At 42.4% G+C, this 221,747-nt stretch carries 194 protein-coding genes, 7 tRNA genes, 1 other RNA gene and 1 pseudogene (1 of these 203 cut by a window edge); 85 read left to right on the top strand and 118 right to left on the bottom strand.

Annotated features, from left to right (window positions below; translation table 11 throughout):
• Window positions 1-57 precede the first annotated feature (57 nt).
• From J3U75_RS02230 to polA, 5 genes are all read left to right on the top strand, one after another.
• Complete coding sequence (locus tag J3U75_RS02230; protein ID WP_267390293.1) at window positions 58-315, top strand: M15 family metallopeptidase; 258 nt, start codon at window positions 58-60, stop codon at window positions 313-315.
• Window positions 316-1,530: 1,215 nt separating this feature from the next.
• Window positions 1,531-2,514, top strand: a complete 984-nt coding sequence (locus J3U75_RS02225) for an SHOCT domain-containing protein (protein ID WP_267390292.1) — start codon at window positions 1,531-1,533, stop codon at window positions 2,512-2,514.
• Between the two features lie 165 nt (window positions 2,515-2,679).
• The gene (locus J3U75_RS02220; RefSeq protein ID WP_267390291.1) at window positions 2,680-3,210 is read left to right on the top strand and encodes an inorganic diphosphatase; all 531 of its coding nucleotides are present in this window, start codon (window positions 2,680-2,682) and stop codon (window positions 3,208-3,210) included.
• Window positions 3,211-3,361: 151 nt separating this feature from the next.
• Window positions 3,362-3,781, top strand: a complete 420-nt coding sequence (locus J3U75_RS02215; protein WP_267390290.1) for a type VI secretion system amidase immunity protein Tai4 — start codon at window positions 3,362-3,364, stop codon at window positions 3,779-3,781.
• A 300-nt stretch (window positions 3,782-4,081) separates the two neighbouring features.
• Entirely contained in the window at window positions 4,082-6,877 is a 2,796-nt protein-coding gene (gene polA, locus J3U75_RS02210; protein ID WP_267390289.1) for a DNA polymerase I, read from the top strand.
• A gap of 176 nt (window positions 6,878-7,053) precedes the next feature.
• Here the strand turns inward: polA and rpe are convergent, their stop codons facing one another.
• Entirely contained in the window at window positions 7,054-7,755 is a 702-nt protein-coding gene (gene rpe / locus J3U75_RS02205) for a ribulose-phosphate 3-epimerase (protein WP_267390288.1), read from the bottom strand.
• A 115-nt stretch (window positions 7,756-7,870) separates the two neighbouring features.
• Between rpe and J3U75_RS02200 the strand changes: the two genes are divergently transcribed.
• Complete coding sequence (locus tag J3U75_RS02200; protein WP_100140178.1) at window positions 7,871-8,272, top strand: Spy/CpxP family protein refolding chaperone; 402 nt, start codon at window positions 7,871-7,873, stop codon at window positions 8,270-8,272.
• Window positions 8,273-8,380: 108 nt separating this feature from the next.
• Here the strand turns inward: J3U75_RS02200 and J3U75_RS11335 are convergent, their stop codons facing one another.
• From J3U75_RS11335 to dnaB, 6 genes are all read right to left on the bottom strand, one after another.
• A complete protein-coding gene (locus tag J3U75_RS11335; protein WP_323811345.1) occupies window positions 8,381-8,836 on the bottom strand; it encodes a type IV pilin protein in 456 nt (151 codons plus the stop codon).
• Between the two features lie 32 nt (window positions 8,837-8,868).
• Complete coding sequence (locus J3U75_RS02190) at window positions 8,869-9,483, bottom strand: pilus assembly PilX family protein (protein ID WP_267390287.1); 615 nt, start codon at window positions 9,481-9,483, stop codon at window positions 8,869-8,871.
• Window positions 9,484-9,519: 36 nt separating this feature from the next.
• The gene (locus J3U75_RS02185) at window positions 9,520-10,461 is read right to left on the bottom strand and encodes a PilW family protein (protein ID WP_267390286.1); all 942 of its coding nucleotides are present in this window, start codon (window positions 10,459-10,461) and stop codon (window positions 9,520-9,522) included.
• Window positions 10,461-10,937 carry a type IV pilus modification PilV family protein gene (locus J3U75_RS02180; RefSeq protein ID WP_267390285.1) on the bottom strand — a complete coding sequence of 159 codons (477 nt, stop codon included), beginning with the start codon at window positions 10,935-10,937 and terminating at the stop codon, window positions 10,461-10,463. The genes J3U75_RS02185 and J3U75_RS02180 overlap by 1 nt, the downstream gene beginning before the upstream one ends.
• A gap of 32 nt (window positions 10,938-10,969) precedes the next feature.
• Window positions 10,970-11,680 (bottom strand): GspH/FimT family pseudopilin, encoded by a 711-nt coding sequence (locus J3U75_RS02175; RefSeq protein WP_267390284.1) that lies wholly within the window; start codon window positions 11,678-11,680, stop codon window positions 10,970-10,972.
• Window positions 11,681-11,785: 105 nt separating this feature from the next.
• The gene (gene dnaB, locus J3U75_RS02170) at window positions 11,786-13,177 is read right to left on the bottom strand and encodes a replicative DNA helicase (protein WP_100140173.1); all 1,392 of its coding nucleotides are present in this window, start codon (window positions 13,175-13,177) and stop codon (window positions 11,786-11,788) included.
• A gap of 213 nt (window positions 13,178-13,390) precedes the next feature.
• On the opposite strand from dnaB, the gene J3U75_RS02165 reads away from it, so the two are divergent.
• On the top strand, window positions 13,391-13,975 hold the full coding sequence (locus J3U75_RS02165) for a superoxide dismutase (protein ID WP_100140172.1): 585 nt from the start codon (window positions 13,391-13,393) through the stop codon (window positions 13,973-13,975).
• Between the two features lie 55 nt (window positions 13,976-14,030).
• On the opposite strand, the gene J3U75_RS02160 is transcribed toward J3U75_RS02165, so the two are convergent.
• From J3U75_RS02160 to radA, 10 genes are all read right to left on the bottom strand, one after another.
• Window positions 14,031-14,843, bottom strand: coding sequence for a MetQ/NlpA family ABC transporter substrate-binding protein (locus J3U75_RS02160; RefSeq protein WP_267390283.1), 813 nt, complete (start codon window positions 14,841-14,843; stop codon window positions 14,031-14,033).
• 293 nt (window positions 14,844-15,136) lie between these two features.
• On the bottom strand, window positions 15,137-15,805 hold the full coding sequence (locus J3U75_RS02155) for a methionine ABC transporter permease (RefSeq protein ID WP_100152537.1): 669 nt from the start codon (window positions 15,803-15,805) through the stop codon (window positions 15,137-15,139).
• On the bottom strand, window positions 15,802-16,815 hold the full coding sequence (locus J3U75_RS02150) for a methionine ABC transporter ATP-binding protein (RefSeq protein ID WP_267390282.1): 1,014 nt from the start codon (window positions 16,813-16,815) through the stop codon (window positions 15,802-15,804). The genes J3U75_RS02155 and J3U75_RS02150 overlap by 4 nt, the downstream gene beginning before the upstream one ends.
• A gap of 179 nt (window positions 16,816-16,994) precedes the next feature.
• A complete protein-coding gene (locus J3U75_RS02145; RefSeq protein ID WP_267390281.1) occupies window positions 16,995-17,777 on the bottom strand; it encodes a ChbG/HpnK family deacetylase in 783 nt (260 codons plus the stop codon).
• A complete protein-coding gene (locus tag J3U75_RS02140) occupies window positions 17,770-18,183 on the bottom strand; it encodes a GtrA family protein (RefSeq protein WP_267390280.1) in 414 nt (137 codons plus the stop codon). The genes J3U75_RS02145 and J3U75_RS02140 overlap by 8 nt, the downstream gene beginning before the upstream one ends.
• Window positions 18,180-19,142 carry a glycosyltransferase family 2 protein gene (locus tag J3U75_RS02135; RefSeq protein ID WP_267390279.1) on the bottom strand — a complete coding sequence of 321 codons (963 nt, stop codon included), beginning with the start codon at window positions 19,140-19,142 and terminating at the stop codon, window positions 18,180-18,182. Before J3U75_RS02135 ends, J3U75_RS02140 begins: the two co-directional genes overlap by 4 nt.
• Before the next feature lie 92 nt (window positions 19,143-19,234).
• A complete protein-coding gene (locus J3U75_RS02130) occupies window positions 19,235-20,710 on the bottom strand; it encodes a glycosyltransferase family 39 protein (RefSeq protein ID WP_267390278.1) in 1,476 nt (491 codons plus the stop codon).
• A gap of 176 nt (window positions 20,711-20,886) precedes the next feature.
• Entirely contained in the window at window positions 20,887-21,537 is a 651-nt protein-coding gene (locus tag J3U75_RS02125) for a fumarylacetoacetate hydrolase family protein (protein ID WP_267390277.1), read from the bottom strand.
• Between the two features lie 145 nt (window positions 21,538-21,682).
• Entirely contained in the window at window positions 21,683-22,000 is a 318-nt protein-coding gene (locus J3U75_RS02120; protein ID WP_267390276.1) for a putative quinol monooxygenase, read from the bottom strand.
• 82 nt (window positions 22,001-22,082) lie between these two features.
• Entirely contained in the window at window positions 22,083-23,456 is a 1,374-nt protein-coding gene (gene radA / locus J3U75_RS02115; protein WP_267390275.1) for a DNA repair protein RadA, read from the bottom strand.
• 561 nt (window positions 23,457-24,017) lie between these two features.
• On the opposite strand from radA, the gene putP reads away from it, so the two are divergent.
• From putP to secF, 5 genes are all read left to right on the top strand, one after another.
• On the top strand, window positions 24,018-25,505 hold the full coding sequence (gene putP / locus J3U75_RS02110) for a sodium/proline symporter PutP (protein ID WP_267390274.1): 1,488 nt from the start codon (window positions 24,018-24,020) through the stop codon (window positions 25,503-25,505).
• A 120-nt stretch (window positions 25,506-25,625) separates the two neighbouring features.
• The gene (gene radC, locus J3U75_RS02105; RefSeq protein WP_267390482.1) at window positions 25,626-26,300 is read left to right on the top strand and encodes a RadC family protein; all 675 of its coding nucleotides are present in this window, start codon (window positions 25,626-25,628) and stop codon (window positions 26,298-26,300) included.
• Window positions 26,301-26,425: 125 nt separating this feature from the next.
• Complete coding sequence (gene yajC, locus J3U75_RS02100; RefSeq protein WP_100140160.1) at window positions 26,426-26,725, top strand: preprotein translocase subunit YajC; 300 nt, start codon at window positions 26,426-26,428, stop codon at window positions 26,723-26,725.
• 89 nt (window positions 26,726-26,814) lie between these two features.
• Window positions 26,815-28,668 carry a protein translocase subunit SecD gene (gene secD / locus J3U75_RS02095; RefSeq protein ID WP_100140159.1) on the top strand — a complete coding sequence of 618 codons (1,854 nt, stop codon included), beginning with the start codon at window positions 26,815-26,817 and terminating at the stop codon, window positions 28,666-28,668.
• A gap of 6 nt (window positions 28,669-28,674) precedes the next feature.
• Window positions 28,675-29,610, top strand: coding sequence for a protein translocase subunit SecF (gene secF / locus J3U75_RS02090; RefSeq protein WP_267390273.1), 936 nt, complete (start codon window positions 28,675-28,677; stop codon window positions 29,608-29,610).
• Window positions 29,611-29,800: 190 nt separating this feature from the next.
• Here the strand turns inward: secF and J3U75_RS02085 are convergent, their stop codons facing one another.
• The gene (locus tag J3U75_RS02085; RefSeq protein WP_267390272.1) at window positions 29,801-30,445 is read right to left on the bottom strand and encodes a hypothetical protein; all 645 of its coding nucleotides are present in this window, start codon (window positions 30,443-30,445) and stop codon (window positions 29,801-29,803) included.
• A 181-nt stretch (window positions 30,446-30,626) separates the two neighbouring features.
• Between J3U75_RS02085 and J3U75_RS02080 the strand changes: the two genes are divergently transcribed.
• Window positions 30,627-30,983 carry a Spx/MgsR family RNA polymerase-binding regulatory protein gene (locus J3U75_RS02080; protein WP_267390271.1) on the top strand — a complete coding sequence of 119 codons (357 nt, stop codon included), beginning with the start codon at window positions 30,627-30,629 and terminating at the stop codon, window positions 30,981-30,983.
• A gap of 20 nt (window positions 30,984-31,003) precedes the next feature.
• On the top strand, window positions 31,004-31,741 hold the full coding sequence (locus tag J3U75_RS02075; protein WP_267390270.1) for a UDP-2,3-diacylglucosamine diphosphatase: 738 nt from the start codon (window positions 31,004-31,006) through the stop codon (window positions 31,739-31,741).
• 184 nt (window positions 31,742-31,925) lie between these two features.
• Here the strand turns inward: J3U75_RS02075 and rho are convergent, their stop codons facing one another.
• A complete protein-coding gene (gene rho, locus J3U75_RS02070) occupies window positions 31,926-33,188 on the bottom strand; it encodes a transcription termination factor Rho (RefSeq protein ID WP_100140154.1) in 1,263 nt (420 codons plus the stop codon).
• A gap of 845 nt (window positions 33,189-34,033) precedes the next feature.
• Here rho and J3U75_RS02065 point away from each other — a divergent pair.
• Window positions 34,034-34,561 carry an FKBP-type peptidyl-prolyl cis-trans isomerase gene (locus J3U75_RS02065; protein ID WP_323811344.1) on the top strand — a complete coding sequence of 176 codons (528 nt, stop codon included), beginning with the start codon at window positions 34,034-34,036 and terminating at the stop codon, window positions 34,559-34,561.
• 57 nt (window positions 34,562-34,618) lie between these two features.
• Here the strand turns inward: J3U75_RS02065 and J3U75_RS02060 are convergent.
• From J3U75_RS02060 to J3U75_RS02045, 4 genes are all read right to left on the bottom strand, one after another.
• Window positions 34,619-34,694, bottom strand: a tRNA-Asn gene (locus J3U75_RS02060).
• Between the two features lie 123 nt (window positions 34,695-34,817).
• Window positions 34,818-35,729 carry an acetylglutamate kinase gene (gene argB / locus J3U75_RS02055; protein ID WP_267390269.1) on the bottom strand — a complete coding sequence of 304 codons (912 nt, stop codon included), beginning with the start codon at window positions 35,727-35,729 and terminating at the stop codon, window positions 34,818-34,820.
• Between the two features lie 248 nt (window positions 35,730-35,977).
• Entirely contained in the window at window positions 35,978-36,442 is a 465-nt protein-coding gene (gene ruvX, locus J3U75_RS02050; protein ID WP_267390268.1) for a Holliday junction resolvase RuvX, read from the bottom strand.
• On the bottom strand, window positions 36,435-37,013 hold the full coding sequence (locus J3U75_RS02045) for a YqgE/AlgH family protein (RefSeq protein ID WP_267390267.1): 579 nt from the start codon (window positions 37,011-37,013) through the stop codon (window positions 36,435-36,437). The genes ruvX and J3U75_RS02045 overlap by 8 nt, the downstream gene beginning before the upstream one ends.
• A 214-nt stretch (window positions 37,014-37,227) precedes the next feature.
• Between J3U75_RS02045 and gpmI the strand changes: the two genes are divergently transcribed.
• From gpmI to J3U75_RS02030, 3 genes are all read left to right on the top strand, one after another.
• Window positions 37,228-38,751, top strand: a complete 1,524-nt coding sequence (gene gpmI / locus J3U75_RS02040; protein ID WP_267390266.1) for a 2,3-bisphosphoglycerate-independent phosphoglycerate mutase — start codon at window positions 37,228-37,230, stop codon at window positions 38,749-38,751.
• 38 nt (window positions 38,752-38,789) lie between these two features.
• Window positions 38,790-40,049: a murein hydrolase activator EnvC family protein gene (locus J3U75_RS02035; RefSeq protein WP_267390265.1), complete on the top strand. Its 1,260-nt coding sequence runs from the start codon at window positions 38,790-38,792 to the stop codon at window positions 40,047-40,049.
• 136 nt (window positions 40,050-40,185) lie between these two features.
• Window positions 40,186-41,769 carry a S41 family peptidase gene (locus J3U75_RS02030; RefSeq protein WP_267390264.1) on the top strand — a complete coding sequence of 528 codons (1,584 nt, stop codon included), beginning with the start codon at window positions 40,186-40,188 and terminating at the stop codon, window positions 41,767-41,769.
• Window positions 41,770-42,617: 848 nt separating this feature from the next.
• On the opposite strand, the gene ppsA is transcribed toward J3U75_RS02030, so the two are convergent.
• Window positions 42,618-45,005, bottom strand: coding sequence for a phosphoenolpyruvate synthase (ppsA, locus tag J3U75_RS02025; RefSeq protein WP_267390262.1), 2,388 nt, complete (start codon window positions 45,003-45,005; stop codon window positions 42,618-42,620).
• A gap of 422 nt (window positions 45,006-45,427) precedes the next feature.
• On the opposite strand from ppsA, the gene J3U75_RS02020 reads away from it, so the two are divergent.
• The 4 genes from J3U75_RS02020 (at window position 45,428) to J3U75_RS02005 (ending at window position 50,102) form a co-directional block, all read left to right on the top strand.
• Window positions 45,428-46,249 (top strand): pyruvate, water dikinase regulatory protein, encoded by an 822-nt coding sequence (locus J3U75_RS02020; protein ID WP_267390260.1) that lies wholly within the window; start codon window positions 45,428-45,430, stop codon window positions 46,247-46,249.
• Window positions 46,250-46,513: 264 nt separating this feature from the next.
• A complete protein-coding gene (locus tag J3U75_RS02015; protein ID WP_267390259.1) occupies window positions 46,514-47,284 on the top strand; it encodes a gamma-glutamyl-gamma-aminobutyrate hydrolase family protein in 771 nt (256 codons plus the stop codon).
• An 8-nt stretch (window positions 47,285-47,292) separates the two neighbouring features.
• On the top strand, window positions 47,293-48,627 hold the full coding sequence (locus tag J3U75_RS02010) for a glutamine synthetase family protein (RefSeq protein WP_100140144.1): 1,335 nt from the start codon (window positions 47,293-47,295) through the stop codon (window positions 48,625-48,627).
• Between the two features lie 86 nt (window positions 48,628-48,713).
• On the top strand, window positions 48,714-50,102 hold the full coding sequence (locus J3U75_RS02005; RefSeq protein ID WP_267390258.1) for an aspartate aminotransferase family protein: 1,389 nt from the start codon (window positions 48,714-48,716) through the stop codon (window positions 50,100-50,102).
• 49 nt (window positions 50,103-50,151) lie between these two features.
• Here J3U75_RS02005 and J3U75_RS02000 read toward each other — a convergent pair whose 3' ends face one another.
• Window positions 50,152-50,850 carry a class I SAM-dependent methyltransferase gene (locus J3U75_RS02000; RefSeq protein ID WP_267390257.1) on the bottom strand — a complete coding sequence of 233 codons (699 nt, stop codon included), beginning with the start codon at window positions 50,848-50,850 and terminating at the stop codon, window positions 50,152-50,154.
• Between the two features lie 159 nt (window positions 50,851-51,009).
• Here J3U75_RS02000 and J3U75_RS01995 point away from each other — a divergent pair, with 159 nt between their 5' ends.
• From J3U75_RS01995 to J3U75_RS01975, 5 genes are all read left to right on the top strand, one after another.
• Window positions 51,010-52,950, top strand: coding sequence for a lytic transglycosylase (locus tag J3U75_RS01995; RefSeq protein ID WP_267390256.1), 1,941 nt, complete (start codon window positions 51,010-51,012; stop codon window positions 52,948-52,950).
• A gap of 570 nt (window positions 52,951-53,520) precedes the next feature.
• Window positions 53,521-53,847 (top strand): HLGFF motif protein, encoded by a 327-nt coding sequence (locus J3U75_RS01990; protein ID WP_100140140.1) that lies wholly within the window; start codon window positions 53,521-53,523, stop codon window positions 53,845-53,847.
• A 31-nt stretch (window positions 53,848-53,878) separates the two neighbouring features.
• Entirely contained in the window at window positions 53,879-55,204 is a 1,326-nt protein-coding gene (locus J3U75_RS01985) for an MFS transporter (protein ID WP_267390255.1), read from the top strand.
• Window positions 55,205-55,322: 118 nt separating this feature from the next.
• Complete coding sequence (gene uvrA / locus J3U75_RS01980; RefSeq protein ID WP_267390254.1) at window positions 55,323-58,151, top strand: excinuclease ABC subunit UvrA; 2,829 nt, start codon at window positions 55,323-55,325, stop codon at window positions 58,149-58,151.
• A gap of 144 nt (window positions 58,152-58,295) precedes the next feature.
• Window positions 58,296-59,138 carry a MetQ/NlpA family ABC transporter substrate-binding protein gene (locus J3U75_RS01975; RefSeq protein WP_267390253.1) on the top strand — a complete coding sequence of 281 codons (843 nt, stop codon included), beginning with the start codon at window positions 58,296-58,298 and terminating at the stop codon, window positions 59,136-59,138.
• A gap of 80 nt (window positions 59,139-59,218) precedes the next feature.
• Here J3U75_RS01975 and J3U75_RS01970 read toward each other — a convergent pair whose 3' ends face one another.
• The 6 genes from J3U75_RS01970 to J3U75_RS01945 form a co-directional block, all read right to left on the bottom strand.
• Complete coding sequence (locus tag J3U75_RS01970) at window positions 59,219-59,788, bottom strand: pseudouridine synthase (protein ID WP_100140243.1); 570 nt, start codon at window positions 59,786-59,788, stop codon at window positions 59,219-59,221.
• Between the two features lie 71 nt (window positions 59,789-59,859).
• On the bottom strand, window positions 59,860-60,654 hold the full coding sequence (locus J3U75_RS01965) for an ABC transporter ATP-binding protein (protein ID WP_100140138.1): 795 nt from the start codon (window positions 60,652-60,654) through the stop codon (window positions 59,860-59,862).
• Window positions 60,651-61,553, bottom strand: coding sequence for an ABC transporter permease (locus J3U75_RS01960; RefSeq protein WP_100140137.1), 903 nt, complete (start codon window positions 61,551-61,553; stop codon window positions 60,651-60,653). Before J3U75_RS01960 ends, J3U75_RS01965 begins: the two co-directional genes overlap by 4 nt.
• A 99-nt stretch (window positions 61,554-61,652) precedes the next feature.
• Window positions 61,653-62,657 (bottom strand): ABC transporter substrate-binding protein, encoded by a 1,005-nt coding sequence (locus tag J3U75_RS01955; protein WP_267390252.1) that lies wholly within the window; start codon window positions 62,655-62,657, stop codon window positions 61,653-61,655.
• Window positions 62,658-62,944: 287 nt separating this feature from the next.
• Entirely contained in the window at window positions 62,945-63,751 is an 807-nt protein-coding gene (locus tag J3U75_RS01950) for a squalene/phytoene synthase family protein (protein ID WP_267390251.1), read from the bottom strand.
• A gap of 126 nt (window positions 63,752-63,877) precedes the next feature.
• On the bottom strand, window positions 63,878-64,525 hold the full coding sequence (locus J3U75_RS01945; RefSeq protein WP_267390480.1) for a DUF421 domain-containing protein: 648 nt from the start codon (window positions 64,523-64,525) through the stop codon (window positions 63,878-63,880).
• A gap of 386 nt (window positions 64,526-64,911) precedes the next feature.
• Here J3U75_RS01945 and rlmB point away from each other — a divergent pair, with 386 nt between their 5' ends.
• Genes rlmB through J3U75_RS01930 form a run of 3 tightly spaced genes read left to right on the top strand, consistent with a single transcriptional unit; the run spans window position 64,912 to window position 67,095 of the window.
• On the top strand, window positions 64,912-65,661 hold the full coding sequence (gene rlmB, locus J3U75_RS01940; RefSeq protein WP_267390250.1) for a 23S rRNA (guanosine(2251)-2'-O)-methyltransferase RlmB: 750 nt from the start codon (window positions 64,912-64,914) through the stop codon (window positions 65,659-65,661).
• Between the two features lie 43 nt (window positions 65,662-65,704).
• Window positions 65,705-66,139, top strand: a complete 435-nt coding sequence (locus tag J3U75_RS01935; RefSeq protein WP_267390249.1) for an NfeD family protein — start codon at window positions 65,705-65,707, stop codon at window positions 66,137-66,139.
• 2 nt (window positions 66,140-66,141) lie between these two features.
• On the top strand, window positions 66,142-67,095 hold the full coding sequence (locus J3U75_RS01930) for an SPFH domain-containing protein (protein WP_100152506.1): 954 nt from the start codon (window positions 66,142-66,144) through the stop codon (window positions 67,093-67,095).
• Between the two features lie 178 nt (window positions 67,096-67,273).
• Here the strand turns inward: J3U75_RS01930 and J3U75_RS01925 are convergent, their stop codons facing one another.
• Window positions 67,274-67,651 (bottom strand): Mth938-like domain-containing protein, encoded by a 378-nt coding sequence (locus tag J3U75_RS01925; RefSeq protein ID WP_100140130.1) that lies wholly within the window; start codon window positions 67,649-67,651, stop codon window positions 67,274-67,276.
• A 147-nt stretch (window positions 67,652-67,798) separates the two neighbouring features.
• On the opposite strand from J3U75_RS01925, the gene J3U75_RS01920 reads away from it, so the two are divergent.
• The 3 genes from J3U75_RS01920 (at window position 67,799) to J3U75_RS01910 (ending at window position 71,941) form a co-directional block, all read left to right on the top strand.
• Window positions 67,799-69,112 (top strand): homoserine dehydrogenase, encoded by a 1,314-nt coding sequence (locus tag J3U75_RS01920; RefSeq protein WP_267390248.1) that lies wholly within the window; start codon window positions 67,799-67,801, stop codon window positions 69,110-69,112.
• A gap of 395 nt (window positions 69,113-69,507) precedes the next feature.
• A complete protein-coding gene (locus tag J3U75_RS01915; RefSeq protein WP_267390247.1) occupies window positions 69,508-69,942 on the top strand; it encodes a type IV pilin protein in 435 nt (144 codons plus the stop codon).
• A 91-nt stretch (window positions 69,943-70,033) separates the two neighbouring features.
• Window positions 70,034-71,941 (top strand): ATP-binding cassette domain-containing protein, encoded by a 1,908-nt coding sequence (locus J3U75_RS01910; RefSeq protein WP_267390245.1) that lies wholly within the window; start codon window positions 70,034-70,036, stop codon window positions 71,939-71,941.
• 55 nt (window positions 71,942-71,996) lie between these two features.
• Here the strand turns inward: J3U75_RS01910 and J3U75_RS01905 are convergent, their stop codons facing one another.
• The 3 genes from J3U75_RS01905 to pmbA form a co-directional block, all read right to left on the bottom strand.
• Complete coding sequence (locus J3U75_RS01905; RefSeq protein ID WP_218966201.1) at window positions 71,997-73,238, bottom strand: DUF1615 domain-containing protein; 1,242 nt, start codon at window positions 73,236-73,238, stop codon at window positions 71,997-71,999.
• Between the two features lie 50 nt (window positions 73,239-73,288).
• Complete coding sequence (locus J3U75_RS01900) at window positions 73,289-73,786, bottom strand: disulfide bond formation protein B (protein ID WP_267390244.1); 498 nt, start codon at window positions 73,784-73,786, stop codon at window positions 73,289-73,291.
• Between the two features lie 62 nt (window positions 73,787-73,848).
• Entirely contained in the window at window positions 73,849-75,180 is a 1,332-nt protein-coding gene (pmbA, locus tag J3U75_RS01895; protein ID WP_267390479.1) for a metalloprotease PmbA, read from the bottom strand.
• Window positions 75,181-75,343: 163 nt separating this feature from the next.
• On the opposite strand from pmbA, the gene yjgA reads away from it, so the two are divergent.
• The 8 genes from yjgA to J3U75_RS01855 all read left to right on the top strand — a co-directional run bounded on the left by yjgA (window position 75,344) and on the right by J3U75_RS01855 (window position 82,971).
• Window positions 75,344-75,847 (top strand): ribosome biogenesis factor YjgA, encoded by a 504-nt coding sequence (gene yjgA / locus J3U75_RS01890; protein WP_323811346.1) that lies wholly within the window; start codon window positions 75,344-75,346, stop codon window positions 75,845-75,847.
• Between the two features lie 85 nt (window positions 75,848-75,932).
• Window positions 75,933-76,721 carry an indole-3-glycerol phosphate synthase TrpC gene (gene trpC, locus J3U75_RS01885; protein WP_267390242.1) on the top strand — a complete coding sequence of 263 codons (789 nt, stop codon included), beginning with the start codon at window positions 75,933-75,935 and terminating at the stop codon, window positions 76,719-76,721.
• Window positions 76,722-76,766: 45 nt separating this feature from the next.
• A complete protein-coding gene (map, locus tag J3U75_RS01880; RefSeq protein WP_100140122.1) occupies window positions 76,767-77,546 on the top strand; it encodes a type I methionyl aminopeptidase in 780 nt (259 codons plus the stop codon).
• A 314-nt stretch (window positions 77,547-77,860) separates the two neighbouring features.
• A complete protein-coding gene (locus tag J3U75_RS01875; protein WP_100140121.1) occupies window positions 77,861-78,145 on the top strand; it encodes a helix-turn-helix domain-containing protein in 285 nt (94 codons plus the stop codon).
• A 117-nt stretch (window positions 78,146-78,262) separates the two neighbouring features.
• Window positions 78,263-79,135: a YgfZ/GcvT domain-containing protein gene (locus tag J3U75_RS01870; protein ID WP_267390241.1), complete on the top strand. Its 873-nt coding sequence runs from the start codon at window positions 78,263-78,265 to the stop codon at window positions 79,133-79,135.
• A 213-nt stretch (window positions 79,136-79,348) separates the two neighbouring features.
• Entirely contained in the window at window positions 79,349-80,947 is a 1,599-nt protein-coding gene (locus J3U75_RS01865) for a peptide chain release factor 3 (protein WP_100140119.1), read from the top strand.
• 206 nt (window positions 80,948-81,153) lie between these two features.
• Window positions 81,154-81,372: a hypothetical protein gene (locus tag J3U75_RS01860; protein ID WP_267390238.1), complete on the top strand. Its 219-nt coding sequence runs from the start codon at window positions 81,154-81,156 to the stop codon at window positions 81,370-81,372.
• A gap of 297 nt (window positions 81,373-81,669) precedes the next feature.
• Entirely contained in the window at window positions 81,670-82,971 is a 1,302-nt protein-coding gene (locus J3U75_RS01855) for a threonine/serine ThrE exporter family protein (protein ID WP_267390237.1), read from the top strand.
• A 274-nt stretch (window positions 82,972-83,245) separates the two neighbouring features.
• Here J3U75_RS01855 and J3U75_RS01850 read toward each other — a convergent pair.
• Window positions 83,246-83,332, bottom strand: a tRNA-Leu gene (locus J3U75_RS01850).
• Between the two features lie 87 nt (window positions 83,333-83,419).
• Here J3U75_RS01850 and rnr point away from each other — a divergent pair.
• Window positions 83,420-85,759, top strand: a complete 2,340-nt coding sequence (gene rnr / locus J3U75_RS01845) for a ribonuclease R (RefSeq protein ID WP_267390236.1) — start codon at window positions 83,420-83,422, stop codon at window positions 85,757-85,759.
• Between the two features lie 437 nt (window positions 85,760-86,196).
• Here the strand turns inward: rnr and J3U75_RS01840 are convergent, their stop codons facing one another.
• From J3U75_RS01840 to J3U75_RS01805, 8 genes are all read right to left on the bottom strand, one after another.
• Complete coding sequence (locus tag J3U75_RS01840) at window positions 86,197-86,769, bottom strand: 50S ribosomal protein L25/general stress protein Ctc (protein WP_100140116.1); 573 nt, start codon at window positions 86,767-86,769, stop codon at window positions 86,197-86,199.
• A gap of 63 nt (window positions 86,770-86,832) precedes the next feature.
• Window positions 86,833-87,819 (bottom strand): ribose-phosphate pyrophosphokinase, encoded by a 987-nt coding sequence (locus tag J3U75_RS01835; RefSeq protein ID WP_100140241.1) that lies wholly within the window; start codon window positions 87,817-87,819, stop codon window positions 86,833-86,835.
• Window positions 87,820-88,378: 559 nt separating this feature from the next.
• Window positions 88,379-88,454 (bottom strand) — tRNA-Gln (locus tag J3U75_RS01830).
• Window positions 88,455-88,484: 30 nt separating this feature from the next.
• Window positions 88,485-88,560 (bottom strand) — tRNA-Gln (locus tag J3U75_RS01825).
• 17 nt (window positions 88,561-88,577) lie between these two features.
• A tRNA-Gln gene (locus J3U75_RS01820) sits at window positions 88,578-88,653 on the bottom strand.
• Window positions 88,654-88,663: 10 nt separating this feature from the next.
• Window positions 88,664-89,515: a 4-(cytidine 5'-diphospho)-2-C-methyl-D-erythritol kinase gene (gene ispE, locus J3U75_RS01815; protein WP_267390234.1), complete on the bottom strand. Its 852-nt coding sequence runs from the start codon at window positions 89,513-89,515 to the stop codon at window positions 88,664-88,666.
• 19 nt (window positions 89,516-89,534) lie between these two features.
• Window positions 89,535-90,161 (bottom strand): lipoprotein insertase outer membrane protein LolB, encoded by a 627-nt coding sequence (gene lolB, locus J3U75_RS01810; RefSeq protein ID WP_267390233.1) that lies wholly within the window; start codon window positions 90,159-90,161, stop codon window positions 89,535-89,537.
• 185 nt (window positions 90,162-90,346) lie between these two features.
• Window positions 90,347-93,193 (bottom strand): tetratricopeptide repeat protein, encoded by a 2,847-nt coding sequence (locus J3U75_RS01805; RefSeq protein ID WP_267390232.1) that lies wholly within the window; start codon window positions 93,191-93,193, stop codon window positions 90,347-90,349.
• Window positions 93,194-93,521: 328 nt separating this feature from the next.
• On the opposite strand from J3U75_RS01805, the gene mutM reads away from it, so the two are divergent.
• Together mutM and J3U75_RS01795 are read left to right on the top strand one after the other, a co-directional pair.
• The gene (gene mutM / locus J3U75_RS01800; protein ID WP_267390231.1) at window positions 93,522-94,343 is read left to right on the top strand and encodes a bifunctional DNA-formamidopyrimidine glycosylase/DNA-(apurinic or apyrimidinic site) lyase; all 822 of its coding nucleotides are present in this window, start codon (window positions 93,522-93,524) and stop codon (window positions 94,341-94,343) included.
• A gap of 12 nt (window positions 94,344-94,355) precedes the next feature.
• A complete protein-coding gene (locus J3U75_RS01795) occupies window positions 94,356-95,168 on the top strand; it encodes a lysophospholipid acyltransferase family protein (RefSeq protein ID WP_267390230.1) in 813 nt (270 codons plus the stop codon).
• A 27-nt stretch (window positions 95,169-95,195) separates the two neighbouring features.
• On the opposite strand, the gene pdxH is transcribed toward J3U75_RS01795, so the two are convergent.
• Window positions 95,196-95,828, bottom strand: coding sequence for a pyridoxamine 5'-phosphate oxidase (gene pdxH / locus J3U75_RS01790; RefSeq protein WP_267390478.1), 633 nt, complete (start codon window positions 95,826-95,828; stop codon window positions 95,196-95,198).
• A gap of 187 nt (window positions 95,829-96,015) precedes the next feature.
• Between pdxH and hemA the strand changes: the two genes are divergently transcribed.
• The gene (gene hemA / locus J3U75_RS01785; protein ID WP_267390229.1) at window positions 96,016-97,278 is read left to right on the top strand and encodes a glutamyl-tRNA reductase; all 1,263 of its coding nucleotides are present in this window, start codon (window positions 96,016-96,018) and stop codon (window positions 97,276-97,278) included.
• A gap of 81 nt (window positions 97,279-97,359) precedes the next feature.
• Window positions 97,360-98,442 (top strand): peptide chain release factor 1, encoded by a 1,083-nt coding sequence (gene prfA / locus J3U75_RS01780; RefSeq protein ID WP_267390228.1) that lies wholly within the window; start codon window positions 97,360-97,362, stop codon window positions 98,440-98,442.
• A gap of 42 nt (window positions 98,443-98,484) precedes the next feature.
• Here the strand turns inward: prfA and J3U75_RS01775 are convergent, their stop codons facing one another.
• Both J3U75_RS01775 and J3U75_RS01770 read right to left on the bottom strand, forming a co-directional pair.
• On the bottom strand, window positions 98,485-99,369 hold the full coding sequence (locus J3U75_RS01775) for a DMT family transporter (RefSeq protein WP_267390227.1): 885 nt from the start codon (window positions 99,367-99,369) through the stop codon (window positions 98,485-98,487).
• A 50-nt stretch (window positions 99,370-99,419) separates the two neighbouring features.
• Window positions 99,420-99,689, bottom strand: coding sequence for a DUF1289 domain-containing protein (locus tag J3U75_RS01770; RefSeq protein ID WP_100152486.1), 270 nt, complete (start codon window positions 99,687-99,689; stop codon window positions 99,420-99,422).
• A 232-nt stretch (window positions 99,690-99,921) separates the two neighbouring features.
• Here J3U75_RS01770 and typA point away from each other — a divergent pair, with 232 nt between their 5' ends.
• The 3 genes from typA (at window position 99,922) to mfd (ending at window position 106,191) form a co-directional block, all read left to right on the top strand.
• The gene (gene typA / locus J3U75_RS01765) at window positions 99,922-101,736 is read left to right on the top strand and encodes a translational GTPase TypA (protein WP_267390226.1); all 1,815 of its coding nucleotides are present in this window, start codon (window positions 99,922-99,924) and stop codon (window positions 101,734-101,736) included.
• 365 nt (window positions 101,737-102,101) lie between these two features.
• Complete coding sequence (locus J3U75_RS01760; protein WP_267390225.1) at window positions 102,102-102,590, top strand: DUF456 domain-containing protein; 489 nt, start codon at window positions 102,102-102,104, stop codon at window positions 102,588-102,590.
• A 190-nt stretch (window positions 102,591-102,780) separates the two neighbouring features.
• Window positions 102,781-106,191 carry a transcription-repair coupling factor gene (gene mfd / locus J3U75_RS01755; protein ID WP_267390224.1) on the top strand — a complete coding sequence of 1,137 codons (3,411 nt, stop codon included), beginning with the start codon at window positions 102,781-102,783 and terminating at the stop codon, window positions 106,189-106,191.
• A gap of 110 nt (window positions 106,192-106,301) precedes the next feature.
• On the opposite strand, the gene J3U75_RS01750 is transcribed toward mfd, so the two are convergent.
• The 6 genes from J3U75_RS01750 to glyQ all read right to left on the bottom strand — a co-directional run bounded on the left by J3U75_RS01750 (window position 106,302) and on the right by glyQ (window position 112,095).
• Entirely contained in the window at window positions 106,302-107,000 is a 699-nt protein-coding gene (locus tag J3U75_RS01750; protein WP_267390223.1) for a M48 family metallopeptidase, read from the bottom strand.
• 248 nt (window positions 107,001-107,248) lie between these two features.
• The gene (locus tag J3U75_RS01745) at window positions 107,249-108,010 is read right to left on the bottom strand and encodes a lysophospholipid acyltransferase family protein (protein ID WP_267390222.1); all 762 of its coding nucleotides are present in this window, start codon (window positions 108,008-108,010) and stop codon (window positions 107,249-107,251) included.
• Window positions 108,011-108,016: 6 nt separating this feature from the next.
• Entirely contained in the window at window positions 108,017-108,592 is a 576-nt protein-coding gene (gmhB, locus tag J3U75_RS01740; RefSeq protein WP_100140101.1) for a D-glycero-beta-D-manno-heptose 1,7-bisphosphate 7-phosphatase, read from the bottom strand.
• A gap of 8 nt (window positions 108,593-108,600) precedes the next feature.
• Window positions 108,601-109,050, bottom strand: a complete 450-nt coding sequence (locus tag J3U75_RS01735) for a cell surface protein (protein WP_257377999.1) — start codon at window positions 109,048-109,050, stop codon at window positions 108,601-108,603.
• 41 nt (window positions 109,051-109,091) lie between these two features.
• Window positions 109,092-111,155, bottom strand: a complete 2,064-nt coding sequence (glyS, locus tag J3U75_RS01730) for a glycine--tRNA ligase subunit beta (protein WP_267390220.1) — start codon at window positions 111,153-111,155, stop codon at window positions 109,092-109,094.
• Between the two features lie 22 nt (window positions 111,156-111,177).
• On the bottom strand, window positions 111,178-112,095 hold the full coding sequence (glyQ, locus tag J3U75_RS01725) for a glycine--tRNA ligase subunit alpha (RefSeq protein WP_100152480.1): 918 nt from the start codon (window positions 112,093-112,095) through the stop codon (window positions 111,178-111,180).
• Between the two features lie 179 nt (window positions 112,096-112,274).
• Between glyQ and trhA the strand changes: the two genes are divergently transcribed.
• The 5 genes from trhA (at window position 112,275) to J3U75_RS01700 (ending at window position 114,934) form a co-directional block, all read left to right on the top strand.
• Complete coding sequence (trhA, locus tag J3U75_RS01720; protein WP_267390219.1) at window positions 112,275-112,898, top strand: PAQR family membrane homeostasis protein TrhA; 624 nt, start codon at window positions 112,275-112,277, stop codon at window positions 112,896-112,898.
• 77 nt (window positions 112,899-112,975) lie between these two features.
• Window positions 112,976-113,842, top strand: coding sequence for a MetQ/NlpA family ABC transporter substrate-binding protein (locus tag J3U75_RS01715; protein ID WP_267390218.1), 867 nt, complete (start codon window positions 112,976-112,978; stop codon window positions 113,840-113,842).
• Window positions 113,843-113,920: 78 nt separating this feature from the next.
• Window positions 113,921-114,235: a DUF2288 domain-containing protein gene (locus J3U75_RS01710; RefSeq protein WP_267390217.1), complete on the top strand. Its 315-nt coding sequence runs from the start codon at window positions 113,921-113,923 to the stop codon at window positions 114,233-114,235.
• A 65-nt stretch (window positions 114,236-114,300) separates the two neighbouring features.
• Window positions 114,301-114,705: a type IV pilin protein gene (locus J3U75_RS01705; protein ID WP_100140096.1), complete on the top strand. Its 405-nt coding sequence runs from the start codon at window positions 114,301-114,303 to the stop codon at window positions 114,703-114,705.
• 100 nt (window positions 114,706-114,805) lie between these two features.
• The gene (locus tag J3U75_RS01700) at window positions 114,806-114,934 is read left to right on the top strand and encodes a hypothetical protein (protein ID WP_267390215.1); all 129 of its coding nucleotides are present in this window, start codon (window positions 114,806-114,808) and stop codon (window positions 114,932-114,934) included.
• A gap of 165 nt (window positions 114,935-115,099) precedes the next feature.
• Here J3U75_RS01700 and J3U75_RS01695 read toward each other — a convergent pair whose 3' ends face one another.
• On the bottom strand, window positions 115,100-115,915 hold the full coding sequence (locus J3U75_RS01695) for an META domain-containing protein (RefSeq protein WP_267390214.1): 816 nt from the start codon (window positions 115,913-115,915) through the stop codon (window positions 115,100-115,102).
• A gap of 132 nt (window positions 115,916-116,047) precedes the next feature.
• Here J3U75_RS01695 and J3U75_RS01690 point away from each other — a divergent pair, with 132 nt between their 5' ends.
• A complete protein-coding gene (locus J3U75_RS01690) occupies window positions 116,048-116,863 on the top strand; it encodes a competence/damage-inducible protein A (protein WP_267390213.1) in 816 nt (271 codons plus the stop codon).
• Between the two features lie 313 nt (window positions 116,864-117,176).
• Window positions 117,177-118,280: a 3-phosphoserine/phosphohydroxythreonine transaminase gene (gene serC / locus J3U75_RS01685; protein ID WP_267390212.1), complete on the top strand. Its 1,104-nt coding sequence runs from the start codon at window positions 117,177-117,179 to the stop codon at window positions 118,278-118,280.
• A gap of 457 nt (window positions 118,281-118,737) precedes the next feature.
• On the opposite strand, the gene nadC is transcribed toward serC, so the two are convergent.
• Together nadC and J3U75_RS01675 are read right to left on the bottom strand one after the other, a co-directional pair.
• Complete coding sequence (nadC, locus tag J3U75_RS01680) at window positions 118,738-119,586, bottom strand: carboxylating nicotinate-nucleotide diphosphorylase (RefSeq protein WP_267390211.1); 849 nt, start codon at window positions 119,584-119,586, stop codon at window positions 118,738-118,740.
• A gap of 282 nt (window positions 119,587-119,868) precedes the next feature.
• Entirely contained in the window at window positions 119,869-120,825 is a 957-nt protein-coding gene (locus tag J3U75_RS01675; RefSeq protein WP_267390210.1) for an NUDIX hydrolase, read from the bottom strand.
• 220 nt (window positions 120,826-121,045) lie between these two features.
• On the opposite strand from J3U75_RS01675, the gene nadA reads away from it, so the two are divergent.
• A complete protein-coding gene (nadA, locus tag J3U75_RS01670) occupies window positions 121,046-122,278 on the top strand; it encodes a quinolinate synthase NadA (RefSeq protein ID WP_267390209.1) in 1,233 nt (410 codons plus the stop codon).
• Window positions 122,247-123,770, top strand: coding sequence for an L-aspartate oxidase (nadB, locus tag J3U75_RS01665; protein ID WP_267390208.1), 1,524 nt, complete (start codon window positions 122,247-122,249; stop codon window positions 123,768-123,770). The genes nadA and nadB overlap by 32 nt, the downstream gene beginning before the upstream one ends.
• A 3-nt stretch (window positions 123,771-123,773) precedes the next feature.
• Here the strand turns inward: nadB and J3U75_RS01660 are convergent, their stop codons facing one another.
• Window positions 123,774-124,292 (bottom strand): TlpA disulfide reductase family protein, encoded by a 519-nt coding sequence (locus J3U75_RS01660; protein WP_267390206.1) that lies wholly within the window; start codon window positions 124,290-124,292, stop codon window positions 123,774-123,776.
• 270 nt (window positions 124,293-124,562) lie between these two features.
• Here J3U75_RS01660 and arsC point away from each other — a divergent pair, with 270 nt between their 5' ends.
• The 6 genes from arsC (at window position 124,563) to J3U75_RS01630 (ending at window position 130,213) form a co-directional block, all read left to right on the top strand.
• Entirely contained in the window at window positions 124,563-124,919 is a 357-nt protein-coding gene (gene arsC, locus J3U75_RS01655) for an arsenate reductase (glutaredoxin) (protein ID WP_100140085.1), read from the top strand.
• Window positions 124,920-125,588, top strand: a complete 669-nt coding sequence (locus tag J3U75_RS01650; RefSeq protein ID WP_267390205.1) for a YdcF family protein — start codon at window positions 124,920-124,922, stop codon at window positions 125,586-125,588. It abuts the gene before it with no gap.
• Between the two features lie 279 nt (window positions 125,589-125,867).
• Window positions 125,868-127,157: a glutamate-1-semialdehyde 2,1-aminomutase gene (gene hemL / locus J3U75_RS01645; protein ID WP_267390204.1), complete on the top strand. Its 1,290-nt coding sequence runs from the start codon at window positions 125,868-125,870 to the stop codon at window positions 127,155-127,157.
• Between the two features lie 618 nt (window positions 127,158-127,775).
• Complete coding sequence (locus J3U75_RS01640) at window positions 127,776-128,042, top strand: hypothetical protein (protein WP_100140082.1); 267 nt, start codon at window positions 127,776-127,778, stop codon at window positions 128,040-128,042.
• A 126-nt stretch (window positions 128,043-128,168) separates the two neighbouring features.
• Window positions 128,169-128,831: a response regulator transcription factor gene (locus tag J3U75_RS01635; protein ID WP_100140081.1), complete on the top strand. Its 663-nt coding sequence runs from the start codon at window positions 128,169-128,171 to the stop codon at window positions 128,829-128,831.
• Window positions 128,807-130,213: an ATP-binding protein gene (locus J3U75_RS01630; protein ID WP_267390203.1), complete on the top strand. Its 1,407-nt coding sequence runs from the start codon at window positions 128,807-128,809 to the stop codon at window positions 130,211-130,213. The genes J3U75_RS01635 and J3U75_RS01630 overlap by 25 nt, the downstream gene beginning before the upstream one ends.
• A gap of 193 nt (window positions 130,214-130,406) precedes the next feature.
• Here J3U75_RS01630 and upp read toward each other — a convergent pair whose 3' ends face one another.
• The 6 genes from upp to murI form a co-directional block, all read right to left on the bottom strand.
• Window positions 130,407-131,039, bottom strand: coding sequence for a uracil phosphoribosyltransferase (gene upp, locus J3U75_RS01625; protein ID WP_100140079.1), 633 nt, complete (start codon window positions 131,037-131,039; stop codon window positions 130,407-130,409).
• Between the two features lie 75 nt (window positions 131,040-131,114).
• Window positions 131,115-131,426 carry a Grx4 family monothiol glutaredoxin gene (grxD, locus tag J3U75_RS01620; RefSeq protein ID WP_267390202.1) on the bottom strand — a complete coding sequence of 104 codons (312 nt, stop codon included), beginning with the start codon at window positions 131,424-131,426 and terminating at the stop codon, window positions 131,115-131,117.
• 18 nt (window positions 131,427-131,444) lie between these two features.
• Window positions 131,445-132,707, bottom strand: coding sequence for an RsmB/NOP family class I SAM-dependent RNA methyltransferase (locus J3U75_RS01615; protein ID WP_267390477.1), 1,263 nt, complete (start codon window positions 132,705-132,707; stop codon window positions 131,445-131,447).
• A gap of 9 nt (window positions 132,708-132,716) precedes the next feature.
• A complete protein-coding gene (locus tag J3U75_RS01610; protein ID WP_267390201.1) occupies window positions 132,717-133,391 on the bottom strand; it encodes a DUF3108 domain-containing protein in 675 nt (224 codons plus the stop codon).
• Window positions 133,392-133,407: 16 nt separating this feature from the next.
• Window positions 133,408-134,040 carry a phosphoribosylglycinamide formyltransferase gene (purN, locus tag J3U75_RS01605; protein WP_267390476.1) on the bottom strand — a complete coding sequence of 211 codons (633 nt, stop codon included), beginning with the start codon at window positions 134,038-134,040 and terminating at the stop codon, window positions 133,408-133,410.
• A gap of 29 nt (window positions 134,041-134,069) precedes the next feature.
• On the bottom strand, window positions 134,070-134,879 hold the full coding sequence (gene murI / locus J3U75_RS01600; protein ID WP_267390200.1) for a glutamate racemase: 810 nt from the start codon (window positions 134,877-134,879) through the stop codon (window positions 134,070-134,072).
• A gap of 235 nt (window positions 134,880-135,114) precedes the next feature.
• Between murI and tsaE the strand changes: the two genes are divergently transcribed.
• The gene (tsaE, locus tag J3U75_RS01595; RefSeq protein WP_267390199.1) at window positions 135,115-135,585 is read left to right on the top strand and encodes a tRNA (adenosine(37)-N6)-threonylcarbamoyltransferase complex ATPase subunit type 1 TsaE; all 471 of its coding nucleotides are present in this window, start codon (window positions 135,115-135,117) and stop codon (window positions 135,583-135,585) included.
• Window positions 135,586-135,587: 2 nt separating this feature from the next.
• A complete protein-coding gene (locus J3U75_RS01590; RefSeq protein ID WP_267390198.1) occupies window positions 135,588-136,907 on the top strand; it encodes an N-acetylmuramoyl-L-alanine amidase in 1,320 nt (439 codons plus the stop codon).
• Window positions 136,908-136,996: 89 nt separating this feature from the next.
• On the opposite strand, the gene J3U75_RS01585 is transcribed toward J3U75_RS01590, so the two are convergent.
• The 25 genes and pseudogenes from J3U75_RS01585 to J3U75_RS01465 form a co-directional block, all read right to left on the bottom strand.
• The gene (locus J3U75_RS01585) at window positions 136,997-138,385 is read right to left on the bottom strand and encodes an efflux transporter outer membrane subunit (RefSeq protein ID WP_267390197.1); all 1,389 of its coding nucleotides are present in this window, start codon (window positions 138,383-138,385) and stop codon (window positions 136,997-136,999) included.
• Window positions 138,382-139,479: an ABC transporter permease gene (locus J3U75_RS01580; RefSeq protein WP_267390196.1), complete on the bottom strand. Its 1,098-nt coding sequence runs from the start codon at window positions 139,477-139,479 to the stop codon at window positions 138,382-138,384. The genes J3U75_RS01585 and J3U75_RS01580 overlap by 4 nt, the downstream gene beginning before the upstream one ends.
• Window positions 139,479-140,606, bottom strand: coding sequence for an ABC transporter permease (locus J3U75_RS01575; RefSeq protein WP_267390195.1), 1,128 nt, complete (start codon window positions 140,604-140,606; stop codon window positions 139,479-139,481). Before J3U75_RS01575 ends, J3U75_RS01580 begins: the two co-directional genes overlap by 1 nt.
• Window positions 140,603-142,357, bottom strand: a complete 1,755-nt coding sequence (locus J3U75_RS01570; protein WP_267390194.1) for an ATP-binding cassette domain-containing protein — start codon at window positions 142,355-142,357, stop codon at window positions 140,603-140,605. The genes J3U75_RS01575 and J3U75_RS01570 overlap by 4 nt, the downstream gene beginning before the upstream one ends.
• A gap of 1 nt (window position 142,358) precedes the next feature.
• A complete protein-coding gene (gene hlyD, locus J3U75_RS01565) occupies window positions 142,359-143,348 on the bottom strand; it encodes a secretion protein HlyD (protein ID WP_267390193.1) in 990 nt (329 codons plus the stop codon).
• 12 nt (window positions 143,349-143,360) lie between these two features.
• Window positions 143,361-144,032 (bottom strand): CerR family C-terminal domain-containing protein, encoded by a 672-nt coding sequence (locus tag J3U75_RS01560; RefSeq protein ID WP_267390192.1) that lies wholly within the window; start codon window positions 144,030-144,032, stop codon window positions 143,361-143,363.
• Window positions 144,033-144,236: 204 nt separating this feature from the next.
• Window positions 144,237-144,878 (bottom strand): hypothetical protein, encoded by a 642-nt coding sequence (locus J3U75_RS01555; RefSeq protein ID WP_267390191.1) that lies wholly within the window; start codon window positions 144,876-144,878, stop codon window positions 144,237-144,239.
• Between the two features lie 11 nt (window positions 144,879-144,889).
• Window positions 144,890-145,801 (bottom strand): phage tail protein, encoded by a 912-nt coding sequence (locus tag J3U75_RS11365; RefSeq protein WP_416384671.1) that lies wholly within the window; start codon window positions 145,799-145,801, stop codon window positions 144,890-144,892.
• Window positions 145,799-145,984: pseudogene (locus J3U75_RS01545) on the bottom strand (phage tail protein); the annotation flags it as partial. The gene J3U75_RS11365 and the pseudogene J3U75_RS01545, both read right to left, overlap by 3 nt.
• A 2-nt stretch (window positions 145,985-145,986) precedes the next feature.
• Window positions 145,987-146,553, bottom strand: a complete 567-nt coding sequence (locus J3U75_RS01540; RefSeq protein ID WP_267390190.1) for a YmfQ family protein — start codon at window positions 146,551-146,553, stop codon at window positions 145,987-145,989.
• Entirely contained in the window at window positions 146,550-147,602 is a 1,053-nt protein-coding gene (locus J3U75_RS01535; RefSeq protein WP_267390189.1) for a baseplate J/gp47 family protein, read from the bottom strand. The genes J3U75_RS01540 and J3U75_RS01535 overlap by 4 nt, the downstream gene beginning before the upstream one ends.
• Before the next feature lie 25 nt (window positions 147,603-147,627).
• Window positions 147,628-147,978: a phage GP46 family protein gene (locus tag J3U75_RS01530; RefSeq protein WP_267390188.1), complete on the bottom strand. Its 351-nt coding sequence runs from the start codon at window positions 147,976-147,978 to the stop codon at window positions 147,628-147,630.
• A 77-nt stretch (window positions 147,979-148,055) separates the two neighbouring features.
• Window positions 148,056-148,736: a phage baseplate assembly protein V gene (locus J3U75_RS01525; RefSeq protein WP_100156902.1), complete on the bottom strand. Its 681-nt coding sequence runs from the start codon at window positions 148,734-148,736 to the stop codon at window positions 148,056-148,058.
• Window positions 148,737-148,778: 42 nt separating this feature from the next.
• Window positions 148,779-149,918 (bottom strand): phage baseplate assembly protein, encoded by a 1,140-nt coding sequence (locus J3U75_RS01520; RefSeq protein ID WP_267390187.1) that lies wholly within the window; start codon window positions 149,916-149,918, stop codon window positions 148,779-148,781.
• The gene (locus J3U75_RS01515; protein ID WP_267390186.1) at window positions 149,908-151,236 is read right to left on the bottom strand and encodes a DNA circularization protein; all 1,329 of its coding nucleotides are present in this window, start codon (window positions 151,234-151,236) and stop codon (window positions 149,908-149,910) included. Before J3U75_RS01515 ends, J3U75_RS01520 begins: the two co-directional genes overlap by 11 nt.
• The gene (locus J3U75_RS01510) at window positions 151,236-153,767 is read right to left on the bottom strand and encodes a hypothetical protein (RefSeq protein ID WP_267390185.1); all 2,532 of its coding nucleotides are present in this window, start codon (window positions 153,765-153,767) and stop codon (window positions 151,236-151,238) included. The genes J3U75_RS01515 and J3U75_RS01510 overlap by 1 nt, the downstream gene beginning before the upstream one ends.
• A gap of 129 nt (window positions 153,768-153,896) precedes the next feature.
• Window positions 153,897-154,043 carry a hypothetical protein gene (locus tag J3U75_RS01505; protein ID WP_180295877.1) on the bottom strand — a complete coding sequence of 49 codons (147 nt, stop codon included), beginning with the start codon at window positions 154,041-154,043 and terminating at the stop codon, window positions 153,897-153,899.
• 71 nt (window positions 154,044-154,114) lie between these two features.
• Window positions 154,115-154,492 (bottom strand): hypothetical protein, encoded by a 378-nt coding sequence (locus J3U75_RS01500; protein WP_100152456.1) that lies wholly within the window; start codon window positions 154,490-154,492, stop codon window positions 154,115-154,117.
• Window positions 154,492-154,878 carry a phage tail protein gene (locus tag J3U75_RS01495; RefSeq protein WP_100140057.1) on the bottom strand — a complete coding sequence of 129 codons (387 nt, stop codon included), beginning with the start codon at window positions 154,876-154,878 and terminating at the stop codon, window positions 154,492-154,494. The genes J3U75_RS01500 and J3U75_RS01495 overlap by 1 nt, the downstream gene beginning before the upstream one ends.
• A 59-nt stretch (window positions 154,879-154,937) precedes the next feature.
• Window positions 154,938-156,368 carry a phage tail sheath subtilisin-like domain-containing protein gene (locus J3U75_RS01490; protein ID WP_267390472.1) on the bottom strand — a complete coding sequence of 477 codons (1,431 nt, stop codon included), beginning with the start codon at window positions 156,366-156,368 and terminating at the stop codon, window positions 154,938-154,940.
• Window positions 156,368-156,547, bottom strand: a complete 180-nt coding sequence (locus J3U75_RS01485; protein WP_100156897.1) for a DUF2635 domain-containing protein — start codon at window positions 156,545-156,547, stop codon at window positions 156,368-156,370. The genes J3U75_RS01490 and J3U75_RS01485 overlap by 1 nt, the downstream gene beginning before the upstream one ends.
• Before the next feature lie 40 nt (window positions 156,548-156,587).
• On the bottom strand, window positions 156,588-157,181 hold the full coding sequence (locus tag J3U75_RS01480) for a phage protein Gp37 (protein ID WP_267390180.1): 594 nt from the start codon (window positions 157,179-157,181) through the stop codon (window positions 156,588-156,590).
• Between the two features lie 666 nt (window positions 157,182-157,847).
• A tRNA-Ser gene (locus J3U75_RS01475) sits at window positions 157,848-157,938 on the bottom strand.
• Window positions 157,939-158,004: 66 nt separating this feature from the next.
• A complete protein-coding gene (locus J3U75_RS01470) occupies window positions 158,005-158,454 on the bottom strand; it encodes a DUF441 domain-containing protein (protein WP_100156895.1) in 450 nt (149 codons plus the stop codon).
• A 116-nt stretch (window positions 158,455-158,570) separates the two neighbouring features.
• On the bottom strand, window positions 158,571-159,068 hold the full coding sequence (locus J3U75_RS01465; RefSeq protein ID WP_267390471.1) for a DUF1841 family protein: 498 nt from the start codon (window positions 159,066-159,068) through the stop codon (window positions 158,571-158,573).
• A gap of 214 nt (window positions 159,069-159,282) precedes the next feature.
• Here J3U75_RS01465 and ssrA point away from each other — a divergent pair.
• Window positions 159,283-159,643: a transfer-messenger RNA gene (gene ssrA / locus J3U75_RS01460) on the top strand.
• 644 nt (window positions 159,644-160,287) lie between these two features.
• Here the strand turns inward: ssrA and J3U75_RS01455 are convergent.
• The 4 genes from J3U75_RS01455 to J3U75_RS01440 form a co-directional block, all read right to left on the bottom strand.
• Window positions 160,288-160,719: a M15 family metallopeptidase gene (locus tag J3U75_RS01455; protein WP_267390179.1), complete on the bottom strand. Its 432-nt coding sequence runs from the start codon at window positions 160,717-160,719 to the stop codon at window positions 160,288-160,290.
• A gap of 53 nt (window positions 160,720-160,772) precedes the next feature.
• On the bottom strand, window positions 160,773-161,111 hold the full coding sequence (locus tag J3U75_RS01450; protein WP_267390178.1) for a hypothetical protein: 339 nt from the start codon (window positions 161,109-161,111) through the stop codon (window positions 160,773-160,775).
• A 3-nt stretch (window positions 161,112-161,114) separates the two neighbouring features.
• The gene (locus tag J3U75_RS01445; RefSeq protein WP_100140049.1) at window positions 161,115-161,603 is read right to left on the bottom strand and encodes a hypothetical protein; all 489 of its coding nucleotides are present in this window, start codon (window positions 161,601-161,603) and stop codon (window positions 161,115-161,117) included.
• A gap of 248 nt (window positions 161,604-161,851) precedes the next feature.
• Complete coding sequence (locus tag J3U75_RS01440) at window positions 161,852-162,751, bottom strand: phage antirepressor N-terminal domain-containing protein (protein ID WP_267390177.1); 900 nt, start codon at window positions 162,749-162,751, stop codon at window positions 161,852-161,854.
• A gap of 363 nt (window positions 162,752-163,114) precedes the next feature.
• On the opposite strand from J3U75_RS01440, the gene J3U75_RS01435 reads away from it, so the two are divergent.
• Entirely contained in the window at window positions 163,115-163,705 is a 591-nt protein-coding gene (locus J3U75_RS01435; RefSeq protein WP_267390176.1) for an XRE family transcriptional regulator, read from the top strand.
• A 370-nt stretch (window positions 163,706-164,075) separates the two neighbouring features.
• Window positions 164,076-164,219 carry a hypothetical protein gene (locus J3U75_RS01430; RefSeq protein WP_267390175.1) on the top strand — a complete coding sequence of 48 codons (144 nt, stop codon included), beginning with the start codon at window positions 164,076-164,078 and terminating at the stop codon, window positions 164,217-164,219.
• Between the two features lie 122 nt (window positions 164,220-164,341).
• Here the strand turns inward: J3U75_RS01430 and J3U75_RS01425 are convergent, their stop codons facing one another.
• The gene (locus J3U75_RS01425) at window positions 164,342-164,770 is read right to left on the bottom strand and encodes a hypothetical protein (protein ID WP_267390174.1); all 429 of its coding nucleotides are present in this window, start codon (window positions 164,768-164,770) and stop codon (window positions 164,342-164,344) included.
• Between the two features lie 376 nt (window positions 164,771-165,146).
• On the opposite strand from J3U75_RS01425, the gene J3U75_RS01420 reads away from it, so the two are divergent.
• A complete protein-coding gene (locus J3U75_RS01420; protein ID WP_267390173.1) occupies window positions 165,147-165,764 on the top strand; it encodes a LexA family protein in 618 nt (205 codons plus the stop codon).
• 243 nt (window positions 165,765-166,007) lie between these two features.
• On the opposite strand, the gene narI is transcribed toward J3U75_RS01420, so the two are convergent.
• The 8 genes from narI to J3U75_RS01380 all read right to left on the bottom strand — a co-directional run bounded on the left by narI (window position 166,008) and on the right by J3U75_RS01380 (window position 178,115).
• Window positions 166,008-166,697 carry a respiratory nitrate reductase subunit gamma gene (gene narI / locus J3U75_RS01415; protein ID WP_267390172.1) on the bottom strand — a complete coding sequence of 230 codons (690 nt, stop codon included), beginning with the start codon at window positions 166,695-166,697 and terminating at the stop codon, window positions 166,008-166,010.
• Between the two features lie 13 nt (window positions 166,698-166,710).
• A complete protein-coding gene (narJ, locus tag J3U75_RS01410; RefSeq protein ID WP_100140043.1) occupies window positions 166,711-167,346 on the bottom strand; it encodes a nitrate reductase molybdenum cofactor assembly chaperone in 636 nt (211 codons plus the stop codon).
• A gap of 11 nt (window positions 167,347-167,357) precedes the next feature.
• Window positions 167,358-168,908: a nitrate reductase subunit beta gene (gene narH / locus J3U75_RS01405; RefSeq protein WP_267390170.1), complete on the bottom strand. Its 1,551-nt coding sequence runs from the start codon at window positions 168,906-168,908 to the stop codon at window positions 167,358-167,360.
• A gap of 16 nt (window positions 168,909-168,924) precedes the next feature.
• Window positions 168,925-172,620, bottom strand: coding sequence for a nitrate reductase subunit alpha (locus tag J3U75_RS01400; protein WP_267390169.1), 3,696 nt, complete (start codon window positions 172,618-172,620; stop codon window positions 168,925-168,927).
• 98 nt (window positions 172,621-172,718) lie between these two features.
• Entirely contained in the window at window positions 172,719-174,089 is a 1,371-nt protein-coding gene (locus J3U75_RS01395; protein ID WP_267390167.1) for a NarK family nitrate/nitrite MFS transporter, read from the bottom strand.
• Between the two features lie 12 nt (window positions 174,090-174,101).
• Entirely contained in the window at window positions 174,102-175,325 is a 1,224-nt protein-coding gene (locus J3U75_RS01390) for an MFS transporter (RefSeq protein ID WP_267390166.1), read from the bottom strand.
• A gap of 186 nt (window positions 175,326-175,511) precedes the next feature.
• Window positions 175,512-176,165, bottom strand: a complete 654-nt coding sequence (locus J3U75_RS01385; RefSeq protein ID WP_100140038.1) for a response regulator — start codon at window positions 176,163-176,165, stop codon at window positions 175,512-175,514.
• An 18-nt stretch (window positions 176,166-176,183) separates the two neighbouring features.
• Window positions 176,184-178,115 carry a histidine kinase gene (locus J3U75_RS01380; RefSeq protein WP_267390165.1) on the bottom strand — a complete coding sequence of 644 codons (1,932 nt, stop codon included), beginning with the start codon at window positions 178,113-178,115 and terminating at the stop codon, window positions 176,184-176,186.
• A 562-nt stretch (window positions 178,116-178,677) separates the two neighbouring features.
• Here J3U75_RS01380 and J3U75_RS01375 point away from each other — a divergent pair.
• Window positions 178,678-179,142: a type VI secretion system amidase effector protein Tae4 gene (locus tag J3U75_RS01375; RefSeq protein WP_100140036.1), complete on the top strand. Its 465-nt coding sequence runs from the start codon at window positions 178,678-178,680 to the stop codon at window positions 179,140-179,142.
• The gene (locus tag J3U75_RS01370; RefSeq protein ID WP_267390164.1) at window positions 179,127-179,489 is read left to right on the top strand and encodes a T6SS amidase immunity protein Tai4 family protein; all 363 of its coding nucleotides are present in this window, start codon (window positions 179,127-179,129) and stop codon (window positions 179,487-179,489) included. The genes J3U75_RS01375 and J3U75_RS01370 overlap by 16 nt, the downstream gene beginning before the upstream one ends.
• A gap of 558 nt (window positions 179,490-180,047) precedes the next feature.
• Here the strand turns inward: J3U75_RS01370 and J3U75_RS01365 are convergent.
• The 3 genes from J3U75_RS01365 to panC form a co-directional block, all read right to left on the bottom strand.
• Complete coding sequence (locus tag J3U75_RS01365; RefSeq protein ID WP_100140033.1) at window positions 180,048-180,425, bottom strand: DUF805 domain-containing protein; 378 nt, start codon at window positions 180,423-180,425, stop codon at window positions 180,048-180,050.
• 576 nt (window positions 180,426-181,001) lie between these two features.
• The gene (locus J3U75_RS01360) at window positions 181,002-184,643 is read right to left on the bottom strand and encodes a DNA translocase FtsK (protein WP_267390162.1); all 3,642 of its coding nucleotides are present in this window, start codon (window positions 184,641-184,643) and stop codon (window positions 181,002-181,004) included.
• 51 nt (window positions 184,644-184,694) lie between these two features.
• Window positions 184,695-185,537, bottom strand: a complete 843-nt coding sequence (panC, locus tag J3U75_RS01355; RefSeq protein WP_267390160.1) for a pantoate--beta-alanine ligase — start codon at window positions 185,535-185,537, stop codon at window positions 184,695-184,697.
• Between the two features lie 243 nt (window positions 185,538-185,780).
• Here panC and J3U75_RS01350 point away from each other — a divergent pair, with 243 nt between their 5' ends.
• From J3U75_RS01350 to J3U75_RS01340, 3 genes are all read left to right on the top strand, one after another.
• The gene (locus J3U75_RS01350; RefSeq protein WP_100140235.1) at window positions 185,781-186,572 is read left to right on the top strand and encodes a basic amino acid ABC transporter substrate-binding protein; all 792 of its coding nucleotides are present in this window, start codon (window positions 185,781-185,783) and stop codon (window positions 186,570-186,572) included.
• Window positions 186,573-186,759: 187 nt separating this feature from the next.
• Window positions 186,760-187,761: a 2Fe-2S iron-sulfur cluster-binding protein gene (locus tag J3U75_RS01345; RefSeq protein ID WP_267390159.1), complete on the top strand. Its 1,002-nt coding sequence runs from the start codon at window positions 186,760-186,762 to the stop codon at window positions 187,759-187,761.
• A gap of 7 nt (window positions 187,762-187,768) precedes the next feature.
• On the top strand, window positions 187,769-189,352 hold the full coding sequence (locus J3U75_RS01340; RefSeq protein WP_267390157.1) for a phosphoethanolamine transferase: 1,584 nt from the start codon (window positions 187,769-187,771) through the stop codon (window positions 189,350-189,352).
• A 244-nt stretch (window positions 189,353-189,596) separates the two neighbouring features.
• On the opposite strand, the gene clpA is transcribed toward J3U75_RS01340, so the two are convergent.
• Both clpA and clpS read right to left on the bottom strand, forming a co-directional pair.
• The gene (clpA, locus tag J3U75_RS01335; protein WP_267390155.1) at window positions 189,597-191,891 is read right to left on the bottom strand and encodes an ATP-dependent Clp protease ATP-binding subunit ClpA; all 2,295 of its coding nucleotides are present in this window, start codon (window positions 191,889-191,891) and stop codon (window positions 189,597-189,599) included.
• 139 nt (window positions 191,892-192,030) lie between these two features.
• Entirely contained in the window at window positions 192,031-192,336 is a 306-nt protein-coding gene (gene clpS / locus J3U75_RS01330; RefSeq protein ID WP_100140028.1) for an ATP-dependent Clp protease adapter ClpS, read from the bottom strand.
• Between the two features lie 226 nt (window positions 192,337-192,562).
• On the opposite strand from clpS, the gene J3U75_RS01325 reads away from it, so the two are divergent.
• Window positions 192,563-192,766, top strand: a complete 204-nt coding sequence (locus J3U75_RS01325) for a cold-shock protein (RefSeq protein WP_025330479.1) — start codon at window positions 192,563-192,565, stop codon at window positions 192,764-192,766.
• A 398-nt stretch (window positions 192,767-193,164) separates the two neighbouring features.
• Here the strand turns inward: J3U75_RS01325 and J3U75_RS01320 are convergent, their stop codons facing one another.
• Window positions 193,165-194,388 (bottom strand): uracil-xanthine permease family protein, encoded by a 1,224-nt coding sequence (locus J3U75_RS01320; RefSeq protein ID WP_257381222.1) that lies wholly within the window; start codon window positions 194,386-194,388, stop codon window positions 193,165-193,167.
• A 203-nt stretch (window positions 194,389-194,591) separates the two neighbouring features.
• Here J3U75_RS01320 and J3U75_RS01315 point away from each other — a divergent pair.
• From J3U75_RS01315 to J3U75_RS01290, 6 genes are all read left to right on the top strand, one after another.
• Window positions 194,592-194,667, top strand: a tRNA-Thr gene (locus tag J3U75_RS01315).
• A 783-nt stretch (window positions 194,668-195,450) separates the two neighbouring features.
• Complete coding sequence (locus J3U75_RS01310; protein ID WP_267390153.1) at window positions 195,451-197,130, top strand: MFS transporter; 1,680 nt, start codon at window positions 195,451-195,453, stop codon at window positions 197,128-197,130.
• Between the two features lie 24 nt (window positions 197,131-197,154).
• Window positions 197,155-198,411 carry an HlyD family secretion protein gene (locus tag J3U75_RS01305; protein ID WP_267390152.1) on the top strand — a complete coding sequence of 419 codons (1,257 nt, stop codon included), beginning with the start codon at window positions 197,155-197,157 and terminating at the stop codon, window positions 198,409-198,411.
• Window positions 198,408-199,814, top strand: coding sequence for an efflux transporter outer membrane subunit (locus tag J3U75_RS01300; RefSeq protein WP_267390151.1), 1,407 nt, complete (start codon window positions 198,408-198,410; stop codon window positions 199,812-199,814). Before J3U75_RS01305 ends, J3U75_RS01300 begins: the two co-directional genes overlap by 4 nt.
• 129 nt (window positions 199,815-199,943) lie before the next feature.
• Window positions 199,944-200,780 carry an RnfABCDGE type electron transport complex subunit B gene (locus J3U75_RS01295; protein WP_267390150.1) on the top strand — a complete coding sequence of 279 codons (837 nt, stop codon included), beginning with the start codon at window positions 199,944-199,946 and terminating at the stop codon, window positions 200,778-200,780.
• Between the two features lie 90 nt (window positions 200,781-200,870).
• Window positions 200,871-201,314: an META domain-containing protein gene (locus tag J3U75_RS01290; protein ID WP_267390149.1), complete on the top strand. Its 444-nt coding sequence runs from the start codon at window positions 200,871-200,873 to the stop codon at window positions 201,312-201,314.
• Between the two features lie 100 nt (window positions 201,315-201,414).
• On the opposite strand, the gene fumC is transcribed toward J3U75_RS01290, so the two are convergent.
• The gene (gene fumC / locus J3U75_RS01285; RefSeq protein ID WP_100140021.1) at window positions 201,415-202,803 is read right to left on the bottom strand and encodes a class II fumarate hydratase; all 1,389 of its coding nucleotides are present in this window, start codon (window positions 202,801-202,803) and stop codon (window positions 201,415-201,417) included.
• A 372-nt stretch (window positions 202,804-203,175) separates the two neighbouring features.
• On the opposite strand from fumC, the gene J3U75_RS01280 reads away from it, so the two are divergent.
• Window positions 203,176-204,942, top strand: coding sequence for a cation:proton antiporter (locus J3U75_RS01280; RefSeq protein WP_267390148.1), 1,767 nt, complete (start codon window positions 203,176-203,178; stop codon window positions 204,940-204,942).
• Between the two features lie 253 nt (window positions 204,943-205,195).
• On the opposite strand, the gene sbmA is transcribed toward J3U75_RS01280, so the two are convergent.
• From sbmA to J3U75_RS01255, 5 genes are all read right to left on the bottom strand, one after another.
• The gene (sbmA, locus tag J3U75_RS01275; protein WP_323811343.1) at window positions 205,196-206,398 is read right to left on the bottom strand and encodes a peptide antibiotic transporter SbmA; all 1,203 of its coding nucleotides are present in this window, start codon (window positions 206,396-206,398) and stop codon (window positions 205,196-205,198) included.
• Between the two features lie 512 nt (window positions 206,399-206,910).
• The gene (locus tag J3U75_RS01270) at window positions 206,911-207,630 is read right to left on the bottom strand and encodes a 5'-methylthioadenosine/adenosylhomocysteine nucleosidase (RefSeq protein ID WP_267390147.1); all 720 of its coding nucleotides are present in this window, start codon (window positions 207,628-207,630) and stop codon (window positions 206,911-206,913) included.
• Window positions 207,631-207,768: 138 nt separating this feature from the next.
• On the bottom strand, window positions 207,769-209,553 hold the full coding sequence (gene recD, locus J3U75_RS01265) for an exodeoxyribonuclease V subunit alpha (RefSeq protein ID WP_267390146.1): 1,785 nt from the start codon (window positions 209,551-209,553) through the stop codon (window positions 207,769-207,771).
• A gap of 35 nt (window positions 209,554-209,588) precedes the next feature.
• Entirely contained in the window at window positions 209,589-210,284 is a 696-nt protein-coding gene (lolD, locus tag J3U75_RS01260) for a lipoprotein-releasing ABC transporter ATP-binding protein LolD (RefSeq protein WP_100140016.1), read from the bottom strand.
• Entirely contained in the window at window positions 210,277-211,527 is a 1,251-nt protein-coding gene (locus J3U75_RS01255) for a lipoprotein-releasing ABC transporter permease subunit (RefSeq protein ID WP_267390145.1), read from the bottom strand. Before J3U75_RS01255 ends, lolD begins: the two co-directional genes overlap by 8 nt.
• Before the next feature lie 535 nt (window positions 211,528-212,062).
• Here J3U75_RS01255 and J3U75_RS01250 point away from each other — a divergent pair.
• Both J3U75_RS01250 and J3U75_RS01245 read left to right on the top strand, forming a co-directional pair.
• A complete protein-coding gene (locus J3U75_RS01250) occupies window positions 212,063-214,840 on the top strand; it encodes a flavocytochrome c (RefSeq protein WP_267390143.1) in 2,778 nt (925 codons plus the stop codon).
• Between the two features lie 25 nt (window positions 214,841-214,865).
• On the top strand, window positions 214,866-215,840 hold the full coding sequence (locus tag J3U75_RS01245; RefSeq protein ID WP_267390141.1) for an FAD:protein FMN transferase: 975 nt from the start codon (window positions 214,866-214,868) through the stop codon (window positions 215,838-215,840).
• Window positions 215,841-215,902: 62 nt separating this feature from the next.
• Here the strand turns inward: J3U75_RS01245 and hisC are convergent, their stop codons facing one another.
• The 5 genes from hisC to J3U75_RS01220 form a co-directional block, all read right to left on the bottom strand.
• Window positions 215,903-216,964, bottom strand: a complete 1,062-nt coding sequence (hisC, locus tag J3U75_RS01240; protein ID WP_267390140.1) for a histidinol-phosphate transaminase — start codon at window positions 216,962-216,964, stop codon at window positions 215,903-215,905.
• A gap of 81 nt (window positions 216,965-217,045) precedes the next feature.
• Complete coding sequence (locus J3U75_RS01235) at window positions 217,046-218,590, bottom strand: SulP family inorganic anion transporter (RefSeq protein WP_267390139.1); 1,545 nt, start codon at window positions 218,588-218,590, stop codon at window positions 217,046-217,048.
• A gap of 24 nt (window positions 218,591-218,614) precedes the next feature.
• Window positions 218,615-219,799, bottom strand: a complete 1,185-nt coding sequence (locus J3U75_RS01230) for a 5-(carboxyamino)imidazole ribonucleotide synthase (protein ID WP_267390137.1) — start codon at window positions 219,797-219,799, stop codon at window positions 218,615-218,617.
• 468 nt (window positions 219,800-220,267) lie between these two features.
• Complete coding sequence (locus J3U75_RS01225; protein ID WP_267390136.1) at window positions 220,268-220,882, bottom strand: ricin-type beta-trefoil lectin domain protein; 615 nt, start codon at window positions 220,880-220,882, stop codon at window positions 220,268-220,270.
• 29 nt (window positions 220,883-220,911) lie between these two features.
• Window positions 220,912-221,747 carry the 3' portion of a class I SAM-dependent methyltransferase gene (locus J3U75_RS01220; protein ID WP_267390135.1) on the bottom strand. Its footprint extends 112 nt past the window's final position, so only the last 836 of its 948 coding nucleotides appear in the window; the start codon falls outside the window, past its right edge; it ends in the stop codon at window positions 220,912-220,914.

Below are 221,747 nucleotides of genomic sequence, written 5' to 3'. Positions count from 1 at the left end.
ATTGCGCTCCCGTGAGCAATGTTGCATTAACTATGGCAAGGGTAGAACTGCCCAGCAATGTACACAGAAAGGTGTGCCGGCGAAATACGCACAACCCAGCATCNTAAAGTTACGTGGCTAAATAATCCTTTTGCGAGTAAGCATTCCCAAGGGCGCGCCGTAGATTTGGTACCTTATCCGGTAGACTGGAACGATTTGGCCAAATTCCGTTTAATCGCCGAAGCCATGAAGCAAGCCGCCAAGGAACTAAATGTCTCCATTAATTGGGGCGGGGATTGGCAGAAAACCAAAGATTACCCACATTTTGAGGTGTAGCCATGAAGAACGTTAATTACTTGGCCGCTGGCGCGTGGTTGCTGGCGGCCTTAANTGAGAACGGCTACCACAAAGGGAAAGACGAAACGCAAAGGCAATATCAAGTGGCTTTGGCCAAACAGCAGGAAGCATCCAAACAGGCCAGTCAAAATTACGAGAAACAGAAAGCAGAAAACGAGGTAAAGCGAGATGAACGACAAGTGCAAGTCACAAAAATTATTAGGGTGCCTGTGTACACTAATGTCTGTCTGGATTCTTCAGGGGTGCGCCTCGTCAACGAAGCCATTAGCAGCCGTTAATGTTCCGGCCAACCTTACCGAGCCATGCCCTGCATTAAGCCCGTTAAATGGTTCTACAGGCGCCGACATTCTCCCGTGGGCAGTTGGGGTGGTAGAGAAGTATAATGAATGTGCACGACGGCATAGCGCACTGGTAAAAGCTATTCAGTAAAGCTTGTAACTAAAGAATCAACCGTGGTGATCTTCACAACGGTTGAAATATTTTGAGCTTAAATTGTATGGGGTAGAAATTCAGTTGTTGGGGAGATCGCAACAACTGAGTTCAATCACGAATAAAATGATAAACGTATAAACGATAACTACAGCTTAACAATAGTCAATGCCGTTTTCTTGAAAAAAAAAACTACGGTTAAGTTGTAGAAATCAAAAAATTAATGCCAATAGATTTTGCCAAATTTAAGACAAAACCACATCAAAACAAGTCAAATGAACTAAGTTTGCAGGCGGTTCATTTGTTTAAAAACAATAACTTGTAATAATGCTCATCGGACTCTTAATCCATTTGTCCAGGGTTCGATCCCCTGACGACCCACCATCATTATAATAATTAATTTAATATTTTATCTTGCGCTACAATCGTACATATACATGCATTAAATTTCGGTTTTGACAATTTTTGACATATCAACATAATAACATTGTCATTTTTATATTAGAATACAAATACTTTTTGATTATTAATTCTAAGCAATTATTAATTTTTAGAATAAGTTATCCCTAAAACACTTGTACAATATATTAGCTAATATCATTTATTACCCAAATATTACTAAAATGAAAATTGTATATTTTCATCCAATATAACAATAACCTGTAAACTAAATTTATTTGCTGAAAACGAGCATAAAAGCTTGCAACAAATATATCTTTACTTTATGTTATCAACAATCACATAATTTTTTTACAGGGGTAGGGTATGGATAAATCTTCTCTTACAGAAGAACTAGAAGCATTATTTAAACTATTTGAAAAAGGTGCGATAACCAAAGAAGAGTATGAAGCTCAGAAAGCCATACTTTTATCATCTAAAGCCAAAACTTCGACTTCCGAAGAAGATGAGAATCAGGAAACTGTTCCGATATTTATAGAAGAACCATATCAAAAACAAAACGAACCAGCACACAGTAATAGCGTAAAGATAATTTTAATCATCATTATCGGACTTATTATTATAGTGGCCATGTATTTCATTTTTGCTGGTAACAAAAAAGACCTGCAACCCAACTATGGTTCCGGTACCTTATCTGCAAGCGCAGCAAGTGAAAGCATTACCGTAAATGCGCAGCAAACGAGTAATACTGCGGATAAAAATCTGGAAGACGACTCCGATAGTACTGGCCTAAATCTGAATACCAAGACGCCGGAAGAATTAAATCAGCTTTTGAATAAATTCCAGCAGGATCGTGCAAAAGCATTAGCTAATCTACGCAATATATGGTCAAATCTTGATCCGGATTTTAAAGCGACTATACAACAAGAACAAAAAGACTGGGATAACATAGCATTAACCACTTCGTGCTCGCTAACCGGCTATCATACAATACTGGCTCAACAGGTTGCCAACCAATATTGTGAATCCGTCATGCTGAATAATCGTGCTAAAGAGTTGCTGGATGAGCAGGCATCAAATCTGACAGATATAAAACAAGAAAAAGCAGCTCAAATGGATGCAAAAGCATCCGATGCACTTAAAAGAGTAAATATTACTTGGTCAACCATACCTAACGATATTCAGCAGAACCTCAATCAGACATATGAACAGTGGTCAGATGAAATCAATAAATATTGCATTTCCAGACCGACAGCTAAAAACCTCATTGAAACTCAGATAAATTTTGATAATTGTATTATCAATAAATCTGAAAATAAAATCAAAGAATTAAATGGTTACAAGATTTAGTAATGATACAGAAAGTCAGATTTGAGAAATACTGGCTTTCTTACTTTAATCTGAAATAAAACAAAATATCAATGAAAACTAACATTTTATCCAATAAAATATGGGCAAACAAAAATCCATTGTTTACAATACCGCCACTCAAAACTATTGCAGGACATTTATATCATGGCAGATTTCAATAAAATTCTCGATGCCGGTAATGTAGACGGCGGTATTATCAACGTAGTTGTAGAAATTCCAGCAGGTTCAAATCATAAAATAGAGTGGGACCGCAAACTTGGTGCTATGAAACTTGATCGGGTTGAACCCGTGATATTCGCTAAACCCACCAATTATGGCTTTATTCCGCAAACTCTCGATGAAGATGGTGATGAGTTGGATGCCTTAATTATCACTGATCAGCCTTTGAGTACGGGAATTTATCTGGAAGCAAGAATTATTGGTGTTATGAAATTCGTAGATGATGGAGAAGTTGATGACAAAATTGTTGTAGTTCCGGCTGATGACCGTAATAATGGCAACAATGTTCAAACATTAGCAGACTTGCCAGCACAATTAATCAAACAGATTGAATTTCATTTCAACCATTATAAAGATTTGAAAAAGGCAGGTACCACACAGGTAACGCATTGGGGTGACATCGACGAAGCTAAATCAGTCATACGCGAATCGCAAGAGCGCTGGCAGCATCAGTAATCAAAGCATAAAAAAATATAGTGAAAGATAAGCTGCGAAATTTTTATAAATTCAAAATTTCGCAGCAACTATTGTTATGATTACTGTTATTTTAGTGAAAATGAGCCTGAAAAGGGATATGTAACACTTCAAGCCAATTTTTGGGACTGAAATGAAAAAATTTAAATTGCAAATAATATCCAGCTGCTGCATATTATTGCCATTGATTAGCCAAGCATCAACTCCCGAGGCAGTGAACCGTACCTTTATAGAAAATTATAAGGATATGGTTTTTGCATCTTGTGTCACCAAAGCATACAAAGGAAACAAGGATGTAGCAAAAGATACAGGCAGCAGTGTAAGTGCGCTAAAAGACTGGATTGATTACGACATTGATAAAAGTATAGATAAAGAAATTATACTAATCGATTCTTATTTATCCCGTAATTATTTTAATCCAGTGGCTGAGCAGGAAGTTAAAGGAATAAAATTTGATTTTCTAAAATGTCTGGATCTTTACCATAGCAAAGAGCTGGATAAACTTGCCAGAAAAGTAATTTCAAATTTGAATGAAAAGGTGACTAAAGATTGAAAAGCAAAAGATAGACAAGATCAGAATGAATAGTATAATTTAACATAATATATATTATGCGAAATATGCAAATTATAAATCAATATAAAATATTATTATTTATCGCATGTAGCACTTACATATTTGCGAATCCATAACTACGCAAACATACTTTACCCAGTAAGCCAATAGTTTAAATTACGAACCATATTTTTTATCGTAAAATACAGATATGCTCTGCAATATACTGACATAGACAGGCTATAAGAACTGAATGATTTTGAAAGTTTCTGGGCTAAATTTGATAATTCTGGAATTACAATGCAAAAAAAATTATTACTGGTTGACGGTTCATCTTATTTATACCGCGCATATCATGCTTTAGCACCTTTAACCAGTCCTACAGGAATGCCCACGGGAGCATTATACGGTGTACTGAATATGCTCAGACGTCTGCGCATGGATACAGCACATGATTATGCCTGTTGCGTATTTGATGCAAAGGGCGAAAATTTTCGCCATCAGATGTATCCAGAATACAAAGCTAACCGCCCCCCTATGCCTGAAGATTTAAGGCCACAGGCTGAGTCTTTACCAGAACTAGTCAAATTAATGGGATGGCCTGTATTATCTGTTAGCGGTGTAGAAGCAGACGATGTTATAGGTACATTATCCTGCATGGCACAACAGGCTGGATACGAAGTAATTATTTCCACAGGCGACAAAGACATGGCTCAGCTGGTAAATAATCAGGTGACTCTAGTCAATACCATGAGCAATGAAAAACTTGATATCACAGGTGTAATAGAAAAATTTGGTGTTAAGCCAGAACAAATTATTGATTATCTAAGTTTAATTGGAGATAAGGTCGATAATGTGCCAGGTGTCGATAAATGCGGCCCTAAAACAGCTGTAAAATGGTTAAAGGAATATGAAACCTTGCAGAATATCATCCAGCACGCCAACGATATTAAAGGTAAAGTTGGTGAAAACTTACGCCTTGCAATACCTAAACTCCCTCTTTCTTACCAGTTAATCACAATTAAAACAGACGTAAACCTGCAAGATGTATTACCACGCGGAATAGAAGATTTAAAACGTCAGAAGCCAAATTGGCAAGAATTGATACCAAACTTTCAAGAACTTGGCTTCAAAAATTGGTTAAAAGAAGCGCAAACGCATCTTGATGAACATCACTTAAGTGATTCTAAAGAGCCAACAGAAGATTTGTTTGCCGAATCAGAAATCATTAAAAACTCTGGTACAGACAATAATGCAATTAGCACTGAAACGGATTATCTAAGGAACATTCCTAAACAATATTCAGCAATTACAACAAATGAACAATTAACAGAATTAAAAACACAGTTAGAAAACGCCCAGACCATCGCTCTGGATACTGAGACCGATAATCTAGACGCCATGAAAGCTAATCTAGTGGGTATCAGCATCGCATTAGAACCAGGTAAAGCCTTTTATATTCCTGTAGGTCACACCCCTACTGCTGTTAATGAACAGCTACCTTTAGAAACGGTATTAACCTGTTTGAAGCCTTATCTAGAATCAAATAAGCTTGGCAAAATCGGTCAAAATATTAAATATGACCAACACGTATTAGCCAATTATAACATCGGCCTAAATGGTATTATTGGCGACTCTATGCTTGCTTCTTATATTGTCGAAAGCCACCTTGGCCATAGTCTGGACGAGCTAGCGCTCCGGCATCTAAACTGGCAGACTATTAAATATGAAGATTTATGTGGTAAAGGCGCCAAGCAAATTTGTTTCTCCGATGTGCCTCTGGATGATGCTGTGAATTATGCTGCAGAAGATGCAGATGTGTCATTGCGTTTAGAAATTTTACTCCGGCAGCAAATGAATTCAGCTCAGCTAGAGCTTTACCATCATCTAGAAATACCAATTGAGCGCATATTATTTCTCATGGAACGTACTGGAGTATTAATTGATCGACAAGAATTAACACAACAGAGCCACGAGCTAGGCAATCAGCTAATCAAACTTGAAGAACAGGCATATCAGCTGGCAGGCCAACCATTTAATTTGAATTCCCCCAAACAACTGCAGGCCATTCTATTTGATAAAATGGGTATCCCAACTACGGGACTTAAAAAAACATCATCTGGTGCAATTTCAACTAATGAAGCTGTGCTTGAGAAACTGGCAACGGATTATCCCCTTCCCAAGCTCATTCTACAGACACGAACGCTGGCAAAACTGAAATCCACATACACCGACAAACTACCTCAGCTGATTAATTCAGACACTGGGCGTGTACATACTACCTACGCGCAAGCCGTAGCCATCACAGGTCGACTGGCTAGTAACAACCCAAATCTGCAAAATATACCTGTCCGTACAGAAGAAGGCCGCCGAATCCGCAAAAGTTTCATCGCCCCACCCGACCAGCTAATCGTTTCTGCCGACTACTCTCAGATAGAACTACGTATCATGGCACATCTTTCAAAAGATGCCACCCTGATTGATGCCTTCCAAAATGATGAAGATATCCATAAACGCACAGCAGCAGAAATTTTTTCTACTTCGCAAAATGAAATAACAGCTGAACAACGTCGGTATGCTAAAACGATTAATTTCGGACTGATTTATGGTATGAGCGAATATGGTTTGGCGAAATCATTAGGAATCGAATTGCAAGCAGCTCAACATTTCATATCACGCTACTTTAGTCGTTATCCAGGTGTGCATGAATATATGGAAAAAACTAAAGAACAGGCATTCCAACACGGTTTTGTAGAAACTTTATTTGGTCGGCGCCTCTACTTACCTGGTTTAAAAAGCAGCAATGGTACAGAACGTGCTGGAGCTTTGAGAGCAGCCATCAATGCGCCAATGCAAGGAACTGCTTCTGATTTAATCAAGCGAGCTATGATTGCAGTGCAAGATTGGCTGGAACAACAAAATATGCAATCAAAACTCATTATGCAGGTACATGACGAATTGGTGTTACAAGTAACAGAATCAGAACTTTCCGATGTAATGCATCAATTACCAGAATTAATGTCAGCTGTTGCCAAATTAAGCGTTCCATTAATTGCTGATGTTGGCAGCGGACATAACTGGGAAGAAGCTCATTAAACAAGCATTTTGTAGAAATATTTCAATTGCAAATTGAGAGTAAAAGCAGTCTGCTATAAAAGGACTGCTTTTTCATAACCTACTGAATATATAAAATTAAATGTTAATATATAAAATTAACAATCATATGGCAATATAAACATAAATTATTAACATATTAATTTTATGCGATTTAATTATATTTGTCCTTCTTTAGCTAATTGTTCACGCATTGCCGATATTTGTTTGCCATAATCCTCAAACCCAAATATAGCAGAACCAGCAACAAAAGTATCAGCCCCTGCTTTTGCTATTTCAGCAATATTATCTATCTTAACCCCCCCATCCACTTCAAGACGTATATAGCGTCCATTATTATTGGCATATGTATCAATTATGGAGCGAACTTGTCGAATTTTTTCTAAAGTCGAAGGAATAAAACTCTGACCACCAAATCCCGGATTCACAGACATCAGTAATATTACATCCAATTTGTCCATTACTTGCTCTAAAACATATAATGGAGTAGCAGGATTTAAAACCAACCCAGCCTTACAACCTGCTGCTTTAATCAGAGATAAACTTCTGTCTACATGCTTACTCGCTTCAGGATGAAAAGTAATAATATCTGCCCCAGCGCTAGCAAATGCATTAATCATATCGTCTACTGGCTCTACCATCAAATGCACATCTATAGGAACAGAAGCATAGGGTTTGATAGCCTGACAAACCATGGGTCCAAATGTCAGATTCGGCACATAATGATTATCCATTACATCAAAATGTATCCAGTCTGCACCTGCGTCAATAACGGCTTTTATTTCATTTCCCAGAAAAGCGAAGTTTGCAGACAATATACTGGGTGCAATAAAAAAATCAGGCTTTTTTAAGTTATTCATAAATAAAAGACTCCAAGTATATAATATTCTTTACGCAAGTTTACGGCCATTATATGTGCTTGACTGCTAATGAAGTATACTCATATTGTCCGATGGAAATTAAAGGGAGAACACAATGGTAGCACTTTGCTGGCAAAAAATAGTACGCTATTGTACCGGCATTGCACTATTCGCATTCACTTGCTCTACTTTTGCTTCTGGACAAGTCAATTGTGATGTCCGCAAGCTAGAACTAACACAAATGCAAAAAGCCAGACTCAGATTTATTAGAATGCAGTATAAACGAAATCAGGATACCAACTTACAACGTACTGCAAACAACAAACGTAAAAATGAACAATTAAATCAGATTCTGATGCAACCTAAATTTGATGAAGCTGACGCCAAACGGTATGTTTTAAACCATTATATGCCGCGGATGCAGCAAGACGTAGATGAATTAAAAGTTCAACATGAATTTTTACAGGTTTTAAATCGGCAACAACGTCTTAACTGGATAAATAACTGTTTGCGCTGAAATTATAAATATCGATTTGTTTAAATATCAATAGTAAGAATATAACTAAGATATTTATTCTTATCCATTAATATATTAGTATTAAAAAATTTTAGCGTTCGCTTTTAATTATTGTTTTTTACATTCAGGGTTTCCAGAGGGATCACTTATATTACTGACGTCTTTATTATCACAAATATAAGTACTTGAATCACTGCTCATCCAAATGGATTTTTTTAAATTTATTCCCCCTTTTGGTTCAGCATATAGATGAAAATCACTGCAATTATCGGTACTATCACAAACTCCGGCTATTGTATATTTCCTATCCACGTTAGTATTTTTACCAACATGATTTTTAATTGCTTCGTCTATATTTGACTTTTGTATATTACTATTAAACAAACTCAGTTTTTGCTGGGCAACATCCTGATTGATCATAATCAATGTAGAAGTAGCATCTGCTAAATCTGCTTTTTCTATATAGTTATCATAGGCTGGTAAAGCAAGAGCTACCAGTATTCCCATAACAGCTACTGCGATAATAAGTTCTATTAAAGTAAAACCATTATTATATTTTCTCATGCATCTGCACCAAGTATAAAGTTTATATCTTATCAAAAATCATATAGAGATGCCTGAATGGTTTCCTCAACAATGCTAGTAGTACTATCATTTTTTCCCCAACCTTTGGCCGTAATTCTAAATAAATATATACCAACACCTGCATTTTTATCGGGTCCCAGATATTCAATGACATATCTAGATTTTACGTCTTGATTTTGTGGTGAGGAAGGAGTGGTATTATCTGGTTGAACTTTAGTTGATGGGTCTTTATTGTCTTTGCCATCTATATTTGAAAAAACATTTGTTCGTTTCCAAACATCAGGCAATTCACCACAATTCTTTTCAACAGCAGCTAAAACACTTAATACTGCGGCTGCATCAATCCCATTAGCTGCACATAATCCATCTTTACAATCACATGAAAATATTTGTTGTGTTTTCAAACCTGGCCATTTGCTAATTCTATCTTCTGCTGCTTTCAAACCAATCTGAGCATTTTGAAGAGCAAGCTGATGATCACTATCATTAGCACTGGTTCGAGTATCCATTGATGTGCTTTGCATCGTAGCTACAACCAGAAATGCAATAACAATCATCATTATCAGAACTAGAAATAATGCAAATCCAGACTGTCTGGTTTGTAAGGATCTATAATCGATTTTCATGTCAGATGTCATATTCCAGAATAGTTTATCTGTAAATTATTTACCACTTGTACAAACTTCACCCTGTCTAACACTTGCATTGATTTCATAATCTATTTCAGTATTATTTGTACTTGTGCTTGTCAAATTTGGATTTACACTAAGTGTAGTTTTAATCATTACCGGAGGGTGCAAAAAATCCAAATCTAAATCTTGTTTATGGCTAATATTTGGTTCTAACGGCTTCTTTTGTCCTGCTTCAGATGCACTTGAAGCAGCTGAAGCCTCCGAAGCTCCGTGAATAAGTGGACATTCTGAATCTTTATGTGCATCATAATAAAAATCATATTTGGCTTTTACGACATTACTCACGATCAACTCTGGAGCACTCCACATTTGATTAATGTAATTTATACGATAAAAACCGGGCTTAGAATCAAAAACTGTCGTCCCTACCAAATAAACAACCCCACTTACAGCTTCACCAAGTTTTTCATGCTCACCCAGTTTTTTAATGTCAGTATTGCATTGGCTAGCAAGAATATTATTGGCTAATTTATCATTTATAAACGTAAGTACTAAAGGTTTGCTTCCTGCTACAGGTGTGACACCAATATCTTTAGTGAATGTAGTAGATAAATACTGTTTATTATTAGAGTTGGTGAATGCTCCAGTAAAAATGTCATTTAATTCATTAATATCAGGGGGATTCATACAGCTAAAATTAGCTAGCTGACGCATATCACTTCGTATAACATTCGAAGCATTACGAACATCTTGTTCATAATTTATCCGTGTCTTAACCTGCTCTTTTAATTTATAAGTTGCTAGAAAGGTTGAGCTTGCTGCTAGTAACACAATAATACTGATTGCCGTTGCCACCATGAGTTCAACCAAGCTGAACCCTTGCTGTCTGACTAGAAAATTCTTTGGTTGAGGCTCTATATGGGATTTTCTCATCAGTACAATCCTAATATTTTTATTTAATGTTTTTTTCATTATTGGCCTGCAGTCAGAGTATACGAAAAGCTATTATTATTAACATTATTATTCTTATCGTTTTTGTCCAGTGCCTGACCACTCCAAGAAACATCTATTTTACCATTTCGAATAGTACAGGAAGTTATTTGTGCATTAGTTAAATGAATATTTAAACGATTATTACAGTTGGCATCATCAAAATTTGAATAATCTTTAGCTATATATAATATTTTATTTTTATTTTCATCTAATTTTTCTTTAAGGGAAATTCTGGCTTCTGAATTCATAAGTTCGATATAATTTTGCACTGCTCTTGTTACTTCTCCTTGGTTTGCAGCATTAATTGAAGTATGCACCGCTGTAATCTGAGCCAGCATCAATGCCAATACACCAAATGACAATACAAACATAGCCACAATTGCTTCTACAATTGTAGAACCATTTTGTTTCTTTAATTTATGTAATGAATATACAACTGAATGGCATTGATTCATAAACTTATCCAAATATTTTCATATTAATCATTTTAGTTAAATAATTGAGAAGTACAAATCTGAGTATTTGAAACCGAATCATTCCCAGATTTTCCATAACAGGCAATCGGCTTACCGCTTGGTGTTATTATGATTCGTCTTTTAATGTCTTCATATTTAGCATCAGTAACTTCTAAAGCTACACTGGATTGCCCTATATCCCAATTAGATGAATTTTTGCCATTACCTAATCCAAACTGACCATTTGGCATGAAAGCTAGCATTTTGGATTCTGCAATTTCGTCTTTACAATCAGCCTTGCCATTTTTACACACACCCCAATGCATTTTAACTTTGATTTTATTTATATTATCATCATAATTCTGATTTAAAGCTACTGTGCGTACTGATGTATCTTTAGAGGCATTATATGCACCATCTAAATCATTATCACTGAACGCAATAAAACCTTGCCATTTTGTACCATTTTCATAATCGCCAAAATTTACACAAGTATTAGAAGTAGAAGTATTTTTTCTAATTAATGTGGGGCAGATTAAAACTGGAGTATTAGTACGTATAGCCTCAGCTCTGGCAAACTGAAACATTGCAAGTAATTGATCAGCACGGTTATAAGCTCGATGGGAAGCAACCAAATGATTCATAGCTGGTAAGGCTACAGCCGCAAGTATGGCTGTAATTGCTATAACGATTAACAGTTCTATCAAGGTAAAACCAGCATTACTTGGTTTGGATGAAACCATAATTCAACCCTAAAAGTGCCCAAATTAAGTTAATATGGAATTATTTTCGTATAATTTTACAACATTTCACTGGTTTATGACTATTTTTCTGGCTTGAAAACTGAATTATTCATCAAAATAACCTTCAGGCATGGCCGCATTGTCAAATTTAGTAAACTGACCTTGGAATGTCAGATGCACTTTCCCTGTTGGACCATTACGGTGTTTACCGATAATACATTCTGCCAATCCCTTAAATTGGCTGTCTGGATGGTAGTATTCGTCACGATACATAAACATAATCAAATCAGCATCCTGCTCAATTGCACCTGATTCCCTTAAATCTGACATCATGGGTCGTTTATCTGTTCTCTGCTCAACTGTACGCGATAATTGTGACAATGCGATGATGGGCACCTGCAGCTCTTTAGCTAAGGACTTAAGAGAACGTGAAATTTCTCCTAATTCTGAAGCTCGGTTATCTGAGCGTCCAGAGCCGGACATTAATTGTAAGTAGTCAAGCACGATGAGACCCAATTTACCCCCTTGCTGTCTGGCAAGACGTCGCGCACGTGCACGTACTTCTAATGCAGTCAAACCTGGGGTTTCATCAATAAACATAGGAGCATCAGTAAGTTTAACTACTGCATCGTTAAGTTTACCCCAGTGTTCATCCTGCAACTGTCCGGTTTTAAGTACACTTTGGTCTACTCGCCCTACTGAACCAAGCATACGCAGAACCAGCTGTGCTCCACCCATTTCCATTGAAAAAACCGCAACCGGCAATTTTTCTGCTATAGCTACATGTTCTGCAATATTCAAAGAAAAGGCCGTTTTACCCATAGACGGGCGTCCGGCTACAATAATCAAATCCCCCGGCTGTAGGCCAGAAGTCATTTTATCCAGATCAATAAATCCAGTTGACACTCCAGTTACATCGTTTTTATTGTCCCGTGAATATAAATAATCAATCCTTGTAACAACTTCTTTCAATAACACTGGCATGGTTAAAAAACCCTGCTTCGACCGTGCGGTAGATTCTGCTATCTGAAATACACTATTTTCGGCTTCATCGAGCATCTGTGCAGCATCTTTACCCTGCGGACTATAGGCTGAACGTGCTATCTGTGTCCCTACCTGTGCCAGCTGACGCATAATAGAACGCTCTCGAACTATCTCGCCATATCGGCGAATATTAGCTGCAGAAGGTGTATTCTGAGCTAATGTAATTAGGTACTCAAGGCCGCCAGCTGCATCAAGCTCTTCTCTTCGTTGCAGCTCTTCCTGCACGGTAATGACATCTGCAGGACGGGAAAGCTCAACCAGTGTTTTTATACCCTTAAATATAAGCCGATGTTCATGACGATAAAAATCATTTTCATCGATTACATCCGCGATTCGGTCCCAAGCACTGTTTTCCAACATTAAACCACCCAGAACAGACTGTTCAGCCTCCATTGAATGTGGTGGAACGGCCAGCTGACTGATTTCTTCGTTGTTTATATTGTTTTCTTCCATATATTCTTACTTTAATAACTTTTTTTTCAATTTTACCATTAAGACCATGCTTATTTGCCGCAGATGAGAGCAGTGTATTACAATATTAACGAACCATATAAAGGTTTAAGGTGAGTTAAACGTTCTATATATTTGCAAATAGATATCATTTGCCTGAACGATAGACGCACTGTAAAACACAAACTAACCACTCTATCAGAAGGAATCGCAACCATGGAACATAAATTACCAGTTTTGCCTTATGCTTTAGATGCATTAGCACCTCATATTTCCAAAGAAACCATGGAATATCACTACGGTAAGCATCATCAGACTTATATCACTAATATGAATAATCAGATTAAGGGTACTGAGTTTGAAAATATGCCACTTGAAGAAATTGTTAAGAAATCTTCAGGCGGTTTATTCAATAATGCTGCACAATCATGGAATCACACATTTTACTGGTTTGGTTTTGCACCCAAAGGCGTGGCACTAACTGAAAATGGAGCCTTGGCACAGGCCATCAATGCTAAATGGGGCAGTTTTGATGCATTTAAAGAAGCGTTTGATAAAGTAGCTGCCGGAACATTCGGTTCTGGCTGGGCTTGGCTGGTAAAAACACCGGCAGGTGAATTGGATCTGGTATCAACCAGCAATGCGGCCACTCCATTGACAACTGATAATAAACCTTTGCTGACATGTGATGTATGGGAACATGCTTATTACATTGATTATCGTAACAGCCGTCCTAATTACTTAAGCAATTTTTGGGAAATTGTTAACTGGAGCGAAGTTGAAAAACGCTTTGCAGCCTGATACAAAAATAAAAAAACTGCCTTAATTTAAGGCAGTTTTTTTATGGATTCCTGTTTCAGTTTTTTTCTCCAGGAATATACCAGTAGTGCTTGGTGTTATGAGTTTGCATATATTGCTTGAAATCATTTGAATTATATGCAGCCTTTACTGCTTGAGCCCATGGTTTTTGCACATTATCTGACCTTACAGCAACTACCAGCTCAAATGAAGGGACAATGTCTTCCTGAAGCAATGCCAGATCAGGATTAATTTTAGCTGCATAGGCTCTGCTTCCAGGAATAACTGAATAATCGAAATCAGACAAAGTGCGAGGAATATTTCCCGGATCCAGTTCAGTAATATTCAGCTTATAGGGATTTGATTTAATATCATTTTTGGAAATCATACCTGGATTAGATAAGGGGCTTAGAGTAATCCATCCTGCTTTGGCTAACAATCGGTATGCTCGTGCAGCATTTGCCGGATCATTAGGTACAGCAATTGCACTCCCATTTTTTATTGCTTGTAGATTGGTATGGCGTTTGGAATAGATTGCTGTAGGTACGGTGGGTATATGAGTTAATGCTACCAAATTAGCCTTTTTATTTTGGTTAAACGCATCCATATAGGCAGTATGTTGATCAACATTGATGTCGACACTACCTTGCTGCAAGGCAATGTCTGCCTGCATCAAATCTGAAAAATCAATTTGCTTAATTTGATAACCCTGTTTTTCCAGTATTGGCTTGATGGCATCAAGAAACAACTGGCTATAGGGTCCGGGCGATGTGCCGATAACAATCTGTTTAGTACTGCTCTGTTCTTGCTGGCATGCAACGAGTGCCAGACATGTCACAATTAATATCAAAAAATACTTTATCAGTTTCATACCATTTGTTCCGATTGTGGGTAATTTAAAATTTCATTTTATAAAATAATATCTTTTTATTTTTGAATGGAAATTAATAACATTAATTGATTCCGTGAAAAAAAATTTGTTTTACTCTGCAATTCCTATTTGCTCGCTGATGAATATATCGAGCATAGGTTTTACTCAGAATAAAATTAGTCTGTATATTCTCTTGAATAGCAGCAATGATAATAGAATAGTTATCTACTAACCAAAGAACGTAATTTTATAAGGTTATAATTAAAAAAGACGGCTTTAAGCCGTCTATAAGGTTAATTTTTTTTGGCTCTGGCCGCCAGCCAGTTACCCAAAGTCTGAATGATTTGTACGATTAATACCAACACGATAACAGTAACGATCATAATTACATAATCAAAGCGCTGATAACCGTAATTTACTGCCAAATCACCAATCCCCCCTCCTCCTACTGTTCCGGACATTGCTGTGGCATCAATTAAACCAATCAACGCTGTGGTTAGGGCAAGAAGTATTGATGGCATCGCCTCTGGTAATATAAAGTAGCGAATAATCTGAAAATTTGTGGCACCCATTGATTGAGCTGCTTCGATAATTCCTGCGGGCACACTTAGTAATGAATTTTCTATTAGACGAGCAATGTAGGGTGAAACAAATATTATCAACGGAATAATCATTGCTTTAGTGCCAATAGATGTATGAATAAATATACTGGCAACCGGCAAGACACATATCAACAAGATGATAAAAGGTAATGAACGGACAATATTTATAATGATATTTAGCAGGTTATACAAAATAGGTTTAGGCCACACGCCACCCTGACGTGTCAGCAACAGCAAAACGCCTAATGCAGTACCCAGTATTGAACCGAGTACAAAAGAAATGCTGACCATATTAAAAGTCTGCAATAAAGCTGTACCAAACTGGTCAGCTGTTAGTGAGGTATCCATCCAATGATTCATACACCACCTCTTTCAACCTTAACGCCTCTTTCCTGCAAAAACGCCACTGCTTTGTCAACATCTGTTTCTGTGCCATTCATCTGAATAAACATGCTACCAAGCACAACGCCTCCTATTTCACGCATATTGGCAAAAAGAATATTGATTTCTACCAGCTGCTTCAAAATTAGCTCATTAACAACAGGTTCTCTGGCTGAATCACCTAAAAATTCTAATCTAAATATATTGCCTTGTTCTGTCAGACTCTCTAATACAGCTTCTGGTATTTCTGCATTGATAACGGTACTAACAAATTTTTTGGTTGTTTCTTGCTGAGGTGCTGAAAAAATATCCAGTACAGAACCTTGCTCGATAACTTGACCTTTCTCCATTACCGCTACTTTATTGCAGATAGAACTGATTACTTCCATTTCATGGGTTACCAGCAAAATTGTAATATTGCGCTCACTATTGATTTGTTTTAATAATTTTAAAATAGAAAGGGTTGTCTGCGGGTCTAGCGCTGAAGTAGCTTCATCGCATAAAAGTATAGAGGGTTCAGTAATTAAAGCTCGTGCAATGCCAACGCGCTGCTTTTGTCCACCGGACAATTGGCTGGGATAACTCGCTTTTTTGCCGGACAAATCAACATAAGAAAGCATGGCTTCTACTCGGCGCTCAATTTCTTCCTTGTTTATGCCCTGTAAAACTAATGGAATGGCAATATTCTGAGCTACAGTTTTGGATTCTAGCAAATTGAAATGCTGAAAAATCATGCCAATTTTTTTCTTGTGCGCACGTTGTGCCTTCACATCCAGCTTATTTAAATCAACACCATCTACTTTAACGATACCAGAAGTAGGTTTTTCCAGTTGATTAACCAGCCGGATTAAACTGCTTTTGCCTGCTCCACTCCAGCCGATCAACCCGAAGATATCACCGGTATCTACAGTAAGATTGATATCATTTAAGGCATGTACTTGCTGTTTGTTTTTGATATAAGTTTTTTTTATATTTTCAAATATGATCATAACGACCCTTAATAACCCTGAGCGACTTCTTCCTGTTTATATATGTGAAATGCGATACAAATAGTGTACTTGATATATTATGAATGTGCAGAGGGATTCACCCAAGCCAAAAGCTAAAAAATGCAAGTATACTGTAAATAGTAGTGAAACTGGCTAGAATTGTGATATTAAAATAAAGTTTACTGAAGAGTTAGGCTTTGTAGCAATATTTGCCAGTTTGCCTTTTGACATTGATGCTGCTTCCAGCACAAAGCAAATGCTTCGCTTTTCAGCCACAACCATTCAGTTTCACGCGCCGCTTTAATCTCATCGGTCCAAAATTTGGATGGTACAGCCGGATGGCACATGATAAGCAAACCACTATCAGAAGCACTTGCCAACCATTCATTCCATTTAAACTCTAGTATCTGTCTGTCAGCTTTAAAATTGTAAATACCAGCAAAAGCATGATTGTGCGGTATATGTACACTTTGTAAAGATTTATCCAATTGTGAGCCGCCTAGGGCATGAATTATCTTAGCTTTTATATCTCGTTGCGTGGTTTTTGTACTTCGAATAGCAATTGTATTGTCGTAACGTCGCAATAATGTATTAATCAAAACGGAACGTATCTGCGGAAACTGATGGACATGTTGATGGCCGTCCACAAAAACTGGTTTCGCGCCGATTTTATCTTCAAATAAATCCAGTTGTTGATTAATTGCATCCTGTATTTTGTTTTGTTTCCATCCATGCAGATAGGATTTGAATAATACTCGTTTTAGACCATCCGAAGCCGCGAAACCGGTTAAATCAAAGTGCAGGCCTATATCGATGTGATGCCTTTTGAGCTCAGCCACCTCATCTGGTGCAATTGTCCCAAGACTCATAAAACTGCTAGCCTGTATACGTTGCATCTCCGCTAAGCGCAGAACGGCTTCATTAACAGCTGGAGACAGCCCCAAATCATCAACATTAATCATGACTGGTTTCATGGCTTACTTTCTCATTAAAGGCCCAAAACTTACCCAGTAAAAAAGATAATACCATTACGATTGCGGTTACAATAAACCACAACCACCAGTAGGCCTGATTTCCAAACCAATTGATTCCGGCCATAAACAGAATCTGATTTAATGCAAATCCCGTCAAGGAACTGCAAAACCAGCGCCAGAGTGCCTGCAGCCAAGTATAGCCTGTTTGGCTGAATGTAAAACGGTAGTGGCCGGCAAAGCTAACTACAAATCCACATAAAAAGGCCATTGGATTAGCGATTACAGGCAACAGTTTTGCATACTGTACGAGCAGTACAAGACAGGAAAAGTGCGTTGCCGCAGCAGCTGAGCCTACAACAACAAACCACAAACCCTGTTTAGATAATGATTTCATTTTTGGTCGCGACTGTCCCACACTTTGTCCACCAGATAAAGCGGCCGTTGTTTCACTTCTTCATAAATACGGCCTATATACTCACCAATAACCCCCAGACAAACCAATTGAATGCCTGCGGAAAACATTATTCCCGCAGCCAGTGTAGGCCAGCCGGCAAGATCTTTTCCAAAAAACAGGGTATCACCAACGATGTATAGTCCGTATATGATAGCCAATAAAGAAAGAATCAGACCCATACGTGAAATCCAGCGCAAGGGTCGTTGTGAAAACGAAGTGATTCCAACAAGAGCCAGCTCAAACAGACTAAAATAATTAAATTTACTCTTTCCTGTCTTTCGCGGAGAAGCCTGAAATGGAATATACAGGGTGGAAAAACCTACCCATGCGTACAACCCTTTCATAAATCTCTGGCGCTCCGGGAGTTGTAATAAAGCTTGAACAACACGTTGCTTCATCAAACGAAAATCGCCCGCATTCGGGGTCAGCTCATAACGGTGCGTATCCTGCATGAAATGATAAAACCCATTTTTTAATGTCCGGATTAACAGGCTTTCGTGTTCTCGCGAGGTTTGTACTGCTGCCACTACATCCACATCTCTGGTATGCATTAAGTCCAGCATTTCCTTCAGCACAACTATTGGATGCTGTCCATCTGCATCCATCATCGTCACTAGCTCCCCCTGAGCTTGTGCCAATCCAGCAGTAAGTGCTGCTTCCTTACCAAAATTGCGCGAAAATTGTATTAGTCGCAAAGCTGTATTTTGAGGAAGCTGTTCTTTGAACTGCTTATAAGCAGCACTTAAATGGTCTTTACTACCATCATCAACTAGTATCACTTCACAAGCTTGCTCCTGCTGTCCAGTAAAAGAAAATAACTCTGGCAAAAAACGTTTTACCGCTGCTGCATCATTGTATATTGGTAAAATAATACTCAAACCAATTCTATTTTTTTCCATTTAATTTACCTCGCAGGCTAATACCAAAGCAAATAGCTCAAATTCTGAGTAAATAATAGCCAATTTTCATGCTATAAAAAATATACCTGTTGTTATTTAAGACATTTTTTAGGTATATAAGCCTGCCAGATTACTTTCAGCGGTTCGCGCTCAGGTAATTTTGTCCATTTTATAAACCATTCTCCTTGTTTCAACACCACATCAGGCTGTTGATTTAGTGTTTGCAACCATGGCAGGTTTGGCTGCTCATTAGCCGGCCATATTGCTAAAGTTCCATGCTGATGCAAGCGTTCAGCGTTCATCCATGGTGAATAGGCTGCTTCACCAGAAACCATCACCGAAGGTGAAAATTCAGAATAAGAAGCCATTAGTAAAACAATCCAGTCAGAACCCGTAACACTATCCAGTCTACATGAAGAAAACGTTTGCCACTGCATATCTGCTTGTGTAGCCAGAGCCTGCTGCGGCCAGTCCATGCGTGAAGGTTTATGACGTATGCGTGCACCAAATTCAACATAGATAGCCATCAATATAGTAACAAGCAATGCCCAGATAGCAATGCCTTTGAGCAAGGAACATTTTTTAAGCGTAAACTCCTGTTCAGGAATCAGCGCAACTATAATCAATCCGGAAAGTCCCCACATCGGCATGCCCCACATGTCGCGTAAACCTAATCCAAAAATCAAACCAGCACCAACAAGTAACAGCGTTGGCATCAATCCCATCCATAATAGGAAACGCCAGTCTGACTGCTGAAGAATTTGTGCTGGTGTACGCAAGCTCAGGCGTGTCCGATTACAAAGCAAAATCAGCAATAGTGGAAGATGATTGATTATCTGTGTCCCCAGATAGCCCAATGCAGCCAAATGGCCATTGCGACTGGCATCTTCAGCAGAACGGGCAGAAGCATAAGTTAACGGTAGCCAATCATGCTGTATCAGCCAATATACATTCGGAGCAAATACCATCAAAGCCAGAAGCATTGCCAGCCAAGGTTTCGGTGAACACCACAAGCGGCGGTAAGAAGTGAACAAGGAATACAGTAGCATGGTAAAAATCAATACTGCCACTGTGTATTTCACCAGCATGCCGGCACCGGCCATAAATCCAAATATTAACCAATAGCGCCAGTGATTTTTTCGTGTCGCAAGATAAAATGTATAAACCAGCCCCAACCAGACTGGCATTTGTGCAATATTATGATTAAATTCCAATGATGGCCAAGTATAATAAAACACAGCCAATAAAAACAAACTGCCTAAAAAAGCTCTGGCCGGACTCATCAGCTCACGTCCAAACAAATAGGCCAACCAAAGGCTTAAAGCTATAGTGCACTGGCTCAGGATATAGGGACCAATGTGTCCAAAAAGATTATAAAAAGAATACAAAACCCAGCTTGAAAGAGGTGGATGCTTATAATATCCCCATTGCCATTCTCGACCCCAGTAAATACCTTCAGGTACGTCCAAAGGATAGCTGGCGGAAAGTATAAATGGCAGTACTGCCCAAATAATAAAATAAAGTGCCAGCCACCAAGGCAATCTGACTGAAAACGGTTTGCTTGACATGGAAAGTTTTAGTTTTTGGAAACCTACTATTATAAAGGTATTGAAAAAAATAGGGGTAAATGGAAAACACAAACCCTGCGCTGAGCAATGATCGGATGCTGATTACTTAAAATCCGACAGAAAGCTTAAGCGCAACTGGAAAACCAATTGCGCTTAAATATCTCCAGCTAGATCATCTACGCCACTTGAAATTTAACTGAAATTTTTTCCGGCCAGATTAATTCCAATTCATCTCCAGATTTAATGGCTGCAACACCTGCCGGTGTACCTGTATAAATAATATCACCAGCCTGTAAGCCATATACACGTGATAAATAACTGATAATTTGGCAGCAAGTAAACATCATATCACCACTGTTTCCACGCTGACGTATCTGCCCATTAACCCTTAAATAGAAATCCTGCTGCTGAATATCATTAATTTTATCGGCAGCAATGAAGGATGAAATACATGCAGCAGTGGGAAAACCTTTAGCTTTCTCCCAAGGCAAACCTTTTTCCTTTAACTTACTCTGCACATCACGCGCTGTTAAATCCAAACCAATTGCATATCCGCCCACAAAATCTAAAGCATTATCTTCCCCAACATCTTTAACATCTTCTTTAATGTAAATTACTAGTTCACATTCGTGATGCACATCCTGACTATATGCAGGCAGTATGATATTTTCTCCAGCCTGTACCAGTGCAGAAGTGGGTTTCATAAATACCACGGGTTCTTCAGGTTTAGCATTATGCAATTCTTTTACATGTTCGGAATAATTGCGACCGATACAAAAAATATTACTTACAACAGCCTCTTGGCCCTCGATCTGAATGGTTTTCAATTTCGTGTCCCCATAAAATATCGTTCAGTCTGATAAAGCTATCGGTTGGACTCTTACAGCTTTACACATAAAAAAACCAGAATATTGAAAACTGATTCTGGCTTTATTATGAGCGATTACATAGTTAATTACCGCCTAAACCGAATTAAAAACTGGTAATTTCACTCAATTTTAACAACTGCATAGGTTCTTTTAAATAAGGTTCTACAGTTTTAATCAAAGTTTGAAAATGAGCAGTTTGTCCATGCTCGTTAATGGCTGCTTCATCAGCCCAGCATTCCACAAATACAATGCGGTCTTTTTTATCCAGATCTTTATTAGCTGTATAAAATACATTGCCCCGTTCCTGACGTGACATTTTCACGCATTGCTCAACCGCTGCTGAAATGTTCGGCCATGCATCTGCTTTCAATTCCATTGTAGCTACAAGCTTGATAGGATTTGACATAATTTTTATCTCCATTTTTTAGAACCAATACCATTTAAAAATAGTATTTATCACTAACAAGACTATTCCTTTAATCGTATTCTGGCAAATATAATCATCAATTGCGCCGGCTGGCATCCACTCCCTCCTGTACCGAATTGACACCAATAATCGTTAACCCCGGAAAATCTGCTGCTCGTTTCGGACAATTGGCTACCGGCACAATGGCATGAGTAAACCCCAGCTTTTCTGCCTCTCGTAAACGCTCCTGGCCGCGAGGCACAGGGCGAATCTCTCCGGATAAGCCCACCTCGCCAAATACAATCAGCTTTTCCGGCAACGGACGGTTACGATGGCTTGATAACATAGCCAGTATTACAGCCAAATCGGCAGCCGGTTCGGTAATTTTTACACCACCAACCGCATTGAGAAACACATCCTGATCATAGCAAGCAATACCTGCATGACGATTAAGTACAGCCAGCAGCATTGCCAGCCGCTCCTGTGCTAGTCCCACCGTTAAACGTTTTGGCGCAAAACCATGCGCATCATCTACCAATGCCTGAATTTCCACCAGTAATGGGCGTGACCCTTCCTGAGTAACCAGTACACAGGAACCGGGCACATCATCACGGTAGCTGGATAGAAACAAAGCAGATGGATTAGATACCCCTTTAAGCCCTTTTTCAGTCATAGCAAATACGCCTAATTCATTGGCAGCACCAAAACGATTCTTAATCGCACGAATCATGCGATAATTAGAGTGAGTTTCACCCTCAAAATACAAAACCGTATCCACCATATGTTCTAAAACACGTGGACCGGCTATTGCACCATCCTTAGTAACATGTCCTACCAGCAGCATACTGATGCCCTGCTGCTTAGCTAATCTGGTTAGCTGAGCAGCACATTCGCGTACCTGCGAAACCGATCCAGGTGCAGAAGTAATGCTGTCGGAATACATAGTTTGAATTGAATCAATTACCACTACTTTGGGATTCAGACGTGCTATAGCAGCGCTTATGGCCTCAACACGGATTTCTGCCAGTAAGTGCACCCTATCCGCTTGGATACCAAGTCGTTGAGCTCGTAAAGCCACCTGTTGCGCAGATTCTTCACCGGAAACATACAGTACTGACTCTTCTTCAGCCATTAAAGAAATGGTTTGCAACAGTAAAGTAGATTTACCTATGCCGGGATCTCCACCCAGCAAAATAACAGCACCATCCACCAGACCTCCGCCAAGTACCCTATCAAGCTCATTCATACCAGTAGGCGTACGCTGGACTTCCACTGCGCTTACCTCTGCCAGTAACTGTACTGCAGACTGACCAGAGGCCCATGATTGAAAGCGGCTATTGCCACTAGCAGCAGGCAAAACCATCGTTTCTTCTAGCGTATTCCATTCACCACAGTGCGGACAACGACCTTGCCATTTTGGCGATTGACCACCGCAACTGCGACATTGAAACTGAGTTTTTTGTTTTGCCATTATTTCTTTCCGATAACCCGCTTAGAATAGAAAACCATTTTAAGAATTTAAATATTCCTGCTTTTGCCATTACCTAATGCGAAAAACTCAACCATTACAAGCCTTATTCATGCTTCATATAAATAGAATCTAATGATTTTTGATAAACAACAATATTTATATCTACATTGCCAGATTAAAAACTTTATCAGCGTATCTAAATAAATCGTCACTGCTGGCATAAAGTTGAAACTATCTAAAAATATCCGAATAGCTTTTCAAGCTATATAATGATAAATTGGGATGGCGGATATACAAAATAATTCTCAAGAATATATATATGTAAAGTATTATATACTTCTGGTATCGAACCTATGCAGGATAAATTGAAACTATCCGGATGCACATAATCAGTGTCCAATAAAACAATGGTTATTACATTGCCCTGATTTTACTATCTGTATCTTTTGCAGACATATAAACAATTCTGTAAATTATTTCAAATAAACCTCCTGATTTTAGGCATATTACCTTTACCAAAACTGATATCATATTCCATATACATAAACAGGTTTTAAAAAAATGTCCTTACCAATGATTGTCACCTTTGCAGTGTACATAGTAGGAATGATAGCGATTGGATTTTTTGCATATCGTTCAACGCAAAATTTCGGCGATTATATCTTAGGGGGACGTCGAATTGGCAGTATTGTTACTGCACTCTCAGCCGGAGCTTCAGATATGAGCGGCTGGCTGCTAATGGGTCTGCCGGGAGCTGTATTTTTGTTTGGGATATCACAAAGCTGGATAGCCATTGGCCTGATTATCGGAGCGTATTTAAACTGGTTGCTGATTGCTGGTCGTCTACGAGTATTTACTGAAATTAATCATAATTCTCTGACACTGCCAGATTATTTTGCACGCCGTTTTGATGACAATAGCTCTTTACTACGTATTATCTCAGCGCTGATTATTCTTATCTTCTTCACCATTTACTGTGCTTCAGGGGTAGTTGCCGGTGCCAAACTATTTGAAAGTACCTTTGGAATGAGTTACGGCTGGGCCATGCTGGCAGGAGCAGGTGCGACAATCATATATACTTTTGTCGGTGGTTTTTTAGCTGTAAGTTGGACAGATACTATTCAAGCCAGTCTAATGATGTTCGCTTTGGTTTTAACACCTATTATGGTAATAATAAATGCCGGCGGTCTTTCAGATTCAATTGCCTATATTCACTCCTTAAACCACAGCTACACTAATTTATTTGCCCATATGGATTTGGTTGCAATTGTTTCTTTGCTAGGCTGGGGTCTGGGCTACTTCGGGCAGCCGCATATTCTCGCCCGCTTCATGGCTGCTGACTCACATAAAGTGATGAAAAATGCTCGTCGCATCAGTATGACATGGATGGTTTTATGTCTGGCTGGGGCGGTTACCGTTGGCTTTTTCGGCATAGCCTTTTTTGCCCGACATCCTGAACTGAATTATCTAGTTAGCCACGGTAAACATGAACGTATTTTCATCGAACTGTCAAAATTGCTTTTTAATCAATGGATAGCTGGCATCATCCTAGCCGCCATACTCGCTGCAGTAATGAGTACCCTGAGTTGCCAATTACTAGTTTGTTCCAGCGCCCTCACTGAGGATTTCTATCGCTCTTACTTTAGACCTAAAGCAAAGCAAAGAGAGCTAGTATGGGTAGGACGAAGCATGGTGTTATTGGTTTCAGTCATTGCCATCTTATTAGCAATTAATCCGGATAACAGCGTGCTGGATTTGGTCAGCCACGCATGGGCCGGCTTTGGAGCAGCTTTCGGACCAATCATAATTTTTTCAGTATTCTGGTCACGAATGACACGTAATGGCGCTTTGGCCGGTATGATTACAGGGGCGATAACCGTACTTTTGTGGATCAATTTCAAGTGGTTTAATATTTATTCGCTTATCCCGGGCTTTCTGCTTGCTGCAATAGCCATTGTGCTATTCAGCCTGTTTGATAAAAAGCCAAATCAATTGATACAAAATCATTTTAAACAAGCACATGATCGTTATCATAACAATACGGATTAAATTACAATCTCGCATATAAATATTTCAACATCAGGTACCCTAACCAACACAACAGCAAACCAATTTATTTTATTACAAAGTTATATTATGATTACGTCTTTAAATGACATAATCGTAAAAATGAGTATCAAACACTGGCCTAAACACGATCGTCCAAGGGAAAAACTGCTCAAACAAGGTGCCAGTGCACTCAGCGATACAGAATTATTGGCCATATTATTGCGTACAGGAACGAGGGGGAAAAGTGCCGTTGATTTGGCACGAGAGCTAATTGCCAAAACAGGCAGCCTGCGTGCTTTACTTGAGGCAGACTGTCAGCAAATTTGTCAGTACCATGGCATGGGTGTAGCCAGTTATACCCAATTTGCTGTTATTCGTGAAATCAGCCGACGCATGCTGGCAGAAGAAATACATTGCCGTCCGGTTTTCACTCAGCCTGAAACAGTTGCAGATTTTCTACGTTTGCTTATAGGGCATGAAAAAGTAGAAGTTTGCGTGGCCTTACTACTAAACCAGCGCAATGAGCTAATGCATACCATTGAGCTTGCCCGAGGTACCATCAATGAAGCCAGAGTATATACCCGCGAAGTAGCTGCTGCTGCCTTGAGCCACCATGCAGTATCGATTATTCTGGCACATAATCACCCTGGCCAATCAACTATGCCTTCTTCAGGAGATATCCAGCTTACTCATCAGATTAAAGCAGCACTTAACCTTTTGGATATCCGCTTGCTCGACCATTTTATCGTCACTGCAGAAAAAACCACATCCATGGCAGTATTAGACCTGCTGTAACCAGCATAAGCATATGAATCTAAAGATTCAGACAATACATTGTACAAAACTGGATAAAATCATCATTGCAGATTACAATAACGGGTTTAATAGTGTTATTTACCTGAATCACACGGAGTAAGCCCATGATTGATTTTGCTTATGCTGCCAACACTGCCGGTACACAAAGTAGCCTGATGCAGTTTTTACCTCTCTTATTAATTCTAGTTGTATTTTATTTTCTGATTATTCGTCCGCAGCAAAGCAAACATAAAAAACATCAGCAGATGTTAACTGAGCTGAAAAAAGGCGATAAAGTAGTTACACTGGCTGGAATGGTCGGCAAAATTACTAAAGTAAACGATCAATACTTCACTATTGAAATCGCACCGAAAGTAGAAGTTGAATTTGAGCGCAATGCCATCAGTGGCAAGGCACCAGAATAAAGCCTGTTATCTGCCGCAACGTTTCAGTTGCGGCCTTTATTTTCTTTACTTATATTGAAAAACAACAGTCTGCAAGTAAGGCAGCAAATATGAATCGTTATCCTTTATGGAAATATCTGCTTATCATCGTCACCATAGTTTTGGGGCTGCTCTATACCATACCAAACTTTTTCGGCGAGATACCAGCAGTACAAATCTCTACCAACCGTCAAGCTATTACAATTAACGAGCAGACTGAAAACACAGTTAAACAAGCACTGGCAGCTGCACATATACAGCATCAGGGTATGTTTATTACCGATGGTAGTCTAAAAGTTCGTTTCAGCGATACAGAAACTCAGCTTAAAGCACGTGATGCTATTGCTTCTCAATTTGGAGATGGCTATATCGTGGCTTTAAATCTGCTGGCCAACACGCCGGAATGGATGGAAAAAATTCACGCCAAACCTATGTTTCTAGGGCTAGACTTGCGCGGTGGTGTGCACTTTACCATGCAGGTTGATATGGAATCAGCCGTAGACAAGACCTTAGACAGCTATGCCGGTGATATTCGTCGTCAACTGCGTAAACTACAAATTCGCAGCGGCAATATTGTTAAAAACGGACAAACACTGACCATCCCTTTTCAATCAACCAGTGACGCCAACAATGCAACATCTGGTCTGAAAAAATATCTCAACGATGCCACACTTACTCAAAACGGTGACCGTCTAATCGTCAGTCTGAGCAATACTGCGCTGGCTAGAATCCGCACTGATGCAGTGACCCAAAACATCAATACCCTTCACAACCGTGTTAACGAGCTAGGCGTGGCAGAACCTGTCATTCAGCAGGCAGGCCCTGACCGAATTGTCGTACAGTTACCAGGTGTACAAGATACAGCTAAAGCCAAAGATATCATTGGCCGTACCGCCACCCTGCAAGTGCGTATGGTTAGTGACGATCCAAATCTTTATCAGCAGGCACTTCAAGGACACAATCCGGATGGTTATGAACTATTACCTTCTGCTGGTAATGGTGCACCCACATTGGTGAGCAAGCAGGTTGAACTAACTGGCGATAACATTAATGATGCACAAGCTAGTTTCAATGACAGAGGGCAACCCGGAGTCAGTGTGAACTTTGACAGTACCGGTGCAAGCATTTTCGCAGACCTTACCCGAAATAATGTTGGTAAGCGCATGGCCATGGTACTTATTGATCAAGGTAAAGCCGAAGTTATTACTGCACCGGTAATTAATGAACCTATTCCGGGTGGCAAAACTATTATTTCAGGCAACATGAGCATAGCCGAAGCCAATGATACTGCCCTGCTGCTGCGTGCTGGTTCTCTGGCTGCGCCAATGAAAATTATCGAAGAACGTACCATTGGTCCGTCACTAGGTAAAGAAAACATCAGCAAGGGATTTCACTCTACATTATGGGGTTTTGTAGTAGTTGCTGTATTCATGATGCTCTACTATCGCATGTTTGGCCTGTTTTCAGTGATTGCCCTTTCTTGTAATCTGCTGTTTCTGATTGCTATTCTGTCTGCAATGCAAGCCACACTTACCCTGCCGGGCATCGCCGCTATCGCCCTGACACTTGGTATGGCAATTGACTCGAATGTATTAATTAATGAGCGTATTCGAGAAGAATTGCGCCATGGAAATACACCGCAGATATCAATCAATGCCGGTTATGATCATGCATGGCACACAATTGTAGACTCAAACATCACTTCACTGATTGCTGGTCTGGCTCTGTTGATTTTTGGTTCCGGCCCCATACGTGGGTTTGCTGTAGTGCACTGTCTGGGGATTCTGACTTCAATGTATTCCTCTGTGGTAGTTTCACGTGCCATTGTAAATCTATGGTACGGCCGCAAACGTAAATTAAAAACCCTATCCATCGGCCACATCTGGATTGCTGATAATGCCCCTACCAGTAAAAACAAGGCTTAAATAATTATGGAATTTTTCAAAATCAAACGTGACATTCCGTTTATGAGCTATGGCAAGCTAACAACGGCGATATCACTAATTACTTTTATTCTGGCTGTATTTTTTCTGGTAACACGCGGATTGAACTTTTCAGTTGAGTTCACTGGCGGTACCGTAATGGAAGTGGAGTTTCAGCAGAGTGCGGATTTAAACAAGATTCGCACTGAGCTGGACGGACTAAAACTGGGTGAAGTTCAGGTACAGGCGCTTGGTACCAATAAACAACTTATGATTCGCTTACCCAACAAAGCTAATATGTCCTCCGCTCAGTTATCTAATCAGGTAATGGATCTGCTTAAACAGCATCAGGAAGGCGTAAGCTTACGACAGGTAGAATTTATCGGCCCACAGGTAGGTGAAGAGCTGGTAACACATGGGCTGCTTGCTCTGGGCATGGTTGTTCTAGGCATCATTATCTATTTATCCATGCGCTTTGAATGGCGTTTTGCCGTATCCGCCATCATTGCTAATATGCACGACGTGGTTATTATTCTGGGTTGTTTCGCTTTATTTCGCTGGGAATTTTCACTTACTGTGCTAGCAGGTGTTCTGGCTGTGCTTGGTTATTCAGTGAACGAATCAGTAGTGGTATTCGACCGTATCCGCGAGAACTTTCGCAAACCCCATATGCGCGGCAAAAGTGTACCGGCAATCATTGATAATGCTATTACCGCCACCATGAGCCGGACAGTTATTACGCATGGTTCTACCGAAGCGATGGTTATTTCCATGCTCGTTTTTGGCGGAGCGGCACTGCATGGATTTGCCATGGCCTTAACTATTGGCATTGTATTTGGTATCTATTCTTCAGTACTGGTAGCCAGTCCGTTACTGCTGATGTTTGGTTTGAACCGACAAAATCTGGTTAAACCACCTAAACGTAAAGAAGAAGCCGTAGTATAAGTACTAAACAACTACCATTGTTATTATCATGTAAAAATCTCCAGATTAAATAAAAATCTGGAGATTTTTAATATCCGCTAGTGCCAAACCAAATTTTAATCTATATGCGTAATGCCAGATAACCAATTATCTAACTTTTCAAACAATTAATCAGTGAAAATCCATTTGCATTCTATTGATTTTATTACAATCAATGTAGTGCACGTTCATCCTTCCACCCTTTATCAGTCAAGACTAATATCGCAGCACGCCGTTGTGGTTCCTGTAAAGATTTCCACCAGTTTTCATCAGTGGTTTTAATCAGATTTTCAGCCCATTTTTCCGGTATCAACTTGGCATCATAGACCACCTTGGATATAGTCATACCATTGGCTGGTGTGGGTTCAGTAAAGAGCACAATTTTATCTACCTTTTGTGTACCAAGGCAAAGCAGACTACCCTGAGCACTGTTGAGCACATTTGCTTCACCCTTGCTGGTCCGGTAATACACTGCCTGTGGAATATCTGGTCCACCATTTACAGTTAATGTGACATCTTTTCCTTGTTCGTATAAATCTGCATCAGTCAGAATATCCATTTGTTTCAGGGCTGTTTTATTGACTTTCTCTCCATCACTGTTTTTTCTGGCAATCCGAATTTCCTTATTTCCCAGAGTAATCATATTATTAACTCCACCCTGAGCGTTGTCTAATACCAAATTTACCGCCAGACATACCTTATCATTTTTGCCAAATTCATTAATTGCATTTGTAAAATTACTATTACTCGCCTCTTGTTTACCACTACAGGCGGCCAGTAACAGGCTGGTGGCAAATAATAAACTGATTTTTTTCATACCGACTTTCCTCATAAAATAATATTTTTGCACTGATTTAAGCATACTGCCAATATGTCAGATTAGCAATGCAGACCCTATATCGTGAGTTTAAAAACAATCTGCATGCAACAAACCAACACTTAAGCTCGTCAGAGCAAACCGGTATAATATTCGTCTGTACATTTACATGGTCTTAATTATGAGTATTCGGATATATGGTATCAGCCAATGTAATACGGTAAAAAAAGCGCGTCAGTGGCTACAAGAGCATGAAATTGATGCTGAATTTATCGATTTCAAAAAAACACCTCCCACAGCTTCAGATATCCAATTTTGGCTGACACAAATACCTAAAGAAACCCTTATTAATCGTAAAGGTACCACTTGGCGTAAATTAAGTGCCATCGATCAGCAGGATGCACTCTGCAGCAATGAAGCGGCCATACAGCTGATGATGAATCAACCTTCAGTAATCAAGCGTCCTGTATTAATAAATAATAAACAACGCGTACTTGTTGGCTTCGACGCAGCAAAGTACACTGAATTTTTAGCCTGATATTATTAAATCGACAAACCATGAACACCACTATTTTTATTTCAGACTTACATTTGTCAGAACAAACTCCGCCATTAAATAAACTTTTTCAGCGCTGTTTACAACAATGGCAGGGAAATATTGATGCCTTATATATTCTGGGAGATTTTTTCGATGTCTGGATTGGCGATGATGATGACAGTGATTTTATCCGCACCATCAAAAAAGAGCTGAAAGAATTTACTGCCAGCACGCCGATTTATTTTATTCATGGCAATCGTGATTTTCTGCTGGGAGAAAAATTTTCAGCTGAAAGCGGTATCCAGCTATTAAATGCACCACAACAGATTAATCTTTATGGTCATGATTATATTATCATGCATGGAGATGAGCTATGTACCGATGATGTAGCCTATCAGCAATTTCGTATGCAGTCACGTAATCCATTATGGCAGATGGCCGTATTAAGCAAACCCATAGCAGAACGGAGATTACTGGCCGGACAAATTCGTCAGATGAGTGAGACACGTAAAAATAATGAAGGTAAAAGTGAAATCTCTGATGTCACTGAAAGTGCCATCCAGCAACTGATGGAAAACCATGCTCAAGATTCCTTACCCACGCTGATTCATGGCCACACTCACCGCCCTGCCGTACATGAATCTAAACTGAATAATCAGTTATTCAAACGTTATGTTATACAAGACTGGGCTGAAAATTATGGAGGCTATCTCGCTGTCGATGCTAATGGTGTTCATGTGCATGAACTTAAACTTTAAGTTGTTCTAGCACGATTTTATGCATTTATAATTATCAGAATCATTTACTGTTTAAATATTGTTCAGTCTGATATTAAAAAGCCATACTGTATTTATCAGTATGGCTTTTTTATCAGTATTTAAATATCAAAAATTAAAAGCCGTGTTTACAGATTAAAACACGGCTTAATAAGGTATCATTTGACTATTTACTACCACGCATTAAATCAAAAAAGTCTGCATTATTTTTGGACTGTTTCAATTTATCAATGATGAATTCGGTAGCTTCAATATCATCCATTGGATGCAAAAACTTGCGCAGCAGCCACATTTTTTGCAGATGTTCATTTGATACCAGCAGTTCTTCACGACGCGTCCCAGAACGATTGATGTTGATGGCCGGGAATAGACGTTTTTCTGCCATACGCCTGTCCAGATGCAATTCCATATTACCCGTACCTTTGAATTCTTCGTAAATTACATCATCCATGCGACTACCGGTTTCAACCAAAGCAGTAGCAATAATCGTTAATGAACCGCCTTCTTCCACATTACGCGCGGCACCAAAAAATCGTTTAGGACGATGCAATGCATTGGCATCAATACCACCAGTCAAAATCTTGCCTGAAGCAGGTATGACAGTGTTATAAGCTCGTGCCAGACGAGTAATTGAATCCAGCAGAATAATTACATCTTTTTTGTGCTCTACCAAACGCTTAGCTTTTTCAATTACCATTTCCGCTACTTGTACATGGCGGGTAGCTGGCTCATCAAAGGTAGAAGAAACCACTTCCCCACGTACGGAGCGCGTCATTTCTGTTACTTCTTCCGGACGTTCATCAATCAGCAAAACAAGCAGCTCTGCATCTGGATAATTAGCTGTAATTGCATGGGCAATATTTTGCAACATTACGGTTTTACCAGATTTCGGCGGTGCTACTAGTAAAGCACGTTGGCCGAAACCAATGGGAGCAATCAGGTCTATAGCACGGCCGGTCAGATTTTCTCCTGAGCGGATATCACGTTCTAATACAAACTGACGATCCGGAAATAATGGCGTAAGATTTTCAAATAGGATTTTATGCTTGCATACCTCTGGGTCATCACCATTGATTTTATCCAGTCGCACCAAAGCAAAATAACGTTCGTTATCTTTAGGTACACGTACGCTGCCTTCAATCGTATCACCGGTATGCAGATTGAAACGTCGAATCTGACTGGGGCTGACATAGATGTCATCCGGCCCAGCCAAATAAGATGTGTCCATACTGCGCAGAAAACCGAAGCCATCAGGAAGAATTTCCAGCGTACCAGAGCAGGTAAAAGCTTCTCCCTGCTTCATTTTGATGCGTACAATCGCAAAAACAAGATCTTGTTTACGCAAACGGTTGGCATTTTCAATGCCAAATTCATCAGCTATGCCCAGTAACTCAGACACATGTAAGTTTTGTAATTCAGAAACGTGCATAAAGATTTAAATGAACTTATTTATTAGAATTTAAGATAAGATGAGTCCGTAAACTCATAATAATTCCTGTTACCAAGCCTTAAATGCATGGGTGTATGCAAAAGAAAGGTAAGGGTATTTTTATTGAAAGTCGATTTGGTTTAACTTTGCCACAGCAAACATTAAACAAAGATTTAGAATTGACCTCTTCTTATAAGTTGCAATTCTATTCTGCATGCTCTCATGATGTCAAGCCATTATCAACATTCAATTAACACTGCTGGTAAGAATACCTGCAAAATGCCGAACTGACATCAATCAGTCGCCAAGCAATCCCAAATCCATATTTTTCTCTTTCCATTTCGCATGCTTACACTTCAAAGCTGCTATAATTCTGGTTAATATAATTTTTTTCTTGTTATATTAACAATCTTGTTTTAACGATTTATAGATATTCGGAAGTTATATTTGCCCTAATATTAATTTAGGTACATAAGTGTAAATAAAAGCATTTGGTCTCGCAAAGACAACAGTTATCAATTTTCTGTACTTGAGAAGAGATAAACAAGTGTGAATTTAATAAAAAGAAGATTGTAATGATCTATTAATATGTTATTAAGAAGAACAATATTTTCAGCTAAACAGTGTCTGCATTTCCACACAAATAATTCTATTTCGTAAGTTTTGAAGATAATAAAATGCATTAGTTTTAAACTGATATTCATTCAAATAGGCAAATTCATCACAAAAAAATATTACCTACAACTTCTACTTTTGTATTGATAATTGCGAAGCTTGATCAGTAAATTTATTTTTTGTGAATGGCTGGCTATAATTGCTTTTCCTTCAACATTTAAAGAGAAATTATGAAAAGCTTGTCTTTAACTATTATGGGTATCTCAACTTTGCTGGCTGTATCGGCCTGCAACTTTGCGGACAACGGTTTTAAAAGTAATAGTAGTGAGCCGGTAGCTGCATCTTCAGCTACGTCAGCCACCCGTAACCCTCAATTAGCTGGAGATGAGTTTCTGGCCAAAAATAAAACTGCACCTGGGGTTACTACTACTGCTTCTGGCTTGCAATATAAAGTCAATCATGAAGGTAGTGGTAAAAAGCCGAAAGCAAGCGATATGGTAACTGTTCAGTATGAAGGGCGCCTGATCGATGGCACAGTATTTGATAGCACAGCACAGCGTAATAATCAGCCAGCCACTTTCCCACTTAACGGCGTCATACCTGGATGGACTGAAGGTCTGCAGCTGATGTCAGAAGGCAGTGACTATACATTTTATATCCCGTCAAATCTTGCTTATGGAGAACAAAGCCCGACAAGCGCTATTCCACCTAACAGTGTTTTAATCTTCAATGTGAAACTGATTAAAGTTGGCGGATAACAGATAAAACGTCCACAATGAAAAAAGCACTCAAATAAATGAGTGCTTTTTTTAAACTGGCTCCCCGACCAGGGCTCGAACCTGGGACCTGCGGATTAACAGTCCGTCGCTCTACCGACTGAGCTATCAGGGAATGAGGCGAAATTATAGCGTTTGTAATTTTAGTGTCAAGCTTTTTGAACAATTATACCAATAAAAAAAATTAAATATTTAATTACACAACAATTAAATATTGTCGGCACCTAAATTAGAACTATTAAGCCTGCTCATCCTGACCAAGAATCATAGTACCCACACCTTTGTCGGTGAATATCTCCAGCAGCAGTGCATGTGGCACACGTCCGTCGATAATGTGCGTGTTGTGCACGCCATGCATTGCAGCCTGCAAGGTAGCATTGATTTTGGGTAACATACCATTTTGTAAGGTACCATCCGCGATTAATGCATTAATATCTGCCGGTGTTAAACGGCTTAATAACTGTTGATTTTTATCCAGTACACCTATGGTATTAGTTAGCATAATCAGCTTTTCTGCTTGCAGGCTCTCTGCCAGTTTTCCGGCCACCACATCTGCATTAATGTTAAAAGCTTCGCCCTGCTCACCTACCCCTACCGGCGCCACTACAGGTATATAGCCGTGTTCGACCATTTCCTCTATCAGCGCAGTATCAATAGACTCTACTTCTCCAACCTGCCCGATATCCTGTCGGGCGTTTTCAGGGGTAGAGACATATAATTTTCTAGCTTTGATAAAATGGTTATCCCGTCCTGTAATACCTACTGCATGTCCGCCATGCTGATTTAAAAGAGAAGTAATTTCCTTATTTACACAGCCACCAAGTACCATTTCAACAATATTCATGGTTTCGTTATCTGTCACCCGCATACCCTGAATGAACTGATTATCTTTGCCTATTTTTTGAAGTAGATCATTAATTTGTGGGCCACCCCCATGAACAATTACTGGATGGATTCCTACCAGTTTCAGTAAAACTACATCTTTGGCAAAACTTTCTTTCAGTTGTGGATCTGTCATGGCATTACCACCGTATTTGATTACCATGGTTACGCCGGAAAAGCGCCGGATATAAGGTAAAGCCTCGGCAAGAATATTGGCTTTAGTGCTGGCCTCCATTGTATCTAAGCTGATACTGCTATCTGTGCTCATTATGCGTCCTAGTCTGATTAAACTGTTTCTCTATTTACTGAGGTTAAGTTTATCCCCGGTTTCGCAAAAATAAAACCAAATAATGTGAACTGCTGTATATTCACGACAGAGAATATACCGGCATTTTTCGCCAGCTAAGTATATGATTAACAGAAAAATGAAAGAAAAGAAAATTCAGAAGTGCAGTTTTCTGGAGAAACTCTAATATTGGAATCGATTTGTAATAAAAAAATGTATCAGAACCTCACCTATTCAACCAATTTGGCTTTACAAGCGCCGGAACTGAAAAACGTTGTCAAAATAGCCTGTGCAGCCACTTGATCTAAAACCTGTTTACGTTTTTTTCCAAAAATACCAGCTTCACTGAGCAAACTATCAGCCACGGCTGATGTCCAGCGTTCATCTACCCAATATACGGATAATTGAAAACGCCCACGCAGGCGGTTACCAAATCGCCGGCATTGTGCCGTCGCCTCATCTGAAGCACCATCAGCATGAGTTGGCAATCCAACTACCAGAGCCTTTGGCTGCCACTCTTTGATAAGAGATGCAATACGTATAAATCGTTCTTCATTGCTGATAAGCGTAATAGTTTCCAGCGGATGTACGGTCGACAATTCCGCCTCTCCTACTGCTACACCAATTCGTGCTAATCCATAGTCAAAGCCAAGAACCGTCCCACGTCTTAAAGGAGATAAAAGCGAATTAGGCATGACCTGCCAGCCCGCTCAGATTGGTAATATCAATTTTCAGCAACTGCAAAGCGGCCTTATAACGCTGTTTATAGGGCATATCAAACAAAATCCGCATATCTGCAGGTGCAGTAATCCAGCTATTATCAGCCAGTTCCTGCTCCAACTGCCCAGCCGACCAGCTCGAATAACCGATAGTGGCCACAGCCTTATCTACCTCATTTTCCTGAGTGAGCCCCATAATAATATCGCGAGACGTTGTCATAGCAATATCATCAGTGACCATCAAACTGCTTTCCCATGATCCGGCCGGTGTATGAACCAGAAAGCCTCTGTCTACTTGAACTGGGCCGCCCATAAGAACATTTTGGCCATGGAACCGTTCCGGCGTTGGGGTTTTAGCAGAGTCAAATAGCAAATCCATCATAATCGGTGAAGGCTTATTTACAATAATACCCATAGCACCATCGGCACTATGTTCACACAGATAAATCACGCTTTCTTTAAAAAAAGGATCCTCCATTGCTGGCATAGCAATCAAAAAATGATTGGCCAGAGAAAAACTGAAAGAAGTGCCACGTTGAGCAGCCATATTTTGCATATCCATAAAAAAATAAAATCAAACCAGATATAATTAATTTGTTGTTAAATTGGGTCTGTCCAGCTGTTTCTCAAGCCAGTGCTTTTAGCTATAATTCTATCTTACTCTAAAGCTGGTTTAATACCATCCTTCTTAGCCCTACTCTATTGGATAATACTGGCACTTTTGTCAGAATACACAACCCACCATCACAGAAAGGCCAATTGTGTCATTAACCAAACCTATCGTTCTCTTAATTCTGGATGGTTTCGGCCATCGTGCCGGTGGTGATGACAATGCTATTTTACTGGCACATACTCCACATATCGATAATTATCGTCAGCACTACGCTTATGGCACAATTGATGCATCTGAGCGCATGGTTGGTCTACCCATGGGGCAGTTTGGTAATTCAGAAGTAGGACACTTGAATATTGGTGCCGGCCGAGTTGTCCCTCAGGACATCACCCGTATTGATATGGCGATTGAAGATAACAGCCTGAAAAAAAACATTGTTTTGCAAGAAGCATGGCAGACTCCTAATCATACTGTGCATCTGCTTGGTCTGTTTTCAGATGGGGGCGTACATAGTCACATTGAGCATTTTTTTGCAGTAATAGACGCGGCTATTGAAGCTGGTATGCAAAAAATAGTAGTGCATCCGTTTCTGGATGGTCGAGATACTCCTCCCCAAAGTGCGCATCCCTATTTATTGCGTTTGCAAGAATATATGCAGCTGCATCCGCAGGTAATATGCGGTGCCATAGTCGGGCGTTTTTATGCCATGGATCGTGACAATCGCTGGGACAGAGTCGAAGCAGCTTACAATGCTTTATTTGGTGATGCACCCTATCATGCTGTTTCACCGATTTCTGCACTTGAAGCAGCCTATGCGCGTGGTGAACAGGATGAATTTGTCAAACCCACAATAGTGAGTCCTGATGCAGAGTTGAAGAACGGCGATGCGATACTGTTTCTCAATTTCCGCGCCGACCGTGCGCGTGAATTAACTCAGGCGCTTACCTTTAAAAATTTTACCGGTTTCCAACGTCAGCACACAGTACAGCCTGGCTACTTTGCCAGCATCACAGCCTATGGTGCGCAGTTTCCTCATCCGGTAATGTTTGGCCGCCAATCGGTGCGTAATGGACTAGGTGAATTTCTGGCTGAACAAGGACTAAGCCAGCTGCGCATTGCCGAAACTGAAAAATATCCTCATGTGACCTATTTTTTCAGTGGCGGACGTGAAGAACCGTATATAGGAGAAGAACGCATTATGATTCCTTCTCCTAAAGTTACCACCTATGATTTGCAACCAGAAATGAGTGCTGTCGGGATCACTGAAGAAATCATAGACAGTCTGCAACATCATCGCCATGACGTCATTATCTGCAACTTTGCTAATGGTGACATGGTTGGACATACAGGCTCGCTGGATGCTGCCGTCAAAGCAGTGGAAACATTGGATAGCTGTGTTGTGCGTGTGGTAGAAGCTACTCTAGCTGCTGGCGGTGAAGTAATAATCACTGCTGACCATGGCAACTGCGAACACATGTATGATAAAGAAAATCAACAGCCACATACCCAGCATACAGTTGAACCGGTGCCTTTTATATATATTGGCCGAAAAGCCACCATTCATACCGGCGGAGCATTAAAAGATGTGGCACCTTCCTTATTAGCGGTTCTCGGTCTAAACCCTCCATCAGAAATGACGGGGCGCAATCTGATTGAATTTACAAACAATTGATGAAAACTTTTTTCTGTCTTTCCCTAACCTGTTATTGTATGGCAACTTCTGTTGCCATGGCTGCCAGCAATCAAAAAATACAACCTGGCAGCGAATTGAAACAGGTACATCAGGCCATATCAGCTACTCAGAATCAGATTAGTAAAACAACTGTTGAGCAGAAAAAAATTGATGCCTCTATGGCAGCAACCAGCCAGCAGCTAAATCAAGCTAGGAATGAATTGGGGCGTCTCAGGCAACAGCAACAAACCAGTATGCGCCAGTTAGAAACACTGCAAACCAGTCTGGATAAAACACGTACACAAATAGCCGAAACTCAGACTCAAATTGCACGCTTACTGAATGCTCATTATCGTAATCGCCAACCAAACAGTGTATATCTGCTACTCAAACAGGATTCGACAGACAAAAAAGGCCGCTCACTACAATATATACGCTATCTGAATGAGGCCAACGAACGTGTCATTCAGCGTTTACAACAGCAACAGACGCGTATGAGTGAGCAGCAACAGGCAGTAGCAAAACAGCAAAATGAGCTATCAAAATTACGCCAGAAGCAGCAGCAAGTGATTAACAAACTGCAAATACGGCATCAAAGTCAGCAAAGTCAATCCACAGTATTAAGTCAGCAATTAACGGTACAAAATAAACAGCTGCAATCACTCAAGGCTGCTGAAAAGCGTCTGAACAATTTGCTGAGCCGATTATCAGCACAGGCAACCATGCGTCGTCTGGCACAAACAAGTAAACCTAGTAAACAAATTTCAGGCAAAATAGAAAAACCGCAGCCACCCAAAACATCTACTAACTCTGTTAACCGTACAGAGTCCGTTCACAATACATCATCTTCAACACTAACCGCTGAAGATATGGCATTACAGGCTACAGATAACATTAACTCACCATTAATCAAAGGTCTGGCTCAAAAACAAGGTCGTCTTCCACGACCGGTAAGCGGTACCATTGCTGGAAGATTTGGTGAAAGTAGACCTAATGGCGGTATCTGGAAAGGATTGTTTTTTGCCTGTAATAACGCTGTTGTGCATAGCATAGCCAGTGGCACCGTAGCTTATGCAGCTTATTTACAGGGGTATGGCAACACAATTATTATCGATCATGGTGAAGGCTATATCAGTATTTACACTGGCTTAGCATCAATAGGAGTCACTGCCAATCATACGATAGACGCTGGTCAAAACATTGGTATAAGTGGTAAATTACCAGACGGCCAAAATGGACTATATTTTGAAATCCGCTATCATAATCAGGCAATGAACCCATTATCATGGCTGCGCTGAATTAGAATATAGCGCACTATTACCTGTACTTACATTATGATGTAAACTTTGGCCTGAATAAAATATATGAATCACCCTTACAAACAGGTTTTCTAGACCTGAATCATTGTCGCTATCAGAAAGAAAAACAGAAATAATGGCTAATTCCCGATTAAAAAAAGCTGCTTTATATACATTAGGCGCTTTCAGTGGCGTGATTCTAACCCTGAGCATACAGGGCTATGCCAATGAAAAATCCGAAGCATTACCCGTACAATCTTTGCATACAATGGCTGAAGTTTATGGACAAATAAAAGCCAATTATGTTGAGAATAAAACCGATGATACGATTCTAGAAGGTGCCATGAAAGGCATGGTTAATAACCTAGACCCGCACTCAGAATATTTAACGGTAAAAGATTATTCCGATTTACAGGAAAGCACTACCGGTGAATTTGGTGGTTTAGGTATGGAAATCAGTTCAGAAGACGGACTGATTAAAATTGTTGCGCCTATTGAAGATACACCGGCCGATCGTGCAGGTATTAAAAGCGGTGATTACATTGTTAAAATTGACAATGAATCTACCCGAAACATGACAGCCACTGAAGCGGTTAAAAAAATGCGAGGTAAACCAGGCACCAGTATCACACTGACTCTGGCTCGTAAAGATGAAACTCAGCCCATTGTGGTACACCTCACCCGCGCTATTATTAAAGTAAAAAGTGTTCGCTTTAAATTACTGGAACCAAATTACGGCTATGTGCGCATTACCCAGTTTCAGGAACACACGGTCAGCTTGCTGGCTGATGCTCTTAAAGAACTGAACAAACAGAATAAAGCACCACTAAAAGGTTTGGTATTAGATTTACGTGACGATCCAGGCGGTTTATTGAACAGTGCAGTGGGTGTTTCCGCTGTATTTCTAAAACCCGGAGTAAAAGTAGTCAGCACTAAAAACCGCGATAAAAAAGAAGGAATGGTTTTACGAACGATTCCTAAAGATTATGTGGTTAAAGGTAACGATCCGCTCATTAATCTGACGGATGAGCTTAAAAGCATTCCTGTAACGGTTTTGGTTAATTCAGGAACTGCTTCTGCATCTGAAATCGTTTCTGGCGCTTTGCAGGATTACAAGCGTGCTGTAATTGTTGGTACGCAGAGTTTCGGCAAAGGTTCTGTTCAGACTGTTATTCCTTTGTCCAACGGCGGTGCTGTTAAACTGACTACAGCCTTGTACTACACCCCTAATGACCGCTCTATACAAGCACAAGGTATCGTACCCGATGTAGAGGTTAAAGATAAAAACCGCACATACGAAAGCCGCGAGGCTGATTTGGGTGGACATTTGAGCAATCCGCTGGGTGGTAAAGAAGTAAATGGTGATCTATTGGGCGGACAGAAAAAATCCACGTCTTCTGCTTCAGCTAGCGAAGCAGCCTTACATGAAAATGATACTAGTGCTGATAAAGACAGTACTAAAGATGTCAAAGCCAATACATCAATTACCAACAACTCCAAAAATAACGGCGCTAAAAATACTGACGCATCAAAAGACAGTAAAAAGAAAAAGGATGAAGAAGACTGGCTTGCTCGTCGAGAACCCAATCCAGCCAAGGATGCTCAATTAAAAGCAGCACTGGACTTAGTCAAAGATCCTGTCAAATGGAATCAGTCATTGGGATTAGCAGCCAAAAAACCTGCAAAAACAGCGGATAAAGACAAGAAGGACAAAAAATAATAATTTCTTTTAAAACAGATAGCCAATAAGCTATCTGTTTTTTTATATAAAGGTAAAATTCAAAAGCAAATTACTTTCACCTAGATCCGTCTTTTATCATTCTGATTCAGAATATAGCTTTTAGAAATCAACAATAACTAGTATATAGCCTAAGGTAAAGGTTTATGGAAATTTAGACAATAATAAAAGCAATGGATTTAATTGCTTCATGCGCTATAAAATCACTAGGCTTTTAGCAAATTTAAATATAGTTACCCTTTCTACAACTTTTTTATATTCAGACTATAAACCTAAATGTATTCTAATCATATATTAGTTATTCCTACCAATTTGATATTAAATACCCTGACAATGATCAAAAATAAGAATAAATAATATTTATCTTTAAATGTATCTATTTTATATCTATAAAACAGATAGTTATTATCATAATTAACCGGGTTTCTAAACCCGCTTAAATCTAAAATTGAGTTTTTAAACTTTTATTGCAATTTCCACTCAGTTCCGCTTTATTAATATTTCTAATTTAATATGCATTAGGCTAATACTTTTTATTTTAAAAATTAAAATGATAGTAATAAATAAATTTACCAATGAGTTCGAATAAAAATCTAATAGTCTTGTTTTTTAAAGATACAATGTTTGCTTGGTACGATTTAAATTACTAATTCCATTTAAATAGTATATCCCTAATCCAAGGATATGTTGCCGGATTATTCATAATAAATATGTAATATTTAAATTATATGTACTTTGATTATAAATACCTAAAAATTCCTTATCGACTTGAACTGATAAAGATAAAGGCCGCTGTTAATTAGCGGCCTTGCATTCAATCAATTGAAAACTTATTTTTTCAATTCTTTTGCTAAATACAACCAAGTTTCAATTACAGTATCAGGATTGAGAGAAATCGTTTCAATACCTTCTTCAATTAGCCACTTGGCGAAATCAGCATGGTCTGATGGTCCCTGTCCACAAATACCAATGTATTTGTTTAACTTACGGCAAGCCTGAATAGCTAGACTAAACATCACTTTAACAGCAGGATCACGTTCATCAAACGTACCTGCAATCGGACCACCACTATCACGATCCACACCCAAAGTTAATTGGGTCATATCATTAGAGCCGATAGAGAATCCATCAAAGTATTTCAGGAATTGTTCAGCCAGTACAGCATTGGTAGGCAATTCACACATCATAATCAGACGCAGACCATTTTTACCGCGTTCCAAGCCATTGTCTTTCAATGCACGTACTACATTTTCCGCTTCTTTCAAAGTACGTACAAACGGAATCATGATTTCAACATTGGTCAGGCCCATTTCATCACGAACGTGTTTGAGTGCCTTACACTCAAGCGCAAAACAATCTTTGAAATCTTCTGATACATAGCGAGCCGCACCACGGAAGCCCAGCATCGGATTTTCTTCGTGAGGTTCGTATTTGTTACCACCCAGTAGATTGGCATATTCGTTTGACTTAAAGTCAGACATGCGCACAATTACTTTTTTCGGATAAACTGAAGCAGCCAATGTAGCTACACCTTCGGCAATTTTATCTACATAAAAATCTACCGGAGAGGTATATCCAGCTATGCGGTCTGTAATCTCAGCTTGCATCTGCTCATCCTGCTGGTCAAATTCCAGCAGAGCACGCGGGTGAATACCGATCTGACGGTTAATGATGAATTCCATACGAGCCAGCCCGATACCATAGCCCGGCAAGTTTGAAAAGCTAAACGCCAGCTCTGGATTACCCACGTTCATCATGATTTTAGCAGGTGATTCAGGCATATTATCTAAAGGTATTTCATTAATATCTACCTTCAGCAAGCCTTTATAAACATAACCAGTGTCACCTTCAGCACAGGATACGGTTACTTCCTGACCGTCCTGCAATGCAGAAGTCGCATTACCGCAACCGACTACGGCCGGGATACCTAGCTCCCTCGCAATAATGGCAGCATGGCAAGTGCGTCCGCCACGATTGGTAATAATGGCTGAAGCACGTTTCATCACGGGCTCCCAATCGGGGTCAGTCATATCAGTAACCAGCACGTCTCCTGGTAAAACTTTATCCATTTCATCAACGGATTTAACCAATCGTACTTTACCCTGACCTACTTTCTGACCAATAGCACGGCCTTCTACCAGAATGGTAGATTTGTCATTAATCTGATAACGACGCAATACGCGGCTATTATTTTCCTGAGATTTTACGGTTTCAGGGCGAGCCTGAAGAATATACAGTTTTCCGTCAATACCATCACGTCCCCACTCAATATCCATTGGGCGACCATAATGTTCTTCAATAATCAGTGCATATTGTGCCAGCTCAGTAATTTCTTCGGCACTGATAGAGAATTTTTTCCGCTCAGCAGGTTCTACATCTACAGTCTGTACAGATTTGCCTGCCTGTGCATCTTCTGTGAAAACCATTTTAATCAGTTTAGAACCCATGGTTTTGCGCAAGATCGCAGGACGACCGGCTTTTAATGTTGGTTTGTGCACATAAAATTCATCTGGATTTACGGCACCCTGTACAACGGTTTCGCCCAGACCATATGATGATGTTACAAATACTACCTGATCAAATCCAGACTCAGTATCCATAGTAAACATCACACCGGATGCGCCTTTATCAGAGCGCACCATACGTTGTACCCCTGCCGACAGAGCTACGATGTCGTGGGCAAAATTCTTATGAACACGATAAGAAATGGCACGATCATTATACAAAGAAGCAAATACGTGGTGCATAGCCTCTTTGACATTATCATAACCACTAATATTTAAGAATGTTTCCTGTTGTCCGGCAAAGGATGCATCAGGTAAATCTTCTGCAGTGGCGGATGAGCGTACAGCCACACAAATCTGATCTGTACCGGCATCAGCCACCATTTTTTCCCATGCCGCCTGTAAATCAGCTTCCAGCTCAGGCGGGAAAGGAGTATCCATAATCCATTGACGGATTTGTTTACCTACTCTTGCCAGCTCGGCAACATTATCGACATCAAGCGCCTTGAGTTCACTGCTAATGCGTTCACTCAAACCTTCGTAGGCTAAAAATTTGCGATAGGCTTCTGCTGTGGTTGCAAAACCACCGGGAACACGCACACCTTTTTCGGTGAGCTGTGAAATCATCTCGCCAAGAGAAGCATTCTTGCCGCCGACGCTTTCAACGTCGGTCATGCGCAAATTTTCAAACCAGATTACGTTATTACCGGCCATGATGGTTATCCAATGTGGAGTGGGGAAAGTTGAAGACGGCCTATTCTAACTATTCAAGTATAAAATGTCATGTATTTTTGGCTATTTATCTACTTTATGTGAGCATTGTTTATCTTTGGTCAAATGTGTGTAAAGCACAAGCTGTTGAATGAATAAATATTTTGATTCTATTATCAATTATTTGGACAAATATTGCATTTTAATTACCCTTTCAACAACATAAATCTAAAATTATGATATTTTTGATTTAAATCTGCATTTTATTGCTGATTTCTGGCAGGTTCGGTCTGATTTAACTTTATTTTGGCTGAATGTGGAAAAAAAGCTAATTTTAAACATCTGTCCACAGCCAACTTCATTTACAATGTCTGACCATCGGCTTTTATCTACCGATTTTTTAAATTAAATTTGTGTAAATAATTATGAAACCAGTTCGCCAAGTTTTTTTTGTATCTGACCGCACCGGAATTACAGCTGAAAGTATGGGGCTGGCCTTACTAAATCAGTTTGACAATATAGAATTTAAACGGGCTACTTATCCGTTTGTAGACACCGAAGCAAAAGCAAAGGAAATTGTTGCCCTGATTAATACCGCTGCCAGCAAATGTGAAGCACGACCGTTGGTATTTTCCAGTATTGTTGATGAAAATGTACGCAAACTGATTAAAACCAGTGCTGGCATGCACATGAGTTTTTATGATGCCTTTATTGGTGAGCTTGAAGATGAACTGGCTATAGAAGCTAATCATTCCATTGGGCGTACTCATGGTATGCATGATACAGAACGCTATGATAAGCGTATGGAGGCAATTAATTTTGCGCTTAATCATGATGACGGAATTACTGATCGCGAATTACAGAAAGCAGATGTCATTCTGATGGGTGTATCCCGTAGTGGCAAAACTCCTACATGTCTTTATTTGGCGTTGCAGTACGGTATCCGTGCCGCCAATTATCCTCTCATACCTGAAGATTTAGAAAGCAGCGAGTTGCCAAGAATGTTGCAGCCATTTCGGCAAAAACTATATGGTTTGACAATTGAAGCAGACCGTCTACACCATATCCGTTCGGAACGCCGTCCGGATTCCCGCTATGCCAGCCGTGATAACTGTCGCCGTGAAATTTCAACAGCTGAAGAAATGTTTCGCCGATTTAATATACCGTTTACCAATACCACACATAAATCGATAGAAGAACTGGCCGCCAGTATTATGCTGGCTGCAAAATTACAGCGCCGCTTCTAAAGCTATTCAAAAGATTTTGTTAGCCCTGAATTAATTCAGGGCTTTTTTTACATTCATCGGACACTAAAATGTTTTTATATGTACTGCCAAAATAATGAAGGACTAATAACAACAGCTCACTGGCAATATTTATTTAAAACTCGAATTAACAACTTATCACTTTAATACTTTAACTTAAGAAATCTTGCCATTTTTTGCGTGGCGTGGGATTATGCAATACAGAATCAGAAACTCTTTTATTTATTAAAATCTTGAGATTAACTTATGCAAGTGCGTCCGGTAATTGGTATTCCGTGTGATGTAAAGCAGATAGGTAAATGGGATTTTCACGCTGTAGGCGATAAATATATTCAGGCTGTACAGAATAGTGTCGGCGACGTGATTTTGCTGCCAGCCCTGGCTGATCAAGATGCATTACAACGCTTGCTGCCTTTAGTAGATGGCATTTTCCTCTCTGGCTCCTATTCCAATATTGAACCATGCTGGTATGGCGGAGATAACGCCCGAGAAGGCACATTGCACGATAAAGCGCGTGACCATACAACTTTACCCTTTATCCGGAAACTGATTGATGAAGGTATTCCCCTTTTGGGTGTGTGCCGTGGTTTGCAGGAAATCAATGTGGCACTAGGCGGCAAGCTACATCAGTATGTACACGAAATTCCAGGTTTTTTAGACCATCGGGAACCTGATAATCAATCAATTGAGGTGCAGTACGCTGACGCACATCCAGTTCATCTGCACGACGACAGCCTGTTAATGTTGTGGCTGGCAACAAATCAGCAGCAGTATTCAGTTAATTCATTACATCAGCAAGGAGTAAAAACGTTAGCACCCGGGCTTAGCATTGAAGCAACTGCCCCAGACGGCCTGATTGAAGCTTTCAGGATAGATGCAGCACCTCTATTTGGCTATGCAGTGCAATGGCATCCTGAATGGCTGTATGGGCAGAAACCGCTTTCTATTGCTATTTTTAAGGCTTTTCGTGAAGCATGTATGCAATACAAATTGCATAAGCAAAAGGAATCATTTTAAGGTGACTTATGTATGATGATATATTCAATTGGCTTAAAGAACATGGTATCACTGAAGTAGAATGCATTTTGCCGGACATCACAGGTGTGGCACGCGGTAAAATTATCCCTAAAGATAAATTCATATCTGAGCCTGATATGCGGCTACCGGAAGCAGTGCTACTGCAAACAGTTACCGGTGAATATCCGCAATCTAGCCTGCTTGATGAAACCGATGCAGATATGGAATTAAAGCCAGACCCGTCTACCCTCCGTTTTGTGCCTTGGGCACAAGATCCAACAGCATCGCTAATATTCGATTGTTTCTCCCCCGACGGTCTGCCGGTAGAAACCGCACCACGCAATGTGCTCAGACGCATTCTAAATCTGTATGAAAATATGGAGCTGAAACCTATTGTGGCGCCGGAGATGGAGTTTTATTTGATTTCTCCCAATCCTGATCCGGATGTGCCGCTACAGCCACCAATTGGCCGTACCGGACGCAGTGAATTTGGCCGGCGCTCTTATGCCGTGGATGCAGTAAATGAATTTGATCCGCTTTTTGAAGAAATATACGACTATTGTCATGACCAGAATCTGGAAGTAGATACCTTGATTCATGAAATTGGTGCTGCCCAGATGGAAATCAATTTCCTACATGGTCACGCCATGGATTTGGCAGATCAGGTTTTTCTGTTTAAACGAACTGTTCGTGAATCTGCTTTTCACCACAAAATGTATGCGACATTTATGGCTAAACCCATGGAAGGCGAACCAGGTAGCGCCATGCATATACACCAGAGTCTGGTCGAGGTAGAAACCGGCAATAACGCTTTCAGCAATAATGATGGTTCACCTTCAGAGCTATTTTTCCATTTCATTGGTGGCTTACAGAAATACCTGCCACAAACGATGCCTTTCTTTGCGCCATATGTAAACTCATTTCGTCGCCTAACCCGTTTTACAGCTGCGCCTACCAATGTTGAATGGGGATATGATAATCGCACCGTCGGCCTGCGTGTACCACGTGCCAGTGCCAAAGGCAGACGCATTGAAAACCGGCTCGCTGGTGTGGATGTAAATCCTTATCTGGCCATAGCCTGCTCACTGGCCTGTGGTTATCTGGGTATTAAAGAAAAACTACAGCCGCGTGCACCTTTAAGCAGTAATGCTTATTCCCTGCCTTATCAGTTTCCAACCACTTTGGAAGAATCCATCGAACGCTTGCGTCAATGTGAACCCATTCACGATATCCTTGGACAGCGTTTTGTAGAAATGTATATAGCAGTAAAAGAACAGGAAGTATCAGAGTATTTCCGTGTAATCAGCCCATGGGAGCGCAAATATTTGTTATTACATGTGTGAACAACAATATTACCTTTTATGCCTGTTTGAATTTTACTGGCAGGATGACAAACAGGTTATACCTATTTTCTCAAAGGAGCATCGATATGACAAAAAAAACCGATAACAAACACGCTGTAAAACATCATCTGCACCCATTTTCAGATAATGCTCAGCTTAAAAAGCATGGGGTACGCATGATGGTAAAGGCAAAGGGAATTTATGTTTATGACAGCGAAGGCAATGAAATCATTGATGGCATGGCCGGTTTGTGGTGTGTGAACATTGGCTACGGCCAGAAAAAACTGGCCAAAATTGCTGAAAAACAAATGGAAGTGCTGCCGTTTTACAATACTTTTTTCAAAACCACCCATCCGGCCGTAATCAGATTATCCGAAAAACTGGTTGAAATCACTCCAAATAATTTTAATCATGTGTTCTATACCAATTCAGGTTCTGAATCTATTGATACCATGATCCGCATGGTGCGCCATTACTGGTCGTCAGTGGGCCAGCCAAATAAAAAAATCATCATCGGGCGCTGGAATGGCTACCATGGCTCCACACTTGGCGGAGCCAGCCTTGGCGGCATGAAAAGTATGCATGAGCAAGGTGATTTACCCATTGCCAACATCGTACATATTGATCAACCCTGGTATTACGGTCTGGCCGATGACAATGAAAGTGAAGAAGAATTTGGTATTCGTGCTGCCAACTGGCTGGAAGAAAAAATACTGGCTTTAGGAGCAGATAAAATCGCAGCTTTCGTCGGTGAGCCGATTCAGGGAGCTGGTGGAGTCATTATTCCGCCTACTACCTATTGGCCAAGAATAGAGGAGATTTGTAAAAAATATAACATTTTACTGGTAGCCGACGAGGTGATTTGTGGTTATGGCCGTACCGGTAATTGGTTTGGATTTGAAACATTAGGTTTTACACCGGATATCTTTACCACAGCCAAAGGTCTGTCATCAGGATACTTGCCGATTGGCGCAGTTTTGGTTAATGACAAAGTAACTGAAGGACTGCTAGCAGGCGGAGAATTCAACCATGGCTTTACCTACAGTGGACATCCCGTCGCAGCTGCAGTGGCGTACGAAAACCTCAATATACTGGATAAAAAAAACATAATTGAAAAGGTACGTACTAAAACCGGCCCTTATCTGCGCAAACGCTGGCAAGAGACTTTCAGCAAATTCAAATATGTAGCTGATATCCGCAGTGAAGGACTGATGTGTGGTTTTACGCTGGTAAAAAACCGTGAAACACAAGAACTTTTTGACGATTTTGGCAGCACAGGTTTGATGTGTCGCGATATCTTTTTCAAAAACAATCTGATTTTCCGTGCCTGTGGTGACCACATGGTCGCTGCACCACCACTAATTATTTCCAAAAAGGAAATTGATAATATGCTCGCCATTGCATCTGCGTGCATGCGTGAATTTGAAGAAATGATGGATAAAAAGCTGAAAACAGATACAGACAAAGCTGCCTGAGATCTGTCAGGATATACATAAGACCTGAATAAATTCAGGTCTTTTCATTTCAATCTAATTCTATACCTTTCATGGCCATATTGCTTACGGGATTTAGTATCAGATTCGTATTTTGCGGCGTCAAAGTTAAAGGTATTGTCCGCTTGACCAATACCAAACCATATATAGCAGCCAAATGCGGCCACCATCGATTACCCATATACTCTATTGTATGATGGTTTGTTCCATAGCATGCAGGAATACCATAGCCCATAAACTGACCTTCTTCCAAAAAAAGGCCGAAGCGCTGCATACGTTTTACAGCTGCACTGGCCGATAACAAATGTAACGATACGGAGATGCCACGTTGATAAAATAAACGCCAGTAACCCTTAACATTCAGACCGGTCAGAATGAGATGACCACCAGGTACCAGTATGCGCGCCATTTCAGCTATCGTCTCATCCGGAGCGGAAAGCGTATCCAGACCATGTGGCCATATAATAGTATCTACACTTTGTTCTGCCCATGGTAAAAAATTATTTTCAGCCACTACCGCAACATTGGCGTCTGCATGATTGTTCTGCACCAGATATTCGGATTCAGCTGCAAAAACCTCTTTGAATTGCCAGTGTGAAAAACCACATTGCATAATGGTACCAAAACGCAACACGGCCAATTTCTGCCGAATAAACTGTTGTTCAAGGCTACTCAGATAAGCACCGAAAGCATGCTGTGTAAGCCAGTCTGTCAATTGCGGATAACTCATTAACCACACCATCGTGTTTATGTTAAATCAATGCCATAGCCATTTAAAAACATCTAGCACATCTTCATGATTACTGTAAAAATAGGGATTTATCCTTGACCGTTAAGGACTTCCTATTTAATATTAATAGGATTTTGCATAAATTTTACGGTTATCCGAATGGCTCAATTGAAGCATATGGTACTAGCACTCACTAGCTTAGTACTCGCCCCTACTATCTCATTTGCCCAATCTTATACCAGTAATGGCATCGGACTATCAATCATGAACCTGAATGCAGCCACCCTAAAAGGGAAAGCGTATTCAACACGTGATATCTGGGGACGCATGCGTCAGGATTTCAGGATGACAGAAGTCAATCCTGAAATTATTCGCCGGCAGGAACAATATTATTCAAGCCATGGCGACTATTTCAACCGTACTATACTGCGGAGTCAGCCCTATTTATATCACATTGTGAATGAAGCCGAAAAACGTCAGATGCCAGCAGAAGTAGCATTGCTGCCATTTATTGAAAGTGCTTTTGTCAGTAAGGCCCAGTCTCGTGTGGGCGCATCAGGTCTGTGGCAATTTATGCCAAATAGTGGACGACAGTACGGTCTGGAACAAACTAATCTGTACGATGGTCGACATGATGTCTATGCTGCTACTGATGCCGCATTAAACTATCTGCAATATCTGTACAGCCTGTTTGGTGACTGGTCACTGGCTCTGGCTGCCTATAACTGGGGTGAAGGCAATGTGGGCAAGGCCATCAAACGCGCCCAGCTAGCAGGGATTGACCCCACATATGAAAACCTGCGCATGCCTAATGAAACACGTAATTACGTACCCAAACTACTGGCTGTGCGTAATATTATTGAAAACCCGCAGGCTTTCGGCATTAATTTGGTTTCCGTGCCTAACCGCCCATATTTCGAAGCCATCAGCATTGATCAGCCAATTGATATAGATGCTGCTGCGCGACTGGCCAATATTTCTACATCTGAGTTTTTAACACTTAATCCCAGCTTCAAAAGCCCAGTATTTATTCCAAAAGAAAACCGCAAAATGCTGCTGCCGATTACCGCAGTAAACACTTTCGAGCGTAATTATCGCAAAGCAGATAAAAGCAGCTTGCTGTCTTGGAATATTTATAAAGCATTTGCCCCCACCAGCGTAGCTGATTTAGCGGCACAGACCGGAATGAGCAGCGCAGAAATCAAACGTTTGAATAATCTGAGCAGCAATACTGTGCCCGCTGGGCGCAGCCTGCTAATCAGTAAAAACAGTTTCAGCAATCAGAATCTGGATTCTTTCAGCAATACAGATACAGACCCGTTGCTTAATATTGCAATGGCACAGCCTGTTTTGCCCCCCGGCACCTTTGTAACACATCCAGTGGTATCTGTTTCTCAGACTAGCGAGGTGGCGAATACAGACAATCAGCAGGCACCAGTATTAACCCGCACAACTACTGTTATCACTACGGCACTTAATACTGCACAACCTTTGCCAGACAATACGACAGTTCAAACCGTAGCTGTTGCCACTTCTCAGCCTGCCGCCAATTCAGTAGCGCCAGTTGTAGCAGAAAACAATGATGCATTGATGCAAATTGCCCAGAACGCCGAACTACAGGCAGCAGCAGCCGCTTCAGTACAGAAAACACTGGCACAGGCGGAACGTGAAGAAGCTCAGGCAGCACGGTCTGCAGAAATTCGTGCAGAACGCGCTACACGCAATACCATTAATGTGGCCGATAGCCGCAGCAGTATTGCTCACAAAGTGAACAAAGGTGATACTTTATTTTCCATAGCTCAACGCTATAATATTAATGTAGCCGATTTAGTCACCGCTAACAATTTGCGCGGACACAATCTTCAGATAGGACAAGTGCTGAAAATTAGTCCTAATAGCGATAACAAACGTATGCTTGCAGCTGTAGGCAAAGGTAAAGAAACCAAAGGTAGTATTGTTCCGGTATCCTATACTGTTAAAAAAGGCGATACACTCAGTAGTATTGCCCAACGGCTGAATATTCCAGTAAGCAAATTACAAAAAGTACATGGCAAGCAGGTATTGCGTCCGGGCCAGAAAATTAAATTGACCAATCTGTAATCTTTATTAATTATCATCTAAAAAAGGGTTTGTGCTTACTTGCATAAATCCTTTTTTATCTTTTATCAGCTTGATTAGATATAGGAATAATGTATTGATAGTAGCACTGTGTATGCAAAAACTATACTCGCTTATGAACGCTGAGTACTAATTCCTTCATCAGTATCTCCTCCTCTATTGAGCAGATTATCGATTTCATTATTTATGCTTTTAACATTACCACAAACACATTTCAATACTTTATTTCCGTTCCAATCTACTTTCAGACTACATCTAACAATCACTCCAATAATCGCAACTTTCTCTCAGAGCTGGAAACTACAGGACATAAATTACTTGAACAACCAGATTAGTTTATCTAAATGATAGACTAAAACTTATAGGTACAGATATATACAGCAAAAAATCCAACCTGAAAGTTTTATGACAATTTGATAATACAAATACATATTTTGTTTCGAAAAGTATGCAGATTAACATACAAATTTTTTTATAAGCTGCTAGAATTCTGCCAGATTCATGAAAAAAAACAGAATAAGTCCTTTTCAATGCTCAAAGAAAATTTTTATTATGCTCTACTTCAGTATTAACAGTAACGACAATCATCATCTTGGGTTTCTGGTGCTGACTGATGAAGAAGATTCTGCTTACACCGATGGTGCCACTGGTTATTATGCTGTCAAAGCTCAGGCAGATGCAGCAGACCGTCAAGCCTGTGCGGCTCAATGGCAGCTGCTGGAGCAATTATCAGAGCAAGAAAGCCTGAAATGGTACCGGCAGTCGGATTACGTTCAATTGTGTGATGCACAAGACCACATTATTGGACGTTTAAAGCAACAATACTTGAATCTCTGTGGCCAGCATTTTTTGCTATACGATCTAACTGGCACTCTGTAATTATTCAGATCACCCTTTTACAAGGTTATTTATGTCTACACCTGATATGTTGCCTTCTGGCAGTCAGTTTGCTTTTGCCCGCACCCGCAGGTTTCTGCCACTCTTTGGTACCCAGTTTTTCGGCGCTTTTAACGATAATCTGTTTAAAACAGCATTATTTGTATTAATAAGCTTTTATGGGCTGGGAACTCATTCTTGGCTGCCAGCCAGTCAAATGCTCAACGCCGGTGCGTTGTTGTATATCCTGCCCTATTTTCTGTTCTCAGCCTTATCGGGTGAATTATGTAATAAGCTGGATAAAGCAATATTGGCTCGCTGGATTAAAGCAGCTGAAATTGGCATTATGCTGGTAGCTGGAATTGGCTTCTGGTTAGAGTCAGTATCTCTATTAATGCTATGTCTGTTTCTAATGGGTACCCATTCTACCTTGTTTGGCCCGTTGAAATATGCCATCTTGCCGGAATATTTACCACGTTATGAATTACTTAATGGCAACAGCCTGATTGAAAGTGGTACATTTCTTTCCATATTGTTCGGACAAATATTCGGCACCATTCTGGCCGGCACCAATACCGCATGGCTGTTTGGTATTCTATTGTTGGTTGCCATACTTGGACAACTTTCAAGCATGTTCATGCCACGCGTACCGGCTCAGATTCCACAGCAATACATCAATGTAAATATCTGGCACAGCACCACACAGCTTCTCCAACAGACTTATCAGCAAAAAAATGTTTGGGTTGCCATTATCGGTATTTCTTGGTTTTGGCTGCTTGGCTCAGTGTATATTACCCAGCTTCCCACGTTTACCCGTCTGAATCTAGGCGGTAATGAGGCTGTGTTCAATCTGATGCTTACGCTATTTTCACTAGGCATAGGATCTGGTTCCATTGCCTGCGCTCGTCTGAGCCATCATCAACTGCACCTTGGTCTGATCGTGCTCGGCACACTGGGAATGACTATATTTGGTTTGCTGCTGGTGTGGTTTACACAAACACCTCACCAGTCAATAGGCGGTATTAATGAATTTTTGAGCCGCTCTCACAGCTTTTCTATCATGTTGTGCATTATTGGCATTGGATTTTGTGGTGGTTTCTTTTCACTGCCTTTGTATACATGGCTGCAAACGGCCAGTACTGATGCATTCCGTGCTCATGCTATAGCAGCCAATAACATTATCAACGGTTTATTTATGGTCTGCGCTGCCCTGTTGAGTGCTGTACTTATCTGGCTTTCTGACAGTATCAAAATACTATATCTGCTAGTGGCACTCGGCAATTTACCGGTACTATTCTACTTATGGCGCTGCGAAGAATTACACCTTGATTTTAAGAGATTTATTTTACGCAAACATTAAAACGTTTACCGGATAGCGTTAAATTCAAGTTTTAAAATGGGTATAATACCGGATGGTTTTAATAAACAGCAAATTGATTAAAGCCAGCATCCCATTCCTTTTGCTCGGGAAAGGCATTATGTCAGATAACGATACCATTCATATTCGCGGCGCACGCACACACAATCTAAAAAATATTGACCTGGATATACCTCGCCATCAGTTGGTCGTGATTACCGGCCTTTCTGGTAGCGGCAAATCTTCACTGGCATTTGATACATTATATGCAGAAGGTCAACGCCGCTATGTAGAGAGTCTGTCGGCTTATGCACGCCAGTTTCTGCAAATGATGGAAAAACCAGATGTCGATTTGATAGAAGGTCTTTCTCCAGCCATTTCTATTGAGCAAAAAGCCACCAGCCACAATCCCCGCTCTACAGTGGGTACGGTCACCGAAATTCATGATTATCTGCGTTTACTGTACGCTCGCATCGGCACACCATATTGTCCAGAACATAACCTTCCGCTTTCAAGTCAGACAGTTTCGCAGATGGTAGACCATATTTTGGCACTTCCAGAAGAGAGTCGAGTAATGATTCTGGCACCTGCCGTGCGCGGACGCAAAGGTGAATTTGTCGATTATTTTGCTGACTTACAAGTTCAGGGCTTCGCACGAGTTCGAGTAGATGGCGAAGTCTACGCCATAGAAGAAGTACCCAGTCTACAAAAAAACATCAAGCATGATATAGATGTGGTTGTCGACCGTGTAAAAGTACGTTCAGATATCAAACAGCGGCTGGCTGAAAGTTTTGAAACCGCATTGAGACTGGGTAATGAACGTGCACTTGCTATTGAAATGGACTCCGGTCAAGAACATTGGTTTTCTGCCCGTTTTGCCTGTCCTGTATGTTCCTACAGCTTACAGGAACTTGAGCCACGTCTGTTTAGTTTCAATAATCCAGTAGGCGCCTGCCCGAGCTGTGACGGTCTGGGAAGTATGGATTATTTCGACCCTGAACGTGTAGTAATGCATCCAGATTTATCACTGGCTGCAGGCGCCATTAAAGGCTGGGACAAACGCAATACTTTCTATTTTCAGATGATTCAGTCTCTGGCTCATCACTATGATTTTGACATTGATAAACCATTTAGCCAGCTCACTGAAAAAATTCAGAATATTATTCTGTATGGTTCGGGTAAAGAACAGATTGAATTTACTTATCTATCTGAACGTGGCACCCACATTCGCAACCATCCATTTGAAGGAATTATACCTAATCTTGAACGACGCTACCGTGAAACTGACTCCACTACTGTACGCGAAGAATTAACCCAGTATCAAAGCCATCGTGCCTGTCCTGCTTGCGGTGGTGCACGTCTGCGTACCGAGGCACGCTACGTATATGTAGGTGGTAAACCATTGCAGGTAATTAATTCCTGGCCACTGACTACTACACTTGATTTTTTCCAAAACTTGAACTTAGAAGGCAATAAAAAACAAATTGCCGAAAAAATTCTTAAAGAAATTAATGAACGCCTTGGGTTCTTGATTAATGTTGGTCTGAATTACCTCAATCTCGCTCGTAGTGCCGAAACACTGTCTGGAGGCGAAGCACAACGTATTCGTTTGGCCAGCCAGATTGGTTCCGGCCTCACAGGTGTAATGTATGTGCTAGATGAACCCTCTATTGGTCTACATCAGCGCGACAACGACCGCTTACTGGATACTCTTAAGCACCTGCGTGATTTAGGCAACAGCGTTATCGTGGTTGAGCATGACGAAGATGCGATTCGTGCAGCTGATTTTGTTGTTGATATGGGGCCGGGTGCCGGTGAACACGGGGGTAATGTAATTATTGCTGCGCCACCCTCACAAGTTGCCGCCTGCAAGGAATCGGTAACAGGCCAGTATTTAAGCGGTAAAAAAGCTATCAGTATACCTAAGCAGCGTACTCCCATAGACAAAAAACGTTTGCTGGTATTAAGCGGTGCTAGCGGTAACAATTTGAAAAATGTGAACCTAACCTTGCCACTGGGCTTGATTACCTGCATCACCGGTGTATCAGGCAGTGGTAAATCTACTCTGATCAACGATACCTTGGCCAAAATCACCGCTCGGGAACTAAATCGGGCTAGAGAAGAACCGGCACCCTATGATGATATCAAAGGACTGGAACATCTAGATAAAGTAATCAACGTTGATCAATCCCCTATTGGCCGCACACCGCGTTCGAATCCCGCTACCTATACCGGCCTTTTTACCCCCATCCGTGAGCTGTTTGCCGGTGTACCCCTTTCTCGTGAGCGCGGTTATAACGTCGGCCGTTTTTCTTTCAATGTAAAAGGTGGACGCTGCGAAGCTTGTCAGGGTGATGGCGTCATCAAGGTAGAAATGCATTTTCTGCCCGATATCTATGTGCCATGTGAAGTCTGCCATGGCAAACGGTACAACCGTGAAACACTTGAAATACAGTATAAAGGCAAAAATATCAGTGAAATTTTAGAAATGACGGTAGAAGAAGCATGTACTTTTTTTGATGCTGTACCAACGGTCAAACGTAAATTACAAACGCTATTGGATGTGGGGTTAGGCTACGTACGCCTGGGGCAATCTGCTACCACGCTCTCCGGTGGCGAAGCACAACGTGTTAAACTGGCACTGGAGCTGTCTAAACGCGATACCGGCAGAACACTGTATATTCTAGATGAGCCAACCACAGGTTTGCACTTTGCCGATATTGCCTTGCTGCTGGATGTAATCCAGCGCTTAAAAGGCAAAGGCAATAGCATAGTAATTATTGAGCATAATCTAGATGTGATTAAAACTGCCGACTATATTGTTGATCTTGGCCCTGAGGGTGGTGATGGCGGCGGTACAATAATTGCAGAAGGCACACCAGAAGAAGTAGCGGCCAATAGCAAAAGCTACACCGGCAAATATCTTAAACCCATGCTGAAAAATAAATAAATACCCAAATTATCAGACCAATACATTCTGGAACAACCATAATAACTGCTTATGGCTTTACTATGTGTAAAAACCACCAGATATAAGCATTTTATGTTAAGGTAAAGCTCTGCATTTTATTGTGTATCTTCATTAAGGTTAAATATGAAAAAATTGTTATTTGCATTATTATCCGTAGCCGCTATCAGTACAGTTTTGACTGCATGCGGCCAGAAAAACGAAGCTGAACCAGCAGCCAGCACCAGTAGCGCTCCGGCTCCTGCTAAAGAAAAAGTTTTGAAAGTAGCCGCATCGCCCGTACCTCATGCAGAAATTCTACAAGTTGCCAAACCGCTACTGCAAAAAGAAGGTATTGATTTACAGATAGTGCAAATGACGGATTACGTCCGCCCCAATATTGCTCTGGCAGAAAAAGATGTAGATGCCAACTTTACCCAGCACAAACCCTATTTGGATGATTTTGTTGAAAAACACAAAATGCAGTTAACCGCTATTGCCAATATTCATGTAGAACCCATGGGGATTTACTCGAAAAAAGTAAAATCTTTGAATGAAGTTCCGGATGGCGGTTTAGTAACCATTCCCAATGATGCCACCAATGGCGGCCGCGCCTTACTATTGCTTCAGAAAGCAGGTTTAATCAAACTGAAAGCTGATGCAGGTATCAGCGCCACCGTACGTGATATTGTCGACAATCCGAAACATCTGAAAATCACCCCCATGGATGCGCCACAATTGCCCCGTACTCTGAATGACGCCACCCTGTCTGTGATTAATACGAATTTTGCCATGGAAGCCAAACTAGTACCCACTAAGGATGCGCTGTTTATCGAAGAAAAAGATTCTCCCTATGCAAACATTCTGGTTGTACGCACAGGTGATGAAAATCGCGAAGAAATTCAGAAGCTAAAACAGGCCATGACTTCCCCTGAAGTGAAAAAATTTATTGAAGAAAAATATCAGGGCGCCATCATCCCTGCATTCTAAACTTTAAAATTTGCATATCAATAAAACAAACCCTCAGATATTTGTTCTGAGGGTTTATTATGTCAGTAATACATAAAATCTTATAAATCTTCAGGCCTTACCGCTTGCCATTGTCCTAAAGGCAAATCAAGTGAAAAAACATTCAGACGGCCGATACCCACCCGCACCAAACGCAAACAAGGCCAGCCCACTTTGGCACACATGCGACGTACCTGACGGTTTTTGCCTTCGCTGATGCCAATCTGCAACCAAAAGTCAGTTACTGTTTTGCGCTCACGAATTGGTGGTACTCGTGGCCACAGATGTTTGATTTCTGCTGCATCTAGTACACGCACTTGAGCCGGAGCAGTCACAAAATCACCAAGATTTACTCCACGTGATAAGTGCTGCAAAGCCTGCTTATCTGGTTTACCTTCAACTTGTGCCCAATACGTTTTTATCAGCTTGTATTTCGGTTGTGCAATTTTGGCCTGCAAGCGCCCGTTTGCAGTGAGCAAAAGTAACCCTTCACTATCCGTGTCCAGCCTGCCGGCAGGATAAACATCCGGTACTGGCACATATTGCTTTAAAGTAGGATATTTTTCATGAGCACTGAATTGGCAAATCACTCCATAGGGCTTATTCAGCACAATCAAATCCGGTACCGACATAATATTTTATCCAATCAAACAAAAAAGGCTGCCAAAACCCATCTTAGCAGCCTGTATTCTCAGCACAAAATTCAACTCAGCAATAACGCATCATCGGTGACTTTCTCACCTTGTGTATGCTCGAACATTTGTAATAAATCAGTCACACCCATGCCAGCGCGCTTTTCGCCGTCCACATCCAGCACTACCCGCCCCTGATGTAGCATAACAGTACGGGTACCATGATCCAAAGCCTGCTGCATAGAATGAGTTACCATCATTGCCGTTAATTTGTTTTCACGCACGATACGATCTGTCAGCTCAAGTACAAAGGCTGCAGTTTTTGGGTCTAGTGCAGCAGTATGCTCATCCAGCAACAAAATTTTTGAGCTCTGTAAAGAAGCCATCAGCAGACTGACTGCCTGACGCTGTCCGCCGGAAAGCAAACCGATGCGATCACTGAGCCGATTTTCCAACCCTAAATTAAGCATAGCCAATTTTTCGCGAAATAATTCGCGATATTGCCCCTTAATTGCTGAGCGCAAACCACGGCAGCTTCCCCGTTTCAGTGCCAGAGCCATATTTTCTTCTATCGTCAGCGCCTCACAGGTACCAGCCAACGGGTCTTGAAACACCCTTGCCACCAGCGGTGCACGTTTATAGGCAGGCTCATTGGTAACATTTTTATTATTAATAGTGATTGTGCCGGAATCTACCTGAATATCGCCACTGATAGCATTAAGAAAAGTAGATTTACCAGCACCGTTACTGCCGATTACAGTGACAAACTCACCTTCAGCAATATTCAGGCTCATGCCACGCAAGGCAGGATTTTCTATCGGAGTCCCCGCATTGAATGTCAGGCGTAAATCATCTGCGCGCATCATGATTTTAGTTTCCTTTTAAAATAACGTTTAATCACCGGTAGGCGCAGTGCCAAAACCACCAGAATAGCCGTTATCAGATTCAAATCCTGCGGACCGAAGCCAATGTGTTGCAGTGTATCACTACCCAATGCTAATGCAATAAAGGCTCGATAAAGCACAGCCCCCACAATCACCGCCAGCGTAATCACAATAAAACGTTTGGCGGGAATTAACGTTTCACCAATAATCACCGCAGCCAAACCAACCACAATGGTACCGATACCAATTGAAATATCAGCTCCGCCCTGTGTCTGCACAAACAGCGCGCCACCCAAAGCAATAAAAGCATTAGAAAGTGCCATGCCAAGCAATAAAATACGCGAAGTATTGACACCCTGCGCACGAGCCATACGTGCATTCACACCGGTCGCACGCATGGACAAACCGATTTCGGTGGCAAAAAACCAGTCCAGAAAAAACTTAGCAACCAATACAAAGCCAAAAATAACCAGCGGCTGCACCCAGTACTGATTACTGTCGTCAGCATTAAAAAACGGTGTAAACACGCTAGGCTGATCGAGCAATGGCAAATTCGGTGCACCCATAATACGCAGATTTACGGAATATAAGGCTACCATCACCAGAATACTGGCCAAAAGTTGCATGATTTTTAGTGATACATGCAGCCATGCTGTTATCAGGCCTGCACAGGCACCAGCTGCCCCAGCAAGCGCGGTAGCCAGCCAAGGATTCATTCCATGAGTGACGCATACAGCAAACACAGCACCACCAAGCGGAAAGCTGCCATCTGCTGTCAAATCCGGAAAATCCAGAATACGAAATGATATCAGTACACCCAAAGCAACAAGGGCATAGATCAGCCCACTTTCTAAAGCACCAAATAAAGCTATAGAAGACATATAAACAAATGTTTCATTATAGTTGGAAATAAAAACAACATCGGCAAAGCTTATGGCAGCCTGCCGATGTCACGGTTTTCAGCCCTCAGACTGGTAATTCTAATCAATTATTTTAGCATCTTTAAGCAACTGCGGCGGTAAAGTAATTCCCTGTTCAACAGCATGGGATTTACTTACCATCAAATCCAGCTGTTCCGCCGACATACGCTGTGGAGCAATATTGCCCGCTTTTTCGCCTTTCAGGATTCGACCGACAATTTTGCCTGTAGCCATACCCAGCTCATGGTAATTCACGCCTAATGCTACTGCTGCACCTCGTTTAACCGAACCAGTATCCGAAGCCACCAGCGGCATTTTCATATCTTTTGCAACCTTATACATGGATTCATAAGCTGAAACCACATTATTGTCCAGCGAAGTGTAAATCAGATTGGCCTTGCCTTGCAGGCTTTTAGTCGCCATAGGTACATCAGTGGTGCGCTGTGCTGGTGCAGCAGCTACATTAATACCATCTTTAGCCAATAAAGATTGCAGCTGACCCAGTACCACAGTGGAATTCACTTCTCCCGGACTGTATACATATCCTACCGTTTTCAGATTTGGCACAACCTGCTTCATCAAAGCAATCTGTGGCTGCAAAGGTAGCTCATCAGATACACCGGTAACATTGGTCTTGCTTGGCTCCCAGCTAGGTACCAGCTTAGCAGCCACAGGGTCGGTCACGGCAGCAAATACCACCGGTATATTACGTGTTGCGGCCACCATGGACTGCGCACTAGGGGTTCCGATCGCCACTATTGCATCAGGATTGCTGCCAGCAAATTTTTTCGCAATCTGGCCTGCAGTAGCTGTATTACCCTGCGCACTCTGAAAATCAAGCTTTAAATTCTTACCCTGTTCATAACCTTCAGCACGCAATTCATCTATCACCCCCTGACGCACCGCATCTAGCGCCGGGTGTTCAACAATTGCCGTAATGGCTACCCTTTTCATACCATGATTATCAGTACCGGCTTTTTCACTCTGACCAGAAGGCGAACAGGCTGTAAGCAGACAGGCAGCAGTGAAGCCCAGAATCATTAAGGTTTGTTTTGCTCTGAGCATAGTAATTTCCTCAGCACAGGGTTATTCAAAAACTTTCCGCAATAAAATTGCCATCACCCACTTAATGAAGCAGATGATGGCATAAATTATACAAAAATCCAGTCTGATTGCGTATCGAAATTACCAAAGCAAACTATTTTATACTGAAATAAAAATTCACAATTTAATTTATTTAAGCAATAAAATATCAATAATAAGATTAAATAAAATAAAATATGCTTAATGATAGCAATTTGTGCCATTTCTCACTTTTCTAAACCTGCCGCCATGATAACTATTCAAACAACTTAGCTTACGGGTTTGAAGCCAAACAACCATGTTTTCCATGCCAGTCGCTGCTGGCGTGCACGTGGAACAATTAATTGATAATTCATTATATTTTCTACTCCATCCAGCCTAATCTCTTCCAGCAAAGCTGCTACTGTTGCAAGCACAGCCAGACTGCCACGCTGACGGCGCCGATCTACCGATGGCAGCATGGCAACAACCGATTTTATCTGCTGTTGCAGCTCAGCCATCGACATATTCAGTAAAGTTTTAAACTCCGCCCCTCCTTGTCTGTTTATTACCAGATGCGCCGGAACATTAAAAGCCTGTAATGTTTCTACTGGAATATACAATTTTCCTTGTCGTGCATCCGCTCCAATTCTGGAAAACAACCTTACTAATATAACTGTTTCACCTACCTTGCCGGCAAAATCCAATGTTTGGGGAACAGAAAATCCTAATACCCTGCTACTTAAACGCCCTTGTACCATACCAGCTGCCGCTGCATATCCGCGCAACTGAGCCATATTCTGAAATCTCGCCTGAGTTAACTCAGTACGATAAGCATCTATCAGTGCCAGTAATTCCAACTGTGGCAGACAATATAATCTAATCAGAGGTAGCAGCGCCTGCATCAGTGGATGTTCGGGTTTATCTGTTGCTGCAAACAAACCGCTTATCTGCTTCTCCCACCAGCTGAGTGTAGTCAGAGCCAGATCAGCTTGCGAACAATCCTGTACCACATCCTGCAACTCCTGCTGCAAAGCATAAAGTACGATCAGTGCCTGACGCTGACTACGAGAAAGAAAAGGAAAACGAAAAGCCATGACATTTCTGCCATGGCTTATCTTCTGATAACAATATTCTAATGGCTGCACAGCAATAAAAAACTTTAATCAAAATGCTATTGTAACCTCTTCTGTGCATTTCTCCAGCATTACCATGTAATTCAACTATCTCTCCTGTTTTTCCTTTTTCACTTCACCAGTCTTTAAAATATAATTCAGCTGTCCATTCCAAAACTCAACCATAAAGATATCGTCTTCTGCCAGATGCTCCTGCTGAATTTTTTGTTTCAGCCATTCCTCTTCCTCATGAATTCTCTTTAGTTCGGATTTGCGAAACTCTCCGTCCTTAAATAAAATCAATGAAGGATATTTTCCTTTATCGGTCAAAACAGTCAGATCACCTCTAGGTTCAATCTGGGCATAATTCACTTCCTGAAAAGAAGTCACACCCTGTGCATGCAATATAGAAGCAATATTCAGAATATCAACTTTATTTCTTTTATCTAAAATATTATCCATCAGAAAGCGTCCATCTTTCATAATCGGAATCGGCTCACCAATAGCAAACATTCTTAAAAATGAAATATGCTTACACGACCAATTTAAAATTGAAATCAGCACCACACCCATCAACAACACAATAATATATTGATAAAATGGAATATCCTGATTATAAATTACCCCGCCGATAATACCGCCGAGGACAAAGTTCCCAATAAAATCCACCGGAGTCATCTGATTTAATTGAGTTTTACCAGTAAAATTCAGATGAAGAATAACAATCAGAAAGCCAGAAACAAACTTTGCCAACACCCACAAATAGTATTCCATAGATACTCCTTACGGTGATTAAGGTTATTCATCAAACAAAAATTGGCTATGCCATTTAGTTTTGATTATCCAGATGCCACAACAGACAGTTTAATGCTTCAATATTGCAAACAGAATGACACACTTTAACGCCATCACAACCCATTGAATCACAATAATAATTTGTAATTACAATTTTTACAAAATCATATAATTTCTTGCATCTTTTATACATACCAAAACTAGCACACTTTTATCAAAGCAAACCAAACATAGCCAGATAAAATCAAATTACATTAACATATTAAATATTATATTTATCAGGTACAATCAGATTGATACTACGTTTTCCGCTATAATTGTCCACTTTACATATTGAAGTAATATCTATGTCTAATCAGCGTCTCATCATCGGGTTTCACGCAGTTAATGCACGTCTATGGCAAAACCCTAGTAGCATTATCGAACTTTATGTACTCGAAGGAAAACATGATGCCCGTATGCGTGACGTCATAAATAAAGCTGAAGCAGAAAATGTACGCATTATCGGCGTTGATAATGCTCGCCTTGATACCTTAAGCAAACACGCGCGCCATCAAGGTGTAGTTGGTTTTATCGATGCCTCCAAACAACATATAGACATAGAAGACGTACTAGATAATCTGAATGAACCACCTTTATTGCTGATTCTGGATGGCATTACCGATCCGCATAATCTAGGTGCCTGCTTGCGCGTAGCCGATGTAATGGGCGTGCACGCTGTCATCGCTCCCAAAGACAAAAGTGCCGGCCTCAATGCCACCGTTAGCAAAGTAGCTTGCGGAGCAGCAGAAACAGTACCTTACATTACCGTAACCAACTTAGCGCGTACCATCCGTGACTTGAAACAGCGCGGCATCTGGATTGTTGGAACAGCCATGGATGGCAATGATGATTTATATCATTTTAATGCACCACAAGCAGTAGCTTGGGTAATGGGTGCAGAAGGCAGCGGCATGCGCCGCTTAACGCGTGACTTGTGTGATACACTCGTCTCTATCCCCATGTTTGGTACGGTTGAAAGCCTCAATGTCTCTGTCAGCACCGGAATCGTTTTAAGTGAAACGCGCCGGCAACGGGTATATGCAGCTCATGAATAATTAACAATTCCCTAAAAAACCAATACAAAAAAAGGAGATTTTAATGATATGGTGCATTCTTGCCCTAGTACTGTTTGTACTTGAAATGTTTAGCGGTACATTTTATTTACTTGTCATCAGTGCTTCATTCTTAAGCGCTGGTTTAGCTGAATGGCTGCTACACACCAGTAACAATACCAACGCAATTTTAGCCACGTTTTTTTCACTTATCGGTATCATTATTGTACGTGTATGGCAAAAGAAGCATCCGCGTGAAAACAAAGCCAAAGCAAGTGACAGTCCTGACTATGGCCAGATTGTAATCCTGTCCAAACCACTTACCGATGGCTTGTGGCAAGTACAATACCGCGGCACCATTTGGCAGGCACGTTTTACTCAGCCTACCCATGCCAAAGCCGGTGACACTGCTCATATCATCAGTCATAACGGAAATATTTTAAATCTCACTCTATCTGCATCTATCAACCATCAGGAATAATCATGATTCTGACCTTCATCTTCCTTGCTGCCATAGTCGTTTTTATTTGCATGGCATTTAAAGTTGTGCCACAACAAGAGGTTTACATTGTCGAACGTCTGGGACGCTATCATGCCACGCTTGAAGCAGGTCTGAATTTTATTATTCCGATAATTGACCGAGTAGCTTATAAACATACACTGAAAGAAATCCCGCTGGACGTACCCAGCCAAGTATGTATCACTCGGGATAATACCCAGCTTACAGTAGACGGCATCATCTATTTTCAGGTAACAGACCCTAAACTTGCCTCCTATGGTTCCAGCAACTTTGTTGTAGCCATTACCCAGCTGGCACAAACCACATTGCGCTCAGTTATCGGCCGAATGGAGCTGGACAAAACATTTGAAGAACGTGACGACATCAATCGTACAGTGGTAGCCTCTCTGGATGAAGCAGCCGTATCATGGGGCGTAAAAGTATTACGATATGAAATCAAAGATTTAGTACCACCACAGGAAATTTTACGTTCAATGCAGGCACAAATTACCGCTGAACGAGAAAAGCGTGCCCGTATTGCCCAATCTGAAGGTATCAAGCAAGAGCAGATTAATCTGGCAGCCGGTCAGCGTGAAGCCGAAATTCAGAAATCTCAAGGTGAAGCACAAGCTTCAATCAATGAATCTCAGGGCGCCAAAGTCGCTCAAATCAATCGTGCAGAAGGTGAAGCTGAAGCCCTGCGTTTGGTGGCTCAGGCTACCGCTGAGGCCATTCGTCAGGTTGCTGCCGCAGTAAAAGAACCTGGCGGTACCGAAGCTGTCAATCTTAAAGTTGCGGAACAATATGTAGATGCCTTTGCCAAACTGGCGAAAACCAACAATACACTGATTATGCCGGCCAATGTAGCCGATATTGGCAGCCTCGTTAGTGCCGGTATGAGCATAATCAAAGGCCAGAATACAACAATCGTAAAATAAATAGCTGATATAAATAAGATACAGGCTGCCATTCATTTTTGCTGGCAGCCTGATTTTTATACTCAAAAGATAATGCCAAGCATTTAATTAAACAAACACTATCTAGCCAATATAATAAACGTATCTACACACTTGGCGACTAATCCATCCATACAGAACTCTGATTCCCAAAAAAACTCTAATTTTCCATTAACGGCCACAACCAAGCCCAAACACTACGGCCTTCACTGCGCAATACCATATATGTACGACAGGCAGCCGCAGTAGTCATGCTTTCTACACCAATTCCTTTGGCTGCCAGCTGAGCGGTCAGCCGCGGATGAATAAATACATGCTGACTACCCGTACCAATCAGAATAACTTCCGGATATTTCTGCAAGGCAAGAGCAAAATCTTCAATACTTAATTCTGCCGCATTATTTTTAGCTAATGGCAATACTTCAATATCTGTAATACAAACAGGCTCTGAATATTGCTTTCCATTAATAGTAATTAGTCCCGTATCAATTTCTTCAATCCACAAACCCTGTTTGTCACGGATTTCATCAATCTGCATTAAATATTCCTTACGCCTAAGACACATCTTCAGATAGTGCAGTAGTAGTCAAAAAAGCGGTTTTCCGCTAGCATAGTAGATTATTTACGTAAAATTGCAAGCATCAGTCAATCATACAATCATATTCGTCTAATTTAAGGAGTAAAAATGCAGCCACTTCGCATTGGTTTGCTGGGCGTAGGTACAGTTGGTGGTGGTACCGTCAAACTATTACAGAATAATGCACATGAAATCACCCGCAGACTGGGGCGGGAGCTGATTATTACACATGCAGCCAGCCGAAATCTTGAGCGAACGCGAACAATATGCGGCCCCGATACCAACATTACAGACAATGTATTTGATGTAGTTACAGCTCCTGATGTCGATGTGGTAGTAGAGCTGATTGGAGGTTCAACCATTGCCAAAGATGCAGTGATTCAGGCGATCAAAAATGGCAAACATATCGTTACAGCAAATAAAAAGCTTCTGGCTGAATACGGCAACGAAATTTTCCGGTTGGCCTCTGAGCACAACGTAATGGTGATGTATGAAGCAGCAGTGGCTGGTGGTATCCCGATTATCAAAGCATTGCGTGAAGGGCTAGCAGCCAACCATATCGAATCTATTGCCGGCATCATCAATGGCACTAGCAATTTTATTCTCAGCGAAATGCGTGCTAACGGAAGCACCTTCCCTGAAGCACTGACACAGGCTCAAGCTTTAGGCTATGCCGAGGCAGACCCGACTTTCGATATTGAAGGACATGATGCAGGCCATAAACTTAGCATCATCTCAGCATTGGCCTTTGGTACCCCAATTAATTTCAGTCAGTGTTATCTGGAGGGCATCAGCCAGCTGCAAAGTCTGGATATTTGCTATGCTGAAGAACTAGGCTATCGCATAAAACTCCTTGGTATTACACGCAAAACTCCAGAAGGTATTGAGCTTAGGGTACACCCTACTTTGATACCTGAAAGCCGCCTACTAGCAAAAGTGGAAGGCGTAATGAATGCCGTATCAGTTCAGGCTGATATGATCGGGCAGACATTGTATTATGGTGCCGGTGCCGGTGCCGGTCCTACAGCTAGCGCCGTCATGGCAGATATCATGGATGTCACCCGATTACAGAATGCTGAAGCCAGCTATCGCGTACCTTATCTGGCATTTCAGTCTAGTTCACTACAAAATATTTCCATTCTGCCCATGGATGAAATCACCAGTAGTTATTATTTACGCGTATCTGCCTGCGATGAACCAGGTGTTCTGGGTGAAATAGCCAATATTCTGGCAGCAGAAAATATATCTATCGAAGCACTCATTCAAAAAGGCATTATCAATAAAGAGACTGCGGAAATTGTGATCCTGACCCATTCAACTAAAGAACGCTTTATCAAACAAGCGATGTCACAGATTCAAGCCTTACCACGCGTATTGTCGCCTGTAACGATGATTCGCATGGAAAGTTTACATCCTCGCTGATAACACGAAAAAGTATTTAACATATTACAAAACGGGCAATATAGCCCGTTTCATTTTTTTAGTACAAAACAAAAAAGCAACTAAAAATATTCAATTCTATTAATCCACTATTTAAGTAAGTAGATTCATTTCTGTGAAATCAGCCAAATATTAAACAAAAATTCAAACAAATAAAATAAAAATAACTTTTTGTTTATATTTTGATTATTATTTTATTAACCACATTCAATCCCAAAGCAGAATGATTTATTCGAATAAAATATATTCCGTATATATATGTTGTTATAATATAATGCCGATAGTATATAATTATTTATTAAATCATGGTACCTCGTCGATTCCCATTCAGACATCAACTATATTCAGCCACACGATACTCATCGGGATTTAGTTTATTGAATTTATTAATCACGCTTTCCATTATTATAATATTAGCCGCCATAGCCTATCCTTCCTACCGTAAACACATTCTACAAGCCCGACTTCATCAGGCTCAGGCAGATTTACTTATCAACGGACAGTATCTAGCCAAACACTATCTGCATCATATCAGCTACCGAAAAAATGGAAACAGCTGGCCAACCCTACCTATTACACAAAATCAATATTTTTGCTTCCGCTTTCAAGGCAATCCTCGCTTTACCCGAGAAGAGCACTTCACCCTTAAAGCCGTTGCTCTGGATACTAATGAAGAACCACGTATACTTAAACTTAATCAGGATGGCCGAATTATTATGTGTCAAACCAGCAGCAGCCGTTGCGATGAAGAAGAGGACTTTTTTCACGCTAGCCGCCAGCCCGACCAAAGTTGCCAGATTTTTAACCAGTAGCCATACAGGACAACAGCAACAATTCAATGATGAAACTGTTACAATACCCAGTCTTTCTATCACAAATATCCTAACGTAGTCTGGTTGAAATATGAGTATTTTGTCTCTGGATAATGCCTGCTTTGCAGTTGGCCATCACCCATTATTAGATCATGCTTCTCTGCAAATGGATGCGGGAGAAAAAATCGGTTTCATCGGCCGCAATGGTGCCGGTAAATCAACATTATTAAAAATTCTCGCCGGCGTACAAAAACTGGATGATGGAATACTCACCATTCAAAACGACCAGAAAATCGTTTATGTACCGCAGGAATCGTTTTTCGATCCACAGGCGACTATTTTCGATACCATTGCTCAAGGATTAGGCGAATTACAAAACCTACTGCATGAATATCACGAACTTAGCCAGAATATTAGCGATGAAAAAAGCTTAAATCGTTTAACGGAATTACAAAACGAACTGGAAAACCGTAATGGCTGGCAATTTGATGCATTGATTGCCCAAACTTTGAGCGAACTTAACCTACCTGAAAATGAAATTATCGCTAATCTCAGTGGCGGTCAGAAAAAAAGAGTTGCACTCGCACAAGCATGGGTGCAAAAACCGGATATTCTCTTACTAGATGAACCCACCAACCATCTGGACATCGAAGCAATTGAATGGATGGAAAATCTGCTGAGTAATTTTGCCGGCAGTCTGATTGTCGTCACTCACGACAGACGGTTTCTAGATAAAGTGGCTACTCGTATCGTAGAGCTTGACCGTGGACATCTGCGCAGCTATCCGGGCAGCTTCAGTGCTTACAGTGAAAAAAAAGCACAAGAGCTGGCTGTTGAGGTCGAACACAATCGCCTATTCGATAAATTCCATGCACAGGAAGAAGCGTGGATACGAAAAGGGATAGAAGCTCGTCGCACCCGCAATCAAGGGCGGGTAAAGCGACTGGAACAACTACGGCGAGAACGTGCCGCACGGCGAGAAGTTCAGGGTCAAGTCAGTTTCAACCTTAACCGAGGCGAAGCCAGCGGCAAAATCATCGCCGAACTTGAGCATGCAGGATTTTCCTATGGTAATCACATCATCATGCGCGACTTCTCCGCTGTTATTCAGCGTGGCGATAAAATCGGCCTGATCGGGCCAAATGGGGTGGGTAAAACCACATTTCTGAAGCTGATTTTAGGAGAGCTACAACCCACATCCGGTAAAATCCGTTTGGGTTCACGTCAGGAAGTAGCCTACTTTGACCAATTCCGCAGTGCATTGAATGAAAACGATACCGTTTTCGACACCATCGGCCAAGGTAACGATTACGTAGAAATTGGTGGTCAGCGCAAACATGTTATCGGCTATCTGGAAGAATTTCTGTTCTCACCTGCGCGAGTGCGTAGCGAGGTAAAATCATTGTCTGGCGGAGAACGGAACCGCTTGCTACTGGCTAAGCTGTTTACCCGCGCTGCCAACATACTGGTACTTGATGAACCTACTAACGATTTGGATATCGATACACAGGAATTGCTGGAAGAATTATTACGTGATTATACAGGTACGGTGTTTTTGGTCAGTCACGACCGTACTTTTCTGGATAATGTTGTCACTCAGTCCATTGTATTTAGCGGAAACGGCCAGCTAAAAGAGTATATTGGCGGCTATCAGGATTATATTAATGCCCAAAAACGTGAGCAGAGCCTGCAAGCACCTTTAAATATTACAAACAAGGCCAATAACAACACCGCTGATAAAACACGCCCTAAAAACCGGCGTAGTGAAAAACTTTCTTTCAATGAACAACGTGAACTGGACAGCTTACCCGATACAATAGCTGCTCTGGAAGAAGAACAAACAGAATTAAATAAAAAACTTTCTGATCCTGAAATCTTCAAAATCGATTACAAACAGGCTGCACAATGGCAGGCACGTGTTGCAGAAATTGAAGAATTATTGCTAGAAAACCTTGAACGTTGGGAAACACTGGAAGCAAAACAGAAACCCCAAAATTAAAATATATAAAAAATGGCTAGTGCATAAACACACTAGCCATCAATTTAAGCCTGATTCATTTCTTTGGATGACGTCCGCCACCGCGTCGCATACATGCCTCATAGCGTCGGTTAACATTATTCGCATACCAGTTAGTATTGTAATCCTTGCTTAATTTAGGCCCGCTAATCACAACTTGCGGCATAATTGCATACGGAGGATTTTTATTAAACTGACGTTTATAGATTGCTATCACATTCTGATACGTGGACGTATTTTCAAACTCTGCCTGTTTTTCATGCAACAAATCCGAACGAATATCTTCCGGTTTCATTGAAATACCATGGTCAGCAAATAACTGATTCAAAGCAGTTTCAGTCTGACTTGGCATAGATTGAGGGTTATCATCCTTATCATAAACCAATAAATCCCCATCCAAAGCCATATCAAGATTCAATAATTTATTAATATCCTGTTGAAAAGCAGCGTTACGGCTCGAATACATACCGGAATTATAATCAGCAAACCGATACTGTGCATTATCATAGGCAGCAGGATATTTCATCAGTCGATGAATACCATAATACAAGCCGCCCTCTCGGGTATACATATAATCCCTCAACTCATTAACAGAAGCGTGGTCACGCTGATGATCACGCGCATATTTTACAGATACCTGCATTGAGCCAATGGTCGTAATGGGATTATTTTCCTCCCCCAAATCCTTGCCCATGAATTTAGCTGCTGCATTAGCTATCGAATCAGCATAAAATTGTTTGGAAACATAAGCAAAAATCTGCCGGTATATCCAGTCTAGCTGCTGCTCGGTTTTTACCGAACGCATTTGTATTAGAAAACTGTTGTCTTTACTGGGTTCATTAATCAATACATATGTAAAGTAGCGCGAAACAGCCGGGCCAAGAGCCGGACCAAACTGTTTCACAAATTTCTGCGGTACTTCAGTCTGAAAAGCTTTAATCGCCTTATTTCCTAAGTCAGGTACAGTAGGATTAGCAACAAAATTCGACTCTTGGTCTACTACCGCTACCACACTACATACATTTTCCTTGGTTTTACTGATTTTCAGCTCATCCATAATCTGGCTGATATCAGCTGCCCATGCATCCCGCTCAGCAACACGTGCAGGTATCAGCCGACTTATTTGCGCAGGCTGAGTCAATATTCTACCGTTATCATCCGGAGAATCATCATCCGCTCCACTCCAGCTACCATGCTCCTTACACGCAGATAAACCACACAACAATAATCCAGTCAGTGTCAACCTAGCTGCCGTTTTTAGTAAAAATCTAGCTTTCATACCATATACATTCATTCAGGCAAATCAATTACAGAATACACAGAGCATTATCATTTTCTGGAGCGAGTACGACACTGCCATAACCATCCCCATACCCACAGCAATACTGCAACAAAAAATAAAACACTCCATACTGGTAACGGTATCCACAATATATGCTGCACCTCACCACAATTACCGGTACCACGGATAATCGGTTCATACCAGTGAAATAGCGGCGCATCACGCAACCGAAATGTCCATGGAGCTCCGCAAGACGGCTGGTCAATTAAAGGTAAGTGCTGAATATAAATCTGGTAAATCGCCACACAGAGACCGCCAATCGGAGCCAGACTAACCACAATTGCATTAATCACTTTTTCAATACAGTTGAGATTAGGGCAACAAGCACATAACAGAGCCAGCAATGCAGTAAGGATCACCGCCACTCGTTGCACAATACACAATACACAAGGATTCATACCCAAAACATATTGGCCGACAAACGAAGCAGCAGCACACAGTACAGCCAGAAAAAACACACACCATAATGCTTTACGGAAGCTCATCTTAAGTCCTTTCAAACTGACCCAAATACATCATTTCCATCATCTGATACATAAATAGACACTTATGAACCAGCAACAGTCATATCCCCAATGAGAATAGAACCCACCTTGTGCGTACTGCGTTTCAATGCATCGTCAGCGGCACCTATCATCGCCATAAACATATCCTGTAAACGTGACGCAATCGTAATACCTTCTACGGGATATGTTATGACTCCATTTTCTACCCAGAAACCAGCCGCGCCACGAGAATAATCACCCGTAATACCATTTACACCCTGACCCATCAACTCAGTAACCAGCAAACCCGTACCCATAGTCTTCAACAGCTCTGCCTGAGACTTATGCGTATGATTTAAATATAAGTTATGTACACCACCGGCATTACCCGTCGTAGTCATGCCTAGCTTACGCGCACTGTAACTACTCAGAAAATAGCCCGACACATATCCATCTGCAATAATAGTGCGATCATGCGTAGCCACACCTTCGGCATCGAAATAAGTACTGGCTAGAGCTTTTTTTACATGCGGTCTTTCATGTAGACACACCCATGGTGCCAAAATCTGTTTACCCAGAGAATCAACCAGAAAACTAGTCTCTCGATATAAAGCGCCACCACTAAGCGCTCCCACTAGATGTCCAATCAGACTTCCTGCCACCGTCGTATCAAATACTACAGGATATTTGCCCGTCGCTACAGAGCGACCATCCAACCGACGCACAGTACGAGAAGCAGCAGTCTTACCGATATTCTCTGCTGTATCTAAATCCTTAGGGTCACGCGCCAAATCATACCAGTAGTCACGCTGCATACCAGACGCATCAGAGGCCACTACACTGCAGGATATGCTATGCCGGCTGCCACGCTGATAAGCACAGAAATCATTACTATTGGCATAGACATACTGATAATGGTCTGTCTGAACCTCAGCACCCTCAGAATTGCTGATGCGTGCATCTGTATCCAGTGCAGCCCGTTCTGTTCGTTTACCAATAGCGATAGCTTCATCAGCAGACAACGGCCAGGGGAAATAACTATCCGTATCACCCACATCAGTAGCCAATAAGTCAGCATCAGCCAGTCCTGCACATTCGTCCTGTGCCGTATAGCGAGCTATATTCAATGCTGCTGTAACCACCTCATCAATGGCGCTATTATTAAAATCAGCACTACTAGCCCGGCCTTTGGCATGACCCAAATAAACCGTCACATCTAAAGATTTATCCTGTTGATATTCAATATGTTCAACATCCTGCTGGCGTACTTGCACATTCTGTCCAACTGATTCACTGATATCAATTTCAGCCGCGCTCGCACCTTGCACCCTAGCTTTATACAATGCCTGCCGGCACAACTCTTGTAACTGTTCAGCACCGTGATGAAACATAATTTACCTTCTTGCCAAGAAGCATGCATTCTAGCATGCTGAATTCAGCACTGGCAGCCGCAAAACAGCCATGCCAACTGAAATAATACGGATTTTTTGCTAAAATACACAAATAAAATTCAGATACACTAGTGATACGTAACATATGAACAGCCATACTGAAAACATACTTCAGACAGAAGAAGAATGGGTCAGCAAAACCCGTATGAAAAAGCAAATGAATGATTTGCAGCAACTGGGTATGCAACTAACCAAACTATCCGCAGATACTCTTAAAAAAATCAATCTGCCCGAAGACTTATTACAGGCTGTATTAAGCTATCAAAAAATCAGCTCTAACAGCGCCCTCAAACGTCAGGCACAATATATTGGCCGCCTGATGCGGGAAATTGATACCGCACCGATCAGCGATTTTCTATCACGCCTCAAAGGCGAAAACAGTGCGCATAATGCCTATTTACAGAGACTCGAATACCTGCGAGAGCGTCTGATTGCAGACGACAATAGTCTCACAGAAGTTATCAGCCAGTACCCACATATTGACATCAATAACCTGCGCACACTGATACGCAATGCGCGTAAAGAACAGGCCGCTGATAAAGCGCCTAAGGCATTCAGATCTATTTTTCAGTTATTAAAAAACGAAATTACCGAAGACACACAATCCTAAAATTCATAAGTCAGACTTAAATTAGATTTATGAATATAGCGGTCATATCTTGTGAACAATCAGCATCCTAGTCCGGACCAAAACCATGAGCGATATCCTAAATAAAATCATTGCTACCAAAAAAACCGAAATGGTTGCAGCCAAGTCCGCTGAAACACTGGCTGAAGTACGTGCCAAAGCTTATGATCAGGCACCGGCAAGACCATTTTTGGAAGCCATACATCATAAACATCAGCAAGGCAAAGCAGCCATCATTACCGAAGTAAAAAAAGCCAGCCCTTCCAAAGGACTGATTCGTCCTGATTTTTCACCCGCCGATATTGCTCATGCTTATCAGCAAGGTGGCGCCGCATGCATGTCCGTCCTGACCGACGTAAGCTACTTTAAAGGAAGTCTGGAATACCTGAATATTGCCCGTAATGCCTGCAGCCTGCCGGTATTACGAAAAGATTTCATCATCGACATCTATCAGGTGTATCAATCACGAGCACATAATGCCGATGCTATACTCCTGATAGCAGCAGCACTCAGCCGTACCCAGTTAAATGAATATGAAGCCATAGCCCACGAGCTAGGTATGACCGTATTGCTTGAAATCCATCATGAAGAAGAATTAGAGAAATGCATCTCTATGTCTACCCCACTCTGGGGCGTAAATAACCGTAACTTGCGCACTTTTGAAGTAGACCTACAGCAAACAATCAAACTTCTGCCTGCACTAAATGGCAAAACAGTCGTTACCGAAAGCGGCATTTTTACCACAGATGATATACACATGATGCAGCAGCATCAGGTAAATACATTTCTCATTGGAGAAAGCTTGATGCGCAAACAAAACATAGCAGAAGAACTAAGCCTTCTAGTAAATGCTTGAAGCATAACTATCATTTAAACAGTTTTAATTAGCCTAAAAGGAAAAATCATGGGCGTGATTATTAAAAATGCAGAAGAAATTGCCGCAATGCGCGTAGCCGGCCGGCTGGCAGCTGAAGCACTGGACTATATTGGCCAATTTATCAAACCAGGTGTCACCACCAACGAAATCGACAAACTGATACATGATTACCACATTAACGTACAGGGTGGTTATCCCGCTCCACTAGGATATGGCAATCCACCCTTTCCCAAATCTTGCTGCACATCCGTCAATCATGTTATCTGCCATGGTATCCCCGATGACAAACCTTTAAAAAACGGCGACATCATCAACATCGATGTCACCATCATTAAAGATGGTTTCCACGGAGATTCCAGTCGCATGTATGCTGTAGGCGAAATCAGTCCACAGGCACGCCGCCTAATTAATGTCACCCATGAAAGTATGATGGCCGGTATATCCGTTGTTAAACCAGGAGCAACACTGGGAGACATTGGCTATGCCTGTCAGCAGGTAGCAGAAAATGCCGGTTATTCCATGGTTCAAGAATTCTGCGGCCACGGAGTGGGAAAAGGTTTTCACGAAGAACCACAAGTGTTGCATTATGGTCGCCGCCATACCGGCTTAAAACTACAGCCGGGAATGATATTTACAGTAGAACCAATGGTTAACCAAGGAAAACGCCATTTGCGTATTCTCGGTGACGGCTGGACAGTAGTTACTAAGGACCACAAACTCTCCGCACAGTGGGAACATGAAGTACTAGTAACAGATAATGGCTACGAGATACTCACAATCAGCCCATTGACAGGAAAACCTTAAAATACCAAAAAAAACGTAAAACTTTACATTAATACAACATCTATATCTGATTTAAGGCAATAAATTTTAAAATAGTTTAATTAAAATAAAAATACACCATTCAAAATCACCTTAAACAGGTAAACCATTAGCAATATTGTATTGAATGTAAAAAATATTGTGATAATATTGAAGTCCATAGATAATTATGCATATTGATAAGTATGGTTTATTACAATAAATGACCAAACTTACCAAAACAACTAATATTTATGAATGATCATATTAATTAATTTTACTTAAACATAGACAACTCGTTTTAAGGTATAAAAATTATGAAAGCTTTTAAACCTATCAACAATGTGCGCGAAATCCGTAAAAAACTCGGTTTGAACCAGATTGAATTTTGGAGTCAGGTAGGTGTTACACAATCCGGCGGTTCTCGGTATGAAGCAGGCCGCAACATTCCGAAACCAGTTCGCGAACTGGTACGGCTGGTACATGTTGAACAGCTGGAATTAAGCAAGCTCAATCGCATAAATATGGAAGTTGCCGAATTACTGAAAAACGAGCATCCAGATATGTATCAACAACTTAAAGCAAAAGTAGAAGGAAAATAAATCCTTCATTAAGCCCCTTAAACAAAGCTCCGCACCAGATATTGGGCGGAGCTTTTAGCTTGTTAGCTAAGCATTCAGTATTATAATAAAGGCCTGCAAAACAAACAGGATTTTTCCATGACACACACAGCATCTTCCCTGATGCCTTATTTCGGACTGATACGTGTAAGCGGCGAAGATCGAGCAACCTTTTTACACAACCAATTATCTAATGATATCAATCATTTGTCTGCCAACCATGCTTGTTTAGCTACCTACAATACAGCCAAGGGTCGCGTAATAGCCAATATGCTGGTACTTAATCGGGATAATGATATTATTATATTAACCTCAGCCAGCCTCATCGACACCTTACAAAAAAAACTGCAAATATACATCATGCGCAGTAAAGTAAAACTGGAAATCATGACAGACTGGGGTGCAGCAGTCAGCGTACCCGAAACATTATCCACAGCATCAGAACCTCAGTATGTATTGCCAACTAGCCAGACTAATCAAATCTGGTCCATCAACTTGCCAGATGGGTCAATAATCCAGATTGGAAAAACCAGCCAACTGCCCCCGTTTAATACAGAAGTTATAGAATCATGGAAATTACATGAAATCACCAGCGGTAATCCATGGATTAGCATAGAGACCACAGAAACCTGCGTTGCACAAATGCTTAATCAGCAACTAATAGGTGCTGTTCATTTCAAAAAAGGCTGCTACCCCGGTCAGGAAATCATCGCCCGCGCTCAATACCGTGGTCAGGTAAAAAGAGGGCTAGCACTTATGGAAATAAACGGTTCAGTTTCAGAAGGTAAACCAATTTTTGACAACCATAATGAAGAAGTCGGACTAATAATCAATCAAGTATCACAGCAAACTTCTACGCTGGCTTTGGCAGTAATCAAACACAGTGCAGCCGAATCAGAACTAAAATGTGACAATAATATTATTGTTATAAAAAAATGTTTTTTTAATCCTGCTAATACAGAAAATTCTTAAGCATTAAATGATGCCCTGAACTTCTGATTATGTACTGACTTAAAATACAAGGCTACACATTTCAAAGCATCTTTTCATGCAAAAATATTAATTTGTTTTTTTTCGCTAAACCACACAATTAACAGTTCTAATATTAATCTGTGCTACAATATAAATATTCTCACAAGACGGCCGTAGCCGTCTTGTTTTATTGTTTGCAGAATATATAAAATCATGAGCCAGATTGCCCAAGAAGCGGCACGCCGCCGTACATTTGCGATAATATCCCACCCTGATGCCGGTAAAACCACCCTCACCGAAAAGCTATTACTGTTTTCTGGTGCCATTCTTTCCGCAGGTACAGTAAAAGGAAAGAAATCTGGCAAATTTGCCACTTCAGACTGGATGGAAATCGAAAAGCAACGCGGAATATCTGTAGCTTCTTCAGTAATGCAATTTGACTACCGCCAACATGTGGTCAACTTACTTGATACACCTGGACACGAAGATTTTTCTGAAGATACCTATCGTGTACTCACTGCAGTTGATAGTGCTCTGATGGTAATTGATGCGGCCAAAGGTGTTGAAGCACAAACCATCAAGCTTTTAAACGTCTGTCGTTTACGTGATACCCCTATCGTCACCTTCATGAATAAATACGATCGTGAAGTGCGGGACTCATTAGAATTGTTGGATGAAGTAGAGAATATTTTGCACATCCGCTGCGCTCCGATTACTTGGCCAATTGGAATGGGTAAAAACTTCAAAGGCGTATATCACATCCTTAACGACGAAATATATCTGTTTGAAGCTGGAGGTGAAAAACTTCCCCATGAATTTGACGTTATCAAAGGCATTGACAATCCGCGTTTAGATGAACTTTTTCCCATTGAAATCCAGCAATTACGTGAAGAAATCGAATTGGTACAAGCAGCATCCAACGAATTTGATTTAGATGCCTTTCTGCGCGGTGAACTGACACCAGTATTTTTTGGTTCTGCCATTAATAACTTTGGCATACAGGAAATTCTTAATGCTTTGATTGACTGGGCACCTGCGCCACAGCCACGGGAAACCTTAGAACGCGTTGTCGAACCAACTGAAGCCAAATTCACTGGTTTTGTCTTTAAAATTCAAGCTAATATGGATGCTAAGCACCGCGACCGTATTGCTTTTCTGCGCGTTTGTTCCGGAGAGTTTACTCGCGGTATGAAAATCAAACATCTGCGCCTGAACCGTGATATTGCTGCTTCCAGTGTGGTGACTTTTATGTCTCACACCCGCGAATTAGTTGAAGAAGCATTTGCTGGTGATATCATTGGAATTCCCAATCATGGCAATATCCAGATTGGTGATAGCTTCACTGAAGGTGAACGTCTTACCTTTACTGGTATCCCCTTTTTCGCCCCCGAGTTGTTTCGCGCAGTGCGGATTAAAAATCCATTGAAAATGAAACAGCTTCAAAAAGGATTACAACAGTTAGGCGAAGAAGGTGCCGTGCAGGTATTCCGCCCCCACAACGGTGGCGACCTTATACTTGGCGCCGTTGGCGTATTGCAATTTGAAGTAGTCACTGCCAGACTAGCAAATGAATATGGCGTTGATGCCGTATTTGAATCTGTTAGCATCTGGTCAGCACGCTGGGTATCCTGTGCAGATCGGAAAAAACTGGCCGAATTCGAAAAGGCCAACGTACTCAATCTTGCTACTGATGCCGGTGGCAACCTTACTTATCTCGCGCCCAACCGTGTTAATTTATCTTTAACTGAAGAACGCTGGCCAGATATCCGTTTCCATGAAACAAGAGAATTAACAGCGCAAATAAACGAATAACTCATTCATTTTTTAATTCAGAAAAAGCAGCTTGTCAGATACATTACAAGCTGCTTTTTTATCACTAAAACAAATCTGAAATATCCTATGTAACTAAAGCATAAATGTTTAATAAGTCCAATTAAAACCCAATAGTATATGACGTCTTATATAAAATTGAGTTAAACTACTTAATGCTTATAATAATATACTAATGGTATTCTAATATGATAAAAGATCCAGTAATTGCCGAAGAAATCAGAGATTTAATGTTTAAAATAACCAACGATTTAAACCAGACGCTTTTTAAAGTCCAGGATTGTTGTCCTGAAGAAGAATTCAGAGCTTACAGAAGAGTAGTCGGAAGAATTATGGGAGAAATGCTTGATTTCCTAGAGCCTGCATTCAGGGAGCATCCCGAACTCAAACCCAAGGAATGGGATTGAAACAAACTATAAACAATTACTTATAAATAAAATGGTTAATATTGTTTTCCCTACAGAACCATTACTTATGTTTAACCGGTTTTAGCCGGTTTATTAAATTCATCTTCAATAAAAATAAATCATTTTTATAATCAAATTTTAAAATAAATACTAGCAATTCATATATATATTTTTGGAATGAATCAGCAGATTTTTTTCAGCCCTACAATCAATATTAACAAGAATAATTAACCCTGATACTTTCTATAATTACAAGCGTTATAATATCGACTTACATTTTTATCAAATAAAAACATTATGCCACTACCCCTATCTTCCGATGAACTTCAGCTAAACATAAAATCTGATCTGGTATTACGTGTAGGCAAAATATGTCTGGCAGCAGGTACCGGCAGCTACCGTATCAAACAATCTATGCGCCATGTAGCCAGTATGCTGGGAGTAGAAAATCAGGCGCATATTACACTAACCGAAATCAATTCCACCTGTCGTAGTGGCAAACAGTTTAAAACCGAGGTAACCAACATACAAAGTGTAGGCATTAATACCAATAATATTCAATTACTGGAAACACTATTAATTGACATACAAAACCGTTACCAACAAATGAGCGAAAGCGAATTGATTCGTTATCTCGACCAATCTCTGGCGAAAATCGAAAACCAACCGGCCTTATATAATCTTCCACAATCTGCATTATTTGCAGCTATTGCCTGCTCATCGTTTACTTTTTTAATTGGCGGAGGGCCGGTAGAAATGCTGGGCGTATTTATTGCATCTGGCTTCGGGCAGGCTCTACGGCGTACGCTGTTACATAAGCACCTGAATCAGTTTGTGGTTACCATGCTGGCAGCTGCTGTGGCTTCAAGTTTATATTTTATGATTATCGGCATCAGCTACATATCATTAAAAATTAATATTCAACATACTGCCGGTTATATAGCTTCAATGCTGTTTCTGATACCCGGTTTTCCACTAATTACCGGGGTACTCGATTTAGCCAAACAAGACTTTTCTTCTGGAATCCAGCGTGTGGGTTATGCGGTGACAGTGATTTTTTGTGCCACTTTTGCTGCCTGGATTGTGGCAGCCGGCATACACATGGCACCAGAACCCATGCTGACTCCTACTCTGTATCCCATATGGACAGCCTTTTTTCGTTTGCTTGCCAGCTTTTTTGGCGTGCTGGGCTTTTCATTATTGTTCAATAGTCCGATTAAAACAGCTTTGACAACTGCATTTATCGGCATGTATGCCAATACTTTACGCCTAGAATTAATTGACTTTACCAACATTCCTATACAGGGAGCTTCATTAATAGCTGCTTTCATTGTTGGTCTCAGTGCGTTTTATTTTAGCCATCACAGTAAATCCCCACGTATTGCTTTGTCTGTACCGGCAGTATGTATTATGGTACCAGGAATTTATATGTTCCGAGCTATGTATTTTCTCCAGCAAAACGATATCATTAACGCCATTAACTGGGGTGCACAAGCCATGCTTATCGTACTTTCTCTGCCCCTAGGTTTGGTATTGGCACGTGTTTGCACAGATAAAGAATGGGCATTCAATCAGTTACCAGTTAATGTAAGAAAGTAGTTCAAATCTTGATATTTTCTTAGTTTTATCAAACTTAATAAATATTATTCTGCAAGGAAAAAATCATTGGAATAGGCTACTGAGGATATCACATCAGACACTATTTTAATTAAACATTGAATATTCGATTTATCACCCTATCCAACTTTAATCTGAATCTGCATATACTCATTGATTAAAAGATAAGGCAATCAATGTGCCCAAAATTTTAGTTTATTACTACATAGCTAAAAAAAAGATATCCAATCGCTTGGATATCTTTTTTTTGGAATTCTGGTGCCCAGGAGAAGACTCGAACTTCCACACCATTGCTGGCACATGGACCTGAACCATGCGCGTCTACCAATTCCGCCACCTGGGCTTTTGCATATATTGCAACTTTCAGTTAAAGTATGTCTTTAGCTGAGGAAATGCATTATATATTCTCTAAAGAGATTGTCAATACTATATGAAAAAAAAATCAGATTTACGCCATCAAGACCCTTATTTAGAACGAGAATTACAGAGATATCCTAATCCTTTACCCAGCCGTGAGTGGATTATTGCCGTTTTGGAAAAAATCGGCATTCCTGTCAAAATCAATGAGCTGGCACAAAAACTCACCATTACTGAGGATGAAAAAGAATTTTTTGAGCGCCGCCTGACTGCTATGGCACGTGACGGACAAATTTTAATCAATCGTCGCGGTGCCGTCTGTGTCGCTAATAAGCTGGCTTTAGTAAAATGCCGAGTGGAAGTTCACAAGGATGATTTTGGTTTTGCAGTACCTTTAAATCCAGGTGATGGCGGTGACTTTGTACTCTATACCCGCCAGATGCGTGGGTTGATGAACGGTGACATTGTTACGGTACGACCAGCAGGCACAGATAGACGCGGTCGGCGTGAAGGTCAGGTATTGGATGTGATAGAGCGTGCCAATCAAGATGTAGTCGGCCGCCTGGCTATAGAGCATGGTGTCGCAATGCTGGTGCCAGAAGACAAGCGATTAGGAGCCAGTATTGTGCTCCAGCCTGATTCATTGGGTAAAGCGAGAACTGGACAAGTGTTGGTAGCCAGAATTGAATCTTATCCTAACGCAACACAGGCTGCAGTGGCGCGGGTAATAGAAATTTTGGGGGATTATGCAGACAGTGGAATGGAAATTGAAATTGCTGTTCGCAAACATCATTTACCTTATCAATTCAGCTCAGAATGTCTGACGCAGGCAGCTAAAATACCCGATCACGTAAAGCCTACTGAGCGAAAAAACCGAGTTGATTTGCGCGAGTTGCCTTTAATCACGATTGACGGTGAAACTGCCCGAGATTTTGATGATGCTGTATATGCTGAAAAAATTGGACGTAACTATAGACTTCTGGTTGCAATTGCTGATGTCAGCCATTATGTTCAGCCCGATGATGCAATTGACCGTGATGCTCAGGATCGCGCGACCAGTGTTTATTTCCCGCGCCGTGTCATTCCCATGTTACCTGAAAATCTTTCAAACGGAATATGTTCACTTAACCCTAATGTTGAGCGTTTGTGTCTAGTCTGCGATATGGTTATCACTTATGCCGGCAATATAAAAAGTTATGAGTTTTATCCAGCTGTTATGCGTTCTCATGCGCGCCTGACATATACACAGGCCTGGGACTGGATTAGTAATGATCAGTTTGACGATCCGCTTAAATTGCATGTAATGAATTTATATAGGCTGTATAAGATATTATTGAAAAAACGTCTGCAACGTGGTGCTGTAGAATTTGAAAGTATTGAAACGCAGATGGTTTTTAATCAGCAGGGTAAAATTGAACGAATTGTTCCAGTTGAGCGCAATGAGGCTCATCGGCTGATTGAGGAATGTATGCTGGCAGCAAATGTTTGCGCCGCAGAATTTCTTAAACAGCACAAGCACCCTACCCTGTATCGTAATCACGCTGGTCCAACCAGTGAGCGTTTAAATACATTGCGAGAACAACTGGCATTGCTTGGCTTGAGTCTGAATGGTGGCGATCACCCAACACCTAAGGATTATGCTGAGCTGAGCGAAAAAATTAAAGACAGAGCGGATCGCAATGTTATCGGTGTGATGCTATTACGCTCAATGCAGCAGGCAGTATATGAGCCTCAAAATATTGGCCATTTTGGTTTAGCATATCCTGCTTATACACATTTTACTTCTCCGATTCGGCGCTATCCCGATCTGACTGTACATCGTGCCATCAAGGCTGTTTTACAGCATAAGCAGTATCAGCCAAAATCATGGACTGAGCTTGGAGTACATTGTTCTTTGGCTGAACGTAAAGCTGATAATGCGAGCCGTGATGTTGAAAACTGGCTTAAAACTTACTATATGCGTGACAAAATTGGAGAGGTATTTTCCGGTACAATTTCCGGCATGGCCAATTTTGGATTGTTTGTTACGTTAGATAATGTCTATATTGACGGTATGATCCATATCAGTGATTTGGGTGAGGATTATTTCAATTTTCATCCAGAATTAATGGCCATTATTGGAGAACGTAGCGGTATTCGATTCAAACTGGGCGATAAGGTTACCGTAAAAGTAGCACGAGCCGATCTCGATACCAGCCGAATTGATTTGGTATTAATCAGTGCCAATAGCGGTAAGCGACGCCAGAAAAATAGTGCCCAAAAAATTCAGAATAAACTGAATGTCTCTTCTTCTGGAAAGACACAAAAAGTAACTAATAAAAAGCAAAAGACAAACAAACTAAATTTAGGAAAAAGCCAGCATCCAAAGTCTGAAAAACGTACACGCAGGCAATCCGGCAGCAAAAAAACCTAATTCTAATTTTATCTTTTATCCATTCATTTTTTAAATAACTATTCTTAGCTGAAAAGCAGCTTAGTTGATATTGCATTTATGATAAAGCTTCTATTGTTGTATCTATGGAAGCTTTTATCTTATTCGTTCAAACTTACTATATTTAATGGCATCTAGGTTTTTATATTACCAATACTAGATAATAGAGAAGATGTATAATTTTAATGCTTTAGTTTATCAATTTATCACAGAAAATTTTTATCTAACTCTTAAAAGTAAATTTTTTAAGCCCAATGATATTGGTTGGAACTTTTGATAATACAAAATCATCGGGCATTTTTATTCTGTCAGGAATACATTGATTAGAATAAGAATAATAAAGAAAAAGCCTAAGTCTGTCTCAACAGATTTAGGCTTTTTATAGATATTAAGATTCAACAGATTGAATTCTTAACAACTTATTTGTTTTTACCAGTAGCTGAAGCAATGGCCAGATTTTCTTTACGACTCAGAGCAACGCAAGTTACGCCTTCCGGTAACACCAAATCAGACAAGTGGCGGATTTCACCAGCGCTAATAGTAGCAACATCCAGTTCCAGCACCGCAGGAATATTTTTCGGCAAAGCATTTACTTCTACACTGGTAGCCAGTAGAGATACACGGCCACTCTGCAATTTTTCTGCTGGAGAAATAGCAGCGTTCAGCAGATGCAGTGGTACGCGGATATTGATGGCTTTATTGGCATCAACAGCCTGAAAATCGATATGTTGTACCTGTTGTTTAAACGGATGCATTTGGAAATCACGTACGATAACGTCGTAGGCTTTACCATTTACGTCCAGCTTGATAATGGCAGTATGGAAAGCTTCTTTTTCCAGAGCATACCATAAGGTACGGTGATCAACAGTAATGGCTACCGGCTCGGTGCCTTCACCGTACAATACAGCTGGTACTTTACCTTCGCGACGCAGGCGGCGGCTCGCACCAGTGCCCTGAGCTTCACGGATTTCTGCTTTAATTTCGTAAGACATAACTACTCCAAGGTTAATCATGCCGTCATCGGCCGCGACCAGCTTAAGACGGCATCTGGGGGATTAAGGGAGAAACATCGCTCCCGGTATGGCCACATCTTCGTTAAAGAGATATGACACGGATTCTTCGTTGCTAATACGACGTACTGTTTCAGCCAATAAGCCTGAAATGCTTACCTGACGAATTCGTTCACAATTCTGAGCAGCTACGGATAATGGAATGGTATCGGTTACCACCACCTGATCGATTTCTGATGATGCTATACGCTCAATGGCTTCACCAGAAAATACCGGATGTGTAGCATAGGCCAATACGCGTTCGGCACCACGTTCTTTTAGTGCAGAAGCTGCTTTACACAAGGTATTGGCCGTATCAATCATATCGTCAATAATCAGACAGGTACGATTCTGGATTTCACCAATCACATTCATGACTTCTGCTACATTAGCTTTGGGACGACGTTTATCAATAATGGCTAAGTCAGTACCCAAAGTTTTGGCCACAGCTCGCGCACGAACTACTCCGCCGATATCAGGGCTGACTACAGTGAGATTATCAATGCGCTGTTTTTCAATATCATGCACCAGAATCGGGGTAGCATAGATATTGTCAACTGGTATATCAAAAAACCCCTGAATCTGATCGGCATGCAGGTCCACGGTGAGCACACGGTCGATACCAGCAGAATACAGCATATTGGCTACCAGTTTGGCTGAAATCGGTACCCGCACTGAACGTGGACGACGATCCTGACGAGCATAGCCAAAATAAGGAATGGCAGCGGTAATCCTGCCAGCAGAGGCACGTTTGAGTGCATCAGCCATGGTAAGGATTTCCATCAGGTTGTCATTAGTTGGCGCACAGGTGGACTGTACGATAAATACATCGCGCCCACGTACATTTTCCAGTAACTCAACTGCGATTTCGCCATCTGAAAACTTTCCTACAGAGGCTCTTCCCAATGAAATGTCCAAATGTCTGGCTACGTTATTAGCCAGCTCTGGGTTCGCATTGCCGGTAAACACCATCAAACTGTCGTATGCTGCCATTTCTGTTGTACCTGAATCCTGTTTTGGTTTGCTTTGGTTTGTGTGAGGTAGATTAAACATTAATCTATGGCTTTCTTCGCACCTAGAATACAGGTGCTTTGTCATCAAACAAGTAGGGCATAATTTTCAGATCAAGCAATTTTACTTACTCTATCAGCTATTATGCTTTCTCGTTACCTTTAATTTAAAAGTAATCACCACTTCTTTTGAAAATATTTGCCGGTATGTAATGGTTTGCTGCAGTATCAGGTGTGAATCAGGTTTCATCAGCGGATATTAGTCATTGCAGATAGCAGCATGATAAACAACCATATCCCTATCACGGTAACTGAATCTGTATGTTTTGCAATCCTTTAACCGGTTTGTCTACCACTAAATTATAAACGTTTATTCCTTGATGCAATTTCGTTGCGTCTAATCGATGCCTGTTTTGCATCAACCAGACTATGCAAGCAGCAGATTATACCACTTTTGGCGGGGTAATCATGCTTTTACTCAATGGTTTGTCATTTAAACATTAAATAAGCGTGTAAGTAGACCTTACACGCTTATCTGAATTTGGCTGGGGAGGTAGGATTCGAACCTACGCATACCGGAATCAGAATCCGGGGTCTTAACCACTTGACGACTCCCCAAAAGGGTTTACTACTATATTATTCCAAGTGTGGCTGGGGAGGTAGGATTCGAACCTACGCATACTGGGATCAAAACCCAGTGTCTTAACCACTTGACGACTCCCCAGTGTTTACATTAACAACTGGCTGGGGAGGTAGGATTCGAACCTACGCATACTGGGATCAAAACCCAGTGTCTTAACCACTTGACGACTCCCCAACAACACACATCATTGATAAAACGGATGCCTCGTCAGGGAAGCAACACAATACGTCTGATGCGCGTCAGAAACTTTATTGTAAACAGCTTGAGCGGCACTTTCAGAATCAAATGACAAAAATACACATGCTCCAGAACCACTCATCATGGGTGAACCATACTCAGCCAAAGCTTCAAATGCTTCCCTTACCGCTGGATACTCAGCTAAAACAACGCTCTGCATATCATTGCGCCAGTGCTGTCCTGCTTGAAAGTCTGGCATTATGCGTGGCTTGGAATTTCGTGTCAAGTCTTTATGTGCAAAAATTTTCGCTGTACTGATATGCACTGGTGGCTTGATAATCACATACCATTGTTTTGGCAAGCATATAGGCACCAAGTCCTCACCAATACCGCGTGCAAATGCATTCTGTCCGAAAATAAAAAATGGCACATCAGCACCTAGTTGTACGCCCAAATGTAGTAACTGGTTTTTAGTTAGATTCAGTTGCCAGAGGCGATTGAGTGCCATTAACACCACTGCCGCATCAGCACTACCCCCTCCCAGTCCTCCACCTATGGGAATCTGTTTGTTTAGCCAAATGTCTGCTCCATGCTTGATGCCGGTATGGCCGCGCAGCAATTGTGCAGCACGTACACATAAATCCTGCTGAGATTCGACACCAGATACGGGCGTATGCATGGTTATGCTGCCATTGGTGTTTTTTCTAAGCCAGATATGGTCATACAGTGCTATTAAGGTGAAAATGGTTTCAAGCAAATGATAGCCGTCTGCGCGGCGACCGATAATGCGTAAATCCAGATTCAGTTTGGCAGGTACCAAGAAATGGCTGGCATCAGCCGCTGGCTGAAAATTATCCATATTATGCTAATTCCTGAGTTCAGGATGTTTTATGCCGTAATTCACATTTGGTTGATGATTGGCTTGGAGTATCAGTATATTCATCAAAAACTAGCCTGATATCAAAACGTGCATTATTCAGCTCTACAATATGGGGACTACGGCTATTTATTTGCGGCTGACGCTGAATAATCCAGCCAGACTGTTTGAGTTTGCCGTCGGGTAGTAGCTGGTAGGGTTCATTCTCAATCCAGTATCCTTGTACCCATTGGTTGAGATGATCAAAGGGTAGTACAAATCCAAGCATACGTTGGCTTAATTCTTCAATGCTGCTGGCGGAAAAAACTTGACCTTTGCTGTCTTCAGCAATAACGCCGTCGCTGTCCTGACATAAAACCCCTACGCTATTGCCCAGAGGTGTTTTTACTTCGATGGTTTGTACTAAACCTAAATTCTGCCAACTGAAGTTGGCGTAGGTTCCTTTGCCCTGGTCTTTGATGGCAAGCCGGCCTGAACTATCAAATCCGGATAATGTCTGTTCGTGACCTGCCTGCCAGTCTGAGGTAGTGGTAATTTTCTCTGGTGCCATGCTGCTACAGGCGCTTAAAGCTAAGCTTATAACGGCTGCTGATAGCTGAAGACACGGTTTGCGCAGCAATGAATACATATTATTCCGTTCTGGTTCCTAGTATCGTTTATATATCAATATGGTTTGATTACTAAGTTGATATTCTGGATACAGTCTGCCTGTTCATCAAATGCTGCCGCATATATTGCCATTGCGGTAGCCTCTTAGGAAGTTCAATTAAAATCCGGCTTTCAGACTCATTTAATTAATAGTCTGATTAAGGTTTATTTACTTTGCTCTGTCTGCTCTGATGCTGCTTTGTCAGACAGGCTGGCCGGATTGACAGCAAATTTTTTTAAGGTCTGCTGTAAAACTTTTTGGTCAGAATCCTGATAAGTCAGGCCTTGTACCCAAACCTGCTTTGCCTGCTGTTGTTCACCCATTTGCCAAAGGACTTCTCCCAAATGTGCAGCAATGGCACTTTCTTTTGTATTGCCATAGGCAGTACGCAGCAAAGGTAAAGCTTTTTTGGAATCACCATTAAGATAATACGCCCAGCCCAGACTATCTTGAATAGCGTAAGAATCTGGTTCAATCTGATAGGCATGTTGCAGAATGGTTAGTGCCTCAGCCCAATGCCGTTTTGACATACTCAGCATGGTATAGCCTAATGCGTTGTAGCCTTCTGCATCATCCGGTTTCAATTCGGTATAGGCACGAAAATCCTTGATTGCTTTTTTTGGCTGATCAAGTTTTTCTGCATAAGTTATTCCGCGGAAATAGAGTATAAGCACTACCGGCAGATTGTTTTTTGTAACGACGGCCTTTTTCTGTGCCTCTTCTAGTTGCTGAGTCAGTTTACGCACATATGCCTTGGGTTCAAGCGTTTTAGAATCAATGTATATGGATAAAGCCTGTGGTATGAATACGCCTTCAAAATACAGCGGTTGTTTACTCTGATTCATGCGCTGAAGCCACTGCTGAGCTGCAGCCAAATTATTTTGTTCCACTTCAAGCATACCCATCAGATATGCTTTATCAGTGGCAAATTTATTCTCGGTAACTTTACTTAGCCATTCACGTGTAGCAGGAAGATTTTTTTCAGAAAAATAGCGTGAGGCTGCCATATATGCTGCTTCACTCCGCTGAGTTGCATTTCCTGTCTGCATGACTTTGTTGATGTTGTCGATAAATGCGGCAGATGTACGTTCGTCATTAGAATATAAAGCACTGGCTTGTTGCAGATAAAAATCCACATTTGACTGTGATGCTTCTTTTTTCGCTGTATTTAGCGGCAGGCTGTCTGGCTTGATACCATGTTTATTTAGAATCTGACTCAGTATTTTACGGTCGCTTTTAGGCTTAAGCCAGCCTTGAGACCATATTCGACGTGCATCTGATTCTCTGCCCAGATGCCAGTATACTTCGCCCAAATGGGCAGCCACTTCACTTTCCGGCTGCTGCTGATACGCATACTCAAGCAAAGGCAAGGCTTTCTGAGCATTACCATTTAAATAATACGCCCAGCCCAGACTGTCGTTGACAGCAGGGGACTGACTACTTAAGGCGTAAGCGCGCTCAAGCAGTACCTGAGCTTCGTGCCAGTTTTCTTTCGGCAAACTCAGTAAGGTATAGCCCAACGCATTCAGGCCATCTACTTGATCTGGCCGCATTTGTACAAAGCGGCGCATATCGGCAACGGCTTTAGCTGGCTCGTTAAGTTTATCTGCGTATAACAAGCCACGCAGAAGTAATAAAGGTGGCACATTTTCTGTGCGCTCTTTTGAATTACCCTGCTCTGCTTTGGCCAACATTTTATTCAGATATTGTTCGTACTGTCGGCTGGTGAGTGAAGAGCTGTTAACGAATGTTTGTAGTCGTAATAAATCGGTCGCGCTGAAGAAAATCCCTGGATTTTTGCTTGCCTGAGCTTTGTTCAACCATTTCTGCGCAGCTGACCAGTGTTTTTCTTCCGCTTCGAGCGAACACATCATAAGCGCTTGATCAAAAGCAAATTGGGGATCATCAGCTTTTGCCACCCATGCACGTGATGCTGCTAGGTTGTGTTCATCATAATAGCGCATAGCTACCATGATTGCCGCTTTACTGCGCTGATTGCGGTTACCCAGTTCGGCTATTTTTTCAGCATAAGAAGCAATAGTAGCGGTGTCCGCTTTCTGACTAACGGCGAGGAATGCAGCCTGCAAATAAAGATCGGCACTTTTGCTTCTGGCCAGCAAAGGTTGCAGGGTCTGATAGGCTTGCTGCAATTTGTTATTTTTAATCAGTAACTCTATATATAAACTTTGCCATTTAGAAGGCATACTATCTACACCGGTTTGCTGATAGAAATCCAGCAGATATTGTGGCTGTTTAATATTTATTAAGTTTAGAGTGAGCTGGCTAGCCGGAAAAATATCGCTATCTAAACGCACCAGTGCCTGTAATGCTTTGATGGTCTGCTCTTCATGTGCACCGGTTACCCCATAGATGGCATCAGCAATCATAGCTTCGGCCATCTCAGGATGTAGTAATGCAGTTTTGTGGATTGGCGTATTCAGTTCATCCGAGGCATTCAAGTGGTTCAAGCGAAATTGTGCCAGTTTTAAAAACAGCCGACGCAGCTGATAATCGTTGGCATGAGATAAAACGGCGTCTGTGTTTTTGACTACTTGCGTGAAATCGTTTTTGGCCAATGCCAGCTCCCACAACAGGCGCTGTCTAGCAGGAGTTTCATTTGGTTCGATTTGCTTCCAGCGCTCAGCAATAGCTTGCGCTTCGGCTATTTTATTGGATCCAAGAGCCATTTCCATAGCACGTTCAGCAACTTCAGGCTCCTGTGTATGTTCGAGCATGCGCATGTCTGTTGCCAATGCGATATCGCTTTTTCCCTGCGAATAAATAAGTTCGCTAGCAAAGAGGGTGAAGATGTCATTAGCACGGCTAGCAATAGTAAGACGCCTTTGTAGTGATTCAGCATCATCGGGTGAAGTAATTTGGTTTACCCGCTCTATTCTGGTCTGAATCGAGGGTATTGATGTCGGCCGTTCTTGAGTATTGCCCGCATTAGCCGCACTGATGGCGATTAAGCTCATAACAATCGGGGTAAGGCGATGAATCCAACGAGGCATTAAACTTCTCCAAATATGCTGATCAGTTGTTGTAAAGACTGATTTTAAACTAATAACAATTCTATTACGGTATGGGCTGTTTCGATTTATTCAGCTAAATCAGATGTCTGTTCATTTATGTTATGCAAACAATCTTGAAAACCGGCCGTTGCCCGCTTAATAACTATTTTTCATTGCGGTAAAGTAATTTGCTACTTTACCACAGACATTTTTGGCTGCGCATACATCTAACAGTTTTATCTTACTGCCCATGGCAGAGGTATACACTTTCAAATTTATTTTCATGATGATATTGTGTCGATTTTATTCAGAATTTTATCATTAAATTATGCCCGAACTTCCTGAAGTTGAAACCACTCTGCGAGGAATTGCGCCTTATATTGTGAATCAGACTATTGACTGTGTTGAAGTGCGACAGCCACGGTTGCGCTGGCCGGTGATGGAGAATCTGAGTGCGCAACTTGAGGGTGAAATAGTTGTTTCGGTGAAACGGCGGGCAAAATATCTGTTAATTGGATTAGTTTCAGGAACCTTGATTATTCATTTAGGTATGTCTGGAAGCCTGCGTATTTTTACTGACTCCAGCGCGCCAGCAGTGAAAAAACATGACCATCTGGATATTATGTTTACTAATGGCACTTTGCTGCGCTTTCATGATCCCAGACGCTTTGGGGCGGTCTTGTGGTTTGTTGGCGTAGTTGAACACCATCCTCTATTGGCTAATTTAGGACCAGAACCTCTAAGTGAAAAATTTAATGAGGAATATTTGCAGCAAAAACTGGCTAAACAAAAGCGAGCGATTAAACTGGCAATTATGGATAATCATACGGTGGTGGGTGTAGGCAATATTTACGCCAATGAGGCACTATTTCGCTCCGGCATTCATCCTGCAGCAGCCGCCATGAGCTTAAACAAAATTCAGGTTAATGCACTGACTAGAGCTATCAAGCAAATATTGGAGGAAGCAATTAATGCTGGTGGGAGTACGCTGCGCGATTTTGTAAACAGTGCTGGTAATAGTGGCTATTTTCAGTTACAACATTATGTATACGGACGAGCTGGAGAACCGTGTTTAAAATGCGGCCATCCGATTGAGAAAATGGTATTGGGGCAACGTAGCAGTTTTTATTGCCCTCATTGCCAAAAATAACGACAAATAACAATGACATCATCAAAATCTACTTCTTTTTTTACCCGCTATAAACGTATTTTTAAACTGGCATTGTGGCTACGACAAACCATCAGACGGGTTAATCATTTTGAGCAACTCAGTGCAACCGAACGGAATGGAGAACTGGTTTCCATTGGAAGAAATTTGCTCAACATACTTCATATTAAGGTAGAACCGCAACAACCTCTACCAAATACAGCCAGTATGCCGTGGCTGACTGTGGCTAATCATGTGAGTTGGTTGGATATATTTGTGCTGATGGCCTATATACCAGGCGGGTATATTGCCAAACAAAGTATTCAGTCGTGGCCTATATTGGGCAAACTTGCTACTAATGGTGGTACCGTCTACATTAACAGGCTGTCACGGCAGGATATTAGCCCTGTGATTAAAGCTATCAAAGAAGCTTTGCTGCAAGGCAGAAATGTGCTCTTTTTTCCCGAAGCGTACACCTCTGAAGGTTTGACCACCTTACCCTTTAAAGCTGCTCTATTTCAAGCCGCCATTGATGCAAATCGGCCGGTAATGTCTGTTGCCATACGTTATTACGATACACAGGCCAAACGCACACCTAAAGTAGCCTTTGCCGGTAAAACCAGTTTGCTGCGCAGTCTGTGGAACATAGTTTCGATACCTGAAATTACAGTAAAAGTGGATTTTGCTGAACCACTAATGATTACAGAAAATAAACATGCAGATCGTTTTCAACTTAAAACGATGGCAGAAGAATTTATTCAGCAGAAAGTTCTGAGCGACAGCCCGCTGGCTACAACTTTCGCAAACAAAATGAACCGTGAGCAATAGTATTAACTAGAAAAATGTCAGCAAATTCTATGGTGCTAATCGCTGCTTAATCCATAGGCCTTTTTCTCGCATATACTGAACACGGTCATGCAGACGGCTAGGTCTTCCCTGCCAAAACTCCACAAGATCAGGCTCGACCAGATACCCACCCCAATGCGGAGGACGTGGTACGTTCAGCAAGTATTTTGCTCCAAATGCAGCGGCACGAGTCATCAGCACGGCTTTGCTACTGATAACCGAGCTTTGCTCACTTGCCCAGGCTCCGATACGGCTGCTGTAGGGACGGGAACGGAAATAAGCATCAGAATCTTCAGCAGCTAGCTGCAGTACTACGCCCTCCACCCGCACCTGACGTTCCAGCTCTGGCCAAAAAAAAGTCAGTGCAGCATAGGGATGCTGGCTTAAAGCACGACCCTTACGGCTATGATAATTGGTAAAGAACACAAAGCCCTTTTCGGTCACTTCTTTTAATAATACGATGCGCGCATTAGGACGGCCATGTTGATCCACTGTAGCTACATTCATCGCAGTAGGTTCATTCACTTTGGCATGTATGGCTTCTGTTAGCCACTTTTGAAACTGTTCTAGTGGATGAGCACAACAATCGGCTTCACTAAGTGACTGTTGGCTGTAATCCTGACGTATGTCATGCAAATCCAGATTATTCATAGTATTAATTTATACATACAAAAATGATGATAGCAGTGCAAGACCGTCTTGCTGATTTTTCGGTACTAATAGCGTATAATTGAGCACTTTAACAGCTTTATATTTAATCGTAATATAAAGTCTGGTTGGCAATTATCCTACCCGCCGCAGCGGGTAAACGCAAATAACTTCAGGCAACATGTCTTTAACCGTTATCGGACTTAATCACCAAACCGCTCCTGTTTCTGTGCGCGAACGTCTGGCCTTTCCGGCTGCTGTACTGTCAGAAGCACTGTGTTCACTCGGCTGTCAGACAAATATTGCTGAAGCGATGATCTTGTCCACCTGTAATCGCACCGAAATCTATTGTATTGGAGATGCTGACGCTGCCATACAGTGGTTGGCCAGTTATCATCAGTTACCATTCACAGAATTCGCACCTTATCTGTACAGACTGCACGATGTGCAGGCCATACAGCATGCTTTTCGGGTGGCTTGCGGTCTGGATTCCATGGTGCTGGGTGAACCACAGATTCTGGGACAGCTTAAAGAAGCAGTGCGCATAGCTCGCTGTCAACATACTTTACACCAGCACCTGAATGCATTATTTGAAAAAACCTTTGCAGCAGCCAAAGAGATTCGCAATGAAAGTGCCGTTGGTGAAAATTCAGTGTCCATGGCGGCGGCAGCGGTGAAAATGGCTGCACAGATATTTCCTGATATTGCCGCGTTGAATGTGTTAATGGTGGGTGCCGGTGAGATGATTGAGCTAGTGGCTACCTATTTTGCTGCAGAGCATCCGCGACGCCTTACGGTACTTAATCGCACACTAACCAGAGCTCAGGAGTTGTGCAGCAAATTGAATAACGGTGCTAATGCCCGTATTCTGACGGACTTACCTGATATCCTGCCCGAATACGATGTGGTGGTGTCCTCCACTGCCAGCCCGTTTCCGGTCATTGGCAAAGGCTTGGTCGAACGGGCACTTAAACTACGGCGCGGTATGCCTGTATTTCTGCTTGATTTAGCTGTGCCACGTGACATCGAGACTGAAGCCGGCGAGCTCAACGATGCTTATCTATATACTGTGGACGATATGGTCAGTATTGTGCAGCATGGGCAGGCTGCCCGACAGCAAGCTGCCGCAGCTGCAGAAAAAATGGTGGCTTCCAAAGTGGCTGAATTTATTGCCTGGCAGCAGACACGCAGCAGTGCACCCTTGATTTGCGCTTTGCGTAGCCAAGGCGAAGAACAGCGCTGCAAAGTGGTAGCTAAGGCTATGCGCCGCTTGCGTAATGGCACAGCAGTTGAAGAAGTATTGCAACGTCTGAGCCATGAACTTACCAATACTCTCCTGCATGCCCCTACTCGTGCGCTGAATAAAGACAGCCAGCAACATCCTGAGCTGGCAAAGGCCATTAGTTTGATTTATCACCTGAATGATTCACATTTACAGCAGTAAATGTAATTCAGCAATAGGTTTGCAGTAGTACTCACCAAAAGTTTCAATTGATTAAAAGTTTAAATAATTACAGGATTCCAGATGAAACCTTCATTGATAGAAAAGTTACAGCACCTGACAGAACGTCTGGAGGAAGTAACCGCATTGCTGGCTTCTCCTGATGTTACCAACGATATAGACGAATATCGTCGCCTCACTCGTGAACATGCAGAACTCACGCCGGTGGTGGATACATACCGCCAGTACACACAAGCGCAAACTGATCTGACAGCTGCTGAAGAAATGCTGACAGACCCAGAATTAAAAGAATTTGCAGCAGAAGAAATTACCCATGCGCGCAATCAGATTGCTCAGTTAGATGGTGAACTGCAAAAACTGCTCTTACCTAAAGATGAAGACGACGATAAAAATATATTTATCGAAATCCGTGCCGGTACCGGCGGTGATGAAGCAGCTTTGTTTGCAGGTGATTTGATGCGCATGTATACCCGTTTTGCCGAACGTATGGGCTGGCAGGTAGAAATTGTATCAGCCAGTGAAAGCGACTTGGGCGGATATAAGGAAGTGATTGCACGTATTGCCGGCATGAATGTATACAGCCAGCTCAAATTCGAATCAGGTGGACATCGAGTACAACGTGTACCGACTACTGAAAGTCAAGGCAGAATACATACTTCAGCCTGCACCGTAGCCATCATGCCCGAAGCTGACGAAGTTGCGGAAGTACAGTTGAATCCGAATGATTTGCGTATTGATACCTTCCGTGCATCCGGCGCCGGCGGACAGCATATCAATAAAACCGATTCGGCCGTACGTATCACCCATCTACCCACCGGTATGGTAGTAGAATGTCAGGATGGCCGTTCACAACATGCGAATAAAGCACAGGCAATGAAGGTACTTGCTTCACGCTTATACGAACAGCAGAAGCATGCAGCTCATGCCAAAGAAGCAGCCGAGCGCAAAAGTCTGATTGGCAGTGGTGACCGCAGTGAGCGCATTCGCACATACAATTACCCTCAGGGACGGGTCACAGACCATCGCATAAATCTTACTTTACATAAACTTGATTTTATTATGGACGGTGATTTAAGCGAATTGACACAGGCACTGATAGCCGAGCATCAGGCTCAGCAGCTGGCGCAGCTAAGCAATGCCAGCTAAAGCACAAAAAAGCTGTTCTGGTACACCAGAACAGCTTTTGTTTTACATACCTGGCAAAATCGAATGAAGACTGCTGCCGTAAAACAGAAACCAGATAGCAGCTATGGCCAGCACAATACCCGCTAGATTCAAGCCATTAATTTTTTCTTTAAATATCAGAGCACCAATTACCGTAGCTAGCGTAATCACACCCAGATTCATGCCAGCAAATACCAGTGACGGGTTCTGCTGAAACTGCTGATGAGCACGAATATAAAACAAAATATTAGCAAAATTCAGACAGCCCAGTAGTAAACCGGCCAGAATACTGGCTGCATTCCAGACCGTTCGGCGTAAAAGCAAATAGCCTATAATCAGCACAGCAGCCAAAATAAATGCTATCAGCAAAGTCGGGGCAAAAGCTGTGCCGCTTTTAGCCATCTGCTTAAATAAAATATCCGTAGTGCCATAACACAGCCACACCCCGAAAAGACAGCCTGCGGTACTGAAAAACCCACCCGTTTGCTTACTTTTAGGCGATTTTTCGCGATAAAGTAACGCCAGCAAAGCCATCAGAGCTAGTGCAATCCCAATTATTTTATTATTACTCAGGCTTTCACCAAACCATATAAAAGCCGCCAGTATAGGTAAAAATAACGAAAGGCGCTGTGCCGCATCTGTTTTAACCATACCGGCCTGCTCAATGGCTTTGCCCAACACAATAAAGCCTAGTGGCAGCCCGATACCCAGTGCAAGAAAAATTATCCAGTGGTGGGCATAAACTTGCCAGTCTGATAACTGTGGATGCAGAAACAACCAACTGCATAGAGCGGCAACTGGATAACCCACCGCTACCGCCTGAGCAATAACCACTCCATTTCTACGTGCTACTTTCAGCAATACGGATACAGCCACACTACATAAGATACTGATAATCAGAAAATGCATTTTTTCCCCTAAAACAAAATTTAGCGCAGATTAACAGCTTATTCAGAATTTTAAAAATCAAAATCCGCCTGTATCCATAATTTTTCTATTAAACTGTCCTTGTCTTCACCAATTTGTCGTGACTGCTGCAACAGTTGTTCAAGCTTGCGCCGGCGCAATTGACATAAACGCAGTACCTGCTGCTTCTGCCTATCAGAAAACTTTAACCAATACAGACGCTCATCCCTACTGCGCAGGCAACCTTTGCAATAGCCTTTATGATTACTTTCACATACGCCGCGACAGGGGCTCGGAATAACAAAAAATTCCAACTGTTCCATTACGCAGATTCCTATGTATAAAACAATACAGCATTCGTAGATAACATCTTTAGCCGATAAAGCACAATAGACACTTCATGGCTATAACCTGGCAGCAGTCGAAACAAACCCGCGCGATTAAGATTAGCAGACAGCCTGATTTTGCTAAAAATTCCACGAAAAGCAGAGTAAATGTTATAATTCAAGGTTAATTTACCTCTGAATAGCAAATACAACTAGGTTACACACCCCCATGAGTAAAAAAATTCGCAATATTGCCATTATCGCACACGTCGACCACGGCAAAACCACACTGGTAGACCAGCTACTACGCCAGTCTGGTACATTTCGTGCCAACCAGCAAGTAGACGAACGGGTAATGGACAGCAACGATCTAGAAAAAGAGCGTGGCATTACCATTCTGGCTAAAAATACTGCCATCGAATATGAAGGCTATCACATTAATATCGTCGATACCCCGGGACACGCTGATTTCGGCGGCGAAGTAGAACGCGTACTGGGCATGGTAGACTGCGTACTACTACTGGTCGATGCACAGGAAGGCCCGATGCCGCAAACCCGCTTTGTTACCAAAAAAGCACTGGCACTGGGATTAAAACCAATTGTGGTTATCAACAAGATTGATAAGCCTAGTGCACGTCCAAACTGGGTAATCGACCAGACTTTCGAACTTTTTGACAAACTGGGTGCCACAGACGAACAGCTCGACTTTCCCATTGTTTATGCTTCCGGTTTGACTGGCTTTGCTAAACTGAATGAAGAGGACGAATCCAACGACATGCGTCCGCTGTTTGAGACCATTCTCAAATATACACCTGAACCGGCCGGCGATGCCGACCAACCTTTGCAATTGCAGATTTCCCAGCTGGATTATGACAATTACACCGGCCGTCTCGGTATTGGCCGTATTCTGAACGGACGCATAAAACCGGGTCAGGTAGTTGCTATTATGAATGAAGACCAGCAGATTGGTCAGGGAAGAATCAATCAGCTACTTGGCTTTAAAGGTCTAGAGCGCATTCCACTACAGGAAGCAGAAGCTGGTGATATCGTCACCATTTCCGGACTAGAAGATATTGGTATCGGCGTCACCATCGCAGATCGCGAACAGCCACAAGGCTTACCAATGCTCAGCGTGGACGAACCTACTCTTACCATGGACTTTATGGTAAATACCAGCCCTTTGGCCGGTACAGAAGGCAAATTCGTTACCAGCCGTCAGATTCGCGAACGTTTGCAGAAAGAACTGCTGACTAACGTTGCTCTGCGGGTGGAAGACACCGCCGATGCCGATGTTTTCCGCGTTTCCGGCCGTGGCGAACTGCATCTAACCATTCTGATTGAAAACATGCGCCGCGAAGGTTATGAGCTAGCCGTGGGTAAACCACGCGTAGTATTCCGCGAAATCGACGGCATAAAATGCGAACCCTACGAAAATCTGACTGTCGATGTAGAAGACAACACCCAGGGCGCTGTCATGGAAGAGTTGGGCCGCCGCCGTGGTGAACTTACCAATATGGAAAGTGATGGCAAAGGACGCACTCGCCTAGAATATCGTATTCCAGCTCGCGGCCTGATTGGTTTTCAGGGCGAATTCATGACCATGACTCGTGGTCAAGGACTGATGAGCCATGTATTTGATAACTACGCACCGGTGAAGGCAGAAATTCCCGGCCGTCGTAATGGCGTACTGGTTTCACAAGAACAAGGTGACGCTGTTGCCTATGCACTGTGGAACCTTGAAGACCGCGGCCGCATGTTTATCAATCCGGGCGAGAAAATTTACGAAGGTATGATTATTGGCATTCATAGCCGTGATAACGATCTAGTAGTCAACCCTCTGAAAGGCAAAAAACTGACCAATGTCCGTGCCTCCGGTACCGATGAAGCTGTGCGCCTTACTCCGCCCGTTTTAATGTCTTTGGAAGCAGCTGTAGAATTCATTGATGATGATGAACTTGTAGAAATCACTCCTCAGACCATTCGCCTGCGTAAACGTTATCTAAGCGAGCAGGAACGGCGCAAACACTTTAAAAAACTGGATTGATTCCGACCTTTCCTGCACAACAGGCAGCCTCAAAATGGCTGCCTGTTTCAGCATTTACACAATAAAAACCGTTCGCATACCATTATATGGTATTCACCTTCATCGCTGATTGCTGATCACAGCTTTAACAGCAAAATAAGTTTAAGAAGAGAATCATGGAGTTTTCATATATGTATACATTACCAACGGCCACTGCGTCCAGAACAGACATCAATATACAAATACCATTTCCAACTGCTACAATTATTGGTTGGTCCTAACCGATTACATAACTTTTACCTTCACAACATAATTTACTCTTGAGTGTGACAGCAGCATCCCCAATCTACAAATATTATTCCTTTTTTCGCGAGGACTTATCTGCCATGACCTCAGTTTTGGTGATATTGGCTATTGTTTTATTACTTATCGGGCTGTTAGGTACATTTATGCCCGCCCTACCCGGATTGCCACTTATGTTTGGCGGCGCATGGCTATTGGCTCTAAGCAGCGATTATCAGATTATGGGTACAGGCACACTGATTACGTTGGCAATTCTCACCGCCTTAGGCTGTGGTATGGATTACATGGCTGGCGTACTTGGAGCCAAGCATAGTGGTGCCAGCAGAAAAGCCATCTGGGGGGCTTTTATCGGTGCTATTATCGGCATGTTCTTTGCCCTTCCCGGTATGATATTAGGCCCGTTAATCGGAGCAGCAACCGGTGAATTCATTGCCAGACGTAATTTAGTGGCCGCTGGGAAAGTAGGATTCGCTACCCTAATTGGCCTAGTTCTCGGCGTTGTTGCCAAAATCGGCTGCGCATTTGCCATTCTGATCACAATCGCCGTGATGTATCTCTATCATTTATATTAACTGAATATTTAACTAACCACCAAGAGAAAAGGCTACTGTATTTGTAATAGAATACATAGCCTTTACTTTTTAAAATTTTATCCATTCTCACGTATGCGGCAATGATTGCCGGTCGGCGCAGGCTTGTCTTATCATAGCTTGCCCATAACTAGTGAAAATCTAATTAATTATTTCCTATAAAACAGAAACTATGTCCGCTGTTGCCCCTTTTGCGTTACCCAAAAGCAGTCAGACCGTACACTGGCCGGATTTAAATGCTGGTAGTCTGCCATTTCTTCTCAGCAAGCATTTGCCTGAAAAAAAACTAAAAATTGTTCTCACAGCGGATGCAGAGCAGGCTATCCGTATTCAGACGGCATGGCAGTTTTTTGACCCAGCTGCGCGTATTGTATTTTTTCCTGACTGGGAAACCTTACCATATGAACATTTTTCTCCCCATCAGGAGCTGGTATCCGAACGCCTTAGCACATTATGGCAATTAAAAAACGGACTGGTTGATGTTTTACTGTTGCCGCTAGCCACAGCAATGCAAAAAATCGCCCCGCCTTCATTTTTGCTTGGCCGTACATTCTGGCTCAAAACCGGCCAGCAATTGGACACTGATGCACTCAAACAAAGCCTGATAGAAGCAGGCTACAACCATGTTACCCATGTAGTAGCCACCGGTGAATTTGCCACCCGTGGTGGGATACTGGATATATTCCCGATGGGTAGTGACACTCCATTCCGTCTCGATTTATTTGATAATGAAATCGACACCATTAAAACATTCGACGCCGATACTCAGCGCACCCTGAACAGTGTTGAAGAAATCCGCCTGCTGCCTGCACATGAATTCCCCACCGACAGCGATGCCCAAAAAATTTTTCGTAGCCGTTTTCGTGAAGAAATCAGCAGTGATCCCCGTAAAGCAACAGTCTATGCAGCTGTATCCGAAGGCCACTTCGGTGCCGGAGTGGAATATTATCTGCCTCTATTCTTTGAAGAAGAATGTGTCAGCATTTTTGACTACATCAATCAGGATGCTATTCTGGTCAGTCTAGGAGATATACACAACGAAGCAGCACGTATCTGGCAGGATGTTAAACAGCGCTATACCATGGCACAAGGCGACCCAGCCTATCCACCGCTGGCTCCGCATTATTTATATATGAGTGAAGACCAGATTGGGGCACGCATCAAAGCATATGCGCGTGTGGTACCGGAGCTAAGCAACCATAATAGCTACACCTTGCCTGATGTTGCCGTCGATAGACAGTCTGACGATCCTCTGCACTCTCTGAAAGCTTTTTTGCAACAGTGGTCTGGTAAAGTATTAATCTGTGCTGAAAGCCTTGGCCGACGTGAAACCATGCTTAATTTCATGCGTGAGTATCAATTGCAGCCACATATCGTCAGTGGCTGGGCAGATTTTCTTCAAGCCAAGGCTGAGTTGTGTTTGACCATTGCACCATTAAGCTATGGCTGCCTGTTGGCCGAACAAAGGTTGGCCATCATCACCGAAGCCGACTTATATCAATACGTCGTACGTGGTCGCCGCACCCGCCGCAAACACAGTGCCGTTTCCGACGGTATGCTGCGTGATCTGGCAGAAATCAAAATTGGCGACCCTGTTGTACACGAACAGCATGGCATTGGTCGCTATCAAGGTCTGGTAACACTTGATCTGGGTGAAGGTGCCAGTGAAATGATGCTGCTGGAGTATGCCGAAGGTTCACAGCTATACGTACCAGTCAGCCAGCTGCAATTGATTTCCCGCTATGCGGGTAGCGCACATGAAAATGTTAGCCTGCACAAACTCGGACATGGTGCATGGGATAAGGCACGGCATAAAGCTGCTGAAAAAGCCAGAGATACTGCTGCCGAACTCTTAAACCTCTATGCACGGCGTGAAGCACAGCAAGGGCATCGCTTCAACCTAAACGAAATAGATTATCAGGCCTTCGCCAATGGCTTCGGCTATGAAGAAACTGAAGATCAGGCGGCCGCTATTGCCGCCACTCTTAAGGATTTATGCGCAGAAAAACCAATGGATCGGCTTATTTGCGGCGATGTAGGATTTGGTAAAACGGAAGTTGCCTTACGGGCAGCTTTTGTAGCCGCTATGGCTGGCAAGCAAGTCGTGGTACTGGCTCCAACTACTCTGCTGGTTGAGCAGCATGCCCAGAATTTTGCCGACCGCTTTGCAGATTTTCCCATTAAAGTTGCTCAACTTTCACGTTTTAATACCAGCAAACAGACACAAGCCACGCTTGCTGGACTAGCAGATGGCACTGTTGACATTGTTATCGGCACACATAAACTGGTTCAGCCGGATGTCCATTTCAAAAATCTTGGTCTGGTCATCATCGATGAAGAACATCGATTTGGCGTTCGTCAGAAAGAACAGCTAAAAAGCCTTCGCGCCAATGTTGACGTACTGACTCTTACCGCCACACCGATTCCACGCACCTTGAGCATGGCTTTAGAGGGTCTACGTGATTTTTCCCTGATAACCACCGCACCCAGCCGCCGTTTAGCCGTTAAAACCTTTGTCCGTCCCCTCAGCGATGGACTGATACGTGAGGCAGTAATGCGCGAACTGAAACGTGGTGGCCAAGTTTTTTTTCTGCACAATGAAGTAGACACCATCGCTAATGCTTATGAAAAACTAAGTAGTTTATTGCCAGAAGCACGCATTGGCATTGCACACGGACAGCTACGAGAGCGCGAGCTGGAACAAGTAATGCGTGACTTTCTACAACAGCGCTATAACGTACTGCTATGTTCAACCATTATCGAAACTGGCATAGACATCCCTAATGCCAATACCATTATCATTGAGCGTGCAGATAAATTCGGTCTGGCACAACTACATCAGCTGCGCGGCCGTGTAGGTCGTTCCTATCATCAGGCCTATGCTTATCTACTTGTGCCCGAAGCCATGACCAAAGATGCTCAGAAACGACTGGAAGCAATTGAAATGGCCGATGATTTAGGCGCCGGTTTCACTCTAGCGATGCAAGACCTGGAAATTCGCGGTGCTGGTGAAATTCTCGGAGAAGGTCAGTCTGGTGAAATGATTCAAGTAGGTTTCACCCTCTACACTGAAATGTTAAAACAAGCAGTACGCAATTTGAAAAAAGGCCGCGAACCGGATTTAGATGCGCCACTAGGCATTACCAGCGACATTAAACTACACAGTCCAGCTTTGTTGCCAGAAAGCTACTGTCCAGACATCCATGCACGCCTCGTTTTGTACAAACGGCTGGCCAGCAGTGAAACCGAAGCTGAAATAGACCAGATTCACGAAGAATTAATTGACCGTTTTGGCTTGCTTGAACCGGCAGTATCCACACTGATCGCCAGTCACCATCTGCGCCTCGAAGCAGCAAATCTGGGTATAGATACCATAGATGCCAGCAGCGAAAGCATAACGTTCACATTTAGCAAGCATCACTGTATTAATCCGGCAACCATCGTTGCCATGATGCAAAATGATAAAAATTACCGCCTTGTCGGTGCAGACAAACTCAGAGTGAATATCGGCATAGAAGACGTGCAACAACGAGTGCAAATAATCAAGAATATTATGAAACAACTCGCAGTAGATGCCAGCTGAAACCGAATGTATTTATATCTGACACCAGCTTTTTAACACACTCATTGAGATTTACTTGTATATCATTCAGCGCAATTACAGCTTACTACAATTGCGCTGTTTGCCGATTTTTAGCGCACATTATCCAGTGCAAACAACTCAGATCCATGCCGTTTCAACCATAAACGCGCATCATGCGTCTTTGATGTATATTTGGCCACCATTGCCCAAAAGTCCCTACCATGATTCGCATAGCGCAGATGACATAATTCATGAATACAAACATAATCAACCACAAACGCCGGAGCTCCAATTAAACGCCAATTTAGACGGATACCGGTACGCCTGCGGCATACACCCCAAAATGTACGTGCTTGAGTTAACGCCATAGATGCGGGTTGTTGCTGTATCACAAGTGCCCAATACTGTAAACGCGATATTAGCTCAGTCTGAGCACACTGCCTTAGCCACGTTCGCAGTATATCAGGCGCGGATGCTTCAGATGTCTCTGGTAACAAAAAGCCCTGTTGCTGATACCATTGTACAGTCGAGAGCCCCTTAGCAAAGGTATAAGAGAAGCGTTGCCCACGATACCAGATAGTGTTCGGTAACTCTGTTTTAATAGATTCTGACTGCTGCCACAATCGTTTAAGCGCCGCTTCATTGGCACCAAACCATTTCTGCAATTGTTTCAGGGAGACAAAAGGCGGTATATTGACAATCAACATAGAAGCCGAAGCGACGCGTACAATGATATTTTTCCGCGCCGTCCGCCGCAAGTGAAACTTGATAACACAGCCATCTTGAGTAGTGTGAATAATCACCGACATATTTATGCTCAAGCAGAATTCTAATCGGCAGACGCGAATAAACGTAACAGATTTATCAATGTATGCACAACCTAGCCATTGCTTAATCAAAGTATTTATGAAAATCAACTATCTCTTCTTTAAACAGCCATGTAGAAACTAGATTTTGATTACAGACAACTAAGCAACACTAAGTTAGCCAATTAAAAAACAATAAATCGTAATTAATGAATTGATTTTCAATCTATTATTTGGCCTCATTAAATTGATTAGTGAGGTAAGACAGGCGTGGGTACTTGAGGATTTTTCGGTGCAAAAGGTCCCACACCCTGAATTTCTATCTGTTTGTCTTCTATCCACTGCTCACAATGCTTAATTAGCTCTTCAGGATTATGTGCCTGTTCATAGTGTATTGGCGCACCAATCACTACGGTCACTTTACCTGGATACTTCAAAAAAGAGTCCTTAGGCCAGAATTCACCACTGTTTAAGGCTACTGGTATCAAATTAAGATGTAGTTCCTGAGCCATGCGCGCAGCGCCTTTTTTATAATGACCGCGATAGCCCGGTTTAATACGGGTACCCTCAGGAAAGATGCAAATCCACATGCCTTTCTGATGGCATATTTTGCCCTGACTGATTATCTGCGCATTTGCTGCTTTGGGATTATTACGGTCTATCCCGATAGTGCCACGCCATTTCAACGCCCAGCCAAATACCGGAATCCGAAAAAGCTCACGTTTTGCCACAAAAGCCAGATCTGGGAAAAAATACAACATAGCCAGCGTTTCCCAGCCCGATTGATGTTTACAACATACAATACCCGGTTCCTGCGGAATATTTTCCCGGCCAATTACTTCATATTTAAGGCCAATAATATGTTCCAGCATCCAGAACAGGGTTTTACCCCATGCAGTTGTCGTCCATGTCACGCCTTTAGGGACAAGCATGGAAACAATCACCACCATCAGCCAAACTAGCGAGAATATACACAAACAAAACCAGTAAATTAAATTACGTAACAACAGCATGTTAAATTATTCCTCGGCTGATTTTTCAGCCTGTGTACGACAGAATTTAGCAAAATCAAGCAAATCGTCATACACCTGCGTATCTTCAGGCAAAGTTTCCATTTTTAGCGTTTCTTTGCCTTTCCCCGTTAATACCAGTATTGGATGGCCTCCGATGGCTGCTATTGCTTCCATATCACGAATACCATCACCGACCAGCCATGTATCCTCTGCTCTCATATGTAGCCGGTCGAGTATATCCAGCAATAAACCCGGCTGAGGTTTGCGGCAATGGCATTTTGCATTGCTGGTGTGCGGACAAAACCACACACCGCTCAGTCGACCACCAGCTTTCTGAATATAATTGTGCATTTTCCCATGCACTTCATTCAGTTGTTCCATCGTGACTTGATTGCGCCCGATACCCGACATATTTTCTGCTACCACTACCGTGTATCCGCTTTGAGTTAGAAAGGCCACCGCATCCATGCTGCCTGGCAGAGGATGCCATTGATCTGGATCACTAATAGGCTGCGGCTGCATTGCATTGAGCACCCCATCTCGATCAAGAATAATTAGTTTGCCTTTTCCACTCAATATCATAAATATCCTTACTGTGCAGGTTTCAGACTTTGCCTCCACTGCATCAGGGCACTATCAAATACCCCGTCCAGTAAAGCCTGATTTTCATCGGAAATTTCGACATGATAAAAGCTTTCCAGCGCCGGCGTATTCAGTGTTTGGACATAATCTTCCATAAAACGACCATACCCCTCCTCTTCATCATCGTAGTAATACAGAGAAAAGCGGCATCCTTCTTCGTTAAAATCACTGTCTTCCAGACAGCCAGCCATATTATTTAGTACAAATTCAGCACCACTTATCGCCTGTGCCTTTAAAGCGCCCATGTCTTCTTCTGCTGCTTCATCCCATTCTGGATTGTACAGACCACGCCGCACAATCCAAGACCAATAATATCCCATGTGTGTGGCCGCATTGGCCAGAGCCAATGCCGGCGGATAATCTTCTTCAGTATGAAACACCACATTATCTAATATCATAATTCAGCTTTCATCTATTAAGGGAACGGGTTAAGGCAGTACTACTCATTCAAAAGAGCAATATCAGCCACAGCATTCATCTGGTGAGACAAAAACAGTAATAAAGCCAGACGATTATTTCTGATTGCCTCATTTTCATCCATTACCATTACATTAGTAAAGAATACATCCACCTTTTTTTTAATACCGGTGAGTTCGGACAATGCCTGAATAAAGTCTTGTTTTCTCATAGCTGCCTGAATGCGCACAGCGACTTCTTCAGTAGCATGGTATAGATTCAGTTCATCCTGTTCTTGCAATTTTGAAGAATCAACAGCTGGCAAAGCTGATACGTCCGTTTTTTTCAGCAGATTATGTACACGTTTATTCGCAGCGATCAGCGCTGTTGCTTCCTCAAGCTGCTTAAACTGGGTAACAGCGACTAAACGCGCGTCTAATTCACCCAAATCATCCACTTGTCCTGCAAGTACCGCGGCAACCACATCCTGCTCATAATTATTCTGCAACAGAATATCCAGTCGAGCCTGCATAAATCCGGCCACTTCAGCTACAGTATTTTCCGCTAGTTTACCGGCAGGGAAAGTAGCAAACGCGGCCTTTAGTAATGGCTGCAGCGCCAAATGATGCTGCATGAGCATGCGCAAAATACCCAGAGCACTACGACGCAAGGCATATGGGTCTTTATCACCAGTAGGAACAAGGCCGATACCCCAAATACCTATCAAGGTTTCAAGTTTGTCAGCCAGTGCCACTACCGTTCCCAACACATTATCCGGCAAGACATCATTAGCAAAGCGTGGCCAGTAATGTTGTTCTATCGCGACAGCAACATTTGGATTCTCACCATCATGCAACGCATAATATTTGCCCATTGTGCCTTGTAATTCAGGGAACTCTCCTACCATATCAGTCAGTAGATCAGCTTTAGCCAGTTCTGCAGCACGTGCAGCCAGATTAACATCTGCATTTAACAACGGAGCAATTGTTTTAGCTAGACGGATAATTCGCTGAACTCTTTCAGCCTGACTACCCAGCTTATTGTGATAAACCACATTTTGTAAACGAGGTAGACGGCTGGCCAACGTAAATTTCTGATCCTGACGGTAAAAGAATTCTGCATCGGCTAGACGAGCACGCAATACCCGTTCATTACCATGAATAATGTGAACTGGATTTTCAGTCTGTAAATTAGACACTAGCAAGAAGCGGTTAATCAGCTTACCGTCACCGCTAAGTAGTGGAAAATATTTTTGATTCTGCTGCATGGTCAGAATCAGGCACTCTTGTGGTACCTGTAAAAAACGCTCATCGAAACTTGCCTGTAGTACCACCGGCCATTCTACCAGCGCGGTTACCTCATCCAACAGTCCATCTGCATAAGCCACATGCGCATGCAGCGATTCGGCCGCAGTGCTTAAATCTTGCTCAATACGAGCACGACGATCAGCAAAACAAACTACTACTTTACCTTGTTCCAGCATTTGCTGTGCATAATCTTCAGCATGCTGAATAATAATTCTGCCTTCGCTCAGGAAGCGATGGCCTAAAGTCCAATTTTGGCTACTCAGACCCAATACACTACCAGCAACGATTTCACTGCCATGCAACATAATCAGTCCGTGCACCGGCCGTACAAAAGTAAACGTACTACTGCCCCAGTGCATAACCTTGGGAATAGGCAATTTTTTAATAGCCTGATTAAGAATTTCGCTTAAGAGAGCACTTAAGGGCTGGCCTGCCTGCGTATATTCATACGCATACACCATCTGTTTGCCATCATTTATCTGTGTAAGCTGACTAATTTCAACCTGATTGCTGCGTGCAAATCCCTGCAAGGCTTTAGTGGGTTCACCATCTTTCATACCGGCTGCCACACTAGGCCCTTTTTTGATAATGCGCTGGTCTGCCTGTACTGCTTTTACATTCTGAACCAGTACGCCCAAACGTCTTGGCGCAGCAAAGACCTGATAATCAGCCACACCATCTGTGAGCTGTGCTTTTTCCAGTCCGTCCACAACTCCGGCAGCAAGACTCTCGCCCAAATTATTCAGCGCCTTAGGTGGCAGTTCTTCAGTACGCAGTTCAATTAATAAAGGAGCATTCATGCAAATAATACTTTCATTCGAATCAGGCTGTGTGGCCGGTAGATTTTTTGTTCAGTAGAGGGAAACCAAGTTTTTCACGGCTTTCCACATATTTATGCGCCACCGCACGACTTAATGCACGCACACGGCCAATATAGGTGGCACGTTCGGTTACCGAAATTGCACCACGCGCATCAAGCAGATTAAATGTGTGTCCTGCTTTCAGCACCAGTTCATAAGCAGGTAGTGCTAGACTAATATCTTCAACAGCCAACAGACGTTTGGCTTCAGCTTCATAATCATTAAACTGTGTCAGAAGCCAATCAGCATTACTGTATTCAAAGTTGTAAGTAGACTGTTCAACCTCATTCTGATGGTAGACATCACCGTAGGTCACAATCTGTCCGTCTAGCGTTTTCGCCCAGACCAGATCGTAAACATTGTCTACACCCTGTAAATACATTGCCAGCCGTTCAACACCATAAGTAATTTCACCGAGCACTGGCGAGCAATCCATGCCCCCCACTTGCTGAAAATAAGTGAACTGAGTGACTTCCATGCCGTTAAGCCAAACTTCCCAGCCTAATCCCCAGGCACCAAGCGTTGGATTTTCCCAGTCATCTTCCACAAAACGGATATCATGCTGACGTGGGTCTATTCCCAGCTCCTGCAAAGAAGCCAAATACAATTCCTGAATATTATCTGGAGCCGGCTTTAACGCTACCTGAAACTGATAATAATGCTGCAGACGATTAGGATTTTCTCCATAGCGTCCGTCTTTAGGCCGGCGGGAGGGTTGAACATAGGCAGCAAACCACGGCTCAGGCCCCAGCGCGCGCAGACAGGTGGCCGGATGGCTGGTACCCGCACCCACTTCCATATCCAGCGGCTGCAATACCACGCAGCCATGACGAGCCCAGTAGTTCTGTAATGTAAAAATTATTTCTTGGAAAGTCAGCATGAAAGGAAATTTCTGATAGTCTGCAAAATTATCTATTTTACTGTGCTTACTAGCAGTTGAACAGCCATCATTCAGTACTAAAACACTACCTCATAGCAAATAATAAACGAAAAAACACTTGCACCCTAACGCAGGTAGTGAAACGATAGACTCTTAATTAATTGCCAAGTTATTTCAATATGTATTATGGCGAACGTTTTAACGCTTACTCTCACCTGACCGGCTTTATACTATCTATCATTGGAACGGTCTTTCTGCTAATAAAATCTGTACTGTATGGCGATGCTTATCGAATAGTCAGCTCGGCCATATATGGTGGTAGTCTGATATTTCTGTATGGTATCTCCACTTTGTATCATTCCATCCGCTCACATCACGCTAAAGCCGTACTACAAAAATTTGACCACTGCGCCATATATTTGCTGATTGCCGGTAGTTATACTCCTTTTACACTCACCACACTCAACGGTGGCTGGGGCTGGTCCCTATTTGGTATCTCATGGGGACTGGCAATATTTGGTATCATTCAAGAAGTGACTATCGGGCGTAAAAGTGAAACTCGTATTCTATCCTTGATACTATATTTATTGATGGGCTGGCTAATTATTGTTGCCATCTATCCACTGATACACCACATGTCCGCTCCCGGCCTCTTCTGGCTTATTAGCGGTGGATTGGCATACAGTATTGGCATATACTGGTTTATTAATGATGAAAAAATCCGCCACGGACATGGCATCTGGCATATTTTTGTGATGCTGGGCAGTCTAGCGCAATTTATTTGTGTCTATGCCTACATATGAGAACAAGAGTCAGATGCGTCTGATAAAAGACACTAAACAATCATTCTGCATACTAACGATTAAAAGAAAGACATTGTGTGAAAATAATTCTGAACACCCTCTTTGTTTGCCTGAGCCTCCTGTTCCTTTCAGCCTGTGGTGGCGAAAAAACTCAGCACTCCGCTGCTTCATCAGTTCAAACAAAAAAAGAAATTATCATCGGCACCACTGTAGGCGATTTTGCTGACATGGTGCGCGATCAGGTCAAGCCTGAACTGGAAAAACAAGGCTACCACGTTCAGCTATTGGAGTTTACGGATTATGTCCGTCCCAATCTTGCTCTGGCAGATAAATCTATCGACATCAATGTATTTCAGCATAAACCTTATCTAGATGATTTTGCCCAGTCTCGTCATCTGGCCATCATGCCCGTGTTTCAAGTTCCAACTGGTCCGCTCGGTATCTACAGCGGCAAACTACATGAGCTGAGAGCAGTCAAAAGTGGTTCTAGTGTCTCTGTTCCTAACGATCCTTCTAATCTTGCCCGCGCATTGGTGATGCTGGATAAGCTCGGCTGGATAAGTCTAAAAAACAATATTAACCCGTTGAAGGCCTCACTAGCAGATATAGCCAGTAACAATAAACACATCAAGCTGGTGGCGCTGGAAGCAGCCCAATTACCTCGTTCTCGTCACGATGTGGATTTTGCGGTCATCAATGGCAATTTTGCCACGAGCTCAGGACTAAAGTTCACATCAGCATTATTCCTTGAACCTGGCTACACCTATGTCAACTGGGCAGCAATTCGCGCGGCTGATAAAGATACCCAATGGGTAAAAGACATTACTGCTGCGTACAATTCAGCAGCGTTTAAACAATATGCGTTTAAACGCTTTGCCGGATATAAATATCCAGAATCATGGGGCATACAAAGCACTCCTCCTGCATCTACTGCGTTACAATAATTTTTGAAGTGGTTTTAACAGGCATTTTGTTACCGGTATCTATAACAAAATGCCTTTTTTAGCAAACATAAGATAAACATGAAACCAGATGATTTAAGTATGAATACTGAAGTACCATTGGAACATAAAATTAATCTGGAGACTGCCCGTATCAGCTGGCACGAACTCCAACCCTATTTTGCCCGCGGCAACTGTATTTATATTGCACCTGAGCTGGATTTAGTTACCATTGCACATAAGATAGCAACAGACGACAGTGCTGCCATTGCACTTTTGATTCAGGAAGGTAAAATTAGCAAAGTCAGCGACATAATGGCACAGCAATTTTTTGATAATAATCAGTCGATGTGGGCTGTTGTGGTAAAACCTTATGTGCTGGTGCAGCCAGATTAAGCCCGTATCGAGAGCAGATAAATCATAAGCAATTAATCAGCATTCATAATAAGGAAGAGAATACAATGCATCGTCACCATTACGGTTTCACCATGATTGATATGATGATAACCATCGTTATTATTGCCATTCTGACTGCCATCAGCTATCCCACTTATCATAATTTTGTTCTTAAAGCCAGAGCAGAAAATGCACGCGCTGATATCTTATCCAATATAAACATGCTGGAAAGGTATTATTCCCAAAACAAAACATTTGTCGGCTACAACAAACTTGAGCAGAATCGAAGTAAAACTTTTTTTACTTTAACAGGTATATACAATCCTAGCAGCTATACACTAATTGCTACCCCAAAGGCAGCTAATAGTGGGGAAACAAAAAGTGTAGTCTATAGTAGTTTAAAGGGCATGCTGCTTTGTACTAACCAAAAAGATGATAATGGAAATTATACAGATTGCGATATTTTCTAGTTTTCAATAGTTAAATATTGATCTGAACCACTACATTTTTTTCCAAATCACAGTATTCATTGAAACGTTGAATCACTCAACTAAGAAAAAGAGAAAACACATGCAAATACTGAAATCAGTCCTCTTGATCACCACAATATTTACACTGGCCAATACCATCAATTTACTTATCAAAATCAAGTCAGCAAAGATGGCCGCAGCAAATCCATTAGCCGCAGTGGCAGACTGATTCAAAATAAAAATAATCAGACACTGATACTTGATAATGCGGCAGGTCAGCCAGAAATCTACTTAAAACAATAAATTCAGTTCAATTTCTTACGCACTGAAATACCAGCATAATAAAAGGCAATGAAATTTCATTGCCTTTTTCTGCTTCAATAACCCGTACTGCTTATTTACGTTGATGTTTATGTTTAGGTGTATTCACCGCTGAGCGCTCAATAATCTGATCCAATTTATAAACATATTGGCTTTCTGCAGAGGCATCGGCTGGTTTAATTTCATATACGTTCAAACGTAAAACTTGATTTTCGGACGGATTAAACTGCCAACCATCAATCGTACCAGCGAAATTACGCCATACACCATTTTTAACTTTGATACCCTGCTCGTTATAGGTCACTTCACGTACTTTCAGGCATTGAGCAGCACCCTGCGCTGTCTGACAAGCCTGAGTTTCTGGGCTAATTTCCCAAAATACCACTGTTGGTTGTCCATACTGTGCTGTTGCAGTAGGCACACCCCGCCACAGCAAATGCTCACCTCGGCGATTTTCAATCCATAGCTTTGGTTCAGCATTCTGACTATCTTCAGTATTCAATAAACCAGCATGTAACTTCTGGCCGTTCATAAAAGATACAACTGCTGCATCCTGCGCCATGACATCGGGAGCACACGCTTTCATCGTACTTACCGGCGCCTGAATGTGCATATCTTCTCCGTTCAGTTGGTAAACCGAACTGATATTATTACAGCCACCAGAAACATTTAGCCGCTGACCGTTAAAATTCAGTTTCAGATTGGTATTGCCTGCAAGGCTAGCCAAAGGTCGGCCGTGCCGGTCTGTAGCTTCTGCCAACTGCCAATCATAAGCACTGAGTAGCTGCGCATTCGCCGCACGCATATTCACCTTACGGTCAGAAGTGTGGGCACAGGCAGCAAGACTACCTGCAACCAAGGCAGTGATGGCCAATTTTTTGATACTCATAATCACATCCTTGCTAAAATAACACGACACCTGCACATTAAAATAAATTTGAGCATAAAACAATAGCCACGTTTTATATCATTGAAATATATAGCCATACTGCAACAACAAACACAACTCAGGAGAACCAGCATGCAAATCGGCATCATTATTATCGGCGATGAAATTCTGAATGGATCAAGACAAGACGGTCATTTTATATTTTTTAAACATTTATTTAAGCAACACGGCCTTCAAATGGCATGGGCACAGTATCTGCCCGATGACTGCGATACCATTACTCGCCAGTTGAAACAGTCTTTTGAAGAAAAACTACCCGTATTTGTAACCGGCGGTATTGGCGCAACACCAGATGATCACACTCGCCAAGCTTGTGCGGTTGCTTTGAATCTACCCTTGCAGGCTCATCCTGAAGCACTAAAAAATATTGAAGCAATTTCAATCAGACAAGGCGACACACTTAATAGTCCATCTCATTTACAGCGTGCCAAAATGGCTGAATTTCCACAAGGGGCAGCGCTTATTCCCAATCCGTTTAATAATATTGCCGGCTTTTCTATTAAAGAGCATTATTTTTTCCCCGGCTTTCCCAAAATGGCACACCCCATGGCTGAATGGGTGCTGAATACCTATTACAGCAAGAATTTTTTTCAGCATCAGATCACGGCTAAAGCCGCGCTGGTTGACGGTGTACCTGAATCCAGAATCGCCCCCTTGATGGAGCAGATTGAACAAAAATGGCCAGGTATCAAAACGTTTAGCCTCCCAACTATTCGGGAAGATTTGCCTAACGATGAACAAATCCATCAATATCGTTTGGAATTTGGTTTAAAAGCATGGGATAAAAACTGCGAAAATCTACCTCAAGCATGGCATGAAGCTCTACACAGCTTAAAGCAGCTTGGGGCCACCAAAATTACCTTACTGGAAAACAGCAGTGAGGGCTAAATCAGATTCTCTATGCGATTAAAGGGGTCTGACAACCAGATAAATCCGGTAATTTATAGAAAATTTACCTGAGCAAAAGCAAAATAAAAGGGTTTCAAACTAAATCTTTCTCGCTCACAGGCAGAAAAAACCATACTTTCGCTCCTTTACATGCAAAACGGTTTTGTATTTGCCTTTCATTTGGCAAACAACTAGAATTCCAGCAACTCAAGACTTCACCTGGTTTTGCGTTAAACCTCAACGCGGTATGCAACATTTCCACGGGACGCAAAACCTCTATACATACAGCTTAGCAACAGGTTTTAAATTATTCATGACAACACTGCACAAATACAATTTTTCTGCCGGTCCGGCCATTCTACCTGAGGCCGTATTACAGACAGCTCAGGCTGAAATGCTGGATTACAATGGTACCGGCACTTCAGTCATGACCATGAGCCATCGTTCCGATGCTTTTCTCAGTATCCTGCATCATGCAGAACTGGATCTGCGTCAGTTGCTGCATATTCCAGATAATTACAAGGTTTTGTTTATGCAGGGCGGCGCCAGTGCTCAGTTCAATATGGTTGTCATGAATCTAGCCAATGGTTTTAAACGGGTGGACTCTGTTGTGAGTGGCAATTGGAGCCGTATCGCCCACAGCCAGATGGGTAAACTATCTGATGCTGAGATTCATCTTGCTGCCCATGGTGGTGATCTGTATAACTATACTGATGTTCCGGCACCAGAAACTTGGGACGTTGATCCAGATTCTGCTTTCGTTCACTACTGCATTAATGAAACTGTGCATGGCCTGCAGTATCGCAATATTCCCAAACCCGATGGACTACCACCGATTGTCTGTGACATGTCGAGTGAGATACTTTCACGGCCAATTAATGTTGCGGATTTTGGCTTGATCTATGCCGGTGCACAAAAAAATATCGGCCCTTCTGGTGCCACCATTGTGATTATCCGTGAAGATTTGCTTGAACGCTGCTCCGATCGCATACCGGACGTATGGAATTACCATAGCCATATTATCCGTCAGGGCATGTATAACACACCAGCCACCTATCCGATTTATATTTCTGGTTTGGTATTCCGCTGGCTACAGGCCAATGGTGGTGTGGAACAGATGCAGGCTATCAATACCATGAAAGCAGAAACTTTGTACTCCGCCATAGATAACAGTAATGGTTTTTATATCAATAATGTAAAAGAACATGCGCGTTCGTACATGAATGTTATTTTCCACACACCTGAAAAAGAGCTGGATAAGCTATTTGTGCAACAAGCTAATGCGTATGGATTATGTACGTTACAAGGCTACAAATCCATGGGAGGCATGCGTGCCAGTATTTATAATGCTATGCCATTACAGGGTGTAGAAGCCTTAGTGAGCTTTATGCAAGAATTTCAACGCCGATACGGTTAATAGATTCTGTTTTGTATCAGTACGGTGCAGCCATATGAGGCTGCACCTTTTTATATGAATCATTCTGTTTTCTATGCATGTGTAAAAAATTAAAACACTAATTTTTTATTACAGCCATATTTACAATTCAAACTAACACGCAATAAAACGATAGTATTCAGGATGCAGAAATATTTAAAAGCCGCTACTTGCCTCACTTTACTGTGTGTTATCATCAATAAACCTGAAAGTGTTTTCTAACTCAAGCACTTCGGCCATTTCCTAAATTGAAAACGTCTGAAACCCACCTACTATGTTTTCTGGTTTCGTAACCTAATCCATTATTGTATTTTTGATACTTTCTATAACAAGCAGGCTTAAAAATTAGCAATATTCTGTTCCATATAAGCTTAGCAAAGTGGAAAATATCAAACATAATAAGAATTTCATCTTTCTGGTCCAGGAAAGTCAATCAGGTTTACTGATAATCCAGACCAATATCAAGATAACGCACGCTATGCGTCAGATAGCCCATTGCCAGAAAATCTACACCGGTTTGTGCTGCAGCCAAAAGTGTATCTGGACGTAAATTACCAGATGCCTCTGTTTGACATTGCCCTTTGCACCAGCTTACTGCTGTTCGCAATTCTTCCACAGACATATTATCCAGCAATACTAAATCAACACCTACATCCAGTACCGGACGCAGCTGTTCTAGCGTATCTACCTCCACCTCTATAGCAATAAGATGTCCTGCATAAGCTTTTGCTTGCCGTAGGGTAAGGGCAATGTCACCTCCGGCCAGAGCAATATGATTATCTTTAATCAGAATAGCATCGTCCAGTCCCATTCGATGATTACGTCCCCCACCCATTCGTACTGCATACTTCTGAATAGCGCGCAGGCCAGGCAAAGTTTTTCTGGTACAGGTGAGCAAGGCACCTGTAGGCGCAATCAGTGTCTGAAGTTCGTGTGTGGTAGTGGCAATACCGCTTAAATGAGTCAGAAAGTTTAGGGCTGTACGCTCAGCAGCCAGAATAGCCCGAGCATTACCTGTAACCTGTGCCAGCACAGTATTTGCGGGAATGATATCACCATCATTTTGATATATTTTAAATTTTAGATTAGAGTCGATTAATGCAAAGCTTTGCCGTGCCAGTTCTAGCCCGCATACTACTCCTTCTGCCCGAGCCACGATGCTGAATTGTGCAAGGCTCTCGACCGGTACAACTGCTTGGGAGGTAATGTCTCCGCGGCGCCCCAGATCTTCCACTAGTGCTGCCTGTACTAATGGACGCGTAATAATTTCAGGTAAATCATTCATCATGATTTTCTCATTTGTATTTATACTCGTTTAGAGTATATATGAGATAAGACTTTTACGAAAAGGAAAATTTAGACAGGTCTTGATTTAATTTTTGCTATAAGGTTGATGCGCGCCAGAAGTGCGTTCAGTGTTCACAATGCCAAAAGCAGGATTAGATAAACTCTAATTCTGTATTTTAATAAAGTAAGCATCTTAGCTCTGCCGCAACATGTGCGGCATATGTATCCCTATGATATTTATGTCAAAAAATTTTGTTAAAAATCTTTATGATACAGAAAGGTATTAGATGTGATTACCAATCAATGGGAGCCGATAACCGGAAAGCAAGCTTTCTTGCAATACATTTTCATTAAAACGGTATAGTTGTGCCGGACGTCCACGCTCTGCAACCATAGTTTCACCAGTAGCTACAACAAGCTGCTGATTGTTAACCAAACGACGAAAATTTTGTTTATGCAGCTCCACACCATTCAATACTTCAATACTGCGCTGCAACTGATACAGAGTGAATTGGGGCGGCATTAAATCAAAAATAACTGGCCGGTATTGTAATTTAGCGCGCAATCTCGACACAGCCGTAGCCAGAATCCGACGATGATTAAATTGCATGGGACGACCAGTTAATTGTGGCGGAAGCTGATTATCATAATACGGTGACTCAGCAATAATGCCTGTCTCATACATCAACTCATAGCGCAGCAGAGCATTTTCGGCAATCCAGTGCTGCCCGTTTATACCCCAACATAAATTCAGGCGTTGCTGCCGCTGATTACGGATTTCCTGATTGGGTGCGGCATCTACCCAGTTCTGCATCGGCAGAATCAACTGGTTGAGAATATGCGCATGTTGCGGACGACGGCTGTCTTCCCATGGAAAGTATTCATACCAGTCTTGCCATTTTGCTTCCAGCGTCAGGCCACTTTCAGCCGTCTCTTTTACTAGACCTAGATAACTAATATTGATAACTGCCTGACCATTGTGATGGCTACGCTTCATGTCAACAAAAGTATACAGCTGTTCAATATAGCCAAGTGGCTGACCGGTCTGCTGATGTACCCATGTTCTTGCTCCAGCCTGCAAAGAGTGGTGCACTGGTTTTAACGGACCAAAAGGCAATAAGCTGCCATCGTGAATGGTAAGCACGCGGGCACTAAAATCCGTTACTGCAAACAACACGGCCACCAGCTCAGCTGCACTATCGCTATAACTGGATGAGGGTAAATCAGCTGTTGTGTGCATGCAGATAATACTCCTTAATCAACACTCATTAATTGTAAAGAAAATGTTGCCAAAAAACAAAACCTGCGCAGCCGGTTTTTATGAATCAGCCATTCATTCAGCTCTTTAATGAAATCACACCATTATCAAATCTATTTACTTTCTTCCCGTCACGTTCTTTACATGTTGCTTTATATACTCATATTGAGCATAATAATTTAATCCTGATTAAGGAGTGTCTATGCAAACTGTACCCAACCATAAGCAATGGCGTGCTTTTGATTATGAAAAACCATCTGTACAGCTAAAAAAATATGCTACTGATGCAGCTACGCATGGTCAGCCTGCCACGACCGTACTGGAATGTGCATGGGCGAAAATTCCATCGCAACCAACTAAAGAACAGAAGCAGGCTTATTCTGAGCAAATTACTACATTATTGCAGCAGCATCAGGCAGTAATGCTCGCACATTACTATGTTGAACCAGAATTACAGGATTTGGCTCTTGCTAGCGGAGGTATGGTGGGCGATTCGCTTGAGATGGCGCGCTTCGGTGCCCGCCATCCGGCACAGACACTGCTGGTAGCCGGAGTGAAATTCATGGGCGAAACAGCGAGCATACTTAGTCCAGAAAAAACCATACTCATGCCGGATTTGCAAGCAACTTGTTCTTTAGACCTCGGGTGTCCGGCAGATGAATTCACAGCTTTTTGTAATCAGTATCCGGAACGAACTGTCGTGGTTTATGCCAATACCAGCGCTGAGGTTAAAGCCCGTGCCGATTGGGTTGTTACCTCTTCGATTGCGATTGAAATCGTATCTTTTTTACATGCTCAGGGTAAAAAAATTATCTGGGGACCGGATAGGCATCTAGGCGAATACATTCAGAATCTGACCGGTGCTGATATGGTGCTGTGGCAGGGCTCCTGTTTGGTGCACAATGAATTTAAAGGGCAAGAACTGGCATTGATGAAAGCCCGTTATCCGCACGCTAAAGTATTGGTACATCCTGAATCGCCGGCAACAGTAGTGGCTCTGGCAGATGTGGTTGGTTCTACCAGCCAGTTGCTACAGGCAGCAATCAACGATACGGCTGATTCTTTCATTGTAGCCACTGATCAAGGCATTCTGCATGAAATGACCAAACAGGCACCAGCAAAAACATTTCTGGCGGCGCCCACTGCCGGTAATGGTGCTACTTGTAAATCGTGTGCTTTCTGCCCATGGATGGCCATGAACGGTCTAGAGTCCTGTATCGATGCGCTGAACCACCAAGAGCAGCATCGCGTACAACTTCCAGCAGCATTAAGCCAGCAGGCCAGCTTGTCGATCCGGCGCATGCTTGAGTTCTCATCAGCCTGGCGTGAATTTCAAGCTTTTAGCTCTACATCTAATACTTTAAATATTTTATCCGATCAGTTTATTCCTTGGATCAGACAACATGACCACTTTGCCTCCCTGCTCAACTGCTGAGACAGATGTGCTGATTGTTGGTGCCGGTCTGGCCGGACTGACAGTGGCTTTATCTTTACCTGAACATTTTCATATTACGGTTGTAGTCAGGCAAGACTTGTCAATATGTGCCAGCACTCTGGCGCAAGGCGGTATAGCCGCTGTAATCGATGAAGCAGACAGTGTGGCTGAACATGTAGCCGACACCCTTATTGCCGGAGCAGGAAGCTGTGATGAAACTCAGACAGCCACCATTTTGGTTGAAGGTGCTAATGCAATTGAGTGGTTATGTGCGCATGGGGTGGAATTCACGCGTGAAAATGGGCAATTACATCTCACACGCGAAGGTGGACATGGCAAGCGGCGAATTGTGCACGCAGCCGACCACACAGGACACAGCATCACCGAAACCCTTCAGCAACAGCTTCTGGCTCGCCCCAATATACAAGTACTCACCCATACTTTCATAAATGAGGTGATACTGGAAAATACTGTTTGCACTGGCGCCAGTGTCACGATAGCAGACAGTGGTGAAACCATTCTCATTCGAGCTAAACATACGGTATTGGCAAGCGGTGGTCTGGGTCAGTTATTCTCGCTGACCACTAATCCACTTACCGCCACTGGGCATGGCGTCGCTGTAGCTGCGCTGGCGGGTTGCAGAACACGACAGCTTGCTTTTGTACAGTTTCACCCCACTGCGCTTGCACTACCAGCTAATCCGTGTTTTCTGATTTCAGAAGCAGTACGTGGAGAAGGCGGCATTCTGCGCAACAGCCAAGGGCAGCGCTTCATGCCTCAATATGATGAGCGCGCCGAATTGGCACCCCGAGATATCGTCGCTCGTGCCATCGCTGCTGAAATAGCCAAATCTGGCCATCATTGTGTCTATTTGGACATTACGCATTTATCTGCTGACTTTATCCGCACACATTTCCCGCAGATTTATCGGCATTGCTTAAAGCAAGGGCTTGATATTACCTGCGAATTCATTCCAGTTGCCCCGGCAGCGCATTATGCCTGTGGCGGTATTATCACCGACACGGCTGGCCGTACCGATGTGCCACAGCTATATGTTATTGGCGAAACCGCCAGTACGGGCTTACACGGAGCCAATCGTCTGGCCAGTAATTCTTTGCTGGAATGTGTCGTTGTTGGGCGGGCGGCCGCCGCCAGTATGGCCGCTTCAGATTCTCATACCCTGACTTGGCCTCAACATCTAAAGAAAGAATCGACCGAGCTATTGTGGCAACAGCCCGTGCAGACATCTGTTTCAGTGCCAGATATGCATACATTTAGCCTACAAGCACTGCAAAAACTCATGAGCCGATATTTTGGTATATGCCGACGCACTGAAGACATGCACACATTACACATGCAGTTACAGCAATGGTACCTGCATGCTGTCAGCCAGACAGATAAACTGACTCTGGTTACAGCACTACTGATGGTACAAGACGGTTTAAATCAAACAGAAAATCGTGGTGCACACTTTAATGTTGATATTGCTTAAAATTTATATATGTATTTTACGTTGAGCACATTGTTTTTTGGCGGCTGCAAGCGCCTGATTAAGCTTGTCTTCAGTTAACCTACCAATCAAAGACTGTTGAAAACCGCATTCTGTCGCCCGTACCTGCGTGTAAGGTATGCCGCCAATACTATTGCCGAACTGTCTCATCCAAGCTCTGCTGTCCGTGCCGGTGTAGCGATATAGCGGGTAGCTGACTTTTATCTGACGGGTAAAGCGTTGTAAATTAGCCTCAGTGTCTAGTGCCACCCCTGCTACGTTTACCCTGCCTTTACCTGATTTCTGTTGCTGAAGATACCAGCGCGAAAGCATAGGCATTTCACTACGGCAGGAAGCACACCATGTCGCCCAGATATTAATCACTTGTACAGTACTATTTGCTGGCAATACTGCGGCCTTACCTTGAGGCCAGCTTTGCAGCTCTGCTGCCTGCACGTGCAATCCGCCAGAAATCAATAAACTTAATACCACTGTTTTTTTCAAAACACGGATGAATTGAAACATAGCCTTTCCTAAATATTACGTTTCACAGCAGTAATTATAAAATATTTTATTTACAATTTCGGCGCCAACGCGGCAAGCTGTTTATTCACCATACTACTTTTAGTTTTAATACCTAAGCCAAGCATGTATTTTTATTCAAATAATTTATTTACACTCACTACTGAAACTTAGTCTGATCTTTAAAATAATTAATAATACTTGTCAAAATTTGAAGTTTCGTCCACACTTCCTATTTAGATTTTCCATTTATTTTGAAGTTCAGGGATAATCATGACAAATACCGTCATACTGTATCATAACCCTAATTGTTCTAAATCCCGTGCCGCCTTGTCTTTACTACAGGTTCGCAATGTCAACACTAAAGTCATTCCCTACCTGACCGAACCATTATCCGAGGCACAGATTCGCGCGCTAAAGCAGAAGCTGGCCATCCATTCTGCAAGGGAGATGATGCGCAGCAAAGATGATTTATATGCACAGCTCAATCTGGTAGAGGCAGATGAAGATACCTTGATTGCAGCTATGGCTGCCCACCCTATTCTCATTGAGCGTCCTATTGCTGTCTTTGGCGATCATGCAGCCATCGGCCGGCCGTTAACCAATATTGAAGCCTTATTAGAGCAATAAATGTCCAATGGCACACGCTTCGGCTTCTGGTATTGTCTGCGTAGTGTGATTACTGCCGGTAGCTTGTTTGTTGCCGCCAATTACGCCATCAGTATGGCGACTGTCTATCAGTTTAGCCATCCGCAGCTGCTCAGTGAAGCCGATGCAGCCATTGTGCTCGGTGCTGCGGCATGGGATAAGCGCCCGTCACCGGTTTTTCGTGAACGTATCAATCATGCCATCAATCTTTATCGCGCGGGAAAAGTAAAAAAAATACTATTCACCGGTGGTAGTCCGCGCAGCGGTTTTATGACTGAAGCAGCGGTAGGTCGTCGTTATGCTATTCGCAACGGTGTAGATGCCAGCGATATCATTTATGAAAATCATTCACGTGACACTTGGCAGAATCTGGTGAATGCTCAGGCAATTGCTGAAGATAATGATATAAACACTTTTATTATTGTTAGCGATCCCTATCATTTGGCGCGAGCCTGTATCATGGCCCGCGACTTAGGATTGGATGTACAGGTTTCTCCCACCCCTACTACCCGTTATACCGCTACCCAGTCCAAACTACGTTTTCTGGCTCAGGAAAGTTATACCCTCATGGTCTACCAGTGGGTCAAGCATCTCGCTCACTTTCCCCAGTTGATTCAGTCATTCCGCAGCAAATTTTCTTCTTTTTCCTAAGCCAACCGGCACTGGCAGAGCAATGAAATAGCTGCTGGCTACAGGATACCCTTACGCGTTTCGTTATTTGCCAATCAGGATATAGCATTATTTTCTGTTGTTTGAATCTTTATTGCTATGTGTAGCAATTGAAACTTTTTATGCCAGCCTGTTTGGACACACTATGAAGCATCTAAGCGGCTGAATGATTCAAGTCCCTTATCGAGTGTGCACAATCAATAGTATGATTATCCCTAAATGCCATTCATCCGGCATCATTTTATAACAGAGGTTAAAATCATGGATCGAAATCAGCAATTATTCGAACAGGCTAAAACCATTATTCCCGGCGGCGTGAATTCACCGGTAAGAGCCTTTGGCAGCGTTGGTGGTATTCCCCGCTTTATTAAAAAGGCGCAGGGTGCCTATGTGTGGGATGAAAATGAAAGCCGCTATATCGATTATGTCGGTTCGTGGGGTCCGGCTATTGTGGGGCATGCACATCCGGAAGTAGTAGAAGCCGTGTGTCACGCAGCAGAAAATGGCCTGTCTTTCGGTGCACCCACCGAAAATGAAATCCGTATTGCCGAAGCAATCCGCCATATTATGCCGAGTATGGAACAAATCCGGCTGGTTAGCTCCGGTACAGAAGCCACCATGAGTGCTATACGGCTGGCTAGAGGTTTTACTAAACGTGACAATATTATCAAGTTTGAAGGCTGCTACCACGGCCATTCTGACAGTTTACTGGTCAAAGCAGGTTCGGGTCTGCTGACTTTCGGCCATCCCAGTTCTGCCGGAGTACCTGAGGATTTTAGCCGCCATACGCTTGTGCTGCCCTACAACGACATTGAAGCATTAGAGCAAACTTTTGCCAGCAAGGGCGACAGCATTGCTTGTGTGATTGTAGAACCGATCGCCGGCAACATGAATATGATACCGGCCACATCAGAATTTGTGCAGGCCATGCGCAGACTCACTGACCAGTATGGCAGCGTATTAATTTACGATGAAGTTATGACCGGTTTTCGTGTCGCACTGGGCGGTGCACAGTCTATTCACGGTATCAAACCTGATTTAACCACCATCGGTAAAATCATCGGAGGCGGCATGCCGGTAGCGGCTTTTGGCGGGCGTGCAGATATTATGTCCTGCGTTTCCCCCTTGGGTCCTGTATATCAGGCTGGCACTTTATCTGGTAATCCAGTATGTGTAGCTGCAGGACTTAAAACGCTGGAAATTATCCAAAGACCAGATTTCTACAACACACTCAGCGCCCGTACTTTAGAACTGAGTAAAGGTTTGGCCGCCATTGCAGAAGAAGCAAATATTCCTTTTACTAGTCGCAGTATAGGTGGGATGTTTGGCTTTTATTTCACTGCCGAGCTTCCGACTTGTTTTAGCGATATGCAGCGGTGCAATCAGGTATTGTTTAAAGAATTTTTCCATGCCATGCTGGCTCGTGGCGTCGCTTTCGCTCCATCTGCTTATGAGTCCTGTTTTGTTTCTGCCGCTCATAACAGCGAAATCATTGCTGACACACTGGGACTGGCTGCTGAATCCATGACTGAAATTGCTCGTACTGTTTAACACAGTTATTTTTTATTTGTTACCGGCGTAACCTTTTTGGATACGCCTTTTTTATTCTGCTGAGAATGTTTGAAACACAACAAATATACGCTGCTTACACAAGTCTATGGTCTCAGTTTTAACCAGAAACTCATTAGCATAACTTTTGAAATTCAAATAATTAATCGTGCTTTTGATATCTCCAATTTTATCTCTGACTTCTCGGAAAAGGTTTTCGCTATTCCGATGTATAAATAGAGTTTAATAATGAGATTTTTGACATTTTATTGCGTAATATGGCAATCGCAGATGATGTTTAATCTGGCTTTTCTACCGTTTTTTTAAAATTTTCTCGGGCATTGACGCTAATTTGCGCTTACATTTGTCAGATAGCAGTTAATAAGCGTCATTTTATTTCACTAAAAACGGCTACTATGCCCGCAAAATACCTAAAAACTTGAAGATTAAAAAGAAAATTAATTTAAACCTGTAGTATATATAATTTATTAACTTATAATTACATTTATTTAACAATAAAATACATTTATCTAAGTCTTGCCTAAGTATTGGCGACCATACTGTTCAGCAACAAGAACCGAGATGGTTATTGTCCTAAACTACTTAAATTGGAGATTTGTCATGAAAAAAATCACTGCTGCTGTTGTAAGCGCTATTTTTGGTTTAACTGCTGCTGCTTCTTTTGCTGCTCCTGCTGCAGCCACCACTACTACTACCACTAACACCACTGCTGCTACAACTACTGTAAAACCAGCTGCTAAAACTGTTAAACCGGTTGCTAAAAAAGCTCAGGTAAAACGCACTCACGCTAAAAAAGCACACGCCAAAAAAGCTGCTGCTAGCACTACTACTACCAAACAAACCACTACTACAACTGAAGCAAACTAATCAGTCTGCGGTTAACGTTTGAACAAAACCGTTTCAGGTATCCTGAAGCGGTTTTTGTTATCATAGGCAGCCTGAAGCCTGAAACAATATCGGCTCAACACTGTCTACGTGGAAAATTGTTAACCCATGCGAATTTTACTTCTTGAAGACGACAAGATGATAGCAGAAGCACTTAGCGATATGCTTCATGTTGCCGGTTTTGCAGTTGATTGCGTGACTGACGGCTTAGCCGCAGAAAACGCCTTACAGCCTAACATCTATGATATCGCTTTACTAGATATCGGTGTACCCAAGCAGGATGGTCTTAGTGTATTGCGCCATCTACGTGCAAAAAACTTTGATTTGCCTGTAATTTTGATTACTGCCCGTGATACAGTGGAAGAACGAATCAACGGTCTTGATAGTGGTGCAGACGACTACGTAATCAAGCCTTTTGCCCCTACGGAGCTACTAGCGCGGATCCGTGCACTTCTGCGCCGACGTAGCGGGCATGCCAGTCCAGTGTTGAGCAATGGCATTATCACCCTGAATCCGGCAACACGGGAAGTAAGTGCCAATGGACAATCTACTCGTTTGTCAGCCAGAGAATATGCCTTACTGTACAGTCTGCTGTTGCAGCCGGGTACAATATTGTCGAGGCAGGAGCTGGAAGAAAAAATCTATGGCTGGAATGAAGAAGTGGAAAGCAACGCCGTAGAAGTAGTTATTCACGGTATTCGCAAAAAACTCGGCAGCAATGTCATTAAAAATGTGCGGGGTCTGGGATGGCTGGTGGATCAACGCGGATAGTTTCATCGCTTCAATGGCGCTTATTATTGGTAATTACTATTGTAGTTACCTTCATTGCCATCATCGGCGATATTCTCGCCTATCAGACTGCTTTTCGCGAAACACAAGACTTGCAGGATGCGCAGCTGGAACAGATTGCCCATTTACTCGACCCACGCAGCTCCATTTTGCGTCGGGACACACAAGAAGATCTTAACTTTCCTGAAAGTGCACGCACGTTGCCCAAACCACGTGTACTGGCACAAACGCTGGATTCGCCTTATCTTAATATACTGATGGGTGATGACAATGCAGTGCAGAACTTGCAACAGTTACAGGATGGCTTTCACAATTTCACTACTGTAGCACGGCACTGGCGTGTATACATCCTTACCCGTGAGCGCGAACGAATCGTTGTCGCTCAGCGCACAGCCTACCGCAATCACATTGCCAAAGACAGCGCCCTGAGCGTGGTATGGCCGTTCTTGATTCTCATGCCCCTACTGTGGCTGTTTACCGCTATCTGGATTAGACGTCTATTTCGTGCTACGCAGGAAATGAGCACCGAACTGACTGCCCGCAATGCCAATGATTTATCGCCTCTGGACACCAAGCATGTACCCACAGAAATCCGTCCGTTTATTATTGCTTTAAACCGACTGTTTAGCCAATTGCAGGCGGCAATAGAGCATGACAAAAAATTCATTAGCCATGCTGCACACGAATTACGCACGCCCATCACTGCACTAACCATTCAGATAGCGCGTTTTGATGATCCAGATTTAACAAAGGACATACAGCATAAGCTTATCGGGCAAATTAGAGCCGGTATTGCACGTACTGAGCAATTACTCACCCAGCTGCTATCCATGGCACGGGCACAGCATCAGCAACAGCAGCACATACAAGCAGCCCATGCCAGCACCGACTTACTCCCTTTATTGCGCGACCTGATTGCAGAAATATTGCCACTGGCAGAACAAAAACAGCAAAATTTAAGTGTAGATATCAATGAAGACATCAAACTACCAATCAGCACCAATGATTTACATACAATTTTAAAAAATATTCTGTGCAATGCCATTAAATACACACCGGCCGGTGGCCACATCAGCATTCATACCCAACAAAATGCAGAAAATGAATTATCTATGTGGATTGAAGACAATGGTCAGGGCATCGCTGAATCAGAAAGAAAACTTGTTTTCGAACCGTTTTACCGCATTCTTGGTAACAATGAAAACGGTAGTGGTCTCGGATTAGCCATCGTAAAAACGCTGTGTGAACAGTGGCATATAAGTATTAGTCTGGCTGATTCCAGCTTGCATAACCATGAAGATAAACCCGGGCTGGCTGTGATTCTACTTTTTAGCATTCCTGACATCCAAATCCAGCCACAATAACGGCCAAATAAAATAGAACTGTAGGAATGGCTGGTTATAATAATTTCCGCCGATTTAATTTACAGAATGTTCCCTGTTTACGGAAGTCTTTTTTCTTTTGGCATAAAAAAACAGAATACTTAGTCTAAGTATTCTGTTTTTAGTATATGCATGTCTGACCCATTGTCAGCAGGTGAAAGAATCCGATTTCAGATTACCAGTGTTTGGTACCGAAAATCTTATCGCCTGCATCACCTAGTCCAGGAATAATGTAGCCATTTTCATCCAGATGATCATCAAGAGCAGCCGCATAGATGGTGACATCGGGATGAGCCTCATTAACGGCTTTCACACCTTCTGGAGCAGCTACCAGCACCAGTGCCTTGATATCCTTACAGCCTTTTTTCTTCAGTAGCTCAATGGTGGCATTCATAGAACCACCAGTAGCCAGCATTGGGTCGATAATCAGAGCCGGACGTTTATCCATCTGGCTGACAAATTTTTCAAAATAAGGTACAGGTTCGAGGGTTTCTTCATCGCGCTGCAAGCCCACCACACTGATTTTAGCAGTTGGAATCAAATCCAATACGCCGTCGAGCATACCCAACCCAGCACGCAGAATTGGCACTACGGTTACCGTTTTACCTTTAATTTGGTAAGCATCTATCTCACCACACCAGCCCTGCATTTTGACAATTTCCACGTCAAAATCACGGCTGGCCTCATATGCCATTAAACGCGCCAGCTCTTTAGTCAGTGTGCGAAAACGATAGGTACTGCAATCCTCTTCACGCATCAGTGACAGTTTGTGCTTTACCAGCGGGTGGTCAATCACATTAATATTCATAGCCTGTTCCAAAAAATAATTGCTATAACACCTGAATGAAATCAGCTAGTTGAAAATCCTCTGAACCAATTCTGGTCAGACAGAGGCCAACAAAGTCTGCAATTCTCCTGCTTCATACATTTCCAGCATAATGTCAGAGCCACCAGCAAATTCGCCTTTCACATACAACTGCGGGATAGTCGGCCAGTCGGCATATTCTTTTATACCCTGACGGATTTCTTCATCTTCAAGTACATTCACAGTATAAAAGTCTTTTAAACCAGCTGCCTGCAGAATTTGTACTGCACGGGATGAAAAACCACACTGTGGGAATTGTTTTGTCCCTTTCATAAACAACACCACTGGATGTTCGGTAACAATGTTTTTAATTCTTTCCTGAGTACTCATTTACTTTCCTTGTTTCATTTACTTAATGCGTGTTAGCACAGCGGCAAAAAAGCCGTCTGTATGATGTTCACTGGTTGATAGTTGAAGATAATCACTGTGCATGGAAGACGGCGTATGGCTTTTAAGCAACGTATTCACCGGTTCGATGTGCCAGCCGTTATTGGCCGCCAGAAAATCATTTAACTGTTGCTGGTTTTCTGCCTCCAGAATACTGCATGTGGCATATACTAGCCGGCCGCCGGGACGTACCAACGCTGAAGCTGCTTGTAGTATAGATTGCTGCTGTTGCTGCAATGCAGCAACATTGTCACTGTTCTGGCGATATTTTAAATCAGGATTTCGGCGTAAAGTTCCCAGACCTGAGCAGGGTGCATCCACCAGCACACAATCTGCCTTCGCTTTGAGACGGGCAATGCGGGCATCGTGCTCATTATCGATACGCTGTGGATGAATGTTGGTTAATCCAGCGCGCACCATACGCGGCTTAAGATTAGCCAGCCGTTTTTCTGCCACATCTAAAGCATACAATCGTCCGCTACCGGCCATCATTGCGCCCATAGCCAGTGTTTTACCACCGGCGCCGGCACAAAAATCTACAGCAATCTGTCCGCGTTTTACACCCGTTAGTAATGCCAGCAACTGGCTGCCTTCATCCTGGACTTCCAGTACGCCATCCAGAAACAGTGGGTGACGGTTTAAAGCCGGCTTATCGGGAAAACGAATCCCCCAAGGTGAATAGGGGGTGGCTTCTGCACGCAGACCTTCAGCCTGTAGCGCAGCCAAAATTTTATCACGTTTACCTTTCAGGGTATTGACCCGTACATCCAGCGGTGCTGATTGCATGACACTGCGGCCATAAGCAACAATTTGCTCATCATCCCAATCCTGCTGCTGGAGGCATTCAATCATCCATTGCGGCAATTCTGCTGCTGTGGAAAGCGTACTAGCAAATTCAGACTTGTGGGCTTTTAGCTCTACCAACCAATCTTTCTCATCGGTATCACACAAAGTCTCTACCGCATGAACACTGAGGCCTCGGCCTAAAACCAGCGCAGCGAGTGCCGCGCGCCGAGGCTTATTATGCGGTTTTGGCAACATCTGCTGGATTTTCTGTAAATGCCGGATGGTGGCGAATACCGTTTCAGCTATTTCTTGCCGGTCACGAACACCAAGTTTGCGCTCACGGCGGAAAAAAGATGACAGCACGACATCTGCCGGCTGGCGGAATGTTAACACCTGCGCTAATGCGGAAGTGGTTAAATCTAGTTGTTGTGCATTGATCATAATTGTTTAAATAGCTTTTCCGTTTATCTGGCCAGCCTTCAGCTGCAATGTATATACTTTACCATTGTCCATATAACTGATGCGTACCGGAATATTGTTCAGCTGCGGTGCAAATGCATATTCCACCCGATCATCACCACGACTGATGCTGTACTGGCTGATTTCGATGTGCTGCCCATTAACCATTATTTGAGCGGAGCCCAGATTTTTAACCGCATCCAGCGGGTATACTTTCTTGCCATTGGTTAAATACGTATTTACCGGAAGTTTTCCCTGATTAAAGCCAAGCTGCCAGGCCAATGCAAACATATCATACACTGGTCCATTTACTGCTAGATGTCTGCTGGTATCGGATACCCTGCCATAATCCACACTCTGCCCGTTAAACCGTGCCTGAGCGTAGAGTTTACCAAAACGACTGTCTGTGTAGGTAAGCGGATTAAGCATTGTCCCGCTTACCGTACCGCTAGAGACAAACTGCATTTGGTAAATCAGCAAGCTGAGATCAGTGCTAATCTGAAACTGCCCGCTTTTTTGCTCAAAATCCATATTGACTGACAGACCATTATTGTCAACAAACTGTAATTGTGCCCGCTGCGGTAATTCTCCCGCATGAATTATAGAAGCCAGCATTAAACCAGCCCAAACCAACACTATTTTCGCCCACAATTTCAATTTCATACGCCACGTACACCAATCAATTTTTTAAGCAGACCAAACCATCAGTTATACCAGCTTCCAATCTGTTTACTCTGTTACCTTGTATTACCAGATTGCCTGCAACAAAATCAGCCACTGCCTGCGGCAAGAGCTGATGTTCAATCCGTAGCACGCGCTGAGCCAGAATTTCAGCTGTATCGCCATCCAGAACAGGGACGACACCCTGTGCAATAATTGGCCCACAATCCAGTTCAGCTGTAACAAAATGAATGGTGCAGCCAGCCACGCGGCAACCACTCTCCAATGCCCGCTGATGCGTATGCAGTCCGGGAAAAGCAGGCAGCAAAGAGGGATGGATGTTTATCAGCCGGCCCACATAATGCGTGCAAAATACCGGCGTTAATATCCTCATAAAGCCAGCTAAAACTACAAGGTCGGGCTGATACGTATCAATACGCTCCATCAGTGCCCTGTCAAATGCGTCTCGGCCTTCATAGTCTCGATGATTTAGTGCTTCAGTTGCCAGCCCATGCTCAGCCGCCCAAGCCAAACCTGCTGCATCACCCTGATTACTGATGACTGCTACAATTTTTGCCTGTGCAATATTAGATTTTACTAAGGCTTGCATATTGCTGCCACGTCCGGAAATCAGAATCACAACTCTTTTCATCATGTCAGTTTCTCCCTCTTGCTGAAGTTTTATCCCAAAGACACCATTTCCAGCTGCTCCAAACTGCGCCCGAGAAAGCGTTCTCCGATAGTCTGAAAGCGCAAGGGAATATCACTGACATAAAACCTGTATTTCGCGCCGGTATGATCTGGATTGGCCAGCTGATTTTCTTCCAGTGCTAACGCCGTGGCTTCTGCAGTAGTAATGGCTGAATCAACCAATTTTAGTCCCGGTGCTTCCTGTCGAATTAAGGGTTTGAGTAAAGGATAATGTGTACAGCCCAATACCAGTGTATCCACATCTTCAGCCAGTATCGGTTTTAGATATTCGCGTGCAGTCAAGCGAGTGACTTCATGATCTAGCCAGCCCTCTTCCACCAGTGGTACCAATAGGGGACAGGCCTGTGAGAAAACCCGTGTTTGCGGGTTCTGCTTGTGAATCGCCCGTGCATAGGCATTGCTGTTAACAGTGGTACTGGTAGCAATCACACCGATATGATTATTGCGTGTGCTATTCAGTGCTGCCTGCGCACCGGCAGCTATCACATCCAGTACCGGCATACTGCCGGCCAACTGCCGGATTCTCTCACGTGCTACTGCCGCTATGGTATTACAGGCCACCACTAGCGCCTTCACATCATGCTCTAGCAAAAACGAAACAATCTGTTCGGTATAGGCTTCGATGGTGTGTCTGGACTTCACCCCATACGGTACTCGTGCCGTATCCCCGAAATAAATAATATTTTCATTGGGCAGTCGTTCCATTAACGCCCGTACCACTGTCAGGCCGCCTACCCCGGAATCAAATACGCCTATCGGGCGCTTTTCAATTGCTGTCATGAGTCTCTTCATCTGTAGCCTAAACCATTCAGCACACCGTGCCCTGAACCGGTACAGACCCTTTAATTAAGGTAATTATAACATTGACCCGCGCTTATACTTACAGCAGAGCTATCATAGGCGTAGTAAAAATTCGGAATCAATTTGGCAAAATCACAAAACTGCTAAACTTTAATACTTTCACTCTTACAAACTTTATCGCATAATAAACCCGTTTTATTTATCTAAACTCATCATGTCTGCCTCTCACATCCAAGAAACTGTTCTGGCCGATGAAAACGATACCCTACACTTGGGCAGCCGTTTTGCTCAGCATATTAGCCCGCCATTAATCATCTGGCTGGAGGGAGATCTAGGTGCAGGCAAAACCACTTTTACCCGCGGACTGCTCAGTGCACTGGGCCATCAGGGTGCAGTCAAAAGCCCTACATATAATATTGTCGAAACTTATTCCTTCAATCGATTTGATTTGCATCACTTTGACTTATACCGATTTCAAAGCCCTGAAGAATGGCTGGATGCAGGACTAGACGAACTAATCACTTCAGACAGCGTTGTTCTGATTGAATGGCCGCAGCTTGGCGGTGATCTGGCTCCGCCAGCCGACATTATTTTAAATATCAGAATAAAAGAAAATGGCCGTACCGTACGAATGAGCGCCCTCACGGCCACTGGAAAACACACTCTAAACAAGATCACAGAATAACCATGCCTATTCACATTAGCCGCCGGAAATTATTGATTGCTTCCACCGGTTCGCTTTTAATTAGCCTTACTCCATTTGCCCGTGCCGCTCAGGCCGGTGCCGACATCGTAGCTTCTCGTATCTGGCCGGCCACAGCCTATACCAGAATGACTTTGGAATCTACCACACCTATCCAGTTCAAGTATTTTCAGTTGAAAAATCCGGACAGATTGGTCATTGATATTCAAGGTTCCGCCACCAATCAGGTATTGCGGGAGCTGAGCAGCAAAGTGATTCCGATGGATCCGTATATCGCAAGTGTCCGTATCGGCCAGTTTAATCCTGAAACCATCCGTATCGTGATGGATTTGAAAACCACCGTTAATCCGCAAGTGTTTTCGCTGGCGCCAGTGGCCAATTTCAAAAATCGTCTGGTTGTGGATTTATATCCTACCGCTACAGTGGCTATGGAGCAGGAAAAAAACGACCCATTAATGGCACTGTTACAAGACTACAGCCACGGCAAGGTCAATAGCGATGGCACAACCCGTCCTCAGGCCACTGCCTCCACACCGCCGGTACAAAAAACACCTGTAATCAAACCGCCGGTGACTAATCAGCCACCACAGCCCGGCAAACCAAACAAGCTTAACCGCCAGCCGGTTATCATGATTGACCCAGGACATGGTGGTGAAGATCCCGGAGCAACCGGCCCATCTGGGCTGCATGAAAAGGATGTAGTACTGGCTATCGGCAGAGAAATAAAAAAAATACTCGATTCATATGGTTATAAAACCTATATGACTCGCAACGAAGATATTTTTATTCCGTTGGGAGTACGCGTAGCCAAAGCACGTAAACTGCAAGCTGATGTGTTTGTCTCCGTTCATGCCGATGCCTTTACCAATCCATCTGCCAAAGGTACAGGGGTTTATGCCCTTAGCCCCAAAGGCGCCACCAGTGCAGCAGCCAAATATCTGGCGCAGACGCAGAATGCGGCCGACTCAATCGGCGGGGTAAATTATTCTACAGACAAAAATGTCAACAATACCTTGTTTGACCTTACCCAGACAGCCACTATTAACGACAGCCTAAAACTAGGCAAGGATGTTTTAAATCAATTAAGCCGAATCAATAATCTTCACAAAGGTAGTGTTGATCAGGCAAATTTTGCCGTCTTAAAAGCACCGGATATACCTTCAATACTGGTTGAAACTGCTTTTATTTCCAATCCAATTGAAGAACGTTTACTATCCAGCAGTGATTTCCGTCAGAAAGTGGCCAGCTCCATTGCCAGCGGCATAAAGGAATACTTATCTACCGCAATATTGGCTCGACGTTAACAAAATTTCTGTGTTGAACCTATACACGTATATTCCACTTGCCACTTAGATAACGCTATTTTTAGCGGGCAGTAATTGGATTTGCATGCTCAAATGCCTCCGCCAAGTGCCTTGACCACATCTACCATGGCACTGCTGGCTTTGCCTTGAGCCAGTGCAAGTGAGTACTGTGCCTCGGCATACTGCCGTTGCGCTTCAAGTACATCTGCCATAGATATATCGCCGGCACTGAAGCGCCGCTGCTGGCTGCGGAAAACTTGCTGCGCCTGCACCGCTGCTTCAGTCCACTTCGACACAGATTTTTGATAATATTGATAATTGCTCATCGCAGTTTCAGATTCATTCAACGCTTTAAGCACTGTTTGCTCATAATCCACTGCCGCCATTTTCTGTCTTGCCTGCGCAGCGTGTATTTCCGCTCTGATTTTGCCCCCATCCATAATCCGCCATGAAATAAACGGAAATACCGACCAGCTCTGATTAGATGAGCGGACTAATTTACCGGATGATAAAGCATCGAAACCACCATTGGCATTAATGGTGAGTTGCGGAAACTGTGCGGCAACCGCCACCCCCACCTCAGCATTGCTGGCTGCTAATTGACGCTCAGCAGCACGAATATCCGGCCGCCTACGCAAAATATCTGCTGGACTACCTGCCGGAATAGCCGGCAAAGAGCGTACTGGAATAGCAGTGCTGACTAGGAATAACTCCTTATTTGGCTGACCACCGGTCAAAATACTCAGCGCTAATGCTTCGGCACGGATGCGGGCTTGTATTTCTGGAATAGCAGCCTGAGCAGACAATAGACGTGTATCGATATTCTGAATTTCTATTTGAGCCAAATCTCCGGCCTGCACTCGGCGCAACACAATTTTACGTGTTTCACGCAGTGCCTCCAAAATACTCTCTTGAGCTTGTAATTGAGCCTGCGCACTTCTCATATCAAAATAACTGCGTACAATTTCTGAAGCCACGCTAAGTCTAATGGCATCAGCATCTTCCTGTAGCTGCTGATAGCGTGCCGCATCCGCGGCTACACTATTACGCACACGCCCAAACAAATCAATTTCCCATGTAATAGCGGTGCCAGCATAATTTCGCGTTTGATAGCGCTGATTGGGTAAGCTAACGTTGTCACTGTTGCGACTACGTGTACTACGTCCCTCTGCATCCGCTGTCGGCCAAAAACCACTGCGCGTACCAGCCAGTATTGCACGCGCTTCTTCGATTTTGAATACGGCATGGCGGATATCATGATTATTGGCTAGTCCCTCATCTATAAGCCGGTCAAGTAGCGGATCATGAAAATTTTGCCACCATTGATCCAGAGCCTCTGCCGGTTCATTATCTTTTTCAGGCAACGTCCATTGTTTGGGTATCTGGACAGCGGGTGGTCCCTTATACTGCGGTGCACTGATACAGGCACAGAGCAATAAAGTACTAGAAAACAAAATGGATAAGCGCAATCTATTCATGTTAATTTTTTCCGTACTGAAATAATCGCAATGCCCAGTGTTACACAGCCAATCAAGAGCATCGGCCACGCATTATGGAAAATATCCTTTGCTGGCATATTTTTAAGAAACACACCATGCAGTATGATGAGATAATGTTTAAACGGCATCAGCTCTGCCAGCCATTGCAGCACCTGCGGCATATTTTCCACCGGCGTGGCAAATCCAGACATCATCACCATCGGTATCATGACCCCAAACACCCCTAGAATTGCCTGCTGTTGAGTGGAACAAAAAGCTGATATGGCCAGTCCGATGCCGATAATGGAAACAATGAATACCATCATCGCCATCAGTAACAGCAGCAATGAACCGGTAAACGGAATGCCGAAAATCAACACTGCCGCTAGAATCATCATTAAAGACAACACAATACTGATGATGAAACCAGGGACACATTTAGCAATGATAATTTCAGCCGGTGTACAAGGCGAAACCAGCAGCTGATCAAAGGTACCCAGCTCCCGCTCACGTGCAATCGACAACGCAGCTGTCATCAGCGCAATCACAAATATCAGAATGCCAGATAATGCTGGTACAACAAACCATCGATAATTCAAATTCGGATTAAAGAAATTTCTAGCCGCAATCCGTTCTGTCTTCTGTGCCTGCACACCCATATTCTGGACAATTCTCTCAATATAGGAATAGGCAATTTGGCCGGCATTGGCACGACGTCCATCTATAATCACCTGCAAACTGGCAGATTGACCGGCAGCGATATCTCGAGAAAAATCTTCTGGAATAGTAATCGCCAACAGCACCTGTTTGCGGTCTATATCGGCATGCAACGCAGACGGATTGTCTGTCACCAGCACCTCTCTTACAAAACCAGCATGTTCTATGGTTCGCACCAGCTCCTGCGACCAATAACCATTGTCACGGTTATAAACCGATACTGTAACATTGCGCACATCCAGAGTAATCGCGAAAGAAAAAATCATTAACTGCATAATCGGCGGCACAATCAGAATAAATCGCGCCCTTTTATCACGCAGCAAACACAGAATTTCCTTGATAATCTGGGCGCGCAGTTGAAGCGAAAACAGCATCATTATCCCTCCAGACTTCTATGACATTTTGCTCGTGCCAGAACAAACAACAGTGCCCCGATTAATAGCATGGCTAGCATATCGGTCAATAAGAGCGACCAAATATTGCCTACCAGAAAAACCGTTTGCAGCGCCTCAACAAAATAACGCGTTGGAATAATATGAGTAATCAATCGGATCGGCCATGGCATACTGTCTATTTCAAATAGAAAACCGGACAACATAAACGCCGGCAAAAAACCCGTGAAAGCAGCCAACTGCGCGGCAATAAACTGATTTTTAGCTAATATCGATATCACCAGCCCCTGTCCCAGAGCCGGAATCAAAAATACTGCAGCCAGCATCATCAGCACCAGCCAACTACCCCTGAGCGGCACATCGAAAGCAAATACGGCCATTAGCGCCGAACCAAGCGTTGCCAGCATACCCAGCACAAAATAAGGCAACAATTTGCCCAGCAGTATTTCCGTAATCGTTGCGGGGGTAGATAGCAAGCCTTCCATCGTCCCACGCTCCCATTCTCTGGCCACCACCAGCGCCGTCAAAAGCGTACCAATCATCGTCATAATAATGGCTATAGAACCCGGAATCAGTGAACGCCGGCTTTCCAGTTCTGCATTAAACCAGAAACGAGGCTGGACTGATACCGGTGAAACAGTACTCTGACCATGCTGAGCTAACCACAGCGAAGCAATCCCTTGCGCATAGGCTGTAACAAAATTTGCGGTATTAGGTTGTGACCCATCCGCAATCACCTGAATCAGCAGATCATTATTACGGCTATGTAAACGAGTTTCTACGTCAGCAGGAATCACAACATAACCTCGAATTTTACTGGCTATGATTGCTGCTTTTGCCTCCTGAGTATGACGCATAGGCAAAACAGTAAAGTAACGTGAACCAGAAAAAGCTGCTGCCAGCGATTGTGCCGTCGGCGTATCTGAGCTTAGTACCACACCTACCGGCACTTTACGCACATCCAGCGAAACAGCAAAAGCAAACAGCAGCAACAAAATAACCGGCAATACAAAAGCGACGAATATTGCCGAAGGGTCGCGTACAATTTGTAGGCTTTCTTTATAAATAAGTGCACCAAGACGGTTCTTAACAGCACTTTTCCCCTGCTTCATACGGCCTCCGTACAGCCATTACGTTCAGCAGAGTTTGCACAATCCGCCGCATCAATCAATCGGATAAATGCCTGCTCCATCGTTGGTTCATCTCCTGCACTTGTACGTACCTTTTCTTTCAACCGGTCGGGTGTATCCAAAGCAATCAACCGTCCCTGATACATCAGAGCCACACGGTCACAATATTCTGCCTCATCCATAAAATGTGTCGTTACCATCACCGTCATCCCTTTCTGCACCATTCCGTTAATATGAATCCAGAATTCCCGACGCGTAATTGGATCTACACCAGAAGTGGGCTCATCCAGAAATAAAACCGGAGGACGATGCATCAGTGCACAAGCCAATGCCAGCCGCTGTTTGAAACCTAAAGGCAACTCATCAGGTGAATGTCTGAGATAAGGTGTCAGCTGAAAAATCTGAATCATCTCCTCAATGCGCTGCTGCTTGGTGCCCCCACTTAAACCATACATACCAGCAAATAAATTCAGGTTTTGCTCCACATTCAGCAAGCCATAAAGTGAAAACTTCTGCGCCATATAGCCCAGTTGCAACTTGGCTTTTTTAGTAGCATGGCGCAAATCCAGTCCGGCCACATGCGCCTGTCCACTGCTCGGACGCAACAAACCACACAACATTTTAAACGTGGTGGATTTACCTGCTCCATTGGGACCAAGCAACCCGAAAATCTCACCTTGTTTTACCTGAAAGCTGGAATCATCTGTGGCTATAAAATCCCCAAATTTTTTTGTTAGATGAATACATTCCACAGCGGCCGTGGCTAAATTAGGAAAAGAAGACATCTTTGCCGCCAGTGCCGACGTCCCTTTCGGACCTCCACCAAGTAAATCAATAAACGCATCTTCAAATCGGGGTGCCAACGGACGGATCGCGCCCCCTGTGTCCGCAGCCAGCGCCTCAATTTCTCTCGCATCATGACCGTGTCTGAGAACCAGTCGTAAAGAAGCCCCCTGAATTGTTCCATCACAGACACTATCCAAATTCAATGCCCTACTCAAAAGAGACCGCCGGTTTTCACTAAAACCATTTAATCCAAAACTTCTCCCTTGTAGTCTGGCCGTCAAGTCTGATGGTCTACCATCAAATACCAGTTTGCCTTCATTTAGCAGCAGCACCGAATCACACTTCTCCGCCTCATCCAAATAGGCTGTTGCCCATACCACAGCGACTCCGTCACCAGTCAGCTTTGCCACCATCTGCCACAAATCCTGCCGGCTTAAGGGGTCTACACCAACACCAGGTTCGTCCAGCAATAAAACATCAGGGGCAGCCATCATCGCACAGGCCAATCCCAGCTTCTGCTTCATCCCACCGGAAAGCTGACCAGCAAGGCGCTTGGAAAAAGGCTCCAGACGGGTAAATGCCAGCAGCTTACTGAACGATCTTTGGCTTTCCTGCGCATTCAGACCGCGCAATCTGGCATAAAGCTTCATGTTTTCAAGTACAGACAAATCCTCATACAGACCAAAACGCTGCGGCATATAACCCACATTAAAAGCAATTTTGTCCACATCCTGAACTGAATCCAGCCCAACAATATTAATATGCCCACTAGCAGGTGCCAGCAAACCAGTCATCAGCCGCATTAGCGTTGTTTTTCCTGCGCCATCTGGACCAACCAGTCCTGTGAGCCGGCCGGGATAAATAACCGCACTAACATCATGTAGCGCCCAGACCTCACCAAAACATCGCGAAACCTTATCCAGCACCACCGCAGGCCGCTGCGCCATTTCAGACTCCCTTATCGCTCAGCCGAATCGTCACCGGCATACCCTGTTTCAACGCATCATCATCATTCAATACAGTAATTCTGAGCCGGTAAACCAAATCAGTACGCAAATCCGTGGTTTCAACAGATTTAGGCGTAAATTCTGCACGCGGTGAAATAAAACCTATCTGGCCGGAATAAACTTTAGCTGAAGAATCCGTGTAAATAAAAACACGCGTCCCTTGTGCAATTTTGCCTAAAGCCGATTCATCAACATAAGCACGAACATATACCGGCTTGCGCAGCGACAGCGTATACACTGCATCTTGCGTACTTAGCATACTGCCCGGTTCCCGCACTCGGCTCATCACCACAGCATTATCTGGGGCCCGTAGCACCGTATCATTTAAAGCAGTATGCGCCTGTGCCAAACCTGCTTGCGCGCCCCGCAACTGCGCCCTCGCTGCCGCAATTTCTTCAATTCTCGCACCTGATTTTTGCAGCGATAAAGTCTGCTGTGCCGAAGCCAGTGAAGCCACCGCTACATCTCGATCCCGACGTACTTGTTCTAGCGTTTTTTCACTTGCATCGCCTGCTTTGACTAATTGCTGCTGACGCTTTAAATCCGCTTCGCTCTGCTGCAACATCGCCTGTGCTTTTGTTACTGCAGCAGCTGCTACTTTTATATCCTGCTGCCTGTTTCCGGCTTCAAGTTTTTGCAGCTCTGCCTGTGCTTTTGCCACTTCAGCCTCAGCCTGTGCTAATGCATGACGATAAGGCATATCATCCAGCAATGCCAATATTTGCCCTTTTTTAACCTTATCACCCTCTTTCACTTTTACAGACAACAGTCGGCCTGACTGACGAAAACCCATATCAACTTCGCGGATATCAACATTCCCATAAAGCGTCAGCGGCTGTCTGGCTGCCTGATAAAAATGCCATCCTGAGTACAACGCAATTAAAGCAATAACGACAACCACACCAGTCAATATCCGTTTTCTGCTAATCATGCTCCCTCTCCCTCAGGCAAAGACCACCGCAATGATATTGCGATGCACAACTGGCAATATTTTCTGCAATTCTTCTTCACCAATTGTTGTCCAGTTCATTCGTCTCAAAATACCAGTACGAACCACTCGCCAGACAGCTAGCAAGCCAAAAACACTGAAAGTGATCATCGCAGCCTCCTCTTCATCAGTATTACGCAAAACTTTTATCAATCTAATAATTTGCGTCAGCATGGGCCTGATAAATGTTGAAAACACATATTCAAAAGCAGCTGTAGGTTCCTGCTGTTCACGCATAATCAATTGCGCCCACTCTTTCGTTTTATCACTGGTCAGCAGTTTTAAAAATGTATTTGCCATCTCCAGCAACAAGGGCAAAAGAATTTCCTTTCTTCCATCCTTATCCAATGTCGACCAATCATATTTCTCGAGACAAAGGCGAATCTTGTCTTCTACTGGCGATATTTCACTCTTTAACTGGGTCGTAATTTTTTCAAAAGCCGCTAAATACAGCCCCTGTTTCCCTTTGAAATAGTAGTTAATCAGTGCCAAATTCACATTGGCAGCATGAGCAAGCTCCCGTGTACTAGCCGCATGAAAGCCATCACGGGCAAATACTTTAATAGCAGCATCAATCAACACTCGGCGTGTTAAATCACCTCGCTCCGCTTCTTTAAACTCATTCATAAAAATGTTCACAGAATTTATCAAAGTAATATTTTTAATTAAACGACTGATTAAGTCAATCGTTTAATTAAAATTTAGATAAAATTTTAAAATAAAATTAAAAAAAGAATCAGAACATAAAGCATAATAGCGCAAACTTTTAAGTTTTCAGGCATATCAATTTAAAATGCGCCGAGAGTTCCCAGCGCATTTTTCGAATCTTAATTAATAGTTTTTCTTCGCTTCATCCCAGAGCACAAAAATCTGCTCGTTGCTGATATTTAACGTTTGCATAAGAAAATCCCACATATCATCATTCATCAGCGTAAAACTTTGAGCTTCCGATATCACATTTCTTACCTTGATTAAATGGTCTCCGACTAGCTCACGCTCAGCAATATCCAGCAATTCCTTTTTATTTTTACTGTATTGCAATTCGATCGCAGTCAAAAACTGGCTGCGGGTGATTATTCCTGCTTTTTCCTTTTTATCTTGCAGACGTAATTCATCTGCATTATCCACATCCACCCATGCACCGGCCTCTTCTGACCATTCAGTAAAAGGCGCTGGAGCAAAAGTAGTTACATCATCAGGTAGTTTACCAACCGCAACAATAATTTGTTTTTCACCCGTATTCTTAGAATACACTGTTTCACCGCGATGGTCTTCTATATATTCCCATTGTCCATTATTCCATTGCGGAATAAAACCTTTTTTTTGTTCGGGCTCATCAGTCTGAATACACAAGCGTGGGATTAAATAATGGCCCCCTCCCTCAAGAGGGTCTAAATCAGCGCTGGTTATTCCCCTAAAAAAATTGTTTTCATCAAGCTGACAAACAGGAATTTCTAAAGGATAATTTTTCATAACATCGATCCTTAAATTTTGATACAGGCCAATAACGCAATGTTACGAGGTCGAGCCTCATTACCTCCGCTCACATCGGTGGCAAAATCATGGGTGTGATTGCCGTTGACATCAGTGACAAAATAATGGCTGTGAATACCGGAATTATTAGTAGATCCCCATCTTTCGATATTGCCGCCGTTTGATTCAAAATTAGACCCAGCACCATTAGTGCTAATTGGAACCCCATGATTGTGATCGCCATTGTTATGAGTCCAACCGGTATGGTTGTGGGCTCCAGATTCCCACGTTCTGCCATTGTGCATGTGGCTAAGATTTTGACTATCTTGCCATGAACCAAACTTCCGGCCCCCATCAACATTGCGTCCATCGTCCCATGAACGAATAAACTCAGCACGTAAATCTGGTAAATTAAATGTTGTATTTCCATCGCCAGATCCGTACATCGTACCTATTGCGGCAAAAAGATTTGAATATGTTGTCCGCGACAAGGCCGCCCCATTTGCTTTTAACCAGCCGGTAGGAGCCATGCTCTGGGAAAAATACATGATTGCGCCAGAAGGTGTCGTGTTTATATCCTTTGAACCATCAAAAGGGACGCCATTAATCAATCGTGCAGTTTTTAGTCTAGTAGCTGAATCTGCATTCCCTGTAGTATCCTGATTACCTGCTATATTAACACCGGGTAAATCAATATCACTTTTGGCATTAAATGTCACACCACCGATTTTTCGTGCAGCAATCAGTTCTGCATAAAGTGCAGTTTTAGCTACCCCATCTTTATCCAGTTTGCAATCAAACAATGCTTTACCTTGCCGTGCTGATAAAGCCGCCAAAGCATCATCCGAATCTAAACTATCTATAATCCGAGTTATGCCGGCAACCTTATCTGTGGCACTTGCAGGAACATTGGCGGCAATCAATTTCTTGATAGCAGCAATGACTTGACTCTGATTTGCCTTTTCTGGCTTGATGCCGGCTGCTGTCAGGATGGCGATTAGTTCAGCCTGTACCTGATTCAGCCAGCTGGCAGGTAGAACTGTACCCAGTTCGCTAATACCATCGCCATCGTGAAAAAAGCCGTCTTGTGTATCTATTGGATACATATTTATTTATCCTTATATGTAAAACGTATATCAGTGAATGCCGGTTTTAAATCTTTTAAAACACTTTCAATTACGACATCACCATATGCTGTTAATCTGTCACCGGCAGTAGACATACCTGCACGGAATTGAGTTGCACGACTGTCTGCATTTTTGATATTTACCCACCATACCCACATAATGTCTTCACGTGCCAGCCTGTGGCCTACTCGACTAATACCGACTCGAAAAGGCTGTGGTTCTGTTATATAAATGTCATAACCAATGGATGCAGCCATTTGCATAAAATAGGGAATACTCAAGCCGCCTGTTTCGTTGATTTTCGTGATAACCCCTTGTATTCGCTGTTGACCATTCTTCCCAGTACAATCCAGATTGAGCATTTCCTCCCAGCGTACAATGTAGTTACCAGACGTACGCGGGTCAATAACGCCAAGCTTGCGGCGTGCCGCATTCTGGACTTCATCCAGACAAGCACCATCAACGGCGGCTGCATTTCTTATTGAGGAAGCCGTGCGGTTGTAAGCAACTGGAGGTAATAATCCTAATAAGGTATCTTTGTAATTCATAGCAAGCCCACATCAACCTCACCAAGCATAAACCACTCTATTTTTTTGTTTGTTTCAGCCACAAGATTACCCTTAGGCAAAGTCATTTTTCGGTCTGTAACGCTTGTTACATCACTGATTACAGCTTCCAGCTGAGAGGCAATCACACTATCCCCGGGTTTTAACGCGCTGAAATGTTCTTGTAGTGCTTGTTTAATATCGTTAGCAGCTTTATCAAAAGTCCCCCCGGACAGGCTTACCTTAACTTCTATGTCTACCTTGGTTACATCAGGCTTGACTACCATACTGTTTTTAGCGGTAACAGGGCGCACAGAATCAATATAATTTTGTACTTTGCTAACTATGTCATCACTGGGTACATTATCACCACTGGTAATAACCACATCGACTGTACCTAATCCGCGGCGTAAGGGATAAACATAAGCACTGGTCACCCCATCCACACTCAAAGCCCAAGCTTTATAATCATATTGATTACCTCCGGCCGGTGGACGACGCAATAAATCAAGCAAACGATTTAATAAAGAATTGTCACTTTCAACATCAGTACCACCAGTCACATCAAGGTTTACCAGATCACTGGATACACCCACAGGAGCAGCCATAAACTGTGCTGTCTTATTATGTTGATTTGATATGACACCAGGCTCAAGCGACCTTATGCTCAAAACAACAGTACCATCCTCTTTAATGTAAGCTTTTTCCAAAACCGTATATAAACGTTCTCCACATTTAATTTGCAAATCAGCATCAATTGATGCTTGCGGAATACCATGTGCGATAACAGTACCACTGGCCGAAGTCGCATTTTTACGGCGTATACCACGCAGATTACAATGTCGTTCCAGAAAATCTGTATCTGCTGTATCTGGAAAAAACTGTTTTAATATCCATGCCTGATGGGCATACTGACCAGTGGCACAACTGGCCAAACTACTAGCACGTATATAATTATCACTATCTGAAGAAACATCTGTTTCTGGATTTAATGAAACCATATCACGCAAAATAGCCTGACGGATCTCTTCAAAGGTAGGAATATTATGCATATTTAAAATCCATTTAATTATTCTTTCAGATTACTTTAACCGGACATTCAAATATAAATTTTTCTCCTGTCATCTCCGTTACCTGTATATTCAAATGAAGCTGGCCATTATGTGTCTGCAAAGTTGTCACAGAAATATCTGTTGAACGTCCATCATCAATAATGGGCTGTAATGCTTGCTGTGCATACTGTTGAGCAAGTAAGCTAACAGATTGCACATCTTTCTCACGCTCCAATGTATAAAGCAACGAACCCAATTTTTTATCTCCCCAATAGCTGCCCAGCGGCGTCATCAGACGCAGATAAACAGCGTTTTGCAGATTATTGATTGTTTGTCCGCTGTAATCACCATTTCGGGTATTAATTTCTCTGTCCATAAATCATTCCATTTATATATTTTTATAATTTACTTGTGTTACAGCATTAAAATAAAGCTGAACAGCTTTAGTAGATTTCAGACAGGTTTGCCTACACTTACAGTATGATCATGTTCAGTCAGACTGATACCATCGGCTTTAACATCACCTACCGTAGTAAAGCTGCCTTCAGTTTGAACAACATTGCCAGAAAAGGTTGCACCCTGCCCCCCTTTAATTTCCAATCCGCCATTTCCATTAATCTGACCCGCAGCAGTAATTTCCTGAGAACAACTAACATTACAAGCAGTAATATCCACACCAGCCTGAGCATCAATACTAATCCCGGCAGCTGCTTCAATTTTCACACCAGCTGGAGCCTTAATATTCAAAGTCTCACAGTCAATTTCTATCAATCTGCCATTTTTTAATGTAATAGATGCGCCAGACTGGTTATAAACAGCCACCTCACCAGAAGCCAAAGCTTTTATACGATATGCCCCATGCTCAGTTCCAATAATAATGCCATGGGTGGTTTGTCCGCTTAGCGGTAAAATAATAGCTTCAGAACCAACCGGCGGATTACTGGTAAAACCGAATTGCTGCATATGCTCCACATCCTGTAACAACTCATCAGCTAGAGCAGAAATTTGTGCAGATTGAATCGGCTCAGTAGCATTGACACGTGTCAACCTGCCTCGAAAAGCCTGCCGCACAGAACTAGTTGTATTAGAAATGGTTGTCCGGGTTTTATTAACTAATTTTGCAACATAACTCATTTAATACACCCATTATTGTTATAAATTTATTTCAACGCATTACTAACGTGTCAATTGATTAACTTGCCGGTTAGTCACCCCTTTACGTTTACCTTTGCGCGAACGTGCAGCAGCAGACTTTTTCACATAAGCATCCGGAGTCCAAATTCCATCTTCTTTTAAGCGAAGTTCTGTCATCGTTCCTCCGCTGCGGCTAAGAAAAAACCGCCGTCCCATGATAAAAAAAATCGCATCTATCTGTTGATCTTCATCGATAACATGCACCCTTTGCCCGGGTTTCCATAAAACACCATTTTGGGTTTTATGATCAGCAACAGTAACAGTTAAGGTAAAACCTTCAAGGCGCCAGTCAGAAAGCATTTTCTTAGCCTGAACTTTGAGCTGTTCCAGATTTTCAGCATCACCAATGACAACCGTTTTAGGTTTATATAACGTCATGGTTTCATCTTTATATACCCATTTCAGATCATGCTTAGATGAGTTGGCATAGCGTGTATGGCTTTGTCCAAGAAACGTTACTTCCGAATAGCGATTTTCCGTACTGTACTCAATTTCAATACTTTGAATATTACGCCGATTGTCATTTTTACTATGAAACAATGAAGCTACAGGCTGGCTAGCATAATCGGCCCCTCCAACTACCAGCGTACCATCGGGTTCAAGCCAGACATGCAACCCAGCTTTATAGGCAATTTTGCTCAGCGCCTGCCAAGCCGTTTCCCCCGGCTCTATGTCAATCTTGTCCAATACCGGATTCTTTTCTGCTTTTAAAACCACATTTTTAATCTGCGGCCATGGTTTGACAATTTTTTGTGCAGCACTTAAGACATTCATTCCTTTGACATTAATTTGTGCCACACTGCAATCAACCAGTAATCCGGCTAGGTCGCGGCCATTAAAAGCGATACTGTGATTATTTTTATCTATTGCTTCATTCTGATGGCCAATAATACCGGTCATTACCAGCTGCTGATTAATCAACACCTCACATTGCAAAGAACTATAATCCGCTAATAAAGCCTGATTTTGTGACACATTAGTTACAAAACTGAACGCATCTGCCGGTATCAAAAAATCACTGTCAATATCATAACTAAGCCAATCTTTATGTTCTTTACCGCCAACCCGCACCACCACTTCATTACCATAAGGATAAGGTGCCAAATCACTTTCATTTAACATAATAATTAATCCAGTCATTACGCTTAATGAAAGAAGGGTGGCACAAATGAGGATTGAGACGGATCAACTCACTAGCCCGGTTTAAATCTTGGTAAAGTAAATAAGCCAATTGATGAATCGTTCCACTTATTTCGGCTTTACGTGTACGCATAGGTGGCTTTTGATTAATGACAGACAAAATATAATCATTAAACAGAGCAGCTATATTGGCCAGCATCTGTATTAAAATTGTCGTCTGCGTATAAAAAGCAGCAGCATTAATACTTTTTATATTTTCAGCATAATCATAAGTTCCACGTAAACTATTAATTAAACCTTGTATACGTAGCCGTAAATTATTATTAATAAGTTGCAGCTCATTAGCTGTAACATGATCACTATTTATTTCAATGATATTAACTGTAATCTGAACCAAATACACAGTACTCAGAAATTGTAAAATCTGAGCAACCGGTTTCATCTGAATTTCCGCAATTCTTTGTACATGATTAATAGCTGCCTCCTGAGATTCCTGCACATTCTGATTATGAAGAATATTTTCTGGCAATTGGTTCAAAATATCTACACGATTACCTATCAAATCAAAAGCCTGTCTGCTGCTTAAACTACCTGTGCCAAAATTACTTTCGTTATTCAAACCAGAACACACCATACTGGCCATAGTATCAATTAGTCCCCTGACATCCTGACTAAAAGTAATTGAAGAATAATTTTTAGAAGTCTGATATAGCAAAGGATCAAGATCAAAAAAACGTCTCACACTCCCAGCTACCCCACATAAAGCAGCAAACACACCATTACTACTCCCCCAAATAGAGGCCCCCCCCTCACGTACCGTTAACAATACGTTGCTATATGCCAATAACTGCTGCGTAAACTGATCAAGAGAATTCTGAATCTGTTCTAATTTGACCAACCATTGATTTTCAAATAAAAACAACGGTGCTGACTCTTTGGCTTCAAAAAACGTTATATCCAGTGCAACATAATTAACTGCTTCAGCCTCAGTACGAAAAGACCAGCTGGCAGCAATCATATTGGGCAACAAACCCAAAACCGGATGAACCAGCGTACCAGCACCAGGTTCTTCAAGCACGGTAAGAAGCTTCATCAACTGCGAATCAAAACTTGAACCAAAGTAAACAGCTGCAATCTGACATTGCCGCCCCTGTGCACCCAGGTCTTCAATATCAGAGCCATTGGCGAAAGGTCGGCCATGTCTTACCAGCGATTTTTCATTTTTATCATTAATAGAAATGACATCAAAAGCAATATTTTTATAACTGGCTTTTTGCAGATTATTTTTCCACATGGTCATTATTGTGCTCCCCCTCGGTTATACATTTCCACTTGATTACGTGAAACTATATTACTGATTACTCTCCCATCCAGCGTCAAAGTTACATTATTCTGTATAACCTGTTGCTGACTCGAAAGTATGGTAGCTATTTTGTCTAAACGTATACCCAGCTCCAGTACAATAGACTGGAACGCATTTTGAAATTGCTCATTCTGCTGTACCAACACAGATTGCCCAGCAGGCAACTGATTTTCATCAGCATGCATATTGGCAGGTATATTTTTATACGACATCATCATCGCTGTGGATGTCATCATATAATTGCCATTCAGCATCTGCTCCCTATCACTAGTCAATTTTAATTGGCTAGACAAAGCAGGATTGACGCCATAAGCATCATGCCAATCCGAAGACACCCTCTGTCCACTGAATGTATTTGCTGCTGTATGAATATTTTCATTTTCGTTGGTTTGGGTAACCTTATCGCCTATTTTATCGCCCAACATACTGCCGCCGATGCCACCAATCAAACCACCAACTAGCCCACCTAGAACAGTACCCACACCTGGAAATATAAATGTGCCGATTGCCGCACCAATCTCTCCACCTGCCCATGCACCAGCCATACTTCCCGTTGTTGAGGATGCATTTTTTATTTGAGCGGTCTTTTTCTGTTCAGCAGTTAAACTGTCATCATTTGCAATTGCAATTCCATTAGCTACACCACCAATAGCAGATAAAGCTAAATTACCCCGACCCATCACTTTACCAGCCATTTTTGCCGGAAATTTTCTGGATTTCAAAGTTGTCTTAGAAGATGATGGCGTTTTACTACCTTTGTTTTTACTGTTTTTATTTCTTTTTTTATCAAAATCGTCACCACCATCAATCTCGATATCATTTTTCTGTCCAGATCCGGATAGTGAACCCAACGTTTGCAATGCAGTAGCAGCACTGCCTGCTGCTGCAGCTAAAGCAGTTACCGCTAAAGTCAGTACCGGAAACTCCGCTGACAGTTCAGTTAATTTAGTTTGAAAGCCAACAAGTGGTTCTACAGCCTCACTTCTACCCAATGTTGTCAGCGCATGATTTTTTTCTTGCTGAAATTCTGGATTAGCAGCTAAAACAGCTGCATGTCTATCTGAAGAACTTTCACCAGATTGCGTAAATAATTTTGTTTGCGGTTGTAACAGATTCTGGTTACTTAAATTAGCATGAACAGCATCTTTCGCCTCTTCTGGTATAAATGATAGAAGCTTATCTTGTCTGGCCTGCATCAGCTGACTGGAATACAAATCTCCAGAGTCGGCTTTTTGCTTTAAATTCTGATAATTTTTATCTTTAGCTAAGATTTCAGTACAAACCTTAAGCAAAGATTGAACATCATTTAGGCCTTGCTTGCCACCCTCTTCTCTTATTTTATTCCAGTCTAAATGTCTGTTTGGTGAATTAGGATCTTTAACACGACTCAGTTTTTCTGTAAGACTAGGATCAGCCAGAGCCCCAAGCAAAGCCTTAACACTCTTAGCAGCATCCTCATTCGAATCAGAATGGGTAGAAGTAGCTTGTAAACTAGATATCAAATAATCAATACTGCGAATATCTGTTAACCCAGCTTTTTTTCCAGATGATAGTAATTCTGGTAGCTCACTACTAAGCTCAGCTATCGAAAACTTACCCTGCTTAGTTGAATCAATAATATGATCAGAAACCAGATGATAATCTTGATTTTTTAAACCATAATCTGCAAAAGATTTAAACAGTTTAGCCGTATTTTCATGATCATATTTACCCACTTCAGTGGATGAATTTATCATACTACGATGGGCATAAGGAATAGTGGCTTTAACTTGATCAAGAGTCATGTTTTGTTGCAACATATCATTGATCAAATCTAGAGCAGCTTGTGAAGTCCCACCATTTGAGGCAACCAGTCCTTTCACCAAAGACTGAATTTCTTTTACACCCTCAGTTTTAATCCATTCAGTTGATTTACTTTTATCGGATACATAAGCTTTAGCAGCAGTTTGTAACACACCCGAACGTAATTTTTTTTCATCATCAATTGATGGACTAACAGCATCATATACGGCTTTGCCACCTTTAATAATAGCGCTACCTGCCGACTTAGCTGTATTCCATCCGGAATTTTTTGAAACCCCCGAATTTTTCTGAATTTTAGAGCTTTTTTCTAACTCTTTATTTAATTCGCGAATACTATTGCGTGATGCCTTACTAGCATTCTGAATCTGTTTTTGCGCAGCACTGGCTGTGGCCGCAAAATTTTTATAAGCATTCCCACTTTTGATGATTTCACGCTGAATCTGCTGCTCAGCACGCAACTCCTTGCGTAAACGTACTTCAGCTGTTCGTTGCTGTTCTCTCTGAATTTGCTGAATAATGCGAATTTGTGATTTACCCGCCTTTTCACTTTCCCGAATAGCAACTGCTGCCGTTCGTTTTATCTGCTGTTCAAGCTTTTTAACTTCTTCTGTCATTTTCACGATAGAAGCCTGCTGTTTTGCCAACGAATCCTGATTGGAAGACATATCAATACTCTCTCTTAATTATAGTTATATTAATTCCAAATGATTAAATGAATTGAAAGAAATGAATAGACTTCAGCAGCATCAATGCATAATCCCTGCCACAAGACAGGGATTATGTATTTAATCAGGCTAATTAGCGGCCAAACTTTCTTTAACCGGCTGAAAAGGTTTTGGTTTTCTCTGACGTAAAGAAATAATTACATTATCATCATCATTTTTGATGCCCATACTTTCCAGCACCGTCTCAATCCACACTGATACTTCTGAATGACACATCCTGCTTACCATTTCAGGAGTAATCAATGATTTGGCCAGTAATATACATGCCTGTCTATAATTTTTATGCGCTACTTCAAAGCTTCGTTGCTCTCGGCTTTTTCGGATGCCGCTGGGTCTGACCGGCCAGCGGCAATCGATTTTGACCGAAGTGATTCCATACTTGTTAAAATTGACTGATAATCTTCAGATGCCAGATTATTAAAAAGAAATTCAACACTTAGATTTTCTGGTTCTATACCTGGCACTTGCAACTGTTGCGCCCAATAAGCCAGAGTAGTAATAATCGCTTTTTCTGCATCTGGAACATCAGTGATTAAACCAGTATCCTCCAATAATTCCAGTGCCTTAAGTTCATCGGCCAAAGTCAATGGCTTAACAGTATAATCAAAATACATCTGCTGATTGTATTCCAGACCATAAACCAGTTTTCCAGTCTCTTTTAACATTATTCAATCACTTTATCCAATGCAAACATTTCAATATCACGACGTGCTTCATTTTCTACACTGTATTCTTCCGAGCATTTTGTACTGGTACAGCCAATATAACTAATGCGAGCTTCATCAGCATTACGCGGATAAATAGTAATTTTGGCGTTAGTAATATTGTCCCAATCAATGCCACTTTCATCCAAAGGAATAGCCGCACTAACACTCATGGTATATTCAGTCACACCATCCGCATAACCACGAACCTTACCGGATTTATTCATGGTTTTTACCACCTTGCGTCCGGTAGTTACTTCCGGCTTAAAGCTGATAATTTCCACTTCTCGTCCGTTTACTTCCATAATTACCGCACCTGCATATTTAGCACCTGTTTTATTTGCCATATAATTTCCTTTATATTTAATAAGGTGTTAATAAAAAATTAACACCTTTAATAATTAATTTATAAATACAGATCCACGCGTGCAGCCAATACATGCAATCCATTAACTACATCAGCCGGTATCACTGCATCCAAACGATTTGGGTCGCTGGGATTACGCTGTACAATCAATTTTTCTTTATTTTCCATTACCTGTTCCAGAATTTCTGCGCTTTCACATTGATTTAAAACATCCAGAATTTCGGAACGGACTTTTAAAGGTGTACGTTCAGACAGTTTTTCTCGTGGAAAACGTAAAGCTATGCGTTGATTAATCGCATCTCGAACATAATCAAGAGTACGGATAGTAGTAATATCCAACAATGCCGGATCATCAGTACCAGTTGCATTTTTTACATATGTTGAGACTGCTCGCATAATCTGTACGCGGTTAGATACAATATGCAACGGTGAAAGACCATTGTATAAAGCACTATTAAACTCAGCAAATAAAGGCCAGCTGGCATCAGACGTAATACTTAGACCTTTTATTTCAAGAGTATTTAATGGGCGGGCGGGATCAGTTTCACTGGCAATTACAGCCGCATAGCCTGCAGCAATAATGGCATTACCTTCTACAGCATTTTTATACCATGCTATAGTAATACGTCCACTGTTGATGTTATTAGCAAAAGTTGTTCCCGTACTTAGGGTACCTCGCCAGCCCATTACACCTATACAGCCGCGCTTTTCAATTGCATTTGATACCAGATCTATATGATCCGATAATTTTTTAGCATTCAGACTATCAGTAAATGCATTACAAATAATCTGATAATGCTTACCGGCTACTCTCTGCAGAGCAGCACTGATATCGGGATTAAGCTGTCCACCTTCAAATGGTTTGATATCCAGCACTACACTGCTGGCGCTGGATGTGTCTGTATTAAATGAAGCCGACAAAGTAATTTCGTTACCAATCAAACCTTTATTTTTAGCGGTTAACTGAATTTTATCGCTTACAACCTCTGCTGTAGCTAATGTGTTTACTTGGTTAATTATATTTGCCAGCTGGTTATAAACTTCTGCGTTAGTATCACCATTATTGACTGTCAGCTGACATTCCGTGCCGCCGATATTAATCGTAAGGATACCTGAGTTAGCACCTGGATCTGCAATCGTAATGGCTATGCTGGCTTTAGCAGCAATACTTTGTTCAGCATCATTTACACCAATAATAGTTAAATCCAAATAAGGATTATTAGTAAATGCCTGTTTGACACAATAATGAGCCCATGACCCCTCACCAAAGAGATTAGCAGCATCGGCGTCACTAAATAATTGTACGGGTGCTAATGCCGGCTGTCTGCCTGTTGGTAGCATAGGTGCAATCAGCAGCATCTTCTGCGGATTAGCGGGCAATCCTCTTACTGCTGTCCGGGTATTGAATTCAATATACCGTCCTGGTACACGAATATCATTTCGCACAGTATCAAACTGGATATTTTCTATCATTCATTCACTCCTGTTTTATTTTCTTCGAAATTTTCAGTTATCATTATCAGATCGCCATCAGCCACCAAACGACGGTAGTAGAGAGTGTCCGGTACGTTAACCAATTGAGTTGTTATATAAGAATTAACGCGTTTTTCTTTTGGTACGCGCAAACCATCTGCTGCTTTAACCTTCATCTTCTTTCTCATGAATAGTTAGAACTTAATCCTGCCAAACTTAATTTTCTATTTCTTCTATATTCACCGTCAGTGAAGTAAATGGAGCATGTGGTTCGGAATGACTACCATTAAATTTACTAAATAAATAGTCAGGATTACTTACATCGTTGGTATATTCGGGATATTGATCACTTTCCAGCCCATAGATATCAAAACCTGCCTCAAATTCAATGGCATAAATATTCAAATCTTTACTATTGGCATCAGGAGGATTAAAAAAAACCGGACGAACCGATTTGGGCTGCAAACCTAAACTATTTAAGTGTTCATTTAATCTCTGTCCACTCAGCAGACGTAATACGGCATAAATTAAGTCATTGATATTGGTATTCTGCAAAGATTCTGAATCATTAATCTCATTATTTACACAAACTACATAAAAATTAGCTATTAATTCGAAACGTTGGCGTTCAGAACTCTTTATTTTTATATGTGCTTGATTAAGAGTTAATAACACAGCTGGTTTTTTTTCTTTGTTGGTGAACGCATCTCTATTTTCAAGCCCACCAAAAAAAACTTCTATATCTGTGACTAATGATCCCAACCCCTGATGTAATCGCTCAATAATTGCATTTTGGATTTGATTAAGCACAATAAATACATTTCTCCTTTCTTTTTATATATATTTATCATAAATATTATGTATTACATTCACTTAACTATCGAATTAAATATTAAATATCATGTTTCTTTTAGTACAAAAAACAATTCTTGTATTTCACACTTCATATACATAATTCATCAATATCTTCTCGAAAGAGATATAACTTCACGTAATTATCCTGCAGTCAGTCAAAGATATGATTAAAACAACACAAAATGCTTAATCATATTTATGAAGCATTACTCAATGAATAAAATTTTAATATACGTTTGGTTCAACAAAATTTGCGTGTTTATTCAATTTTTTAATACAAATAACCACAGTGACCCATTAATAATTTAGTCAATATCGGCTACAGTAGTAATTTTATATAGCAATTTAAATTCAAATATTTTTTGAACTATGTCACTCACTCGCACTAATCTTGATTAGTTTCTATAACACTATTTTTATTTTCTTTATCTTGTATTTTCCATTAGTGCATTTATTAGTATAGACTTATCACTCAATTTAGTGAGATTCATTGATTTAACTTGGAAATAAAAACAAATTCAGTACAAAAAGCTATACGAAATAAATACATTTAAATAATATAACAATATCATATTAAACATATATAAAAAAAAGCCGCATAAGCAGCTTTTATATAGAAACTGGCGGAGAGGAAGGGATTCGAACCCTCGATACGCTATTCACGTATACACGCTTTCCAGGCGTGCGACTTCAACCACTCATCCACCTCTCCAAGAAATGGAAGTGGGCGCATTATAACGAGCGGACCTCATTCTGGCAAGAACTTCAGGCAATAGACCTATAGAATTAACGACAGTAATCCAGCAGCAATCAAAGGTCCCACCGGCACTCCACGTAAGAAAGCCACTCCAATAATCGTACCAATCATCAAACCTGTCACAATGGTGGGATTCATTTGCATTAGTTGTACCCCACGGCCACCCAGCCACGCAACGACAATGCCTACTACTACAGCAGCAATGGTTTTCCAGCTACTGGCCAAGGCCGCAATCTGCGCAGGCTGCACCTTACCTGTAATCAGCGGTGCCAATACACCGATCATCAGCAGCATAATTCCAAGCTGCAGCCCATATTTTTCTAATAGCGGTGCATATTTCAATAACGGTGTCTGCTGCACCAGTAGGATAATCAATGCAGAAATCGTTACTGAAGGATTATGTCCGAAAATACCCAACGCCACAAACAACAGTAGCAACAAAGCATTTGCATTACTTGCCCAAAAAGACATATCCATCCCTTAATTAAAGCTTACAGATTCCAAAATATTATGTACCACATTTAATCTGATAAAGTAAATCGGTACAAATGGTTAAACAATAAACTATAATTTATACTAGAGCAAATTCAATCTTTTTTTACGGCAGCTGTTTCGATTTCATGCGGATTCAGACGCGGGTTGTCTTCCTGTCCGAGCCCAACCAATCTACGCAGACGCGTCATATAAGCATTCACATCCAGCCCTTGCCCATAACGCTGTGCCAGCCAGAGGGTTTCCGCCAATGCTTCTATCATATCGTGCTCGGCTTTGACCCAGTCACCTGCATATTTTTTACATAACTGCTGATGAATGGCAGCAATACCAAATGGCTGATTAATCGCAACCTGCTCCTGTACTGACAAATGTAATGACAGATGCAAAAAAGGGTTAGTCTCCCCTTCTTCCGGCCGCCATGTACGGTTAAGGTATTGTTCGACATTTTCTAAATAAGGCGCATATTCGCTATGTGCGTCAATAATCCGTAACGCTTTCTGCTGTAAAGCATCTAACAGATGCGGCTGCTGACGCTTCTGCCAGACATCTGAAAAAAAATGACGTACATCATCAGTATTGACATCGTACATATTAACCAAGATTTCAAATTGAACCTGTAGATTATAAATCAATACGTTTGGCAACGATATTGCATCAACAGACTTACATTCTGCACTAATTGTATATATGCAAATTAATAAAGATAATTTAATATTTTAATCCAGCAGCCAACTTAGTTAGCATATAGCAATTCAGAATAAGTTTGCATATATCTCAAATAAACGTATAATTGACAAACAATCTGGGGGCGACCTTGGTTTCGACGGGGGTTGCAAAGCAGATGCGTGCATACCGGGGTCTCAGATTCCCGTTAAACCCTGAATTTATATAGTCGCAAACGACGAAACTTACGCTTTAGCCGCTTAAGGCTAAACGTTGCAACGGTTCGCCAATGGGCCGTGTGAGGCAACTCACCGCAACGACATTTACATTGGCTGGTTTAATGTCGTGTTGTCTGGCATTAAACAAGATTTATGGCAACTGGTTTACAAACAGCCTGTCTGTCGGCGGTTTGTGAATAAGATTCGAAGTTGGCAAGACTAAGTATGTAGATCGCTCTGTAGAGGACTTTCGGACGGGGGTTCGATTCCCCCCGCCTCCACCAACTCTACAGTATTTCTCTTTTAAAACTATTTAATTCATTTCCATATCACCTGATTTTCAATCTGATTTTATTAAACTGTATTTAAATTTGTTTCCCTAGAACGCAAAAAAGCTCCCATTTAGGGAACTTATCTATTCAGCTGTTTAAGGTCAAGCATACCTGTAATTTGAATTTATTATAGCATTTATTATGTATAAGTCAATAAAATATTTTTAACCAATTGAAATAAATATATATATTTAAATTTTCTTCATTAGATTATTATATTTTCATCCAGCCAGACTTAATTCTGAAACAATTTACTCAAACAGATTTTATCATTCGTTTTTAAATGTTGATGAGATAAATATCAAGCCATTCTTATATAAATTAAGTAAATTTTTCCGATTATCATTCGAGTAATAAATTTTGGAGGCAGATATTTAGCTTCTTAGAATCATCTGACTAATAGAATTGATTATATTTCTCAACCATGAATGATTGCTATATTCTTTTGTATTATCTCAGAGTCAAATTTTAGTCTGATCGCAGTATAATGATGAAATTATATAGACTATCCATTTTGTGACAAATTTAATAAATGTATTGATTACCAATAAATAATGACAACAACACAACAATTCCATTAGTGCTATTCAGTGGAGTTATACCTCAAAATGAGGATAGTCTTTGCTAGTTTTCCAATCCCCACCCCAGACAATTTTTACATTTAGTTCTGCTGCTGCTTGCTTCATTGCCAAAGCAATGGTGTGGAATTTATGCAAATCGTTCCAGTCTACTGGATACGGTACCAGATCAATTGCCTTACCAGTAACATGTTTACTGGCAAACGGATTATTTAACCAGGTAACTTTACTTACGGCTGGCTGTGCATATTTTGCTGGCACACCTTTTAGTGTACATTGCTGCTCAGTGCGGCCTTTACCATAATTAATGCAACATTGTTCTCGTGTGCGTAGGCCTTCTGTTACCATAAAATCTTGAGTGGTCAGTTCTATTGCCCTTTTTACCACTTTAACTAAACCGTTATCTACCCCATATAGTCGCTGCAATGAGCGATTACTTAATTTATACATTTTTAATATCCAAAAAAAGCAGCCTTTCGGCTGCTGATACTCATTTATAATTATTATTTTGTTGTATCATCGTGACCAACAAATTGTTCTGCTTTTCTACTTACAATATCAATAATGCGCTTTGCCAGTCCTGGCGCGGCAGCTTTGAAGGCATCAAGAAAGGATGTTGTAGACATACCTGCAAATACTCCTACACCAGCAAAAAGCCAGGGGCGGTTTGGCGGAAAAAAGTAATCGGTCACTGCTGCTGCAAATATCATTCCCAGTAATACAAACAGTATGGTCATAAACCAACCGTAGCGTTTATAATCTGTGACCAATAAAGAACCAGCCAGCCCGCCTATCAGCGCAAATAAAATACAGACGGAAAAAGCATTTTTTATCAACTCCATACTTTATCGTCCCTTGTGTTTCAAATCTTCAACCCGTTTTGTGTAGTTGATCTGATTACGTCCGGCTAGCGCACACACAACAGCTAATACCGGATAAGTTGTCATTCCGGTGGTCAGTGGTGGATACGAAGCCCAAAACGTAGCCGATATGACTGCCCATATCAGTGCGGATAAAATCAGTAAATAACCACAAAGCACGTTGCAACGATTAGATTTAAATATGGTTACAAGCAATTGCAATACGGCCATACCAATCAACAGTACCGAAAGAGTCAACGGATGTAATAACAAAAAGCCTTTATACAGTTTGAGATTAAAAACCTCGCTACCGCCCAGCAGAAATATGCCGGCAAAACCGATCATAATCAGTGCGCTGGTTACGGTAATAACGCGTGTACCTGTATGAAACAACCATTTTTGTAATTTATCCGGCAAAAATCTTAAATCCAGCAGTGAATAAAGTAACTGTAATACCATTTCCACATTTTTCATAAATCAACCATCAAATCCTCAGAAAACAAAAAAACCGGCAAATGCCGGTTTTTGTACCCATTAATAATAAAATTTTCATATTTAATTTATTGTATAAATATTTGTTTTGTTTTTTCAATATTTCTCCTTCTGTAATTTAGTCATTAATTCAAGATTTTCTACCAGTTTCATCAAATGAAAACTGTTTACCATCATATTCTGTGCAAAGCAGTGTGTAAGTTTCGTTTAGTACCAAACTCTTGGGAAGATTACATCAGCTTAGCCAGATGCTTGCGCGCAGATTCTTTAATTTCTGATTCGGGCATTTTGTCAAATAAGGGTAGAAAAGCCTTATAGCAGTTATTAAAGACATGCTCTATTTCATAAGCATATTTATGGACCTGATTTTCGTATTTGCTGCCAAAAATATGCAATGCTGGCAGTAAATGCTCAAACATAAGTCGCATATTCTGTGAGCATACAAATGATTCATATAGATTATCTAGTTGAGCAGGTGGTACCATGATGTCTGTAAAACCACTGTTATCTGGTTGTGCATTACCGAGACTAACTTTTTTAACAGCTACGCGGCTGAGTAGACACAGCACTTCACTAAATTTGGATGCGGGTACATGCTCGTAGCTGACACCATAGCGGGTTTGTACTGCCTGCCATAATGTCATGGCCAGTTCTGCCTGTTTTTCTTTGGCAACGGATAATACAAGTTGCCGATGCAGTGCTTTTATCACAGCAATCTGGTCACGTTGTAAGCCGGATTTATTTTTGTCTACTGGTTGTGGACAGCACGGCTTTTTTAACGTACGTGGTTTACGCCAGTAAGCCTGTATAGCTTCTGCACACTCGCTCTGATAAATTACTACGGTGTCTTTAAGGCTATCTTTCACTTTTTTGGGATTGATGCTCTGCAACCAGTTACTTAGCTTTTTTAATGGAATTGCTAATATTTTTTTGGTGCCATTTTTAATTGGAATGGATAAAAATCCACAACCATACTTTTGATAACAGCCTCTGAGTTTTCGATGCTGGGTAGACCAGTCCAGACCGATTCCGCTGACTACAGATTTCATGCACACGTAAACTGTATTCTTGATTTTGACTGTAGCCAGACTACTCCCATTAAAAGAAACAAATGTGATACTATTATTCATTCAAAACTCCTTAATTTGAACTTGGGATTTTGTTTACTTAATACCTCAAAGGTGGCAGCCTTTGAGGTATTTCCTTTTAAGTTGCTATACTAATTAAATATATTTAATTTTTTTATTTTCACCTTGTATTAGTTTATTGTTAATTTAAGTTTAAATAACTTAAAACTACTTTGGGTTAAACTTAATGACAGTTTTGACTCAATATAAATTCAGGTAATATACCTCTTACGGTTATTAAATATAGCCATTTATGGCTATATTAAAATCTATAAAAGATAATTACAAGCATTTAATGGCTATTTTTAACCATTCTTTGTCATTTTTCGATTAAATTTTTATTTATTAATATCTTATGTTTTTACCATGAAATTTGCCATTCAACTTAAAGCTGCCAGATTGGCTGCTGGGCTTTCTCAAAAAGAGCTTGCCTTTAAAACTGGCATTACGCCTTCTCTAATTTCCCGTTACGAACTGGGTAAAGTTGCGCCCAGATTAGAAACGGTTAACCGGATTATGCAAATCCTTAATTTTCAGCCCAGTGAAAGCATATCGGAAGGCCTGTTTAATGATGATGCTTTTATTCCGATTCCTCCTCTGCCATCTCAAAATACCCATTCAGAAACTTCTCAACTTAATCTGTACCGAGAGGATATCAAGCTAAATAATTTGCAGGTAGACAATCTGGTTAGTATCACCATGAGTGGTGATTCGATGCATACTTTGTTAAATGATGGTGACAAGCTCGTTGTGGATGTTTCAAAAAAAATACCTGTAGACGGTAAGATTTATGCATTTAATCAGGGTAGTCTGCTCAGAATCAGGATACTGCAAAACTTACCTAATGAGCGGGTAAGAATGAAAAGTTATAATAATCATGAATACCCAGATGAAACTGTTGGATTAAATCAGATAGAAATTATTGGACAAATTGTATACAAAGCCGGTTTTATATAAATGTTCCCAGATTCAGCTTTTGCTACTCGCAATATTCAGTTTTTTTGTTTGTGTACAGCCGAATACGCTATCAAGTATTCGGCTGGTATCGTAAATACAGTAGTTGAGTTTTGTAATATACATATCAATCATTTTAAGAGAATAATGAGATGATTTTTACGTTTGTTATTTAACTGATGAGATTAATTTAACATAGTCAGATTCCAAGCCATTTTATCTGAAATCTGACCAATTACGAATTTTCCTGACCATTTTTATTCTTCCTGTTTCAATTAAAGATATTTTTTGGTAGTTTTTGCCTGAATAAGTTCATTTATGGTGTATGATTTTATATGCTTAACAACTCAGATACTGTTGTTAATATAAGCTCATGTCTGCTTTGTTAAATATTATTAGTTATGGTCTGGTTGACCACATCTTCACTGCCTATAAAGGTATAAAAAAACGGATTTCTGTACGCAAAATCCGTGCTGATGATAAATCTCTTATTTTTGTTACTTATGCGCTGCCATAATTTAACCGGTTTCGTAATCACCAGATGCAAAAAAGCTCCCTTGCGGGAACTTTATCAAACAGCTGTTTAAGGTGAAGCATACCTGTAATGTATAATTTATTATAAGCTGTGATGTGATTATGTCAAGTATTATAGCGAAAATATTTTTCAAATTGTGGCTGAAGTTTCATTTCCTGCCAAAAGCGCCATAAGCTTTGTTCTATTGCTTGATTCCATTCTTTGCTGGAGTAGCGTCGGCGCTGGTTGCGTTTAACGGAGTTTTGATTCTGGCGTTTATATAAAGGGCTTAGTTTGCAATATTTACTAGACAGAGTGGCAAAGGCTTCGCGGTCTTTGTAAAACAGGTTGCCCATAGTGTTTTTTACCATGTCATACACTTCGGGCTGATAGGTAGGATAAAAAGCTTGCTGAGTGCTTTTATTAGGTGCTTCTGGCTGATATTTCCATTCTATACTTCGGCAATGTCCCTTTTTGATGCTATCTTTCATGCAGTACTCATACGCGCGCAGTACTTTTTCTGCAAGATCAATTTCTGATTTATAGTCTGTCATAGATTCACCTTGTGTAAGTGATGTGCCAAAACCATTAGGCGATACTTAATTAATGTATGGTTTAAGGAAAACCAGTTATTTGCTTTTTTTAAGTTGCTCGCCATATTATGAGATAAATGTTTATTTTTAAATTTTCTTTTTAATCATATTTTTAAAATTTCAGAGTTTCTAAAATTTGAAATCAATCCTTTGACTGAATACTAAATCACTATGTGAAGATTATTTTCTAACACCTTATTAATTATCGATAATAATTAACAAAATACTTTATTTCGTTTTAATACGAATATAATATTAAGCTAATATCTAATAGAATGCAAATCATTGCCTAATTATAATAAGTCTAAATAAGATTAGGTAAACACTAAGGATAGTTATGTACACTGGTAAACAATTAGGTGATGCAATTAAAACTGCGATTGAGCTAAAGGGTGTGCGAAAAGCTGATGTGGCGCGCGCTTTTGCGATAAAACCGCCCTCGGTAACGAGCTGGATACAGACTGGGCGGGTTGATAAAGCTCATATTGATAAGTTGGTATCCTATTTTGCCGATGTTGTGAAGCCGGAACATTTTGGAATCGGTGCATTTGAAGATAATGAAGTTTTGTTTAATGGCTTTAAAGTACCACTGTTGTCATGGATAGATGCATCTAAGCAGCTGGATAGAAAAACCTTACTGGTTGCCAGTAATATTTGGGTACCTGCTTTGCGCAAGCCCAGTGCGCAGGCGTTTGCATTGGAAATCAAGGGCGACAGTATGGAACCAGAGTTTACGGCAGGCGACAAAATTGTAGTAGAACCAGAGCTGCCGGTACAACATGGCAATTTTGTGGTAGTGCGCGAAAGTGGTAATGAGGCGATGTTTAAACAATATGTAAGTGAGGGTAATCGCCATTATCTGAAGCCGCTGAATAATCGCTACCCGATTATCGAGATGTCGAATCAGTTCCATATTTGCGGCATTGTGACTGAAAAATTTAAAATTTATATTTAAGATGTTACACAAGAATCTTACAGGCAAGTTGAGAGAAACTGAAGAGTGACAACGCTGACTGGATCTAATAGACATTTTTTGTGGATTACGCATTAAGAATGCGATGATTTCTAGCCCATTATGCTAGATAAGCCTGTGGTAAATCAATTTTTTAAGTGGATTTATTTTTGCTACGGTTTGGCTGTCATAAATTTAAGGCAATACTGAATATCAGTATTGCCTTAAATTGTTCTAAGCAATTGTTTAATAACGTCTGCTTCTGACCAACTGGGCTTGGCGTTTTAGGTACACTAATGCGCCAAATCCACTCCAGATATGTACTAGCCGAGTGAATGGAAAGATAACAAATACGCTCATGCCCATAAATAGGTGAAGTTTGAAAATCGGATGAGTATGAGCAATGATGTCAGCTGCTCCGCTGCGGAAAGTGACAATATGTTGCGCCCATTGCATCAGGCTAATCATTTCTTCCCCATCCAGATGGTGCGCGGAAACGTGAATGGTTCCTAATCCAAGACACAGGGTAATAAGTAGCCAAATTAATACCAGTTTATCGCGCCATGTACTGTTAGCGAGTAAACGTGCACTGCTGAAACGGCGATAAATCAGCATCATCAGACCGATTAAAGCCAGTGTTCCCATGATGCCACCGGCAATCATGGCTGTGAGCTGCTTGGTTTCATGACTGATGCCCAGCGTATCCCACACGAACACTGGCGTCAATAATCCAACTAAATGGCCAAAAAACAAACCCAATACGCCGATGTGAAATAGGATATTACCCATGCGCAATAAGCGCGGATACAGTAGCTGGCTGGATTCGGATTTCCACGAATACTGGTTGGTATCAAATCGAATCAGGCTGCCCAGAAAAAAGATACTGGCGGCAATGTAGGGAAAAATGCCGAATATGAATTGATTAAGATAATACATGCTGTCTCCCGGCTTAGCTGAGTTTTTTCTGGCGGAAAAATTGCACTTCCTGTACGGATGGCTGGTTTAACAGAGGTTCGAGTCCTTCTGCGGTGGGACCAAATTTTTCCAGGGCTTCATCCATATTACGTACCGGTGCTGCCTTTAATGGCTGCGGTTTTACTGGCGACAAGGCCACTACTGCATCCATTACCGGCGCATAAATGGACTGGCTTTTATGCAGATTGGCCGCAATGTATGCAATGACATGCACGGCATCAGCTAGCAATTGCTGCGCCTGCTGACTATCTATGCCGGATAGAAACTCCAGAAATAAGGGCAGATAATCCGGCAGTTCGTTATTTTCTGGTTCCAGACCATGTGCCTGATATTCTGCTAGCAAGTCAACCATTGCCTGCCCACGTGCTTTGTCTTCACCATGCAGATGTTCAAACAGATGCAGGGCATGATTGCGGTTGCGGTCGAAAGTATCAACATACACTTCCTGAAGGCTGATTTCATCGTATGCACGCAAATGATTAAAAAATGGTTCCAGCGCTGCGGACTGTTCCAGTGCAGCATACTGGTTGACAGCTGTATGCAGTTCTTCAATATGGCTCAGCCATTGTTGCCGCGGATAGCTCAGTAAAATGGATAATATCTTATACATTTTCTGTTTCCTTATACTGACTGGCGTTCGTTTTTCTTGCGCAGACCATGAAATACTATCGGTGCAGCTTTACGAGTACCAAACAAGCTCTCTTTGCTATGGCCATTGTGGCAGCCATCACCAAAGGTGAAGCCACATCCAGCTTTTTCTTCAAAGGTATTGCTAACCAGTTCTTTATGAGCGCTGGGGATGACGAAACGGTCTTCATAGTTGGCAATAGCCATAATCTGATACATTTCTTCGATTTGCTGCGCGCTCAGTCGGTGGCCTGACAGCTCCTGCAAAGCCTGTTCAGCAGAATGGATTGTTTTAGTACGCATGTATTTACGCATATCAATCATGGTTTGAAGGGCATTGACAATTGGTTCTGTTTTGCCGGCTGTGAGCAGATTGGCCAGATACTCGAGCGGAATACGCATTTCTCTGAGCTCTGGTATGAGGCCATGCTCACCAATCACTCCAGATTCCAATGCTGACTGAATCGGAGATAATGGTGGTATGTACCATACCATCGGTAAGGTGCGGTATTCTGGATGCAATGGGAACGCTACTTTCCATTCAACGGCCATTTTATATACCGGAGAATTCTGTGCTGCCTGTATCCAGTCGGCAGGAATGCCTTGAGCAAGCGCTTCGCGGGCAATTTCTGGATCGTTTGGATCAAGGAAAACATCAAGTTGCTGTTCGTATAAATCCTGAGGATTTTCTACTGCGGCGCTGGAGCTGATACGGTCGGCATCATACAGCATTACCCCTAAATAACGGATACGGCCAACACAGGTTTCCGAACAAATAGTAGGTTGACCACCTTCAATACGTGGATAGCAGAAAATGCATTTTTCAGCTTTACCTGACACCCAATTGTAGTAAATTTTCTTGTATGGACAGCCGGAAACGCACATGCGCCAGCCTCGACATTTGTCCTGATCTATCAGTACGATGCCATCTTCTTCTCGCTTATAAATGGAGCCGGAAGGACAGCTGGCCACGCAGGCTGGATTAAGACAATGCTCACACAGGCGTGGCAGATACATCATAAAGGTGTTTTCAAAAGCGGCATAAATGTCCTTCTGAATGCCATCAAACAGTTTGTCCTTTGAGCGTTTGGCAAATTCACCGCCCAGATCATCTTCCCAGTTTGGCCCCCATTCGATTTTGTCCATCTTTTTGCCAGTTAATACCGAAACCGGCCGTGCTGTTGGCGGGGTTTGCATCAGAGGAGCAGCTTGCAAATGCTCGTAATCATAGGTGAACGGTTCATAGTACTGGTCGATGGCCGGCATATTTGGATTAGCAAATATATTTGCCAGTATTTTTAGGCGATTACCCTGCTTTAGCTTAAGTTTACCAGTACGTTCGCGCACCCAGCCGCCTTTATATTGCTCCTGATCTTCCCAGTTTTTTGGATAACCAATACCGGGCTTGGTTTCGACGTTGTTAAACCAAGCGTATTCCACACCATCACGGCTGGTCCAGACGTTTTTGCAAGTCACGGAACAGGTATGGCAACCGATGCATTTGTCCAGATTCAGCACCATGCCGATTTGTGCACGTATTTTCATAATTTGTGTTCCTTACTTATTCAGCCGCCGGGGTTGTGGCCGGTGTATCCAGCCAGTCCACCTTGTTCATTTTGCGTACTACCACCAGTTCATCGCGGTTAGTACCTACCGTACCGTAGTAATTGAATCCCCAGGACAATTGAGCATAGCCACCAATCATATGAGTCGGTTTCATTACTACTTTAGTCACAGAATTGTGGATACCGCCACGTTTGCCAGAGAGCTCCGAACCGGGCACGTTGACAATTTTTTCCTGTGCGTGATACATCAGAATCATGGTTTCCGGCACACGCTGGCTAACAACAACGCGCGCGGTTAATGTGCCGTTGACATTAAATACTTCCACCCAGTCGTTATCCTGCAAACCGGCACGTCTAGCATCGATTTCCGACATCCATACATGCGGACCACCACGAGATAAAGTGAGCATGCGCAAGTTATCAGAATAGGTACTGTGAATCCCCCATTTCTGGTGCGGGGTGATGAAATTCAGCACAATTTCTGGATTTCCGTTGCTTTGATGGCCTTTGACATTGAGTGTGGTCTTCAGGTCTACCGTTGGCCGGTAAGAAACCAACCCTTCACCAAACAAACGCATCCATTGATGATCTTGGTAAAACTGCTGACGTCCTGTCAGCGTACGCCATGGAATCAGTTCATGTACATTGGTATAACCAGCGTTGTAGCTGACTTTTTCACTTTCTAGACCAGACCAAGTTGGCGACGAAATAATTTTACGCGGCTGCGCCTGAACATCACGGAAGCGAATGGCATCGTCTTCACGTGCAATCGCCAGATGAGTATGGTCGATACCGGTATTTTTAGACAAAGCCTCCCAAGCCTTAACAGCTACATGACCATTGGTTTCCGGCGCTAAAGTCAAGATCATTTCTGCTGCATCAATAGCACTGTGTAGTTTCGGCTGTCCTTTTGACACACCATCGCTTTGCGTATTGTTGAGCTTGCGCAGTAAATCCACTTCTGCCGCGGTCTGCCAGCTAATCCCTTTGCCTCCGTTGCCAATTTTTTCCAGCAACGGCCCTACAGAAGTAAATTTTTCATAAATGGTGCCGTAGTCACGCTCTACTACTGTCATTTTTGGCATGGTTTTACCCGGTACTGGTTCGCACTCACCCAGTTTCCAGTCTTTAGGGTCAAATGGCTGAGCCAATTCTTCTGGACTATCATGCATCAATGGTGTTAACACCAAATCTTTGCGCACGCCTAGATAATCTTTAGCGGTTTCAGAAAATGCCTTGGCTAGACCACGGTAAATATCCCAGTCTGTACGGCTTTCCCATAATGGTTTCACTGCCTCGCTTAATGGATGAATAAACGGATGCATGTCCGAAGTATTCAAATCGTCTTTTTCATACCAAGTAGCTGTAGGCAGCACGATATCAGCATATAAGCAAGTAGTAGACATACGGAAATCTAACACTGTAAGCAAATCAAGCTTACCTTCAGCAGCAGGCCGTATCTTCACATCCATCGGCTTAATGGCATCTGTCTCATCGCTCATTAATGCATTCTGTGTACCCAGCAGGTATTTCAGAAAATATTCATGCCCCTTGCCAGAAGAACCAAGAATATTTGAACGCCATACAAATAGGTTGCGCGGGAAGTTTTGTGGATTGTCTGGATCATTACAAGCCATATCCAGCACACCGGCTTTCATCTGCTCAACCGCAAAGGCAATCGGGTCTTTGCCCTGCGCTTCCGCGTCAAGGGTCACATCCAATGGATTGCGCGCCAGTTGCGGTGCAGAGGGCAGCCAGCCCATACGCTCCGCTTTTACATTGAAGTCAAGCTGACTCATATTAGCCATCTGGCCTGCATGAGTAGGTGCAATCACTTCTGCCATATCCAGCTTTTCGTGTCGCCACTGGCTGGTATGTGCATAAAAGAACGACGTACCATTCATTTGCCGCGACGGACGGTTCCAGTCTGCAGCAAAAGCAAGCGGCGCCCAGCCAGTTTGCGGACGCAGCTTTTCCTGTCCTACGTAATGGCACCAGCCACCACCGCTCTGGCCAATACAGCCACACATCATCAGCATATTGATAATGCCGCGATAAGCCATATCCATGTGGTACCAGTGATTCAGACCAGCCCCCACAATTACCATACTGCGGCCATGGGTTTCATGCGCATTTTGCGCAAATTCGCGCGCCACCTGAATCACCAGCTCTGGCTTAACACCCGTATGTTTCTGCTGCCACAGAGGTGTATACGGTACATCAGCCAGATAATCATCTGTCACACCATCACCACCAAAGCCGCGGTCGATACCATAATTGGCACACATCAAATCAAATACTGTGGTGACCAAAATTTCTTTGCCATCGACACCTGTAATTTTTTTAACCGGAATATTTTTCACAATTACTTCGGCTGCATCTTCGCCACCAAAGTAATCAAAAGACACCCCCATAATCGCATCATGATTTTCGGCCAGCGAAATCTGAGCCTGAATATCGGCACTGTCGGATTTTTCCGCGCGCAGATTCCATTTTCCCTGCTCGCCCCAGCGGAAACCAATCGAACCTTTTGGCGCTACAATATCGCCGCTATTTTCATCTATTACCAAAGTTTTCCATTCAGGATGATTAGTTTCATCCAGACCGCCGGCCATCTGGCTAGCACGCAGGAAATAACCCGGCAGCAAACGACCATTGTCCCGATTCAATACCACTAGATTCGGCATATCGGTTAAGCGGCGGCAGTAATCAACAAAATAAGCCGATGGATTCTGCAAATGAAACTCTTTCAGAATCACATGTCCCATCGCCATCGCCAGCGCTGCATCTGTACCCTGCTTCGGCGCCATCCAGATATCACTGAATTTCACCATTTCGCCATAATCAGAAGACACCGCAACCGTTTTCGTACCCTTATAACGTACTTCAGTGTAAAAATGCGCATCTGGTGTACGTGTCATCGGCACATTTGAGCCCCACACCATCAGATAGTTGGCGTTGTACCAATCCGCAGATTCAGCTACATCTGTTTGTTCGCCCCATGTCTGCGGACTGGATGGCGGCAGGTCACAGTACCAATCATAAAAGGACAGCGGCACCCCGCCAATTAAGCTTAGATAGCGTGAACCAGCAGCGTAGCTCACCATCGACATTGCCGGAATCGGCGAAAAACCAATTACACGATCAGGGCCAAATTCCTTAATTGTAAATGCATTGGCAGCGGCAATAATTTCATATGCCTCATTCCAGTCCAAACGCACAAAACCACCCAAACCACGCTGAGATTTATATTTTTTTGCACTTTCTGGATTCTGAGTAATACTCTGCCACGCTTCAATCGCGCCCAGGCTTTGACGTTTCTCGCGCCACATGCGCAGCAAAGACGCACGAATCATCGGATATTTCACCCGCTGAGCTGAATACACATACCAACTGTAAGAGGCACCCCGCGGGCAGCCACGTGGTTCATGATTTGGCAAATCGGCACGCGTACGCGGATAATCTGTCTGCTGCATTTCCCACGTAATCAGCCCATTTTTAACAAACACGCGCCAGCTGCAGGAACCTGTACAGTTCACCCCATGCGTCGAACGCACCACTTTGTCATGCTGCCAACGCTGGCGGTAAGCATCCTCCCACTCGCGTCCTTCAGCTACCACCGCACCATGTCCGGCAGAAAAAGTTTCCTTGGTTTTACGTAAAAAATTTAGTCTGTCTAAAAAATGGCTCATGAATTTGTGCTCCACAGAGGCCTCAGCCCCTAACAGTTTCTTATTGATTTATAATTTTTAAGCGCTATCGTCCGCGACCACAGCGCCATAACAGCAAACTAGCAGCGCGTTACTGATTGCTTACGCACATAAAACCAGTAATTAATCAGCAGACAGCTCACATAGAAAACAATAAAGCCCCACAATGCCATCGAAACACTGCCAGTAACCTCAATCGAAGAACCGAAACTTTTTGGAATTAGAAAACCACCATACGCGCCGATGGCACCCATAAAGCCCAGCACCGTGGCTGATTCTTTAGTAGCATGCAATTCCGCACTCTTAACATCACCCTGATGCAAGTGACGGTGAAACAACGAAAAAATCCGTGGTGCCTGCGCATAAGTCGAACCATTACCAATACCACTGAACGCAAACAACAGCATAAAACTACAAAAGAAACCAACAAAATTGCCAGAATTGCTACCCATCGGCTGGCACACCAGTACCCCGATTACCCCGACAATCATCATGGCATAGCTGATTTCAGTTAATTTTGCTGCCGACATCCGGTCAGACAGCCAGCCACCGACTACACGCAGTATCGCGCCAACAAACGGACCCAGAAATGCTAGCTTAATGGCATCAATATGCGGAAAAGAACGGCTAATCAACAACGGAAAAGCAGCTGAAAAACCAATAAACGAACCAAACGTACCCACATACAGCCAGCACAAAATCCAATTGTGCAAACGTTTGAAAATAATTGACTGTTCTTTTAAAGAAGAATGCAGGCTACCAATATCATCCATACCAAACCAAGCTGCCAACGTACTGAGTACGATAAATGGCACCCAGATAAAGCCGGCATTTTGTAACCACACCTGCGTTGTACCCTGTGGCGTCGTAATAGTTTGTGCATCACCACCCAGTGTTCCAAACAGGCAGGTCGTAATCGCCAGTGGCACCGCTATCTGCACAGCAGATACCCCTAGATTACCTAGACCGGCATTAATACCCATGGCCTGACCTTTTTCCGCTTTCGGAAAAAACAGACTGATATTGGACATCGAAGAGCTAAAATTTGCCCCGCCGAAACCACACAACAGTGCCAGCACAAACATCGTACTGTATGAAGTATTAGGATTCTGTACAGCAAAACCCAAACCTAATGCAGGAATCAGTAAGCTGGCAGTGGAAATCGTTGTCCACTTGCGTCCGCCGAAAATCGGAATCACAAAAGAATAGAAAATTCGTAACGTGGCACCCGAAAGAGCAGGCAGCGCAGCTAGCCAAAACAGCTCGTTACTGCTGAACTTAAACCCCACAAGTGGCAGTTTCACCACTGTCACACTCCAAACCTGCCAGATAGCAAACGCCAGCAACAAAGCAGGAACAGATATCCATAGATTTCTGCGAGCCACCGTACGGCCTTTGCTTTGCCAAAACTGACTGTCCTCTGGACGCCACTCTTTTAAAATTTTACCCATATCAACCTCAGATTATTGATGCTTCTGATTTTTCAGAGAAAAATGCATCCAGATTAAGCTAATACACACGGTACCAAACATCAGCATAAATGAGCTGGAACGAACACCAGTCCAGTCCACCAACACACCGAACATAATCGGTAGCAGAAAACCACCTAGCCCACCAGCCAAACCGACCACACCAGAGACAGTGCCCATATCTTCCGGAAACTCATCAGAGATAAACTTAAATACAGATGCCTTACCTATCGCCAAAGCCACACCCACAACAAATAGCAAAATCGTAAATACCGTAGCATTCAAACCAATATGCATATCAAGATGACCGCTTACCGTACGGATAGACATCTGCGTCTGCGGATAAGACAACAGAAAAAATGCAATCCAGCAAACCCACATCACAGCCCAAGTCACTTTATAGGCACCGTATTTATCCGACAACCAGCCTCCGAAAGCACGCAACACTCCTCCTGGCAAAGAAAAACACGCAGCCAGTAAAGCAGCTTGTGTGAGTGAAAAGTGATATTCACCAACGTAATAACTCACCATCCACAAAGAAATACCCACATAACCGCCAAATACCACAGAATAGAGTTGACTATATTTCAATACTTGAGGATTTTTCATCAGCAATAGCTGTGCTTTCAGACTAGGCTGTTTGGCATTGGCTAATTTCGGTTCTGGATAACTGAAAAACCAGAAAAGCAAAGTAATCACCAATAAAATTACTGCATATACCCGCGGTACTGCCTGCCAGCCATAAGCAGTAATCAAAACCGGTGCCAGAAACTTATTCAGCGCTGCGCCCGCATTGCCTGCGCCAAAAATACCCATGGCAAGACCCTGCCGATCCTTACGAAACCACTTTGCCACATAAGGTGTACCAACAGAAAAAGAACCGCCTACAAGACCCAGCCACAATGCAATCCACAAAAACTGGCTGTATGTATGCGCATATTCCAGCAGCCATACAGCAGGTACACACACCAGCATTAAAAGAAAAAATACAATCCGGCCACCAAAACGATCTGCCCAAATACCCAACGGCACTCGAATAAGCGAACCAGACAACACCGGCATTGCAGTTAGCAAACCAAACTCAGTTTCATTTAAATGCAGCTGTTGTTTAATCGGCAAACCAAGTACAGCAAATACCATCCAAATCATGAAGCAAATAACAAAAGCAATCGTACTGGACGTCAGCACTGTTACCGACTTTCTGACTTCAGAATTCATCTTGCACTTCCCCCAAAAAAATTTATCCTAGTGTACGTAATCCCTCTTTCATATCCCATTAGTCATCAGATGCAGAATCGATACTTCAAAAGAACAACCATATATAAGCAAACTGGCCTATTGACAAAATCAATAGACCAGTTCAAAACGCAAAATTAAAAAAATTACACAGCTACTATCCCATCACTATTTATCCAAACCGTGTTCAACAGCATAAACTGCTGCTTGAACTCGGCTCCCAAGATTAAGCTTGCGCAAAATGTTCTGCATATGAACTTTTACTGTACTTTCAGTCACTTCCAGATTACGCGCAATAAGCTTATTACTGTTACCACGTGCCAGCCAGCGTAAAATCTCCCGTTCCCGTGGCGTTAGCGGTTCCTTCAACTCATGATTTACAGGTTCCTTCCGCCTAAGCTGCGTCACCAACTTACTGGTCATTTCGGGTGAAAGCACACTGTCACCATTGATCGCTTTTTCGATACTATCGAGCAGAAATTCTGTATCAATATTTTTAAGCAGATAACCCCGTGCACCTAGGCGCATACATTCCACTAAATCACCACCGTCTTCAGATACAGTGAGCATCAGCACCACTTGTTGAGGATTATGGCTCATCATTTGCGGCAGTGCCTCTAACCCACGCATCACAGGCATATCTAAGTCCAGCAACACAGCATCAGGTTGTAACTGCTGTTGCATTTTTACCCCTTCCAGCCCATCAGTAGCCTCACCCACTACCTCAAAACGCTCACAGCTATCAATTAAAGCACGCAAGCCACGCCGAAAAAGCGTATGGTCATCCACAATCAGAATCCGGTACTTTTTTTCATTAGCCATCTTTATTTCCCAAAAGAATTACTCCTGAGTATGGATATACTGACGTGGTACCATCAGCTCCACACATGCTCCACCCCCCACCCGTGCAGAAATTTTCAACTTTCCATTAATTTTAGCGGAGCGCTCTTTCATTATATGTATACCCACATGTCCTTGCTGCTCCTTCTGCAGGAGTGTATCTTCAGCAAAACCAACACCATCATCCTCAATTTTCAGATTCAGCCGGTCTGCCATATATGCCAAACGTACTTCAACAGCATCTGCATGAGCATGTTTACGCACATTTGACAAAGCCTCCTGCACAATAAACACTACCTGTAACTGCACCTCTGGTTCAACTTCATAAACATCACCTTCAACAGACCAATCCACAGCAATATCAGTTTGTTGTTCAAATCGCTTCATTACTCCTTGCAATGAGCTAATCAGCCCTTCCGTTACCAGCCTAACACGAAAATTCGATAACAATTCGCGTACATCATCATAACATTGCTGAATGCCCTCATTAATAAATTCAAGAGTCTGTGCAGCCTGTTGTTTTTTATGCTCACCTAACGCTTTTTCCAGCACCTGCACCTGAATATTCAGAAATGAAAGCGACTGAGCAATACTGTCATGCAAACCCTGTGCCATCAGATTACGTTCTTCCAGAATAGCCATCTGTTTGTCCAACTCATTTAGACGCATACTTTCAATAGCAATCCCAAACTGACTACACACAGTAGAAATCAAGCGCTGATTTTCTGCACTCAACGCAAAGGGCACTTTAGCAAACAGATGCAGCATACCAATTTCATCATCCACAGACTTCACCGCAAAGGTTAAACAAAAAGGCAAAACCTGTCTTATCTGGCAGAAACGATTACGCTCATCAAAAATAGCCAATGATTCAGTTTCAACTACCGGCACAGATTGCAACATTTGAGCACATCGCCCACCATCACAGCGATAATCTCTGAATCTATCCACCTGCTCTTCTGTCAGCCCATCAGATCCAGCCAGCTCAAGCCTCTGAGAATGCCGATTTTTCAACTGCACCACACATGCATCTGCACTACTAAACACCTTCATTTTATGCATAAACACCTGTACAAGCACTGATAACTCATGCTGTTCTTGAAACAATGATGTCATAGCATACAAAACAGCCAAATCCTGATTACGCTTTACTAGCGCCTGTGTTTGTTCCGCTACCCGATTTTCCAGCGTGTCATAAACCTCATTTAGTTTGGCAGCCATCAAGTTAAAGCCTTGCGCTACCCTACCAAATTCATTAGCTGTGCCCACTTGCAAGCGCGTATCAAAACGGCCTTTACCAATCTGACTAATACCCTGATTCAAACGGAGTAACGGCGCGATAACCAAATGGTGCAGTAACAGAAGAGAAACAATTGCAGAAAAAATAGCCATCAACAGCACAAGTACCTGTAACCAGCGCAATAACTGAATATTATGAGTATTATCCTGCTCAATCAGCAGTACCAGACGATCAATCACCGCAGTAAATTCACGAGCTTCAGCCAAAAATGCCGCATCGCTCAGATGTCCATTTAAATAAGCATTACGGTCACCAAGAAAATCCTGTAACTGCTCCTCAATCTTTACTACTTGATCAAGAAGCTGCTGATGCCGCCGTCCATTAACAAAACCGGTTTCATGCAAATCATGCAAATGCGTCAGAATTTCTTCAAACTGACGTTGCTCCTGCTCAAACTGCTGCTCCGCTCCTGGTGTTTTCGTTACCAACACCATATAAAACACCCGTTTACGCAAACTCCCAGCTTCATTTATTGCCATACCCAGCTCTTCAAGCCGCCAAGACGTATTCAGCGACAACCCTACTAAACTGGTAGCCAAAAACAGCCACACAGCAATAAGCACCACTAATACTTTAGAAAGCTTCTGCCCACGTAAAAACCAACGGTCAAATTTTTGCCACAAACTTTTCATATCACCCTTGCCAATAACAGAAGGCACAGTAACTTAAACTATAACTATATTATTATTTTAAATTTAAAATCCCATAACATCATTGCGAGCATCAAATAAATTATTCAGATTATAAAGCACCAACTATCATACTATTGCCCTATTCTATTATTTTTAAATACTGAAAAAAATTAAAACATGACAAAGCATGAAAACACTAGAAACCAAGTTAATCACATTTAAGGTTTAAATATTTACATCGTCAGTATTTCCAAAATAAAAAAATAAGGTGTTAACAACATTAACATTTTTAGTTTATTGACACATAAAGACATATTCCCTATTTTTGCCCAGAAATTTTTGATCGATATGGACAATTTAATTTACCGTCTTCTGTAAGAAACAATATAAGAAGATAAGAAAAATAACTTGGAGCAAATTGTTTTAAATCAGTTAGCTTTACAAAATCCTATTTTAATTTATTTTATATTTAAGATAGACAATGCCAGCATATACACTTTATAATCATTATTAACAAATTCAGTAATTTACTTTACCTGTATTTTCTTAATAAGAGGATGAAATGGCAAAACCTGACTTCAAAACTATGTGGACAAATTTTCAGTACGTTAATGTACCCGTTAAAGAAGTAGGGAAAAAAATTGGAGGTAAAGTTCAACAAAATATTGATTCAGAAATTTTCCAGAATGCTTGTGCAATACGAATGAGCTATGCATTAAATTATTCAGGTTTTCCTATCAATCGAGATTCAAGATGGAGCACATCTTCCGGTGCCGACAAAAAATGGTATATATTTAAAGTTACTGATCTAATTCGATTTTTAGAATGTAATTTTGGTAAACCAGACATTATTACCAAATCTACTACGAATATGAGTCAATTTAATGGAGTGAAAGGTCTATTAGTATTTAATGTTTCTATTTGGTCGGATGCGTCGGGTCATGCCACATTATGGGATGGAAGCAAATGTTCTGACCACTGCTATTTTGACGATGCAAATGAGGTGAAAATGTGGAAATTAAAGTAAAACTAATTTTTAGTCTAATAGTAATTTCGATTTCTTCTGCATTCGCACAGGCGCGCTCTCCGCTAAAAAATGATTTGGAAAATTTTACCCTGAGTTATTGTCTAGCTCAGAGTGAAAGCGGAGACATTATGCAGCGGGAGGCAAAAGCGGCTGTAGGCGCCTATGTTGAACTTGGTCGCTATCCTGCTGAAGCTTATGAAGAAGCAGCACTGGTTGCACGCAATTACTCAAAGCGTCCTTATAAAAGTTATCAAGAAGGCGTACAGCTAATATTAATGAAATGCATAGATGCTTCACAAAGCAAAGAAATAAAATCAATTAAAAAACGTTTTTCTCAGAGAAAATAATTTTTTACTGAAAATTATTATATAGATGAAGCAAAATTCCAGTTTTCAGATTATTCATTTTACAGATAATTGAACAATTTTAGTCGTATTTATATAACCTTAATTATCAGGTTTATCCCATCTTAATTAGGCATAAACGAATATACCTTTTCAACACGTGGTAGATGTAAACGTTTCCAACTTTCACAATAAAATAAATTTTTTTGTGTATTAGTTTGTGATCTAAAACAAATTATAATTATTTAAATACAGTTAATATATTTTCAGTATATCATTAATATTTTGTACTAATTATTCATAATTCTATAAATATCTACAAAATAAAAAAAAATGGATTAATGACTATCAATTCAGTTTCTAACTCTTCAAAAAAGATTATTAATAAATTTGATACCAGTAAATATATCGCAAAAGAATACAGGCTTCGGCAGCTATCTATTTCATAAAACCTAAGCTGCCGAATCAAGATAATCAAACAATTTCGAAGTAAACAATAAAGTGTCTCATAAAGAATTTATTGCTATTTATCTGCCAAATAAACGTATATCGTAAATCTGCTTAAAACATTCTCTGTTCAAATCGATTCGGTTTACCTGGCAATAACATAAGAATAATAAACCAGATTTGACCAATAATCGGTATCAGAGTAATCAAAATCCACCAACCCGAGCGATCAGTATCATGCAAGCGCCTAAACTGTAATGATAAAGTAGCAATCCATACTACAAATCCAATTACCAAAACTACAAAATTAACTGTCCAGTCACCCCATGTATAAATATCATTAATCGGATGGCCAAGCATTTTTTCAAGTACATACATCAGCAACATACCCAGTACATAGTTGATAACAATCGGCCACCAATAATCAGCACGGTTAGAAGTTCCAGAAAAATTAAAAATGTTGTGCCAGAAACGTTTATAAGACTCAATCATAAATCTATCTCCTAATAATAACCCGTATATATTTACACACTTAAAGACATAAATTTTTATTTCATAAATAGCCAAATTCATCTTAAAACTTATTTTTTTTTACTTCAAACCGTTTAATAATCAAAACAATTAATTACAAAATTTATTTTTCTTATAAAACCTTACGTAAATATTGAGTGTTTTAGCTTTTACCTTTTTAATTGATACAATATTTAATTACTTATCAGCAATATTTTGCACTTTCATCTACTATTTATTTTATTAAACATTGCTGACAAAGCAATACCAAGTAAAACAGCCAAAAATGATTTAATAAAATTTGCCTGTTTATTGATTTTTTTCAAAATAACTGTTCATTAAAACAACAGAATCACAACATATTAATTAAATCTATACATATAAATACGCTGTTTTAACCATAGCTCTAGAATAATATTAATCAGACAAACTAGTTAATAAATATATAGATATCATATTAATAATATAATAACTTATAGACTTAATTGACTAATCAACTCATAAATAAAAAACCGCATACATAAAGTACACGGTTTGAATAAACGATATTTAGAATAACTAATCATCTAGATGGTTATTTTGCGGAGCAAGTACAGTACGATTCCCATTTCCTTCTGCAGCAGAAACAATTCCCTCTGACTCCATTTGTTCCACCAACCGAGCTGCACGGTTGTATCCAATACGCAGCTGACGTTGTACCGAAGAAATACTCGCTTTTCGAGTTTTTACCACCAGTGCCACTGCTTCATCATAAAGAGGATCCAACTCTTCTTCACTATTGCGTGGTGACGCATTGCTAAACATATCATCATCACTGACACCGGCCGTTAAAATATCATCGATATATTTCGGCTCACCAAACTGTTTCAGATAATGCACCACACGATGCACTTCTTCATCAGCCACAAATGCCCCATGCACCCGTTCTGGATATGCTGTACCGGGAGGTAAAAACAGCATATCACCCTGTCCCAGCAGATTCTCAGCACCCATCTGGTCAAGAATGGTTCGGCTATCCACTTTGCTGGATACCTGAAAGGCAATTCGTGTAGGAATATTGGCTTTAATTAGGCCAGTAATTACATCTACACTCGGCCTCTGTGTCGCTAGTATCAAATGGATACCGGCCGCCCGAGCTTTCTGCGCCAAACGGGCAATCAGTTCCTCGATTTTCTTGCCTGCCGTCATCATCAGATCAGCAAATTCATCTACCACAACCACAATATAAGGCAGCTTTTCTAATGGTTCTGGGTCGTCGCGATTCAGCGAAAACGGATTAAATAGCTTTTTATTTTGCGCTGCTAGCTCAGCAATTTTCTGATTGAAACCGGCCAAATTACGCACACCAGCATGGCTCATCAACCGGTAACGTTTCTCCATTTCATTTACACACCACGTTAACGCATTCGCCGCTAACTTCATATCCGTCACTACTGGTGCCAATAAATGCGGTATACCTTCATAAATGCTTAATTCCAGCATTTTAGGGTCTATCATAATGAGACGCACATCTTCCGGAGTAGCTTTAAACAGCATCGACAGAATCATTGCATTAACACCCACTGATTTACCCGATCCAGTGGTACCCGCTACCAATAAATGTGGAGCTTTGGCCAAATCGGTCACCACCGGCTGTCCAGTAATACCCTGACCCAACGCCAGCGTCAGTTTAGAACGTGATTGCTGAAATACCGGAGCCGAGAATATCTCACTCAACCGAATAATCTGCCGTTTCGGATTAGGAAGTTCCAACCCCATACAGGTTTTACCCGGAATAGTCTCAACCACACGTATAGATGCAAAGCCCAGACTGCGCGCCAAATCCTTTTCTAAGTTTACAACCTGACTGCCACGCACACCCTGAGCCGGTTCAATTTCATAGCGGGTGATAACCGGACCAGCAAAAGCATCTATTACTCGTACCTTAACTTTGAATTCAGCCAGTTTTTCTTCAATGGTAATCCCATTTTCAAGTAAGGTTTCTTCACTCTGGCGTGCAGCAGGGTCATAATGCGGCGGCAATAATAAATCCATACCCGGAAGCAAAGGTTTTAAAGACGGAGCTGGTATTGATTTTTGAGGTGCAGTCTGATGCAGTGCCTTTCGTAATGCCATGCCGATTGCTGTTTGTGAATCGGATGCAGGAGAATTTATTTGCTTTGTAGGCAGCGGTTGTTGATTCAAACGGGTAACCACACTCACGCTTCTAACTTCTGGCTCTGTTTCAGATAGACTTTTTTGCACCTGTACCGGCACTAAATCTGGAGTTGTTTCAGACTCATTAACGCTGGAAGCATCTGACAACCAATAATCATAAACTTTTGAATCAGTATTTTCTTCTTCCGCTGCGGCCTGCTCAGAATTAAAAGATGATACTTCTTTCTGTTCTTCAGAATCGTTGAAATACGGGTCTTCAGTGGCCAGCACAGGATTTTCAACCACATCCGCTTCTTTGCTGCTTTCCTCATCGGTGTAGGAAACAACTGCATCATGGGTAGGGTTTAAATCACTAAAAGAGGTCGCATTTGCATAGCCATTACTACTTATACCTGACACAGGTGGTGGTATATCCGGCGCATACGGAAATTGATTTCCTACAGAGGGATCAGCATCATGCATAATGCTGTCACGATGTTCGTCCTCATCAAATACTGAAGAGTTGTAATCATCATCTACAGTAAAAGAATCATCCGCTGATGGTACCGCAACTACTGGCGCAGCAGCCATGGCTGCCGGCATCAGCTGAAAAGGTGTAAAACGTGTAGATAGTGGTGTATGTTCACTGCCTGCCACTCCTGTATAGGGGCTTACGGCCGACATATCAGCTACTGGAGTAGTCATCCGCACAGCATGGCGCTTACCAATTCGAGCAGCCGCCGGAATCACACTTTCGCGTACTACAGGCCGCTGAAATTTCTGCTTATTTAAAGGTGAATCGGTTTTAGCCAGATTAGCGTAAATTTCATCTTCCGCAATAACCGGTACACTATAGCCAGAATTAGCATGAGTGAACGTTTCCTGATGGCGCTGACGAGCCAATCTCTGGCGCAACAAATTTAAACGGATATCTTCTTCATTTATGACATGAACCCCATTGTGTTCACTACGCTGTCTAGGTTCGTGATGAGCGTGAGCAGAAAGGGAGTTTGCTGCATGTGCCAGATGCGAAGGAACGCCAACTGAGTTTCCCAATTTGCGCTGAGTAGCCTGCTGTAAATCATTTAAATCGAAATTTTTCAGCGCCCGAGCCTTGAGCAAAGCGGCTTGTTCAGCCTTAGTATGCAAGCGAACTCTGTTTAACGCCGGATCATCAGGAGTAATTTCTCTGGCATGCCTATTCTGCTGTTTTTGGCTATTTACTGGCTTATGCTGCCAGTTAATCTGTATCACCTCTAGCGCCGGAGCAGATTCAGCTACCGCATCCGTTAGAGGATGAGTAGCTACCTTACGTGTAGCTTCTGCTAATGTGATAACTTCCAGTTTTTTCTTCTGATTAAATACCACCGCTGGCTCAGCCACTTCTTCACTGCTTACCAAAATTTTTTCTGTAGTGGACTCTTCTTCCGTATCTGCTATCAGTTCCTTATCAGTGTAGGAGACATCAACCACTTTTGGTTCAGACTCAGTTTTATTTTCGGCGGAAGATTGCATTTCCTGTGTTGAGAAAGAATCTGCTATCGGCAACTGTGTTTTGTTTGCTTCCGGCATCTCTTCAGCAGTTTTTGCCTTCGACTGTAGATATTCTTTATCTAGCGTAGCAGGATAAGGCGTTTCGGTTTTTAAAGGTTTCGGGCTTGCCTCAGTTACAGTAATCTGTCGGGCTAGAGGATGTTTTATGGGCAGCTGAGGCTTGCTCGCTACAGAATCCATTGCATCAAGCTCAGCTTGTACATTCTGCTCTGATGTTGCTGACGCAATTTCCGCCGGTGCTGCTGGTACTTTCTGTAAAGAATGTTGTGATTCTGCTGACGATTGTACTTTCTGTTGCTGCTGACTACGCCGCACTGCTAATTTTCTCACTATACTTTTCAGCAATGATACAGGAGCCGGAGCTGGAGACGACACTTTACTGTGCTTTAAATGCTCTTCATAGCGGGTTAAATAGGTCATTTCCAGCTGCCATTTACGCTCTTCAATATTGCGCCACCAGAGTAATGCGCCTATAGCCATAATTAACAGTAATAATACAATCCACCACATACGTATTCACGCTGCCTTTTGGTTAAAATCCGGTTTACAGACTCTTTTATTTTATTCGTGCTCCAACTGCACTTCTAAATTATCAATTAGACGTGTCGTCCCCAGTATAGCAGCCGCAACAATTACCAGATTTTTATCAGAAATCTGAGCTTTTGTCAGCGTTTGTGCGTGTCTGACTTCAATATAATCCACTTCCCAGCCATGCTGTTGCAAATAGGTTGCTGCACTATTTTCTAAAGCAGCAAATTGCCGATTTCCTCTTCGCATTGCTTCAGCCATAGTCCTCAACTGCGCCGATAGCTGCGCTGCCTGTTCACGTTGTTCAATTGTCAGATAGCCATTACGGCTAGACAAAGCCAAACCACTATCAGCACGCTCAATTTCAACCGGAATAATGTCAATATCCATATTCAGATCCTGCACCATTCCCTTTATTACCGCCAGTTGTTGATAATCCTTTTTACCAAAACACGCCACATCCGGCTGCACAATATTAAAGAGCTTTGTCACAATTGTGGCCACACCTCGAAAATGGCCAGGACGACTACGGCCGCAGAGCTCATTCTGAATAGCCGGCGGTTCAACAAAATATTGCTGCGTTCCATTTGGATACAATTCAGTTTCTGACGGCGCAAACACCACATCAGCACCGGCCTCAGTCAGCTTTTCCACATCCTCAGCCAATGTCCGCGGGTATAGCTCAAAATCTTCGCCCACTCCAAACTGAATGCGATTAACAAATATGCTCACCACTACCGCATCAGCGTGTGCTTTGGCAGTACGCACCAAAGCCAGATGACCGGCATGCAAGTTTCCCATTGTCGGCACCAGAGCCACCCTTTTCACTTGCTTGCGCCATGAACGCAGTTCAGTAATGGTATGAAATATATGCATTATTTATCCTGTTAGACTTAATCAAATTACACCAGCACAAAATTATGTAAAGTCATGTCTCCATGAAAGCGGGATTATAGCACCGCTAAGCAGTATCACAGTGTACGGATAAAGCTTGTTTCAACAGTGAAATATGTTACTATCAAGCCATACATGGCGATAAGGATGCATATTTTGAATTGCAAACCATTGTATGGTAAGCAGCCTTCAGCCAATAATTTCAATAGAATTCAGGGAGTGTATATGAAAATCAAATACTGGCTGACCGCTGTAGCCGCGTGTTCTGCACTGATACTATCTGCCTGTGGTGGCAGCAACAGCAATTCTGCTTCTGCACCTGCTCAGTCCGGTGCAGATAAAACCTATATAGTTGGCACCAATGCCGAATTTGCACCTTTTGAATCCCGCACAGCCGATGGTTCGCTCACCGGTTTTGATATTGATTTGCTCAATGCCATGGCCAAAGCTGGCAATTTCAAAGTACAGTTTAAAGATCAGCCATGGGATGGACTATTTGCCAGCCTCAATAACGGCGATCTAGACATTGTGGCTTCCGGTGTGACCATCACTGATGAGCGTAAACAAAGTATGCTATTTAGTGACCCGTATTTTGATATTTCTATGATGGTACTTACACCAAAAGCCAAAACATTCCATTCGCTGGCTGAATTAAATAATATGCATCGTGTAGCCGTAGCCACAGGCCAAACTGGTGATTTGGCAGTACAAAAAGTATTGGGTGCGCAAAGCACAAAAATTGCCCGTTTTGACAGCGTGCCCCTAGCCATCAAAGAGCTTGAAAATGGTGGTGTAGAAGCCATGGTATCCGATGGTGCCGTAATCAGTAATTATGTTAAAGCCAACGGTGCTGATAAATTCACCATTAATAAGGTACCTGAATTCGGTGTTGACCATTACGGCTTTGTGGTTCGCAAAGGCGATACAGCCACTGTGGAGAAACTGAATGATGCACTTAAAAAAATCCGCGCTAGTGGCGAATATGACAAAATATATGCAAAATACTTTTCCAACTAAAATTTAATTTGCATTCAGAAGAAAAACAGCCCGTTATCCTAAATAGCGGGCTGAACTGTATGTGTCAACATTCTGGCCAAAGCCATATCTACTTTAGTTTCCATTTTTTCAAAACGCATCTGCACATTTGGCTTTTATTTCACAGCGTTCTAAAATAGCCAACTCGTTAAAATAAGCTAAAACTAAAATGAGTTATCAAATAACGGTTTTACCAGCTGGTGAAACTTTTCAGGCACCAGAGGGAACATCACTGCTACAGGCAGCAATCGATCAGGGGATCATGCTGCCGCATGCGTGTAAAAGCGGCTGCTGCGGAGCGTGCAAAGCTCAGCTAGTCAAGGGTCAAACTACTGAAATCAACCCACAGTCTGCCCTGAACAGTAATGACACAAATCAGCAGGATATATTACTGTGCTGCCAAAGTGCCAAAACAGACCTAACTCTATATTTGCCCAACTATAATGGCCATTCAGCACAACCAGTACAAACGCTGACTGCACGAATTGAAGATATTCGCTATTGTGGCCATACTGCCATCCTATCGCTGAAGCTGGCACAGCGAAAACCATTTCATTTCACTGCCGGCCAATATATCGATATTGTGCTATCCGAGAATCAGCGCCGTAGTTATTCGATAGCGGGTTTTGACACAAACCGCCGGCAGTTAATTATCCATGTACGACGTCACCATGGTGGCGTCTTTTCCGAACAACTCTTTGATGGCCGCTTGCGCCCGAAAGACATTCTGCATTTTCACGGGCCACTGGGCAATTTTCAGTTAAACCGTCAGCAAAAACCACTTATTATGTTGGCCTCCGGTACCGGTATTGCACCGATTGAAGCCATGTTGGAAACACTGAATCAACAGCAATTTCAACTACCGGTATCAATCTACTGGGGTATGGCAGCAGAAGAAAAATTGTATGATGCTGCCGTGCTGGATAAGCTTTGTTCTGAGTTAGCACAGGCACAGTGGTCAGCTGTATTGTCGCATCCATCGGCATTATGGAAAGGTGCACGTGGCTATGTTCAACATGCGGCACTGGCTGCTCATCCAGATATGAGTAAATATGAAGTGTATGCATGCGGCCATCCGCAAATGATACATCAGGCCAAAAATTTATTTACAAATCAGGCTGGATTGCCTGAAGACGCATTTTTTGCTGATAACTTCACCCCAGCTGTCTGAGTGATCTATGAAACTAACGCCCCGTAAACATTATGCACTGAATGTATTACTCTTACTTATTTACAGCATCGTAATGATTTATGCACTGGCCTACCCGCCAAATCCTAACCGCATTATTGAAACATGGCTGGTCAGCATATTATTGCAACGTTTCTGCTCACGACTATGGTGCATCATGATGTGGCTGAGCGCAATCATTGTTCTGTTCTATCATCCTACTGCGACTCTGTACGGAAGACCGAGTTTTGGCATCGTCACTTCATTACTTAGTACCACAGCCAGTGAAGCAAGTGAATACATAGCAGCCATATCATGGCATACCTGTGTAATGACAATTGTTCTGGCCGCTATACCGCTACTCATTATGCGTTTCAGCCGCCATACGGCTGTCCCACGCTGGCGCGGCTACTGGGCTATTCCGTTTGTAATCGTACTAATGGTAATGACAGTACAGACAGCGCGCAAAGGCTATACTACCGGTGGATTTGCCCTACGTGCACAGCCAATAGAATTTCTGGCCGATGCTTATCTGCAACCGCGTGCCTACTTCGCCGAACTAGCAAAGATGAAAGCCGACTTAGCTAAACCAGATAATTGGCAAATTAGCAGTAGTCAACAGCAATACCGCAACTATGTATTGATTATTGGTGAAAGTGCCCGCGCAGATTATTTACATCTATACGGATTCAAATATCCGGACACCCCGTTTCTGGACAGGCACGCCAGCATCATCATGGATAACATGCTGTCTGCCGGTCCCAATACGCCCATCTCGCTCTTACATGGTCTTACCCTTAGCCATGGTAAATCATTCTCAATTCAGAATAATGTGATTACTCTAGCGAAAAAAGCCGGTATGGATACAGCATGGTTGTCAAATCAGGGGGCACTTGGACAATACGATACATCCATTTCAACGATTGCTCATCAGGCCAATCACATCACATTTCTAAAAACTACCGGCTACGATTTCGGCCAACGCAGTTATGATAATCAGCTCATTAAGCCATTGCAGAAAGTACTGGCTCAGCCTCTGGTTGCTGGTCAGTCCCGCCTGATTGTATTGCACATTATGGGTTCTCATCCCAATCCATGCGACCGGCTGCCCAACCCGCCACAGCACTATGTGGAAAATAACAACAGTAATTGCTATATCGATACCATTCGTCAGACAGACACTCTATTAAGCCAGATATATACAACATTGCAGCAAAATGGTGAGCCTTTCAGCATGTTGTATTTTAGTGACCATGGCCTGAGTCATGACAAAAACACCTTTGAGAAAAACAGTTTAGTACGTTCTTCAAGCATCCTGCGCCACAACGACCATTTTTATCAGAATTATCATGTCCCGCTAGTCATTATCAACAGTGGTCAGCCTCGGCAGACACACAATCAGGCTCAGCGTAGTGGGCTGGAACTATTAGACGGAATTGCACAATGGTTGGGCATCCACTCACCACAACTACCATTTGCCAATCAGTTTTTCAGCACGGCAAACAGTAACAATCCGCAGGTTCTCGACTTCAACCAGCATTTACAATCCGTCAAACAGCTGCGGAATGATCCTTTGCCTGCGGATTTACAGTAAATAAACTCACTATACTAACTATCTGTAATAAAAAATAAATATCCCTGCCAAATTTATTCAGCAGGGATATAACATTAATTTTGATTTAATTTTCTTAAACATTTTCATTTGATTTGTATCAAAACACACTCAAATGAAAACATTATAATGAATTTACTTTGATTGGTTTCCTCTTGATGTGTGTGTTTAAGTGTGGCGTTTCGCCACACTTTTTTTTATTTTAATTTTAGCTTTCTTAATCAAATCATTCAATTGTTACCGATTCCTTTTTCTTAGAACCGGATTGATTGGCGGCAGAAAAAACCAGCTTCACTTCATCAGACTGCGGCAAATAATCAATCAATACATCACCTCCTTCACTCAGACGGCCGAAGAGCAACTCATCAGCCAGCAGCTTACGAATACGCTCCTGAATCAACCGGTGCATGGGACGAGCACCCAGTGCAGCATCAAAACCGTGTTTGGCCAAATAGCTGCGTAAAGTTGGTGTAAATTCTGCCACCACCTGTTTAGCCAGCAACTGCTGCTCCAGTGCCAACAAAAACTTATCCACGACTTTCGCAATTATCGCTTGATCCAGAGCCGTGAATGGCACAATTGCATCCAGACGGTTGCGGAATTCAGGCGAAAACGCTTTCTCAATAACGGCCAGACTATCGACTTGTCCACGCTTTCCTGTAAAGCCCAAATTAGGCTTAGCCAATTCAGCAGCACCGGCATTGGTGGTCATAATCAGAATAACATTCCGGAAATCCGCACTGCGTCCATTATTATCCGTAAGATTGGCATAATCCATCACCTGCAACAACACATTGAACACATCCGGATGTGCCTTTTCAATTTCATCCAGCAGCAGCACACAATATGGTTGCTTATTGACTGCATCAGTAAGTAATCCGCCCTGCTCAAAGCCCACATAACCCGGCGGAGAACCTATTAGACGCGAAACAGCATGTGGTTCCATATATTCCGACATATCAAACCGCAGCAAAGGCAAGTCCAGGAGCTGCGCCAGCTGTTTGGCAACTTCAGTTTTGCCAACGCCGGTCGGGCCGGCAAACAAAAAGCTGCCAATCGGCTTATCCGGCTGTTTGAGACCAGAGCGCGCCATTTTAATCGACGCTACCAGTACATCAATAGCTTGATCTTGTCCAAATACTTTTGCTTTTAAATTATCAGCCAGAAAGCGCAATACCTGCTTATCATCATGTGAAACAGTGGTTTCTGGAATACGTGCAACTTTTGCCACAATCGCCTCAATTTCAGCACGGCCGATAACTTTACGTTGTCTGGATTTCGGCTGGGTTTTTTGTGCTGCCGCGGCCTCGTCTATAATATCAATAGCTTTATCTGGCAGAAAGCGCTCATTAATGTAGCGAGCAGACAACTCAGCAGCTGCCTGAAGCGCACCTCGCGTGTAGCGTACCTGATGGAAATTTTCAAATGCAGGTCGCAACCCTTGTAATATCTGCACCGTTTCAGTTACCGATGGTTCTACAATATCTATTTTCTGAAATCGTCGGCTTAAAGCATGATCCTTATCAAAAATAGTACGGTATTCCTGATAAGTTGTGGCGCCAATACAGCGCATACTACCTTTAGCCAATGCCGGCTTAAGCAAATTAGACGCATCCATCGTGCCGCCAGACACACTGCCGGCACCTATAATGGTATGAATTTCATCAACAAACAATACCGCCTTATCTAGTTCGCCCAATTCTTTAATAACGGCTTTCATGCGTGCTTCAAAATCACCGCGATACTTAGTACCGGCAAGCAAAGCGCCCATATCCAGCGAAAAAACCACTGATCCTTTGATAGATTCTGGCACCTTATCATGTACCAGCATATAAGCCAGCCCTTCTGCCAGTGCCGTTTTACCCACACCGGCTTCACCTACCAGTAAAGGATTATTCTTACGCCGCCGGCACAATGTCTGAATCAGGCGCTGCATCTCCTCATTACGGCCAATAAGCGGGTCAATTCGGCCGGCAAGAGCCTCCCTGTTCAGATTAACAGTATAATTTTCTAAAGCTTTTACTTCTGCCTTGCCCGCATCTGCCTCATTATTTTGTTCAGTTTTTTTATTCTGAACCGGATTATGATTGCCAAGTGTCAGATAGCGCAGCACATCCAGACGGTTCACTGACTGCGATTCAAGAAAATAAACCGCGTGGCTGTCCTTTTCTGACATAATGGCCACCAGAACATCCACAGGTGTCACCTCACCTTCAGTATGCGCAGCACGTACATGCACAATTGCCTGCTGCAATACACGCTGAAATCCAAGCGTAGGCTCCAACTCAGACTGCTCTGCTACGCTTTCCGGCAACACCGGAGTATTCTCATGGATACTTTGCTGAAGCTGTTTGGCTAGCAATTCATTATCCACCCCTACAGCCCGTAGCACCCCACTCACTTCTTCACTTTGCTGCAACAGGCCGAGCAGTAAATGCTCCACACCAATAAACTCAAACGCATGGTTCCGAGCCTCGGCATAAACATACTGCAGAATTTTTTCTAGTTGCGCCGAAATCATACCCGACCTCCTGACAAAGTAACATTTTCAATTCAGAATACATCACACTGCATTATCAGCATATACATGAAGCACTCACGTTAAAAATCAAGTAACACCCGCCGAGTGTACCGTGGCATCTAGGTTTTAATACAACATCTCATTCTTCTTCAGTCAGACACCGCAAAGGAAAGCCAGCAGCTTCGGCACGTTCAAGCACCTGATTGCATTTGGTTTCGGCAATATCCTTCTGAAACACACCACACACACCGCGTCCAGACTCATGCACCATCAGCATAATGGCAATCGCCTGAGTATGTGGCAAATGAAACACTTCCATGAGTACAGTTACCACAAAATCCATCGGTGTGTAATCATCATTCAACAATACCACTTTATAGCGCTTCGGTGGCTTTAACATGCTTTCCTGATTCTGGCTAACAGTTTGTGTTCTAGTATTTGACATTGTGCATAAATCTACATGTATCTGTGGGTTTTTAGTAACGGTTTTAATAATTTTATCATTTTTCGGTAAGCTTGCTTGACGTTAGTTCTTAACCTATGTAAAAAGACTACTTAACAAGTCAGACATAGACTGCCAAACAAATAGTTGTACATCTGTTCACTAATTTGTAGGTTCTACTGTGTCGCAAACTTGTTCTTTATTTTGTTTTTTATGTATAGGAAGTTTCATGGCAACTGGTATTGTTAAGTGGTTTAACGACGCTAAAGGTTTTGGTTTTATTACACCTGATGAAGGTGGTGAAGATTTGTTTGCTCATTTCTCTGCAATCAATATGAACGGCTTCAAAACCTTGAAAGAAGGTCAACGCGTATCTTTTGACGTGACCACCGGTCCAAAAGGTAAACAAGCGGCCAACATTCAGGCAGCTTAATCTTAGCCGGTTGTCCGGTTAGACAAAAATAGCGGCAATGCCGCTATTTTCTGTTTGATACTGAATATACTTACATTCTGCAATTACCAGTAGCCTGTCATTTATTCATATCAGCTCAATCAGGACCAGTTGGTTAGTTTAGACACATCAAATTTAATAGAATTCAAATAAATAACTGAATTTGCTAAATAAATAGCTGGTCCGATTTTTAATTTATTGTACTTAAAAACCTGAATAATGTCCTGATTCAGAAAATCCTATCCGTTCCCCATCAGATTACAATCTCATAAGCAACCATATTAACCACCCTGCTGTTCTATTTATCTAAACTTCTTACCGATCTGCACAAAAAAACCGCAGCCTATTAGAAGCTGCGGTCTTCAACTCAAATCTGATCGTTATTCTGCTTGAACGGATGTTCCGGCTGGAAGCAGTAAATTCAGCACTATCGCCAGTAAAGCACATAGTCCTACACCAGCAAAAGCCATTGTACCGATTTTCACAACCATGCCACCTACACCCACAATCAAAACAGAACTCACAATCACCAGATTACGCGGTTGCATTAAATCCACTTTAGCATCAATCAGTGTTTTTAGCCCCAGAGAAGCAATCGTGCCAAATAGTAGCAACATGATACCGCCCATTACAGGCAACGGAATTGAGCTCAGAAAAGCATTAAATTTGCCAAAAAAGGCCATTAAAATCGCAAACACAGCTGCCCATGTCATAATTACCGGATTACTATTCTTGGTAATCATCACCGCACCGGTAACTTCACCGTAGGTTGTTACCGGAGGGCCGCCGATTAAACCGGCAATACACACACCCAAACCATCTCCAGCTAAAGTTCGATGTAAACCGGGGTCTTTCACATAATCATTACCCGTCACCTTACCAATAGCCATAATTCCGCCAATGTGCTCAATAGCCGGCGCAATCGCTACCGGCAGCATAAACAGCGCAGCCTGCCAATTAACTTGCGGAGTAGCAAAATGGGGAACAGCAAACCACGGCGCCGCAGCCATAGCACTGGTATCCACCATTCCGGTTAGCAATGCCATTATATAACCGGCTGCCACACCTATCAGAATCGGAATCAAACGCATCATCTTACTGCCGAATACCGTCACAATTACTGTTACCGCAAAAGTAAAACCCGACAAAAACAGCGAATGCGCATAATCCACAACTTGTTTATCACCGGACTTACCCATAGCCATATTACAGGCTACCATCGCCACAGAAAGCCCAATTACCATAATCACCGGACCAATAACCACCGGCGGCAGCAAACGGTGCACTGAAGCCAGCCCGCGCCACTTAATCAGCGCAGCAAAGACAAAATACATAAAGCCAGCAGCGAACAGGCCAAACATAGTCGAACCCAAACCCCATTCCTGCATGGCATATATAATCGGGGCAATAAATGCAAATGAAGAACCCAGATAAATCGGCACCTTACGTTTAGTACAAATCTGAAATAATAACGTGCCAACACCCGCACCCATCAGCGCCAGAGCTGGGTTTAGCCCTGTTAACAACGGCACCAGAACCATGGCACCAAAGGCCACAAACAAAATTTGTGCGCCGGCCAGCGCTAGTTTAAATTGGTGTCCCACCCAGACACTCCCCATAAAATAATCAAAAACTCTTCATTATAGTCTAGTACCAAATAAAAAATAGTTATAATTTGTCGCCAATCAGCTAAAGCTTGAATAATTTAATTAATTTTTAAATCATAGCCTTATTTGTAAATTTAAAAAATAATTCCCATTAACTCTTGCCTATTTGTTCATTATTGCGCATAATGCGCCTCTCTTTAGCCGGCATAGCTCAGTTGGTAGAGCAGCTGACTTGTAATCAGAAGGTCCCGAGTTCGACTCTTGGTGCCGGCACCAGTTAAAAAAAAGCGTAATCAAACGATTACGCTTTTTTATTTGCAATTTAATCATTACATCTCTCGAATAATCAGTCCACAATCTAAGTTTTCCCTTCTACACACCTAATCTAATAATAACGCACCCGCCATATATAACCTATGGATTACAACGCTAATCAGTTGAGCCAGCCTAAACAAAACATCCGGTACAAATAAAATACTGACTTTTATTTTCTGAAGATTTAGAGTCGAAGAAGCCTCCCACTCCTTCAAATCCATTGAGTATCTTGCTTTTCAAGTCATTCCCAACGCTTTATTAGCACCTTCACCCATAAAAACTGCCATAACTCATCCCAATTTACATAATTGATGACTGAAACAATTAATTCAGGTATTTATATTTACTTTAAAATAATGGTTGTGTTGTTAAACTCTCATCTATGTCCAAAAAAATACTGTTAGGCAAGACTATCCAACTACATTAGATGCAACCAATAAATAAAATTTATTAATAAATTTTAGTATTTATTAATCAATCCATATAAGAGCACCCTCATCACAAATTAATAATTCAATACAGCAAATAACAAAAAATTTAATTAAAATAAATTGTTAATCAATAATCTTCATCTCAAGTAACTATTACATCTGTTAAATTATTGTTAGCAGAAACCAATAATTTGTTTTAGAATATGCAAAAGCTGAACCAACATCGCCCATCCACCTGAGCTGCTCAGGATTACTGGATGGCGTTTTTAATTGTGGCCGACTCAGCATAAATGTAAATTGCAATAATCAACTCATGTCTCATACTACCTATCAGTTAAAACCGCATGAACGCCCAATGATGGCCGGTTCCCCTTCCTTTCCGGACCATCCGTGGAAACGCCGCGTCTGCTATGCCATCATCGGCGTGATCGTAGGCTTAACTGCCGGATTTACTAATGGCATGATGCTGGCCAATATTCCTCAGATTCAAGGCTATTTGGGGCTGACACCCGAGCAAGGAGGCTGGATACAAGTCTCTTATTATATGTTTAGTGCCATTATTAGCGTCTTACTATTTAAAATTCGACAGAATTTCGGCTTGCCACGTTATGTTAGCTATATTGTTACGGGACTAATCATTACCAACTGCCTGCAATTCTTTTTCCATGATTATCATATGGAATTATTTGCTCGCGGTATGAGCGGACTCGTAGGTGGCAGTTTAAATAGCATGGCCATGTACTACATGATGCAAGCCATGCCCGCTATACATCGCGGTAAAGGCATACTACTCGGCCTCGGCTTGACCCAGCTAAGCCAGCCGCTGGCCAGATTTCTTTCCCCTTTACTGTTGCAGCACGAACAATTTCAGCTAGTGTTCAGCTTTCAGCTTGGCATGGCGTTGCTGGTATGCGGAGCCGTATGGCTACTTCCTATTCCTTCTGGCTATCTGGAAAAATCATTCGAAAAAATCGACCTAATTAGTTTTCCTCTAATGGCTGCAGGCATCGCCTTTATTTCCGCTGGTGCAGTGCAGGGACGCATTGTCTGGTGGGACAAAGACTGGATTGGCTGGCTGTTTGTTGCCGGCATTGTATGCTGTATGCTTTCCGTAATTATTGAATACAACCGCAAGCGGCCAATGTTTGATATCAAATGGATGATGCATACCAACGGCATGTTACAGGTATTGGTTTTCGGCTCACTTATCCGCGTAGCCCTGTCCGAGCAAAACATGGGGGCAGCTGGTCTAATGACTGCATTAGGTCTAAGTAACGATCAGATGATTCATTTCTATGCCGTAACATCTTGTGGCGCAGCATTGGGACTAATGACTAGCGTACTAACATTCAAACCTACCGATATTAAATTACCACTGGTGATTTCATTCGCCATCATCGCCATTGCCAGCTTTATGGAAGTTGGACAAAATCAGTGGTCGCGACCAGTGAATTTTTACCTACCAGAATTCATGATTGCTTTTGCATCATTATTCTTTTTCGGTCCTGTGATGATGGAGGGTATGATTCGCGCGCTCGCCAAAGATCCTGTTTACATTATGAGCTTCTCCGCTGTATTTGGATTTTCACAAACTGTCGGTGGTCTAATTGGTTCAGCTCTGCTGAACGCCTTTATCACCATCCGTACCCGTGTGCATTTAATCAATAGCGCCGATGGTTCATATTTAACTGACCCTCAGGTTAATCAGCTCATCCAGCAAAATGCGCAAGCCAGCCAGCGATTCAGCTTCGACAGCACATGGAATCACGCATATGGCGTGAGTAAATTGATTCAGCAAGATACCATGCTGGCACAAGTAGCCGCTTACAATGATTTATTCGTTACCGTAGGCATTGGTTCATTAATCTGTTTTCTAGTAGTTGGCGCACAACGCTGGTGGCATCAGCTGCATGGCACCAACCCTATCGGAAAAGAACTCAGAGGCTTTGCAGCAGCACGCCAGCGCGCGATGCAGGAACCGCCCAAACAATAAGCTGAAATAATATTTAGGATAATAATGACAAACACACCACAAAACACATCTGGACAAAAACCGGATACCGAAACAAACAAGCCTGAAACCTCGGCATCTGCCACCCAAAATTTAGGCAGCGCCTCTTCATCAGCACAGACAGGTGACAAACAGACCAGTTCAAATCAAAATAACGGTGCTGCGGCCGCCGGCCAGAATAACACGTCACCCACTCAGCCATCAGCCAATCAGTGGCAGCCACCTAAACGCAAATGGTTTGTCACCGCTATGCTGGTGCTGGTGCTGATGCTGGGTGTACTAATGATTTTACGCGCATGGAAATTGCCACCATTTCGCAATTCCATGGTTTCTACCGATAATGCTTATGTACGAGGCCAGACCACTATCATTAGCCCACAGGTCACCGGCTATGTTACCAAAGTATATGTACAGGATTTTGATGAAGTAAAAGCTGGACAGCCACTTATTCAGATAGATGATCGCATCTATAAACAGAAAGTAGCGGCTGCGGAAGCCGGAATTGGTCTGCAAGATAGCTCCCTGGCTAATTACGAACAAAACCGACGTATCAAAGAAGCCAATCTGGTTGCAAGAGAAGCAGATATAGCTAACGCACAGGCTCAGCTGGAAAAAGCACAGGCCGATATGGCAAGGGTAAATGTGCTGGTGGCAGACGGTTCTCTGTCTTTGCGTGAGCGTGACCAGACACGTGCCGCATTAAAACAGGCACAAACCGGCGTTGCAGAAGCCAAAGCACAGTACCGCGTTGCTCAGGAAGACCTGAAAAGCACCCATGTCAATAAGGGCGGCCTGAAAGCCAATGTGGATAATGCACATGCCCAGCTAGGTCTGGCACAGATTGACCTGTCCAATACGGTAGTGAGAGCGCCGGAAAATGGCCGCCTAAGTGAAATCAGCGTTAAAAATGGCCAACTAGTAAATGCAGGCACACAATTAATGTTTCTGGTACCGGCACGCAAATGGGTAGTGGCCAATTTCAAAGAAGCTCAGACAGCCAATATTCGAGTTGGCCAGCCAGCATGGTTTACCGTAGACGCATTAAACGGCGCCAAAATCAGAGGCACTGTGGAAAAAATCTCACCAGCTGCAGGCAGTGAATTTTCCGCCATCAAACCAGATACCACCACTGGCAACTTTGTCAAAGTACCGCAACGCATTGCCGTACGCATCCGTATCGATAACCATAATGAACTATTTGAACGCCTGCGTCCCGGCATGTCGGTAGTAGTCAGTATTGATACCACTAGGGTGAAAGCATGAACGCCCAATTGATTAAGTTATCCATACTTACGACTATGGCTATCGGCCTCAACGGTTGTATTCCTCGTATACCGGCTGTACCGGCCACAGCACGAGTACAAGCCCCCGCTCACTGGCACGAACAATCCACAACAACTAGTCAGAACGCAGATGCTCAATGGTGGAAACAGCTGAATGACCCTGTGCTGGATCAGCTCATCAATGAAGCTCTAACAAACAATATTGATTTAGCTCTGGCTCAGACCCGTGTTCAGGAAGCACTAGCTCAGGAACACGCCTCGCGTGCCTCGTTGCTACCTTCACTGGAGGCCAGCGGTGGCACCACCCGCCAGAAAAGTCTGAATGCGTTTGGAGTGGCCACTTTAACACGAGTAGAACAGCCCAGTTTTCAGGCCGCCTATGAACTGGATGTATTCGGCAAAAACCGCCATGCCTATCAGGCTGGACGTTTAAACCGACAAGCCACTGAAACGGCCGAAGCTGCCACACGTCTGAGTGTAATCAGCACCACAGTAAAATCCTATATTACCCTACGAGCTCTGGATGAAAAACTCAATCTGCTACAAAAAACATTAGATGCACGACAGCGCGAACTGAAAATTGCCCAGTCCAAAGCCAATGTTGGTTATACATCCAAACTTGAGCTAAATCAGGCACAAGCAGAGTATGCCGCCACATTGCAGCAGATTCCGGTAGTCCAATCGAGTATCAGCCAGCAAGAACATGCATTGAGTATGCTGGTTGGTTCCAGCAGCCGCACCATTGAGCGTGGTTTACCATTATCCCAACTGCAAGCACCGGCCATTCCTGACATGCTGCCGTCTGAACTGATGCAGAATCGTCCAGATATAGTTCAATCTTCATTATTACTGGCTGCCAGCGATGCCAATCTGGCTTCAGCGCGAGCACAGTTTCTACCGTCAGTGAAAATCAGTGCTGCTTTTGGCCGTATTTTTTCCACTGCTCCGATTAAAGAACCGGTAAACGTCTGGAGTATAGGCGGCAGTATACTGGCACCCATCTTTGAAGGCGGTAGTATCAAGGCCAACTTTGATTTGAATGTAGCCAGACGCAACGAAGCTGCATGGAATTATCGAAAAACCGTGCTCACAGCGCTAAAAGAAGTGGAAGACCAGCTCTCCGCTAGCTACCGTCTGCAAGAACAGGAACAGGCATTGGAAATGGAGCAGAAAGCACTGGCAAGTGCTCTACATCACGCTAGCAACCGCTATCGTGCCGGATATTCACCTTACTTAGACGTACTGGACAGTCAGCGCAATTTACTCAGTGTAGAAAGTCAGCTAATTCAGAGTAAAGCGGATTACCTGAATGCACAGGTTTCACTATATCAGGCATTGGGTGGCGGCTGGACACCAGCTAGAAACACTGATACCCATCATTGATACTTAGACTTATTTCTCGAAACAAGCGTAATTTTTTTTAACGGTCAGTCAGCACCCTGCTGCAAATTGGCACAACAACCAGTATGTTAAAATTGATTTTTAATTAGTATTCGTTTAATCAGTTTTATTATGTTTATTGCTTCAGAACACATCGACCGGCTATTACCACAAACCCAGTGCAGGCAATGTGGCTATCAGGGCTGTGCCCCTTATGCACAGGCATTAAGCCGAGGCGAGGCAGCCATTAATCTGTGTACACCGGGAGGAATGGCCGTTATCTGTGATCTGGCGCAATTACTCAATGTACCGGTGATCCCTCCTGCTGACGCCAATAAAGCTCAGCAGCCTAAGGCTATAGCCATCATTGATGAAGACGAATGTATTGGGTGTACCGCCTGTATCAAAGCCTGCCCAGTAGATGCCATTTTTGGTGCAACCAAGCAAATGCATACCGTTATTACCAGCGAATGCAGTGGATGTGAATTATGTCTACCCCCCTGTCCGGTAGACTGTATCCATATGCAGCCAGTAGCAGACCAATGGTTACCCCGCTCTCGTCTTTTAACTGAAGACATTCAAAATGAGCGCTTTGCCGCTGCTAAACAGGCTCAGACCCGTTTCCAACACCGTAACGAACGCTTGCATCGTCTACAAAAACAAAAACAACAGCAACTACAGGCACGGCAGAAGAAAACCTCAGCCACAACAACTAAATTAAATTCAGCAAGCAACATCAATCCAGCGGCTCTGATTGCCAAAGCCATGGCTAAAGCTCATACTCAGCAGCAGCAACGACGTGTGCCGGATAATCACGATTCATTTCAGCAACAGCAGATTGCCAAAGCTCAGCAACAGGCCAGCTACCGCCGCGCCATGCGTGATTTCCAGTATGGAAATGAAAAGCAAAAAGCAGAGGCACAGGAATGGCTGCGTTTATACAAACAACAGCACGAATCCCAACAATAATGCGCTTAACCTGACAAAATTAAATAAAAATGCTAAAATTATAGGCTAAATTAAAATTATTTAGCTGTATAAATTAACGAAATTAAACAAATGAAAAAGCTGAAACTGATTCTGGCTACCGTGACTGCCTTGTTAATGGTGAGTGCCTGTGCCATTGCAGATAAACCCAATACCCGTTATCTGTCCGGTAACTGGCAAATTCGTACTTTAAATGGTGAGCCTACCCCTGATACCAGCGCTCGAATCCGTTTCGACCCAAATACACACCAATATTATGCTTTTTTTGGCTGTAATCATATCCAAGGTAATTACCGAGATTTTCGCCACACTCTGCATCTAAGCCAACCGTTCGGTATCGATAAAATGTGTGCCAACATCGAAGATGAACGCACCGGTACCGGTACCCTCGGTTTCGTTAATTCATGGCGTATCATCAACGATACCACCGGAGTGCGGCTGCAACTGTTAGATAAACAGCACTATGTACGTGTCGAAGCTCGTTTATTAAAAGACGCCGACAACGAACAACATTAAGCTTTTCATTACATTAGTAGTAATAAATAATCTACAAGCACTTACAAAATAAAATAGCCACATTATCTCCGAGACAATGTGGCTATTTAATTACTCTGAATTAATGCGGAGCAATCATATCTTCAGGAATCACCCACTCATCAAACTCTTCGGCAGTGAGGAAACCCAGCTCAATAGCAGCCTGTTTCAGGCTGGTATTTTGCGCATAGGCAGTTTTGGCGATTTTAGCAGCTTTTTCATAGCCGATATGGCGGTTCAGAGCTGTAACCAGCATTAGAGAATGATGCAAATTAGCATCAATTTTCTCACGTACCGGCTCAATACCTTCCGCACAACGCAGATTAAAACTATTACATGCATCTGCCAATAAGCGAACTGATTGCAGAATATTAAACACCAGCACAGGCATAAACACATTCAGTTCAAAGTTACCGGACGCACCGGCTACTGTAATCGTCGTGTCGTTACCCATTACTTGTGCTGCGACCATCGTCATAGCCTCACACTGAGTAGGATTCACTTTACCCGGCATAATACTTGAGCCAGGCTCATTGGCTGGAATAGTAATTTCACCAATGCCACAGCGCGGGCCACTGGCCAGCCAGCGGATATCGTTAGCAATCTTGTTCAGACTTACTGCCAGTGTCTTCAGGCTACCAGAAGCAAACACCACAGCATCACGGCCAGCAAGTGCTTCAAATTTATTTGGTGCAGTTACAAATGGTAAACCGGTCAGTTCCGCTAGTTTTGCTGCCGCTTTTACCGCATATTCCGGATGGCTGTTCAAGCCAGTACCCACAGCAGTACCGCCCAATGGTAACTCATACAACCAATGCAATGCCTGCTGCAAACGTTCCAGACCATGATCCAACTGGCTAACATAGCCACTGAATTCCTGTCCTAATGTCAGCGGTGTTGCATCTTGCAAATGTGTACGGCCAATCTTAACTATATCTTTGAAGGCTTCAGCTTTAGCCGCCAATGTGTTTCTCAATGCTTTTACTGTTGGCAACAAATGCTGATTAATTTGGATAGCTGTAGCCACATGAATGGCTGTCGGGAATGAATCATTGGTAGATTGAGCATGATTCACATGATCATTTGGATGCACTGGTTTGTAGCTACCACGAGGCTGTCCGGCAATTTCGTTAGCCACATTAGCCAGAACCTCATTCATGTTCATATTGCTCTGCGTACCAGAACCAGTCTGCCACACAACCAGAGGAAACTGGTCTGCCAGTTCGCCAGCCAAAACACGTTCTGCCGCCTGTACAATCAGTCCGGCACATTCGTCACTGATGCGTCCGAGCTGCTGATTGGTCAATGCAGCTGCCTTTTTTACCAAAGCCATGGCCTGAATCATGGCTGGCGGCAAAGTTTCACCACCGATATCAAAATTTTGCAGGCTACGCTGAGTTTGCGCTCCCCAATAAACATTTTCAGATACAGCGATCTCACCCATGCTGTCATGTTCAATACGTGTATTCATAACGTCTCCATGATTGCGCACACATTTTATTTAAAATAAAACAAATATTTGTGCAGCGGTCAGGCATTAACTACACTCGCAGACCCTCTGGAATATATTTAATCCCCATTCTAAAGAAGCTTAATTGTGCAGCGATTCAGCTATCTTAGCCACCAATTTATCACATTTGTAAATAGATATTAATATAAACATAAGATTTGATTATAAATTTCCAACATCATTTACCTATCAACACTAAAATGAACTTAGATACAAATTCCTAAGCTAAGATCCTAACTGCATGCCACTCTAATAGCTATTGATAATGAAAAAAAATAATAGAGGGAACAGTTTGTGGCAGAATAGAAACTACCAAACAACACATATAAAATAATGGATATAGCCTTTCAGTTTTCAGCATTACTGGCACTGGGCATAGGTGCACAATGGCTGGCGTGGTATCTGAAACAGCCATCCGTACTGTTTCTGTTGTTCACTGGCATAATCATTGGGCCAGTGCTGGGATGGTTTCAGCCTGATAAAGTCATGGGCGACCTCCTTTTTCCGTGTATTTCTTTAGGTGTAGCCATTATCTTGTTTGAAGGCGCCCTTACGCTGCAATTTCACGAAATCAGCCAGCATGGCCGTGTAGTTCAAAATCTGGTGACCTTTGGCACCCTCATTACCATTGCAGTATTGTCACTAGCTACCTATTGGCTGTTTAAACTGGACATACGGGTGGCTATACTGTTTGGTGCCCTCGTCTGTGTCACCGGCCCCACCGTTATTGCGCCCATGCTGCGTAGCGTTAGGCCACGTACAAAGATTGCCAATATTCTGCGCTGGGAAGGCATTATCATCGACCCCATCGGCGCCATTGCCGTTGTACTCGTCTATGAGTACATAGTTTCCAACGGCCACGAAAATTCACTGCTGCTTTTTAGCAAAATTGTGCTGGTAGCTGTAATCTGTGGCGGGCTGGGTGCTGTAATTCTCGCCAATGCCATCAAACGCTATTGGCTGCCGGAATACATGCGCAACGTCGTTACCTTCGCATTTGTGCTTATTCTGTTCTCTATTTCCAACTATCTGGAAAGCCAATCCGGCTTGCTCACGGTAACGATTTTAGGACTTACACTAGCTAACTGGCCCCAATTTCCACGCCAAAGTATTCTGGCGTTTAACGAATCCCTTACCTTACTCTTTATTCCGACATTATTCATTATCCTTGCCGCACGTATGGACCTAGCTGCGCTACTTGGTCTTGGCTGGCACGGATTGTTGCTACTGATGATTGCCATGTTCGTTGCGCGTCCGTTGGCCGTGTGGTTTTCTTCTATCCACTCCGGTTTAACCGTGCAGGAAAAACTAATGATAAGCTGGATCGGACCGCGTGGTATTGTCGCAGCCTCGATTGCCTCATTGTTTGCAATGCGTTTAGAACACCAGCATTTAGCCGGTACAGAATTACTGGCACCATTGGTATTTCTAATAATTATTGGTACCGTGTTGATTCAGGGGCTGGGCGCAAAAACAATTGCCATCATCTTGAAAGTACGCGAACCAGCCAATAACGGCGTACTGATTGTTGGCAGCAATGATGTCGCCCTGATGCTGGCTAATACCCTAAAACAACTGAATATCGATGTTTTGGTTGCCGATTATCACTACATACAGATTGCCCGTGCCCGCATGCAGGGTCTTCGCACCTATTTCGGTAATCCGGTATCAGAAAATGCACAGACACAACTAGACCTAATTGGCATTGGCCATTTGTTCGCCGTCAGCCGCGATAAAGAACTGAATACCTTATGTGAACTCCAATTTCGGCATGAATTCGGCGAGCAGAATATCTATCGTATCCGTTTTGCCGAAGAACAGCATTTAACCGCTCGCGCCCAGAAACAACATCAGTTTGTTTCCCGCCAACTGTTTGAAAAAGAGGTGACATTCGGGCGTCTGGAAAACATGCTAAACAAGCAGGCTCGGATAAAAATTACCAACATTACTGCTGCCTACAACTATCAGCAGTACTGTCATGACCATCCGCAAGCAATTCCTCTATTTTTACAGGATAAAAACAATACTTTATATATCATCAGCAGTGAGTTTCAGCCTGCATCCGCCATTGGCAAAAGATTAATTGCATTGGATTACTGAGCATCAGTTCCGAAAGTCTCAACGACTATTGGCTCATTCAACAATTTGCTGCCTGAATCAGATTATAATTAACTAATTTTCCGGCCAATACAATAAGCGCTAATCCTGACACGTCTGCCGCACTCAATGCCAGCAAACATGTAAGCATTGCCAGATAAATCTTTTGCCTGATATAAAATTAATATTAGATGGTTTATGTTTTATGTTTTATGTGCAAACCATATATAGCCAAAATAACGTAAGAATATAAATATTAATTTTTAGTATTTAATATCGATTCAAAAGCTTTCAAACGTTTATGAATCGACAATAGCTCAATAATGGTTTTCCACGAACTAATCAGATATTGGAACGAATCACGCACATTGCCAAACACGTTCAGAATCTGATTAATTAGTCCCAAAGTCATCGTGCCTGCTGCAATCGAAGGGGATAATATGAATAAACCGAATAAATTATCCAACTGCATGTACCATGTACTCACCAAATTAAAATAGGCGTAATGAAAATACAATCGGTAGTAATTCACCCTTACCCGCTCAAAGAGTTCTTTTAATGTAGCTGGCTGGGCGCGTGCAATATCATCCTCTCCATATACCAACTCTTTCCGGTAAGCCGCTTCTACTTTCTGATTATTGAATTGCAATCCCGGTAGCTTAATCCCCACCACCATCAGCAGCACCGTACCAAATAAAGACCAGCCTATCGCCGCCCAAACCAGCGAGTATTTAATTTCACCAATCAATGCAAGCACAGGTACATGGCTAGACAATTCAAACAGAATCGGTAAAAAAGCAATCAGCACCATCACAGCCCGTACCAGACTGACACACAATTCTTCCACAATAGTGGCAAAGCGCATTGTATCTTCCTGCACCCGCTGAGAGGCTCCTTCTACTGTATGTAATTTTGGCCAGTGGTCTATATAATACTGGTTCATCGCAGTGCGCCAACGAAACACATAATGGCTGACAAAAAAAGCATTCAGCATAATCATAGTCACCGAAACCATCGCAATCAGCAAAAATGTCAGCATATTCTGATAAATATTACTGATTGGCCCTCCACCACTGCTAAGCATCTTCTGTATCATGTCCCAGAACGGTCCATACCAGGCATTTATCGCCACACTTACCTGCACATTAAACCAGATGTTAAACAGAATTAATGCCGAACCCCATATAGACCAACGCTGCCATGGATGGCGTGCCACCACCGACCAGAAAACCGCGAATACCAACGTAGCCAGCACAAACCAGATATAAAACCATACAAAAGCGGGCGACCAAAAACGAGAAAGGCCAATAGCCAGAGGCTTATCAGCATAGCCTTGCGGAAAGCCGAACCATTCACCAGCAGACTTACCTCCCGTATACCAGAGAGCAATATTTAAACCAATCCACAAAATGGCAGACAAAAAAAACCAACGAGGCTTAGGAAAAAACGACTGGAACACAATTTCATCCTGACAAAAAAACTACCGGTTAAAAAAAGATGGTTTCAACAATGTCAGCTCGTGCGTCACCAGCCATATGCATGCATCAGCGGAGATTGTAAAGAAGCTATTAAAAAGCGAGTGACCCACAAAGTCAATCAATATAGTTAATCCAGTAACGGATTTATTTTAAACATCTGTTTGTTGTGTCTGATAGTCTCAAGCACAGCAAATTGGCTAAGAGCATCCATTTTAAAATGGATTTGGATTTGTTCGTAATAATTACGGTACCCAAAAGTCCACCAGCAGAAAAAAAGATAGCAGAAAATGAGCAATGGCTAGAAAATTTCAAATATGCCTTTTTTTCCACAAAAAAATTATCCTCTATATTAAATATTTATTAGCTTATTTCACTATAAAAAGCAAAGAAACAAACCCATTATCATTATATTTTTAAGCATCAAAATACTTAAACGATGCAGGCAACTAACGTACAGCCGGCATCGCTTTCCTGTAGCGCTTAGTTTTACATATCATTCAGGGCTATTTTGCAGACCTAAAGTAATTAAATCAATTACCATGCGTGCAGAATTTTGGCCTGCTTGCTGTAAAAATTCATCAAAACTGATGGCAGCATTAGCGTCACCATTATCGGAAATGGCTCGGATGATGACAAACGGGATATGCAACTGATAGCAGGTCTGAACAATGGCAGCGGCTTCCATTTCCACCGCCAGCACATCAGCAAATTTATCTTTGATGGCACTGTTCTGCTCGGCAGTACCAATAAACTGATCTCCGCTGACTATCAAGCCTGTATGGATATGTGCACCAGTGAATACTTGCGCCGCACAAGTAGCTGCTTCAACCAAAAGCTCACTAGCTTTAAATCTAGGTGGCAGCTGTGGTACCTGACCAGATTCATAGCCAAAAGCAGTAACATCGACATCATGATGAGCTACTTCTTGTCCTACCACCACATCACCAATCTGCATACCAGCTTTAAGACCGCCTGCACTTCCCGTATTAATCACATAATCAGGTGCATATCGTTCAATAATGATTGCCGTTGTCAGTGCCGCATTGACTTTACCTATTCCGCTTAGTGCCAGCACTACCCGCACACCCTTAATTTCACCTAGATAAAAATGCACTGCTCCAGCCACATCATCCTGACGTTTTTCCAGTTGAGTTAGTAAATAATCCAGCTCAGGCTGCATGGCAGCAATAACGGCAATTAAAGGTGTTGGCATCATTCAATCTTTGTCATATTTTTTGATAAAAACAGGATAGCAGAATTTACTTTATGCAGCCAGATAGGCATGAATACTAATAATGTCAATGTTACCTAAACCAAACCAGATAATTTGATTTCACATTTAGTAGCAGAATTAAAATAAAGACAATTGCGACTGCTGTAATACTTTTCCAGCCAGAGCAGCACCCAGCCCACTGCGTCGTTGCTGGCTATTTTTAATTCCCTGAACCATTTGTCTGGCTGTACCACAGAAAATAAACTGCTCCCGTGCACGAGTCAAAGCAGTATAAAAAAGCGCTCGATTAAACAGTGGGTCATCCGCTGCAGCGTTAGTCTGAGGAGCCACAAACCACACACTATCATATTCCGAACCTTGACTTTTATGTACCGTGATCGCAAAGGCATCTTCGTGAGGAGGCAGACGGCTGAGAACCATCGAACGAAAAGAATTACCATCATTAAAATAGGCACACAGGTGACCAGAATGATTTTCATCAGGAAGAATGATACCTATATCGCCATTATACAAACCCACCGCATAATCATTTTGGGTAATCATGATAGGTAAACCAGCAAACCAGCTATCGGTATTCAGATGTAGCCGACTACGCAAAAACTGCCGGTAATGCCGATTAAATGCTTCAGCATCAGCTCGCCAAGCTGTCAACACCATAATATCATTTAGATGGCTAAAAACTGCATCAACATCATGATCGGCCACGGCCTGCCACCATGGCTGATGCAGAGCATACAAATCATGACACATCCGCTGCCAATCAGCCGAACGCACCTGCAACTGTGCTGGAAAGCGGCGGACGGCATTCATAGCACTTTCATCATCACCTTTAATACAGGCAGTCGCCAAAGCACCGATACCTTGCGTAGCATCAAAACGGTAGCTGTGACTCAATGTAGCCACATGACTTGCCATTCCAGCCTGACTACTGGTTTCGGGCAGAATCTGATTTGGCAGCAGCGTGGTAAGCTTTTGTTTTAGAGCAGGAGACAATACTGTCGGCCGCGACAACTCTGCTAATACATTACCAGCACCAACAGCTGGAAGCTGATTAGCATCACCAAGCAATATCAGACGCACATCCTCTTTCAGAGCACGCAGCAATGCCCGAAACAAAGATAAATCCAGCATTGAGGACTCATCCACCACCAGAATATCCACCGGTAAAGGATGCTCAGCATCATAAGGGCCTGTTAAAAGAGGCGGTTGTAGCTGAAGCAACCGGTGTACAGTTTGACCGCCAAGCCGTCCCAGCAAACGTCTACTGTCTTGATCCAAAGGTAGTTTACTTAAAGCTCGCTGCAAGGCATTGGCCATATGTGCTGCCGCTTTACCGGTAGGCGCCACCAAAGCAATATGCGGCGGACGTGATAATTTCCATGCGTGCTTGAGCACCAATCCCAAAATTTTAGCAACAGTAGTCGTTTTTCCGGTACCCGGCCCGCCATTTATAACCACAAAATGCTGTAATAGAGCCAGCGCCGCTGCAAACCTCTGCTGTGCACTGTCTGCATCCGGAAACCACTCAGTCAGATCAACAGCCACAGCCTCCATATCTAAAGGTACAGATTTTACTGTTGTGCGTTTCCACAGATTCTCAGCAATATCCTGCTCGAGTTGCCAGATACGGCCTGAAAACAAATGATTATCCAGCAAAACAAATGGCGTATACGCACCGGCTGCCCCTACCAGCATCCGACAATTGCGGACAGATGTCCGGTATTCGCGCGGAACAACAATATAACTGTCCCCCCGATTGAACGCCCATAACAGTGCATTAGCCCAAGGTTGCATCACAGCCCATTCAGCCGGAACAACTGTACCCAGCACCTGAGCCATTGCCGCCAGAGCCGGATGGTCGGGTTGTTCAGAGCCTGCCTCCACTGTTATTTCATTTGCCATACACTGCAACCATCATTAGCCATTAACCCTACGGTTCAGTTTGCTGCAAAAGGTATTAATTTCCCATCTGATACCGTTAATACCTCATCAAAACGTACAGCAAGCTCATCATCATGGGTCACCACTACCAGACTGGTGCCTAGCTCATGTTGCAAATCGAGCATCATATCGAGCACATTACTGGCATTTTTACGATCCAAATTTCCTGTAGGTTCATCCGCCAGAATACAGGCTGGATGAGTAACCAAAGCGCGAGCAATGGCAGCACGCTGCCGCTCACCGCCAGATAATTCTCCAGGACGATGCGCCAAACGCTGTTTCAAACCCACTTTATCCAGCATTGCTCTTGCTTGTTCTTCCGCCTGTGCTTTGGGCATGTGACCAATCAACAAAGGCATCATCACGTTTTCCAGCGCTGTAAACTCTGGCAGCAAATGATGAAACTGATATACAAAACCCAAATACTGATTTCGCAGCTGACCAATGGCTTTCTGACTCAGCTCAGTAATATCACGCCCCATTAGGCGAATGCTGCCTGAGCTGGGTGTATCCAGGCCACCCAAAAGATGTAGTAAAGTGGATTTACCACTGCCGGAAGCGCCAACCACACTGATACTTCGGCCACTCCCGATTTTGAAATTCAAATCATCAAGTACCGATACCTGTAAATGGCCATCATCATAAGTTTTACTGACATGTTCACATTCAATCACATATTCCGGCTTATTCATAACGTAATGCCTCCGCCGGTTGAGTTTTGGCAGCACGCCAGCTCGGATACAGCGTAGCCACAAAAGCCAGTAGCAAAGAAATCACCGCAATAGTACAAACATCAGTAAACTCCACATCCGACGGCAGGTAGCTAACAAAATAAATTTGCGATGGAATCAAATGTTTACCAGTTAGGTGCTCAAAAAAGGCAACAATGCGGCCAATATTCAAACCAAGAGTGACACCAAACAAGGTTCCGAAAAAAGTACCCAGAAAACCGGCTACCGCACCCTGAATCATGAAAATACGCATTACACCGGCTGGGGAAAGCCCAAGAGTGCGTAATATAGCAATATCTGCCTGCTTTTCAGTTACCGCCATCACTAATGAAGACACCAGATTAAATGCAGCCACCGCAATTATTAGCAGCAAAATGATAAACATCATGCGTTTTTCCATCTGTACTGCATCAAAATAACTGCGGTTTTGAAAAGTCCAGTCACGAATCCAAATTTCATTCTGTAATTTAGGTGGCACAATTTTGCGAATCACATCTGGTGCATTTTGTGGGTCAGCCAGTTTCAACCTTAGACCACTTACATTATTTCCTAGCCGGTAAAGCTTTTGAGCATCACTAATATGGGTTAAAGCCAGCGTATTATCCACTTCATAAATCTTGGTTTTTACTACCCCTACCAGAGTAAACTGTTTCAGACGCGGCACCATGCCAGCTGGCGTGACATTTCCATCAGGCGTGATAACAGTGATTTTGTCTCCAATATTAGCACCCAGCGCCTCTGCCAAATCCTTGCCCAACAAAATACCGAATTCATCAGGTTTCAGTGAAGCAAAACCATTTTTGGGCATGCCGGCTCCATAATCCACAACTTTGCCTTCCAGTGCGGGATCAATGCCGCGAATCTGCACTCCACGTACTTCGCCGGCATTGGCTAACAAAGCTTGGTCTGCTACATAGGGTGCCGTGCCCACCACCTGTGGATTCCCTTGTACTAACTTTTGCAAATCCTGCCAATGCTGATCCAGACTGTTTTCATAAAAGCCCATTTCAGCATGCGGAGCGACACTGAGTAACTGATTACGAATTTCTTTTTGAAAACCATTCATCACCGACAGCACCACAATCAAAGTAGTAACTCCGAGTGCGATACCAGCAATTGACACTGCGGTAATGAATGACATAAACCCGTTACGTTTCCTGGCCCGTAAATAACGTAAACCAATCCATGTTTCCAGAGATGCCATGAGTAAAAAATTTCAATAGAAAAAACTGATTGTACCCGAGCGTAACGAGCAGCGTCATGCTCAACACTTATAATAATAATGTTAATATTCGTTAATCAGACAATCGTTTTACACCAGCAACAGTTAAGCATCTCTCATCTCAAGTAAACTAGACTATTCAAATACCTGATTATATTTAACCTTTTAAATATTTTATAGGTCGAACTTAATTTCTGAACCATAAAAATCTAAAAGCACAAACGCATAAATATGTCATCCTAAAAGCAAACTGCTATTATCAACCCAAGTTCATTCTAACCTTCAAAACATACTTCCAAATACACAAATACAGCACTGTTGAAAGAGCATCTACATAGCAAAAATCAGCTTAGTTTTACCAGAATTAACCGCATAATTTTGATTATCATCAATACAATAGCTTTAATATATGCCATTGTTATATATACTACTTTTGCTCAATAGAAGAGTACAAAGGTTTACGCTACCATGCGCCTATTTCTAATTTTAGACTGATTCTGATTAACTGATAATGCGTATGAATACCCCATCTTCTCCACTATATAATCCGCTTACCCTACCCAACGGGGCCATTCTGAAAAACCGGCTGGTCATGGCACCAATGACAACATGCTGCGGATTCTATGATGGCACGGTTACCGACAACCTAATTGAATATTACCGCCAGCGAGCTGGCAGCATCGGAACTGTTATAGTGGAATGCGGGTTCGTCGATACCATGGGACCGGCTTTTCCTGGCGCCATCGGCATACATAACGACGACTGCATCGAAGGTCTGAGCCTGCTTGCTGCAGCTATCAAAGAACAAGGTTCTAAAGCAATTATACAAATCTATCATGGCGGACGCATGGTGGAACCTCAGCTTATCGGCGGCCAAACACCAAAAGCACCCAGTGCCATCGCTATTCCTCGACCAAATGCCACAGTACCGGTAGCAATGAGCGCGGGTGAAGTGGAAGACATGATTATAAAATTTGGCGATGCCGCCAGACGAGCCATAGCCGCCGGCTTCGATGGCATTGAAATTCATGGCGCCAATACTTATCTGATTCAACAGTTTTTCTCACCTCATGCCAACCAGCGACAAGACAAATGGGGTGGTAGCCGTGAAAACCGCACCCGTTTCCCGCTAGCGGTACTAGAAATCAGCCGGCAAATGGCAGAAGAACATGCAAATAAAGAATTTATCATTGGTTACCGCTTCTCACCAGAAGAGCTAGAAGTACCTGGGATTACCTTTGAAGATTCCTTGTTTTTACTAGATAAACTAGCACAAACCGGTCTTGACTATGTCCATTTCTCCATGGCTGCGACTTTACGTCCATCCATCATTGATACTGACGACGAAACACCGTTAATAGATAAATACATTCAACAGCGTTCAGCAGCGCTGGCTAAAGTACCCGTAATCGGCGTAGGTAATGTAGTAAACAAGGCTGATGCAGAGACAGCCATGGCACACGGCTATGATTTAGTAGCTGCAGGACGAGCATGCGTTGCCTATCCAGATTGGGCAGATCGTATACAGCAATACGATGATTTACAACTGTCCATGAATAGCGATCAGCGTACCGAGCTATGCATACCCGAGCCCTTATGGCGCTTTCCGCTTATCCATAGCATGGTACGAGAAATCAATACCAAAAAATTCCATGCCGGCACCTACCAGCAGACAGTCAGCGATGACTACGAAAACAAATTCGTTATCAATGTAGAGCTGGGAGAAGATTTCATCAAAGACATGTCACTTATAAATGCCGAACAGCTAGACCACGTATCCGTTCGCAATTTCAACGAAATCAAAGAGCGGATATTGGCCGCCAACAGCCCTTATGTCGATGCCATCAGTGGTGCCACATCACAGTGCGATGCCTTTAAAAAAGCAGTAACAAAAGCCATTTCCACCTCCTACAAAGTAGCCAGCATTGTTGAAGGCGGCGATGGCGACGACAAAACCTGTGATGTGGTTGTAGTAGGTAGTGGTGGTGCCGGACTGGCAGCAGCAATAGAAGCTCACGACAAAGGTGCATCTGTCGTCATCATTGAAAAAATGCCAATTGCCGGTGGCAATACCAATAAAGCCTCAGCCGGCATGAACGCCGCAGAAACCCTGTTCCAGCAACAGGCAGGCATTACCGACCATAAAGAATGGTTCTATAACGAGACCTTAAAAGGCGGTAAAAACAAAAACAATCCTGAACTATTACACTACTTTGTCGAACATGCGCCGGCGGCTATCAATTGGCTGGACGCAAAAGGAATCCGCTTAAACAATCTAACTACCACAGGCGGCATGAGCGTAGACCGCACTCATCGTCCAAATAATGGTGCGGCCGTAGGCGGATTTCTGATTAGCGGCTTATTGAAAAACATCAATGAGCGCGGTATCGAACTGATGCTCGATACCTCCGTTACCGATATCGAACTAAAAGATGGACGGATCAATGCAGTAATAGTGAATGACGAAGATGGCAATGAACAACGCATCAGCACCAAAGCAATCATCGTAGCCACAGGTGGTTTTGGTGCCAACGCGCAGATGGTGACACATTACCGACCAGACTTAGCAAATTTTGTAACCACCAACCACAAAGGCGCTACCGGTTCAGGCATTGCCCTGTTACAGAAAATCGGCGCTGGTACAGTTGACATGAATGAAATACAGATTCATCCCACAGTCGAACAAAAAACTGCCTATCTGATTTCAGAATCTATACGTGGCGGTGGTGCCATACTGGTATCACGGCATGGCAAACGCTTTGTCAACGAGCTAGACACACGCGATAAAGTTTCCAACAGTATCATCGCCCTTACAGATCATTATGCTTATATATTATTCGATGAGCAAATACGTCAGGAAAATAAAGCAGCAGATACCTACATCGGCAAAGGACTGGCTGTACAGGCAGATTCTTTAGTTGGACTGGCAGAAAAACTGGATATCAACCCGGAAACCCTCAGCAATACGGTAGAACGCTATAATCGTTTTGTCGAACAGCAGCATGACGAAGATTTCGGCCGCACCACCGGCATGCGCCATCCTTTAAACCAGCCATCATTCTATGCAATTCCGATTGCACCAGGTATCCACCATACCATGGGTGGTGTTACTATCAACACCAATACAGAAGTACTTGATACCAATGCGCAAGTTATTAAAGGCGCATACGCAGCAGGCGAAGTAGCTGGTGGCGTACACGGGGGTAACCGCATCGGTGGTAACGCCATTGCCGATATCATTATTTTTGGTATTCAGGCTGGTGATCAGGCAGCTGCCTATGCAAAAGACCTATAATTATTGATTTACCTTGCTCATCACCATGTCAGAAACCTGCCATACCTACAGCCAGCAGCTCATGGGAACAACAGTTTCCCTACAACTTTTTGTAGAAAACCTGCCGGCAGTATCAGCTGTGTTTCAAACCATACAGGCTTTAGAAACACGATTAACGGTCAACAGAAACCATTCAGAAGTGATGAGCATCAATCATGCTGCCGGCTCACAGCCGGTAGCAGTCAGCAAACTAGTTTTTGATTTAATCCGTCAGGCCAAACAGGCCAGCCTACTTCCCCATAGCTGTTTCAACTTTGCCATTGGACCACTGGTTAAACTATGGAAAATCGGCTTTAACGGCCACAGCGTCCCGCCTGCTGAAGAAATTGCTAAGCGGCTGACCCTAGCTAATCCTGAGCTAATAAAACTAGACGAAAAAAATCATACTGTTTTTCTGACCAGAACCGGCATGGAAATAGATTTAGGTGCCATTGCCAAAGGCTATATAGCAGATATAACCAAACTGGTATTAGCCAGCTATGGCATCCATCAGGCCATAATCAACTGTGGCGGTAATGTATTAACCATTGGAAGCTCGCCCCTCACCAGCAATCAGCAATGGCATATCGGACTAAAACGCCCGTTTGCCGCCGCAGACAGCCTGCTGGGAATTCTACATCTGCAAAATAAATCAGTTGTAACATCTGGGATTTATGAACGCTATTTCATCCTGAATGAAAAACTGTATCACCACATCATTGATCCTCAGAGTGGCTACCCTTTAGACAATGAGCTGCAAAGTGTCACTATCATTTCCGACAACTCCTTGACTGGCGATATCTATTCCACAATTCTTTATGGCTTGGGAGTAGAACGAGGAATAAAAGAATTAGATAAACATCAATATATGGGTGCCATATTTGTGACCAAAGACAAAAAAATAATCATCAGATCCAATCAGCACTTCGAATTTAAATCACTAGCAGATGATTACCAAATTTGCTCATATGAACTAAATTGAATTCCTACGAACTGCCTGAAATAGCCAATACCCAAATAATAAATCAATATTTTTAATTATCATTATTTCATCAATAATTCTTTCAGCACCGCTATTAGACGCTGCTGTTGCTCAACTGTCCCAATACTGATACGCAAAAAATTATCAATCCTGGCCTGTTGAAAATGGCGCACCACCACACCATGCTGGCGCAAAAAGACAGCAATCTCCTCGGCAGCTTTTTCTACGTGACAAGCAAATACAAAATTGGCATAAGAAGGTAAGACTTCAAAACCCAGTTGCCGTAATTGTTCAGTCAGCCAGATACGGTTATCGATGACTTTTTTACAAGTAGAACGGAAATAGCCATCATCCTTGAAGGCAGCAATAGCCGCTGCCTGTGCCACACGATCCAGCGGATAGGAATTAAAACTGTTTTTTACTCGCTCTAGCCCTTCAATCAATTCAGCCTGCCCCAATGCCAGACCAACCCGCATACCAGCTAGCGACCGTGATTTAGATAATGTCTGCACTACGAGTAGATTAGGATAATCTGTAATCAACTTCACCGCAGAGACACCACCGAAATCAATATAAGCTTCATCCACCAGCACCACACAATCAGGATTAGCTTGCAATATCTTTTCAATCATTACGAGTGGTAGGATACAGCCGGTAGGTGCATTCGGGTTTGGAAAAATCACACCCGCCACTGCCCCAGCGTAATCTGCCGAATTAATGGCAAACTGCGCATCCAGTGGTATCACACGCGGTTTCACATCATACAACTGACAATACACTGGATAAAAGCTATAGCTAACATCGGGCATCAACAACTGCTGTTTACCTTGAAAAAAAGCTGCAAAAGCGTGTGCCAGCACCTCATCAGAGCCATTTCCCACAAACACTTGCGATTTTTGCAAACCATAGTAGTCTGCCACTGTCTGCTTAAGATTATCTGCATTCGGATCAGGGTATAAACGCAAATCCCCATTTACTGCGTCATGCATTGCCTGTAACACCAAAGGTGATGGTGCAAATGGATTCTCATTAGTGTTCAGTTTAACCAGATTAGAAAATTTAGGCTGCTCACCGGGTACATAAGGCTGCAACCTTTTAGTATTCTCACTCCAAAATTTACTCATTCTATTTCTATTCCCTTATTATAAAACTTGGTTACTTACAAACCCACACAATCGCAACTCAGCCCCGTATCACAACCGAATTCATACTGTTACAGGCTCACCAGCATAGCTTGGGCTGATCAATAAAGATTCAGCATCACGCGTACTCAATTGCTCAGGCAGCAAATAATCCAATTTTTTAGTCGTTAGCACCATACATGCCGCTTCACTCAGGCCACAGATATATAAAGTTTTACCTTGCTGATGCAGGTTACGTGCCAACACCTGCAGATGGACAAATACCGTCACATCAGTATGACAGCCTGCACTCACATCCAGATAAACCTTTTGTACTTTCAATGTCCGAACCAAATCAAAACTTCTATGGAGTAAGCTACTGGCATTAGCAAACAGCAAAATCTGTGGCAGCGTAATAACAGCTTCCTGTACCACAATCTGCACTTCAGGCAGCAACAACGGCCATGCTCGCAGACGAATAGTATGCCAGCACATCACAATCAAGCCTAAAGAAATAATCAGCCATAAACCGGCACAGATACCAAACAACACAATCAGCAGCGCAGAAACACACAACCATAACAAATCACCCCATTGGCGATAATACAAGCGCAACTCACTCCAGTTTATCTGCACGCAGATTGCATACAGCGCAATTACGGCCAGCACTGGCAGCGGAACCGCACGCCACCATGACCAGCAATAGATCAGTAACAATATCACCAGTGCTGTCAACAACGTCGAACGGGTTAATCGCAGAGCCTGATCATCTACATAACCCACACTGGCCACCATACCGCCAGTCAGCGCAGACAGAATATTAGTCAAACCAGTCAAACCAGTGCTGTACCGGAAACGATCTGGTAAATATTGGCAAATTTCTACATTAATCAATAAAGCAATCGTAGCACTCATAAATACCAGCAAAGCCCAGTCTGCATGTACTTGACTCACTTGCATCCAAACTTGCCAGTTTTGCTGTACCGGAGTAGCCACACCCAGCAATGTAAACGGCCAAATATGGCTGAGCATCCATACCAACAGCAACACCCACAAAGCTTTCGGCTGAGATTGCGTTCGCCAAAACAGCAGTAAAGCAAGAGAAAGAGCAGCCAGCACCACGCTCGGCCAATTCCAGCTATGCCAGTTTAGCAGTAGCACCCATTGCTCCAGCCATGAGCTATTATTGGCGGCCACACCAAGAATAATCGGTGCCAGCATCACCATCAGAGTCAAGGAAATCCCCATTCCAATACCGTGCCACACCGGACGGGCAATCCAGTTCATACAATGCCGTGGCAGAATCACAGTCAGCAATACTAACCAGCCTCCAGTAAACAGAGTCAGCATACTCGCTACCATAAGCCGATCCGACACCGCACCGGCATAGTAAGCTATCGATGCGGTAAGCATCAAAGCTGAAAACGGTGCGGGCGTCAGCAATACTTTATTACGGCCACCAAAAAGAAGGCAGCACAATAGTGCACACAACAAGCTGGCCAGAGCCATAGAAATGGGCAAGCCGGTGATACCGGCACAGGCAAGAGCCATCGGCAAAACATAGCCCAGCATCTTCCAGCCATGTGACAGCCATACCAAAGGCCGCCACTTAAAGCTTTTCAGTTCCAAGGTATTATCCTTTAGCCCAAATCATCAGGATAAATTAACATCAGTCGAGCAAAATTCTTGAGCACCAGATTGCAAACGCAGATGAAGAGCGCGAGCCATTTGCAAGGCCTGCTCAGAATCCTGTGCAAGAACAGTAAAATGTCCCATCTTGCGACTCGGACGGACTTGTTTTTTACCATACAGATGTAAAAATGCCGTTGCATGATTCAGCACGACAGACCAGTTCGGTTCAGCTTGCAGCGGCCATACATCACCAAGAATATTGGCCATACAGCAAGGCTGTAACAAATCAGCAGCAGCCGGTTTTAAACCACACATTATTCTCACCTGTTGCTGAAACTGGTCCGAAATACAGGCATCCATACTAAAATGGCCCGAATTATGCGGCCGCGGCGCCACTTCATTCACTACCAGCTGCATCTTGCTGCCCACAACAAACATCTCAACTGCCATGACCCCTCTATATTCCATGGCCTGAGCCAGCCGGCATGCCATCTGCTCAGCCTGCTGTAAAACTGAAAGAGGTAGTCTAGCCGGTACCAGCGAATATGCCAAAATACCATTTTCATGCTGGTTTTCTGCAACTGGAAAACACACCGTGTGCTCTTCATCAAGCCGTGCCACTACCACCGAAATTTCCGCACGCAAATCTACTTTTTTTTCCAGCACACAGCGCACCTGCCCTAATTTGGCAAAAGCAGACTTCAATTCAGCAATTGTACTAACCGCTATCTGACCTTTACCATCATAGCCCAGCGTCGCCGTCTTCAGTATTCCTGGTAATAATTCTTCAACATGGCTATCAATATCAGATTCAGCACAAACAACACGATAAGGTACCGTTTTCAGCCCAGCTTTAGCAATCCATTCCTTTTCCTGCTGCCTGTCTTGTGCAATAGCCACACATTCACCAGAGGGAGACACAACTGTATATTGTGCCAACCAGCGCATAGACTGAGCATTGACATTTTCAAATTCCGTCGTTACCGCCGCACATTCAGCCATAGCCTGTAAAGCTTTAGAATCATCAAAAGCAGCGCACAAATGCACATCAGCAAATTGAGCAGCAGGAGCTTCAGGATCAGGATCCCATACCATCACCTGATAACCCATTGTTTTAGCAGCAACTGTAAACATTGCCCCTAACTGGCCACCGCCCATAATGCCCAGCATTGAAGGTGGCAGAATACAGGAAGAAAAACAAGACATAACGGTATAGAACAACCCTCAGAATACAAACAATATCATTTTAAAATAATCTTATGCCAAAACAGCTAACAGCATTGAGATCTTAAACTTACTCAGTGTCTAATTTACCTGTCAGCAAATCAATATACAAACTATGCAAATAATAATAGTAATTAATGCACTTAGCAGCCAGATAGGTTGCAAAAAACCTTCATATCAGCCAAATCTCAGAATTTTTAAATAAAAAAATAAAATTCTTTAAATAAATTACCTTAACCAATCGAAAAATAAAATTAAGTAAACCCAAAAATAATATTACCTTCAATTATGTTAACATAAATCAATTCTTGATTACAAAATCAAACACAAATGACCAGTTATAATCCATCAATTTAAATTCAAAATTAGTAAAACAGAGCAATCAACAGTCATCTAATTAGATACCACAAACCCAAATACATTTAATCAATTTCCAATTTATTCATAGTTTTAATGAAATTTCTGACTAGAAACATCACTACAGGGTTGTAATTGCAAAGAGCCGTTAGCCCCATCCACACATAATTTACTATCCCTATCTCGAAGCTGGCGTCCCGTTAGTAACCAGTTATTTCTTCTACTTTGCGTACAAGAAACGACTCCAACATCATGATTTTTAACAGCAAGGCAACGATTGTTCAGCCATACTTTTCCCTGATGGAAATACATAGCCTCACTGATTTCTCCAGCCGTACAAGTTTCAAGCAAAACAGGCTGCCATACCGAAGCCATGCTTTTCGTACGCAAACATACACTATTGAGCGGACGCAAGCTGATACTGGAAGAAACAGGATAAACAGGCGGATAAGGTAAAATTTCAGGATAATCTGGATAAGGCAGAGCAGCAGGATATACGGGCGTATCAGTATAAATCACAGTTGAGCCAGCAGTGGCATCAATATGTACCGTTTTATTAATCGTAGTGGTTCGTGAAATAGGCAAATCAACAATGATATCGCGCTCACCATGACCGGAATGATATATGACCGCTGCTTGGTTCAAAGCTGGACAACACAGCATACTCATCAAAATCAAAATTTGCTTGAATTGTATATTGCCAATCATTATCACCTCCCGTAATCATAACCCAGAAATTATCGATGCCTGATCTCCCAACACTGGTGAATGCGGGTATTGCGAAAATCATCAGGTACAGTATTTGCAGAAATATCCCGAATGCTGTAGCGTTGATGCAAACCAGCATTCAACGTGAAACTCCGCAGATTATTTGAGAAAAACAACACCCCCTGTGGCGCCAATAAATGCATCGCCCCATCAATCAACTTTTCCTGATCCCGTTGAATATCAAGAATATCTCGCATTTTCTTACTATTAGAAAAACTCGGTGGATCCATTACAATTAAATCAAACTGCCTGCTTAGTTCAGCTGCCTGCTGCAGATACAGGAACACATCAGCACGCACAATCTGATGCTTTAAACTATCCAATCCATTTAGCTCAAAATTACGTTTCGCCCATTGCAGATAAGTATTTGACAAATCGACCGTTTCACTCAATATGGCTCCGCCGGTGGCCGCATAAACCGTAAAACTACCCGTATAAGCAAATAAATTCAAAAAACGTTTACCTTCAGCTAGATTACCGATTAACCTGCGAGTATTACGATGATCTATAAATAAACCCGTATCTAAATACTTATCCAGATTTACCCAAAAAGCACGTCCGTATTCATGAATAACAAAATCTGTGCCTTCAGCACCGGTTTTTTCATACTGCTCTTTACCTTTCTGGCGCGCCCGTCTTTTAACATGAATATTGTCTGCAGGCAGCCCTGTAACGAACACTATCGCCTCAATCACCCCGCCCAGCCATTCCTCATACTCTGTCTTCTGCATCAGCCAGCCAGTATCATATTCCTGCAAATGAACCTGATCCTTATAAATATCCACCGCAAACGGATATTGAGGAA

Origin of the sequence: Snodgrassella sp. B3088 (assembly GCF_026535815.1) — a bacterium.
Classification (GTDB): domain Bacteria; phylum Pseudomonadota; class Gammaproteobacteria; order Burkholderiales; family Neisseriaceae; genus Snodgrassella; species Snodgrassella alvi_E.
This window is presented reverse-complemented; position numbering and strand designations above follow the sequence as displayed.

What these genes read in the sequence shown, in the direction of transcription:
- J3U75_RS01760 (WP_267390225.1), top strand. Translation starts at nt 102,102, where the DNA reads ATGACCTCAGTTTTGGTGATATTGGCTATTGTTTTATTACTTATCGGG.
- J3U75_RS01535 (WP_267390189.1), bottom strand. Translation starts at nt 147,602, where the DNA reads ATGCATAATATTCCTACCTTTGAAGAGATCCGTCAGGCTATTTTGCGT.
- J3U75_RS01860 (WP_267390238.1), top strand. Translation starts at nt 81,154, where the DNA reads ATGATAAAAGATCCAGTAATTGCCGAAGAAATCAGAGATTTAATGTTT.
- narI (WP_267390172.1), bottom strand. Translation starts at nt 166,697, where the DNA reads ATGTATTATCTTAATCAATTCATATTCGGCATTTTTCCCTACATTGCC.
- rlmB (WP_267390250.1), top strand. Translation starts at nt 64,912, where the DNA reads ATGTCTAATCAGCGTCTCATCATCGGGTTTCACGCAGTTAATGCACGT.
- J3U75_RS02035 (WP_267390265.1), top strand. Translation starts at nt 38,790, where the DNA reads ATGGCAACTTCTGTTGCCATGGCTGCCAGCAATCAAAAAATACAACCT.
- narH (WP_267390170.1), bottom strand. Translation starts at nt 168,908, where the DNA reads ATGAAAATACGTGCACAAATCGGCATGGTGCTGAATCTGGACAAATGC.
- J3U75_RS01580 (WP_267390196.1), bottom strand. Translation starts at nt 139,479, where the DNA reads ATGATGCTGTTTTCGCTTCAACTGCGCGCCCAGATTATCAAGGAAATT.
- J3U75_RS02005 (WP_267390258.1), top strand. Translation starts at nt 48,714, where the DNA reads ATGACAAAAAAAACCGATAACAAACACGCTGTAAAACATCATCTGCAC.
- J3U75_RS01255 (WP_267390145.1), bottom strand. Translation starts at nt 211,527, where the DNA reads ATGGCATCTCTGGAAACATGGATTGGTTTACGTTATTTACGGGCCAGG.
- fumC (WP_100140021.1), bottom strand. Translation starts at nt 202,803, where the DNA reads ATGAATACACGTATTGAACATGACAGCATGGGTGAGATCGCTGTATCT.
- J3U75_RS01310 (WP_267390153.1), top strand. Translation starts at nt 195,451, where the DNA reads ATGTCTCATACTACCTATCAGTTAAAACCGCATGAACGCCCAATGATG.
- J3U75_RS02015 (WP_267390259.1), top strand. Translation starts at nt 46,514, where the DNA reads ATGCAAGTGCGTCCGGTAATTGGTATTCCGTGTGATGTAAAGCAGATA.
- J3U75_RS01795 (WP_267390230.1), top strand. Translation starts at nt 94,356, where the DNA reads ATGACATCATCAAAATCTACTTCTTTTTTTACCCGCTATAAACGTATT.
- argB (WP_267390269.1), bottom strand. Translation starts at nt 35,729, where the DNA reads ATGAGCACAGATAGCAGTATCAGCTTAGATACAATGGAGGCCAGCACT.
- J3U75_RS01630 (WP_267390203.1), top strand. Translation starts at nt 128,807, where the DNA reads ATGGCTGGTGGATCAACGCGGATAGTTTCATCGCTTCAATGGCGCTTA.
- radC (WP_267390482.1), top strand. Translation starts at nt 25,626, where the DNA reads ATGAGTATCAAACACTGGCCTAAACACGATCGTCCAAGGGAAAAACTG.
- uvrA (WP_267390254.1), top strand. Translation starts at nt 55,323, where the DNA reads ATGTCAGATAACGATACCATTCATATTCGCGGCGCACGCACACACAAT.
- recD (WP_267390146.1), bottom strand. Translation starts at nt 209,553, where the DNA reads ATGGCAAATGAAATAACAGTGGAGGCAGGCTCTGAACAACCCGACCAT.
- J3U75_RS01450 (WP_267390178.1), bottom strand. Translation starts at nt 161,111, where the DNA reads ATGGAGTTGATAAAAAATGCTTTTTCCGTCTGTATTTTATTTGCGCTG.
- J3U75_RS01515 (WP_267390186.1), bottom strand. Translation starts at nt 151,236, where the DNA reads ATGACCATGTGGAAAAATAATCTGCAAAAAGCCAGTTATAAAAATATT.
- J3U75_RS01805 (WP_267390232.1), bottom strand. Translation starts at nt 93,193, where the DNA reads ATGCCTCGTTGGATTCATCGCCTTACCCCGATTGTTATGAGCTTAATC.
- J3U75_RS01270 (WP_267390147.1), bottom strand. Translation starts at nt 207,630, where the DNA reads ATGCCAACACCTTTAATTGCCGTTATTGCTGCCATGCAGCCTGAGCTG.
- J3U75_RS01485 (WP_100156897.1), bottom strand. Translation starts at nt 156,547, where the DNA reads ATGAAGGTTAAAGCAGCAGATGGTTTGCGCGTACCAAAAGAAAAACGC.
- J3U75_RS01930 (WP_100152506.1), top strand. Translation starts at nt 66,142, where the DNA reads ATGATTCTGACCTTCATCTTCCTTGCTGCCATAGTCGTTTTTATTTGC.
- J3U75_RS01340 (WP_267390157.1), top strand. Translation starts at nt 187,769, where the DNA reads ATGAAACTAACGCCCCGTAAACATTATGCACTGAATGTATTACTCTTA.
- J3U75_RS01840 (WP_100140116.1), bottom strand. Translation starts at nt 86,769, where the DNA reads ATGTCTTACGAAATTAAAGCAGAAATCCGTGAAGCTCAGGGCACTGGT.
- J3U75_RS02175 (WP_267390284.1), bottom strand. Translation starts at nt 11,680, where the DNA reads ATGGTTTCATCCAAACCAAGTAATGCTGGTTTTACCTTGATAGAACTG.
- J3U75_RS02155 (WP_100152537.1), bottom strand. Translation starts at nt 15,805, where the DNA reads ATGAATCATTGGATGGATACCTCACTAACAGCTGACCAGTTTGGTACA.
- J3U75_RS01470 (WP_100156895.1), bottom strand. Translation starts at nt 158,454, where the DNA reads ATGTCTTTTTGGGCAAGTAATGCAAATGCTTTGTTGCTACTGTTGTTT.
- J3U75_RS01900 (WP_267390244.1), bottom strand. Translation starts at nt 73,786, where the DNA reads ATGAGCTTCCGTAAAGCATTATGGTGTGTGTTTTTTCTGGCTGTACTG.
- nadC (WP_267390211.1), bottom strand. Translation starts at nt 119,586, where the DNA reads ATGATGAATGATTTACCTGAAATTATTACGCGTCCATTAGTACAGGCA.
- J3U75_RS01375 (WP_100140036.1), top strand. Translation starts at nt 178,678, where the DNA reads ATGGCAAAACCTGACTTCAAAACTATGTGGACAAATTTTCAGTACGTT.
- J3U75_RS01385 (WP_100140038.1), bottom strand. Translation starts at nt 176,165, where the DNA reads ATGGCTAATGAAAAAAAGTACCGGATTCTGATTGTGGATGACCATACG.
- J3U75_RS01300 (WP_267390151.1), top strand. Translation starts at nt 198,408, where the DNA reads ATGAACGCCCAATTGATTAAGTTATCCATACTTACGACTATGGCTATC.
- J3U75_RS02120 (WP_267390276.1), bottom strand. Translation starts at nt 22,000, where the DNA reads ATGGAGATAAAAATTATGTCAAATCCTATCAAGCTTGTAGCTACAATG.
- J3U75_RS01325 (WP_025330479.1), top strand. Translation starts at nt 192,563, where the DNA reads ATGGCAACTGGTATTGTTAAGTGGTTTAACGACGCTAAAGGTTTTGGT.
- J3U75_RS02225 (WP_267390292.1), top strand. Translation starts at nt 1,531, where the DNA reads ATGGATAAATCTTCTCTTACAGAAGAACTAGAAGCATTATTTAAACTA.
- J3U75_RS01770 (WP_100152486.1), bottom strand. Translation starts at nt 99,689, where the DNA reads ATGGAACAGTTGGAATTTTTTGTTATTCCGAGCCCCTGTCGCGGCGTA.
- J3U75_RS01570 (WP_267390194.1), bottom strand. Translation starts at nt 142,357, where the DNA reads ATGGCGCAGCGGCCTGCGGTGGTGCTGGATAAGGTTTCGCGATGTTTT.
- trhA (WP_267390219.1), top strand. Translation starts at nt 112,275, where the DNA reads ATGTATTATGGCGAACGTTTTAACGCTTACTCTCACCTGACCGGCTTT.
- radA (WP_267390275.1), bottom strand. Translation starts at nt 23,456, where the DNA reads ATGGCAAAACAAAAAACTCAGTTTCAATGTCGCAGTTGCGGTGGTCAA.
- ispE (WP_267390234.1), bottom strand. Translation starts at nt 89,515, where the DNA reads ATGGATAATTTTCAGCCAGCGGCTGATGCCAGCCATTTCTTGGTACCT.
- gmhB (WP_100140101.1), bottom strand. Translation starts at nt 108,592, where the DNA reads ATGATATTGAGTGGAAAAGGCAAACTAATTATTCTTGATCGAGATGGG.
- J3U75_RS01360 (WP_267390162.1), bottom strand. Translation starts at nt 184,643, where the DNA reads ATGTGGTGGATTGTATTATTACTGTTAATTATGGCTATAGGCGCATTA.
- J3U75_RS01455 (WP_267390179.1), bottom strand. Translation starts at nt 160,719, where the DNA reads ATGTATAAATTAAGTAATCGCTCATTGCAGCGACTATATGGGGTAGAT.
- J3U75_RS01695 (WP_267390214.1), bottom strand. Translation starts at nt 115,915, where the DNA reads ATGAGTATCAAAAAATTGGCCATCACTGCCTTGGTTGCAGGTAGTCTT.
- J3U75_RS02200 (WP_100140178.1), top strand. Translation starts at nt 7,871, where the DNA reads ATGGTAGCACTTTGCTGGCAAAAAATAGTACGCTATTGTACCGGCATT.
- J3U75_RS01635 (WP_100140081.1), top strand. Translation starts at nt 128,169, where the DNA reads ATGCGAATTTTACTTCTTGAAGACGACAAGATGATAGCAGAAGCACTT.
- panC (WP_267390160.1), bottom strand. Translation starts at nt 185,537, where the DNA reads ATGCATATATTTCATACCATTACTGAACTGCGTTCATGGCGCAAGCAA.
- J3U75_RS01530 (WP_267390188.1), bottom strand. Translation starts at nt 147,978, where the DNA reads ATGGACAGAGAAATTAATACCCGAAATGGTGATTACAGCGGACAAACA.
- J3U75_RS01970 (WP_100140243.1), bottom strand. Translation starts at nt 59,788, where the DNA reads ATGTCGGTACCGGATTTGATTGTGCTGAATAAGCCCTATGGAGTGATT.
- J3U75_RS01995 (WP_267390256.1), top strand. Translation starts at nt 51,010, where the DNA reads ATGGCTCAATTGAAGCATATGGTACTAGCACTCACTAGCTTAGTACTC.
- J3U75_RS02140 (WP_267390280.1), bottom strand. Translation starts at nt 18,183, where the DNA reads ATGAAATCATTATCTAAACAGGGTTTGTGGTTTGTTGTTGTAGGCTCA.
- putP (WP_267390274.1), top strand. Translation starts at nt 24,018, where the DNA reads ATGTCCTTACCAATGATTGTCACCTTTGCAGTGTACATAGTAGGAATG.
- J3U75_RS02080 (WP_267390271.1), top strand. Translation starts at nt 30,627, where the DNA reads ATGAGTATTCGGATATATGGTATCAGCCAATGTAATACGGTAAAAAAA.
- J3U75_RS01525 (WP_100156902.1), bottom strand. Translation starts at nt 148,736, where the DNA reads ATGAGTTATGTTGCAAAATTAGTTAATAAAACCCGGACAACCATTTCT.
- J3U75_RS01500 (WP_100152456.1), bottom strand. Translation starts at nt 154,492, where the DNA reads ATGTTAAAAGAGACTGGAAAACTGGTTTATGGTCTGGAATACAATCAG.
- J3U75_RS01380 (WP_267390165.1), bottom strand. Translation starts at nt 178,115, where the DNA reads ATGAAAAGTTTGTGGCAAAAATTTGACCGTTGGTTTTTACGTGGGCAG.
- J3U75_RS01925 (WP_100140130.1), bottom strand. Translation starts at nt 67,651, where the DNA reads ATGCAGATTGATGAAATCCGTGACAAACAGGGTTTGTGGATTGAAGAA.
- J3U75_RS02085 (WP_267390272.1), bottom strand. Translation starts at nt 30,445, where the DNA reads ATGAAAAAAATCAGTTTATTATTTGCCACCAGCCTGTTACTGGCCGCC.
- J3U75_RS01610 (WP_267390201.1), bottom strand. Translation starts at nt 133,391, where the DNA reads ATGAAATTGAAATTGTGGGCGAAAATAGTGTTGGTTTGGGCTGGTTTA.
- J3U75_RS01640 (WP_100140082.1), top strand. Translation starts at nt 127,776, where the DNA reads ATGAAAAAAATCACTGCTGCTGTTGTAAGCGCTATTTTTGGTTTAACT.
- mutM (WP_267390231.1), top strand. Translation starts at nt 93,522, where the DNA reads ATGCCCGAACTTCCTGAAGTTGAAACCACTCTGCGAGGAATTGCGCCT.
- J3U75_RS01230 (WP_267390137.1), bottom strand. Translation starts at nt 219,799, where the DNA reads ATGTCTTGTTTTTCTTCCTGTATTCTGCCACCTTCAATGCTGGGCATT.
- J3U75_RS01690 (WP_267390213.1), top strand. Translation starts at nt 116,048, where the DNA reads ATGCAAATCGGCATCATTATTATCGGCGATGAAATTCTGAATGGATCA.
- mfd (WP_267390224.1), top strand. Translation starts at nt 102,781, where the DNA reads ATGTCCGCTGTTGCCCCTTTTGCGTTACCCAAAAGCAGTCAGACCGTA.
- J3U75_RS01710 (WP_267390217.1), top strand. Translation starts at nt 113,921, where the DNA reads ATGAAACCAGATGATTTAAGTATGAATACTGAAGTACCATTGGAACAT.
- J3U75_RS02000 (WP_267390257.1), bottom strand. Translation starts at nt 50,850, where the DNA reads ATGAGTTATCCGCAATTGACAGACTGGCTTACACAGCATGCTTTCGGT.
- J3U75_RS01990 (WP_100140140.1), top strand. Translation starts at nt 53,521, where the DNA reads ATGCTCTACTTCAGTATTAACAGTAACGACAATCATCATCTTGGGTTT.
- dnaB (WP_100140173.1), bottom strand. Translation starts at nt 13,177, where the DNA reads ATGGAAGAAAACAATATAAACAACGAAGAAATCAGTCAGCTGGCCGTT.
- J3U75_RS01870 (WP_267390241.1), top strand. Translation starts at nt 78,263, where the DNA reads ATGACACACACAGCATCTTCCCTGATGCCTTATTTCGGACTGATACGT.
- nadB (WP_267390208.1), top strand. Translation starts at nt 122,247, where the DNA reads ATGACCACTTTGCCTCCCTGCTCAACTGCTGAGACAGATGTGCTGATT.
- J3U75_RS01975 (WP_267390253.1), top strand. Translation starts at nt 58,296, where the DNA reads ATGAAAAAATTGTTATTTGCATTATTATCCGTAGCCGCTATCAGTACA.
- J3U75_RS01445 (WP_100140049.1), bottom strand. Translation starts at nt 161,603, where the DNA reads ATGAAAAATGTGGAAATGGTATTACAGTTACTTTATTCACTGCTGGAT.
- J3U75_RS01250 (WP_267390143.1), top strand. Translation starts at nt 212,063, where the DNA reads ATGAATACCCCATCTTCTCCACTATATAATCCGCTTACCCTACCCAAC.
- rnr (WP_267390236.1), top strand. Translation starts at nt 83,420, where the DNA reads ATGAAAAAAAAATCAGATTTACGCCATCAAGACCCTTATTTAGAACGA.
- J3U75_RS01965 (WP_100140138.1), bottom strand. Translation starts at nt 60,654, where the DNA reads ATGATGCGCGCAGATGATTTACGCCTGACATTCAATGCGGGGACTCCG.
- J3U75_RS01920 (WP_267390248.1), top strand. Translation starts at nt 67,799, where the DNA reads ATGCAGCCACTTCGCATTGGTTTGCTGGGCGTAGGTACAGTTGGTGGT.
- prfA (WP_267390228.1), top strand. Translation starts at nt 97,360, where the DNA reads ATGAAACCTTCATTGATAGAAAAGTTACAGCACCTGACAGAACGTCTG.
- J3U75_RS01775 (WP_267390227.1), bottom strand. Translation starts at nt 99,369, where the DNA reads ATGCATTTTCTGATTATCAGTATCTTATGTAGTGTGGCTGTATCCGTA.
- hemL (WP_267390204.1), top strand. Translation starts at nt 125,868, where the DNA reads ATGGATCGAAATCAGCAATTATTCGAACAGGCTAAAACCATTATTCCC.
- J3U75_RS01520 (WP_267390187.1), bottom strand. Translation starts at nt 149,918, where the DNA reads ATGTTAAATGAAAGTGATTTGGCACCTTATCCTTATGGTAATGAAGTG.
- J3U75_RS01935 (WP_267390249.1), top strand. Translation starts at nt 65,705, where the DNA reads ATGATATGGTGCATTCTTGCCCTAGTACTGTTTGTACTTGAAATGTTT.
- murI (WP_267390200.1), bottom strand. Translation starts at nt 134,879, where the DNA reads ATGACAGCAATTGAAAAGCGCCCGATAGGCGTATTTGATTCCGGGGTA.
- J3U75_RS01440 (WP_267390177.1), bottom strand. Translation starts at nt 162,751, where the DNA reads ATGAATAATAGTATCACATTTGTTTCTTTTAATGGGAGTAGTCTGGCT.
- J3U75_RS01540 (WP_267390190.1), bottom strand. Translation starts at nt 146,553, where the DNA reads ATGAATTACAAAGATACCTTATTAGGATTATTACCTCCAGTTGCTTAC.
- J3U75_RS01495 (WP_100140057.1), bottom strand. Translation starts at nt 154,878, where the DNA reads ATGGCAAATAAAACAGGTGCTAAATATGCAGGTGCGGTAATTATGGAA.
- J3U75_RS01435 (WP_267390176.1), top strand. Translation starts at nt 163,115, where the DNA reads ATGAAATTTGCCATTCAACTTAAAGCTGCCAGATTGGCTGCTGGGCTT.
- J3U75_RS01865 (WP_100140119.1), top strand. Translation starts at nt 79,349, where the DNA reads ATGAGCCAGATTGCCCAAGAAGCGGCACGCCGCCGTACATTTGCGATA.
- J3U75_RS02190 (WP_267390287.1), bottom strand. Translation starts at nt 9,483, where the DNA reads ATGAAAATCGATTATAGATCCTTACAAACCAGACAGTCTGGATTTGCA.
- J3U75_RS01985 (WP_267390255.1), top strand. Translation starts at nt 53,879, where the DNA reads ATGTCTACACCTGATATGTTGCCTTCTGGCAGTCAGTTTGCTTTTGCC.
- serC (WP_267390212.1), top strand. Translation starts at nt 117,177, where the DNA reads ATGACAACACTGCACAAATACAATTTTTCTGCCGGTCCGGCCATTCTA.
- J3U75_RS01430 (WP_267390175.1), top strand. Translation starts at nt 164,076, where the DNA reads ATGTCTGCTTTGTTAAATATTATTAGTTATGGTCTGGTTGACCACATC.
- J3U75_RS01705 (WP_100140096.1), top strand. Translation starts at nt 114,301, where the DNA reads ATGCATCGTCACCATTACGGTTTCACCATGATTGATATGATGATAACC.
- trpC (WP_267390242.1), top strand. Translation starts at nt 75,933, where the DNA reads ATGAGCGATATCCTAAATAAAATCATTGCTACCAAAAAAACCGAAATG.
- purN (WP_267390476.1), bottom strand. Translation starts at nt 134,040, where the DNA reads ATGAAAAGAGTTGTGATTCTGATTTCCGGACGTGGCAGCAATATGCAA.
- typA (WP_267390226.1), top strand. Translation starts at nt 99,922, where the DNA reads ATGAGTAAAAAAATTCGCAATATTGCCATTATCGCACACGTCGACCAC.
- hisC (WP_267390140.1), bottom strand. Translation starts at nt 216,964, where the DNA reads ATGAGTAAATTTTGGAGTGAGAATACTAAAAGGTTGCAGCCTTATGTA.
- J3U75_RS02075 (WP_267390270.1), top strand. Translation starts at nt 31,004, where the DNA reads ATGAACACCACTATTTTTATTTCAGACTTACATTTGTCAGAACAAACT.
- ruvX (WP_267390268.1), bottom strand. Translation starts at nt 36,442, where the DNA reads ATGCCTAATTCGCTTTTATCTCCTTTAAGACGTGGGACGGTTCTTGGC.
- J3U75_RS01290 (WP_267390149.1), top strand. Translation starts at nt 200,871, where the DNA reads ATGAAAAAGCTGAAACTGATTCTGGCTACCGTGACTGCCTTGTTAATG.
- J3U75_RS11335 (WP_323811345.1), bottom strand. Translation starts at nt 8,836, where the DNA reads ATGAGAAAATATAATAATGGTTTTACTTTAATAGAACTTATTATCGCA.
- J3U75_RS01910 (WP_267390245.1), top strand. Translation starts at nt 70,034, where the DNA reads ATGAGTATTTTGTCTCTGGATAATGCCTGCTTTGCAGTTGGCCATCAC.
- J3U75_RS01745 (WP_267390222.1), bottom strand. Translation starts at nt 108,010, where the DNA reads ATGCTGTTGTTACGTAATTTAATTTACTGGTTTTGTTTGTGTATATTC.
- rho (WP_100140154.1), bottom strand. Translation starts at nt 33,188, where the DNA reads ATGCACGTTTCTGAATTACAAAACTTACATGTGTCTGAGTTACTGGGC.
- J3U75_RS02160 (WP_267390283.1), bottom strand. Translation starts at nt 14,843, where the DNA reads ATGAAACTGATAAAGTATTTTTTGATATTAATTGTGACATGTCTGGCA.
- arsC (WP_100140085.1), top strand. Translation starts at nt 124,563, where the DNA reads ATGACAAATACCGTCATACTGTATCATAACCCTAATTGTTCTAAATCC.
- J3U75_RS02065 (WP_323811344.1), top strand. Translation starts at nt 34,034, where the DNA reads ATGAAAAGCTTGTCTTTAACTATTATGGGTATCTCAACTTTGCTGGCT.
- lolB (WP_267390233.1), bottom strand. Translation starts at nt 90,161, where the DNA reads ATGTATTCATTGCTGCGCAAACCGTGTCTTCAGCTATCAGCAGCCGTT.
- J3U75_RS01675 (WP_267390210.1), bottom strand. Translation starts at nt 120,825, where the DNA reads ATGCACACAACAGCTGATTTACCCTCATCCAGTTATAGCGATAGTGCA.
- J3U75_RS02180 (WP_267390285.1), bottom strand. Translation starts at nt 10,937, where the DNA reads ATGAATCAATGCCATTCAGTTGTATATTCATTACATAAATTAAAGAAA.
- rpe (WP_267390288.1), bottom strand. Translation starts at nt 7,755, where the DNA reads ATGAATAACTTAAAAAAGCCTGATTTTTTTATTGCACCCAGTATATTG.
- J3U75_RS01560 (WP_267390192.1), bottom strand. Translation starts at nt 144,032, where the DNA reads ATGAATGAGTTTAAAGAAGCGGAGCGAGGTGATTTAACACGCCGAGTG.
- clpA (WP_267390155.1), bottom strand. Translation starts at nt 191,891, where the DNA reads ATGATTTCGGCGCAACTAGAAAAAATTCTGCAGTATGTTTATGCCGAG.
- J3U75_RS02020 (WP_267390260.1), top strand. Translation starts at nt 45,428, where the DNA reads ATGAAACCAGTTCGCCAAGTTTTTTTTGTATCTGACCGCACCGGAATT.
- J3U75_RS01590 (WP_267390198.1), top strand. Translation starts at nt 135,588, where the DNA reads ATGCCTATTCACATTAGCCGCCGGAAATTATTGATTGCTTCCACCGGT.
- J3U75_RS01575 (WP_267390195.1), bottom strand. Translation starts at nt 140,606, where the DNA reads ATGAAGCAGGGGAAAAGTGCTGTTAAGAACCGTCTTGGTGCACTTATT.
- J3U75_RS02220 (WP_267390291.1), top strand. Translation starts at nt 2,680, where the DNA reads ATGGCAGATTTCAATAAAATTCTCGATGCCGGTAATGTAGACGGCGGT.
- J3U75_RS01505 (WP_180295877.1), bottom strand. Translation starts at nt 154,043, where the DNA reads ATGTGTCATTCAGAAGTATCAGTGTGGATTGAGACGGTGCTGGAAAGT.
- J3U75_RS02045 (WP_267390267.1), bottom strand. Translation starts at nt 37,013, where the DNA reads ATGGCTGCTCAACGTGGCACTTCTTTCAGTTTTTCTCTGGCCAATCAT.
- J3U75_RS02145 (WP_267390281.1), bottom strand. Translation starts at nt 17,777, where the DNA reads ATGATTAATGTTGATGATTTGGGGCTGTCTCCAGCTGTTAATGAAGCC.
- upp (WP_100140079.1), bottom strand. Translation starts at nt 131,039, where the DNA reads ATGAATATTAATGTGATTGACCACCCGCTGGTAAAGCACAAACTGTCA.
- ppsA (WP_267390262.1), bottom strand. Translation starts at nt 45,005, where the DNA reads ATGGCCGGTAATAACGTAATCTGGTTTGAAAATTTGCGCATGACCGAC.
- J3U75_RS01585 (WP_267390197.1), bottom strand. Translation starts at nt 138,385, where the DNA reads ATGAATAGATTGCGCTTATCCATTTTGTTTTCTAGTACTTTATTGCTC.
- J3U75_RS01555 (WP_267390191.1), bottom strand. Translation starts at nt 144,878, where the DNA reads ATGAAAAATTATCCTTTAGAAATTCCTGTTTGTCAGCTTGATGAAAAC.
- nadA (WP_267390209.1), top strand. Translation starts at nt 121,046, where the DNA reads ATGCAAACTGTACCCAACCATAAGCAATGGCGTGCTTTTGATTATGAA.
- grxD (WP_267390202.1), bottom strand. Translation starts at nt 131,426, where the DNA reads ATGAGTACTCAGGAAAGAATTAAAAACATTGTTACCGAACATCCAGTG.
- J3U75_RS01950 (WP_267390251.1), bottom strand. Translation starts at nt 63,751, where the DNA reads ATGGCTTTTCGTTTTCCTTTTCTTTCTCGTAGTCAGCGTCAGGCACTG.
- tsaE (WP_267390199.1), top strand. Translation starts at nt 135,115, where the DNA reads ATGTCTGCCTCTCACATCCAAGAAACTGTTCTGGCCGATGAAAACGAT.
- hemA (WP_267390229.1), top strand. Translation starts at nt 96,016, where the DNA reads ATGTCTTTAACCGTTATCGGACTTAATCACCAAACCGCTCCTGTTTCT.
- secD (WP_100140159.1), top strand. Translation starts at nt 26,815, where the DNA reads ATGAATCGTTATCCTTTATGGAAATATCTGCTTATCATCGTCACCATA.
- glyQ (WP_100152480.1), bottom strand. Translation starts at nt 112,095, where the DNA reads ATGCTGACTTTCCAAGAAATAATTTTTACATTACAGAACTACTGGGCT.
- J3U75_RS01305 (WP_267390152.1), top strand. Translation starts at nt 197,155, where the DNA reads ATGACAAACACACCACAAAACACATCTGGACAAAAACCGGATACCGAA.
- J3U75_RS01835 (WP_100140241.1), bottom strand. Translation starts at nt 87,819, where the DNA reads ATGGCAGCATACGACAGTTTGATGGTGTTTACCGGCAATGCGAACCCA.
- J3U75_RS01345 (WP_267390159.1), top strand. Translation starts at nt 186,760, where the DNA reads ATGAGTTATCAAATAACGGTTTTACCAGCTGGTGAAACTTTTCAGGCA.
- J3U75_RS02215 (WP_267390290.1), top strand. Translation starts at nt 3,362, where the DNA reads ATGAAAAAATTTAAATTGCAAATAATATCCAGCTGCTGCATATTATTG.
- yajC (WP_100140160.1), top strand. Translation starts at nt 26,426, where the DNA reads ATGATTGATTTTGCTTATGCTGCCAACACTGCCGGTACACAAAGTAGC.
- J3U75_RS01650 (WP_267390205.1), top strand. Translation starts at nt 124,920, where the DNA reads ATGTCCAATGGCACACGCTTCGGCTTCTGGTATTGTCTGCGTAGTGTG.
- J3U75_RS01660 (WP_267390206.1), bottom strand. Translation starts at nt 124,292, where the DNA reads ATGTTTCAATTCATCCGTGTTTTGAAAAAAACAGTGGTATTAAGTTTA.
- narJ (WP_100140043.1), bottom strand. Translation starts at nt 167,346, where the DNA reads ATGTATAAGATATTATCCATTTTACTGAGCTATCCGCGGCAACAATGG.
- J3U75_RS01425 (WP_267390174.1), bottom strand. Translation starts at nt 164,770, where the DNA reads ATGACAGACTATAAATCAGAAATTGATCTTGCAGAAAAAGTACTGCGC.
- J3U75_RS01955 (WP_267390252.1), bottom strand. Translation starts at nt 62,657, where the DNA reads ATGCTCAGAGCAAAACAAACCTTAATGATTCTGGGCTTCACTGCTGCC.
- hlyD (WP_267390193.1), bottom strand. Translation starts at nt 143,348, where the DNA reads ATGATTAGCAGAAAACGGATATTGACTGGTGTGGTTGTCGTTATTGCT.
- J3U75_RS01365 (WP_100140033.1), bottom strand. Translation starts at nt 180,425, where the DNA reads ATGATTGAGTCTTATAAACGTTTCTGGCACAACATTTTTAATTTTTCT.
- J3U75_RS02135 (WP_267390279.1), bottom strand. Translation starts at nt 19,142, where the DNA reads ATGGAAAAAAATAGAATTGGTTTGAGTATTATTTTACCAATATACAAT.
- J3U75_RS02030 (WP_267390264.1), top strand. Translation starts at nt 40,186, where the DNA reads ATGGCTAATTCCCGATTAAAAAAAGCTGCTTTATATACATTAGGCGCT.
- J3U75_RS02150 (WP_267390282.1), bottom strand. Translation starts at nt 16,815, where the DNA reads ATGATCATATTTGAAAATATAAAAAAAACTTATATCAAAAACAAACAG.
- J3U75_RS01960 (WP_100140137.1), bottom strand. Translation starts at nt 61,553, where the DNA reads ATGTCTTCTATAGCTTTATTTGGTGCTTTAGAAAGTGGGCTGATCTAT.
- J3U75_RS01855 (WP_267390237.1), top strand. Translation starts at nt 81,670, where the DNA reads ATGCCACTACCCCTATCTTCCGATGAACTTCAGCTAAACATAAAATCT.
- J3U75_RS02185 (WP_267390286.1), bottom strand. Translation starts at nt 10,461, where the DNA reads ATGAAAAAAACATTAAATAAAAATATTAGGATTGTACTGATGAGAAAA.
- J3U75_RS02010 (WP_100140144.1), top strand. Translation starts at nt 47,293, where the DNA reads ATGTATGATGATATATTCAATTGGCTTAAAGAACATGGTATCACTGAA.
- J3U75_RS01510 (WP_267390185.1), bottom strand. Translation starts at nt 153,767, where the DNA reads ATGTCTTCCAATCAGGATTCGTTGGCAAAACAGCAGGCTTCTATCGTG.
- J3U75_RS01390 (WP_267390166.1), bottom strand. Translation starts at nt 175,325, where the DNA reads ATGAATTCTGAAGTCAGAAAGTCGGTAACAGTGCTGACGTCCAGTACG.
- J3U75_RS01420 (WP_267390173.1), top strand. Translation starts at nt 165,147, where the DNA reads ATGTACACTGGTAAACAATTAGGTGATGCAATTAAAACTGCGATTGAG.
- J3U75_RS01350 (WP_100140235.1), top strand. Translation starts at nt 185,781, where the DNA reads ATGAAAATCAAATACTGGCTGACCGCTGTAGCCGCGTGTTCTGCACTG.
- J3U75_RS02165 (WP_100140172.1), top strand. Translation starts at nt 13,391, where the DNA reads ATGGAACATAAATTACCAGTTTTGCCTTATGCTTTAGATGCATTAGCA.
- J3U75_RS01225 (WP_267390136.1), bottom strand. Translation starts at nt 220,882, where the DNA reads ATGATTGGCAATATACAATTCAAGCAAATTTTGATTTTGATGAGTATG.
- J3U75_RS01400 (WP_267390169.1), bottom strand. Translation starts at nt 172,620, where the DNA reads ATGAGCCATTTTTTAGACAGACTAAATTTTTTACGTAAAACCAAGGAA.
- J3U75_RS01735 (WP_257377999.1), bottom strand. Translation starts at nt 109,050, where the DNA reads ATGATATTAGATAATGTGGTGTTTCATACTGAAGAAGATTATCCGCCG.
- glyS (WP_267390220.1), bottom strand. Translation starts at nt 111,155, where the DNA reads ATGAATGCTCCTTTATTAATTGAACTGCGTACTGAAGAACTGCCACCT.
- J3U75_RS01700 (WP_267390215.1), top strand. Translation starts at nt 114,806, where the DNA reads ATGCAAATACTGAAATCAGTCCTCTTGATCACCACAATATTTACACTG.
- J3U75_RS02130 (WP_267390278.1), bottom strand. Translation starts at nt 20,710, where the DNA reads ATGTCAAGCAAACCGTTTTCAGTCAGATTGCCTTGGTGGCTGGCACTT.
- polA (WP_267390289.1), top strand. Translation starts at nt 4,082, where the DNA reads ATGCAAAAAAAATTATTACTGGTTGACGGTTCATCTTATTTATACCGC.
- J3U75_RS01905 (WP_218966201.1), bottom strand. Translation starts at nt 73,238, where the DNA reads ATGAAAGCTAGATTTTTACTAAAAACGGCAGCTAGGTTGACACTGACT.
- J3U75_RS01875 (WP_100140121.1), top strand. Translation starts at nt 77,861, where the DNA reads ATGAAAGCTTTTAAACCTATCAACAATGTGCGCGAAATCCGTAAAAAA.
- J3U75_RS01295 (WP_267390150.1), top strand. Translation starts at nt 199,944, where the DNA reads ATGTTTATTGCTTCAGAACACATCGACCGGCTATTACCACAAACCCAG.
- clpS (WP_100140028.1), bottom strand. Translation starts at nt 192,336, where the DNA reads ATGTCAAATACTAGAACACAAACTGTTAGCCAGAATCAGGAAAGCATG.
- J3U75_RS01465 (WP_267390471.1), bottom strand. Translation starts at nt 159,068, where the DNA reads ATGTACGATGTCAATACTGATGATGTACGTCATTTTTTTTCAGATGTC.
- secF (WP_267390273.1), top strand. Translation starts at nt 28,675, where the DNA reads ATGGAATTTTTCAAAATCAAACGTGACATTCCGTTTATGAGCTATGGC.
- lolD (WP_100140016.1), bottom strand. Translation starts at nt 210,284, where the DNA reads ATGAATAAGCCGGAATATGTGATTGAATGTGAACATGTCAGTAAAACT.
- J3U75_RS01395 (WP_267390167.1), bottom strand. Translation starts at nt 174,089, where the DNA reads ATGGGTAAAATTTTAAAAGAGTGGCGTCCAGAGGACAGTCAGTTTTGG.
- J3U75_RS01280 (WP_267390148.1), top strand. Translation starts at nt 203,176, where the DNA reads ATGGATATAGCCTTTCAGTTTTCAGCATTACTGGCACTGGGCATAGGT.
- J3U75_RS01750 (WP_267390223.1), bottom strand. Translation starts at nt 107,000, where the DNA reads ATGTCGGTGATTATTCACACTACTCAAGATGGCTGTGTTATCAAGTTT.
- J3U75_RS01245 (WP_267390141.1), top strand. Translation starts at nt 214,866, where the DNA reads ATGTCAGAAACCTGCCATACCTACAGCCAGCAGCTCATGGGAACAACA.